This window comes from Flavobacterium commune (assembly GCF_001857965.1).
In the GTDB taxonomy this organism is placed as follows: domain Bacteria; phylum Bacteroidota; class Bacteroidia; order Flavobacteriales; family Flavobacteriaceae; genus Flavobacterium; species Flavobacterium commune.
This window is the reverse complement of the sequence record NZ_CP017774.1, coordinates 1,960,831-2,191,516: the sequence shown is the minus strand read 5'-3', so window position 1 is coordinate 2,191,516 and position 230,686 is coordinate 1,960,831. Positions and strand designations below refer to the sequence as shown.

Genomic DNA, 230,686 nt, shown 5'->3' with positions numbered 1-230,686 from the left:
AGTTTTACGAAAATGGAACTTTGTATTATGAAATTAAACGGTAAAAATTCATGTGGTTATGAAAAATACAGATAAGATTAAAGACAAAATAAAAGCATTACTATCTAAAACAATTGATAATGGCGCAACCAAAGAGGAAATGCAATCAGCATTAAAAAAAGCTAACCAATTAATGACAGATTTTTTTATTTCTGAACACGATTTAAAAGATAACGAATTAATAAACAAGTGTATTTTGGAACAATTCGAACTCACTAAAAGTGGTTATGATTTATCAATTTTCTATGCAGATTTAGCACATTTATTTGATTGCGAACATTATTACACGAAAAGTAAAATTACTTTTTTCGGACACGAACAAGATGTAGCATTGTGTGGTTACTTCTATCATTTGATAACAAAAACTTGTCTATTAGAGAAAGTAAAATATTCAAAATCTACAAATTACAAATATCTTAAGCGTTACCATCACGGAAAAACTCTATTATCAAGTTTTATTAAAGGCTTTTTGATAGAAGTTGTTTGCAAAATGAAAGAGATGTACAAGGAACGTCAATCTAACATCCCTGAATCCTATGGCTTAATGGTAATTGAAAAAAGAGAAAAAGTAAAAAACGAATTTATTGATCTCAATTTTAAAATACACAAACAAAAAACAAAAGAATTGAAAGGTGAAAAAGTAGCTTTTGAAGATGGTATAGAACAAGGTAAAAAAATCGATTTAATTCAAGGAATAGAATCCTGTGATGATGCTAATCAATTTGTTTTAAATGCTTAACCATGATTCGCAATAAAGTAACTATCACAAAAGTAGATTACAGCCAGCTAGAAGCAATACACTTTGAACTGGAAATGTATGCTAAAAACATTTCTCCTGATGATCTACGAAAAGACTTTTTGAATGCTATAATGACATTAGATATTGCGCATTCCTTGTTTTTCTTTCTCCGGAACAAACTTGAAACTGATAAAACGCAATACACGATTTCATTTTCAGCCAGTCAGGCAGCCGTTTTATTAAAATGCTGCTATTGGACCAGAGTACAACGTTCGCCTTATACAGCCAATGTGATGCTAAAACTTAGTCTCCTACTGGACGAACAACTAAAAGCAATGGTATAACGTCAACGTTAAACGCTAACGTGATTCACGTAAAAAACACGTGCATACTATTAAAAAATCTACAAATCAATAACATTTTATAAAAATAACATGGAAACAGTAAAAGAAAATGAAGTTTACAAACGAGAAAGAGAAACTCGTTTTACATTAAAAGAAACAATTACTCTAAAACTTCCAGTAGAAAAAGTTTATATTAAAGAGGAATATGATTGGTACATGACTGTAGCGTTAGAAAAAGTTGATAAAGTAACCACCGATAGGCGTTTACTTACTGCTGATTTAATACTTCAATACCGTTGGGCAATTCGTGAGGGCTACCAGCATCAATTAGATTCAGCTTTAAAAAACAGATATGATTATCCAAGAAATCAAAACACTGTAAAAGGCATTCAAGGCTACATTGATCGAATTAAAAAAGCTTCTGACGCTGAAATGGAAAATCTATGATAAAAAAAAGCACTTACATACGAAGTTTTACGCCTAAACAACGTACACAACTCGAACAAGTCCAGCAGGAACAAAAAATAAAAACCGTTCCCGAAATCTTGTTTTTCTCCTTAGATCAATACTACGAACTAAAACAAGATGTTGCACGGCTTAACAGAATTATAGAAATCAAACAACGAAAAATCGAACGATTAGAAAGTCAATAATATGGAATGTAACAAATGCGGAACGTCAGTAATGGAAACACCATTGCAACGTGTAAACGAAAAAGGTGTTAACGGTATTTGGTGGTGCGAACCTTGCCTTGAAAAACATCAGCCTGAACTTGCTAAAAACATTAAGCAAGACGAAAGTAATGTAGAAAAAGATTTAAAGAAAATTTGTTATCCAAATCAATAACTATGGCTAAAGTATTAATGTTTTCAAGACAATTCCCAAAATACCACCCGAAAGCAGGAGAAGTTACAGAATTTGTTGCTAAATTTTGGGCGAATCGTGGTATAGAAATGCTAAATACAGAACTACTCGAAGATGATTACATAAATGTTTCTAAAATTGGGTATCTTTTAAATCCAAAAGGACATACTATAAGAGCAGGAAACCGATTTAAAAAAGGTGATCTGTTTAGTCCTAGAGTCTGGAGCGGTACACCGTATCGATCAAAGCAAATTATCATTGCTCCCGATACAGAAGTTTTAGAAACTTGGGATATTGAAATAGACGAAAGCAAATGTATCATGATAAAAAACAAATGCCTGTCATTTCAAAAAGAAACAAAAATAGCAAATAATGACGGTCTGAGCCATGAAGATTTTGAAGATTGGTTTAATGTACTCCCATTCAAAGGACAAATAATTTGTTGGAATCCTAATATTAATTACTAATAAAAAACTATGGCAACATTCACATTTGAAATAACAGTAAACACAACCGGAACAAATTTTACAGAAGAACAATTAAAAGATTTTATTCGCTTCCAAATAGGTTTTGGCGGTCTATCCCAAAACAACCCTTTTGTAGATGAAGAATCAACATCCGAAATTATTGACGTTGAAATTTATTAAATAAAAAACCACCTTTTCAGGTGGTTTTTTATGTTGATTTTTCTTTTTTAAACTTTCCTAAAACAAATATACCTGCTAGCGCGACTAAAGTTGTACCTATCAAAACAATACCTGTTTTCTCATGTCCATTAACTGCTAAATAAGTACCACAACCCACAATCAATAAAGTTATTATAAACCCAAATATCTGACCTTTTTTAGATTGACTTAATTGTGAAGTAACTGCCTGTTTTTCTAATTCAATCCTATGGTTTTGTTGTTTTTCTGCCATAAGCATTATCCTATTAGCACCGTCAGTTATAATTTGGTTATATTGAGTTAAAGTTTCAGGATCAGGTAATGGTCCTGAATGATGTTTAAAACTTACAATAGTTTTTACAATCTCTTCTTTTTGTTCTACAGGTATACCCTTAAAAACAGTTGGATTAATTTCTTCTAATTCGTGTTGTACATGAATTAAATCTGAAGATACATTAGTTTTTACTTCTTGTTTAGTTGGTTTGTTTTTTTTTGTAGACATATCGCTATTTAAGACAAAGTTCTTTTGAATGCTTTTCTTTAAATTGCCTCTCAGCGGTTCTTAAATCTTCTCCAACATTTTCCCAATCAGATTGTAGTGCTTTTTGATCGGCTTCTTCAGCTGTACGTGAAGAATTAAACTCATAATAATCTCCATACAAACTAAAAATAGAACCGACTCCTTTCCAAAAACCTGTTTTATCAAACAGAAATCCAGTTTCCAATTTTAAATTTTTATTTTCCATGATAATTATTTTAATAAAAGTGAACAAATATATATTATAACACCCCATCAATACAACAGTTTTAAGTTATCAAAATTGATAACACTATAATATTTTGTTATATAACAAAATAGTATAAAATCATTCAATTTGTTTGAAGATATACAATACAATTTAACATTGTAACTCTAACGAATATAATCATTTATAAGTTCCTAACGACAATATATTGAGAATTTAACTATATTTTTTTAAGATATTAAAATAGAATTAACATTTAATTAAAAAAAATACCTAATCCGGTGTTTTATTTACGCTTCAATCTCATAATCAAAGCGGTTCAAAATCTCTTTTACTTCGGCAGGAAAAATAGTTTTAATGTTCTGCGCCTCCTTAAGTGGAACTTTTCGGAGTTCCATTACAACACTAATAACTTCTTTTCTTACGGTTTCACGTCCAAAACCTTGTAATAAATTTTGTAATTCGGCTTTTCTTTTCGGTTGCAACAGTTTTTTAGCAGTCATAGAACGGTGGTTTAATGGTTTTTCAAAAATAGTCAAATACTTGCAATTTTCACAAACCAAAATCCGACAAAATCCGACCGAATCTTACAAAATGATACAACAACTTACAAAATCTAACCGAATCTAACCCAATCCTACAGAATCCAACGAGTAAAAAAACAAACTCCACAACCTTTGACATTCATTTCATAGGATTTGTTTTGAGTTAGTTAATTAAGCAAGAATAAGGTAGCGTGTGTGTAGTATTTCAAAAGTACAAAATCACAACACCTTTCTTGCTAACTAATCCAAAACAGCAAAACGGAATAAGTATGAATCTAGTTGACAGTCAATTGTATCGCCCGCTAAAGTTAGGACAAGAGTTTGAAAGACTTATTCCCGCTTACAAAGGTGTAGGTTACAAGTTTGACAAAAAAAAGGACAACTCTACTACTTACGACACTTTGCGTTTTATGGCTCTATGGGCTAATAAATACGCTTACCAAATGAGTAAAGTTGCTCCTATTTTGAAAGCTGGCACACTACAACAAACGGTAAACAATATTTACAGTTTTCTGTACTGGCACTTTCAATACAAACTGGATGGCGAAATGCAAAAACTGTATTCTCCCAGTGCTGCATGGCATTTCAGGAAAACAGGTTTTGATTGCAAGACTTACTCCATTTTAGCCAGTACAATTCTCCAAAACTTGCAAATCCCGCATTCGTTCAGGATGATACAGCAAGCAGGAATCATGCCGGGAGAGTGGTCTCATGTGTACGTAATAGTCCCTAACGGAAACAACTACTACACCATTGATGCCACAACCCACAATAATAAAGAAGTGAGTTTCACTAAAAAACACGATCATATTATGAAACACATAGGTTTAGCAGCACCGTTTACAGGCTATGAAGCATTCAACGGCTTAGGTTGTGCCTGTCAGGGTACACCAATAAAAAGCACTGGTTTAGGAAGTCCGGCAGTATTATCCAACACAATCAAAAACTTTCACAGTTTCTTAAATGTTTTGGAAGCTAACGGCATTTCGAGAGAAGTCACTAGCCGTATGCTTGCAATGGTAAAATGGAATATTGAAAACCGTATTGACCCAAACATGGGCGAAATCCTTAGAAAAGCATTAGCGACTACACCGCAACAAGGTTTAGGAGTTATTGAAAGCGTTTCTTCGTTGACAGCTGCGGGTGGTACTTATGGTTCTATGAGTTACAGTATCCCTACAACCGGAACAGTTTCAACAATGATTAACGTTGCTCAGGGGTCTGGCGGATGGACAACTGAATTAACAAAAGGATTTTCGATTGACGGGAAACCATTAACAGAGATTACATCTAGTCTTAAAGATGGAGTTACCGGAGTTGTTTCAGGGGATTACGGAGCAGTTTTAAGTTCTGTTTCTAAACTAATTCCCATAGATAAAACTTTCGGGGCAGTATTTGCTAACGGATTCGATTTATCCTGCTGGGGTTCTAGCTTTAGTGAATCTATTGCAAAAAAAGATATGCAGGTTGATTTTCCTTTTATGCAAGAATGGTCAGGAATTTATAAAATTTCGAATACTGATAATCTTGAAAAATTCCTAACAATTACGGAAAATTATTATCAGGATGCGATTGACCCTAAAAGAAGAAATTACGCCTCTTGTACTAAAAAAGGACACGCCCTTGTAGCAAAAGCTATAATCAATTTTAGAAATGAAACACTAGAGCAATTTAAAAACCAAGGATTTACGCTTGTACCTAACGGTAAAAAAACCATGGAACTGCCTAGACTGCCATTTCCGGGTAAAGGTTCAAGAGAAAGCGATAAACTTTGGAGATGGGCTTCAGGAAAAGGAAAAGTAACTTTTGACACTTACCAAGTTGTTTCACCACAAGCAGCAAAAGCTACTCAGACAAATGGAACTACCGGAACTTCAACAGGGACAAACACCGGAGCAGCTGCCGAGAAAAAATCCAACCTAAGCACGATAGTAACTATAGGTTCGGCAATAGCCTTAGGGGCAAAATTATTACTATAAAAACAAATCATAACCACTAAATCTTAAAATCAAAATGTTTCAAAAACCAACCACTAAATCATTTGCAGCCGTAGCGATAGAGACGGGCGCATTTGTAGCAGGTGCAAAAGTAGGAGACGGTATTGTTGCCGTAATGCCTGACTCAGTATCCAGTTACAGACGATACCTTGTTGCGGGAATGACCCTTCTTGCAGCTGCTTGCGTAGCACCAAAAACAACTATGGCTCAGGCAGCCCAAAACGCCTTAATAGGTGCAGGAGCAAAACAATTGTATGACGAACTAAGCGAAACCTTAGCCGGTGCTATCCCGGTTACAGCAGGAAGTTCTACTACAAATAAGTTTGTTAATGCCGTAGTAGGTCATTCACCGGATGCCGCCTTAGTAGCCGATACCTCGCAAGTAGGTGTAGGTGCATGGCTAGGAGAGCCGGAAAATATGTGGGACAGACCCGCAGAATTGCAAGAAGCAGAATTTACAGGGTTGTAACAACAATCCTGTTTTAAAAAAGTAAAAAGTTAAAAAAAGTAAAAACACCATTAAACCAAACATCATGTACAATACACCATTTTTTCACATCGTCCTTGAGTTTTTAAAACAAGTAGGGAATAGCTTGTCAGCACAATTGCAAGGAGACATCAGAAGCGGTAAAGCCACTTTAGAAGACCAAACACTTTACATCAAGAAAAACTTCGCAGGAGGTGGTATCATCAATTTGATTACACCTACAACGGAGCGTATCGACGGTATCTGTTCTTTTGATAAAAACATCCTGCAAACAGGTAGGGTATTTGTTTTTGACGAAATCTCAATTGGCTACGCAAAAGACGCAGCACTTGGGAAAGAAGGATCGTTAAAATATAACATTGTTGCTCCTGCTCCTTTGTTAAATGCCGATTTTGTTATTATCCAAAACGGAAAAGAAGTCTTAAGAAAATCAGTTGCCGACTTACACAACTTAGCAGCCGGACAAAACGTAAAAGACCAATTCACAACACTAAAAGGATTGAAGTTCTTGACGGATGCCAAAGAAATCAAAATGCAATTAGTATTTCCTGACGGAGTAGTGATGGACGACACTACAGACAAACACTACATCTATGTTCGTTTGAACGGATTGCAAACTGCTATCAAAAGCTAACAGCACACACCATTAAACCAAACCAATAACCACAAAAAAGCCTTGTCTTATTAGGCAAGGCTTTTTTAATTATTCTAAAAAAATGGAAAAAGCTAAATACGATTACGAAACGGCTACAGTTAGCCTGGCAATTAATGAAACAGTTGATAGCGAAAGAATTGCAATTCCTGACGGAACTATAGTAGCAATTGGAGCAATTATAGCAGGAGATACCGAAGACAGAATCATTAACCTCTCATTGTTACAAAACAACAACGAAGTAGTAAGACCAGCCGACGTGCGCTTTACCCAAAAAAACAACGGAGGTTCTTTCCTTGAAAGTATGCGACCTGTTGATTTACCCGGAGGGAGACCTTATGAAGTTAAAATTGTGGCTTCGGCAGCATCTACAACCAAGTCGGTACAAATTCAAATCATTTTCATGATTGAAAAACCTAAATATTAATAACCATGGCATTACTACACTGCGGTAATCTTGTTAACAAACTAATAAAGGAAAACCATTCTGCTTATTCACTTAAGGGGATGGTTAACCCTACTTTTCAAAATCAGGGCGAAGCATCGGTAACAATTGACGGTAGGATTCTTGCTTCGGGAGAAACCTATTCAGTAGAAGCTCCCATTGTACTACAAAACGCTGTACCTATCACTTTTGAAAACGATAGTACTAAAACACGAGCCTTGTGGATAGGTTACGTGGCTATTATTTAAACTCAAATCACGCAATAATTATGAGTAACATATTAAAAATAATACAATTTTTAAAAGGGAGTGAAAAACGTTTTATCACTATTACCAATCAGGAAAATGGCAAACTTGTAGGTAAAAAAGATACATATTTAACAGACATTCCTAACGAAGATTTAGCGCATTATCTCAAATATCAGCTGGGTGAAATCACTCAACCAACTTTAGTTTGGATAGAACTTCGTTCTAAGCAGGGACCTACTTCTAAAAAAGAAGATACAGCAAAAATAGAAGTAATGCCTCCTAATTATCAGGAGCAGGCAGTACAATTGCCAGCCGTTCAAAATTATAGTCCTGCTGTTCAGGAACAAGCCCCGCAACCTAATTTTTTAGGCACACCCGCTTTAAACAATAATATTTTCGGACTTGGATTTCCTGAAATTATGAATATGCAAAGGAAAAGCGACCAGCTGGAAGACAAAAAAGAGCAGTTAGCTGATCTTAAGGAGGAATACAAAGATTTAAAACACAACTACAATTTAAAGGAAGTTGAAAATCGCGAATTGCTTTCAAAATTAGCTATTGCCGAAAGTCAAAAAGAAATGGCGGTAATGCTGGCTAAAAATGAGAACAAGTCTTTTGCCGATAGCCCCGTTTTTCAGTCACTTATCGAGCGAGCCCCTGAATTATTAAGCGGGATAGCTGCTATGAAAGGAGCCGCACCATTACCACAGGCAGCCGGATTAGGTCGTCCGAATGTGTCCGACACCCACGCTGAATTCTTTGACTATGCAGCCGATAATTTGAATGAAAATCAAATTAACTATTTGGGTTCAATTTGCGGATTTATGAATAATCCTGAATTTCAAAATGACTTAAAACTTTTAATCCAACGCTATGCCTCAAACTAATATAACCGTAACCGCTAAAACGGAAATTGAATTACTGACTAGAAAAAATGCAGTCGAAAAAGTAAACGAACTCACAACAGACCAACTAAAAAGAGTTCTAAAATTAATCGAATCGCCTAAAGCAAAAGAATATTTATCCAGTGATTTAAAATTTGCCGTTTTACAAAAATTTTTATAAATGAAACCAAAAAAATCAAAATTAGGAAGTCCGGCAGAAGTAGCAATCGAAAAAACAGTCGAGGTAATTCCTTTTTTGATTAAAACTGCCGTTTTCCTTGGATTAGGTTACTGGGCTTACAACAAGTACACGAACCGCTTTGTTAAACGCAAAGAAAACACCTCTTATCCTGCTGCCAATATCAGTTTAGCCCAGGCACAATCCCGAGCCGATGCTATTTATAGTTCCTTAGGTTGGGTATCGAATGATTTTGACAACGTATCCCGCCAGTTAACCGGATTAAACTATAACGGTTTTGTTCGGGTGTACAATGCTTTCGGACACCGCAGAGGAACGCTTTTAAAAGGACAACTCAACCTTGAAGAATGGTGTTACGACCAGTTTACGGATTACCAAGTACAACAACTTTCCTTTTTACTGGGAGGTGCATTTTTCCAATAAAAAAAACAAGGCTATGAAAATAACAGAACAAGAAAAGAAAAACCTGACTATAGGAATAGCTGTTGCTATAGGAGGTATAGTATTGTACACTGTTTTACGTCCCAAAACAGAGTCTTTTGCTGATCCTACCGGAAACGGAACTTACATACCGGGACAAGTGGCTTTTAATGCAAAATCGGTAGCGGGTAGTTTATACAACGCCATGAAAGATATGGGTACAGATGAAGAAGCCATAATCGAGATTCTAAAACCTGTAAATCAAACCCAGTTTGCTCAGGTAGTTACTGCATTTGGAAGAAAAAGCTACAACACGGTAACAGGCAATCAATATAGCTTTGACCCATTTTCAAGCTTACCCCTATTAGGTCTAAAAGACTGGTTATTCAACGAATTATCGGGCAAAGAATACGCTATACTAAGATTAAAATACCCTTATCATCTATAATTATGGCACTAGACAACAACTGTGTTTCATTTTACGAAACCGAAAACAGCCTGACTGCTAAAACCGCAGTTAAAGAAAGGATTTACGAAGAATTTTATACACCTCCTGTTGGTGAAACGGCAAGCGCAACAACACCAACCGCTGCAACGCCAACCGCTCCTAAAAAGAAATCGGTGTTATGGATTTGGGCAGCTGTAGCCGTAACCGCTTTACTGATGGCAGAAAACAAAAAAGAAGAAAGTATCGATTAACTAAAAATACCGTACCATGGCTAATTATTTTACTCAATTATTACACGACTCCCAGTCGCTTTATACTCCTCTTACAACTTCATTTAATACTGCAACCCCGGCAGCTACTAGAATTAATGTATCAGGAGTTGTTATTGCCGATGACGGAGAGAGTTTACCGGGTGCAAACATAAGCGTTAACGGTGTGGCTAAAATTCAAACTAACGGAAACGGCTATTTTTCTCTAACAAATATTTTATCAACGGATATTATCAAAGTATCATACATAGGTTATGAAGATTACGAAAGCAAAGCAGCCGATTTACCAAAGGCAATCAATATGCTTTCCTCTGCGGAAGCTTTAAATGAAGTAACCGTTTACGCAAAACCAAAAAACAAAACAAACTGGCTTTTATGGTTGGGAATAGGCACAGGTTTAGGTTTAATAGCCTACAAAATACACAGCGCAAAAGCAACCGTAAAAGCAAAAATTTAATAATTACTCATTGCGTGAAATTGCCCTTGCCACTCTAAGCCATAAAGAGTGGTAAACGGCAATTTTAATTAAAAACCAAACACCATGGCAAACTTCAAACTTTTTATTCCAATACTTCAAAAAATAGAGGGCGGTTATCAAAACCTGTCCGGAGACAATGGCAATTATAACTCATTAGGTCAAAGAGTAGGAACAAATCACGGTATTTCGGCTCGTTTTTATGAGGATATTATCGGGAGACCGCCTACAGTAGCTGATATGAAAGCTATTACTAAATCTAAAGCCGAAGCTTTGTACAAAAAATACTTTTGGGACGACGTACAAGGGGATTCACTTACAAATCAATCAGTAGCCAACTTAATTGCAGATCATGCTGTCAATTCAGGCGAAAGTCCTATAGGTACCATCGTACAACGTATTTTGAAAAATGATTTCAATAAAAACATTGTAGTCGATGGTGATATTGGACCCGTAACCGCCCGAGCCATTAACTCGGTTAACCAGCAATCCCTTTTTACAAAAATCAAAACCGCAAGAGCAAGTTATTACTATAGCCTTGGAGGCGAATTTTTAGGCGGGTGGCTTAACCGATTAAAAAGCTTTTCATTCTCAAAAAACGCATTGCCATCGGGACAGGTGGCTTAATATTGATAGGAATTGCAGCTTATTTAGGATACAAAAAATATAAAGAACACAATCGATGAGCGGAAAACAAAACATAACTATAGGTGTTGTAAAACCTAACGGAAGCACTACAATTGTAAACGAAAACAACGTTGATTTAGAGCAACGCCTTACAGCTGTAGAAAACGCCCAGGGAATTAAAACAGGAGCACCGGGAAAAATCTTTGTAGTGTGGACTCGCATAGGTTATGAGTACGAAGTAACCTATCCGTTATACTATATCAACGGTCAGGCATTCCCGGCAGGTTCTAAAAAAATAACACTTGAAGGCTCACACGCTACCTTAGACAGAACAGACACCTTTGGTTTAAATGCTTCAGGTGCTTTTGCTATTGCAGGAAATCCGGCAGCCGAACCCATTGCACCTACTGTTGACACGGCTAACGAAATTTTTATAACCACAAGAGACGTTAAAGCCAACACCGTAGAACCGGAAGCCGACCCAAACCCTACTCCGGTTGCTGATGTGGTGGTGTACAAACAAAATGTTGAGTGGCAAACAACTGCAACAAGTGCGGGAACTAATTTTAACCATACAGGAGAACCATTTGAAGGAACTAAAGCAATAAGACTTGTTAGTATCATTAAATTCAAAGATACTGTAAACATTCACGATGCCTCTCAATTTGATGCTTTACGCTTAAAGCTATTGCAAAATTACCAAGGCTCAGGCTACTCAGGATTTACTTTTAAGTTTTTATTGAATGACACGGTAGTTTCCAGTTCCGAAACCATAACATCGGGTATTGATTATCCTTTTTTTAAAAATCCTGCGGTTTATGAGACCGTTTTAGTCGATTTTAACCGTTTTGCATTTACCAGCAATGATTTTAACAGCATCGAAATCACTCCTATAAAACCAGCTCGTTTTACAGGTGCTTCTTTGATTGATAATGTAGTTTTGATTGCTAAATCTGTTCATGTTGTAAGTTCGAACAATACTATAGATACCAGTTATTTTGTCCGTAAAGATTCTTTCCATTTTAATCCAATTGATACAACTGGAGTAATTACCGATTTAGATATTTCGACTAAAGAAGGTAGTGGATTTACTTTTATAGGAACAGTTACCGAATTACACTCTTTACATAATTCGAACCTGATCCCTAAATATTTTTACGGACAGGATTTTTACATCAAAAACGATCAGGCAACGCCTTTTATTATCAAACACAATTCGGGAGTAATTGAGCAGGAAAGATACGTTTTCTTATTCCCAAATGAAGAAGACTTAGAAATACAACCTAAAGAAATTATCCATTTCAAAGCGATAATGACGGATTACAACGGTGGGACTTTGGAGTTTGTGGGTAAGGTGGTTGATTTAGGTAATTTAATCGCTACAGCCGAAGAGAAATTGACTATCCATGACGATGATAAAATAGGTAATGCTGATAGTGAAGACAGTAACAAAACCAAGTTTTGGAAATTTTCAACGATTAAAACGAATTTAAAAACGTTTTTCGACAACTTATACAAAACATGGATTCTCGATATTGAAACCACAGCATCAGTAAACTATACCTTATCTATTGCCGATATAAAAAAGAAAACCGTTTTTACAGCAACTAATCCAATTGCTTTAAACGTTCCTACTGATGCTACCGTAGCAATTGCTATAGGTACTAAAAAATCATTTACGGTGCAAGGTAGTGGTACTGTGACTGTTCAAGGGGCTGGTGTTACTTTTATAAATATAAATTTAATTTTTTCTACAGGTAAAACTTTCTTTTTGGAAAAAGTTGGAACTGATACATGGGCGGTTTATGGGGATAATTTAACTGTAAATGATGTTGTCACTTTATCGACAAATCAAACAATTTCAGGGACTAAAACACATACTGGTAATGTGAATTTAACCAGGTCTTCAACGGGCACAAATGGAAGGTTCGTCATACAAAATTATGACACTTCTTCGGGTTATGCTAATGCAGCTATTTATGCTGTAAATTTTCAAAACGCACATAAATGGTTGGCGTTAGAAGTTTACGGAGGTATAGGTATTCAGACAAATGTACAAAATGACGCTTCAGTTATAGCTGGTGCTGTTATGTTTGCTGGTACTTCAGGACATTCTAAACCTTTTATAATTTATAATCTTCAAAATTCTAATGCTACTGCCAATTATTTAGAATTTAGAAAAGGAACAACTAATCCTCAAACAAGTCCTTTAATTGCTTCGATAGACTCTAATGGCGGATTTAGAGCAGCTTATGTAGTATTAAAAAACACTACAGTTGCTAATTTACCTGCTACACCTGTTTCTGGAATGGTAGCTTTTGTTACTGATGCTTTGACACCTACTTATAGAGGGATTGTTACAGGTGGTGGTTCTGAAAAATGTATGGTTACTTATGACGGTACTAATTGGTTAACTTAAAAGATATAAAATGAAACTAAAAAAATTAAACTACACCCATCCATTTACAAAAGGATTATATCCTGAAATGTTTGTTGAAGAAAGAATAGGACAACTAGACCGCCACTCTAATTATTTAAAAGTAGATTTCATTATGTACTGGGTTGATAATGGTGAAAAACAAATTATAGCTGAGGCATTTTTGCCGTTCAAAGGTATTGATTTTACGGCTGAATCTACTAATCAAACCATGATGTGCTTGCTTGAAGGAGAGACAGAACCAGTACCTATGCTTCCTGTATTAATGGCTAATGCAGGAGCTTTGCCCGAAGGTGCTGTTATTACTGAAATCGGTTATCCAAATTTTACAGATGTTCAACAATATTTTGAAGGTGGTTCAATTCAATTGCCTGAGATTATTGTAACTAATCCTTTGGCTAGAATGTTCATCCTTAAGAAATGCGTTATTAACGGCGACACCTTGGAAAACCAAGGTTTTGAATTTGTAGAGTAAATGGGCTTTTTTCTATTCATAATCGCATATATCCTTTTATTCCCATTAACGTTTGTGAATCTGTTTTATGTGGAAAAAACAAAAGGTTATTTCAGAGACACAGCAAAAAATATAGATGTTTTTGCAAACAGGGAGTTTAGGGCATTTTGGAACAAAGTATTAATTACAGAAGACGGTTATGCGTTTGGCGTTCCGGGAGAAACCATTTCGAGTGCCTTGGGAAAAAACCAACTCAAAGGCACACTAACCAAAAGAGGTAAATTTTTAGTAGAACTACTAGACACAATAGACGAAAACCACAGTATCAATTCAATAGACATTAGCATTATGGGAAAACTAAACCAACCTACACCTAAAAGAAACACCTTACTATGGAAAATAGGTACATTTTTCTATGGATTAATAGCCTTGCTAAATGAAAATTTTAGCATAATAGCAGGATTTGGATTAGAACCAAAAACAGAAGCTACCATAAAAACAGCAGGAATATTTATTTATTTTTTGTTTACCTATTTCAACTTCAAACAAACATTGTCTAACCTTAACCCTATGCCATAATGAAACTACTAGCCGAAATTATAGAAATTAAATCAACCGCCATATTCTCCATTATGATAGCCCTATTTAGTACCATAAACATAGACTTTGCTTTTAAATTAATAGGTTTCATCATTTACGTAGGCTACCAATTGCAACGCTGGTACATCATGCACGACGAATGGAAAACGAACAAAAAAAACCGCAAGCCATGAAAAAGTATTTCCTTTTAAATCTTTTCGCAATATTGATTTTGCTGCTGATGTTATTTAGCTGCAAAACTACCCAACCGATTAACGAAGTTAAAGAAACCACCATCGTTAACCATGACAGCATCAATTTAGTGAAATTTACTATTCGCAATCAGGCAATTGTGGACAGTTTGAAGATCATCATTGGCAGTATCAAAACCGAAAAAAAAGAGTGCGATTCCGTTTGTCAAATTGCAATTGATAAATTATTAAGCCAATTGAACACCTCTAAAAAATCGGGAGCCAATTCGTATAACGTCAATTACAATTCGAAAGACAAAAGCCTGAATTTTAACAGCAAAATTGGAGCTACTGAGAATAAAATTTATAAAGTGTATTACCGCATTACCAAAACAGTAACGCTTTATAAAACTAAAGAAATCCCGGTAGATAAACCTCTTCCTAAATGGCAAATAATTTTAATGCAAATTGGAGCAGTAACAATAGGTTATTTATTGCTAAAATTTATTACTTTTATCAAACCAAAAGTCTGAGACTTTAAAACACCATTAAACCAACCACCAAATGAAAACAACCACCACAACCCCAAAAAAAGGGGATAATACGTATTTGTATCTCGGCATTGCATTACTGGCAGGTGTAGGCTTATACGCTATGAACGGTAACAGTAATACCGAACCAACAGACGATTTAACTACCGATACTCCATCCTCTACTCCGGCAGCAGCTAAACCCGATTTAAACAAAGTTCTTTCTCTTGGTTCAAGAGGTTTAGAAGTGGGTAAACTACAGCTTTTAATGGGAATGAGTGGTAGCGAGGTGGACGGTATTTTTGGGCCAATAACCGAAAAAAAACTACTTACTACCAAAGGAGTAAAACAAGTTACACTAGCGCAATACCCTACATTGCCTACATTAATAATTGTTCCTGTTCTACCGTTAAATACTAATATTCAGGCAAAAAATCCGCAAGGAGTCAAAGTATATGGAGCTGTTGCTAAAGCCGATGGAAGTTACTACTCCAGCGGAAATGTAGTAAGCACCTTTGACTATGGCGAAAAAGTAGGCTTAATAAAATCGACTATGAACGCCAGCGGTTACTATCTGATTTATTATTATGGAATGTTTAACGCTCTAAGAAAAGGCTTTGTAAAGGCTTCGGATGTAGAAAAAATTTAAGATCATGGAGGGAAAAACTATTTTAGCATGGTTAGGCGGTGCAGCAGTTGTAAGCACACTTTTTGCTTTTAAGAAAAAAAATGAATTTTCAAAAGTCATTGAAAACATGACAATGGATTTGCGCAATTTGCGCAATTTGAGACTTCGTGATTTTGGCACACCGCAAGCCCGGGTATTATTAGACTTGGATATTGCCTTTCACAATCCTACCAAGTTCGATATGACTATTTATAGTGCGGGATTGATAACCGTAAAACAAATACAGTTGCTGTACAAGGGAGTTCTTATAGGCAATGCTTTACCAAAAGGAGAAGGCGAAAACAAATTCGAGTTACCAGCCTATTCTAACTATGTTATTGAGGGAATTACGGTGCAATTGTCGTTGGTAAATGTGGTTCAGCAGTTTTTAACAGGCGGACTAGACACCAATGTAAATAATTACCAAATTCATACCGTTGTAGATGCCTTGGGAAAAAGCTGGATTGTAAAGCAATAAACAAACACCATTAAACCAAAACTATGTCAGTTACCAAACAATTCAATGGATTGGCAGGCACTACTGTAACTCGTGAATACTTAATCGAATTGCAAGCCAAAGCCAAAGCCGAAAATCATAAAGAAGTTTACGAACGAGTTTCGAAGTTTTTAGCCAACTACCCGGACGATAAAAAATTCGAAATAGAAATAGATACCCCTGCTCGTGAGACTAGGGGTTTAAGCGTTCCCGTTGTTCCTAAAAAAAAAGGTGAAGAACTGCATTATATGCAGGACAACGTGAAAGTAGCCAGCATCAATAAGCATGGAGTAATAACCTGGCATAAAAAAGGAATCCCAAGCAAAGAACGCTACCAAATTAGAAAAGCTGCGAGAGTGGTAGGTCTTGGCTGCCCTAATCCCGAAGATTTTAACGGAATGCTGCACGGTATCGATATGGAAACCGAAAACCACGAACAAATTTATGGTTTGGGTAAGGCAGTTTCTCCCGATGCTATTTATGATATGGTTACTAAGCGAATGCTGGATTTAATTGAAAAAGCCAATAAAGGCGATTATGAAAGAGCTTGGAATGACGAAGGCTATTTAATTCCGTACAATTTTGTTTCAAAAAAACCATACAGAGGAATTAACAGCATGATGTTAACCCCTTTATTTGGTACACTGGATAACCCCTATTTTTTAACTTTTACGCAAATAAAAGAAAAAGGCGGTAAGTTAAAAAAAGGCAGTAAAGGACAGGAGGTTGTTTACTTTTCAAGAACTGAAAAAGAATACAGTGATGCCGAAATTGAAAGAATTAATAAGGCAGCAGGAAGCGAAACAGCCAAAAAAGGAGACAAGAAAGAATTTTTCTTCTTAAAGTATTATAACGTTTTTAGTGCTTCTGATATTGAGGGAATCGATTTTGATTTAGATAACTTTAAGTTACTTGGAAAAGTCACAAACGATGTAAAAGCAGGCAACAATCAAACCATAGATATTGCCGAAAAAATAGTTACGCATTATCCAAAACCAAACCCTAAAATTGAGTACAAAGGAAACAAAGCTTTCTTTGCTCCAAGTAAGGATTTGGTTAGTATGCCGCCTATTGATAAATTCAAAAGTTCACAGGATTTTTACAGAACACTATTTCACGAACTCAGCCATAGCACAGGACACGAAAACCGTTTGAAGCGTGATTTTTCGGGTGCGTTTGGTTCGCCTGAATACGCATTCGAGGAACTAACTGCCGAATTTGGAGCCGTGTTTTTATCAGCACAGGCGGGAATTATGTTTTACACCAATAAAAATCATGCTGGCTATTTAAAAGGCTGGAATGAAGTGCTTGTTCCACAACTAAAAAAAGACAATCGTTTCTTAATGCGCGCCAGTTCAGCAGCACAAAAAGCAGCCGATTTTATTCTACAACCGGATAGCGACGGTATTTTTAAGTTTTTGAAAAAAGAGGCAAAAAAAACCGATAAAAAAGAAATTAAAAAAGCTGTAGAAAAAGAAGAAAACTATCCTTTTTTTAAAGAAGAAATTCCTTATGATGTTGCATACAGGGCTTATACTGGTATTTCGTTTACACCCGAAAAAAGAGCTGTCTCAGAACAAAATGGCTATTTTGATTTTTTGAAATCGGTTTATGACGAAAATCATAAAAAAGCCAAAGCTTCGGACAAATTAGAAATCTTTGAAACTAATTTTTTGAAGTTCAAAGAGGGATATTTAAAACGTTCCCTAGACTACTTACGCTCAAAACACGGTATCTTTTCCTCAATGATTGCTGGTTCTGCAAGATTCCCAGTCGCTCGAATGGAAAAGAAAAACCGTATAGCCAACGACAAACTTAACGAACTTGTTGAATATGGTAAAATAGGGCAAAAAAGGCTTTTAGCCAGCATTACACCTGAAGCCGAAAAACCAATTAAAACAGGAGCAAAAGGAACTTTGGAAATTTTACAGGAAAAGCTAAAAGAAGCTGAAAAAAACCATAAGAAAAACCTAGAAGGAAACAAGCTCCTAAAAAAAATACGTTCTAATCCAAAAGCAACAACCAAAGACCTAGTGGACGGACTTATAGCAATTGGTTTCAATGAAGAAGTAGCCAAAAAAGAAGCAGATTATTTTATGAAATATACCTATGCTGGATTTCATACTGCCAATTCCAACGCAAAGGTTAAAAGAATTAAAGACCAAATTGCATTAGAAGAAAAACTAAACCAACGTAAAAGCCAAACAGGAAACAAAGAATATTCATTTAAAAATGGTAAGGTATTAGATAACTACGAGCTTAACAAAATCCAAGTATTATTTGACAACAAACCTGATGAAAAAACACGTTCTTTTTTAAAGAAAAGCGGTCAGGCTTTTAAATGGTCACCTAATAATGGGGCATGGCAAAGACAGCTAAACACTTATTATCGATTAAATAGAGAGGATTTATTTAAGTTTTTAGAGGTTTCAGCAAATGAAGCTAAAGATCAAGAAAAGACCAAAAATAACACGGATAAAGACAAAAAAAACACCAAAACAGCAGCCAAATATCCAAACGGTACGGTTGTCAATTGGGACGGTGTAATTTATGAAGTGGGCAACTCGGTTAACATGAGTACGGCAGCTTCCTCGATGAAATATTTACTAATTTCAGGAAATACCGAAATTTGGACGGACGAAGCCACAATAGACAGTTTAAAAGCAAAAGAAAACCAACAAAAAGTTGATAAAAACGGTCAGGTAGCTCTATTTGGTTCTTTGAATGCTCCCGATGTTACCGAAATCGAAACCATTTATCAGGAAGTTCCGGCACAAGTTCCGGCCGTTCAACAGACTATCGTTCATGTCCCTATGGAAGAAATTGAAGACCCTGAAGAAGAAAGGGTAATTACTCCTTTAAATCGAAATTCGTTAGCGTACCGCAAACAAAACCGAAGCAATACCGTACATGAATACTACACGATTGAAAATCCTGATATTGCCACTTTTTTAGGTAAAATCGAAAAAAAGAAAAAAGAAAGTGTAGCCATTACGATTGCCGGAGGACAAGGAAGCGGAAAAACAAGCTTTGTCTTTCAATTAATGAACGCCTTTTCAAAGCATTATAAAGTAGGTCACGCTTCCATAGAAGAACATCCTGAGAGTGCTTTGTATGAAGACAAAGCAGAACGTTTTTGGAATGAAAATGCAAAGGCTACTATTGATAGCCCTGAAATTAATTCGATGCAGGATATTAAAGATTTAATTCTACGCAATGACGTAATTGTAATTGATAGTTTTAGCAAATTGTTATCAATGGACAATAAAATTTCCTTAGATGAAACTTTCAGGAAAAAATATGACGGCAAACTGTTTGTTATTATTTACCAGTTGACTACAGACGGCAAAATGCGTGGAGGTTCATCCAGTCAATTTGATGGCGATGTAATTCTGTTTGTAGAAAAATTTCCTGATTTCAAAGACAACTATGTTTATGCCGACAAAAACCGTTATCAAAATCGTTCGTTAGACGAACTGCATTATAACATTGCCACCGCAAAATTAGTTCAACCCGAAGAAGAGGAAGAAGATTTGCAATTTGAAGAAGTAGAGAGAATTTAAAAAAGGACAAAAATGCTAGTACGAAAATTAAGGATATATGCAATACTAATGCGTTTGCAAGAATTACAAAATGAAAAGCATTTCAAGGCTTTAATACCTGAACCTATAAAATTTGAACCACAACCATTTTTGCCAATAGTAAAAGAATTGTTCGATAAAAAAGGTAAACCATTCGAGCAACCAAAATCAAAATATCATAAATAATTAATCACCATTAAACCAACCGTTATGAACGCATTTGAATATTATAAATCAGAATTAGCCACTAAAAAAACAACAGCAGCTAAAAAAACATTTTTAACGAAAACATTCAACGAACTTAGTTCGCATTTAAAAGATCTATTAAATTACCAAAAGAAAGGAGCTTCCGGAGGTATGAAATATGCTTATTTACATGGCGAACCAATTACAGCAATTAGAATTTCTAAAATTAAAACAGAAATAAAAGTAGTTGAGAAATTAAGAAGTCAACTATAATCACCAATTAATCACCATTAAACCAAAATTATCATGGCAACAAAAAAAGTATCGAAGAAAGAAGCAACAACAGCTTGTGGAACACATTTAAAAAAAGGTTACAAATACGTAAAAGGCGGTGGAGTAGTCAAAGTCGCATCAGCAAAAAAACCAGTTAAAAAGAAAGTGGCTGCTAAAAAGAAAACGGCTGTAAAAAAAAAGTAGTAGGCATATTTGATTGGCTTTTCTCATAAGTTTTGTATATTTGATGAAAATAAGTTCATTCCTAAGAATACCACTTGAAAACCGCTTGCTATCTGTAGGCGGTTTTTTTATACCTTGAAGCCAAAACGTACAATTTCTTCATTTGGAAACTCAATCATAAAAGATTCGTGCGGAATTTTGGTTTTTCGTTTCTCCCAATTTTTCAAAAGCCAGGCGTTTACTTTTTCTTTTGGGAAATTGATGTGTACTGAAGATGATTCTCTTTTCCAATTCCAACCTTTAGCCCATAAACAATAACATCGGTATTCCTGCCTTTCGTCATAAATTTGAACACTGGGGCAACTCAACATTTGTAAAGTTCTAAAAAGGGATTCTATTTGTGATAATGTATCGCTTGTTATCATTTGTATTACGAAAATCATTAAAATTATTACAGTAAAGGCTAAAATTCTAACGTATAATCCTCTCCGTAGTCTTTTGGCAGCATCCCGCCAATATCTCTAAGATAATTTCTTAATGCTGTTTCGCTGGCGTGTCCGGTAATCGGCATCAGTTTTAAAATACTTTCATGTTCCGTCATTCCTTGTTTCATAAAGGCGTGAAACAAGTCCATTGCTGCCGTATGCCTGAAACTGTAAATACCATAATCACCGTTAAATTTAAGCTTCTCTTTTACCTTGGCAAAACGGTTTCCAAAATGGTCAACTTTAGATTTTTCGGTGGCCGTCCACACAAAATAAGAACCTAAGTTGGTAAATAAATGTGCATCGCTCGGTAAGTTGTTTATATTAATTTCTTCCAGCCAGTCTAACACCGGTCCGACTAATTTTTTTATCTTCTTTCTTTCCGATTTTGTCTCAACTTTTAAATATTTTTCACGCAAATTAATGTCGGACACTTTCAATCGAATAATTTCCCTTGGACGTAAAAAAGTATAGATCACAAACTGTATAAAGTGGTACAATTGCTTGTCGTTTTCAAGTAAATAATCCCTAATTGCTTTTACTTCATATCCGGTAAAAGGTGTATTTTTAATCGGGTCGTCTTTTTTGGTATCTATTTCAGCAATGATATTTTTAGGTATGATTTTATCTTTAACCAATTTACCAAAAAGTCCGGACAAACACCTTTTATAATTGTCTTGCGAAGTTCCACCTACTCCCCTGCCTTTTGGCTCAGGTTTAATCAGCCAGTTCATAAACGTAACTATATGAACTTCTTTTAGTTCGCTTATATCTTTGTTTACCAGCTTGTTCTTTTCAATCCATTCCATAAACACACCTAAGCGTATTCTGTAATCGTCAGCCGTTGATTTTTTCCAAGAACCAAGCTTATTGTCATAAGCATACTGCAATGCTTTTTTGACCGAATATGTTGCGTTCTCAAACTCGTTAACTTCTTTTTTTGGAGCCAGTGAATTTTTAACAAAAGGATTTAAACCCTGATTCAAAAGTACCGTATAACTATCTACCCAAACCTGACCAACTTCTTTGCGTTCGGCAACAGTTTTATAAGTATTTATTTTGCAATAATCCTTAATTTTTTCCATTTTACCAGTATCCGGATTCCTGAAATAATAGTACACATACCAACGGTGATTGGGTAAAACCGTTGGTTTTCCGTCCACTTTTGGGATGTATAATTTTACTTCAGAGAAGTCCCGCATACCTACCTTGATTTTAATTTTAACAGGCTCGTTTGTAGGCTCGCTTTGTATGTAAAATTCAATTTCTCTCATTTTCAAAACCGAGCCAAAAACAAAAAACCCCTTAAAAATAAGGGGTTTCTTTGTACTCAGAGCGGGACTTGAACCCGCACGAACATTGCTGTTCACTGGATTTTAAGTCCAGCGTGTCTACCAATTTCACCATCCGAGCATGATGTAAAATCGAGCGAAAAACGGGGCTCGAACCCGCGACCTCGACCTTGGCAAGGTCGCGCTCTACCAACTGAGCTATTTTCGCATTTTTCAATTCTTATAAAGAACCGCGATACTTGTTCTGTATTGCGGATGCAAATTTAAGAGCTTTTTTCGATTACACAAACGTTTTTCAAAAAAATAATCAATATTTTTTTTAAGCTTTTGATTTGCTTCAATTTAAAAATGAAAAAAAATTATTTTCGGGTTAACATCCGTTTAATTTCATTCAACTTCATCAAAGCTTCAACAGGAGTAACCGAATTGATATCAATATTTAAAATCTCTTCTTTGATTTCCTCCAACAAAGGATCATCAAGATTAAAGAAACTCATTTGCATTTCTTCCTTATCCGATTTAATTCCGTTTAACGCATCACTAGAATGATCTTTCTCTAATTTCTTCAAAATCTTTTGCGCTTTTAAAATCACAATTTGTGGCATTCCCGCCATTTTTGCTACATGAATTCCAAAACTATGTGCACTTCCGCCTTTGACTAATTTTCGAATAAAAAGCACATTATCTTTTAACTCTTTTACAGACACATTATAATTCTGAATTCGAGTCAGAGATTCACTCATTTCATTCAACTCGTGATAATGCGTAGCAAATAATGTTTTGGGCTTTGATGGATGCTCATGCAAATATTCTGCAATAGCCCAGGCAATCGAAATTCCGTCATAAGTACTCGTTCCTCTTCCAATTTCGTCCAACAAAACCAAACTTCTATCGGAGATATTATTCAAAATCGAAGCCGTTTCATTCATTTCGACCATAAAAGTGGATTCTCCCATCGAAATATTATCGCTCGCTCCTACTCTGGTAAATATTTTATCAACAAGACCCATTTTAACACTATCAGCAGGAACAAAACTTCCCATTTGAGCCAAGAGCACAATTAAAGCTGTTTGACGCAAAATAGCCGACTTACCCGACATATTGGGACCTGTAATCATAATCAATTGCTGGGCTTCTCTATCCAGGAAAACATCATTTGCAATATAAGGAACACCTACCGGCAATTGTTTTTCGATAACAGGATGTCTTCCGTTTTTTATATCCAGTTCGAAAGTTTCATCCAGTTCAGGACAAACATAATTGTTCTCAATAGCCAATTGGGTAAAAGAACACAAACAATCCAGTTGCGCCACCAAATTAGCATTTAACTGAACAGGTTTGATATAAGTAGCAATCCAAGCTACTAATTGCTCGAATAATTCCGATTCAATTTTGTGAATTTTTTCTTCAGCACCTAAAATCTTCGCTTCGTATTCTTTTAACTCTTCGGTAATGTAACGCTCGGCATTAACCAGCGTTTGTTTTCTTATCCACTCCGTCGGAACTTTATCTTTGTGCGTATTTCTAACTTCTATATAATAACCAAAAACATTATTAAACGAAATTTTTAAAGACGAAATCCCCGTGCGTTCAGACTCTCTCGCCTCAATCCCTTCTAAAAATTCTTTTCCCGAAGTAGAAATCGCTCGCAATTCGTCCAACTCTTCATTAACTCCTTTAGCAATCGCATTTCCTTTGGCTATAGCCACCGGCGCATCCTGATTCAATGTAGTTTTTATTTTTTCGCGCAATAAATCGCAACTATGCAAATTATCACCAATAACTTTCACCGCTTCTTGCGGACTTTCTAACGACAGCGTTTTTATTGGAATAATAGCGTCTAATGATTCTTTCAAGTAAACCACTTCACGAGGCGACACTTTTCCCGCAGCAATTTTAGATATCAATCGCTCTAAATCCGAAATTTGTTTGATTTGGTATTGCATTTTTTGCAATACTTCCTGGTTTTCTTTCAAATAAGCCACCACCTGATGACGGCTTTGTACTTTATTCGCGTCTTTTAACGGCAATGCCAACCAACGTTTCAACAAACGCCCTCCCATTGGCGAAAGCGTTTTATCAATTACATCCAAAAGCGTAACCGCATTAGGATTGTAACTGTGGTACAATTCGAGATTTCGTATCGTAAACCGATCCATCCACACATAAGCATCTTCGGCAATACGCTGAATAGCCGTGATGTGTTGTACTTTGTTATGTTGTGTTTCTGACAAATAATACAAAACCGCCCCCGAAGCTATAATCCCTTCTTTTAATTCTTCGACTCCAAAACCTTTTAAAGAAATCGTCTGGAAATGCTTGGTCAATGTTTCAAAAGCATAATCTTCTTTATAAACCCAATCTTCCAGATAAAAACAATGATAATCTTCTCCAAAATTTGTCTTAAAATCATTCTTATGATTCTTTTGAATTAAAACCTCTGACGGACTGAAATTCTGCAATAATTTATCGATATATTCTGCATTTCCCTGCGCAGTAAGAAATTCTCCGGTAGAAACATCCAAAAAAGAAATCCCTATTGATTTATTTGAAAAATAAACCGATGCCAAAAAATTATTCGTTTTAGAATGCAAAACCTCATCATTCATAGAAACTCCGGGAGTAACAAGTTCGGTCACACCACGCTTTACAATGGTTTTAGTCATTTTAGGATCTTCCAGCTGATCGCAAATAGCAACACGTAGCCCAGCCTTGACTAATTTAGGTAAATAGGTATTAATAGAATGATGTGGAAATCCTGCCAAAGCCGTTTCGGTCTCTGAACCCGCGCCTCTTTTTGTTAATGTAATTCCTAATATTTTTGCAGAGCGAATGGCATCTTCACCAAATGTCTCATAAAAATCGCCAACTCTAAACAGTAAACAAGCATCCGGATATTTTCTTTTTATCTCATTGTACTGCTTCATCAATGGGGTTTCCTTAAGCGTTTTCTCTTTAGATGCCAATTTGTATCGTATTTAATTATTAGAAAAATGTGAAGGCGAATTTAAAAATTTTATAACGAATAACTATCACTTCAAAAATTAAAAGCATTTTTAAGTAAAATTTAAGTCATTGGCATGATTTTTTCTTTAGTTTTGTTCTACAAATACTAAAATATATAATTAAGATGAAAAAGATAATTTTACTTGCTGCACTAGTTGTTTTTGGAATTACTAACTCGAAAGCACAAACAACAACTAAAAAAATCAAAGCTACCGCTACCAAAATAGTAAAAGTAAACGGAGCAGGAATGGTTTTTGAAAAAGAGACTATTGATTACGGAACAATTCCTCACAATGCCGATGGAAAACGTGAATTTGTTTTTACAAATAACGGAAACAAACCTTTAATCATTACAAATGCTGTAGGTTCATGCGGATGTACTGTACCAACTTACCCAAAAGAGCCAATTGCTCCGGGTGCAAAAGCAGTTATCAATGTAAAATATGCAACTGACAGAGTAGGTGCTTTTACAAAAACGGTTACCATCACTTCAAATGCAGAAGGACAGCCGTCAAAAACCCTAACTATCAAAGGAACAGTACTTCCTGATGATGCTAAAAAAAGCTAATTTTTAAAATACATACTACTCAAAAGAGCTTCCTTTCCTAAAATCGGAAGCTTTTTTTATTTCAAATAAATGCCATTATTAAAAAATGAGAAAACTAGAAAATAGCGAGCTGGAGAGAAAATCCATTGAAGACTTTAAAAAATCAGAAAAAACACCTCTTATTTTAGTTTTAGACGATGTACGTAGTTTACACAACATTGGTTCGGTTTTTAGAACTGCCGATGCTTTTTTGATTGAAAAAATATATTTATGTGGCATCACCGCGACACCTCCCAATAAAGAAATCCACAAAACAGCTCTGGGAGCAACCGAAACCGTAACTTGGGAACACAACGAAAACGTACTCGACACCATCAACACCTTAAAACAACAAGGTGTAATCACACTGGCTATCGAACAGGTTGAAAGTGCTATTTTTCTACAAAATTTTGAAGTAAAAGAAGGACAGAAATACGCTTTGATTTTTGGAAACGAAGTGCATGGTGTTGCCCAGGAAGCCGTAGCCTTATGTGATGGTTGTATCGAAATTCCTCAGTTAGGAACCAAACATTCATTGAACATTTCCGTAAGTGCAGGAATCGTTGTTTGGGATTTATTTAAAAAAATAAATTGGACTAAATAAGGCTATATTCAAAAAAATAATATTTTTACAATATGATAAACAAAACTTTACATATTGTAATTGTATTATTTTTTTTTTACAATCATAATTATTCCGCTACTACCTCAACTGTAATTGACCCTCCATCAATAACAGCTGAAAGCTACGATGTATACTGCCCTCAAACGTATCAAAAAATTGCAAAAAATGTAATTATCAATCACGACCCATCTGAAACGAGTACTAATGCAGTTGACATTCAAATTTCGTCTGGTTATAGAATTGGACAAGATCTATTACAATTAAACAATGATTACAAATTAAACAATCCTTCTATTTCAAGCACATTTATTGCTTCTGAAGGAAAACTAAAAATTTTTAATTCTTCTGGCAATTTAATACCCTATTCAGATTTAAAATTTGCCATAGAAGCAGTTGAATTTTATAATTCCTCTCCTAACCCTTCTGGAACAAGAAGTTTTTCTATAAGTATTGGTAATGGACAGGTAAGCTATTTACCCAGTAATGGACATTATTATGAATATGTAAGCAGCTATGGAATTTCTTGGACTGCTGCCAGAGATGCAGCAGCCCTAAAAAAACACTACGGACTACTACAGGGATATTTAGCTACACTAACCTCTGCTGAGGAGGCCCAATTAGCCGGAGCTCAAGCCCCTGGAACTGGATGGATAGGAGGTAGCGATGTTGAAACAGAAAATGTCTGGAAATGGATGACAGGACCAGAAGCCGGAACTGTTTTTTGGAACGGAAGAAGTAATGGCACGACAACAGCACCCTATTTTTATGCAAATTGGAACAACAATGAACCAAACAACAATATACAGCCATTTAAACCAACTGGAGAACATTATGCACACATTACGGCTCCCGGAATAGGAAGGGCTGGCGCATGGAATGACCTATCTAACGATGGAGATCCGCCAGGTAATTATCATCCAACGGGCTACATTGTAGAATACGGAGGAATGCCTGGCGACCCTATTGTAGATCTTTCAGCTAGTACAACGCTAAGCATGTCAAAAATTACAAGTACGACACCAGCTACAAGATGTGGAAATGGAACGGTAATACTACAAGCAACTGCCGAAAATGGAACAGTGTACTGGTACGATTCACAAACTGCAACAACACCAATTGCAAACGGAAACAGTTTCACTACACCTACTTTATCCTCAACCACTAGCTTTTATGTAGATGCTGGGTGCATTAACGAAAGAAAAACTGTAATAGCAACAGTTAATCCATTACCAATTGTAAATGACATTAGTATTTTACAATGTGATAGTGATACATCACCTGACGGAAAAACCCTTTTTAATTTAACCGTGAAAAACGATGCTATATCTACTAATTACAACAACGAGACTATTACTTACTATACCACTTTAAATGGAGCCAATAACGGAGTTGCAGCTGATTTAATTTCTAATCCGATAGCTTTCGAAAATACTACTTCTACCAACATGGATATTTGGGCTAGGGTAGCTAATAAACTTACAGGATGTTTTAGTGTTGCCAAAATCAGCTTAATAGTTTCTGCGACCAACATCCCTGCAAATTTTAAAATTATAGTCCCTCCAGTTTGTGATGATTTATTAGATAGTAATGGCAATAATAACACTAACAATAACGACAGAGACGGTATTAGTTCCTTTGATCTTTCGGCAACAAAAGCAACTATTCAAGGACTATTACCAACCACTGAAATTTACAACATCAACTATTACAGAAATGAAGCAGATGCTTTAGCTGAAATGAATAAAATTACAGACATTACTAACTACCGAAACATTGGCTATCCAAATACCCAAGATATTTGGGTGCGGGTAGATAGTCAAATCGAAAATGCCTGTTTTGGACTTGGCCCATACATCAGTTTAAAAGTTGAGGCCTTACCTTCTGCTCATCCAGTAATAATTAGCCGCCAATGTGATGACAATGATGATGGCATCTTTACTTTTAATACCGTTACTTTAGAGTCTGACCTAATAAAAGGACAAACCAATGTAGCCGTAACCTATTTTGATTCAAACAACTATCCTCTAAAAGATGTTAACGGAGTACTTATTTCAAGTCCCTTTCCTTCAAATTTCACAACAACATCACAAATAATAAAAGCAGTAGTAACCAATAACACTCCGGCACAATGTTATGACGAATCTACTATTGAATTTATTGTAGACAAAACGCCGCAAGCTTTCTCTATAAATCCAGCATTAACAACTAGCTGTGATGATGAAATCAATCCGTTAGAACAAGACGGAAAATATGCATTTGACACCACTGGTTTTGACACCACAATTTTAGGTGGACAAACAGGAATGACTCTAAAATTTTATGATGAAAATGGTGCTTTGCTACCTAGTCCACTACCTAATCTATTTGTAACTGGAACACAAAAGATTACCGCAACGGTTGAAAACCCTAACAATCTAAATTGTACTGCTTCAACGATAATTGAATTTAATGTACACCCTCTTCCTAATATTGATATTAACCTTGACGGAAGTGCTAACCAATTAGTTTGTTCTAACCTAACTACTTTTTATGTGACTTTGGATGCAGGCATTACCGATAACACTCCAACTTCGGATTATAATTATATATGGAAAAAAGATGGAATCGATTTAGGTATCAACTCACCTACAATAGACGTAAATGAAATTGGAAATTACTCTATCGAAGCTATCAATAGTTTAGGCTGCAGCAGAACAAGAACAATTAACGTAAATGCTTCCAATATAGCTACTATTGCATCAATAGAAATCGTTGAATTGTCCGATGAAAATTCCATTACCGTTAATGTAACTGGACCTGGAGACTATGAATTCAGTTTAGATGAGGCATCTAATTTTTGGCAGAATTCTAACCAATTTAATAATGTCCCAGCAGGAATTCACGAAGTTTATATTAATGACAAAAACGGCTGTGGTGTAGTTTCTAAAAGTGTAATTGTAGTTGGTATTCCAAAATATTTCACCCCAAACAATGATTCCTATAATGACTATTGGGGAATCAAAGGAATGACAAAATACCCTAATGCGTATGTACAAATCTTTGATCGTTACGGAAAACTTATTAAATTCCTGAACAATGCTAATCCTAATTGGGACGGAACTTTCAACGGAGCCTTATTACCAGCAAATGATTATTGGTATGTGATAAAATTAGAAGAAGGAAAACCAGAAATCCGAGGACATTTTTCTTTAAAAAGATAAATTAGCTATTGATTCTCTTTTGAATTTCATCTAAAATAAAAAGATAATCCGATTGATTGTTTACAAAATCTCTATTGGTTACATCAATAATAAGAACATTCAATTCGGTTTGCGAATTCAAATAAGCCAAATACGCACTATTGATTTTTTCCAAATATTCAACCGAAATTCCCTGCTCGTAATCTCTGCCTCTTTTCTTTATGTTTACCAATAATTGTTCAGGATGTTGTAACAAATAAACATACAAATCTGGCTTAGGCATTTCTTTATAAACAATATCAAAAAGACTTTTATACAATTGATATTCAGCCCCTTCCAAAGTTACTTTTGCGAAAATCAACGATTTAAAAACATGATAATCGGCTACTAAAAAATCTTTCTTCAAATCCAACGAAGCCAAATCTTCTGAAATTTGCTGGTAACGATCGACCAAAAAAGAAAGTTCTAACGGAAAAGCATAACGCTGCTGATCTTTGTAAAACTTAGCCAAAAAAGAATTCTCAGCAAAACGCTCTAATAAAGTTTTTGTATTAAAATCGGCTGCGATTTTGGTTGCCAATGTGGTTTTTCCTGCCCCAATATTTCCTTCAAAAGCGATATAATGTGTTTTATCAAAAGAGTTCTTTTGCAACGGATTTTCTAAATCAGCCACAGCAACACAAATGCCTTCATCAGGACAGCTTTCAATTAACTCCAAAATATTTTTTTGTAAAACAGGATGCGTCCAATTAATTTTTAAATCCTGAAAAGGAAGCAATACAAACTTTCGATCTTGCATCAATGGGTGTGGAACAGAGAGCGTTTCGGTATCAATAATTTCCTCATCAAAAGCAATCATGTCAATATCAATAATCCGGGATTGATAACCACTGGCATTTTGCCTAATACGTCCTAATTTTTGCTCTACATCCAAGGCTTTCAAGAGCACTTGTTGAGCAGAATGATAGGTATGCAAAACCAGTGAACAATTATAAAAAGCATCACTATCAAAACCCCAGGCTGCGGTTTCATAAACCCGGGAAACCTGAATTACCGTTCCTATTTCCTGATGAATTAATGCGACACATTGCTTAATTGCCTCTAAACGTTCGCCTTGATTACTCCCAATGGATAAAATAACCTGATGTTGTGCTCTCATATTAAGCACAAATTAACTAAAGAATTTTAGAAATAGCAATATATTTGCACAAAGTGTCCGCATTCCAATTCGAAAAACAATCAAAAATCCGGATATTTTTACCTCCAAATTCAAAGAATATATTATGAAGTTTTTAAGCAATGTTATCGCTACGGTTGTAGGTTTATTTGTGTTTCTAATGCTGTTTTTTTTCGGAATCGTTTTTATCGGTGCAATTTTTGGCGGGGAAACAGAAGGAGAAGCTCTTAAAACCAATTCGGTAATCGAATTAAATCTTGAAGATGTAAAATATGATTATGCCGGCAAATACAAAGATCCCTGGATGAGTTTTTTTTCGGAAGAAAAAAACATTGGGTTTTCGGATGTAATTAACGCTATTGATGTGGCTTCGATAGACGACAACATCAAAGGAATTTCTATTTTAAACAACAATTCCCAATTAGGAATGGCACAGAGTAAAGAGTTGAGAAATGCTTTAGAAAACTTCAAAAAATCTGGAAAATTTGTCATGGCTTACGCCAATAGCTATTCGCAAAAAGAATATTATTTAAACTCCGTAGCCAATTCTATTTATTTGAATCCTGTGGGAGAAATGGACTTCAAAGGATTATCTTCTGAAATTATGTTTTTCAAAGATTTACAGGAAAAAACAGGTGTAAAAATGGAAGTCCTTAGACATGGAAAATACAAAAGTGCCGTAGAACCTTTCTTAGAAAATAAAATGAGTGATGCCAACAGAGAACAAACCACGGCATTGCTACAATCCATTTGGAATTCCGTTTGTGCTGACATTTCGAAAAGCAGAAAAATTTCAACTGCCAAATTAAACGAAATTGCCAATGGTTTACTGGCTCGAACTCCTGAAATGGCAAAACAGCAAAAACTTATAGACCAGATTGCTTATGAAGACGTTTATCACAATGATATTAAAAAAGCACTAAAAGTTAGCCCTGATAAGGACTACAACAAAATTTCGATAAACGATTATACTAATAAAATGATTACGACTTCTATTGTCTCTGAAAGTGATGATAAAATAGCTGTTATTTATGCTCAAGGCGAAATTCAAAGCGGTGAAGGTGATGTAAATACTATTGGTGAAGGTTCTATGCGTCGCTCATTGCAGGAAGCCCGAAAAGACAAAAAAGTAAAAGCAATTGTACTAAGAATTGATAGTCCCGGAGGAAATGCACTGACTTCCGATTTGATTTGGAGAGAAGTAGAATTGACTAAAAAAATAAAACCTGTGGTGGTTTCAATGGGTAATTATGCCGCTTCAGGAGGTTATTATATTGCCTGTAATGCCAATACGATTTTTGCCGAAAGCAATACTATTACAGGTTCTATAGGTGTTTTTGGTATTTTACCCAACTTTAATCAGCTGACAAAAAAAATAGGCATCAATATCGAACAGGTAAAAACACATCAAAATGCGGCCAATTATAGTCCCTTTGTTCCAATGGACGAAAATTTCAAAACCGTTACACTCGAAAGCATTGAACACATCTATAAAACCTTTGTAAGTCACGTTGCCCAGGGCCGAAAAATGAATTTTGCCACTGTAGATTCTATTGCTCAGGGAAGAGTCTGGTCAGGGGCCGAAGCACTTAAAATTGGTCTTGTCGATAAAATTGGCGGATTAAATGCCGCAATTGTAGAAGCAGCCCGTTTATCAAAAACTTCAAACTACACTACTCAGAATTATCCCGAATACGAAAAAGATCTTGACGATGTATTTGCTAAACTCCCTTTTGGCAGCTCAAAACAAAACATCATAAAAGAGGAAATCGGCATCGAAAATTACCAGCTCTTACAGCAAGTAAAGAAATTCCAATCCCGAAAAGGAATCCAGGCCATGATGCCATTTGAAATTTCGATTTATTAAAAAACAATTAACCGTTTAAGTCATTCTTAAACGGTTTTTTTATCCCGCATTGCCCGGTAAAAATTGTAAGATATTGTGAAAATATTATAAACTACTTATCAGCTAATGCTTTATTTTTGTAGTAGAACATCTTTATTAAGACAAAATCCGTCGCCATGTTAAAAAAAACAATGATAATTATAGGAAGCTTCATCCTCTTAGTTGCAGGATCATTATTTGCAATACCTTATTTTTTTAAGGATCAGATAAAAGCTAAAATTATTGACGCTATCAACCAAAAAGTGGATGCCAAAGTCAGTTTTGCCGATGCCGATTTGAGTTTATTTAAAAACTTTCCTAATGCTAATGTTACCATCGAAAAATTAGCTATCATCAACAAAGCTCCATTTGAAGGCGACACTTTAGTTGCATTAGGCGAACTGAATTTAAAAATGTCAATCAAAGAACTTTTTAAAGGCGATAATGAACCTATAAATATTGACGGAATTAGTTCTAAAAACGGTTTAATCAATATTATTTTCAATAAAGATGGGATTGGGAATTATGACATTGCCATAAAAGATGATAAAACTTCCACTGATGAGTCTAAAAGCAAACCGCTTGCTCTCAATATCCAGAATTATAAACTGGAAAATTTTCAGTTTCGATATTTTGATGAAAGTTCGAAAATAAAAATGCTTATCGACAGCCTGAATCACGAAGGAACCGGAGATTTTGCGGCTTCCAAATTAGATTTGGACACCAAATCAACAGCCAAAATAAGTCTGGACATGGACAAGGTCAATTACATGAACCATGTTGCTTTGACTCTAGACGCCGTTTTAGGAATTGATTTAGAAAAAAGCAAATACACTTTCAAAGAAAACAAGGCTTTAATCAATCAATTGCCATTAGAATTTGACGGTTTTATCCAATTAGTCGATGCGGGTCAGGAATACGACTTGAAATTTAAAACACCTACTTCTTCCTTTAAAAACTTCTTAGGTGTTATTCCAGCGGCTTATGCAGCCAGTTTAGACAATGTGAAAACCACAGGAGATTTTACCGTAGCCGGTTTTGCCAAAGGATTGTATTCGGACACCACAGTACCTAAATTCAACATCGAAATCGCTTCTAATAACGCTTCTTTCCAATATCCTAACTTGCCAAAATCAGTACAAAATATTATCATAGACACTAAAATCATCAATCAAACGGGAATCTTAAACGATACCTATGTCAACTTAGACAAGCTTTCTTTCCGCATTGATCAGGATGTTTTTAATGCAAAGGCCAATATCAAAAACATCACCCAAAACGCCATTGTTGATGCTGCATTAAAAGGAACAATCAACTTAGGAAACTTATCGAAAGCCTACCCTATCAAATTAGAAAAACCGCTAAGTGGAATTCTAAAAGCCGATGTGACTACCAAATTTGACATGCAATCGGTAGAAAAAAGTCAGTACCAAAACATTAATAATGCCGGTACAATGAGCTTATCTGGCTTTAAATATACTGACGAAAACGGCAAATCGATGAATATTAGCAACGCTGCCATTGTATTTAACCCATCTAGAGTGAACTTAAAACAATTTAATGCTTCAACTGGTAAAAGCGACTTAAGTGTTACGGGGGTTTTAGAAAATTTCTATGGTTTTATATTTAAAAATCAAAACCTGCAAGGAAATTTTAACCTGACTTCAAATCAATTAGCTGTTAATGATTTTGTGACTTCTGAAGAAAAACCAAAAGCAGTAACAACAAATACAACAACCGACAATGCAAAAGCGAAAAAGACAGAAGCCATGAAAATCCCCGCTTTCCTGGATTGTACGCTTACCGCAAAAGCCAATACGGTATTGTATGATAATTTAACACTGAAAAATGTTTCCGGAAAATTAACCGTTAAAGACGAAAAACTAACGATGGAAAATATCAAAACAAACATTTTTGGCGGTTCTATCGGATTAAATGGTGCGGTTTCTACCAAAGAAAAAACACCAACATTCGATATGAATTTAGGTTTAACTCAAGTAGATATTGCACAGTCTTTTACCCAACTGGACATGCTTAAAAAACTGGCTCCTATTGCCGGAATTGTTAACGGTAAAATTAACTCTACCATTAAATTAAATGGAAATTTGGATGCAAACGAACTCACTCCCGACTTAAAAACCATCACAGGAGATTTATTGGGGCAATTTCTTTCTACAACTATCAATTCCAGTAATTCAACTCTGTTGACAGCTCTGACTTCAAACATCAAGTTCTTAGACATGAGTAAAATCAATTTGAACGATTTGAAAGCCGCAATTTCATTTAAAGACGGAAAAGTAAGTGTAAAACCTTTCAATATAAAATACCAGGATATTCAGGCAACCATTGGCGGAACTCATGGTTTTGACCAAAGCATGAATTACAACATCAAATTCAATGTTCCGGCAAAATACCTGGGAACAGAAGCCAATACGTTAATTTCAAAATTATCTGCTGCCGATGCACAAAAACTGGAAAACATCCCTGTCAATGCAATTCTAACAGGTAGTTTTTCGAAACCTAAAATTTCAACCGATTTAAAAACTGCGGCTACGAATCTAACCAATCAGTTGATTCAGCAACAAAAAACGAAACTAGTTAACAAAGGAACCTCAGCCCTAACTGACATTATCAATAAAAACAAAAAAGCAGGAGATACCACTAAAACAACTATTCCTGCCACCAAAGCGGAAGTGCAAACTAAGGCTAAAGAGGAAGTCAAAGCAAAGGCTACTGACTTATTAAACAATCTCTTCAACAAAAAGAAAAAAGTAGTCGATACTACAAAAACGAATTAGTAATACTCTTTTTTTTAACGAACAAGCCGTCTCAAAGTACTATTTTGAGACGGCTTGTTTACTTTTATCTAACACAAAGCAGAGGTAAAAACCACTACTGTCAACTAAAACATAACAGATTTTAAAACGGATAACCCGAAACAAAGTTTGCAAATTGAAAACTTTTAATTACCTTTGTTAAATGAAAATCCTTGTAAAGAAAACGATTTTATTTTATATCAAAAAGTATCCAATCGCAGCCACACAATTGCTCATTTGGTATAATGAATTTTCAAAACTGGAATTTAACAACTTCAACGAACTCAAAAAAGTTTATGGAAATGCAAGTGTTGTAAATAATAATCGGGTAGTTTTCAATATCAAAGGAAATGATTTTCGCTTGGTTATTTCAGTTAATTTTCTACAAAGCGCATGTTATGTAATTTGGTTTGGAACACACAAAGAATATGACAAAATAAATGTAGAAACAATTGCATTTGACACAGCAATCCTAACAGACAAAAAGATTTAATTATGAACTGGAAAGTATTAAAAACAGAAGACGATTACAACAGGGCTTCAATACGAATGATGGAAATATTCAACGCAGAACCCAACACTGCTGAAAGTGACGAATTGGACTTATTGATTGTTTTGATAAAAGATTATGATGAAAAACATTATCAATTGCCAGAACTCGATGCTTTAGAAGTGATTAAATATAAAATGGAGGAAATGGGAATAAAAGCAAAAGATCTTGAGCCAATTATAGGAAGTAAAGGTCATGTTTCAGCCATTCTTTCAGGAAAAAGGGAAATTACTTTAAAAATGGCCCAGAAACTAAAAAACTATTTCAGCATTCCTGCAGAAGTATTTCTACACAATGCGAGTTAATATGACTTTAATTTTTTAAACAAACAAGCCGTTTCAAAATAAAATTTGAAACGGCTTGTTTGTTTTTATCAAAAGAAAGAATCCTTAATAAAAATCTTTTTAAACCTCAATACTCACCACATAACCCTCCGAACCACGAACATTAAAAACAGTTCCGTCTTCAAATAACAAATATTGTCCTTTTATCCCAGTTAATTTCCCTTCAAAATTAGGCGTTTTATCTAAGCTCAAACTTTTAACTTTAGAAGGATATTGCAAAACAGGATAATCCATTTGGTACAAATCATTTTTATTCGAATAAAAATATTCCTGAACTTCAGCCGGAATTAAATCCTCCAATTTCAATCGTTCGGCAACTAAATCAACTGCTTCAATATCATTGGTTAACATTTTGCGCCAATTGGTTTTATCAGCATAATGATTCTTTAAAGCCACCTCGGTAATTCCAGCCAAATAACGATTAGGAACTTCTACAATGGCAATCGCTTCGTTTGCTCCTTGATCAATCCATCGCGTAGGAACTTGTGTTTTTCTTGTCACACCCACTTTTATCTCACTAGACAAAGCCAAATAAACAATATGAGGTTGCAATTGCACCTTTTCTTCATAAGCCAAGTCGCGGTCTTCAATCCCTAAATGCGCCGTACTCAACTCGGGTTTCATAATCCAATCACCCACAGCGGCACTGGAATAAAAGCAATCGTAACAAAAACCCTGACGGAATATTTTTTTCTTTTTACCACAATTCAAACATTGGAAACCAACAAAATTAATGGCAATATTTTTATCTAATAGTTGGTTTACATTCAAAAAACTACTCTCAAAAACCAAGTAGTATTGAATCGGGTTTCCGTATTCGGTTTCCATTTTAGTAAGTACTCCTTCGTATTGCATTAAGATTAGTTTTTTTAAGTTTGCTATTTCGTAAATTTTCCTATTTTTGGTAAAGTTATTACTCCTAAGCTAAATTTCATAACCCAATTTTTTAAAAATGCCAACACAGCTTATCAATTCATTCGCCTCTTGGGTTTTAAAACAACGAATCCATCAGATTGAACTTTTCCTGAAATACCCTAATGAGGTTCAGGAAGAATTACTTATGAATTTGATTTCCTCGGCAAAAAATACGATTTTAGGTAAAAAATACGATTATGCTTCGATTAATTCCTATGCTACTTTTGCAGAAAGAATTCCGATTGCTACTTACGAAGAATTACAACCTTTAATAGAGAGAACACGTCAGGGAGAACAGAATGTTTTTTGGGAATCACCTATCAAATGGTTTGCAAAATCAAGCGGAACTACCAATGCCAAGAGCAAATTTATCCCTGTAAGCAACGAAGCTCTCGAAGATTGCCATTACAAAGGCAGTAAGGATTTATTGTGCCTATACCTGAGCAACAATGAAAACTCTGAACTTTTTACAGGCAAGAGTTTACGCCTGGGAGGAAGCTCTCAAATCTATGAAGATAACAATAGTTTTTTTGGGGATTTATCAGCAATATTGATTGAAAACATGCCTATTTGGGCAGAATTTAGCAGTACTCCCAGCAATCGAATTTCGTTAATGAGCGAATGGGAATCTAAAATGGCTGCCATTATCAACGAAACCAAAAAAGAAAATGTAACCAGTTTTGCCGGTGTGCCTTCGTGGATGTTAGTTTTGATGAACAAAATGCTAGAAGAAACGGGCAAAGGGAATTTGTTCGAAATTTGGCCTAACCTCGAAGTGTATTTCCACGGAGGTGTAAGTTTCAATCCTTATCGCGAACAATACCAAAACTTACTCCCTAAAAAAGAATTTAAATATTACGAAATATATAATGCATCCGAAGGCTTTTTTGCCATCCAGGATTTAAATAATTCCAGTGATTTATTGCTAATGCTGGATTACGGAATTTTCTACGAATTTATTCCAATGGATACTTTTGGAACGTTAAAACAAAAAACTATCCGTCTGGCCGATGTGGAATTGAATAAAAACTATGCTGTTGTGATTACTACTAATTCGGGTTTATTCCGCTATTTAGTAGGCGACACGGTTCGTTTTACTTCTCTAAATCCATTCCGAATCAGAGTTACCGGAAGAACCAAGCATCACATCAACGTTTTTGGTGAAGAATTAATGGTCGAAAACACCGATCAGGCCCTAGCCAAAGCTTGCCAAATCACTCATGCCGAAATAGTTGATTATACCGTTGCTCCAATTTTCATGAAAGAAAAAGAAAAAGGAGCACACGAATGGATGATTGAATTCAAGAAAAAACCGGCTGATATGGCTGTTTTTCAAAAAGCCTTGGACGAAACTTTACAAAGCCTAAATTCTGATTACGAAGCCAAACGTTACAACAACATGACACTAAATCCTTTGGTAATTAATGTGGCCAGAGAAAATTTATTTTACGATTGGCTAAAAGACAATAACAAATTAGGAGGTCAACATAAAATCCCGAGATTATCTAATGAAAGAGATTACCTGGAACAGTTAAAGAACATGCAGGAAAAAGTGATTTTATAAAAAAACCTTAACTCATTGAATTAAGGTTTTTAACTATATATTTTACAAAAAGAATTTATTCTTCCAATATTTTCTTCAAATTAGCTAAATTTTGAGTTTGGGCATCTGTTATAAATTTCTTTCCTATAATAGACATTAAATTCATCGGGTAAGTGGCATGACCATAAAATTCATTGGTAACTTTAGTTTGATTTCCCGAAACGGTTTCTACAAAAGTAGCTGCTTTAGCTTCCCCTTTCATTGGTCTTTCAAAATGTAAATCGACATCAATTCTGCCATCAGTAATTTTTGCAATTTGCTGTGAGCCTTCGCCCACATTATCATCTTTACTATTCCAAGCTGCTTTAAATCCTTGGGTACCGTCAACACCGGTATAAGTCATTACAACATTAGGATCCTGCATCACCCAAACACTATATTCCTCCTGATTTTTAATTAGTTTCACATAATCAAAAACCACTGCTTTGGGTTGGTTTATAATTGTCGAAACGGAAACCGTAAAATCCTTTGGAATAAACAAAGCCACTATTAAAAGTAAAACGATGAAAGCTAAAATTCCAAATACTATTTTTTTAATGATTCTCATGCTTATTGTTTTTCGTTTTTATCAAAATTCACCATCCAATTGATTCCAAATTTATCGGTAAACATTCCAAAATAAGCACCCCAAAAAGTATCAGCCATCGGCATATAAGCATTTCCTCCATCTGAAAGTCCGTTGAAAATTCGATCGGCTTCCTGCTTATTTTCTACATTAATCGAAATTGAAACATTCCCTCCAAAAACAACATCACCACTGACTGAATTACTGTCACTTCCCATCAAAACAGCCTGACCAATTGGTAAACAAACGTGCATGATTCGGTTTCCTTCTTCTTCGGATAATTCAGGAGTATTATCGCCCGCAGGCATATCTTTAAACCTTCCGATATATGGAAATTCCCCTCCAAAAACGGATTTGTAAAACAAAAAAGCTGCTTCGCAATTGCCATTAAAAATTAAATACGGATTAATTGTTGTCATGATTCCAATTTTAAATTATGATTATTCCTCTGAAAGTTCTTTTATTATCATTAATGCCTTTAAAAACGTGGTGTTAAAATAGTCAACATATTTATCGACCGTATCCACCGTAGCTTTTAGAACCGTTATCCCGTCACTGCTTGTCAATCGATAGCTTTCTGTTGCCCCAACCCATTCCTGATTTGCTGCATCAACAGGCAAAACTTCAAAATTTTTCATCATACTCAAATGCTTGAAAGCCATATATTCATTTTCAATTTTTTCCTCTATAACACTGTACATTCCTTCACCATTTGGTGTAAGAAACTGAATAATACTTCCTTCAGTCCAATCGCTTATAGCATAAGTTCCTTCACAAAAAACAGTAGCCCATTTTCTATAACTCGCATCTTCCCACAAAACTGACCATACTTTTTCTCTGGGAGCCTGAATTTCAACCTTAAAAGTTAATGTTTCCATATTCAATTATATTTAAGACAATTTACTATAATCCATATACAAAACTCCCCAACGATGTCCATCTAAATCAGCAAAACCACAGCCGTACATCCAACCCTGACTTAAAGCCGGTTTTGAAAAAACGATTCCTCCAGCTTCCTCAACTTTATAGGCAATTGCATCTACTTCTTCCCAACTTTCAGCATCTATTGAAATCAACACTTCTGAACTTTGCTGGGTATCAGTTACTTTATTTTTTATAAAATCCTGAAACATCGTTTCTTCAAAAAGCATGATTACAAAATTATTTTCCCCTACTAACAAACAAGTTGAATATTCCGTATCGTGTTGCTCATTAAAAGAAAAACCAAGTTTAGAAAAAAACAGCTTCGATTGCTTAATATCTTTTACCGGAAGATTAAGCCATATTTGTTTTGCCATCGTTATTGAATTTAACTCAAATTATTTTCAACATATTTTTTAAAATTATCTAAAATAGCCTGCCAACCCTGATGCTGTAATTCCTCTGAATTTACGGATTCCGGTTCAAAATATTCCCTGACTTCAAACCCATCTTCCAGCTCCTCAAAAACGATAATTACCACTCTTCCGTCCTCGATAGTATAAGCGATTAATTTTTTATCTAAGATAGCGGAATAAGTTCCAACAAAATCAAAACTCATTGTCCCGTCTTTTGAAGCCATAGTCGATTTAAATCTACCACCTACTTTCAAATCATTCTCTGCAAAAGGTGTGTGCCAGTCTTCAGAAGCCATATTCCACTGGATAATATGCTCCGGCAATGTCCATAGATCCCAAATCTTATCTATGGAAGCTTGAATTTTTGTTTGAACTGTTATCATTGTTTTCTATTTTGAGTTCGTATTATAAAAATACGATTTTAAATTTAACGGAATAAAAAAAACCTTAGTTCAAATTTGAACTAAGGTTTTGAAAATGTTATATTTATGTTGTTTAGATATTGTCCATCATATCAATATGACGATCATGGTAACCTAAAAGATACAAAACTCCGTCAAGTCCCAGACTAGAAATAGAAGTGGCTGCACTTTCTTTTACTGTAGGTTTCGCATGAAAAGCAATTCCTAATCCCGCTAAATTAATCATTGGCAAATCGTTTGCTCCATCACCCACAGCAATGGTTTGGTTGATATGAATACCTTCTTTTTCAGCAATAGCCTGTAAAAATTCAGCTTTCTTTTGACCATCAACAATTTCACCAATATAATTACCTGTCAGCTTACCATCTTTAATTTCCAATTCGTTGGCGTGCACATAATCAATACCTAATTCTTTTTGCAAATAATGACCGAAATAAGTAAATCCTCCCGACAAAATAGCGGTTTTATAACCGTAGTATTTCAAGGCTTTCATCAATCGATGTGCTCCTTTTGTTATTGGCAAATTGATGGCCACATTATGCAATACATCTTCACTTAAACCTTCTAACAAAGCCATGCGTTTCTTAAAGCTTTCGCTAAAATCAATCTCACCATTCATCGCCGATTCAGTAATAGCTTTCACTTGTTCACCCACACCGGCTAATTCAGCCAATTCGTCAATTACTTCGGTTTGAATCAAGGTAGAATCCATATCAAAACACACCAAACGTCTGTTTCTTCTGTAGATATTATCTTCCTGGAAAGAAATATCAACATCTAAGGTTCTTGAAATTTCCATAAAACTTGCCGCCATAGCACTCTTATCAACAATTTCTCCCGAAACGGATAATTGCACGCAGGAACGAGGATAAATTTCTGTTTCTACAACCGAAGTTCTTCCTGTTAATCTTTTTATCGAATCAATATTTAGATTTTGATCGGACATTATTTTAGTCACCGCAGCCAGTTGTGCCGCAGCCAATGTTTCACCTAAAATATTAATAATGTAACGTTGCTTAGACTGTGCTTTTACCCAACTTTCGTAATCTGCAATTGTAATTGGGATAAACTTTACTTTGATTCCCAATTCATAGGCTTTAAACAACAAGTCTTTTAAAACCGGCGCTGAAGAAGAACCTGCTTCGATTTCGAACAAAATTCCTAAAGAAAGTGTATCATGAATATCGGCTTGTCCAATGTCTAAAACAATGGCATTATAGGTTGCCAAAACTGATGTTAAACCAGCAGTTACCCCTGGTTTATCCTGACCAGAAACTTTTAATAAAATAATCTCTTTATCCTCAATTGCCATTTTTAGTCTGTATTGATTTTAGAAGCGACAAAAATCGACAATATATTGCGTATAAAAAAGCAGATTTTATGTTTTTTACAAAGAGTTAATTTTAAAGAAATAATCCGCATAAAAAAACCCGTCTCGTTCTAAAAAACGAGACGGGTTTGAAATTTTATAAATCAAAAAAATTAAGAAGCAATCTCTAAACGCTTCAATAAATTTTTATTCAAAGTTTCCTTAGCATAATCTACATCAATTTCTAATATTTTATCATCAGAACTTGGTAATTCATACATCGCATCGGTTAAGATAGCCTCGCAAAGCGAACGCAATCCACGAGCTCCTAATTTGTATTCCAATGCTTTATCCACAATAAAATCCAAAGCTTCATTAGTGATAGTGAATTCCACATCATCCATTAAGAATAACTTTTGGTATTGCTTGATTAAAGCATTTTTAGGCTGTGTTAAAATAGAACGCAATGTTTCTCTATCCAAAGGATCCATGTGCGTTAACACCGGTAAACGGCCAATTATTTCCGGAATCAATCCAAAATCTTTGATGTCTTTTGGAATGATGTATTGCAAAAGATTTTCCTTATCAATATTGTCTTCATTTTTTGACGTAGAATAACCCACAGCCTGACGGTTCAAACGTTTAGAGATAATACGTTCTACTCCATCAAAAGCACCACCGGCAATAAACAAAATGTTTTGGGTGTTTACTTCCACAAATTTTTGGTCTGGGTGTTTACGTCCTCCTTTTGGCGGTACGTTTACAACCGTTCCTTCTAATAATTTCAACAATGCCTGTTGCACTCCTTCACCCGATACGTCACGAGTGATTGATGGATTGTCGCTCTTACGAGCAATTTTATCAATCTCGTCAATAAACACGATTCCGCGTTCAGCCTTAGCCACATCATAATCAGCAGCCTGTAAAAGACGTGTCAAAATAGTTTCCACATCTTCCCCTACATAACCAGCCTCAGTTAAAACTGTTGCATCCACGATAGCCAAAGGAACATCTAACATTTTAGCAATGGTTTTTGCTACTAATGTTTTTCCAGTTCCTGTTTGTCCCACCATGATGATGTTACTTTTTTCAATCTCTACCTCATCGTCCAATTGCTGTTGCATTAAACGTTTGTAGTGATTGTAAACCGCCACCGACATTACTTTTTTAGTCTGGTCTTGTCCGATTACATATTGATCCAGGAAAGCTCTAATTTCTTTTGGTTTTTGCAAAATCAAATCACCAACTAATTTTGAACTTCCGCTTGATTTCAATTCTTCCAGAACAATTCCGTGAGCTTGTTCGATACATCTGTCGCAAATGTGCGCATTAATTCCAGCAATCAATAAATTGGTTTCTGGCTTTTTCCTTCCACAAAACGAACATTCTAATACTTCTTTTGCCATCTTTTTAAGTTAGAAGAGAGAAGTTAGAAGTTGGAAGTTAGGTTTTTTTCCCAGCTTCCAGCTTCTAACTTCCATCTAAATTATCTTTTTAAAACCTCATCAATCATTCCGTACTGTTTTGCTTCTTCTGCAATCATCCAGTAGTCACGCTCTGAATCGGCATATACTTTATCGAATTCTTGTCCTGAATGGTGAGATATAATTCGGTATAACTCATCTTTCAGTTTCAACATTTCGCGTAAGTTGATTTCCATATCCGAAGCAACTCCTTGCGCTCCTCCTGATGGTTGGTGAATCATTACTCTTGAATGTGGTAAAGCCGAACGTTTTCCTGCTGCACCTGCACATAACAATACTGCTCCCATAGAAGCTGCCATTCCTGTACAAATTGTTGCTACATCAGGTTTGATGTATTGCATGGTGTCATAAATTCCTAATCCTGCGTAAACACTTCCTCCCGGAGAGTTCAAATAAATCTGAATATCCTTAGAAGCATCAGCACTTTCTAAGAAAAGTAATTGTGCCTGAACGATGTTTGCAATTTGGTCATCAATTCCTGTTCCCAGGAAAATGATTCTATCCATCATCAGCCTTGAGAAAACATCTAGTTGCGAAATATTCAACTGACGTTCTTCAATAATATATGGAGTCATATTAGTAGGATTCATTGCCGCAACGATTTTATCGTAGTACATGGCATTTACTCCTTGGTGCTTTGTAGCAAACTTTTTAAATTCTTTACCGTAGTTCATATTTATTTGTTCTAAGTTTTACGTTATATCTCGTTCTGTTGTACTTGTACAAAGGTTATACCTCTTTACAAATAATGCCATTATGTCTTGTTTTTTAGCCCAGATAACAGCGAAAAGCTTTTTGAAATCCGTTTTTTAGTTTTTTTATTCTTGTAAAGCGACCGAAGGAAGCTCTTTCAAGAATTTTAAAAAACTGAAACGGATGAAAAAACTTGTAGCGTATAGCTGTATTTTGCTCCTGAAACAATTAAAAACAAAAGAGCGTCAAAAAAACTTCTGACGCTCAAATATAACTATTTTTTTAACTTTTGGCTAATGCCTACAGCTATTCCCGAAATTATTTATTCTCCGTAAGAAGCAGCAATAAATTCTTCGTAAGTCACTTCTTTAGTTGTTGGGTTTGCTTTTTCTTTGAACAATTCCAATAATTTTTCAGCAACTACCTGATCAGAAAGTCTTTTTACTTCGTCTTGGTTAGACAAAACTCTAGCTACAATTCCTTGAACTTCTTCGTCAGTAGGATTTGTTTGCCCGAATTGAGCCATTTGAACTCTGATGTTTTTAGCAGTGAATTCTTTTAAGTCTTCAAAAGTGATTTTGATATCATTTTGAGCCAAAGCTTTTCCTTCGATTAATTGGAAACGCAATCCTTTTTCAGAACGTGCATATTCTACTTCAGCTTCTTCTGGAGATAATTTTTTCTCACCTACAGTTTGCAACCATTTTTTAAGGAATTCAGCTGGCAAATCGAATTTTGTGTTTTCGATTAAAAACTCAGTAACATCACCTAATAATTTTTGATCCGCTTGTTGAGCAAATTGAGATTCAGCATCTTCTTTGATTTTTGATTTCAAATCTTCCAATGAAGCTACTTTTCCTTCTCCAAACAATTTGTCGAATAACTCTTGATTCAATTCAGCTGGCTCAGAAACACTAATAGCCTCGATAACGAAATCTACATCAATTGCTAAACCGTGAACGTTATCATGACCTACTTTTAAGTAATCCATCAATTGGTGATCGTCTTCAAATAAACCGCTAGTGTTTACAGTAACAACATCACCCACTTTTTTACCGATGAATTTATCAGCAGTAGCTTTGTCTTTGAAAATATCTAATGAAATAGTAGTTGTGTTACCAATTCCTTCAGCCTCGTTAGTAAAAATTCCTTTGATGTCAGAAGTAGCTTCAACAACTTCCTGAGGAATTGCAGTACCAAATTGTTTTTGGATACGAGCTACCTGACCATCGATTAATTTATCATCAGCAGTAACTACATATTTTACGATATCGTTTTTAGCATCTAAGTCTAATTCGAAGTTTGGCACTAAACCAATTTCGAATTCAAAAGTCAATTCTTCAGCAGACCAATCTAATTCTTCGTTTACTTTAGCAAGTGGAGTTCCAAGAAGATTTAATCTTTCAGATTGAATATAACGCTCTAAAGCCAAGTCAACAACTTTCTTAACCTCTTCTTGTTTAATTGCTTTTCCGTATTGTTTTTCAACTAAGTCTTTAGGCACAGCCCCTTTTCTAAATCCTTTTACTTGCGCCAAAGGCATTTTTTCGTTGATTCTTTTGGCTACTTGTCCTTTGTAATCCATGTGTACCACAGTCATTACAATGGTTTCAGTTACAGCATCAATTGCTACTCTTTTAATATCCATCTTCTTCTTTAATTTACATAATAAAATTGGCTGGCAAAATTATAAAATTTTCGCAAGCCAACCAAGCTTTTTATTCCGAACCTTCGGGATTGAATTTAAGGCAGTTATTTATTAAAAAACTGGATAACAGAAAAAGTAATTACTAAAATGATTTTATCTAATTATACCTAAATAAAAAAGTAACACCTGCTTAAAAAAAAGTAAGAATATTTTTTATATTTGAAAAAATGTTAACTAATTTCATTCAAAACAATCAAAAGAAATCATGAAACAATCTTTTTTATTATTATTCTTTTTTTTAAGCCAAATTGGGATTTCACAAACCACAAAAACAAATTACACTAATTTAAATAAATTATTGGCAGAAGGAGAGAAAGCGTATTCCGAGAATAATTTTGCTTTAGCTAAAGAAATTTACACCAAAGTAACTGACTCCGTTTCATGGAATCATGAATATTTATACAATCTTGCTGCAGTTGAATTAAAATTAGGAGAAACAGATAATGCTTGTGAGCATTTCTATAAAATATATTCGTTAAACGACATGAGAGTTGTTAAGTATCTTGCTGAATATTGCCCTAACTACAGAGGCGAAAATAAATACTCCATTGAAGAAGTAGAAGAAAAACCCAAATTTATATACAAAGACAAAGAATATCCATTAATCAAGAACAATAATTTAAATCCTGTATATCTTTCAGCTATTAACAAAGCCTTTAACAAATCGAAAATCTTAAAAGAAAAAGCTAGAGGAAGAAACGTTCTTTCAATTAGCATAAACAAACACAATGAATTTAACACTGGCAACATATTTAAACCCGCATCCAGTAAGGAAGATTATGACCTTGTAACAACAGAAATAATGTCAATTCTGAAAAACACTGTTACTTATATCGCTGCAAAACAGAATGGTCATAATGTCGATTTATGGAACAAATGGGATTTTCTTATTTCTGTTTTTTAAGTTATAATTTATATTCACTCAAAACAAAAAACATGAACAAAATCATCCTATCACTCTTGCTTACTTTTAGCATCAATTGTTTTTCCCAAACGCAGGCTGAAATAAATCAAAAAGCCTATGATATTTACGATAAAGCAGACAAAAACCTAAACACAGTCTATCAACAAATTTTAATCAAATACAAGTCAGACAAACTGTTTGTGGAGAATTTAAAAAAATCACAACGCATTTGGATCACTTTTCGAGATGCCGAGATGGATATGAAATACCCCAACTATCCGAACTACTATTACGGGAGCATTCAGCCTACTTGTAGAGCAATCTATTTAACTGAATTGACTGAAAGCCGAATAAAAAATCTAACAATCTGGCTCAACGGAATAGAAGAAGGAGACGTCTGCTCAGGTTCTGTAAAAACGAATTAAATGCTTTTTTGAACCGTCACTAAATCCCCCACAGCAACATTTCCTTGTTGTTGCGTAATTATATTTTGACCAAACAACACCTTATTCCCTACTTTCTTGTATTTCGACAAAGTATATAAAGGCTCTTTGCCTGCAAAAGCACCTAATTCAGGATTAACCGTAGTCATAATACAGCGACTACAGGGTTTTACACCATAAAATGGAAGATTGCCAATTGTAAATTCCCTCCATGTTTCCTCTTGATAAGCTTTGCCACCGCTAAAAACAAAATTAGGCCGGAAACAACGAATGGGAACAGGATTTTTTAATCTCGAATTCAAATCGTCCAAGGAAGACTGCCCAATCAATAAAAACGGAAATCCATCTGAAAAAGCCGTTTCATTATCGGCACTCACTGCATAATCAGGATCTACTTTTCGGTGACTTTCCTCAGGCATATACACCAATTGAGCCTCAAAACCCAATCGTTCAGAAAACCAAATATTAGCTTCAGTACTCACTTCATAGACTGCTACTTCATCCTCCCAAATTTGGACTTTAACTTTGCTTTTTTGCTCCAAATAATCCATAGCTACACTAACTTTTAAGGCTTCGGATTGCTTTCCTTTATGGCTAATTTTCAAAAATTCAGCATCAATTTCAGGCTGAAAAAGAGCCAATTCAGGATGTTCCCTTTGGGTTAGAAACAATCCGTTTTTATCCACCAGCAACCAACGACGGTCATTCTCCAAACCACGAACAGTAACTCTAGCTTCTTTTAAGGCAATTCCGCCCAATGATTTTACAGGATAAATCCAGATTTCTGAAAGTTGCAACATTTTATTTTTTTTCAAAAATAATAAAAAACTATAAAGGTCTAAAACCTATAAAACCATTAAGGTAGTTAAGAAAATTAAGCAAAAACTTAATGAACCTTAACTACCTTAATGGTTTAATTTTATTCTCTAAATATTTACTTTTAGCCAAAGACCTGTCTGCCGACAGACAGGTTACTCAGATTATCACAGATCATTTTAAAAAAAACTTTGTAAACTTTGTGAAAACTTCTTCCCCCGATAACTATCGGGATTATGGTTAAAACACTATTTAATTTCTTTAATCATTCCTCCACATTCGAGCATTTCGGAACCATAATACGGATTCTTGATTACTTTGAATTCGCTTATCCAATAGCCGCTTTTCCCCTCATCGTACATCGGACAATAATCCTGATATAATTTCTGTTTACTTCCAAAAGTAGCAATCAGACTCGTTATATTTTTGCTTAAAACAGCAAAACACAATCTTTGCTGGTCTATTTTTCCTGAATTCGAAACAATTAAAGCCGCTTGTTTTTTGGCTTCCTCAGTAGTTTTAGAATACTTATCTTTTAATTCCGCTGCTATTTTATCGGTTTTAGTAGCTTCAACTGCTTTAGAAAAATCTGCTGCTACTTTAGCTGCTTCGGCTGAATTGTCACTAGCCAAAGCATTTTTAATTTTCAAATAACCATTAATGATTGCCTCAGTAGAAACAGATGCTTTCACGGCATCACTAACTGTCGTAATTTCTTCAACAGCTTCAGTTTCCTGTTCTTTTGCTGTTTCTACTTCTGTTTTTTCTGTTTGCTCCTCTTGCTTTTTTTGATTACAAGCCATCAACAACATGGTCAAAACCATCGATGAAAGAATTATTTTTCTCATTTTTAAAATTTTATACTATTTAAAACTAATTGGTTACATTAAAAAAAGTGTATTCTAATTTTAACAAAATACTATTGGTACTAATGCGCTCCATATCGCTATATATTTGTCGTCTGTATGCCAAGTCTATTCGAGCCTGACTATTGATAATAAACTGAACCGAAGGTACAACATCCAGATAAGATTTCCCATTTTGGTTCAACCGCTGACCTAAAAATTCCAACATTGCGTTGATATTGGTCTGCTTAAAATTAATATATTTTTTAGGATACATCAATTGACCAATCGAAAAAGTATAATTCAAAGCACTATTACTAAAGGCATCCGGAAAATCATAATCCTGATTATTCAAAGCTCTTTCGTAACTTATTGAAGTACTCAAAGCTGTTTTATTAATCAATTGAGTCGCCACAGCTCCAATTTCATAACCTGAATTCATCCCCATAGTTTCTATATCTTCCTGATGAATACCGGCATTACTTGTACTTATCCTGCCGTAAGCCGCTAATCTAAAATGACTATGAAGATCATCAACCGAGAAAAAACGATATTTAGCATATAAACTTCCTCCCTCTAACTTTAAATTCCCTTCTTTGTTACTCAAAAAAGCCGAAGCATGAATCATCCAATCCTTATTCACCCCCCACATCAACTCGGGCATATTGTGGTAATTATAACCATCGGTTTTTTTGAAAGCAAAAAGACTCATATCTCTAACACCTATGGAACCTGTAGGCATGTTACTGGCCGGTTCGGTCATGACAAATAATTCCTGCGCATTAATGTGAAACGACAACAAACACAACATTACAATTGCTAAATATCTCATTTAAATTATTTTTACAAAATACGTTTCTTCCTCAGTCCCATCAGTCAAATATTTCGACAACATTTTAGCCGATTGTTTGTACTCTTTTTTAGTTACATAGCCGCTGTTTAATACTTTTAGCCTAAGTGTTCCATTAGTTATTTTTTCTTTGGCTTCTACAAAAACATAAGTCCCACTTTCATTTTTAAAGCTTGCATTATCTTTTATTTGTATGGTATCAACATCCAGTGTTAAAACCATTGAACCCACAAAAAATCCCGCTTTTTCAACACTCATCCTTAATGCCTGCGGTGTAATCCCACTATTTTTTTTCAAAGAAATCATAAAAGTATTGGCATTCAAATCGATAATTACTTTTTCTACTTCGGGCATTGCCTTAAGTTGTTTATTAATTGCATTAGAACACATTGAACAGGTTAAACCTGTAGCAATAATTTCGGCTTTCGAAATTTGGGAAAATGAATTCATAACACTAAACAGCATTACAAACACAAGTAATAGCTTTTTTATATTATCTTTTTTCATCATTTTTTAATTTTAAAAATTATAATTTACTACAGTCTTTAGTACTTTAAAAACAACACAAAGACTGTAGTAATAAAAAAACTAGTGTTTGTGTTCTTCTCTTTCAGTAGTTCTTCCTGTTGGCTTTCTATCGTATTGACAGCAAGTGTGCAATTTTTTATACTGCTCTTCAGTAGCCGAAAACTTCTCACTATCATAACCGGCTTTAGCAATTCGGCTCAAAATTTCATCTGAATTTGTTTTAGTAGAATCATAAGTCAGCGTTGCCATTTTAGAATTGACATCCCATTCTACAACTGCTACTTTTTTAAGACTTCCAGCTGTTTCAATTTTCTTTTTGCACATTTCACAGTTACCGGATATTTTTACAGTTTCTGTTTTTTTATTTTTAACTTGTGCACTAACACTTATTGATAGCAACACTACAGCTGCTATCATTATTTTTTTTAATGATTTCATGATTTTATATTTTTTTTAATTGAATGAAGTTAACCAATAACAACAGCATAGCTACAACAAACTATTGCTTATTATTTCAATCAACAGAAAGATTGTATTGTAAAGTATTTACTTTGAATTTGATACACCAATGGCTATCAACAAAGGATTTTAGCCTATTTTAGGTATCAACCAAAGGCTAACATATCCAGCAGAAGGAAAGGATACGGAGTGAGAGAAATTTTGTTTTTTTTCTGAAAAATGAAATGTTGCTTTTGGAATTTCATATTGAATCTCAGCAGCAATCCCAATGTTTACAGGAGAAACACTACACATGGATTGTCCGCATTTTCCGGAACAACCTTTGTCTTTGGTTTCTTTAGAATTTGATTTTTTACTGCAGCAATCTTTCATTTTTGTTTTGGAAGACATTTCCATTTTGCAGGAATGCTTGCCTGAACCTGATCCACAAGCATAGCTAGCACCTGGCATCAAAAAGAAACCAAGTAACATAAATACTATGATGTAAATCTTATTCATTTTTAAATCTTTATCAAGAACAAAATTAATGATTTTTACTCAGCCAAAAGTAAAATCAATTTGTTTTATGATTATTTTATAAATTACTTATCTCCCACAAAAAGATTCACAATAGATTGCGAAACAGACAATATGATACTAAAAAGTAAGGCTGTAAAAAAATTATCGACATCAAAACCGCCTACAATATTATCACAGAGAATAATTATCAAACCATTGATGACTAATAAAAACAATCCTAACGTAAAAAAAGTAATAGGCAACGTAAACAAAACCAAAATAGGCTTAATAAAAATGTTAAGCAAACCTAAAACAACCGCAACAAAAAGTGCTGTTGTAAAACTTGCCACATGAACCCCGGTCATAAAATGAGAGATTATCAATACCAAGATTGAAGTAGTCAGAACTCTAATAATTAATTTCATTTACTTTATATTTATTCTTCAAAAATACTACTATTTTAAATTATAGCAATTTCTTTAAAAAAAGAAATTGCTATAATCTGCATTCAGTCTTATTTGATAACGCCTTCGGTAGTCATTACAATACGTTTTATAGTACCATCATTATTGTATTCTAATTTATCAATACAAACCGATCTACTGTAACTCGAACCATTTGTTTTGATTGCTCCGTTGTGATAAATAAAATAAGGTTTTCCTTTAAACTCTAAAATAGCCTGATGATTCGTATTGCTATTTCCTGCAATTTCATTTAAAATACCTTTGTATTCATAAGGGCCTTCTATATTATCAGCCATTGCGTAGGCAATTTTTTCAGGAAAACCAGTTGCATAACTTAGATAATATTTCCCATTCTTTTTATGAACCCATGGTGCTTCGGTAAATTGCAATCCTTCGAAATCAATTTTCTTAACTGGACCGTCAATTTCAATCATGTTTTCTTTTAGTTTTGCGTAATAGCAAACTCCATTACCCCAAAACAACCAAGCCTGCCCATCATCATCTATAAAAACGGAAGGATCAATACAAGTCCAGGAATGTGTAGATGCAAAACAATCAGCATTAGTCAACAATGGTTTTCCAATAGCATCTTTATAAGGCCCCTGCGGTTTATCAGACACAGCCACCCCTATTCCGGAACCATTAGTACTGATATACCAATAATACTTCCCATTTCTTTTGATGGTTTGACCTGCATAAGCATCATTGGTCTTATCCCATTTAAAATCTTCAATTTTTAACGGCACCGGATATTCCGTCCAATTTTTCAAATCGGTAGTTGAAAAAACCAGCCAATCTTTCAATTTATATCCTTTCTGACCACCTTCAAAATCATGTCCTGTAAACAACCACAAAGTATCTTTTTCAACAAAAGCTGCCGGATCAGCTGTAAACTTATGTTTGATTATTGGATTTCCTTCTGCCTTAAATTGGAATGTTCCATCCTTTGAGGTCAGTAAACTTTGAGGAACACCACCCCATTTTTCATTTAACCTTTTGGCTTCTTCTTTTGTAATGCCAATTACGCTCCCATGTCGCGGGAAGAAATCTTTGGTAAACGATTCGGTTTTATCTGTAAAATGAAACAAATCTTTAGAACGTTGAAATTCATAACGCCCACTGGAATACAAATCATACATTAAAATATATTCGTCGCTATTATTCAATTTAAAAACTGATGAACCTTCTACACCTGTTTTTTTATCGGCATAATAATCTAAATATTCGAAACTTTCTTTCCAGGGTCCTTGAAGCTTCTTACTCGTAGCCTGCTTGATACCATTTTTGATTTCTTTTCCGTTTTCGTCTTTTGTATTTCCTTTATAAAAGAAGTGATACATCCCATCTTTATAAATAATATCGCCATCAATAGCACCGTCTTTTGGACTAAACATCAATTTTGGCTCTTGCTCAAAAGCTGTAAAATCTTTATTGGCATAAGCACAATAGAAATCAAGCTTCTCATTATATTTAAAACGTACCGTAAAATAAATCAGATACTTCTTAGCTTTGGTATCATAAAAAGTCTGTGGAGCCCACACCCATTTGATGTCTTTAAATTTTTTAGGGTATAATTTTTCCAAATCAATTACCGACGATTTCCAATCCAAAAGATTATTAGAATGCATCAAAACAATTCCCGGATTGTAATCCCATCCATTTTTCTTGGTGTTCATATCGGTAGCCGTCATATAAAAACTGTTTCCATCGGCACTTCTAAGAATATGGGGATCCCGAATTCCTCCTGTATTAGAAATATCCTTAGAGGCCACAACAGGCTCATTATTGTTTAACGCTTTCCAGTTCACCGCATCATCACTCACGGCAAAACGCAGTTGTTCTTGTTTTTCGCCTGGCCCTTTGCCTTCAAAATAAGCAAATAAGTAGCCTTCCATTTTTTTATTTTGGGCAAGCAAACCTGAAAAACCTGCAACCGTAAAAAGAATTGTTTTTAATAAATACTTATTCATGTTGTGCTGTTTTTATTTGTCAAATGAAAAATTCATATTCCAATGTTTAGCTAAAAGCTCCGCTTCTTTTTTAGTCAGATGAATTACCGAACCATGCTTTTGAACCGAAAAATTAGTACGTTTCATCACTCCTTCATCAAAATGACCAAGATTAGTAAACGTTTTAAAATCGCTGGTCTCCGCAAATCCGAAGTTGTGTGGATTTACACTAAAAATATCGTACATCAAAACCCATTTATTTTCACCGATACGTTGAAACACATTGGGAGCTTCACATGATTTTTTCTCAAAATCAACTTGCTCAGGCTGGTACACATAACCCGAATTTATTTTATCCGAAAATGCCATTTTAATACCACCCGGATTTTCCTGCGCAACATACATCATACAAAATCTTCCATCAGGAAGTTTAGTAATATCAGCATCTAAAACCTGTTTCGTACTATCCGGATACTCAAAAAGAATTTCCGGAGTTGTTTCCAATGCCGTAAACTCCTTATTCATGTAAGCATAATACAATTTAGTTTTCCCCTTAGCTTTACGCATGGTGAAATAAATCATGATTCTACCTTTTACGTCGTCATAAATCAATTCGGGTGCCCAAACGCAACCTACATTCCACTCCGGATACATCTTGTCAATATCTAAAATAGAATGTGACCAATGAATCAAATCTTTTGATTTCATTAAGACCAAATCCCTATTATTTCCCCAGTCATATTTATCCCCAGGACGTTCCCATTCGGTTTCACGATAACCTTTTTGTTTACCATAAATATGCAAATCGGTCATTGCCAAATAAAAATAGCCATCGTTTCCACGCATGATATAAGGATCACGAATTCCCTTTTGTTCGGCAATAGTATCACCGGCAATAACTGGTTTTGCGTTGTTCACATCGGTAAAAGTATAACCGTCTTTACTTAATGCAAAATACAATCCATGTGTATCATCTTTAAAATAAGTCATTAAATAAGCACTCATTTTCTCTTTTGAAGAGCGATTATTTTTTACTGAACCGCAACTTTGCAAAAAAAGAATTGCTAATAGACACATAACAACTCTTATGGATTCAATACGTTTTAAGAAAATAGGATAAATTGTCGCAGTCATTTTATTTTGGTTTGGTGGTTAATTACTCATTTTAATTTAAGAAAAATAATATCATTTTTCGAAGAGCACAAACATAAGTGTTTTTTTTACATTTATCAAAACATCTTACCATAAAAAAAGCAGCAACTCAAAAGTTACTGCTTTATATAAAATTGTTTGAACAAATTTATTTTAAAAACGAAATCACCATTTGATAAAACAAGGCCGGGTTTTCGGCATGAAGCCAGTGTCCGGCATTTGGAATGGTTTCCAGTTTCATCAATGGAAAATGAATGGCTATATCCTCAACATCTGAATCTAAAATATAATTCGAACTTCCGCCACGAATAAAAAGTGTTGGTTTTTCAAAAACTAATTCTGATGGCAAAGGCACTCCTATTTCTTCAACTTCTTTAGTTAAAATAGCAAGATTAAATCTGAAAGCCAATTGTCCCGGTTCTTGCCAATAGAGGTTTTTCAACAAAAATTGCTTAGTTCCAAAATCGGTGATGTATTGCCCTAAAGTTGCTTCAACATCGGCGCGACTTGGTTTAACCGAAAAATCTACGGCGTTTAATCCTGCCAAAATAGTTTGATGATGTGGCGCATAATACTTAGGGCCAATATCGGCAACAATTAATTTTTCGACCATTTCCGGATATCGGGTTGCAAAAAGCATCGCTATTTTCCCTCCCATCGAGTGCCCTAAAATATTAATAGATTGCAAAGCATGATCCTGACAATAGTCAAAAACATCCTGAACCATTAATTCATAACTAAATGCTGATGATTGAAAACTTCGCCCGTGATTGCGCATATCGAGCATATGAACCTGAAAACCTTCGCCGGCAAATTGCTGCCCTAAAGTTTTCCAATTATCGGACATTCCAAGAAATCCGTGTATGATTAAAAAAGGTTTCCCTTCTCCTTCTATTTTTGAATAAAGCATTTGATTGCAGATTTTAGATTGCAGATTTTAGATTGCAGAAAAAATTTCTGCTTAATCTTCAATCAATTGAAATTATTTTAATTTTCGCAGATACATATTAACCACGTTTTCTAAACCTAAATATAAAGCCTCGGCAATTAAAGCGTGACCAATGGAAACCTCTAATAAGCCGGGAATATTTTCTTTAAAAAACTGAATGTTATCTAAACTTAAATCGTGTCCGGCATTGATACCTAGCCCCAATTCGTTAGCCAAAACAGCCGATTCCACATAAGGAGTAATTCCTTTTTCATTTCCTGCGCTGTATTGATGAGCAAAAGCTTCGGTATATAATTCGATTCTGTCGGTTCCGGTTTTTTTAGCACCTTCAATCATTTCTAATGCTGGGTCAACAAAAATAGAAGTACGAATTCCGTTGCGCTGGAATTCCTGAATCATCTCGGTCAAATAGGCTTGATTTTTTACCGTGTCCCAACCCGCCGAAGAAGTAATGGCACCAATAGCATCGGGAACCAAGGTCACCTGGTCAGGTTTACACTCTAACACTAAATCAATAAAATTATGCTGTGGATTTCCTTCGATATTGAATTCGGTGTAAACAATTGATTTCAAATCGCGGGCATCCTGATAACGGATGTGACGCTCATCGGGACGCGGATGAATGGTGATTCCCTGTCCTCCAAATTTTTGAATATCGCTGGCTACTTTTAATAAATCAGGAACATTTCCTCCCCGGGCATTACGTAAAGTAGCTATTTTATTGATGTTTACACTTAATTTTGTCATTGGAACAATTTTTGATTACGAAAAACTATAATTTGGTTACAAAAATACAAAGTAAAAGCTAGGCGAATTTGCCTTTTTTTGATTATTTTGCATAAAAATTGAGCATTCAAACAAAATGGAAATTACAAACTACATTACCAACGATTTCAAACCCATTGACAGCCAAGAAACTATTGAAGCTGTTAGGGAATTTTTGGGCGATTTCAATTTTTCTCATTTCCCAATAGTTGAAGAAGGTATCTACATAGGAAGTATTTCGGCCGAAGATGTTGAAACTTTTGAAGAAGAAAAAAAAGTTCAGGACTACAGATACAGCCTGGAAACTTTCTTTATCAGGACTGATGCTATCTGGATGGAAGTTTTAGAAGTTTTTGCAAAAAACCATTCGAATTTAATTCCGGTTCTGGACGAGAACAACAAATATGTAGGCTATTATGAAATGGAAGATATTATCAATTTTTTCCACCAAACGCCTTTCATAAAAGAACAGGGAGCCATCGTAAAAATAAAAAAAGGCATTTTGGATTATTCAATGAGTCAAATTACCCAAATTGTTGAAAGCAATAATGGTAAACTCTTAGGATTGTTTATCTCAGAATCCGATATTGACAGCGTTGAAGTAACCATAAAAATCAGTTCGGGAGCTATCAATGAAATCATCCAGACTTTTAGAAGATACAATTACGAAATTATCTCCGAACACCACGAAGACTCATATATTACTAACTTAAAAGAACGTTCAGACTATTTAGACAAATATCTTAACATGTAAACCCAATGAAAATAGCCATTTACGGTCAATATTATCAAAATAGTACAGAACCAATCATAAAAGACATCTTTGTGTTTTTTAACAAAAGAAATATAGAAATAGTCATCGAATCTAAGTTCTTAGCTTTAATTCAGGAAAAAAAAATAATCGAAAAGGAATACAAAACCTTTTGTTCCCACACCGAATTGGATTCGAGTTTTGATATGCTTTTAAGTATTGGAGGGGACGGAACCATTTTAAGAGCTGCTACGCTGGTTAGAAATTCCGGAATTCCAATATTAGGGATTAACGCAGGAAGACTGGGCTTTTTGGCTACAGTTCAAAAAGAAAAAATCGACGAATTTTTACAAATTGTAATCGATAAAAAATATACTCTTTCTAAAAGAACGCTGTTAAGCCTAACTGCAACACCGGAAAACGAAGCTTTAAACGACATCAACTTTGCCATGAACGAGGTTTCTGTTAGTCGAAAAGACACCACATCGATGATAACGATAGAAACTTATCTCAATGGAGAAATTCTAAACTCCTACTGGGCTGACGGACTTATCATTTCGACACCTACAGGATCCACAGGTTATTCTTTGAGTTGTGGTGGTCCCATTTTAACTCCTGATGTAAAAAGCTTAGTCATTACACCTATTGCCCCTCATAATCTTAACGCAAGACCACTTGTAATTCCTGACGAAACTGAAATCATGCTAAAGGTTTCGGGTAGAGAAGAAAATTATTTGGTTTCTTTGGATTCCAGAATTACATCTATAGGAAACGAATCGGTTTTAACAATTAAAAAAACACCATTCCAAATTAATATGGTCGAAATACCTAACGAAACTTTCTTAAAAACCTTAAGAAGCAAATTGCTTTGGGGAGAAGACAAAAGAAATTAGTTTTTTTTATCTGCTAATTTATACAATACCATCAAAATTTATCGTTTAAGTATAAGCAAAACGAGTTCTGATTAAGATAAATGGATTTTTTTTCAAAAAAAAGTACATTTATTTTAATGAGCATTGTTTCGTATTGATAATTATTATATTTGCAGAATTTTCTATGAAAATGAAAAAATTTTTAAGCGTAATAATAGGTTTATTGCTAAGCGTGAGTTTACAGGCACAAATACACGAAATAGGAGTTTTTATTGGCGGAAGCAACTACATTGGCGATGTAGGTTCGACCACTTATATCGCTCCTAACGAACCTACTTTTGGCGTTTTATACAAATGGAACAAAAGTCCCAGACATTCCTGGAGAATCTCCTATTCACAGTCCACAATAACTGCTGATGATCGCGATTCTGAAGAACCTGGCAGAAGTCTGAGAGGCTATCATTTTGAAAATAGCATAAAAGAACTATCTTTAGCCCTTGAATTCAACTTTTTCGATTTTGATCTTCATACTTTAGACCGTAAAATCACACCTTATGTGTCTTCGGGAATAAATTTTTTAAGGTATGACGACTTATATATCGAACTGGGGGAAACAAAAAAAAATAACGGAAGAAGCGGCATTGCAATTCCGATGATTGTAGGAATAAAATCCAAAATTTCAAGGAGTTTTGTATTAGGAGTTGAGGCTGGAGCGCGCTATACATTTACTGACAATCTTGACGGCAGCAACCCTAAAGAAAACAGCTTAAGTGTATTGCGTTTTGGAAATTTAAATAATAATGATTGGTATGTTTTTTCGGGGATAACATTAACTTATACCTTTGGCGAAAAACCTTGCTACTGTGCACAATAAAAAATGAGCGTACTGGACACTTTAAATAAAAATAATTTACCTAAACACCTTGCTATCATCATGGATGGTAATGGTCGTTGGGCTAAAAAACAAGGCTTATTAAGAACAATAGGCCATGAAAACGGCACAAAATCAGTAAAAATAACTATAGAAAACTGTGTTAAATTAGGCATTGAAAACTTAACATTATATGCGTTTTCTACCGAAAACTGGAACAGACCCAAGCTTGAGGTAGATACCCTGATGAAAATTTTGATTAAGTCATTGCAAAAAGAGTTCATTACTTTTCAGGAAAACAATATCAAACTCAATACCATCGGAAACTTAGAGATGATGCCAAAATCAGCTCAAAAAGAACTTCTGGAGGTTATGGAAAAAACAAAAAACAATACCCGAATGACCTTAACACTAGCCCTCAGTTATGGTTCAAGAGAGGAAATAGTCAATGCGGTAAAGAAGATTTCTGATAAAGTTAAAAATAATATAATTTCAATTGACGCTATTGACGATTCAATTATAAATGAGCATCTTTACACGCAAAATCTACCCGATGTAGATTTATTAATTAGAACAAGTGGAGAACACAGAATAAGCAATTTCTTACTATGGCAAATTGCTTATGCTGAATTATTTTTTTCTGAAGTTATGTGGCCTGATTTCAGAGAAGAGCACCTCTATGAGGCACTCATGAGTTATCAAAAAAGAGAACGTAGATTTGGAAAAACAAGTGAACAAATTAAATAATTTTTTAGTGTTGAATAAAAGTATCAAGGCATTACTTACCCTAGTATTTCTGGGAAGTTTTTCACAAATTAAGGCACAAGACAGAGTACCATTTGACCAAGGAAAAAAATACATTTTAGCCAAGGTTGAATTGACCAATAAGATCAGTTTTAACGACCAAACAGTAGTTACTTTTGCCGGTTTGCAAAAAGGGCAGGAAATTACAGTACCAGGAGAAGAAATAAGCTCGGCTATCAAAAAACTAGGAAAACTAGGCCTTTTTGACGAAATTTCCTTTTACGTTAATCGTATTGAAAACGACAGTATCTATCTGGATTTAGACATCAAAGAACTTCCTAAACTAAATGATGTCAAATTTGTAGGCGTTAAAAAAAGCAAAACCGAAGCTTTAATCAAGGATAACAGCCTTACAAAAGGAAAAGTAGTAAACGAAAACCTGATTACCACTACTAAAAACTACATCGAAAACAAGTATAAAAAAGACGGTTTTTTTAATACTAAAGTCAATATCAACACAGTAAAAGACACCTCGGCCATCAATCAGGTTAATATGGTGGTGAGTGTTGACAAAGGTGATAAAATAAAAATCAGCAGTATCGATTTTACGGGAAACAGCAAGATTTCAGACAAAAAGCTGCGTAAAGCAATGAAGGATACTAAGCAAAAAAATCCTATTCGTTTACTAAAAGCATCTAAATTTGTTAAAGACAAATACAAAAAAGACTTAGAAAAAGTAATCGAAAGTTACAAAGAAAAAGGATACCGCGATGCCCGTATCGTATCAGACACTGTAGCTTACAATAAAGAAAACAACACCTTAGCCATTAAAGTAAATGTCGAAGAAGGTAACAAATACTACTTTGGAAACATTAAATTCTTAGGTAACTCTGTTTATTCTGATCAGTTTTTGAACCGAATTTTGGGTATTAAAAAAGGAGAAACATACAACGGTGTATTACTTGAAAAAAGAATTGCCGACAAAACAAAACCTGACGGAGAAGATATCACCAACTTATATCAAAACAATGGTTATTTATTCTCTAACATCAATGCGGTAGAGGTAAAAACAGCCAATGACACTATCGATTTTGAAGTAAGAGTTACCGAAGGGCCACTGGCATATTTTAACCACATTACTGTAGTTGGTAACGACAAAACTAACGACCGTGTAATTTACAGAGAATTAAGAACAAAACCGGGTGAAAAATACAGCAAAGAAGAACTGGTAAGAACAGTACGTGAAATAGGTCAATTAGGATATTTTGACCCTGAAGCTATTGATCCAAAATTCAAAAATGTTGATGGAGCTGCAGGAACAGTTGATATTGAATACAACTTAGTCGAAAAAGGATCCAGCCAAATCGAACTTCAGGGTGGTTACGGCGGAGGTGGTTTCATTGGAACCTTAGGACTTTCGTTCAATAACTTCTCGGCGAGAAATATTGCAAACAAAGCAGCATACAAACCATTACCAATGGGTGATGGACAAAAAGTATCCTTACGTTTACAAGGAAGTACTTATTTCCAAACCTATAGTGTTTCGTTTTCTGAGCCTTGGTTTGGACAAAAAAAACCGGTACAATTCAGTTCATCCATTTCATACAGTAAACAATTCTTAAACAACTTTATCACTTTTGATGTTGATAAATCAAGAAGCTTTAACATTTTTACAGTATCGGTAGGTCTTGCAAAACGTTTGACTGTTCCTGATGATTTCTTTGTATTATCACAATCTGTAAGTTACCAGCATTATGATTTGAATAATTACAACACAGGATTATTTACCTTTGGAAACGGTTCTTCAAGAAACTTAGCTTATACAATAGGACTTACAAGAAACAACAAAGGGGTAAATCCTATTTTCCCAACTTACGGTTCTGAATTTAGTTTTTCGGCAAAAGTTACTCCTCCATATTCATTATTTAACGGGGTAGATTATGGCGATTTAAAAAATCAAGAAGCTTACAAATTGAAATATGACTCAAAAAATCCCGTAACACTTGATCAAAGTATTAGCACGGTTTCTGATGGAGATTATTTAAAAGAAACGTTTAAAGATTCAGGAATTTACAAGAGAGTAGACTCAGCAGCAGATGCTTCAGCTGATGATGCCAAAGTAGATCAGAAGAAATACAATTGGTTAGAATATTACAAAATTAAATTCAAAGCCGATTGGTATACCAAAGTTTATGGTAAATTTGTTTTAAGAACATTAACTGAATTTGGATTCCTTGGTGCTTATAATCAGGATAGAGGTTTAGTTCCTTTTGAAAGATTTTTTGTGGGTGGAGATGGTATGGCCAACTTTGCAATGGACGGTAGAGAAACTGTTCAGTTAAGAGGATACCCTAACAGCTCGCTGACACCTCTTCAAGACGGAGTACAAGTAGGAGCAACAGTTTATAATAAATTCTCTATGGAATTACGTTATCCTATAACATTAAAAGCAGCAGCATCTATTTATGCACTGGCTTTTTTAGAAGCGGGTAATGCTTTCAACAATTTTAAAACTTATAATCCGTTTGATATTAAACGTTCGGCAGGAGTTGGTTTAAGAGTATTTATGCCGGCATTTGGATTATTAGGAATTGATTTTGCACATGGATTTGATGCCTTACCGGGATTAAACACTCCAAACGGTTGGGAAACTCACTTCATTATTGGGCAACAATTTTAAAACTGCTTACTGATTTTCTAATACTTTAAGTTATGAGAAAACATTTTTTATTTCTATTTTTAGCCGCGATTGCTGCAAACAGCCTTCATTCGCAAACTCGTGGAAACAGAGTGGGTTTTATTGATATGGAATACATTTTACAAAATGTAAAGAGTTATAACGAATCCAATTCACTTTTGGAAGAAAAAGCAGAAAAGTGGAAGCAGGAAATAGAAACTAAAAAATTAGAAATAAACAAAATCAAAGAAGCACTTACAGCCGAAAAAGCTTTGCTAACCAAATCATTAATTGAAGAAAGAGAAACAGAAATCAGTTTTCTGGAAAATGAATTATTAGAATTACAACAAAAAAGATTTGGTCCAAATGGTTTACTGATGAGTCAAAAAACATTATTAGTAAAACCTATACAAGACCAAGTTTTTACAGCAGTTCAGGATATTGCCGAAGCAAAAAAATACGATTTTATCTTTGACAAATCATCCGATTTAACGATGATTTTTGCTGACAAAAGATTTGACATAAGCGATCAGGTACTACGAATAATTACCCGAACCGAAAAAAGAGAACAGCTAAGCAAAAAAGAATTAGCAGCCGAAGAAGAAAAAGAAAACAAAGAAGACGCTATAGACGAGAATCCAAATCTTGCTCAAAGACAAAAAATATTAGACGAAAGAAAGGCAGCAAGAGACAAAATACTGGAAGACAGAAAGCTGGCGCAAGAACAAAAGAAACTGGAATACGAACAAAGAAGACAAAAAATTCTGGACGACAGAGCCGCTAAAAAAAATGGCACGGTTTCTGAAACAGCTAAAACTGAGGTTCAAAAAGTTGCAACAAATGACTCTCCAAGCGAAGCTGAATTAGCCAAACAAAAAGCTGCTGATGCTAAAGCAAAAACACTTGAAGAAAGAAACAAAATTATTGAAGACCGTAAAAAAGAATTAGAAGAAAGAAGACAAAAAGTTCTTGATGACAGAGCAGCTGCTGCAGCTGCTAAAAAAGCAAATACTGTTCCTGAAACAGCTAAAGCTGAAGTTACTAAAGACACAACAGTACAAACGCAGACTGAAGCAGAATTAGCCAAACAAAAAGCAGAAGAAGCTAAAACAAAAACTCTGGAAGAAAGAAAAAAAATTATTGAAGATCGCAAAAAAGCGTTAGAAGAAAGAAGATTACAAATTATTAAACAAAGAGACTCTATCAAAGCTGCTAGAGAGGAAAAACTTAAACAATAAATTAATTACTTAATATTTTAAAACCAATGAAACAAATTAAAACTTTATTAATTGCTGCTCTTTTCGTTTTTGGAGCAAACCAAACCATCAATGCACAAGCAAAGGTAGCACATGTAGATACAGGTGAAATTATGGGAAAAATGCCAGCTATGCTAGATGCTCAAAGCCAATTAGAAAAATTAAGCACTACATACGATGCAGATTACAAAAAAATGGTAGAAGAATACCAGGCTAAATTGAAAAAATACGAAGCTGAATCTACAACAGTAACTGAAGCTGTAAACACTGAGCGTGGTAAAGAAGTTCAGGACATGCAAAAAAGAATTGTTGACTTTAGAGATAACGCTCAAAAAGAATTACAACAAAAAGAATCAGACATCGTAAAACCATTAATGGAAAAAGTAAGAGCTGCTATCCAAAAAGTAGGTAAAGCTAAAGGATTCCAATATGTTTTAGATAGTACTAATCTTTTATTAGCTGATGGTCCAAACATCACTGCTGACGTTAAAAAAGACTTAGGATTCTAATTTACAATCTTATAAAATCAAAAAAACCGCTCTTTTTCTACACGAAATTGAGCGGTTTTTTTTATGCTTAATTTTTAGGAAAATTAATCCGTAGCTATTAAATTTGTTTCAATGGACAACAACAAACCCATAGGTATTTTTGACTCCGGTATAGGAGGAACTTCAATCTGGAGGGAGATTCACAATCTCTTGCCCAATGAAAAAACCATTTATTTAGCCGATAGCAAAAATGCCCCTTATGGAGAAAAATCCAAAGAAGAAATCATTCGATTAAGCATGAAAAATACCGATTTCCTGCTTAATATGAATTGCAAACTCATTGTTGTAGCCTGCAACACCGCTACCACTAATGCTATACGGGAATTAAGAGCGCATTATGATGTTCCTTTCATTGGAATTGAACCAGCTATAAAGCCTGCCGCAATACACTCAAAAACACAAGTCATAGGCATACTGGCAACTAAAGGAACCTTGAATAGCGAGCTGTTTAACAAAACCACCGAAATGTTCTATCACACTAAAATTATAGAACAAATAGGTTACGGACTGGTAGAATTAATCGAAAATGGACAAATGGAATCCCCAGAGATGACACAGTTGCTTCAATCTTACCTTAATCCTATGATTGACGCTAATATTGATTTTCTTGTACTGGGCTGTAGTCATTATCCGTATCTCATCCCTCAAATAAGAACTATTCTTCCCGATCATATTGAGATAATCGACTCCGGTTTGGCCGTGGCAAGACAAACACAAAATCTATTAAACCAAATCGGTTTTAATAGTGATAACAACAAGCAGCCCATTTTTTACACTAATACTAACCCTAAAGTGTTGCAAAACATTTTAGGCAGCAAGTACATCGTACAAGAAAAAGATTTTTAGATTATTCGATTTTTCTCTTTACAAACCAAATTCCGTCTAAAGATAAGTTTACTGATAACTTATGATAATTTTCCTTAATCAAACCATTACTTATTCTGCCTTTTTGTCCGTAGGAATACGAAATATTAAGAGTCGAAAAAGTATTTTCGATAGGCAGGGAAACCCCAAAAGAAAGCGCCTTATTTTCAATACGTTTATTGTCTATTTCTAAAAAACCGGTATCATAATTCATTCCTGCCGAAAACTGAATGCGATCAAAATAATTTCTTAAATTTTTACCCTTTCGATAAGAAAACCCCAATTTGAATTTATCCTGATTCAAATAATTCCCATACATTGTATTTTGATTTGTATTTTCCCAAAAGGCTTTCTCATAATCGGCACTTACGCCGAATTTGTTTTTAAACATTTTATGAAAACCCACCGAAAACTCAGAAGGCAAGTAGAAATCATCAACATCTGAAGCTACATCAGTTTCAATTGTATTCGAAGCATCTAAGTCAGCATTGTAAGATACCACCGATTGTACTTTAGTAGCATTAACTTTAGAAGCCGATTTAAAAACAGCTCCAATTGTAAAGGTAGAATCCACCTTAAATTGCCAACCTAAATTGAGTCGAACACCACTATAACTAGATTCTTTGTCAATAGTAGTTTGCGAATTAGCAATTAGATATTCTCTATTATCAGTTGTACTCCCAAAAAGGACTGAAGTAGTCAAACCTAAGCCTAACTTTTTACCAATTCGATGACCATAAGAAATATCAAAATTGTTCAACCCTCCTGTTCCTGTTGCACTCAAAGTATATTCTTCGTTGCTGTCCTGAATAGGCAGTTTATAATCAGAAATTTTAAATCCCGCACTGGAATACGGTTTTAAAGCAAGACTAAACGCCGATTTTGTACTCAATGGAAAAGCAAAAGCAATATGCGAAAACTGGACATTATTTCGATTCTCTTTTTTAGACAAATCCTGATAAGAAGTCTGTATTGCCTTCCCACCTACATCAAACAAAAAATGATTTCGATAACTAAATCCCAATGAAGCCGGATTCAAATTATTGATAAATCGTTCCGAAGGCAAAGCAACTCCCGAAGAACCCATAGCCGAAATAGTTCCAAAATCAGAATCATACAAGCTGCCTAAACCGTATATCGAATAAGGAGAGCTGGACAAACTTTGTGAAAATGCACTAAAAGAAGCCAAAATCAAAAAGAATAAAAAAGTGAATTTATTTTTCATCTAATAAGAGATATAGTAAATTTTCAATTGAACTTTATTTCCGGTATTCTTTTGATTTCCTAAAACCAACCTGTTTACCGCCTTGGAAATATTAGGAATAGTCAGGATAAGAGCCGACTTAGAATCGGATTGTTTCATCATTTCCGATTGCATAAAAGTCCCCAGAGGTATGCTGTAGCCAATATTTTCATCAAATTCATCCTCCGTTTTATTAAGTACCGCATAAATAGGAGTTCCGGCCGCCGAATTGAGCGTACCCCCTATCCGATTTAATTGATCGGCAACATACACATTTAGCGAATCGGCTAACGGATACGTTTTAGAATAAGTATTATTTACCGGACGAATAATTAATTGAGCATCAACAATTGCACCTTTTTCGGCAATGTATTTTAATTCTTTTATATTAGGAAAATCAACCCTGCAAGCCAGTCCTGTTCCTGATTGAATAAAAGACTTGTTTTCGGTTAAATCACTCGATAGTCTCGCTGTAGTACCCGGCAAACTGCTCAAAATAGTCCCTGTCCTGTCTAAGGAAATTCGGTTATACTGTTTAGAATAATCACCTATGGTGAATTCTTTTAAAATCGAGGTTTCTGAATCGCTTACTTTTTTCGAATAATACAATTGTAATTTACTTGTAACTCCATACCCCATTACACAAGCAGAAGTAGCCGTAGTGGATTGAATAACCAAACCTTTAAAATACTCCACAAATTCTTCCTGAGTAGTAATCTCACGCTTTTTTAGTTTTTGAAAAAGAGCATCACCAAAAGTATTATCTAATTTGACAAAAATAGAATCCTGTCTAAGCGGCTTTGGTAAAAACGAAGCTGTACCCAAACTCAAACCGTCATAAGTCAAATTCGAATTATTATAAAAACTATCATCATCCAAATTAGGATTCACTTTCTGCAACAAACGATGAACACTTATCGATTGCACTTTAGTAGTATCACCATAATAATATTTATCCGGAATTAAAACCATTCGGATAGAATCAAAAACATAATTAGCACCTTCTGTATCCGAACTTGTAGTTTGCAAATTATAACCCGAAGCCGTAAGCTGGAAATAACTGTCTGATTTTACTTTTCCAAAAATGGGATCATCATAATTCCCCAAAAGTATTCTGCTTTGATTAGAAGTTACCAATGAATCAAAATTGATTGTCGAAACTTCAACTGTTGCGGTATCAATCAAAATCACCTTATTAGTTACCGATAAATTATCTGAACCCACCACAAATTCTCCCGCATCTACATCGGAGTCACAACAAACAAACAGCACTCCAAGAAACAACATAATATATAATCTATACATAAAATATTTTTGGACAAATATAGCAGAGCACTATTTACAAAGCCTAACAACATATACAAGCAAGGATTTTGCATCTATAAAAAGCCTTTTTTAATCTATAAAGACAAATTCAATTGCGCTAATGAATTCGACCATACAAATCGGCAATCTGTCTATAAAAAACAGCCGTCTATATATCTTCTTTTTTTAAAATAGACAGAGCATCTACTTTTGGCTCAATAAAAAAATAAATGAAGTTAAAACTATTTGCAACTCTGATTTTTATGATTTCAATTCTTAAGATAACTGCCCAAAGTAGCTATTCGTTAGAATTGAACTTAAAGACAATTCCAACAAAAGAAATCAGCAAAAACGAATCCGGAATAGGCTTTTCTTTTCATCAAAATTTAGATTCGAAAAACAAAATCACAAACAGCCTGACGTATAAAAACAGTAGTTTAAATTATGGTTCGGGGAATTATTTTTCAGCAAACAACAATAAATACAACTGGATAGAAAACAAACTGGAACTGACACATCAAATTAACAATAAAGTCAATTGGAATTTAGAATTGAAAACAATAGCTGCTTTTGAAAAAAGTTTTGATTTTTCAGACATCACAATTCTTGGAGGCGCAGGGATTGGATATGCTTTTAACGAAAAAAATAATATTTACCTGGGAGTAAAAAGAATGACATTGTTTGGAAAAGCCCAAATACTTCCTACGATTGCTTTTCATAGCCAATTCAATTCGAATACCGCTATCGAGATAGGCTTTCCAAATTCAGCTATTAGCTATTCTAACAATGAACGAAACGCTTTCCGATTAACAAACGTTTTTGATGGGGAATATTACAATCTCGATCAGGCAAAAGCCATCAACAGCAATGGAAATGCAAGCAAAATAAGTTTCTCTCAAATGACAACTGCATTGGAATACGAGAGAAATGTTGACCGCAACTGGTATATGAGTTTTCAGGGAGGCTACCAATTTGACAAAAAATACACACTAACAAACAACAGAGGGACAACAAAATACAATTTCGACGCTAATGATGGTTTCCTCTTTAACATTGGCATAAAATACAAACAGTAACAAATAAAATAAATTATGACTATTTTAAAAGGAAGAACATTCATTACCCTACTATTAATGGGATTAGTATTTGTGGGTTGCAGTAATGACGACGAAGAAGAATTATTAGGTAACTGGATTAAAAAATCTTCATTTGATGGACCGGCAAGATCAAGTGCAAGCAGTTTTGTGATAGGTACTTATGCTTATGTTGCTACAGGATATACAGGTGACGAATATTTAAAAGACCTATGGGCTTACAATTCTGATGGGGATTATTGGGAACAAAAAGCGGATTTTAGCGGAATTGCCCGAAGTGCCGCATCTGGATTTGAATTAGACGGAAATGGATACATTGGTCTTGGATACGATGGAGTCAACAAGTTAAAAGATTTTTACCAATACAATCCTGACACCAACAGCTGGACTCAAAAAGCCGATTTTGCAGGAAGTGCCCGTTATTCGGCTGTAGGATTTCAAGTGGGTGGAAAAGCATATTTTGGGACAGGATATGACAATAACTTTCTAAAAGATTTTTATCAATACGATGCTAATACTGATACCTGGACTCAGGTAAACGGATTTAGCGGAAACAAAAGAAGAAATGCCTCTGTTTTTGTTATTGACAACAAAGCCTATTTAGTAGCAGGGATTAACAACGGAGCTTATCAGATTGATTTCTGGATGTTTGACCCCAGTACTGATACCTGGACTAAAAAACGCGATATTGACCAGGACGATGATGACGACGAAACATACAATGACGATTATGCCATTAGCCGTTCTAACGCATCGGCATTTTCAATGAACGGATTAGGTTATCTGGTCTGTGGTGAAAGTTCAAAAACCATTTGGGAATACAATCCGTCAACTGATGTTTGGGAAGAAAAAACAGCCCTGGAAGGAGCAGGCAGAACCGATGCTATAGGATTTTCTATTAACGAAAGAGGTTTTGTATTATTAGGAAGATCGGGATCTTCTTTTTATGACGATGTATGGGAATTTAAACCACTGGAAGAACAAAATGACGATGACAATTAATTCAAACCCTAAATTCTTCCGGACTACTATCCGGAAGAATTTTTTATTAAACACCACAAAAAAGTACTTTTTACTAATTGTTTTTTTAACATTCTTTTCCTGCAACAGCCCGCAGGATTTTAGCTTAGAATCCATAAAAACACCAAGCGGTTGGGGATATGTGATCAAAAATAATGACAAAATCATTATCAAACAATCTATAATTCCAGTAATTCAAAACATCAAATCATTTGAGAGCGAAACCGAAGCACTAAAAGTAGGGAATTTGGTATTAGATAAATTGAAACAGCAAACATCGCCAACAATTACAAAAAAAGATTTAATTTTATTGTCAATTAGAATCTAAATGAACATAGAGGGAATTACAAACAACAATACTAACAGAATACTGATACACAGTATTATTTGGTGCTTTTTAATAATTGCCTCATTATTGCCATTTTACCAAAATTTCACCAGCATCAATGCCGAGTTTTATGTACAATGGTCCAGTGGAATTCTATTGTTTTATGCTAACTATTTTTATTTTGTACCTAATTTGCTTTTGCAAAAAAAATATGCCGCTTATCTTGGAATTATTTTGAGTATTGTTAGTATTTTAACTTGTATTAAAATTTTCTATTTCAGTCCTGAATTCCACAATATGCCGCATCAAAGAATATTTGACAGTAATGGAAAAGAAATCATTCGAGAAAAATTCTTCTTTAAAAAACGTCCCCCTTTTTTCTTCAAATTTTTCCCATCACTGTTTTATTTATTCATTGTTTCTATAAGCACCTTAATCAAAACACTTTCAGAATATTATACCAATCAACAAAATAAATTAATTTCTGAAACCCGTAAAACATCGACTGAATTAAACTATTTAAGAAAGCAAACTAATCCGCACTTTTTGTTCAATGCCTTGAATAGCATTTATTCATTAGCGTATAAAAAATCAGATTTAGTCCCGGATGCCATTGTAACCTTATCCGAAATGATGCGCTACATGCTTTATGAAACCGACAATAAAGCAGTATCTTTAGAAAAGGAAATCAATTACATTAAGAACTATATTGATTTACAAAAATTACGATTAAACAATATCGAAAACATTTTCATCAACATTCACGGCGATACCCGAAACAAGTCTATCGAACCTATGCTTTTGATTTCATTTATCGAAAATGCTTTTAAATACGGAACTGATTATAAAGGAACCACTTATGTGAAAATTAAAATTGTTATCGAAGAAAACAACTTTGATTTTTGGATTGAAAATAGAATTGAGAATCAAATAAAAGATCCTAACAACTCTGGAATTGGTTTAAAAAACATTAAAAACAGATTGAACATCCTGTATCCAAATGCTCATCAATTGACCATTACGCAGACGGATAACCTATACAGTGTACATTTGAATTTGAAACTGGAACCATTGGAAAACTAAATAAAGATGAAGTGCGTAATTATAGATGACGAACCCCTGGCGGTTGATTTAATCAAAGAATTTGTTAGTAAAGTTGAAAGTCTGGAACTAATCAGCACCTTCAATAATGCTATCGACGCCATAGCGATGATTAATACTTCTAATGTAGATTTGATATTTTTGGACATCGAAATGCCTCATTTTTCAGGCATCGATTTTCTAAATGCCATTGACAAAAAACCATTGGTTATTTTCACGACAGCTTATTCTGACTATGCCGTGGAAGGATTCAATCTGGGTGCGGTTGATTATTTGGTAAAACCAATTCCTTTTAATCGCTTTTTAAAATCGGTGATGCGCGCCCAACAAACGTTTCTTTCACAAAATAACACTCCTGCTGCTGCTATTACTCCAAAAGTAGTTGCTCCGGAAATTGAACCCGATTTTATGTTTGTACGTTCAGAATACGAGAATGTAAAAATCAATTTTTCGGATATTTTATTTATCGAAGGTTTGAAAGATTATGTCAAAATATATACCGCTGACAATAAATTTACGCTAACTCTAATCAGTTTAATTAAACTCGAAAATTTACTTTCATCTAAAGGTTTTGCACGAATTCACCGTTCGTATATAATCAATATCAAATACGTGAAATCCATCCAAAAGAATAAAGTATTAATTGCCGACAAGCGAATTCCTATCAGCGAAAGTTACAAAACAGCTTTCTTTGAAAAAATTAATTTATAATTATTCCTCCTCTTTAAACCAGCTGGAATACAATAAATAATTTTCGGCGATACGCTCAATCTCACCTGCAAAACCGGATTGATTTAAGTCTTTTACTTTTTTGGCTGGTACTCCTGCCCATATAGAACCCGAAGTAACCACGGTGTTTTGGGTAATCACCGCACCTGCCGCAATAATAGAATTGCTTTCAATAGTACAATTATCCATAACGATAGCACCCATTCCTATCAAAACATTGTCGTGAACCACACAGCCGTGTACAATGGCATTGTGCCCAATAGAAACATTATTTCCTATAATGGTTGGGTATTTTTGATACGTACAATGAATCACAGCACCGTCCTGAATATTAACTTTGTTACCAATTTTGATATAATTAACATCACCTCTAATTACAGCGTTAAACCAAACGCTACAAGAGTTTCCAAAACTAACATCTCCTACAATAGTAGCATTTTCAGCTACATAACAATCCTCAGGAATACTAGGTGATTTTCCATTAACCGATTTTATTACCATTTCTGAATGTAAATTATTTTAGTTGATTGCTGGACAGTGACATTCATATTTCTCACGCTTGCAAAACAAATTAAGACCTAATGTAATTTGGTGAAAACCGCCTGTTCCAAATTTAACATCTCCTCCTAAATGAGAATAAGTGTAGGCAAACATAAAATTATTGTAATTCACACCTAAAATTGGCGAAATAGACTGGTATCTTTGTCTTGATATACCATTTCCGTTATTAAATTCGGCTCCATCAAAACTGGTTCTATAAGAAAGTCCACCCCATACAGTACCAAAATCCATGGCTTTATAAGCTTTCAAATTAAGATCGACTGCCTTTTCGGTAGTTTGACTGGTATATTGAAACAATACCGAAGGCTCCCATAAAATTCGATCTCTGTCTCCAAAAATATAACCCGTACTCAAGATAAACTTTCTCAAATTATCACTTTCATATCCTGAATAGATTTTACGTCGGGTTTCAATAGCATTTTTAATAGTTCCATGAACATAAAAATCCAAATAATTGTAAGACATCCCTATATCGACATTAAAGTAAGATGATTTTTGAACAATTGTCCCATCTACAATTGGATCAAAATCTCCTGATTGCAAAAAAGAAGTTTCATCTAATTGACTCTGAATTAATCCCCCACTAATACCAAAAGACAGCTGATTCAAATCGATTTCATCTCTGGAAAACATCAAATGATACGCATACGTCAACTTCATTCCTTTTTGAGAATGATAACCGTTTTTATCATTAAAAAGAATAATTCCCCCACCGGCTTTCTCTCCTATCCTGCCATTGTAACTTAGTGTTTGCAGTGAAGGTGCTTCTTCCTGATCGAACCATTGTTTACGGGCGGTCAGTCTTAATTTAGCACAATTAGAAGCCCCGGCCATCGACGGATGAAGCAGATAATAATTATCCGAAAGATAATCTGAATATACCGGAATTCCTTCTTGAGAATAAGAATACAAACCAATAAAAAAACAGATTAAAAAATAGTTGAATTTAGTATTCATGTATTAGATGATGTTAATCAGGATGCTTGATAAAACAACCTAAATTTTGTCCAAAAACTAAAGTTAAGTTAATTTATTCATTAATAATTCAAATATAGTTAATCATAGAAAATAACTTTAGTAAATTTGTAAAAATTTACAAACATCATGACAAAAATAACCGTTAAAGAAACACAAAACCCTACAATATTAAAGTTTGAATTTGAGGATTTTATTACCCGAAATGAAAGTTTTGAGTTTAAAAACATAGACGAAGCGAAATCTTCTCCTCTTGCACAACAATTATTTTACTTACCATTTGTAAAAACTGTTTACATTTCGGGCAATTTTATTGCCGTTGAAAGATTCAGTATTGTAGAATGGGACGATGTTAAAGAAGCTGTTGCTGAACAAATTGAAAACTTTGTAAACAATGGCGGCGTTATCATCAACCTTGATGAGAACAAACCTAAAAAACAACCGATTACAGTTTATGGAGAAACTACTCCTAATCCTTCGGCTTTGAAGTTTGTTGTGAGCCGAATGCTGACTAAAAATGCTATTGAATTCAAAAACATCGACCAAACGGCTTCTTCGCCTTTGGCAAAAGAATTATTTAAGTTTCCTTATGTAAAAGAAATTTTCATTGACGAAAATTACATTTCGATTACAAAATACGAATTAAATAGCTGGGACGAAATCACACTGGAACTTAGAACATTTATCAAACAATACATTGAGAATGGCGGAATTGTTCTTGACGACAGCGTGGTAATCAATGCCGAAAAACAAGAGCAAATTAAAACCGAAGAATTTGACAAACTGGATGTTACTTCGCAACAAATTATCAATATCTTAGAAGAATATGTAAAACCTGCCGTTGCTGCCGATGGTGGAAATATTGCTTTTGAATCTTATGATGAAGAAAGCAAAATTGTAAAAGTGATTCTTCAAGGTGCTTGTAGTGGCTGTCCATCTTCTACTTTTACTTTAAAATCAGGAATCGAAAACATGTTAAAAAGCATGCTTAACGATGAAAAAATTCAGGTGGAAGCAATTAATGCTTAATACAATCAATATGACTATCCGTTTCTTATACCAATTATTGAGAATGGCACACAGATGAAACTGATTTTAACGGATTTTCGCAGATTGTAATTTACAAAAAGCTTAAAAAAATCCGTTTTTATCTGTTCAATCAGTCCCGATAGCTATCGGGATTGTGACCTTTTTTTCATTTGGTCCGCTTAGCGGTTAGCCATAAAAATCAATACTATTTTCAAACTCTAAAAACAAATTGAGTTTGTCAATTCCTGACAAAGGAGGAATCTCAATAAACTGCTTACGCAACAAAGAGATTCCTCCTTTTTTTGAAATTACAGATACAAATTTTCCACAAACTATCTCGACTCAAAAAACAGCTTTTCTTATTATCTGTTTACCCTATTTAATTTTATGTTTGTTATAGGCTGATAAACCAATGGAATCTGCTCAACTATGACATCTGATTTTTCCAATCCAAATGCTTTTTCATCACTTACTCCTAAATGTTTCAAAAAGAAATAGCCATTCAACAAAAGATCTTCACGCAAAACAAATTCATTCTCAATAGATAAAAATTTCTCAATAACCACAAATTTAAAATCGGGTTCGTTATTGTATTTACTGGAACCGTCTGATCGAATATGTAAATTGAGTTCTTTGTTAGCAACCAATTCTTTGACAATATTTTTGAAATACAATTCGGTTTTAGGTTGTATTCTAAAACCAACATTAATGTTCACTTTAATCACTTTATCATCAACCAGCTCAGAAACATCATAGGATAACGTAAAAGGATCTTCGGTGCGATTGATGTGTAAAAACCAATATACATCGGCACGTTTTGGTTTTTTAGAAAAAATGGATTTGATGATTTTTTCTTCAATTTCGTATCTTCTGTCAGCTTTAGTAAGATAGACTAAATGGGTTGCAAATTTAGGAATAGCATCGTCTTTGCTTAATTCGGTGAGTTGGTCGCTGTATTTCCCTAATTGCACAAATTGAGTAAATTTATTGTTCGTTTTTCGGGCAAAATACCAGACATACATTACCATAAAAATAAATAATTCAAAAAACAAAAACATCCAACGTTCCTTTATTTTAGCCACATTAGCAATAAAAAAAGACATTTCAATAGCTCCAAAAACGGTCAGAAATAAGATGACATATATTTTTTTCCATTTTAATCGGTAATAAATAAAATAGCTTAACAATAGAGAAGTCATCATCATGGTTATAGTAATTGAAAACCCATAAGCGGCCTCCATATGCGAACTCTCTCTAAAATAAATCATCATTAAAACACATCCAAACCAAAGGATAGTGTTAATACTTGGTATGTAAATTTGTCCTTTACTATCACTAGGCTGCCTTACGGTAACTCTTGGCCAAAAATTAAGATTCATTGCTTCGCTAATTAGCGTAAAACTTCCGCTTATCAGTGCCTGTGAGGCTATAATAGTTGCACAGGTTGAAATAACAATACTAGGTAATAAAAACCAGCTTGGTATGATTTCAAAGAATGGATTTCTACCATTTAATAAGGTTTCTCCCTGGTGCATCAACCAGGCAGCCTGACCTAAATAAGCAATAACTAAACTTACTTTCACATAAATCCAGGTAATACGAATGTTTTTAATTCCACAATGTCCTAAATCAGAATATAAGGCTTCGGCTCCTGTTGTACAAAGAAAAACAGCTCCTAACAGCCAAAACCCGTTAGGATAATTCACCAATAAATCATAGGCATAATAAGGATTTAATGCTTTCAAAATATCCGGATGATTGCTAATTTGGTTTATTCCGGCAACAAATAACATGGTAAACCAAATAGTCATGATAGGTCCAAAAGTTTTCCCTATTACCTGTGTTCCAAACCGCTGGAAGAAAAATAATAATGACAAAATAGCCACAACAATTCCAATGGTTAAAAAATTACCGGGAACAATAGTGTTTTCCATACCTTTAACCATACTTAATCCTTCGATAGCCGATGAAACGGAAATAGGTGGCGTAATAATACCATCGGCGAGTAAAGTAGTCGCTCCAAGTATTGTTGGGATGACTAATTTTTTGCCATAACGTCTCACTAATGCGTACAGGGAGAAAATTCCACCTTCGCCCTGATTATCCGCTCGAAGCGTGAGCCAGATATATTTTATGGTTGTTTGAAAAACCAATGTCCAAAACACACAGGAAACACCACCATAAACCAGCATTTCATTAATGTCCTTCGTCCCAATTATTGCTTTGAAAACATATAGCGGACTCGTACCAATATCTCCGTAAATAATCCCAAGTGCGACTAAAAGCGAGGCAATAGTTACTTTATTTGCAACTCCATTTTTTGTTGTATTCATTATTTAATTGATTAAAATTCTAATGATACAAAGTTCCATCAAATGGTATTTACAGAATATAAAGATAAATATGCCTGATATAAAGATTTTATAAAGATTAACTGAAGCGATATCCCACACCACTTTCGGTAATAATGTGCTTGGGTTGATTAGGGTTTTCTTCTATTTTCTTACGCAAGGTTGCAACAAAAACTCTCAGGTATTGGGTTTCGGTCTGATAGCCAACACCCCATATTTCTTTTAAAATATATTGATGGGTCAAAACCCTACCTTCATTTTTCATAAAAAGAGCCAATAAATTAAATTCGGTAGAAGTAAGCTTTAATATCTCCTGATTTCGTTTTACAACTCTGGCTCCAAAATCTATTTCTAAGTCTTCACAAGTCAGTATGCTGGAATCATTTTGCAATTGATTTCTACGAATAGCCGAGCGAATTCGTGCTAAAAGTTCGGCTGTCCGGAAAGGTTTTGTCAAATAATCGGTAGCACCATTATCCAGTGCCTTCACAATATCTTCTTCACTATCCTGAACCGATAGTATAATAATTGCCTTATTGTACCAGGTTCTCAATTCTTTCAGAATTTCATGACCGCTTTTATCAGGTAAACCAATATCCAGCAAAATTAATTCCGGAGGATGGTTTACTGCTAAAATCATCCCTTCTTTTCCTGTTTCGGCAAACCAAACTTTATAATCATTACTCTCTAAAGTTATTTCGAGTAATTTTCTAATTGGAGCTTCATCATCAATAACTACTATTTCTGCTTTATTCATTTTTGAGATGATTTAAATAAGATGTTTCTGTTGGAATACTTATAGTGAAGCAAGCACCGGAATGACTGGAATTATTTTCTAATCTAATTATCCCATTATGCGCTTCAACAAAACCTTTTACAATAGACAAACCCAGACCGCTTCCTCCGGTTTTTGTATTGGGCAAACGGTAAAATTTATCAAATGCAAATTGTATTTCATTTTCGGGAAAACCGTTTCCGGTATCAGAAACAGATAAAACACAACAATCGGATTGATACTGAACATCAATTGTTATAATGGTATATTCAGGAGTATATTGAATGGCATTGGTGACTAAATTCTGGATGATTTCTTTAATCAACCCGGCGTCTAATTTGAACAATGGTAATTTTTCATTTGGAATAAAATGAATCGTATGATTGTGTTTTATCGAATCACTTTTTTGGATTACGGTATAAATAAGCTCGTTTATATCGCACCAGTCTTGTTTTAACTTTAACATTCCCGTTTCCAGTCGGCTCATGTTTAATAAATTTTCTACTTGTCCGTTGAGTCGAATGCTGGCCTTATCAATTTCTTCTAGCAATTCCGTTTGATTTGTTTCAGAAAGTTTGTTTTTGTTTTCTTTGAGAATATCAATAGAGCCAATAATGGTAGCAATTGGAGTTCGCAACTCATGAGAAAGTGAATTCAGTAAGGTGTCGTAAAGTTGTATTGTTTTTACTTTTTCCTCTTTATCACGTGCTTTATTTTCGGCTTCCCTAATTTTGAATGTCAATACTGCATTCACTAATGCAATAATGAGATACATCAAGAAGAGTAGAATATCTTCGGTATCAGCAATATGAAAAGTAAAAATAGGCTGAATGAAAAAATAGTTCAATATCAAACCACTTAAAACAGCCGTTAACAACACTGGCAAAATATCAAAAAGCATCGCTACGAACGAAACTGTCATTAATAAAACTAAGGCTGTTATCCGATAATCGATATATTTTGGCAAGAAAAAACAAATTATAGAAACCACAAATACCAATACCATGCTGATTAAGCATTGCTGTACGATGGAGTATTTTTTGGTTTTGAACTGTATCAAAATAAGATTAAAAATAACTTCATTATTTCTTCGAGGTAGTTATCATAAAATCTTTCAGATAATAAGGCTCAAAATAAGCCACATCTACAAAATCTTCTTTTAAGTATTTTTGATAACTCAAAGTACTCATTTGGTTCGCCGAAGGATATTTTATATCTTCTAAAAAAACAAAATTAGGTTGGGTTAATACTTCTTTACATTTCTCGGCACAATCGCCCACAAAATATAAGGTTTCATCAAATTCCTGAAAAGAATCTTCGGTGATAACTTCAGCAAGAATAGCTCTTTTAGATTCTAAATCAGTCGAAAAAACAGCACTATACACTTCCATTCTTCTCGCATCCAGCATGGGAACAATTAAACCACTATCAACGCTTGCCTTAGCTGCTAAAGCCTGTAAAGTATCCACAGCAATCAACGGAATTCCTAGCGCAAAACACAATCCTTTTGCTGCCGAAACTCCTATTCGAAGTCCTGTATAAGAACCCGGACCCTGACTCACTGCGATAGCCACTAAATCCTTAAAAGTGATTCCGGCTGCAACAATACTTTCTTCAATAAATACGTGTAAACGTTCAGCATGCGAATAACCTTCTTCGGCAATTTCATTACAAACCAAAGTCTTACCTTCTTTGGCAATGGAAACCGAACAATTCTTTGTTGTTGTTTCTATGTTAAGTATATAATTCAATGTCTTATTTTTTTGCAAAGGTCTAAAAAATTAAAAAAACAGTCTAACCATAACACTTATTTCTTCTTATTTTCGGATTTCACTGTTACTTTATTTCCCGAATTCAGTTCTTTACTCACTATCGTATAAGGTCCGGTTATTACTTCATCTCCTTTTTTAACTCCGCTTAGAATTTCAATATTAGTATCATCCTGAATTCCGGTTTTTACAATCTTAATCTTAGCCTTATCACCTACTTTTAAGAAAACACATTCGTATTTTTTATCGCTTTTAGGTGCTTCTTTTTTCTCTTCATCAGGATTTGAAAATTCCTTATCCGAAACTGCTACAGCCGTAGTATCCGATTTCACTACAACAGAACTAATTGGCACTGCCAAAACATTCTTCTTCGTCTTAGTAATAATATCTACCGTAGCCGTCATTCCTGGTCTGAATGGCGAATAGGTTTCCGGTTTTCCAACTAATAAATCCTGATAAGACTCTTTTTGGATTCGAACTTTTACTTTAAAATTAGTCACCTGATCGGCTGTTAAAGTAGAACTGGCCGAATTAGAAATACTGGTTACCACTCCTTTGAATTGTTTTTTCAAATAAGCATCGACTTCAACATTAGCCAAATCGCCAACTTTTATTTTTACAATATCATTTTCGTTAACATCTACTTCCACTTCCATATTATTCAAATTGGCGACTCTTAAAAGCTCTGTTCCTGCCATTTGTTGCGTTCCTAAAACACGTTCGCCTATCTCGACATTCAATACCGAAATTGTTCCGTCAGCCGGAGCATAAATAGTTGTTCTTCCTAAATTATCCTTAGCCTCATTAACCGAGGCCGAAGCACTCTGCACATTATAATAAGCCGACTGTCGAGTAGCCTTTGCTACCTCAAAAGATGCAATTGACTTATCCCAATCCGATCTTGAAATCACTCCTTTTTCATATAAAGTTTTGTTTCTTTCATAATTAGCTTTTGCCTCTTTAAAACTGGCTTCTGACTGGGTTAAACCTGCCTTTGTTCCGGATAAATTAGAAACCGAACGATTGTAACTTGAGGTATATAAATCAGGATTTATTTTTACTAATAAATCGCCTTTTTTAACCACCTGACCTTCTTTTACATTTAACAAAATAATTTCTCCGGAAACTTCGGGTGCTATTTTAACTTCAATTTCAGGTTGGATTTTCCCTGTTGCTGATACAGTTTCAACAATAGTCATCGGAATTACTTTTGTTATTTCTATCTCTTTAGCATCTTCTTTGTTTCCAAAAATGCCTTCTTTTCCGAAATATAACAATGAACCAATTACAACTACAAAAACAGCAAGAAGGATATAAATATTTTTCTTTGACATGACTTATTTATTTTTTTAGGATTGGAATTCCAAAATAGAATTCTAAAATTTTAGTTTTAAAAATATAATCGTATTTAGTTCTTATTACTTCCGATTGCGCATTAGCCAATAAGGTTTGCGACTGACTTAATTCGAAAGCATTCATCAAACCTACTTCAAATTTTTCTTTCGAATAATTGTAAGACTGCGTTCTGGCATCTAAGGCTTCAATTGCCGATTCATAAGCTTTCAAAGCTCCTTTAGCATCAGTAAAAGCAGTGTAAACATTACGCTGTAAATCTAATTCCTGCTGTTCTAAGGCAATTTTAGATTTTTCTAAATTGACTTTATTTCGCTCCACATTGTTGCGAACTGCAAAACCACTAAAAATAGGAATATTCAATTGTGCCCCAAAAGACTGTCCTTTATTATCACTAAACTGATCAACAAAACTAGGTGGCGCTTGTGTTCCAATAACAGCCCCCGTATTGTCTCTCAAAGCCACATCGGCATAAGAAACACGACTATTAAAATTATAAAAACCTCTCAAAGTGGGTTGATAAGCTGCTCTTGCTATAGCAACATTTTTCTCGGCTATTTCCAGATTGGTCTGAGCTATTTTCAACTCCACCCGTTGCTGTTTTGCTTTATCGTAAATTGAAGTTGGTGTTTGAGATAAAAGTGATTGTTCCATTTGAAACTCATTTACATCAACAACATCAAAATTTTCAAAACTATCCAATTGTAGTAATTGTGCCAAACTCAGCTTTGAAATCAACAAGGTATTTTGAGCATTAATCACTTTTTGATTATCCGCTGCGATAGTTGCTTTTACATCCAATAAATCGCCTTTAGGCAAATTACCGGCATTTACCAATTCCTGCGTTCGGCTCAATTGTTTATTATCAATAGCCAATTGCTCGTTTTGAACCTTCAAATTTTCTTTATTAAACAACACTTGCAAATACGCATTGGCTACATTTAGCGCAATGTCTTCCTGCATTTTTTGCAATTGATATTTGGCAGCCACAATAGAAAGATTGGCTTTTCTTAAAGTATATACATTTTGCAAACCTTTGTAAATATCAATACCAACATTAGCTCCGGCCGAAGTAAACTGGGTAGTTTGTGTGGCTGCAATATTCGTAACTGGGTTAATATTCAAACCTATATTCCAGGAATGAGAAGCACTGGCTGAGACATTAGGCAAAAAACTTCCAAAAGCATCTTTCTTATCAATTTGAGCGGTTTGTATATCCAAGTCTGATTGTCGAATGGAAATATTGTGATCTATAGCATATTTCACACAGTCTTCTAACGACCATTGGCGCGATTGTGCATTCGAATAAAAACTTATTATTATAAAAAATAACGAACTAAAATATTTTTTTGGACTCATATTTATTCGAACTAAAATGAAGTAAAGTTACTACACAAAAATAAGTTTTTATAATTAACAACAATCACAACTTTTAAAAACATTTAACAGTCTAACAAATTAAAATATACTCGCTTAAATTAGTAATGAGAATAAAAAGCTTTTTCTAATTTTACAACCTTAAATCAATCCGATGAAAAAAATTGTCTTTTTAGTGGTTTTCACAAGTTTACTCTCCTTTACAGGCTGCACAAGTTCTCATAAAATTGCCACCTTAAAACCTGAACCGGACGATGCCAGTCCGATTATTTACAACAATGTTCCCTCGTTTATCAATTTGCCTGTCAATATCAAACTTAAAGATATTGAGAACCAAACTAACATTGCTCTAAACGGATTAATTTATGACGACAGCAACATAGAAGATGACGATATTGAAATGAAAATTTGGAAGTTAGCTCCCATTACTATTAAAAACGGTAACAGCACTACTTCTGACAAAATCACAACGGTGCTCCCTTTAAAAGCAACCATAAAATACCGAATAGGTACCAAAACCATGGGAGTTTCCATGTACAACGTCAAAGAATTTAACCTTAACGGAATTCTAACCCTATACAGCACGGTGAGTTTAAACAACTGGAAACTCAAAACCCAAACCGAATTAGCTAATTTAGACTGGAACGAAAGTCCGACAATGAGTGTTTTTGGTAAAAACATGCCCGTAACTTACCTGATTAATCCTTCCATCAAATTATTCAAATCTAAAATTGAACATAAAATTGATGCCGCTATTGAAAAATCAACGGATTTTAAACCTAATGTTCTTTCGGCATTAGAAAAAATCTGTACTCCTTTTCAAATGAATGAAGCCTATGAAAGCTGGCTTCGAATTGTTCCTTCCGAAATTTACTCCACAGCTGCGCATTTAAAAAACGAATCCTTTGTATTGCAAATGGGTATGAAATGCAACATGGAAACCATTATAGGACAAGTGCCGGAAACCAAATTCAATCCGAATCAAATCACACTAAAAGCCGTGAGCAAAATACCCAATCAGATTACGGCTAATATTACTGCCGTTTCCAGTTATGCAGATGCTTCCAGAATAATGAAGAAAAACTTCGCCGGAGAAGAATTTTCATCCGGCAGCAGAAAAGTGAAAGTAGAAGACGTTAACATCTGGCACAAAAGCGGAAAAATGGTTATTGCCCTGGACTTAAGCGGTTCTCTAAACGGAACAATCTATCTGGCAGGATTTCCAAAATACAATGCTGAGAAAAAAGAAATTTATTTTGACGGACTGGACTATGCCTTAGACACTAAAAACAAATTAATGCGCACCGCCAACTGGCTTGCACAAGGAATTATTTTAAGAAAAATTCAGGAAAACTGTCGCTATTCCATCAAACCTAATTTAGAGGAAGGAAAGAAAACCATGCTTAATTACCTCAATAATTATTCGCCAATGCCCGGTGTTTTTGTAAATGGAAAAATAGAAGACATTCAATTTCAAAAAATAGAACTGAGTCAAAATGCCATTATTGCTTTTGTAAAAGTAAACGGAGTAATCAACATTACTGTTGACGGTTTTAAATAAACTACTTCGTTTTATTTTTCTTCATTCGATATACAAAATAACCAATCAAAGCCACTAACAGATAAGGCACTACCATTAAAAAAACGATACCATCGTTAACAGCCTGCGCTTTTTCCACATTAGCATCACCAGCTAAGGCCGCTCGGCACATAGCGCATTGTGCATTCGTAGTAAGAGAAAACAGAAAATAGAAAATAGAAAATAGAATTTTCACTTTGCCATTCTCACTTCTCACTCCTGACTTCTGACTTCTGACTTTATTGAGCATAATAAGGAGCAATCATTAAATAAACAACAACACCGGTAACTGCTACATACAACCAAATAGGAAAAGTAATTTTAGCAATTTTTTTATGCTTATCAAATACCTGTGCCAAAGCCCGAACATAAGTAATTAAAACCAGCGGAATAATGACAACAGACAACACAATATGGGTTATTAATATAAAATAATACACATATTTTATAATTCCCTCGCCACCAAATTTAGTAGAATCGGAAGTCATGTGATAAGCCACATACATTGCTAAAAAGGCTACAGAACAGCCTATAGCTGTTTTCATTAAATTTTCATGCAATTTAACATTCCCATTTTTTACAGCTATAACTGCTAAAACCAACAAAATTGCTGTAATTCCGTTTATAGTTGCGTAAATAGGCGGTAAAAAAGAAAGTGGCTCTACATCATAACCTAATTTTCTCAAATTAACACCAAAAAGTAATGCCACCACAAGTGGAATTGCTACTGATAATACTACAATCCACTTATTGTATCTTGTTTCTAAATTTTGCTTTTCCATAATTTATTCTGCTAATAAAATACTAATGTCTTGTTGAATATCTCTAACTCCTGCTTTTTCTAAACCGTCATAATACAAAATAGGATTTCCAAACTCATCTTTTCGACAACGGATATCTCCATTTTTATCAATCAAAGCAAACATACCAGAATGCTCAAATCCACCACTTACTTTACTGTTTTCGCCTGCATAAAGATTAAAACCTTTGTTAGCCAAATCAAATATGGTTTGCCTCTCACCTGTTAAAAAATTCCAGTTAGAGGATTTAACCCCTAATAATTCGGCATGCGATTTCAGAACTTCCGGCGTATCGTGTTTGGGGTCGATCGTGATAGAAACAATTCCGAAATTAGGATTTCCAAAGAATTTTTTTTCCAAAACCAACATGCTTTGATTCATTTTTGGACAAATAGAAGGGCAAGTAGTAAAGAAGAATTCTAACACATATACTTTGCCTTTATATGTCGCGTTATTAATCTTCTTATTGTCCTGATTAGTCAACTCAAATTTAGGAGCCGGCCCAATTTTCACTAAAGACTCTTCTGAACTCATTCCTGATGAAACCTTATCCAGACGATTGCCTTTAATAACCTCACCGTTTTGAATTCGGGAAACAATCTTAGGAACGGCATAAATCCCAAAAATTAAAACAATAAACGCAATCCCGATATATGATTTATTTTTCAACATAAAATAAGTATTTACAACTTTTTAGTTGCGTTATGATTCTTTTTAAGTGCAGCACGATACTCATAAAGAATAATCTTGAAATCGTCTAACATTTCATTACTCAATTCCGAAGGATGAAAAGTATTATAACCTTCTCTATATTCTTTTTGATCTTTTCTACCTCTTAAATTCCTTTGTTTGTCAATTATAAAAACATTAGAAGTACCCACATTAGCATCCAATTGACTTTCTAAATTCAGTTTCTTGTAATACGATTGAATTTCTTCAGGAGTTGTAAAAACAAAATGCCATTGAGAAACATCGGTAAAATCATCAAAAGCATCCATAATGTTCTCAATATCTTTTTCAGTTCCCAATGGACAAACCATCACAAACTGTAAATCCTTAAAAGCATGATAACGCTGATATATTTTTTCATTCAAATTAAAAAGATTGCCTCTGTTTTTTAAAATTTCAGTTCCTGAAAATCCCAGGATAGTAATTTTATTATCTAAATTCACCTTTTCTCCTTTTAAAGATTTCCAGTCACCCAAATTGGCAACTTTAGGAGTAATCACAGGCAACTTAGTAAAACTATTAACGCCTGAAGCAAAGAAAAGATAAGCTACTATAGGAAGAATAAAGAGTACAAAAAGAACTATATTTTTTTTCATCAGAGAAAAATTAATTTAAAGTGCAAAAATAAAAAAAGGCACGCAATGCGTGCCCTTTTTTTGAATTAATATAGTGTTAAAAATTCCATTTAATGGTTGAATCTTTAAAAACCCCATAAATATAATTCCCTTCAGTCAACAGAATGAAAAGCAAGTATAAGACAAGAAAAATAACCGGTAAAACTACTGACCATCTAAGACTGGAAGTCTCTCCCTCCATGTGCATAAAAGCCCAAACAATGTAATAAGCTTTAAAAACGGTTAGTATATAAAAAATCCAGTTTAATAAATTCATACCAAGAAAATGGCTAAAATTTAATGATTCAGGTTTGTAAATACCTAAAATAACCTCTATAATTGTAACTACTGACAATATCCCGAATACTTTCCAGATTCTGGCAGTGTTTGATTCATGTGCGTGTGACATAATAATAACTTTAAAAAATTAAACTAGATAGAAAACTGTGAATACAAATACCCATACCAAGTCAACAAAGTGCCAGTATAGTCCAACTTTCTCCACCATTTCATAACTTTTTCTTTTCTCGTAAGTCCCAAGAAGAACATTAAAGAATATAATGATATTGATGATAACTCCAGAGAAAACGTGGAATCCGTGGAATCCGGTAATAAAGAAGAAGAAATCAGCAAATAACTTACTTCCGTATTCGTTTCTTTCTAGATTAGCTCCTTCAACCACATAAGCTGCCTGAGCCAATCTTTCTTCTGATTCAGCTCTGGAAAGAACTGTTTTTTCTTTTTTCTCAGTTAAAACTTCTGTTCTAATCAATAAATCAGGATGAGCTTTAAAACCAGCTTGTACTTCAGCAACTGAATAAGAAGGCAAATCTGCTTCTTCCATAAACCATGTTGCTTTGCTTCTGGACAACTGAGCTCTTTCTTCTGGTAAATGCGCAGCAAAATCAGCTAATGCTACACGTTTTCCGTCTTTATCAACAAACTGCAATAAACTTCCACCTTTTGTTTCGATAGCACCATATTCACCCTGAATGAAGTTTTTCCACTCCCAAGCCTGAGAACCAACGAAAATCAAACCACCAATAATGGTTAAAAACATATACAAAATTACTTTGTTTTTCTTCATCTGATGTCCCGCATCAACAGCCAAAACCATTGTTACAGAAGAGAAAATCAAAATAAAAGTCATTAATGCTACATAATACATTGGAGCAGTAACTCCGTGTAAAAATGGGAAGTGAGTAAACACTTCATCAGCCAAAGGCCAAGTTTCAATAAATTTAAATCTAGAAAAACCGTAAGCCGCTAGAAATCCCGAGAATGTTAAGGCATCTGATACGATAAAAAACCACATCATCATTTTCCCATAACTTGCTCTCATTGGCTCATTGCCGCCTCCCCAAGTTTTTTCTTCACTATTTGCAGTAGTAACTGTCGCTTCCATAAAAGTTATTCGTTAAAAAGTTTCCAAATTTACGTTTTTTTCTTATTTAAAGAAATATAAAAACAAAAATAATAAAACCCACAGCAGGTCTAGAAAGTGCCAATACATTGCACCTAGTTCTATACCAAGAGTTTGAGTCGAATTGTATTTTTGTTTAAAATGATTATAAATTATAATTAAAAGTGAAATTAAGCCTCCGGCCAAGTGCAATAAGTGCATAAAAGCAATGATATAAAGAAAAGTCACCGTAATCGAACTCCCCTCACCAGTCATATAATAACCGCTTTCGATAATTTGCCCAAAACCTACAAATTGAGAAACCACAAACAATACACCTAAAACTAAAGTAGCCAAAAGCATTATTGTAGTTTGCGATTTATCATCTTTTTGAATTGCTTTTTTAGCCAAATGAAAAGTCACACTACAGCCAATTATCACGATAGTACTAATATAAAAAGCTATTGGCAACTCAAAATCCTTTAACCAATCTACCCTTGACTTACTTACCACAAAAGCACTCGTCAATCCGGCAAACATCATCGTCATACTAATCATAGCAAACAACAAAATCAACTTGTAAGATCTTGCTGTTCTTTCTTTTTGCTCTTCAGCTGTCATTGTAACTTCCATAACTATCTTAAAAATTTATCAATTATATAAACCAATTGCAATAATGAAATATACGAAACACTCACTAACATTAATGTTCGGGCGGCTTTTGCAGTTCTAATTTTATAAAGTTGTACTGCATAATAAAGCATCCAAAGTCCCAATAAAAAAACAATTCCGGCTGCAACTGGAGAAATAAACAATTTTCCTGTATATCCAATTGACGGTAACAGCGAAGCGATTATTAACCAAACAGTATATAAAATTACCTGCAATGCTGTTCCTTTATCTTTCTTTCCGGTTGGCAACATAAAAATCCCTGCCTTCTCATAATCTTCATACAAAAACCAGCCAATAGCCCAAAAATGAGGAAACTGCCAGAAAAACTGAATCAAAAACAAAGTTCCCGCTTCAATTCCAAAATTCCCTGTGGCAGCCACCCAGCCCAACATAAACGGGATAGCACCGGGAAAAGCTCCCACAAAAACCGATAAAGAAGTAAGGGTTTTAAGCGGCGTATAAACACTGGTATATAAAAATATCGAGATCGCCCCAAACATGGCTGTTTTGGGATTAATCATATATAATAAGGTTAGCCCTACCAATGTAAGCAAACTCGCCACCAATAAAGCTACATTTGAAGACATTCTTCCTGATGGAACCGGACGATTTTTAGTTCGATCCATCAAAATATCTATATCTTTCTCAATTACCTGATTGAAAGCATTTGAAGCTCCCACCATGCAGTAACCACCAATACAAAGCATTAATAAAACCGACCATTGAAAAGGAAATTCATTATCAAAACCTAAAAGATAACCCGCAATAGAAGAAAACAACACACTAATAGCCAATCCAGCTTTGGTGATTTCTTTAAAATCGGTAAAAATTGCCTTAAGGGAAAATGTATTTGTAGTTGTGCTCAATGCCGTTTTCATTAGGTTTTTGTAAAACTGCTGCAAAAGTAACTCATCGAAAGGGATTTGGCAAAAAACTAATCATAAAATATTGTTGAAGAAAAATTATGTTTTTTTAGAGTAAAATCTTGAAAATTTATTTAGCCAAGTGCGTTGCGCCGCCACTTCGAGTGGTTTTTAATAGTAATGCGACAGCTTTACTATTAAAAATTATATCGAGAAGTTTATAAGAAGTAGCGTTCTCGATACATTTCATTAAAAAAGCTATCTCACTTTTAATTGAAACATAACCAATGACGTTTTCATTAAAAGAGAAAAATTAGTTTTACCTATTTTCTTTTTTGCTTGATCAAAAAAGAAACAAAAAAATCAAGTCTTACACTTCCTCGTCGGTCAAATTAGTTTTCGAATACTAAAAGAAAAGAACTCTCCGCCGCGGCGGATCAAACAGCTTTTCTTTTTGCGCATTCTTCAAACATTTGACACTCGACTGCGGAAGCTAAGGACAGTTGAACCTCAAAACAATAGTAATTTAATTTACACCTAGAACTAAAAACCCTCAATCATCAATAATCAAAATACCAGTTAAATATATCCGAACGAACCCCTATAGAAAACCAATTCGTACTTTCCTTAAAAACAGTAGCTGTATTTTGCATTGGATTAAAATCCCTGTAAATATAACTGGCAAAAAGTTTCAAATTAGTTGATGGATTAATCAGGTAACCACCCTGAATATCAGCCATAAAAAAATCGGTTTTATTTCCTTGTCCTACCACTACACCTGAATTAGCAAAACGCTCTAAATCGTAATCACGGTAAATATTTCCTCCATAATTAGAATTCGCTCCAGAGTCAGCAAAATCAAGCCCTCTCACTCCTATTGTAAATTTAGCATCAGCAAAAAATCTTTCCTTGTGATAGCGTGCAATAGCAATAAATTCTCCAAAATTACCACCCCACTGATGACCAATACTCTGATTATTATGACCATAATTGGTTATTGGATCAGAATGTGAATACACATAAGGTCGTACTCTGTTGTATTCCAGTTGCAATAATAAATTTGGCACATTAAAAGCATTGTAATATTTAGCCCCTAATTGGTATCCGTATTTATTTTTCCAGCTATTATCACCTTCTCTAATATCACCCAACGAGAATTCATCCAAAACAAACTGTCCGTAAAAATTAATTTGGTTATCCCATTTGTATTTAAAAGTCAGTCCCAAAAGCGCATTCCCCGATCTGGAAGAAGAACCAAACTCTACCGAACGATAAAAAACAATCGGATTTACAAAACTCGCATCAAAACCTCTATCATTCGCATTAGTCCACACCACCGATTCAAAGAAACCTAAATTCAATTTATTCGAAACATTCCAGCTTAAATAATGATTTGCCATAAATTTAGTCGCATAGGTTCTATCCACAGTCACCTCAGGACGCACATCCTTTAACCACATATAAGTATTGGTATATTTTATTTTCCAAAACCTGGTATTCAATTTCAAATAAGGATACGGACTGGCACCATCACTTTCCAACAAAGAACGATAACCATCACCTATAAAATTCCTGCCATACCCCAACTGCAAATCCAAAAATTTACTCGGTGCAAAAGTTAAATTGGCTTCTGCCAAAGGAAAATCGTAGGCATCAGTTTTAAAATCTTTTGCAATTCCCACGCCTGGAATAATGGCTGGATTTCCTCCAGCGGGTTGTATCGACTCGGCATAACGATTAAAATAACCCGCAAAACGCCCCTGACTTTCAAAAATGGTTGTTGTAAAATTCAATTTATCACCTAAACCACCCCTAAAATTAATGGCTCGTGTATTGACAAATGTATTCGTCGAATTATTTCCTGATGCTTTGCCAACTTGCAAATCCAAAACAGGATTCAGGGTAAACCAATAATCTTCCCCTCGTATTTCTACCGTATTTTCATTCCATAATTTCTTGGTCCACCAGCCGGAAGTCTTTTTCTTTAACTTCTCGTTTTCCTGTTTAAAATTGTAATACTTAGCAACCTCAGCATAAGAATACGGTTTTGAAGCCGTATGATTATTACTCCCCACCTGGTTTAAAGCTCCATCAAATTGCGCATAATAACTATGCGAAAAAGGAATATTCAAATGACTTTCAAACTCCGGATTATTGTATTTTTTATACACTATATTATCTAGCTCAGTCAATTGTTGGGTAGTATTTCTAAGAATATCGGCTTTTGCCAAATTCTCAGCCGCTAATGTAGCCGGGCTTTTTAACGGAATCGCAATGGTAATATTATATCTCGAATATTCCGCTTTCCCGTTATAAGTAGAAGGAGTGATTTTAGGGAATTTTGTAAAAACGCGCTTGGTTTCCTGAATTAGATTTTCATCAACGGCATTCACATAAATCACTTTAAAAACCCCGGTCGCATCTACTTCAAAAAGCACTTTGACATTTCCCTTGAAATTATTCTGCACCAAATTTTCCGGAACAACAAAATTTTGAAAAACAAACTCCTGTACCTCATTATAAAAACAACTTTCCAGTGCTGTTGCTTCTAAATTTTGACAAGCCGGAAAAACAGGAAATCGTTGTGAATTCAACACCGCATCAGAACTCAAATCCTGAGATTGAGAATACCCCAAAATCGTAAAAAAGCACAAAAATAAAATTGGCACTATTTTTTTCATATCGTTTATAACCGTTCTTTTAATACTCATTTTGATTTTTTTCTCCATTTACAATTGCTTTTGCTGCCGATGTCCCAATCCGTTTGACGCCTAATTTAATCATCTCCACCGCATCTTCATAGGTTCGAACTCCACCGGCCGCTTTTACCGAAAGTGGCGATGCGTTTTCAATCATCATAATTACCGCAGGAATCGTAGCACCGTTAGGCGCATTATTTTGAGTTTGATAAAAACCCGTTGAAGACTTCACAAAAACAGCAGCATAATCTGCTTCTTTAAAATTAGCCATAACAACATTTTTTATCAAAGTTGACAACTGAATTATTTGCTTATCACTCAAGGCGGCAACTTCAATAATCCATTTGATTATTTTATTATTATCCAATGCTAATTGGGTTCCTCTGAAAATTTCTTCTTTCACCAAATCTACATTACCATTTTTAAAAGCCTCATAATTGCATACAAAATCCAATTCGTCAGCGCCGTCAACAATCGCCTGATTGGCTTCACGCAATTTTTCTTCAATACCTAATTGCCCTTGGGGAAAATCGATTACAGTTCCTATCAGGAGATTCGATTCCGATTCTGAAATTATTTTTTTGGCTACAGCAACCATTTCGGGGCGAATCATGATAAGCTTAAAACGCTCTTCAACAGCTTCTCTTATAAAAGTCTCCACCACAACTTGGTTTTGAGTTTCATCCAGAGCCGCCTGCGAAGCTGTTTTTAAATAAGTGGAATCTATAAAAGGTCTAATATCCATGTATGGTTTTGAATATTTGCAGTTGTTTGAACACAAAAATACATTTAATTTTCTAACTAACTCATTCTTGCTTAGGTGAAGCACAAAAATATAAGGCATAAAAAAAGCTTCTCGATTGAGAAGCTTTTTGTGCGGATAATAGGACTCGAACCTACACGCCTTGCGGCACCAGATCCTAAGTCTGGCACGTCTACCAATTTCGCCATATCCGCTTAATTGTGGGTGCAAATATAAGGATACTTTCCAATATTCAAAGTAAAAAATTAAAAAAAATTATAATTCTGTTTTTTGTATTTTTGAAAGTATCAAAACCCAGCATAATCAATGGAAAATATTACAAATTATATCCAACAACACAAAGAGCGTTTTATCAACGAATTAATTGAACTATTAAAAATTCCATCTGTAAGTGCTGACTCTGCTTATTCCCAGGATGTAATTGACACCTCCGAAGCGGTAAAACGAAGCTTGGAGAAAGCCGGCTGTGATAAAGTCGAAATATGTGAAACCGACGGCTACCCTATTGTATATGCCGAAAAAATAATTGATCCTAATTTACCAACGGTTTTGGTTTACGGCCATTACGATGTACAGCCACCAGATCCAATGGAACTCTGGACTTCTCCCCCATTTGAACCCGTAATTAAAAAAACGGCTATTCATCCCGAAGGCGCTATTTTTGCCCGCGGTGCTTGTGATGACAAAGGTCAAATGTACATGCACGTCAAAGCATTCGAATACATGATTCAGAGCAAAACCTTGCCTTGTAACGTAAAATTCATGATTGAAGGCGAAGAAGAAGTAGGCAGCGTGAACCTAAAAAGCTTTGTCGAAAACAATGTAGCAAAACTAAAAAATGATGTGATTTTAATTTCCGATACCGGAATGATTTCTAATCAGCAACCATCTATAACCACAGGATTACGCGGTTTGAGTTATGTTGAAGTCGAAGTTACAGGACCTAACAGGGATTTACATTCGGGATTGTATGGTGGTGCTGTAGCCAATCCTATCAATATCCTAAGCAAAATGATAGCTTCGCTTCACGACGAAAACAATCGCATTACTATCCCGGGATTTTATGACAAGGTGGAAGAATTATCACTAAAAGAAAGAGCCGAAATGGCCAAAGCCCCTTTCGATATCGAAGAGTATAAAAAAGCATTAGATTTAAAGGATGTTTATGGCGAAGAAGGCTATGTTACCAATGAAAGAAACGCCATTCGTCCTACGCTGGATGTAAACGGAATTTGGGGAGGTTACACCGGTCAGGGAGCCAAAACCGTGATTCCGTCTAAGGCTTTCGCCAAAATCTCGATGCGACTGGTTCCTAATCAGGATTGGGAAGAAATCACCCAATTATTCACCACGCATTTCACCGCGATTGCTCCCAAAGCTGTTACCGTAAAAGTAACTCCGCATCACGGCGGTCAGGGATATGTAACCCCTATTGACAGCATTGGTTACCAGGCTGCCAATAAAGCGTACACCGAAACCTTTGGGATTCCTGCCATTCCGGTGCGTTCAGGCGGAAGTATTCCCATTGTTTCCTTATTCGAAAAAGAACTAAAAAGCAAAACCATCCTGATGGGATTTGGACTCGATAGCGACGCCATACATTCTCCCAACGAACATTTCGGGATTTTCAATTACCTAAAAGGAATCGAAACCATTCCGTTGTTTTATAAATATTTTGTGGAGCTTTCAAAATAATTTAACCGCAGAGTACGCAAAGTTTTTCGCAAAGTACAGCAAGTTTAAAAGAAATAAAATCCGTTCATTACTGAACGGATTTTTTATTTGGGGTATGAAAAATCCATAGTTATGGAATCTCAGCGATTCCGTTCAACAGAGGCTTTATTGTTCGTGCTTCGCACGCAACGAAACCCTAGCTGTTACCAATAGGCATTTATATTGTTATATTTTTTATTGGAATTAATACTGGCTCACTATCATCAAGAGAAAAAGTAAAAGGGAGGGAATATGGTCTCCCAATATTTAATCTAAATACCATAATTCTCTCACCTAAGACATCATATATAGTTGTATGATGTTGATCTAGCTTTTGGCCCGCATTTTCATAATTTTGGTTACGATATGATTGCATTGATAGTCCGTTTATCATAGTGCTATTTAATATTGCGAATCCTAAACTACGCTGGTTGTTATTAGAATTATTAGCTCCAATGACAAAATTTTTCATACCCTTAGACACTTTATCACCCTCATTTATAAATTGTTGTGGAGAACTTTCATATTGCGGAACAAATACAATATCTGCTCTATCATTTTTTGCTTCGATTATAAAATCGTAACAAACATAAACAGAAAAAAGTATTTCGTTTTCACCTACAATTAATCTAATTTCTCTAGGTACTTCATTGGGAAAGGCAATAATTTGACCTTGACTTAAAATCCGCTCATCGTTAGTAATATGTTTTTTGTAAACCTTGATAATTTCTTGGTTAGGTAGAAAGATTGGGCAATATGCATAAAACTCATTACCAATAGTTTCTAAACCACTTCCACCAATAATTACTGTACTATTTTCATTTGAATAATTTCTGTAAATTGGTTCTAAATCATGTGAATAAGTATACTCAGGAAACACAATAAAATCTGAATCAATTTACTCATCCAAAACTCTCTGAATTTTTGTTAGATTATCTTGTGTCAGTTGAATTGAGAAAGGGTTAAAACTTAAAAATGAATCAACTGAACAAATGCTAACTTGAACCATATAGTCTTGGGGTTTTTGAAATACCAGTTTTCCCATAACTAAATAGTTTTTACATTAATTTTTATATCACGAATGTAATATCCAGATGTTTTGCTGACGATAACATTATTGATGCTGATTTTTAAAGATGAATAACTGATAATTCCACCATTCATAACGTCCAGTTCGACAATCTGAAATTTTGATTTCTTAAACTCTAGTTTAAACTCTTTATCGAGTAGAACTTCTTCTTTCGTACCCTTAATTAAAGCTTCGAGTTTAATGTTTAGATTTTTTTGGGTATAAAAGAAACTTGTATCATTAAATTCCAATACCAAATAAAGTTTCTCGTTTTCAGAATCTTTATTGATTTTATTTTCCACAATCTTAATATAGGGCATTGGGAATATAATAAAAATAAGTTCTTCAAGACTTTTAGTATATGGCAAATGAAACCCATATTCCTGGGCAATATCTTTAAGGAATGAAATATCCTCATTCCTTTCTTCGGAATAAATTTGATTAGAAGTGTTTAATGTTAGTAAGTATGAAGGCCAATTCAATTTTGAATCAATACTAAAAAGAGGGTTATCATTTATAGGAAGTAAATCATTTGAAAAATATGATTGTAAATTATCACTTTTTATAATGTCCGCTAGAATTTCAAAAAAATCACCAGAGTATTTATTCCTCCTTTGATATAAGCCAAAAGGAATAACTTCTTTTTTTTCAATGACTTTTACCGTTTTTTTAAAATGAGTGACTGTCTCTACAGTTTTAAGCTTTCTTATTGATCGTGCATAACCAGATTCAAAAACAATTCTTTTTGGATATACAAATTTTTCATTATTATATTCAATCTCTAAAGTACGGACTGTCAAAAATGAATATATGCCAGCTTCTCTTTGAAAGTTTTCCTTAACAAACTCTTTCCAGTCCGAAATTGGACTACTTTTTCCAATAATATTATCTATATTCTCCATAGTTAGTGTATGCTTGCTGGTAACTTGTATATTAGGTCTAACAAAATCAGACCAATCCACCGCATTGTGGATAGATTGCTGTGACAAACTCCATACGTTATACGAATCCAAATATATCAATAAATTATTACAAACAATAGCGCATATTCAAAAACTACAAATAATTATCTTACCCCCTGAGTTGCGTTAAGGATGGAAGCGGCATCCTTTTGCTTTTTTCTTTAAAAAGCAAAAGATATAGCGTACAGCCTGACCCGCGATTGCGAGGAGGAACGAGGAAGCAATCTGGCGGGAAACGCCCAAATTATTATCAACTGTATTTATACCCCAAATAAGGCAGCATTTGCGAATGGAAAACAACGCCATATTTTTCCAATTCTTCCAAAACAGGGAGATACACTTCTTTACGGATTGGGAGTTGGACTCCGGGAGTAGTAATCTTTCCGTTGAGGATTAATAAGGTAGCCATGGCAACAGGCAGTCCAACGGTTTTTGCCATAGCGGTATAGGTTTGATCTTTTCCTATGCAAACCATTTGGGAATCCATTTGGACTTTTTTACCATTGATTTCGTAGCCAAATTTGTGATACATCACAATCATGTCTTTGTCATCGGGCTGGAGTTTCCAACTATCATTGAGGATTTTTTCTAAAATCTGGGCTGGAGTGGCATTTTTAAGCCCGACGATTTTCTTGTCATTGAACAAATCCAACTCCAATAATTTGTCCCACATAATATCATCCTGATCGATTTTAAGTATCAAACGGGTTTTTATCTCCACTGAATCCGTTGGGTGATACGGCAAAAACGAATTGATAAATTGACGATAACTCATGTTTTCGGAATCTTCCATGACATAAGAATCATCGGTCATGCCGAGTTGCACAAACATATTCCAGGCTTTCGAAAAACCAACACGACGAATCGTTCCGCGAAATAAAGTAAGAATATCATCTAAGCCATAAATGCTTCTGTATTTTAAAGAATCCCGATTAGAATACGCCTCAAATCGGCCGTAACCTTCTATTTCCAGAAATTCGGTACGTCGAAACAAAGAATCATAGGGGATGTATTTATACGTCCCTTCCTGAATAAACTTAGCCACACCTCCCTGACCCGCTAACACCACATTGCGGGGTGCCCAGGTAAATTTATAATTCCAAAGATTGGTATCGGATTCCGGTGCTACGAGTCCGCCACAGAAAGATTCGAACAAAAGCATTTTCCCGCCTTTTTCCCTGATTTCGTCAATGACTTTCATGGCGCTCATGTGATCGATTCCGGGATCTAAGCCCATTTCGTTCATAAAAATGAGTCCGTTCTTTTTTACCTCCGCATCAAGAGCCTGCATCGCATCACTGATATAGGAAGCGGTGACCAAATTTTTCCTGAAATTCAGGCAATCTTTGGCAATTTCGATATGCAGATGTGCCGGTAACATCGAGATTACGATGGAGGCTTTTTCAATTGCGGCTCTTCGCTCTTTTTCATTAAAGATATCCAAGGCAATTGGAGTGGCATTAGGATGATTATTGGTTTTCTTTTGAGCCAATTCCAAAGACAAATCGGCAATTACAAGATGCAATTGCTCTTCTTGGGATTTTTCCAAAAGATACTGAATCAGCGAAGAAGCGGATCGACCTGCACCAATAATTAAAATCTCTCTCATAGCTGAAAAATATAACTCAAAAATAAGGAAATGTTTGTGCTAACACAAATGAGAATGATTAATTAACCATCTAATAAAAATAACCGCAGATTCGCAGATTTATTTTTAAACCAACTTATTTGCATTAATTTCTCTGGAGGCTATTTATTTACGATTACAATTTTTATTAAAATCTGCGAATCTGCGGTAAAAAACCAATCTAATTGTCAAATAAAAATTCACAAAACTTTAGCACAATAAGCCGTAAACTATCCTCCAAAAAACTTTTGGTTTCCTTTGATTTCGAATACTTTTGTGTAGAACCTAAACAGAACAAAAATGGATAAAAAAACAATTTCTACAGCGGCTTTACTCGGAATGATTGCAATAATTTTAGGGGCTTTTGGCGCTCATGCCTTAAAAAAAGTACTCAGTATAGAACAATTGGCCACATTTGAAACGGGAGTTCGCTACCAAATGTATCACGCCTTATTTTTATTATTCATTGGGCTACTGCCTGTTTTAAATTCGAAAACCAAAAAAATTATTTATAACCTGGTACTTTTTGGAGTACTGCTATTCTCAGGTTCCATCTATTTATTAGCCACAAATGGCCTTACTCCTATTGATTTTAGAGTAATTGGTTTTGTAACGCCTATTGGAGGACTATTATTAATCAGTGCCTGGACGGTATTGTTGTATAATATCACAAAAAAGTCCGATAAAAATTAAGCTTTCAAAAGGGGAACTAAAATATATGTTTTATCTTTAATATAGAAACCTAAGAACTACTAAATAAGTCACCTTATGATTGTCAACAACTTGTTTTCGCTTGAAAATATCGGAATTAAAAACGCGGAAATACACTATCAATTGAGTCCGGATGAGTTGCACCAATTGACCTTAGATCGTGGAGAAGGAACAGAAACATCTACTGAAGCCTTAGCCATCAATACAGGGAAATTTTCAGGTCGTTCACCACAGGATCGCTTTATTGTAAAAGACAGTATTACCGAAAACGAGGTTTGGTGGGGAGACATTAATATTCCCTTTGAACCGGCAAAATTTGATACTTTATATACCAAACTAACAAACTATTTATCGAATAAAGAAATCTTTGTCAGAGATGCCCATGTATGTGCCGACCCGAATTACAGATTGAATGTTCGTGTCATTACTGAAACACCCTGGGAAAACTTATTTTGCTACAATATGTTTCTCAGACCAACAGCAAAAGAACTGGCTCATTTTACTGCTGATTGGACACTTATCTGTGCACCCAGTTTCTTAGCCGACCCTACAACAGATGGAACGCGTAATGAGAATTTTGCGATATTAAATTTCACCCGAAAAACCATCATCATAGGTGGAACAGCTTATACGGGCGAAATGAAAAAAGGGATTTTCTCTGCTTTGAACTTCATTCTTCCGGTTTTTAAAAATGCCTTACCGATGCATTGCAGTGCCAATGTAGGCGAAGATGGGGAAACCGCTATTTTCTTTGGATTGTCCGGCACGGGAAAAACCACGCTTTCTGCCGACCCAAACCGAAAATTAATTGGTGACGACGAACACGGCTGGACGAGTGAAAACACTGTTTTTAATTTTGAAGGCGGATGCTACGCCAAAGTCGTTAACCTGAGTGAAGAGAACGAACCTGATATTTTCAGAGCAATTAAAAAAGGCGCATTATTGGAGAACATTGTTTTCAAAGAAGGAACAAACGAAGTCGATTACACCGATATTTCAATCACTCCAAATACTCGCGTAAGCTACCCAATTAATCATATCGATAATATCCAAGCGGGTTCTATTGGTACAAATCCAAAAAATATCTTTTTTCTGACTGCCGATTCATTTGGAATCCTGCCTCCTATTGCCCGCTTAACTCCGGGTCAGGCGGCTTATCATTTTATTTCGGGTTATACCGCAAAAATTGCAGGAACTGAAGCCGGAATCAATGAACCTCAGCCTAATTTTTCGGCTTGTTTTGGAGCGCCGTTTATGCCGTTGCACCCAACAAGATATGCCGAAATGTTGAGCAAAAAAATGAAAGATGCCGATGTAAAAGTGTGGTTAATCAACACCGGATGGACGGGCGGTCCTTATGGCACCGGAAACCGAATGAAATTAAAATACACCCGTGCGATGATTACTGCAGCTTTAAACGGTCAGTTAAACGATGTGAATTATCACAATCACGCTGTTTTTAAAATGGCTATTCCTGAATCTTGTCCTGAAGTTCCCAGCGAAATTTTAAATCCTAGAAACACTTGGGAAGACAAAAACTTATACGATACTAAGGCAATCGAATTGGCTCAAAAATTTAGAGAAAATTTCATGAAATTTGAAAGTTATGCTAATGACGAAATCCTTGCTGGTGCTCCAGAAGTTTAAATCCATTTTTTCTATAAAACACAAAACCCGACAACTAATCAATGTCGGGTTTTATGTTTGCGTAAAAGTGGAGGCTCAATAGGCTTGAATCAAAACATCAGTAGGAATATGTAATCTTTCATGTAACTGTCTGATCATTTCCAATGATAATTTTCTTTTTCTATTTAAAATTTCACTTGCTCTACTTTTAAGTCCAATTATATTTGCCAAATCGTTTTGATTATAGCCAAGTTGTTCCATGCGAAATTTTATAGCTTCAATGGGATCAGGCAAGCCAATTGGAAAATTCTCATTCTCATATTGGTCAATCAAAATTCCTAATATTTCCAATTCATCCCCTTCTTTTGAGCCAGCTTTTGCATCAAAGATTGCTTCAAGTCTTTCTATAGCCTGATTGTAATCTTTGTCCGTTTTTATAGGTTTAATTTCCATAGCTTTTAAATTTCATTTGCATTAATCTTGTCGTATTCTGCATGCGTTCCAATAAATCGGATCCAAACCATTTGATAGTCGAAATTTATTTTAACAATCAATCTGTAATTATTTCCTTTGATATTAAAAACTACACGATTTTCATTTAAAATACTTGCACTTGGGTATTCTTTTTTAATTCCATTTGGATTCTTCCATTCTGATTTGCTGGTTTCCTGAAACCATGATTTTAATTGCTGTTCGCAATCTGCATGTGTTTCCCAAAAATCCCTCAATATTTTCTTTGCAATTACTCTCAAAGACTTAATTTTTGACAAAGATAACAAAAGTTCCCGAATTGGGAATATTTATTAAAAATATTCAACACTAAAACACCTTGCTCCGCAAAGTTGCAAACTGGTAGCTGTTCCAAACGAACAGCTTTTTTTTATTTGAAAAACCCTTAAACAAATACATATCAATTATTTACACTATGATTCGTTTTTTGGCGTTAAATTTGTAATCTATACACAAGCTAAAAAAATCAATCATGTTAAAATCATTTTTTATCCTCTGTTCCGGAGCCGACAAAAACCTTCTCGAAGGATGCTCCGAAGGGGAACAAACAAAATATGTAGGGATTGGCGCAACGGTTTTCTTCACTGCTGTCATGGCTTTTATAGCCAGTGCTTATGCACTTTTTACCGTATTTGACAGTGTGTATCCCGCAATTGCTTTTGGGGTGATTTGGAGTTTGCTGATTTTTAATCTGGATCGTTTTATTGTTTCTAATATTCGAAAAAGAGAGCGTTTTGGGAGTGAATTTCTACAGGCCACACCCCGAATTGTATTGGCAATTATCATCGCTATCGTTATTTCGAAACCTTTGGAAATTAAAATTTTCGAAAAAGAAATCAACACGGTTTTATTGAAAGAAAAAAATGCCATGGCTTTGAATAACAAAAAAGAAGTGGCTAATTATTTCAAATCGGATTTGGATAAGAACAAGGCAGAAATTGCCACTTTAAAGAATGAAATCACCCAAAAAGAGAAAGAAGTCAATACCTTATACGAAACCTATATTACCGAAGCCGAAGGAACCAAAGGCACCATGAAACTGGGAAAAGGCCCTGTGTTTAAAGAAAAAATTGCCAAACATAATTTGGCTTCAGCCGAACTCGACACTATTAGAAAAAACAATCTGATAAAAATTGCCGAAAAAGAAAATCAGAACAAAACGCTTCAGGCGGATTTAGACAAAAAAGTAACCGAAACCCAACCTATCATTGATGGTTTTGACGGTCTGATGGCGCGAATTAATGCGTTGGGTAAACTACCCTCACTACCTTCCTATTTTATCATGTTATTATTTCTGGCTATTGAAACTTCCCCGATTATTGCCAAACTGTTATCTCCAAAAGGAGAATACGATTATAAATTAGAAGATTTAGAAACGGCTTTAAAAACTACATTGGAACAAGACAAATACCAACGAAGTTTACTCGTAAAAACCAGTGCAGCCATGCACGACAAGGTATATCAGGATATTGCCGAGGACAAGCAATTATATGATTTACAACGAAAAAACGCAACTAATTTACTGGAACTGCAATCCAATAACTTTTTAGAAAAACAGAAGAAAACTTTATAAAACACAAAACCCGACAACTAAAAAGTTTCGGGTTTTGTGTTTTTTTGGTGAATAGTTGTTTACAAAATCTGGCGCAAGCTTCACGCTTGTGCTCACAATCTTTTAATGGTTTTGCTTTACGGGCACAAGCGGGACGCATGCACAAGCATGGGCAATCGTTGTTACTTTATTAATTATTATCTGATTCGTTAATTTCTATTTCTTGTGTCTTTTCTGTGCTAATTTTTTGGTCATATTTTTTCATAGGGGAATCAGATTTATATAATACCTTGCCACAAGGAACAACTTTACTCGAACCATCTAAATGGATTTCTTGATCATCAAAGAATATGTGTGCTCCAAAAGCCTTTAATACATTGTCTTTTGATAAACCTCCCATAAAATAAGCTTCGTCTACATATACACCCCAATGTCTTAAAGTTTTGATTACTCTCATATGACTTGGAGCATTTCTTGCGGTAACAATTGCAATTCGTAATGGGGTCAATTCAATTGTCATCGGAAGCTTTTCTTGTATTTTTGACAACTTTTTAAGTAACTCAGCGAAAGGACCATCATTTAATGGAACATCCTCATTTTCTTCTTCGTGCTTATGGAATGCTTGTAAATCTTGTGTTTTATATATTAGCTCAGATTCTTCTGAAAAAACTACAGCATCTGCATCAAATGCAAATTTGACACGTTCTGTCTCAGGATTGTAATGCGATGGAGGATCGTAGATTAGAGCTGTAGCACAATTTGAATTATCAATTATTTTTTGAACTTCTTTTTCGTCTTTAGAAAGAAATAAGTCAACATCAAACGCATCTAAAAAAGGAGATAAGGGTTCACCGCCTGAAAAAGCCCATCTTGTTACAGGTAGCTTATAATGTTTAATTGCTTTTAATACTCTTACTCCTGTTTCAGGACTATTTCTTGACATTACAACAACCTCTACAATTGGTTTCTTTGGGTCAACATAGTCATTTAATTTTAACAATGCTTGAATTAATGGAAAAGCAGTTCCTTTTTCAAGTAATTCATCCTCATGTTCTAATTGATATTTTCTAAAACCTACAATATTTTCTTTTTTGAAGATTTCATTTTCCTTTTCAAGGTTAAATAAGGCTCTTGAAGACACACCTACAACTAATATTTCTGAAAAGTCTAATGCCATAATTATTTCTTAATTTGTTTAAAGTTCTATTTTGCAATGTCTCACAACGTTTGCAGATTTGCGATGAGCATATTTTTACTCTAAAGTTGATGCGGAGCACGTTCTCCACCTATTACAAATATGATTTTGACAGTAGTTTTATTTCAATGACTTTGTTTCTACTTGTGATTTAAACGACTTATTATCTTGACCTTCCTCTGATTTAATAGCCATAACCTGTGGATATAATTCTGTTCCGTCCTCATATATTTTAGATTTTATTGTCGCCATAGCTTGCATAGCAGACTGAATAGTTGATTGATTGATTTCGGAAGGAAGTGGCAAAACAGCAGTAACGTCTTTAGATTTTATTCCAATAATCTCAAGCATTAATGTCCCGCTTACTTTATTTGCTTTTGCAGCCAATCCAATTGCAAAAAGGTCTCCTAAATTAACGCCAGATTCCATTGCTGTAACATTTGCTATAATTCTTAGACCTACACCAACTCTTTTATAACCAGCTATTTCACCCTTATTATTTTTTTCTCGAAGTGTAGCAAACTTCATGTAGTCCATTGTTATTTTATAACTACTTCCTTTAATAGAAAAACTAGCTGGACCATAGCCAAGTTTTCCTTCTCCACTGAATTGTCCAACTGAAACTAAAACCGTCTCATTTGCTAAAAAACCAAGTATCTCATTTTTTTTGAGTTTTAAAGGATATTTGAAGACAATCTCTCCATTTTCCACTATTGCAACTTCCTCTAAATATTCTATTGGATCAATAGGTTCAAATCCTCTGAAGTTTTCATACGTTTTTCCTTGTGTTAATATTTTTGAAGAATCGCAACTAGTCAAAATCAACATAGTTGTCAAAATAAAGAATGTCTTTTTCATATTGTTTGTCATTTAAAATTACTGCTAACTAGTTTGTATCTATATAATATGCCATACAAAACAACCCAATTTTGGATAGATAAGCATGATATGCTTTATTCATTTTCAAATATATAAAAAAATCTTACAAAAAAATATATTACTTTATTATTTCCGTTTTATTTATCTTAAGATTTTGAGCTGGATTTCTAATTTATGAATTTTCATCAATTGCGTCTGGCTTTAGCCAGATGATTAGATTTTGCAAAACAAAAAAGACTTTAGCCAAATCCGTATTTAGATTTCGGCTAAAGCCTATTAGAAATTTTAATTTTGAAATGGCTTAAAAGCCATTTCTATTGATTTTTATAGAAGCGGATATCCTCTTTTGTTTGCTTTATGCTAGCCATCTATTCTATTTTCCTAAAAAACTAGTGTTAAACAGTAATACTATTGGTGTTAAGCACCTCTATTATTGGTGCTAACTAGGTGGTCTATTGGTTCTAAGTACCAATACTATTGGTTCGAAGCACTAATGCTATTGGTGCTAAGTACCTCTATTATTGGTTCGAAGTACCAATACTATTGGTTCAAACTACCTCTATTATTGGTTCGAAGCACCAATGCTATTGGTTCGAAGTACATATACTATTGGTTCAAACTACCTCTATTATTGGTTCGAAGTACCAATAGAGCAGCTGTTAAACCTCTATAATTGCGTTGAATGACAAAAAAGCGACAAAAAAAATCGCCTCTTTTATTGCTAAAAGAGGCGATTTAAAGATTTCCAGAACCCTATCAGGGTTTTAAACCCTGATAGGGTCTATTAAAAACAATTTACTTTTTAGCTGCATCAATCAATTGCTGAATGCTGTCCCAGCTGTAGTAATGAAACGTCATTCCGTTGCTCATGGCTACAAAAAGTCCGTTTTTAAATTGTCCTCCTAAGTTTACACTTGTTACATCGGCGCCATCACATTCTATGGTAGAAGTTGGAATTTCGGCCAATAATGGATATTCATTTGGATTTCCATTAGCTCCTTCTCTTGGATACACCATAAAAGTATTGGCTTGCTGGTTGGATACCAAAATATAACCTTTGGTTGCTGATTTTTTATAAATAGCAATTCCTTCGTTATCGGCTTTAAAGTCTTTTTGCCCAAAAAGGGCTAATTCGTTATCATTTTTAGCGGCTGGATCAGCAACATATTTTCGGATTCCAAATTGTTCATCGCAATATAAAATAGTCCCTAATTCGTTATCCACGGCAATGGCTTCAATTTCTTTTTTACCACTGTAGTTTCCAAATTTACGCACCACCGTTGCACCCGCTTTTCCGTTGCCTGCATCGGTCAATTCGTACTGCCATAAATAACTTCCCGAAGGCCCGTTTTTTCTGCCCACCACAGCAAAAATCTTTTGGTCGCTTGGACGTGTGTACAAGGCAATTCCCATTGGGGCGCGCATTAGTTCTCCTTCAAAAACCGGAATCCCTCCATTGTCAATCGGTTTCAAATCAGGAAGACTAAAAATTCTGATTCTGTTATTTTCCCTTTCGGTGGTTACAGCAACATCTGTTTTTTTGCCGTTTAGTATTAATCCGTAAGCAATATCCACATTGTTAGGTCTCATTAAAACCTCCGATTTCCCAATGATTTTTCCGTTCAAATCAAAGGCGTACAATCCGCCATCGGTATCTTTATCTGTACCAATAATAATGCTTTTGGTAGCATCTGTTGGGTGTATCCAAATCGAAGGATCATCAGTATCGTGTGGTAATGCTTGTGTAACTACTGCCGGTTTCAAAGCATCTTTTCTAACAGCTGCCAATTTGCTCCCGCAAGACGCCGCTGTTAATCCTAAAAGGGCAATTGCTATGTATTTTGTTTTCATATTTTCTTATACCAATTATTGAGAATGGGACACAGATGAAACTGATTTTAACGGATTATCACAGATTGTGATTTACAAAGAGCTATGAAAAATCGGTTTTTATCTGTTCAATCAGTGTCACCTGCCTGTCGGCAGACAGGTCTGTGGCCTATTTTTTTATTTAGTCCGCTTAGCGGACAGTAATATTAAATTAATTATATTTTTCTGTGGAACTAAAAGTCAAATTTTAAACCAAAGTTAAAACGTGCCTGATAGTATTCTACTTGTTTGGTATTGGCTGCGACACCTTGGTAATAACGCAACGGCTGGTTAGTTAAGTTATTTGCTTCTGCAAAAAGACGAATGTTTGGCGTGATTTTGTAAGCAGCATTGGCATCCAGGAAAAATTGTTTGTCATAATAACTATCCTGGTAGCTATCAGCTCCTAATTCGTCTAAATAGTCAGCGGCAAAATTGGTAGAAACTCTAGCCGAGAAACGTTTGTTTTCCCATGACAATGAACCGTTGAACATGTGCGGTGCTGTTCCCGGAAGGCTGATGTTTTTTCTTTCGTTTCCGTCTTCATCCGAAATTCCTTTTGCTTCTGATTTAGTGTACGTATAGTTCAAATACACTCCAAATCCTTTTAGAAATTTGCTTTCGAAGAAATCCAACTGACGTTGTAAAGCTACCTCAAATCCGTAAACATCTACACTTTTTCCGTTTCTGGACTGTACAAAAGACCAGTTTTCGCCTGTTGGAATTGGGTTGTTTTGATTTGGAAAATCAGCTGTAAACTTATCCGTTGTATATTGGTTATCGCTGTAATTATAAATAAAATCATTTAATCTTTTGTAGAAAACACCTCCTGAAATCAAACCAACCGATTTGAAATAATTCTCGGCCATGAAATCATAGTTGTAAGAATAGGTAACGTCCAAATCCGGATTTCCAGCAGTAATTTCCATATCGGAAGCAATGTTGTTTACATATGGAACCAAGGCGTAATAATCAGGTCTTGCCAAAGCCGTTGTTGCCGCTGCTCTTAAAATCAAATTTTTAGTAGCGTTGTATTGCAATGTGATACTTGGCAAAAGATTAGTGTAGGTATTGTTTGTGTTGATTTCGCCTTCTAATTCTTCTTCGTCCAGTACACGATTTCCTGTGTAGTTGATATGAGTAGTTTCGGAACGGAAACCTAACACCATCGATAATTTATCATTAAAATCCTGATCCCATCTTACATAAGCCGCATAGATATTTTCTTTGGCATTATAATTTACCGCTAAAAATTCGGATGGATCGGCTTCTTTTTCAAATAAAGAGGCATTGTTCAAATCCAGATTTCCTAAAAAGTGAGCCGAAGCAAAAGTTCCCGGTACAAATTTATCTCCCGGATTGAATCCTTTTCCATCAAAATAACTGGTAGGAACATCCGATAACAAAGCCATATCATCATTGATTGGTTCGTAAGCATAGAAAATATTATTTCTCATTTTCTCTTTCATACGCAATCTAAGACCAGTTCTAAATCTTCCTTTTTCAGTTGAAATAATAGTAAAAGGCACACGGATATTTATTTTGGCTCCAAATTCACTTTCGGAAGTATCATCGGTATTTTCAGAAACGGAGTCAAATTCTAATTCGTCCAAAGCTTCTCCCGATGTCGTAACCAAAGGAAATCTGTGTTCTGAAAAATCCTGAGTCATATCTAAACCTTCTTGACGGTATTCGATATAACGCTCGCCCGGACGGTATTCTCTGGCTTTAGCATAATTAGCTGACCAGTCTAAATCCAGTTTAGAGTTGATTAAATGTTCCCCACGCAATGAATAATTTTGCACACGCTGGTCTTCCAGTCTTCTGCTTTTATTTCTATTATTATCTACTCCACCTTTGGTTTCACGTTTTACACGACCTTCAAAACCAATGATGTCTTCACCGTCATAAATCGCTTCAATATCATCATAAGTGGTTCTGAAACGATTCTCTCTATCGTCTCTCCAGTTGTAAATAGCATTCGCAAAAATGGTGTTGTTTTCATTGAATTTGTAATCCAAAGCTAGCGAAGCACTACGACGAATACGTTGTACATCATACTTCCTAATCTCTGAAGCCTGTAAAAATTCGTTTCCAAAATCGTCTTTAGTCCATTCGTTTTCTACGTTATCCGAACCATAATCTACATTATTGTACGAACCACTTACCACTGCTCCAAATTTATCATTGAAAAAACGATTTCCGTAAACCAAACCAGCAGTGTAAGATGCTTTTTCGCGAATAGGCAAATAACCCCCAGCTACTGTAGCCGAAATTCTCTCGCCATTTGGAGTAGCTCTCGTAATCAAATTCACCGAACCTCCAATAGCATCAGCATCCATATCAGATGTCAAAGTTTTATTGACTTCGATAGTCGAAATCATATCCGATGGAATTAAATCCATTTGTACGTTTCTATTGTCTCCTTCAGCCGATGGAATTCGGTCACCATTTAAAGTAACAGAGTTCAATGATGGCGCTAAACCTCTAATGATAATGTTTCTGGCTTCTCCCTGATCGTTTTGCATCGTGATACCCGGAACACGTTTTAAAGCGTCTCCCACATTCGCATCCGGAAAACGCCCCACCTGATCTGACGAAATTACATTTCCAATATTTTTATTGTGTTTTTGTTGACTCAAGGCTTTGGCCTGACCTTTTAAAACATCACCTATAACTACTTCGTTCAACTGTGTTCCTGAAACTTTTAAAGCAAAATTATGAACTGCATTTGTACCTTTTGAAACCACAAGATTAGCCGATGCAGCTGCATAACCTATATAACTTACCTTAACGGTATAAGAACCTTCTTGTACATTTAAAAATTCATAACGACCGTTGTAATCAGAAATGGTATATCTATTCATTCCTTCTAACAGAAGCATCGCACCCGGTAAAGGCATTTTGTCATCGGCATCTAACACTTTTCCGGATATAACTCCTTTTTGAGCATAACCTGCCAATGCCAGTAAAAAAAACATCACGACTAAATAATTTTTTTTCATTGTTGTTGTTTTAATTAATTTGTGGCAAAACTAGGCGCCATCTATTAAGTTAAACCCTGAAAAAAATTAAGCTATTGTTATCAATACAGGCTTTAAGAAAGATTTTAATTACAATAAGATAACATTATAGAAGAAAAAGTTTAAACAAAACAGAAATCAATTGAAAGAAAGTCTAGATAAAGAATATCAAAAAAATCCCAATACAAAAGGTAGATTTTAGCACCCAAATTTACTTTCCTGAAACTGGCTGGAGTAAAGCCATAAAAAAACTTAAAGGCTGCCGAAAAATGCGACACGTCTTTATATCCGCATTTATAAGCTACTTCGCCCACATTAGAAGCTTCATTTTTGAATAAATCCTTAGCATACTCCATCCTGAGTTGCGTAACGTAGCTTTTTATAGTGGTTTTAAAACAAGCCTTAAAGCCTTTTTTTAGTTTAAACTCATTGAGCGATATTAATCTGGAAAGCTCCGAAAGAGAAGGCGCATTCGTAAAGTTTTTTTCTAAAATTAATTTGGCTTTCAAAAGTTTGCTCCTCTCTTCCTCGCCTAAATGTTCTTTATTCTGAGGTTTTTCTATTAAAGAATCCAACTGAAAAATCAGCAATTCTTTGATTTTAGCTTCCAAATACATTTTTTTCATCGAACCTTCGTAAGTGCAATTTTTAATTTCGTGAATTACCCATTGAATTCCCGAATTGAAAGGAGCATATTTAGGTGTTAAATACCCTGTTTTTTTTTGATTGATGTTTTTAGAGAATTTTTTATGCAGTGCCCAATCTTCGTTAATTAATTTCGAATAAAAATCAGGCGATAAAATAATAGTCACACAATTTATTTCTTCTAAAGCCGGAATTCGCAAAGTAGCTTTTAGCTCAGAGGCATAGAGAATATTATGAGTGTTCTCAATTGAAAACGGCTCGCTTTCCAGTTGGTCCACATGTGTTTCTAAATTATTCGAACAAATAAAACTCATCACAATTGATTCCCCAACAATTTTCGTTTGGATAGTTTGGGGTTTTGAAAAATACATTTGTGCATCCAGAATTAAAATCCCCTCAGTAATTTGATTATGAATTGTAATTTCTTCAATTCCATCGTTTTTGATAATGATTTTCTCCTCTACAAACTGACTTTTATGACTGTAACAATCCCCCGCCTCAATCGATATGAGGGGTTGCTGCTGTCCTAAAATTGTAGATATGAGTTTCAAAATAATAATCCGTTTTTACAAAGTAATAATCCGTTTTTCCCTATTTGTTTCTTGTACTGTGATAGTATTTTTGCGACAAATTTATTTATAATAAATCTAATTAAGAATAATTTTTTCAAAAAAATATAGATTACTATCAAAATGACTACTAACAAACTATTCCATCTGCTGTTTCTTTTACTAACTATTTCAGTCTTTTCACAGCAGGATGAAACAGCCGAAAAAGTCACTCTACCTACTAAAGCTCCTGTTACAGAAAAGAAAGTAAAAAAAGAAAACAAGATTGAAACCTTAAAAACAGTTAATATTCAGGGAAAATCACGCAAACAAAAAATAGAAACTACTGGTTTTGCTGTTAATGTTATAGAAACTAAAGAAGCATCCTTAAGAAATTTAACTACTAATGAATTATTAGATCGATCCGTTGGTGTTCGCGTAAGACAAAATGGAGGATTAGGTTCTAATGTAGAATACAACCTGAATGGTATGTCCGGAAGCACAATTGGAATTTTCTTAGATGGTATTGAAGTTTCTACTTTTGGATCTTCTTTCAACCTCAACAACATACCTCCCTCAATGATTGAGCGTATTGAAGTTTACAAAGGGATATTACCTTCACACTTAACAGGTGATTATGTAGGTGGAGCAATAAATGTGGTACTAAAGAAAGATGTTTCTCAAAACAATGCTACTGCAGCAGTTTCTTATGGTTCGTTCAATACTTTTCAATCTGATTTAAGTGCCACTTTTCGTGACAAAAAAACAGGAATTTCTTTTAGAGGTTCTGGCTTTTACACCTACACTGACAACAGCTATAAAACATGGGGCAGATCAACAACTTATGTCAATGAAGGTCAAGAAATTATTAGGCCCTATAGAGCAAAACGTTTTAACAATGACTATGAATCTATTGGTGGTCGTTTTGAAGTTGGTTTTACTGATACCAAATGGGCTGATCAATTTTTCATTGGATACAACGGATCAAGCAATTACACCGAAATCCCACACGGAATTACTATGGCTGTTCCCTATGTAGGTCGATTCAACGAAACTGAATCTCATGCTCTGTTACTCAATTATACTAAGAGAGATTTTCTTTTGAAAAATTTGGCTTTAAATATTAATGCAGTACGAAGTAACAGAAGTACCTACATTCAAGATACGGTAGGACTTGCTTATAACTGGGATGGAAAAGTAAGAACCAGGCCTGTCTTAATACCTGTTCTTGATGCTAACGGAGAAGAACAATATAAAACGAATGATAAAGGTGAGCAAGAACTAATAACTGAGACAATACATATACCATTAAATACACTTCAAGGAGGACAACAAGGACCAAAAACTATCACCAATACAGATAGAAAAATAACCAATGCCCGCTCTAATTTGGGATACATGATTACTCATGGACATCGTATTTCATTGAATCATAAATACGAATCAACAGATAGGAAAGATGAAGATTTGTTGAAACCAGGCTCTAGAGACCTAGCGACTAAAAGTATTGTTTCTAAACACATTATCTCTATGAATTATGAAGCAGAAACCTTCAACAGAAAAGTGAGAACAAATATTTTAGGTAAATATACCCACAATCGAAGCGATCAAACAAGATATGAAATCGTTTCTAGCGAAGGAGAAAACTCAATAGTAAAAAAAGATTCCACCAGAACGGATTACAATTTTGGTTACGGAGCTACAGTTTCTTACAATATAATTCCTAATTTTTTCATCATTGGTACGATGGAGAACTCCTATATTATGCCAACTGAAAATCAACTATTTGGATCACCTGACATTAATATATTACCCAATCTCACATTAGATCCAGAAAAAAACATTAACTACAATCTGGGTTTTCGTTACGGAGCATTGGATTTTGGCAAACACAAAATATCATTTTATGCCAATGCGTTCTGGCGCAATGGTTTTAATAAAATAACACAGCAGGTAGTCGATGCAACAGACCCTGATTTCAAAGAAGAGGATGCTGATATCCAAACTACTCGTTATGTCAATCTGGGCAAAACACAAGCACGTGGTTTTGAAGCAGAAATTATCTATATCTATAACAATCGATTGAACGCTTCTTTAAATTTTTCGAAGTTCAACAACGTGTTCAAACAGGAAACAGATAATAATGGTGAGGCACATAGCTTTTTTGGTCAACAAATACCTAACGAACCATTTTTTACAGCTAATGCCAATTGTCAATATCGATTTAATGATGTTTTTCAAAAGAAATCCATACTTAACGCATATTATACGATGGGCTATGTGGGTGAATATTACATAGTGTGGGGACAACCTGACTGGTCTTTAACTCCAAACCAATTTGTACATGATTTAGGTGCAAGTTACCGTTTTCCGTCTAAGAAATTAGTAGCTAGTATAGATATAAAAAATCTGTTTAACGCCGAAGTCTATGATAATTTTCAAATACAAAAACCCGGTAGAGGAATCTACTTCAAATTGAATTACACTTTTAGTAAATTTTTATAATCAAATTAAATCAATATCATGAAAAAAAATCTATTTAGAATAGCACTATTGAGTACCTTTTTTGCAGCTCTAACGTTAGGAAGCTGTAACAATGATGATAACAACAACGATTCAGGAGGCAATTCAGAGGATGACGGTACACGTTGGATTTCCTTAACAGGATCTTTTCCAGACGCAACTGGAACTCCAGGAAACGGAGGTACTCGTGCCTATGCCATTACACCGGAGAATGCTGCCAACCCAGACTACGAAGTAGATCTTTTTAAAATGAACGGTGAAACATATGTTAACGGATTTGCTTTAAAATCAAGCCGTACCGCTCGTGTTCAGGCTTCTGAAGACGGTAAATTTTTATACAATATCCAATATACCGGTACCGATGGTGGTGTATTCAACAAATACAAAGTTTCGGGAGCAGGAAAATACGAAGAAGTAGGTTCTGAGGTAAATACTGCTTCTATTTTAGGAACATCGCCACGATGGGTAAAAGCTGCCGAGGGAATTGGCGTAGGTGTATATGCAGGTTCAGCAATATTAGATTATGAAGGAACTGCTCCAAACTTTACTTATAAAAATAGAGATAGTGAAGTTAAAATTGCAACAATAGATTTGAATAACACCTATATTATTAATACTGCTATATTTAATTTCCCTTGGACTGACGAAGAAAGAGCAGCTGGTTATGGCGTAAGTCGTATTGATGTTCCTGTATTAAATGCTGCTAAAAACAAACTATACATTGGTTGTAATGTAAGCAAAGTAGATCCTACAAAAACACCAACTATAGATGCTAATGGCATACCTTCATGGCCAGCTGACAACGCTAACATTAATGGTACCAAAACTTTAGTAGTAGATTATCCTTTACTAAGAAATGCTAAAGTTATTACTTCTACTTTAACAAAAACAAACAACCACGGTTACCGAACCATGACACAATATGTAGGTACTGATGGTCATGTATATCAGGCTACTGCAACTGGCGGTGCAGATATCTTACGCATTAGTAAAACAACTAATGATTATGATGCGTCTTACCACTTTAATCTGAATACTGCTTTAGGAATTACAGGAGCTCAAATTAAAGCCTGGAGGTATGTTAAAGATGGAGTTGCTGTAGTTCTTTATACAACAACAAGTGTAGCAGGCGGATACGTTGCCATTATCAATCTAAATGATAAAACGGCAGTTAAATTGGCTACCGAAGTTGAAACCGATGCAGCATTATCTACAACCTTAGGACAATTCCAAAATATTGGTCTTATTGGCGACAATGTGTATCTTCCATTAACACCTGCAGGGAAAGATGGTAACATTTATATTGTAAACACAAAAAACAAAACCATCACAAAAGGAGCTAAACTAAAAGCTGCTTCTGGTAGTTTCTACTTAGGTGCTTACTAAAAAAAACAAATCCCGACGAGTTAAAAACTTGTCGGGATTTTACTTTTAAAACTGTCCTTTTTTACATCAAACTCAAAATCTCTTTTTTGAAAGCATCGTATTCTCCTTGAAGAATCAATCCGTTATCGAGGAGTTTCTTGTAATTCTGCAATTTGGCAAAAAGTTCGTCCTGAGACAAGCCTTTTAATTCATTATCACCAGCAACCTCATTAGCTGTAAACACTGGCTGGGTAGCAGGCAGAATTTCGGCGTAGTTAGTCACTTCTTCGGTTTCGATTTCTTCAATTTCCTCAACCACCGCAGCAGTTTCCTCCGGAACAACCACAGTATTTTGAGCTGAACCGGCTTTTAAAAGATCCAATTGTTCTTTGGCAAAAGTATAAATTTTTCTGGCCTGAATTTTCGGAATATAATCTATGGAAACCGTCATATCAGTTTTAGTCGAAAAAGAAAACTCTGAACCCAGAATGTTTTCTTTTACAAAAGTACCTTCTATCTGATCCCAGGTATAATCGACAAAATCCATTGAAAGCCCTAAATTTTTAGGCTGACAAATAATGATTCTTTTATTGGTTAAAACAATACTATCCGGAAAAACCGTAAGTGCCGGTTTTTTTTGAACGCCTATATATCCTATTTCTTCGTTTTTCATTAATAAATCATTGAGCTTTGAAGTGATTTTTTCAATAGCTTTAGGATCTTGTTCCTCGTTTAAAAATTTCTTGATTTGATCTTTCATTTTAAATTCGATTTATTTTCAATTGGTTAAATAGTCATTTTTTATCTTACAAAAGTAAAACCTAATTTCTTAAACAGGAGTTAATTATTTGAACTTTACTTTACAATTATTTTTGATAAAAATACACAAAAAAGCCTTAGTTATTTTCTAAACAACTAAGGCTTTTTACTATTGATTATTCTTTTTTAGATTAATCCTTTTCGCTTTTTCTCTAAATAACCGTAATACGTCAAATTATTAGGCACCTCAGTTTTTGGAAAGAAATAACTCGCTATCCAGCCCACGCTAAACAATACTAAATGACTGTAAACCCCTAACATGTATTTATGTTGGGTGTAATTATAAATCCCCATATCCAGCAAGAGATGCCTGTTTGCACCATTGCCTGTTGAAGTTGAAGTTAATAAGGCAAATCCCGTAAACAAAATACAGGCAACAATGCCAACATTCAAACCTTTTCTGTTAGCTCTGTTTACAAAAAGCCCTAACAACAGCATCCCTGCAATTCCTCCCGAAAAAATAGCATACAACATAAAAACTGTTGATAAAATCCCATCGTTTTCACCAGCAAAAACATAAAAACTGGCTACTAAAATAGCAGCTAATCCAGCAACAACTACCAGAATTTTCCCCATTCGAAGCTGATCCATCCCTGAACTGTTAGGATACAATCGTTTGTAATAATCATCTACACCTACAGCTGCCAGACAGTTCAAATCGGCATCCAAACTGGAAATTGCCGCTGCTATCAATGCCGATAAAATCAAACCTATTAATCCCGGTGGTAATTGGGTAGTTATAAAATGAGGAAAAACCGCATCTGATTTAATTCCCTGAGGTAATTCTACCGGATTTAAACCGTAAAAAGAGAACAAAGCTGTTCCTATAAACATAAAAGCAATCCAAACCGGTACTGTAATCCCAATTCCTAAAACTGCCGCTTTTATAGCATCTTTATCTGATTTTGCGGTAAGATAACGTTGTACAATAGTCTGATCGGCGCCATATTTTTGAATAGCATAAAAAGTACCATTGATAACCATAACCCAAAATGTAAGATTAACAAAGTCAAAATCATAAGGTCCAAAACCTATTTTATCATGATCTACCGCATAATTGACAATAGCACCAAATCCGCCATCTGTTTTTAAAAGAATAACTACTATGGCAACAATACCTCCTAAAATCAACAAGAACCCCTGAATTACATCTAACCAAATTACCGCTTCCATTCCGCCAAAAAGGGTAATAAAAACAATTGCAATTCCTATTATCCAAATTATCGACAAAGTATTAACACCGGTCATTGAGGACAAGGCTAAAGCCAGAAGAAACAACACCGAACCCATTTTAGAAAAATGAGCAAAAATAAATCCCAGCGAGCCATAGACTCTGGCAAGATAGCCGAACCGTTTTTCAAAATATTCATAGGCACTTAATCCAATGACATTGCGATACAAAGGCACAATAAATCGTATGGAAAAAAGAAGAACAACCGGAACCATAAATCCCTGAATAAGAAGAATCCAATTTGACTTATAGCCTTCTCCAGGATAAGCCAAAAATGTTACACTACTAATTAATGTTGCAAATATTGACATCCCAACTGCCCAGGCAGGAATATTTCCTCCTGCTGCAAAATATTGCTCGGTATTAGTGTTCTTCTTAGAAAATCGGACACCAAACCAAAAAGTAATAATAAGTGATAAAACAATAATAAAATAATCAATAAAATGTAAGGAGGATTCATTCATAAGTTAAAAAGATTAAAATTTCCAGACAGACTCAGTCCACTGATAACTTCCTGGTTTTAGGGTTAAATACATTTCTTTTACTTGCTCTATTTTCATTCTTATTACCCCTTGTGCTAATTCTTGTTCAGGGTAAAACTTTTTATATTCTAAATGTTCAATAATAGAATAGGCAGTAGCACCACCTTCTATCAATAATTCTTCCAAAGTTACCCTTGAGAGTACTTTTTTTACTACTGAAGCTAATATTTCTTTTATTTTACAAGGAACATCAGTAACTCCATCGCATTCAAGTGTATCAATAGCAATAATTACTTTGTCATTTTTTTCAATAGCATCAATAATTGCATCTCCCCAATTTTCAATCATTTCCTTATAATCCCCAACACATAAAATGTTTTCAGGCATATACAAAACAGCTCCTCCGGCTTGTTTTGCTTTTCGAACCACTTCCCTGCTTGGCTCATAATTACTTCCACATACATACAGCGCTTTTTTACCAAAAGACATAGTTTTGACTGCTGTGGTTTTTTCTTTTTTTATTTTTCTCAAAATAGCATTGAAAAAACTCGCTCCCCCCGCAGGCAACATTGTATCATCAATTACATTAGCCCAACTCATCAAATCTTCACTTGTGGGGGTGTTACCAATAATAAAACCCTCATAAGGCATTTTTTGTCCCAAAGAAACAGAAAAAGATTGTGCTTTGTAATCTACTCCAATTAAATCCAAAACATTAGAAGTAGTTCCTTTTTCAAATTCGTCTCCAAAAAAATCAGATTCCATCAAAGGGATTTTATTCACATAATAGATACCATCAACAATAGTTCGGTTCATCGCCGGATTAGCAGGAACAAGCAAAACCTTTTTCTTGCCCGAAACTGCTAATTGAACCTCTAATTCATCTCCAATTTTTCCACGAAGTAGCGAATCAGTTTTTTTGTAAATAAAATCGGGATGTAATTTAAGTAATTCTTCTGTAACTTTTTTAATTTGTTTTTGTGCCTCAATCTTACAGAGAGATCTGGTATTTGTTGCGATTACCAAAACATCACAGTTGTAATTTGTATTTACGCTAGTGTCTATCGTAACAGTAAATCCGTTGCGAAGCGCAATTCCGCCAATTTCGGCAGCACCTGTAAAATCATCTGATATAACCGCTATCATCTCCCTCTCTATTGATTGTCTTGTTTATTTTTATGTAGTTTAGCCGCATATTCTATAGCTAGCACCATAGCATCCGGGCTGGCAATTCCTCTACCTGCAATTTCCATTGCGGTTCCGTGGTCAACCGAAGTTCTTATAATAGGTAATCCCAAGGTAATGTTTACTCCTCTTACGCTTTTCATTTGTCCTTTAGACTGATCCCAATTAAATCCTACTGTTTTAAAAGGAATATGTCCCTGATCATGGTACATAGCCACACAACCATCATATACTCCTCCAATTGCTTTTGGAAATAAAGTATCGGCAGGAATTGGCCCTTCAACATTATAACCTCTTTTTAATGCTTCCTGAACTGCCGGAAGTATTTCCTGCTCTTCTTCGTAACCAAAAAGTCCGCCATCACTGGCATGCGGATTTAATCCTGCCACACCAATTTTAGGATTAAGAACACCCAGTTTTTTACAGGCATCATTTATAAGAGAAATACATTCCAGAATTCTGTCCTTTTTAACCAAATCACAGGCTTGTCTCAAAGAAACGTGCGTTGAAACATGCACTACTCTTAAATTTTCTTCCACCAATAACATTCCGTATTTTTTGGTATCAGTATAATGAGCATATATTTCGGTATGACCGGCAAAAAGATGTCCTGCTTTTTGAATAGATTCTTTATTAATAGGTCCTGTAACCGTTCCGTCGATTTCTCCTGCCAGAGCCAATTCGATATTTCGAACTACCGTCCTAAAAGATACATCACCCGCTTCGGCTGTGATTTCGCCCATCTTTAAATCGGCGATATTCATGTAATTCAAATCAAAAACATCTGCTGTACCTTTTTCAAATTTGGCATCAGCAATTTTTGAAATTCTGTTTACTTTTAAATCCAATCCGCAAAACTGAATTGCCTGTTCAAAAACATCAGCTTCCCCTACTAAAACAGGCTGACATACTTCATACACCTTTGGATCTAATAATGCTTTTACAGCTACTTCAGGTCCTATACTTGCGGGATCTCCCATTGTTATCCCTAATATTGGCTTTCTATTCTCCATTATTCAACGCTGTTTAAGCTTTTTAAATCGGTTCCGTAGTTTTTTATTTTTTCTGTTGCTATCTTTTCGTCAGCCTCATTTAGAGCAATCATTGGCAATAAAACAGCTTTTGTACATAAATTATATTTTGCCAATAAAAATTTCAAAATCGGAATAGCATTAACCAAGATTTGATTTTCCTGATATACTTTAGAAATCGCATCGCTTTTTTCCTGAGCTTTTTGTGCTGATTCATTATTTCCGGAAAGCACACTTTCATAAATCGTACTATACAATTGTGGAGTTAAATTTCCGGTACTTGGGACTAAACCGTCAGCTCCCAGTAACATAGCCTCATAAGATTTAGCAGCCCAACCCAATAAATAAGAGAAATCAGCTCTGTCTTTCCAAAGCCCAATGGCTTTAGCCATACGTTCTTCACCTCGTTCTGATTCTTTGTAACCAACAATGTTAGGATGTTTACTCAACTCCTCTGCCGTTTCTAAATCAATAGACATATTAGTTGTCATTGGCATATTATAAACAATTAATGGCAATGCAACTGCCGATGCTAATTGGTTAAAATAATTCAAAATGTGATTTTGATTCAACGGATAATAATAAGGAACGTGCGTCACCAGAACATCCACTCCCAAATCAGTATAAACCTTAGCCTGATCTAAAGATTCCTGAAAACAATTCCCCGAAATTCCGGCATAAACCGTAGCTTTTCCTTTAGCTACCTCAACGGTTTTCTTAACTAAAGCCACTTTACTTTCGAAAGAAATTGAACTCGATTCTCCGGTAGTTCCCAGTACAAACGGATGACATCCTCCATCAATAAGATGATTAACCAATACAGTTACCGCATCTAAATCGATATTCATATCGGAATTAAATGGCGTTACCATCGGCACTACTACTCCATTATATTTTTTACTATTTTTCATCTTTATATAACTAAAAAGCGGCTTTATAAATCGCAACCGCATCATCTACAGCAATTTCTCTGATATTATTTTTCAACAAACGTTGCACTTTAACCGCTCCTTCGGCTAACAAAGGGATCGATTCCTGTTTTACACCTGCTTGTTTCAAAGTTATTGGTAATCCACAATCTACTATCAATTGTTTCATAATTTTAACTCCTTCTAAAGCGGTTTCTCTCGAAGTAGCTTTCTTTTCTGCACCTAAAACAGCAGCTATTCTTTCATATTTAGTAGCATCAGCCTCAATATTGTATTCCATTACATAAGGTAATAACAAGGCATTTGACAAACCATGAGGAATATGATACTCTACTCCCAAAGGATAAGACAAGGCATGAACTGCAGCTGTATTTACCGGACCCAAACACATCCCTCCATACATACTCCCCAATGCTACCTGACTTCTGGCTTCTATATCAGCACCATCATCACAGGCTCTTTTTAAGTATTTTGCAATAAGTCGAACTCCTTCCAGGGCATATAAATCCACAAATGGATGGGCAAATTTATTAGTATAAGCTTCTAAACAATGGGTCAAAGCATCGATTCCTGTTGCAGCGGTAACACTTTTAGGCAAAGAAACTGACAATATAGGATCAATATAGGCTGCATCCGGAACTAAATACGGACTAATAATCCCTACTTTTTCTCCTAATTCATTAACAAAAATAGCATTGGGCGAAACCTCACTTCCTGTTCCGGAAGTAGTAGGAATACAAGCTACATAAATCTGTCTTTCTTTTAGATTCCCAATTCCTTTTATTTCATCTAAGGTTTGGGTGTTTTTTAATTGAGCAGCAATCAGTTTGGCAACATCCAGAACGCTTCCGCCACCAATACCTACAACACTATCGGCTTCAAAATTTTGAGCTTTTAGCAAAACCTGGCTAAAATCATCAAAAGTAGGTTCTCCCACTATAGATTCATCTGTAAAAATTTCAATTCCCTGTGATTTTAACTCTTCTAAAAAAGGTGCTAAAACATTGCGAAGTTCAACAATGCTCAACAAAAACATTCGTTTAAAACCTTTCTCGACAAAATCACCAACAAATCGTTGCATACTTCCCTCCCCGAAAACAACACGATTAGGATTTAAAATTATAATTTCTTTCATTTTTTCCTTTTTATATAAACCACTCTAATACAGAAAAATAACCCCAAAGAAACTTTATGTTTAAAAATGTAAACGTTTACATTTTTAAACATAAAAAAACTACTCTAAACGAGCAGTAGATTTCCTCAGCATTAACTCTGTTTTCAAAATAACTTTTTCTTTTTTACTGCCAGGATTTAAAATCCTTTCATACAACATCTCTGCTGCTTTTCTTCCCATATCAAAACCAGGCTGACGAACAGCACTTAATGGCGGATTTAACGAAATAGACCATGGCATATCATCAAAACCTATAATCGAAATTTCCTCCGGAATCTTAATCCCTTTAGCATGTATAGCCTCGAGAGCACCTAAAGTCAACAGATTATTCCCTGAAAATATCGATGTTGGACGTTCTTTTAATTCTAAAATTTTATTAGCTATTTCAAATCCACTCTTATAATCGGTATCTCTAGCAAAAATCAGATTCTCATCAAAAGGAACTCCATACTCGCTTAAGGCTCTTTTATAACCAGCCAAACGTTCAATATAGGTTGGGATTCTGAAATTACCCGAAATAAATGCAATCTTTTTGTGACCGATACTTAACAAATGATCAATTGCATTAAAAGCCCCCTGTTCATTATCCACCTTCACCACATCAACATCAATATCTGTCAAACCTCTATCTATACAAACAACCGGAATATTCTTTTTAACTAAGTTTTCAATTCCCTTATCTTTTCCATGTATAGGAGCTACTATCAAACCATCAATGTTTTCAGATTGAAGAATATCCAGATATAACTTCTCCTTTTTCTCATCCTGACCAAAATTGCCAATCATAACTGCAAAATTATTCTGGTAGGCATAATCCTCAACTCCTCTAACCACATCAACGAAAAAAGGATTCTGAATATCGGGAATAACTAAACCAAGTAATTTAGTTTTTTTGCTGGTACTTCTTAACCTTTGTGCTACACGATTGGGTTTGTACTCCAATGCCGCAATCGAAGCCTGAACTTTAAGCATAGTATCCTTGCTTACCTTAGGATCATTATTAATGACTCTAGATACTGTGGCTATAGAAACCTTAGAATGTTCAGCTACCGCTTTTAGATTTGACAATTTGAATAATGTAAACGTTTACATTACAAATGTGAGGAATTAAATTTTAAAAAACAAATTTTCTCCACTTTTGTTTTTAATTCTAGCAAAACACCCATAAAACACTACAAATAAAACAACTAGAGAACCCTAACTAAGTCATAAACAAAACTTCCTGCTGCACTTTTTTAGTTAAACCCTTAAAAACCAATCCGTAGGAATGATCTATCATTTCTTTTAAAAATAAATCAGAAACATCCGAATTTATCGCAACTGTATTCCAATGATTTTTATTCATGTGAAAACCGGGTTGAATCCCTTCAAACTGTACTCTCCATTCTTTAGCCAAATCAGGATTGCATTTTAAATTCACCGATGGACTCCCTATCTCCCATTGTTTTAATGACGATAAAGCAAATATTTTATCACCAACCTTGAAAACCAAAGTGTCTTCGTCAAAAGGAAAATGCTCGGTCACTCCTCTCTTCGAAGTACAATATTCATAAAAAGTTTCTAAGTTCATAGCACTATTTTTTCCATTAATTTCTCAGGATGAGCCAATAATTTGAATCCGAATTTTTGATATAAAAAATGAGCATCTGTGGTTGCTAATCTCCAAATTTTAATTTCCTTTAATTCCGATTCGTTCATCATGGCATCAATCAAAATAGACGAATAGCCATTTCCTCTATATTTTTCATCAATAAAAACATCCATCAAATAGGCAAACACCACATAATCAGTAATTACTCTTGCAAAACCTATTTGTCTGCCGTCAAGATAAATTCCAAAACAAAAAGAATTCTCAATGCAAACCTGAACTTCTTCAATAGTTCTGGGTGCGGCCCAATAAATATCCTTCAGAAAATTATGAATAAACGGAATGTCAAGTTTACTTTTATCTGTAGAAACGCTAATCATATTTTAACGACATTTTTTAACCGCAAAGTTTACTAAGATTTACGCAAAGTTCGCCAAGCTTTTTTTATACTTTGCGGTCTTTACGTTTAAACATTATTCCAAATTTAAATAAAATAAATCCGACGCAATCCCATCCGTTAAAAACTTTCCTTTTTTAGTTGGTTTCAGGATGTTGTTTTCAATAAAAAGCAAATCATCGCTTAAGAATTTCTGTGCCTGATTTAATAGATAATCCAAATAATTTTGTCCAAATTCAGTCTGAATCCTATCTAACGAAACACCCCAAATAGTTCGCAAACCCGTCATAATATATTCATTGTAACAATCGGCAACGGATAGAATCTCAATTTCATTTGGAAGTTTACTTTCCTGAATGGATTTCAGATAAAGTGCATTGTTAGCCACATTCCAACTTCTGGAAATCCCATCATAACTATGTGCCGAAGGACCAATCCCAATGTATTTTTTACCCAGCCAATAAGCCGAATTGTTTTTAGAAAAATAATTTTCCTTTCCAAAATTCGACAGCTCATAATGTACAAACCCATTGGCTTCGAGTGTTTCTACCAAAATCATAAAATGTGCTGAAGCCACCTCATCCTTTGGCTCGGCAATTTTTCCTGTTTGAATCAATTTATTCAAGGCTGTTTTTGGTTCCACTGTCAAGGCATAACTCGAAATATGCGGAATCCCAAAACTTAAAGCGGTTTCGATATTTTGCTTCCAACGCTCAACACTCATCCCCGGAATTCCATAAATCAAATCGAGTGAAATATTATCGAAATATTGTGTCGCTACTTCCAGACATTTTTTGGCTTCCGCCGAATTATGTGCCCGATTCATCATTTTCAAATCATCTTCGAAAAAAGATTGAATCCCAATCGAAAGACGATTGACACCTATTTTTGTAAGTTCAATCAAATAATCTTCCGATAAATCATCCGGGTTAGCTTCTAAGGTTATTTCAGGTTTTTCGATTACTTTATAATTATCATAAATCGCAACAATCTGCAATCTCAAATCTGCAATCTGCAATCTGCTCGGCGTTCCTCCTCCAAAATAAATGGTTTCAACAGTTTCCTGAGCAAACTCATTTTTACGCATTTCCAATTCTTTGGCCAAAGCCAAAACCATCTCATCTTTTTTCTTCATAGAAGTCGAAAAATGAAAATCGCAGTAATGACAAGCCTGCTTGCAAAATGGTATGTGTATATAGATTCCTGACATTACTTTTTCACTCTTTCTTCATTCTGTTTCACAAAAGCATCCCAACCCGAATAACTTTTGCCTGCCACCACCTTTCCTGAGTTAAAAAAATGACAAACTGCAGCAGCCAAACCATCCGTTGAATCAAGGTTCTTAGGCAGTTCTTTCAGTCCTAAAAGCTGTTGCAGCATTTTAGCAACCTGTTCTTTACTGGCGTTTCCGTTACCGGTAATCGCCATTTTAATTTTCTTAGGTTCGTATTCTGTAATTGGAATATCTCTGGAAAGACCTGCCGCCATAGCTACACCCTGGGCACGGCCAAGCTTTAACATCGATTGAACATTTTTACCAAAAAAAGGAGCTTCAATGGCAATTTCATCCGGATGGTGTGTATCAATCAATTCGATGGTACGCTCAAAAATAACTCTTAGCTTTTGGTAATGATTATCGTATTTGGATAATTGCAATTCATTTAACTGAACAAATTCCATTTTTTTATTGATAACACGTATCAAACCAAAACCCATTATGGTTGTTCCCGGGTCAATCCCTAATATGATGCGTTCTTTTGTCAACTGATTTTTTGTTTGGGTTACACAAAGTAGCGCCAAGTTACCACAGAGATTCACAAAGTTTTTTTATTCCTCTGTGGGTCTTTGTGTTTCCTTTGCCAATCTTTGTGAAATAGCTTTTTCGCAATAGTTTTCTTTACTTTGCAGCATGATTTCAATTCCTCACAAAACTAAGCAATTCCTCGTACTTCTAATCAAAATTCTGATTGTAGCTGCTGCCTTTTATTTTATTTACGACCAACTGGCGAATAACGATAAACTGAATTGGCAAAAATTCATTGTTTTGTTCCAAAAAAACCAATCCGTTTCGGGAATCAGTTTTATTTTGTTATTGAGTGTTTTAAACCGTTATTTCGAAATCTTAAAATGGCAAAATCTGGTGCAAAACATCCGTAATATCACAATAGCCCAATCAACAAAACAGGTTCTTGCTGCTTTAACCGCCGGATTATTCACCCCAAACGGTGTGGGTGAATACGCCGGAAAAGCTTTGTTTTTTAATAAATCAGAAGCTAAAAAAGTCATTTTCCTGAACCTGATTTGCAATGGAATTCAAATGATTTTAACCATTATATTTGGAATTTTCGGACTGCTGTATTTCAATGCACAGTTTAATGTTATTACACCAAAAACGGTTTTAAGCCTGGTTGGAATTTGTTTTTTGCTTTTTGGAATTTTATTCTTTTCGAAAAAAATAAACATAAAAGGCTATTCGATAGAAAAATTAATCCATAAGATTAACGAAATTCCCAAAAGCATTCACCAGCGCAATATCCTCCTTGGTATTTGTCGCTATATTGTTTTTTCACATCAATACTATTTTTTGTTTTTAGCTTTTGATGTTGATTTGCCTTATTTAACACTCATGTCAGCCATTACCTCTGTCTATTTTTTGGCATCTTCCTTACCTACTTTTCAGTTTTTGGACTTTGCCGTCAAAGGTAGTGTAGCCATTTATTTCTTCGGGATTTTAGGCGTAAACGAATGGATTGTCGTTTTTATCTCTACCCTGATGTGGTTTCTTAATGTAGTGATTCCTGTGGTAATTGGCAGTTATTATGTATTGAATTTCAAGACCAGAAACATTGCATAATGCTTTTTGTAATCGTCATATTATCCATTTATTTCGCAGCCATATTACTTTTAATTTATGGTTTTACAAAGGTAAAAAACTACGATACTATTGGCTTAAAGCCAAAAACCAGTTTTACAATTATTGTTCCTTTTCGAAACGAAGCCGATAATTTACCGATACTCTTAGAAAGTATTTCGAAATTGAATTATCCAATGGACTTATTTGAAGTGATTTTAGTGGATGATGATTCAGATTTTAAATTTCAGATTTTAGATTTCAGACCCGAGCGACAGCGAACAAGCGAAGCACTTCAGATTTCGATAATTGACACTATTAGAGTTTCGAATTCTCCTAAAAAAGATGCTATTACAACAGCTGTTCCGTTAGTAAAAACGGATTGGATTATCACCACGGATGCCGATTGTGTAGTTCCTGAAAATTGGCTTTCAGCCCTGGACAATTACATTCAAACACATAAAGTCGCTATGCTAGCCGGGGCGGTGACTTATGAATGTAACAATTCCTTTTTACATCATTTTCAGCAACTGGATCTGGCGAGCTTACAAGGCGCAACAATAGGAAGTTTTGGAATTGGAAAAGCTTTTATGTGCAATGGTGCGAATTTAGCTTACACCAAATCACTTTTTGAAGAATTAAACGGTTTTGACGGGAATAACACCATTGCTAGTGGCGATGATGTTTTTCTGTTACAAAAAGCTATCGCGAGATTTCCCGAAAAAGTACATTATTTGAAATCAGAAAACACCATTGTCTCCACAAAACCAGTTAACAACTGGAAAGCTCTGTTTTATCAAAGAGTGCGTTGGGCTTCAAAAACTACTTCATACCAAAGCAATTTTGGAAAATTATTAGGATTAATAGTTTTTGCAGGAAACTTGATTTTGGTTTTGAGTTTAGGGTTTTGGATTATGGGGAGTATTCCGTTTCTACAGCTACTTTTTTTATCTCTTTCAAAATTTATTATCGACAGTATTTTGATTTTTAAGACTAATCGATTTTTAACTCAAAACAAAATACGCTATTTGGTTTTAAGCAACTTATTTTATCCTTTTTTCAGTCTAAGTGTGGCTTTATATACTGCGTTTGGAAAGTATGAATGGAAGGGGAGAAAGTTTTAGGTTGTAGAATGCGGATTAGAAAACTACTCCACTTTAATAATTACCGGTAAAATAAATTGGGTTTTTACAGGAATTCCCTGTTTGAGAGCCGGATTTACTTTTGGAAAATTTACCAGTCGAGCGTGTAAAATACTGTCAATTTTAATGGTATCATAAGCCACAGAATCTTTAGGGAATTGGGGTTCGAACTGCATTTTAGAATTTGGGAATACAGTCACTTTCACTTCTATCGTATCAAGTTCCGGATAAAGAGCCGAAAGTGTGTCTATCTCCAATTTTTCCTGTATGAGTTGGGTTAAACTATCAAAAAAACATTGTTGGCGTTGAACTTTTTCATCCAGTTTGTCGCAATCCACAAAGGAAGGATATTCATCTACCTCTTTCCAGTTTATTGCTTTCAACTCTTTTTGCAATAATTCTTTCTCTGACGGCACTTGCTTTTCGAAGTATTGACAGGAATTGAATATAGCGAAGAGTAAAAAAAAGTAATAATGCTTCAAAGTTTTGTTTTTGAATTCGACTAATATTTTATAAAAATACAATTATTTTTTTGAGATGCTTTATAAAGCCAATAATCTTGCTAACTTTCTATAATTTATTTTTCAAAATTAATAAAAATTAGTTTATGGATATTGTACTTTTCATTCTTGGCTTAGTTTGCATGCTCATTGGGGTTCTGGGAAGTTTTTTACCCGTATTACCCGGAATTAGTGTTAGTTGGTTAGGTATTGTGCTATTGTATTTTACAACTGCCGTACCTGCTAATTATTGGATTCTAAGCAGTACTTTTCTGGTGCTTGTTCTTTTTTCTATTGCTAATTACATTTTGCCTTCCAAAGGAACAGAACAATTTGGCGGCAGTAAGGCGGGTATTTGGGGAACTAACATCGGACTTGTTGTTGGCTTATTAGCTCCCATACCTTTAGGTTTTATAATTGGTCCGTTTCTGGGTGCTTTGATTGGCGAATTAGTGTTTGATGCTAAAAATGTACAACATGCGTTACGAGCGGCCACCGGATCAGTTTTAGGAATTTTAGCCTCCAATTTTATACAATTTATGCTTAGTATAATTTACTTTGGAATATTTATTTCTATTGTGTGGGAATACAAAACACTGCTTTTTAGCTAGAAAGAAACCTTTTTATTTTTTAATCCTAATTTAATACATTTGAGAGATGAAGATAGAATCACAAATAGGGAAAATTGCCAGTTTTCAGCATTTAGAATTACTTGCTAACCAAGTCGTCGAAGGTTTTATTTCAGGAATGCATAAAAGTCCGTTTCATGGATTTTCGGCCGAGTTTGCTGAACATAAAGTCTATAACACCGGCGAAAGCACCAAGCATATCGACTGGAAATTGTTTGCAAAAACAGATCGTTTGTACACCAAACAGTTTGAAGAGGAAACCAATTTGCGCTGTCATATCATTATCGACAATTCTTCGTCGATGCACTATCCCAAATTAAAATCCAATCAGAATTTTTACGAAAGCAAAATAGGCTTTTCTGTTTTGGCTTCGGCCGTGTTGATGAATCTCTTAAAAAAACAAAGGGATGCAGTAGGCTTAAGTGTGTTTTCGGATACTTATGAGTATTATGCGCCCGAAAAAGGCAGCGATCGTCATCATCGAATGGTGTTGAATGCACTGGAAAATTTACTGCAAGAACCCGTTACTAAAAAAAGCACCGATACAATTACTTTTTTACATCAAATAGCCGAGAAGATTCACCGTCGTTCTATGATTGTTTTGTTTACGGATATGTTTCAAACAGGAGAAGAAGAGCGTTTATTGAATGCTTTGCAACATTTAAAACACAACAAGCATAAGGTAGTTTTATTTCATGTAGTAGATGGAAAAACAGAACTCCGTTTTGATTTTGATAATGCGCCACGAAAATTTATTGATGTAGAAACTGGCGAAGAAATAGTTGTTTTTGCTGACAATGTAAAAGAAGAATACGAAAAACAGGCCACTTTGTACTTCAAAAAACTTACATTGAGCTGTGCGCAAAACAAAATCAAGTATGTTCCGGTAAGCGTGAGAGAAGATTTTGAAAAAATCATACTCACTTATTTAACTGAAAAACAAAAGTTTGGATAAACTACATAAAAATATATTATTATTTTTAGTAAAAAGACTTGTTTAAATAGAAATCTATTGTATCTTTGCCACCGCAATAAAGCAGAGGTTTGGTAGTTCAGTTGGTTAGAATACATGCCTGTCACGCATGGGGTCGCGGGTTCGAGTCCCGTCCAGACCGCTAATATTGGGAAAGCCTTTCATAACAGAAAGGCTTTTTTTTCCACTATACGGTATCTAAAGCTAGTTGTGTTGTTAGGTCGGCCTAGTTAGCTGATCTCGGTTTAGTAGTTAAACCAATGAAAAGCTTTTCACTTAAATGTGAATGGCTTTTTTGATTTTAGGGAGGCACTAAAAAAAGAATTATTTTTTTTAACAGAAGGCTTGTTTTTAAAAGAAATTATATTGTATATTTGCACTCGCAATAAAGCAGAGGTTTGGTAGTTCAGTTGGTTAGAATACATGCCTGTCACGCATGGGGTCGCGGGTTCGAGTCCCGTCCAGACCGCTAAAATTGTTAAAAGCGATTCAGAAATGAATCGCTTTTTTTATTTGCTTTTTTTGATTCCGAATAATTAAAAACATCTTTCATCTCGTCTATTAAAAATCAATCTCAAAACTTGGGGAGAGAAAAAGAATCCACCGCAGAGAACACTAAGTTTTTTTAGCCTTAGCTTTTCTTTTAGAAACATTCAGAATTAATCCTCATTACTGCACAAAAAAAGGCTTGACTCACGCCAAACCTTTTTCTCATATAAATCATAATCTTACGATTACAACAAAGCGTCTAAACTATCTGCATAAGTTTGCTTAGGAGCAACTCCTACTTGCTTTCCTACGACTTCTCCGTTATGAAAAACCAATACAGTAGGTATGTTTCTCACTCCGTATTTAGCAGCAAATTCCTGGTTTGCATCTACATCAACTTTCCCTACAACAACTTTCCCATCGTACTCATTGCTTAGTTCGTCAATGATTGGCCCAACCATTCTACAAGGCCCACACCATGCTGCCCAAAAATCTACCATAACTGGTTTGTCTGACTTCAATACTACTTCTTCAAAAGTAGCGTCTGTTATTGCTAATGCCATATTTCTTTATTTAAAGTTTATAAATATAAAGTCTTTAATTCCTTAAACACTATGCAAATTTAGAAATTAAAAACTAACTAAACACTATTCCAAAATTAGTTTTGGCTATTAATGTATTGTTAATAATTATCTGTAATTCCAAATCATCCTGAATAGCACCTTCAACAAAACAAGAAGGAAACAAAATTCATTTTGAAAAACAATAAAAAATCCCGCCGAAGCAGGATTAGTATTTATTCTTGAATTTTATTTAAAAACAAATTTTTACCTAAAAACCGGATAAGCAAAATAGCCAGTAAAGAACCTGCAGTATTAGCTACAACATCAATAACATCGCCACTTCTGCTAGTTGTCAAAAAAGTCTGAAACAATTCTATTGCAATTCCAAACACAAAAGCCATTAGAACAACAACAACAAAAAGCTTTTTACGACTTACTTTTTTAAAATAAAACTGAAGTGCATAAAACCACAACAGACTAAACACGAAATAAAAAAATGCGTGTATATATTTATCGATGTATGAAATCTTAATTTCGGGAAGCTCGCTTATCCTTATTAAACAGAGATACAAAATATTCGCTGTCCAACACAGTGCTGCCCCGATACAAATTTTCTTAAGCACCAATCAATTCTTTGTAGCCTTCAGCAGTTAACAAAGTATCGTATTCAGCTAAATCTGAAACCTTAACTTTTATCATCCAGCCAGCTCCATAAGGATCTGAATTCACTAATTCCGGAGCATCTTCTAAACCTGTGTTGAATTCAATTATTTCTCCGGTTAAAGGTAGAAACAAGTCCGAAACAGTTTTTACCGCTTCAACAGTACCAAAAACTTCATCTTTCTCAAGTGTTTGATCTAAAGTTTCCACTTCAACATAAACAATATCACCCAACTCTTTTTGAGCAAAATGCGTAATTCCTATTGTTGCAACATCTCCTTCAAGACTTACCCATTCGTGATCTTTAGTGTACTTTAAATTTGCAGGTATATTCATAGTAATAGTAATTGAAATATGATAATTATTATTTTTTGGCAAATGTAACAATCTTCAAATTAAATCTTTTGCCATTTTAAAATTAATTCCCAAAATTATATCGAAGTGTAAATCCGGATCGAATATTAGTGATAGGGAAAGATGTTGAAATTACAGCCTTAGAAAACGAATGATCATAATAGAAAATAGCTGTTAGATTTTTACTAAACGAATAATCAGCCGTTACTTTTAAAGACCATAAATTTTGCCCACCAGCCAATTGATTGTTATCATAATCCAAATAACGCACAATAGTTTGGTTGTTTCTATATGACAAATCGGCTTTAAGATTAATATCTCCTTTAATAACCCCGGTAGGATTATCAGCCAGTCTTGAAGAAAAAACCACGTTTTTAAATCGATACCCTAATCCCACAATGTATTCCACCCCTTTTACTTCGGTCAATAAATTATTATCAAAACTCATCGATAAAGCACGGTCTTTTTTAATCTCTGTCAAGACTTTTAACGAATTTTTCAATTCAAAATCCATTCGAAGAAGAGGACTAAATTGTTCCACTAAATTCACATTAGACATAATGGTTTTATTATAAAAATTACCATTATCATCTGTTCCGTTTGGATCTTTATCATAATCAAAATTAGAACGGTATTGATTAATTGTATAAGAAGCCCTGTAACTATGCTGCAAAGAGAATCGTCTGAAGGTTTTTTTAAACATATCATAACGCATCAAACCATTGTATTTTACCGTCCAGTTAGGAATAGGAAAATTTCTAAAAATGCTTGTAGAAACATTTGAAGCATCGGCTCCGGAATAAGCAGCTACAAAAGCCGGCAACAATACCGCCTGATTACTTTTTCCAAAACCTATCGGAAATCCATCATTACTAATAATTCTTTTTCGTTCGGGATTATTAGGATTTGCTAAATCGGTTTCCGGAGCAGTTGTATTCTCCGCCGGAAGTGCTGCCGCATCGTACCTAGGTACAATACTACCATAACGTTCGGCTGCCAATTGATTTGCAACTAAAAGTCTATTGGATCTAAAATCGTCAAAAGCTGCCGAAATACTCTCATCACTTTGAGAAAAAGCAGTCTTAATCAAAATTGTAGATATAGAAAACATTCCGTAATTATAAGGTGAACGCGAATTATAAGTTCCATCAGCCGACACATCATATTGCTCTGAATAATTTTCAGAAAAAGATCGATCCATCGTCAAATCAATTTTAAAATCAGGAAACAAATCTACATTAGCCGTAGCACGCAAAACTTTGTTACTTACCTGAGTATAATTTTGATTAAACTCCTGATAATTGGTCAGCCAACCATTTTTAGCTGCTTCATAACGCACATCATCCTGACTACCAAAAATAAATCCTAATGATGGTCTTGAAGAACCTAAAAACCCTATACTTGGCATATAACCCGGCAACATTGTACCACTATTTTCAGTATAATTAATCTGAACGTTCTTAACGCTGGTCAAAACCCCCAACAATCCATCAACAAACGGACTAGACTGAGCCTGTTGCTTCACCGGAGTACTCGTAATTTTTTGACCCGGTCTAGGAGCAACAGTAGGTCTGGCTGCTACTTTTGGTTTTTTGGACAAACCTAAATACTTATACAACATATCCATATTAAAACTAGCATTCAAAGTATTAGTACGTGCGTTTTGAACTGTATTTCCTAAATTAAATCCCGTACCATCCACTACTATTTCAGATAAGGCATTAGCCGATTTTTGCCAACTATAATCTCCTGTATAAGTATAATTTGCTTTTACAAAACCAAACAATGGTATTTTATTAATAGGAATATCATAGTTGACAATAAGCTGCTGCGTATGACGGTTAGGATCACCTATATCCCAGTAACTATCCCAAATAGAAAAACTATCGATAGGCTGATCGTCCTGATCCAGATAATTTTTCACCAAATTATTAGTAGAAGCCGCATAACTAAATTTCAAAGATTTTGTCAAATTATAATTGAATCCATAGTTATAATTAAAACCGAAATTTCTACGATACAAAGGATTCAGCTCAAGACCTGGCACATTCTCTACCTGTCTAAACTGCTGACGATTGTATTGCCTGTTAATATTGGTATTAAAGGTGATATTTGATGGTAAAAAATTAAAATTAAAATCACTCAATAATTTCCAATACGAACTTTTCTTCATGAATTTCGTTTTCTTAAAAGGCTCCACCGCTTTATTATCAAATGTGTAAGCATAATCAACTGAAGTACTGGCCTGCTGATCCAGATAATCTTCAACCTCATAATCATGATGTTCTACTTTATTAAACGATTGAGAAAAAGTAAAATTCTCCGGATCATAAATATGTGGTTTTTGCTCTGCCGCTCTTTGTTTTCTCACTCCAATAAAATTAATACTGGTACGCTTAGTATAATCAATCGCACGATTTCTCAAATTAGCTCTTGTATCAGCATCAGCAGTATTCTTTAAAAGCTCCTTTAATTTAATATCCTGATTAAAAGGGTCGTATTCCGGCTTAATTGTTTCCTCACCTACACTGTAATTAAAAGGTAAATTAATACCCCATTTATTAGGCAATAGTTTCCCCAGATTCAGATTAGTCACAATATTATACTGCTGAATATCTTCTCGACTTCTTTCATTTGGACCTTGTTCAATAGTTCCAAAACCTACAGTACTCATTTTTCCGGTTGCAGAAATAGTTGCAAAATCAGCAAAGTTTGTATCCACATTCAGCACAGCAGCCATACCACCGCGATTGTCCATTTCGGCCAAACGAAGTTCGTTAAACCAAACTTCTCCTTTAATTTTCTGATGAGGCTCGTTACTCTTTATCCCAACCATCAAAGTACGCACCAAACCAAAATTAGGATTTCCTTTAATACCTAATCGCAGTTTATTGATTTTACTTGCTAAACTTCCGTCTAATTCGTCCTCATTTTTATAATAAATTCCATCCAATGGCAGCGTACTGGCATCAACTGACATGGCTTCTACTTTTAATTGAGTCAACAATGCTAATGACAAATCGATTTCATTGGCCTCCGGCCAAACATCATCGGCAGTGTATTTACAAACACCATCTGTTGTTTCGGTAACCTTTAACGGAATCTCTATTTGATAAAAATTTTGTGTAAAATCATTTCCAAAACGTATAAAACCTACCATTTGATTATCTTGTAATAGCATTTCATTCTTCAACGATTCGGCATGTAAAAACATTTTCAGTTTTTTAAACTGACGCATATCCACGCTTACATTTTTAAATACAGCTCTTGAATCGTTCGGTTCCAAACCTTCTCCGGCAACTCTTAAAGATAATGATTGCTCATTTTGATTAATCAGGGTATTATTATTATACAACTGTTCTCTTTGAACCCCCGGAGGTGTAATATAATTTACCGGACATCTGGTGTCGTTTTCCTGAACATTAACCGCAATAACATCTAACTCCGTATTATCATCGCCAACATTAGTATCAGCAGGATCTAATGTTGCAGTATATCTTCTCCATTCTCCACGAACTAAATCCAAAGCTCCAAAACGCATCGTTACTTCATCCTCAAATCCTGTCATAAACATTCGCATAAAACGAATGGATCTAAAATCTTCGATACTACCTATTTTATTTTCAGGCTGTGAAACAGGAATTTTAAACTGAATCCATCGCGCTGCAGTTGTTGCTCCGTTAGGCAATGTCACATCAGCTTCTCTAACATCCGTAACATAATTCTCCCCAATTTGCATATTAGGTTTCATATCAATGCTGTACTCATAATACGCATTAATCGTATTCATCGTATTATCTCTGTTCACATCCTCAACATCAGGAAATGTTGTTGCCCCACGGTTAGGATCGTTTATATCAACCGCTGAGTTACCATCAACTCCGTTATAGTTTTTATAACGCTCTTTTACGCCACCATTAGAGTTAAGGTAAAAAGTGTAATCATCGGCTGCCGGATCCGGTTCTGAGGCGAAATTATCATAAACAGCAGTCTCAGCATTATTAGACAAACCATCTAATCCAACATCTTGATTCCTTCTGTTTTGAGTATCAGCATCAAATGTATAAATCAAAGATTGCGATGCAGGAACATCTCCCCAAATTGGTCTTGGATTCACCAAAACCTGATCTGGACCTAATCCGTTTTCATATTGTTTTCGACCATCTTTTAATATATCCTCTGATATTTCTCCTAAGTTAAAATAGACCTTACCTGTATTAGTCGCTTCTGATTTTCCATTACCCACATAAGGATCTAAGACCCAAAACTGAATGTACTCGACATTTCCCTGCTCAAAATTAGTTGAGCTTATTGAACGCATAATTCCTCCAAAATTTTCTTTTGGATTCAAATTAAAACTCGAATTATTGTTATACGGTCCTCTCTCAGACGGGTAATATGTTAAGTCTAAAGTATTAATTACCTGAGTTTGTCCTTGAGCAATGTCTAATGTTGGATACAACTCTTTGCTATAAATTCTTCTGGTAGAGTTCAACGAAATATCGTCATTCGATATTCCCGATGGTCGCTGCACATAAAAAATCGGATCAATAGTGTACCAGGCCAATTTGGATCTTTTATGTCCATAAGACAAATCATTGGCCTTAGCATTAAAATTATAAGCACTATTTGTATTTTCTTCAGGCGTTGATGCTAAACTCCAGGCATAAGCCGAACGCATATCGATAGTAGATTGCGAACCTTCAAAATCATCTACATAAAGAGTGGATTCGCCATTAAATTGATCTGCTTTTGGCGTATCCGGTTTTAAGAATGCTATTTCTCCTCTTATGGACAAATTCGACGGAACATCAGTATCAACATTAGGAAGCATATTGGCTAATCTTGTAAAAAACGGAACCTCAGTTGAAAAATTAGTATTAAATCCAAAAATGGTATTATTAACTGATTCCTGTCCGTAATTTGATTTTTGTGTAAATGGTCTCTCAGTCATTTTCAAAAAAGTACCTCCTAAGGTAAATTTATCCGAAAATTTATGCTCTACATTCACTCCCATAAATCTTCGGGTTTGTTGACCAAAAATGGAATTATTTTCAAGCGAAACATTAATAGGCGTATTTGATGCCTGCAACGACGGATCTAAAATTTGAACCCTTCCTAATTGATAATTCACACTATAATCCACACCTTCGACTAAAATTCTACCACCGGCAGTAACCACAACTGAACCTTGCGGCACATTGAACGCTCCAATTGGAATTCCGTCACCAGCTGAGGATTTATATCTTCCTCTCAGCAAGAACTTATTCTTTTCGCTGTCCTGCAATGCTCCGGACTGTGTGTTTCGATACATACTTCTAAACACATATTTAGCCTGATTAGCATTGTAAGTAGTCGAATTATTATAATCTTCGCCTGAATTTGGATTGGCTAATTTTGAAAACAACAATTCTCCAAATGGTTCTTTAGTGGTAAAAATAATTCGTCCGTTTTGACTATCCATTGTTAAGCCCGGAACAAAATCAAAGAAACCATCCCCACCTAACTGACGATCATTATTATAATTTAATTTATCCAAATTAAAAACATTCAACAATGGTGTTTCGGCCACTTTGTTTTCCAGCGATGGATTTGACGGAAAAGAACTTCCTGCCACCGGAGAAATATAATTTAATGGCGATGGATCCGTAAAAAGGATATTGAATCTAAAATCTTCCTGTTTGATTTGATAAGCCCCCGGAATTTGATAAATATTTTTCATCATCAAGTTCCAAACCGGATTCTTTACATTCGTCAAATTACTTTTCAGCATTTTCAAAATTAAACTTTGCGTAATAACTGCCTGAGTCGATTGTGGAGTTCCTGTAACCAATGTTGCATCAACACCATCGTTACCAAATTCTCCAACCTGATACACCTGATCTCCTATGGTATATTCATAAGCTACAGCCAAAATCTCATCATTAGACAATCTTTGCTGTAGTGAAATATAACCCAACTGCGGATGATAAGTAAATTCATTGGAGGTTAACTTTCGGGCATTTTCAAGTTTCGAATAATCCTGTCCTTCTATTACAGTAGCGTTAAATCCGGAACTGGAGGTTGCCATTTCACGGATATTAGAATTCAACAAGCCACCACCTGTTTGAATTTGGGCAGGATTGTATTTATTATTAGAGTTATCCGAAGGCGAATCGGCAGGATTATTAAACATTCCTGTAGAAGGATCTAAAACCACCACTTCACTGTCTGCCAATCCAGTCAGTTGAGATTCTCCTAAATCCTGAAGCGCAATAACATTTCTAAGATTATTAGAAGTGGTATTCAAACGTGTTTGTTTATTAGTTACCCACACTTCAATTCGGGTTATTTGCACCCTACTGTCTATAAAAGGATAACTTTTTAATGCAGCATCATATTTGTTTCTAAAATATTGCGAAAGAAAAAAGTGCCTGTCATTGTCATAATCCAAAGCAAAAATATCAAAATCCTGAACGGTTCCTCCATTCTGAGAAACCACTGTTTTTGTTTGTGATTTTTGTTCAGAATACACCCCCGTAACCATGGTTTTACCAAATTGCAATTGGGCTTTGACCCCAAACAAACTCTGAGCACCTCTAATTAAAGAACTATTTAGCGGCATACTCACATTTCCAACTTCAATTTTCTGGATAATATCATCTTCAGTTGGAGCATATTCTAATTTCAATAAGTTTTGAAAAGCAAAAGTAGATTGGGTATCATAATTAGCATTTACATTCAGTCTGGTTCCTACTTTCCCCATCAAACTCATACTAATCCTCTGATCAAAATCAAAAGCTAAATTAGACCTGTTTCTGGGTGAAAACGAAGGATTATCCTGTCTGGTAAAACGCACTCCCATATCCATTTCTACAGAACCTGTAGGTTTTACATCGATGGTATTACTCCCAAAAATAGATTCAAACAATCCCGATTTCACATAATAGCGAGGTAATAAATCTTTTTTCGCTTCTTCACTTCCCTCCTTTTTCCCATCAATAGCATCCGATTTCTTTTTGAAATAATCCTTCATCGATTCTTTCAAAACTAAATTCTCGTATTCTTTAGGTGTTAAGATTAAAGGATATTTAATTGAAAATCCATTAACTGAGCTGGTATAAATATAACGATCGGTTTTAGGATCATAAGTATATGCCGAAAGGATACTCTTAGGGTCTTTAATTTCAATCTTACCCAAGGAATATCCTCTTTTTGTTGTATCCTGAACTGGTTCATTTACTTGAGCTAGTGATACAAAACCACACAATAAAACCGCCAAAAAAATACAGATTTTATACATACAATTGGTTTTTGCTGTGTCTTATAAGCTTTTTAATGCTTGTTTGATAATCGATTCTACAGATGCCTCCGGATTCTCCTTTATTATTTTATCGATAAGCTTTTCTGAAGATTTTCTAACAAATCCTAAAACCTCTAATGCAGATAACGCTTCATCTCTGCTTGTATTGCTTTGTACAACCGAAACTTTATCCAAATCATACAATTTCAACACCTTATCTTTTAAATCTAAGATTACCCTCTGTGCTGTTTTACTTCCAATTCCTTTTATAGACTGAACGGTACTAACATCACCGGATGCTATTGCATTGATAATTTGTTTTGGATCTAATGACGACAACATGGTTCTTGCAATACCTGCACCTATACCCGAGACCGAAATCAATAATTTAAAAATTTCTCTTTCTGATTTCTCTACAAAACCAAATATAGTATGCGCATCTTCTTTGATTTGAAGATGGGTAAACACTTTTATAAAATCAGAAACAGGAAGCAAGGAATAAGTATGTAATGATATATGAACCTCATAACCAACTCCTCCACAATCGATAACAATTTGTGTAGGCGATTTTTCTACTAACTTCCCCTGTAAATGTGCAATCATCCGGTATTTTTTTGTAAAATATATTTTTAAATTTCGCTCACTAATTAACTGCTTTTCACCTTTAACAGTTATGGCAGTTTTATCTTATATACAAAGATAGAAGTCTTGACGTAAAAAGTTAACATTTTCATAATTCTTTTGTAAAAAACTAAAGATTGATAACATAAAAAAAGCCACAAAATTGTGGCTAAAACATCTTTATTTGCAAAATTTAAAACTAAACCTGACCTCCATTAATATAAGAATCCAATAAGTGAATTGTTTCTTTTTGTTTTTCAATTATCACTTTTACAACATCCCCAATAGAAATCAGTCCTATAACTTTATTTTCATCCACCACAGGAAGATGTCGTATCTTATTAGAACTCATCAATTCCATACAATAATCTAAATCATCTGTAGGCTTAACAGTAATCACTTTACTTACCATTATTTCCTGAACCAAAGTACTCTTGGAAGATTTTCCTTTAAGAACAATCTTTCGCGCATAATCTCTCTCAGACAAAATACCTTTTAACAAATCATCTTCAATAACGAGTATTGCACCTATGTTTTTCTCACCCATTATCTTAACAGCATCATAAACGCTAATAGTCGAAACAATTGAATACACAGTATCCCCTTTCGTGCTTAATATTTGATTTACAGTCATATTGAAAATATTTTAGAATAATAAATTTAAAAAAAATCGCCGAAAAACAGCTCATAAATAATTTAAAATTTAGGCACTAATTTTCTCATTTCTTCAAAAAATTAACATTTCTACTCAATCCCTGAAACTTAGTTCGCTTAACAGCCGATTCTTTAAAAACAATTTTAAAGGTTTCTTCGGTCATTTCTTCCCAATCTTTTTTGGTCATCGAGAGCAGAGCCGGATTGGGATTAAACAAAGGTTCGTTATGACTTTTAGAAAATCGGTTCCACGGACAAACATCCTGACAGGTATCACATCCAAATACCCAATCATCAAAATATCCTTTCATTTCCAAAGGAATATTTTCTTTTAATTCAATTGTAAAGTACGAAATACATTTGCTCCCATCAACAACATAAGGAGCAATAATAGCCTGCGTGGGGCAAGCATCAATACAGGCAGTACAACTTCCGCAATGATCAGTTGTAGGATGATCATATTCCAAATCCAAATCTATAATTAATTCAGCTATAAAATAAAAAGAACCTACTTTTTGGGTCAATAGATTACTGTTTTTCCCTATCCATCCCAAACCACTTTTGGCAGCCCAAGCCTTGTCTAAAACTGGCGCAGAATCAACAAAAACACGACCTGAAACTTCTCCAATATTTTCTTGAATGGAGAAAAGTAATTCTTTTAATTTTTCCTTTATAACAAAATGGTAATCCTTTCCGTAAGCATATTTAGAAATCTTATACGAATCCTGAACTTGTTCTTTTTCGGGATAATAATTCAATAAAAGTGACACTACACTTTTAGCATCATCAACCAATAAAGTAGGATTGAGTCGCTTGTCAAAATTATTCTCCATATAGCTCATCTTCCCATTGAGGTTTTTATTCAACCAATTTTCTAATCGAGGCGCTTCTTCTTCCAGAAAACCCGCTTTAGATATTCCACAAGACAAAAATCCGAGGCGTTTGGCTTCGGATTTGATGAATGATGTATAGCGGGAAGCCTGAAGCTGGGAGTTGGAAGAAGCCATTATTATTATTTCAATTTCGTTTTAAAAGCAATAGTCATATTCATCAAATTAAACGAATCGTTATATAATTTATCAAAAACTTCATTGCTAATATAACCTCTTCTTTTTGCTTTATACAAACAAGTAACAACTTCAGCTAAGGATCGAACAGAATAACCTAAAAACCTACTAAATTCGGGATTCGACTGTTCAATAGCCCCTTCTGAAATATTTAAAGCTATAGAATCTGAAGCTCTTAACATTTGAGACGAAAGATTATACATTTCATGCTTAGGGAAGTCTTTTATAACAAAATTAATCTCTTCTCCAAAATCCATAGATTTCTGCCAGATAATTAATTTTTCGAATTTAAAACTCATGATTTTATATTTTTTGTTGGTAGTAGGGAGTTAGAAGTTTAAAAGAGGAGTTTCTTAATTGTGGATTACTTCCAACTCCCTACTTCCCTCTTCCCCCCTAAAATAATCCTCCCTGAATATTAGTTCTAACTTTTCCTAAATGTTTATAGGCTTTCTCGGTAACTTCACGTCCGCGTGGAGTACGCATAATAAAACCTTCCTGAATTAAAAAAGGCTCGTAAACTTCTTCGATAGTTTCACTACTTTCGGAAACTGCAGTTGCCAAAGTACTCAATCCTACAGGCCCACCTTTGAATTTATCAATTATGGTATTCAGTATTTTATTATCCATTTCGTCCAAACCATGAGCATCAACATGTAGTGCTTTTAAGGCATATTTTGAAATTTCAATATCAATAGTTCCGTTTCCTTTTATTTGAGCAAAATCACGAACTCTTCTCAACAAAGCATTTGCAATCCTTGGTGTTCCTCTGCTTCTTCCAGCAATTTCTATAGCGGCTTCCATAGAAATAGGCATTTTTAAAATGGAAGCACTTCTTTGCACAATGGTAGTCAACAATTCAACTGTATAATATTGCAATCTGGAAGAAATACCAAAACGAGCTCGCATAGGCGCTGTTAAAAGTCCTGAACGGGTTGTAGCACCAATTAGGGTAAATGGATTTAAATTGATTTGAACCGTTCTCGCATTAGGCCCGGATTCTATCATAATATCAATCTTAAAATCCTCCATAGCCGAATACAAATATTCTTCCACTACAGGACTCAAACGATGGATTTCATCAATAAACAAAACATCTCTTTCTTCGAGATTAGTCAACAAACCAGCTAAATCGCCCGGTTTATCCAGCACAGGACCCGAAGTTATTTTGATTCCTACACCCAATTCATTAGCTAAAATATTTGCCAATGTTGTTTTCCCAAGTCCCGGAGGTCCATGGAACAAAGCATGATCTAAGGCTTCATTTCGTTGATTTGCAGCTGCAACAAAAACTTTAAGATTTTCCAAAACCTGATCTTGTCCTGCAAAATCATCAAAAGTAAGAGGTCTTAATCTTTTTTCAAGATCAAGTTCTTCTGAATTAAAGCGTTTGTTTGTTGGGTCTAAATTTTCATTCATGTAACAAAGATAGACAAAGTAATCAGTTTCTAAAACAGTTAAATTCCAAATTAAAATTCCAAATCCCAATACAAGACTATACATCATTGGGATTTAAAATATTGGGAATTACTTTTTTTGATTAACAAAAAAAAGACCCTCTTTTCAGAAGGTCTTTATAATATTTAGTGGTGTAAAACTGATTCACCTGGTTTCATTGGAACCGTTTGAGGAACAAAATCTTCTTCGTGTTCCGGGTTACTGTAATCGTAAGCCCATCTATGAACTTCAGGAATTTCTCCTGGCCAGTTACCGTGAATGTGTTCTACCGGAGTAGTCCATTCTAATGTAGTAGATTTCCATGGATTTTGCTCTGCTTTTTTACCGTAGAAGATACTGCTAAAGAAGTTGTACAAGAATACTAATTGGAAAGCTCCACCAACTAATGCAAATGTTGTAATTAATACATTAACATTTTGCAAATCGTCAAATAACGGGAAGTTAGTGTTTGTATAGTAACGTCTTGGTAAACCTGCTAATCCAATAAAGTGCATTGGAAAGAAAACTCCATAAGCACAAACTGCAGTAATCCAAAAGTGAACGTAACCTAAATTTTTATTTAACATTCTACCATACATTTTAGGGAACCAGTGGTAAATACCGGCAAACATTCCGTAAAGTGCAGAGATACCCATTACTAAGTGAAAGTGAGCAATTACAAAGTAAGTATCGTGAACGTTAATATCTAATGTACTATCTCCTAAAATGATTCCTGTTAAACCTCCTGTGATGAAAGTTGAAACCATCCCGATTGAGAACAACATAGCAGGGTTTAATTGTAAGTTACCTTTCCACAAAGTTGTAATCCAGTTGAACGCTTTTACAGCAGATGGAATTGCAATTAATAAAGTAGTAAATGTAAATACAGAACCTAAGAAAGGATTCATACCTGAGATAAACATGTGGTGACCCCATACAATTGTAGATAAAAATGCAATTGCAAGAACTGACATAATCATCGCTCTGTAACCAAAGATTGGTTTACGAGAGTTGGTCGCCATAATTTCAGATACAAGACCCATTGCAGGCAAGATTACGATATAAACCTCAGGGTGACCTAGGAACCAGAATAAGTGTTCGAACAATACAGGAGAACCACCTTGGTAATGTAAAACTTCACCAGCAATATAAATATCGGATAAGAAGAATGAAGTACCAAAACTTCTATCGAAAATCAACAATAAAGCTGCAGACAATAATACCGGGAACGAAATAACACCAATAATTGCTGTCACGAAGAATGTCCAGATAGTAAGAGGAAGTCTTGTCATAGACATTCCTTTAGTTCTTAAGTTGATTACAGTTACGATGTAATTTAAAGATCCCATCAAAGAAGAAGCAATGAATAAAGCCATCGATACTAACCAAAGAGTCATACCAGCACCTGATCCAGGAATTGCCTGTGGTAAAGCACTTAAAGGCGGATAGATTGTCCAACCTGCTGATGCAGGACCAGCTTCTACAAATAATGAACTTAACATCACTACTGCTGATAAGAAGAACAACCAGTAAGAAATCATATTCATAAATCCGGATGCCATATCTCTTGCACCAATTTGAAGCGGAATAAGCAAGTTACTAAACGTACCACTCAATCCGGCTGTCAATACAAAGAATACCATGATGGTACCGTGTATTGTAACTAAGGCAAGATAAACATCATTAGCCATTACACCTTCAGGAGCAAATTTATCACCTAATAAAACATTAAAAATTTTAAAAGACTCTTCTGGCCATGCTAATTGCATTCTAAAAAGCAAAGACATACTAATACCAATAACTCCCATAATAATACCTGTAATAAGGTATTGCTTAGCAATCATTTTGTGATCAATACTAAAAATGTATTTAGTAATGAATGTCTCTTTATGGTGGTGTTCGTGTTCGTGATCGTGAGCGTGATCGTGACCTTCTGCTGACATATATTAAACTTTAAATTTTCTTAATAAATTATTTAACAGCAACTTCATTAGCAGCTGCTAGTGTATCATTGCTTTTAGCTTCTCCTGATGCGTCATCAGCAGGTTTTTCTAATGAAGCTTTCACCTCATTAACTAAAGTAGTTTTATCTGCTAACCATTTTTTGTAATCTTCAGGTGTATCAACCACAACCTTCATTTGCATATTATAGTGAGAAGAACCACAAATTTTATTACAAAGCAACAAATAATCAAAAGTATAAGGATCTAAACCAGGCTGACCTTTAGCAATTAAATCAAGGCTTTGCTTAGCTCTTAACTCATTGATATGAGCTACTTTTTCAATCATATAAGGCAATTCTCTATACTCAGCAGTTGTGTAAGTAGGAGTAAAAGCAAATTCAGTAACCATACCAGGTACACAGTTCATTTGTGCTCTAAAATGAGGAAAATAAGCTGAGTGTAAAACATCCTGAGAACGGAATTTGAATTGTACTTTTTTACCTTTTGGAATGTGTAATTCAGTTACAACAATATCATCCTGTGCATTAGGATCAGCTAAATCAACTCCTAAAGTATTTACACCTTCAATATATCTAACATTAGCTTTCCCAAGAACGTTATCTTCTCCAGCTAATCTGGCAGTCCATTTAAATTGTTGAGCGTATAATTCGATTACAATAGTATCCTCATCTTCATCAACAAACATAATATTAGTCCAAGCATATAATCCGTAAAGAATTAAACCGGCTAATGTAACTGCAGGAATGATACTCCATAAAGCTTCTAACTTATTGTTATCAGCAAAATATAAAGCCTTTTGATCTTTTTTACCTTTGTATTTAAAAGCAAAGTAGTGTAATAATAACTGAGTAATTGCCTGAACAACAAAAATTAAAACCCAAGTAATATTCATTAATCTGTCAACTTCTGTTCCGTGCTCAGAAGCAGGAGTATGAAGAGGTAAATTACCCCAAGTAAGCAAACCATATATAGTAAATACATATAAGAATGCTAAAAAACCAAACATCAAATATCCTTGAATATTATTGTCTTTATCATTAGCTACCTGAGAACTATCTGAAGAAGAACCCACTTGAGTAAGGTCAAATATTTTAGTCAATTGCCATAAAGCAACAGCTAATAAAACTAAAACTATAATTACCAACAAACTTGTCATCTGTTTATCTCTTTAAAAATTAATAATGGAAATGTTTACTTTCTTCGATATAAGGATTTCTTTTTGCTAATAAAGGAGTTTTAGTTAATGCTGTAAATACAGTAAAAATAAACAACCCAAGGAAGAAAAGAACTGATGAGATTTCAGGAACACCAATAAACCATTGATCTCCTACAGTACCAGGCATAATCATATTAAAGAAATCAATATAGTGACCTGCTAAAATAACAATACCAGCCATAACAATTACCCAAGTAATTCTTTTGAAATCAGTATTGATAAGAATCAATATCGGGAAAACAAAGTTCATAACAACAGCTCCAAAGAATGGAAGATTGTATAAGTTAATTCTAGTTACAAAATAAGTAATCTCCTCAGGAATGTTAGCATACCAAATCAACATAAATTGAGAGAACCATAAGTAAGTCCAAAAGATACTGATACCAAACATGAACTTAGCTAAATCATGAATATGACTTGTGTTTACATATTCTAAGTAACCTCTTGATTTTAAGTAAACAGTCACCATAGCAATCATAGTAATTCCACTTACAAAGAAACTTGCAAATACATACCATCCAAACAATGTAGAAAACCAGTGTGGATCAAATGACATAATCCAATCCCAAGACATAATAGACTCAGAAACGATAAAAAACACTAAGAATCCTGCTGATAATTTAAAGTTCTTTTTGTAGAAAGAATTATCATTAGCCTCATCTTGAGCCAAACAGTTCTTTTGAGAATAATGACGGTATAAATTCCAACCCAACAAGAAAATTGCTGCTCTTACAATCCAGAAACCAAAGTTTAAATAACCTGATTTTCCAGCAATCAATTCGTCATAATTAGCACTTTTAGGATCAGTTACTCCATCAGCTAACCAAGTGAATAAGTGATTAAAGTGAAGACCAGATAAAACTAATATTACAAAGAATATTACAGAACCATAAGGTAAGTAAGCTGTAATACCTTGCATAACTCTGAACAAAACCGGAGACCATCCAGCCTGTGCTACTTGTTGAATTGCATAAAACACTAAAGTTCCCATAGCAACAAGCATAAAGAAAATACAAGCAACATATAAGGCTGCCCAAGGCTTATTTTGCAATTGGTGCAAAACATGAGTCAAATGTTCTTCGTGTTCTGATGCTTCTTTAGCTTCATCAGCTTTAGCATGATGAGAAACAGCTGCGTGAGCTTCTCCTCCATGGGCTGCTGCGTGAGCACCTCCTGCTTTAGCTTCTTCATGATGTGCTTCTCCGTGACCACCGTGAGATTCAGCAGCGAGTATTTTCTCAACTTCATGAATATCTTTTGGTGCGTTTAAAAAACCATAAGCTATTCCTAATATACCAACGGCCATTAAGATGATAGAAAAAGTTTTTAATTTACTTGAAAATGTGTACATATCTATTACGATCAGTTTGTTCAACAATTATAATTGGCTTTTAAGTTTAAGAACATAGTCAGCAATTAACCAACGTTCATGAACACTTAATTGATTGGCATGAGAACCCATTGAATTTAAACCATAAGTCTGAACGTGAAATATACTTCCTTCAGTAATTTCTCTGTCAGCATAACTAGGTACTCCCAGGAATTTCTCTCTCTCAACTAATTTTCCTTTACCATTACCAGTTGCACCATGACAACTAATACAATAGATATCGAAAAGTTCTTTTCCTTTATCAGAATTTCTATCTAATGAATCCAATGGTGATTTTAAATTTGCTTTAGCTAATTCATAACCTTCCGTAGTATTTGGATACTCATAAGGTTCAAAACCTCTGTTAATACTTCCTTCAGCAGGAAGTAAACCTTCTTTACCATCAGGAAAAGCTTTAGATTCTGAATAAGTTTCATAGCCTACTGACTCATACATATTTGGAAAATACTGATAATTCGGCTCTTTATCATTATGACATGAAGCTACTAAAATAGTTATGCCTAACAATAGTGTTATTTTATATACCCTTTTCATATCTAAATTAATTCTTTTCTATTACTTTAACTTCTACAGCACCTGTACTTTTGAAAAAAGAAACTAATTCTTCCTCATTGTCTTTAATAGCTACTTCCATTAAGAAATGATCATCAGTAGTTCTTACATCAGGATTTTCAGCTTCTTTAAAAGGCCACAATCTACTTCTCATATAAAAAGTAATAACCATTAAGTGAGCTGCAAAAAATACAGTCATCTCAAACATAATTGGCACAAAAGATGGCATATTTTGGATATAACTAAAACTAGGTTTTCCTCCAATGTCTTGTGGCCAGTCATGAATCATAATATAACTCATCATGAAAGTGGCAACAGAAATACCAACACATCCATATAAGAATGCACAAATTGCTAATCTAGTAGGTGCTATTCCCATAGCTTTATCCAAACCATGAACAGGGAATGGAGAAAAAACATCTTCAATATGATGATGAGCTGCTCTGGTTTTCTTAACCGCATTCATCAATACATCATCGTCATTATAAATGGCGTATATTACTTTACTACTACTCATGGTGTGAATCTTTATTTGCTTCTCTTTCTCTAATGTAATTATCTCCTGTTGCTTTAAGGATTGTTTTAACCTCTGCCTGTGCAATTACAGGGAAAGTTCTTGAATACAATAAAAACAACACAAAGAAGAAACCTATTGTTCCAATGAAAATTCCAATATCTACAAATGTTGGAGAGAACATTGTCCAAGAAGACGGTAAATAATCTCTATGTAAAGAAGTTACAATGATTACAAAACGCTCAAACCACATTCCTATGTTTACAACAATCGAAATTACAAATGAAAACATGATACTTGTTCTTAACTTTTTAAACCACATAAATTGTGGAGAGAAAACATTACAAGTCATCATCGCCCAATATGCCCACCAGTAAGGTCCGGTAGCTCTGTTCAAGAACGCATATTGCTCATACTCTACTCCTGAATACCAAGCAACAAATAACTCAGTAATATAAGCCACACCTACGATAGAACCGGTAATCATAATGATAATGTTCATCAACTCGATGTGTTGTAAAGTAATATAAGCTTCAAGGTTAGAAACTTTTCTCATAATGATAAGCAAGGTGTTAACCATCGCAAATCCTGAGAATACCGCTCCTGCAACGAAGTAAGGAGGGAAAATTGTAGTATGCCATCCCGGAATTACCGAAGTAGCAAAGTCCATAGATACAATGGTGTGTACAGAAAGTACAAGAGGAGTTGCTAAACCGGCAAGTACCAAAGATACTTCTTCAAAACGTTGCCAATCTTTTACTCTACCACTCCATCCGAAACTCAAGATTGAATATACTCTTTTATTAAATGGAGTAACAGCTCTATCTCTAAGCATTGCAAAGTCAGGCAATAAACCAGTCCACCAGAAAACTAATGATACTGATAAATAGGTAGAGATTGCAAATACGTCCCAAAGTAATGGCGAGTTAAAGTTAACCCATAAAGATCCAAATTGATTTGGTATAGGTAATACCCAGTAAGCTAACCAAGGACGTCCCATGTGAATAATCGGGAACAAACCTGCTTGTACAACCGAGAAAATTGTCATCGCCTCTGCTGAACGGTTAATTGCCATTCTCCATCTTTGACGGAACAACAATAATACTGCAGAGATAAGTGTACCAGCGTGTCCAATACCTACCCACCAAACGAAGTTAGTGATATCCCAAGCCCATCCAACTGTTTTATTTAATCCCCATGTTCCAATACCTGTAGATATCGTATAAACTATACATCCTATTCCCCAAAGAAAGGCTGCTAAAGCGATTGAAAATACAATCCACCAATGTTTATTAGCCAAACCTTCGACAGGCGCTGCCACATCTACTGTTACATCGTGATAAGATTTATCACCTATAACTAAAGGCTTTCTAATACTAGAGTCGTATATATGAGACATATTCCTTTATATTGATTTTAAATTTATTTCTTAAGTGTTTCTAACTTTTACGTGATAAACCACATTTGGCTTTGTTCCAACATGCTCTAACAAGTGGTATGATCTTTCATCAGCAGCTAATTTAGCAACCTTACTTGCTTTATCATTAACATCTCCAAATATCATTGCTCCGGAAGAACAAGCTGCAGAACAAGCCGTTTGGAATTCACCATCAACTACTTCTCTACCTTCTTTCTTAGCATTTAAGATAGTGGCTTGTGTCATTTGGATACACATAGAACATTTCTCCATAACACCACGAGAACGAACATTAACATCAGGATTCAATACCATACGTCCTAAATCATCATTCATATGGTAATCAAACTCACTGTTTTTGTTGTACAAGAACCAGTTAAAACGACGTACTTTATAAGGACAGTTGTTAGCACAGTAACGAGTACCAACACATCTGTTATAAGCCATGTGATTTTGACCTTGACGACCGTGAGAAGTTGCAGCAACTGGACAAACTGTTTCACAAGGTGCGTGGTTACAGTGTTGACACATTACCGGTTGGAAAGCAACCTGTGGATTATCTGAAGCTTTTTCCATTTCATTGAAAGTAGAAAGTGAACTAGATAAACCTGCAATTCCTTCTTTTCTTTCGTTATCTCCTACGAAAGTTTCTTCAGAAGAATAATATCTGTCAATACGCAACCAGTGCATATCGCGGCTTCTTCTTACCTCTGATTTACCTACAACAGGCACATTGTTTTCAGCATGACAAGCAATCACACAAGCTCCACAACCTGTACAAGCATTTAAATCGATAGATAGGTTAAAGTGATGACCTACAGAACGATCAAAAGATTCCCACAAATCAACAGAAGTAGCTTCTACTTCTTTGTGATCTAATGATACTTTTGGAGTTTCGTTCCAGATTTTAGAATCTTTAGTATTGAAAATCTCTAAAGAAGTCTCTTTAATAATATCTCCTCTACCCATTAAAGTTTTTTGACCTTGAACACAAGCAAACTCATGTTCTCCGGCAGATTTAACTAATTCAACTGATTGAACATCATTAAAACCTTTATATAAAGCGTAAGCATTTAAACCTACCTGCATTTCTTCTTTCAAAGCCGCTTTACGACCATATCCTAAAGCTAAACCTACTGTTCCAACAGCCTGACCTGGTTGAACAATAACTGGTACATTTTCTAATTTAGCCCCATCAGCAGTTGTAATTGTAGCATAACTACCGTTCAATCCACCATTAGCAACTATCTCATTAGACAAACCTAATGTTTTTGCATCAGCATTAGAAACTGTAACATAGTTATCCCAAGATACTCTTGTAATTGGATCCGGGAACTCTTGTAACCATGGGTTGTTAGCCTGTTGACCATCACCCATACCCGTTTTAGTATATAAAACTAATTCTAATCCGTTAGCAGCTTTTGATTTTGCTAATTCAGCAGCAGCACCGGCATAATCAGCCGTACCACCTGACAAAGCAACAGGAGCTCCGACAAAAACACCATCATGCAATACTTTATTCCAAGTTGAACCTGCAATAAATGATGCAGAATAAGCTTTTAAATAATCGTAGTAAGTTCCGCTAAGACCATTAATAAACATCAAAACATCCTGAAACTGTTTTGTTTTAAATAATGGACGGATAGTTGGCTGTGTTAAACTATAAGTTCCTTTAGTTAGAACTAAATCTCCCCAAGCCTCTAAGTAATGAGGAACCGGAGCAGCAATAGTTGCAATAGCAGCAGTTTCATCCTCTTTAATAGATAAAGCAACAGAAGTTTTTACTTTTTTAAGACCCTCAACAAAAGAAGCTGAATCAGCCAAAGTATAAACCGGGTTCACCCCACTCATAATCAAAGTATGAACACTTCCCGCTTTCATATCATTGATTAACTGAGCCACTTGTGCATCAGAACCTTTTCTTATTTGTCTTGCACCAACAGTAGAGAAAGCTTCACTAGCTAAAACCTGATTGATAGCCAAGACTAATAATTGTGCATTTTTATCCTGAATACCTGATACTAAAAGTCCTTTAGAACCCGCAGCTTTTAATTGCTGAGCAGCCTTAGTAACTTCAGCTTTAATTTCCGGTGATAAGTTAACCGCTACAGAAGAGCCTGTAATGATATTATATATAAGTACTAATGCTTGCTTTTGATTAGCAACTGAAATAGGCAAACGCTTATCAGCAGCAGCACCAGACAAAGTCATATTAGCTTCTAATTGGAAATGACGAGACATTTTTCCGTTTTTAGGAATTCTGCCTTGTGCATATCCAGCATCAAATCCTCCACCTTGCCAATCTCCTAAGAAATCAGCTCCTACAGAAACAATAAGAGATGCTTTTGAGAAATCATAATCTACTAAAGCTCTTTCTCCATAAACAGCTTCAAAAGCATCTAAAGCTTCAGAAGAAGAAACAGCATCATAAATTACATGTTTTGCATTTGGATTTGAACCAATAAAATCAGCAATTAATTTTTCTGTCGAAGGACTCGCTAAAGTGTTTGTTAAGAAAACCACCTGACCACCTTTAGCTTTCGCTTCAGCAATGCTTGATTTAATTTTTGAATCTACTACAGACCAAGCTGAATCTTTACCTTCAACTTTTGGTTCTTTCAAACGCATATTATCATACAATGACAATATTGAGGCATGAATTCTGGCATTTGCAGCAAATTTAGCTCCCGAAATAGTATTATTATCTATTTTAATAGGACGCCCTTCACGTGTTTTAACAAGTAGATTTGCAAAATCAAAACCATCAAAAACAGAAGTTGCATAATAATCTGCTACTCCGGGAATGATTTGCTCCGGTTGTAATACATAAGGAATCGACTTGTTCACAGGGCCTTCGCATGCTGCAAGTGTAGCTGCTGCAGTACTGAACCCAACGTACTTTAGAAAATCACGTCTTGATGTTGAAGATGATGCCATTGCATCAGCATTCCCTAAAAATTCATCCGTAGGAATTTCTTCGACAAACTCGTTATTTCTAAGCGCCTCAACAATAGAACCATTTTCTAGTTCCTCAACACTTTTCCAGTATTTTTTGTTTGATGACATTGTATATATATATTAAAATCTTAATAATTTGATTAATAGTGGCATTTTCCACATTCTAAACCTCCCATTTGTGCTTCAGTCAATTTATCCACACCATATTTCTTAGAAAGTTCTTCATGTATCTTAGTATAATACCCATTTCCTTCCATTTTAACATCAGTTTTTCTGTGGCAATCAATACACCAACCCATAGTTAATGGAGCAAATTGTTTTTGAATTTCATAAGTCTCAACAGGACCGTGACATGTTTGACATTCAATTCCACCAACAGTTACGTGTTGTGAGTGATTGAAATAAACAAAATCAGGTAAATTATGGATACGAACCCATTTAACCGGCTGTGTTTTTCCAGTATAAGACTGAGTTGTTTTATCCCAACCTACAGCATCGTATAATTTTTGAATTTGAGCATCATAGAAAGCTTTGCTGTATTCCGGAGTAGCGGTAGTTTCAGCAACTTCTGAAATATTCTTATGACAGTTCATACAAACATTTAAAGAAGGGATACCAGCATTTTTACTTACTCTGGCAGCAGAGTGACAATATTTACAGTTAATCTCATTATCACCAGCGTGAATTTTATGAGAATAATGTATTGGCTGAATCGGAGCATAATCTTGATCAACACCTACCTGCATGAAATAACCATACACAAAATAACCACTAGCAAGTAACAAGAAAATACAAGAAACCAATACTAAAAATTGATTTTTAACAAAAGCCTTCCATATTGGAGTACTTTCAGCCTTAGCAGCTACTTCAATTCCATTTGCTTTAGCAACTTTTCTCAAGACATTGTTTACCATAAACAACATCACTACTAAAACCACTAAAACCAACGCAAGTACTCCTAATATCATATTATTAGAGTTACCTCCACTAACATCAGTTCCCGGAGGAGTTGCAGCGCCTGTAGCAGCACCCGCAGCAGGCTCAGCTTTTGGTTCAGAAGTATATGCTATAATATTATCAATATCCTCATTAGACAACTGAGGGAAAGATGTCATTACTGCCTTATTGTTTTCTTCAAACAACTTAACCGCAGCAGCATCACCTGACTTAATCATGTCAGAACTGTTATGAATCCACTTGTAAAGCCATTCTGCATCATGTTTATCAGCAACCCCTCTCAAAGCAGGCCCTGTTGACTTAGCATCAAGCTTATGACAAGCAGCACAATTAGAATTAAAAAGCGCCTTACCTTTTACCGGATCACCACCGGCAGTAGCAGCTGCAGGAGCAGCCTCGGTTGGAGCTGCAGGAGCAGCATCTTGCGCAAATGAAGAGAAGGAAAAAGCCAGCATCATCGCTAAACTTAAAAACATTTTCCTTGAGTTCGAATTATGGTTACCCACCTTTTTCATAAAGTATAATGATTATCTACTAAAAATTGGCACAATTTTTTATACAACAATTTCATATAAAAACGTCCCTTTATTTTAAACAGCCACAAAAATACGACTTAAGAACTATTCTCAAAACCCTAAAACAACCCAAACAACAATTTATATCAATTCTAAATAAGTTTTTTATTTCACATTAAGTATATAATTAGTAATTTTACTTAAAAATCTTCACGTTATGAGAATTTTAACTATTCAAAACAGCATTTTCTACATTGCCTATCTAAGTATTTTAAGCCTAAAAGTATCCGCTCAGGAAACAAAAATTAACATTCAGCAAAATCCTAAATTCGAACAACTGCTAAGCGAAAAAAGAAAAATCAACTCCTCAATAGCTGTAAATGAACGATATAAAATTCAGGTTTTTAGTGGCGTTAGCGAAAAAGCAAAAAAGACCTTAAGCGACTGCAAACAAAATTTCACCCATTTAGACGGAACTATCGTGTTCAACACACCTAATTACAAAGTTTGGATAGGGAATTTTAAAAGCCGCATTGAAGCTGAACGAAATTTAATCGAAATCAAAAAAAGCTATCCCAACGCTTTTTTAATTAAGCCTAAAAAATAAAATTTTAACACTATTTGTTACAAAAAAAGAGTCTAATAAAGCGTCATTTTGCTTTATTAGACTCTTTTTTTTATGTGTTAAATCAAATCAAAAGTCGAAAATTAAACTCGCTTAAACTTATTGATATTACTGTCAAATAAAACTCAAAAAGCTTACATTAAAATGTAGTGGCTTATTAAAAAAAAAAAAAAACATTCATCATAAAGTAACTTGTTAATATAACTGCGTTGCAAACGCTACGATTTGTTTTCTAATTTAAAGTAGATACTCGCCACAGGCAAGCACCAGAGTTATTTACAAACGAGGACGAGTGGGAGTTATTGTTTCGCCCATTGCTTCCCAAAACATTGAAGATGCCGTTGAATATTACATTTACAAAGCCAGTAAAAAAGTAGCTCTTGATTTTTTGAAAGATTATAGAAAAACATATAAAGCACTACAAACAAACCCTTTTTACCAGTTTCACGATAACAATTATCGATTTCTGCCTTTTGGCAAATTTCCTTACATCTCCTTTTTTATTGTGGATGAACCCAGTAAAACTGTTTTCTTAAACGCTGTATTTCATACTTCACAAGATCCTGATAAATATCCTGTTAGATAACAACAGAAAACCTCGCAAATTGCGAGGTTTTTTATGCTTAATAATTGTGCATTATAAATAATTTGAAATCCCTTTTAGGAGAAATAAAAGACCAACTATAATTAGCAGTGTAGCTGCAAACCAACCTTGTAAATCTTTTGAATTAGAAAACAAATCAACATTTTTTCTAAAAAAACCGTTGTTAACTTTATAAAGCCATTTTGAATAAAAAAAGCCGATGATAATGCTTAATAACGGTAAAATAATATCCTGTATCATAATTTATTCCTTTTCTGTTTTTGCATCGATATACCTATCTATTCCCATAATTTTAAGACTTACATTTTGTTGTAAAATTTTATTACCTAAATTCATTACTTCTTCTCCATCAACATTCTTTAAAGTGGGTTCTAATCCTGGCACTTTATTTAGATAATGTTCCGCAACCTTTCCAGCTCCGTAAACAGCAGCAGCTTTTGCAATTTTAAATCCATTTTTAGAAAGATCATTTCCGTTAAATGCCTGTACTGTAGCTACTGTTGTTGATATAGCAGTTCCACTAAGAGAAATAGTATTTCCAATACCTGCAAGAGGCACGCCAACTTCTGCAAAAATTCCTGTGGCTGTCAAGGCGTATCCGGCAACAGCTATACCATCTCCTATATCTTGTAATCCTTGACCTAAATCACTCCATTTCTTTGCTCTTTGTTGACTTCTCCAGCTACTATAAAATTTACCTGTACTATAAACGTGAGATTGTAGCTGTCCTAAATAAGATGCGTCACCGCGATTATTTTTTGTAATTGTAACTTCACTTAAAGCATCATGACCTGTGAATTCATTTGTAGTATTATCTACACTTCCTGCTTTACCGTTACCGATATTATCAGAGTAAAAGCTACCACCTGTATTGGTCCAAACTGTTTTACCGCTACTATTGTTACTATTGTTCCAGAGAGAATTTATAAATTCTTGTGAAAGCAATCCGCTTGGATCCATCCAAAAAATTGGATTATTTCTGGCGAAAGCAAAAGGAGAGGTTGAAAAACTCATTTCAGACAAAGCGTCTATCGAATTAAAACGACCAATTGCCATATCATATTGACGGAAGTCCATTGCTGTCATATTAAGCCCCAGCTCGTCTTGGAGTTCTTTTCCGTTATACTTATAATTATAACTAACAACAATACCAATACCATTCCCAAAACCCTAAAAATACAAAAAATCCCGACGAATCGGGATTTTCTTATAAATTTATATTTGAAATATTATTTCAATTTTTTCTTGATTGCTACTTCGTGGAAAGCTTCAATAACATCGTATTCTTCAATATCATTAAATCCTTTAATTTGGATACCACAATCGTAACCTTTGGTAACTTCTTTAACATCGTCTTTGAAACGTTTCAAGGCCACCAATTCTCCTTCGTGAACTACCACTCCGGCTCTGATAACTCTGATTTTTGCCTGACGGGTAATTTTACCATCAGTAACCATACATCCAGCAATAGAACCTACTTTAGAAATTTTGAAAATTTCTCTAATCTCTGCAGTACCTAACACTTCCTCTTTCATTTCCGGAGCAAGCATTCCTTCCATTGCATCTTTCAAGTCGTCAATAGCCGCGTAGATGATTGAGTAGTAACGGATATCAATTTCTTCTTTATCAGCAAGCTGTCTTGCATTTCCGGCAGGACGAACGTTAAATCCGATAATGATTGCATCTGATGCAGAAGCCAACATAACGTCAGTTTCAGTAATTGCTCCAACTCCTTTATGAATGATATTAATTTGAATTTCTTCAGTTGACAATTTAGAGAACGAATCAGATAATGCCTCAACAGAACCATCCACGTCTCCTTTAAGGATTACGTTCAATTCTTTAAATTGACCTAACGCAATACGACGACCAATTTCGTCAAGAGTAATATGACGTTGTGTACGTACTGATTGCTCACGCATTAATTGAGAACGTTTAGCAGCAATTTGTTTTGCTTCTTTCTCGTCTTCAAAAACATTGAATTTATCTCCGGCTGTAGGAGCTCCATCTAAACCTAAAATAGATACCGGTGTTGACGGACCTGCAACAGTAACAATGTTACCACGCTCATCGTGCATTGCTTTGACCTTACCATGGTGTTTACCTGCTAACAGGTAATCTCCAATTTTTAAAGTTCCGTGTTGCACCATAATAGTAGAAACATATCCTTTTCCTTTATCTAAGTAAGCTTCAACAACAGCACCCTGAGCTGACTTATTAGGATTTGATTTTAAATCTAAAATTTCAGCCTCTAACAATACTTTCTCCAAAAGATCTTTTACTCCAAGACCTGTCTTAGCAGAAATATCATGAGATTGGATTTTTCCTCCCCATTCTTCGATAAGCAAGTTCATACCTGCTAACCTTTCCTTAATCTTATCCGGATTCGCGTTTGGCTTATCTATTTTATTGATTGCAAATATAATTGGCACCCCAGCCGCCTGAGCGTGAGAGATAGCCTCTTTGGTTTGCGGCATGATATCATCATCGGCAGCAATTACGATAATAACAATATCGGTAAGTTGCGCTCCACGTGCACGCATCGCGGTAAACGCCTCGTGACCCGGTGTATCTAAGAATGCAATTTTTTGACCATTCTCTAATTTCACCCCGTAAGCACCGATGTGTTGTGTAATTCCTCCAGACTCACCAGCGATAACATTTTCTTTACGAATATAATCCAGTAAAGAGGTTTTACCGTGGTCAACGTGTCCCATTACCGTAACAATAGGCGCTCTGTTTACTAAGTCTTCTTCTTTATCTTCAACTACCTCGATAGCTTCTTCGATATCTACAGTAATAAACTCAACATCATAACCAAATTCGTCAGCAACAATAGTTAATGTTTCTGCATCCAAACGCTGGTTCATGGTAACCATGATTCCAAGAGACATACAAGTTCCAATAACCTTAGTAATTGGCACATCCATCATGATAGCAATTTCACCTACAGTTACAAACTCGGTTACTTTAAGAATTTTACTTTCTTCGTCTAAAGCTCTTTGTTCATCATCTGATTTCTGACGGTGAGTATCTCTTTTATCTCTTCTGTATTTAGCAGCCTTAGATTTCCCTCCTTTTTTACCCTGAAGTTTCTCTAAAGTCTCTCTAATTTGATTTTTAACTTCCTCTTCTGTTGGCTCAACTTTAGCCACAATAGCAGGACGATTTCCTTTTACAAATCCAGGTCTGGCACCTCTGTCTCCTCTGTTAGCATTAAATCCACCACCAGTATTAGGTGTTATTTTATTTGGATTTGGAGTCCCGGGAGTTCTGGGAGCATTTGATGTATTTGGAGCCGCAGGAGTTCCTGGTTTAGGCGCAATTCTCTTACGCTTATTTTTATTTGCATTAGCTCCGGGAGCACCAGGAGTACCCGGCTTATTTGCTGTAATTTTAGGATCTTCTTTTTTCTTTTTAGGCTTATTGAATTGCGATAAATCAATAGTCTGACCAGTTAATTTAGCTCCTGAAAGTTTTTGATATTGCGTAGCAATTGCCTCCTCAACCGGTGCTTCATCGGTTTTTACAACCTCTTTTTCAACCTTAGCTACTTCTTTAGGCTGAGGCGCTGCAACAACTTGCTTCTCCTCTTTTTTAGGTTCTTCCTTAGGTGCTACATTTTCAACAACAGTCTTACTAGCTTCGGCAACGATAGGTTTTTCTACTTTTTTGTCTGATTCTATTTTCTCTGGAGCACTAGTTTTAGGAGCCGGTTTGTCTTCTACAACTTCAGGTTTAGGAGCTACTACTTTCTCCTCTACAGGAGCAGCAGCAGGTTTTGCAGGATTCAAATCAATTTTCCCAACTTGAACAGGACCTGAAATTACAGCTCTTGCCTTAATTACTTCCTGTTGCTGTCTTTGTAATTCTTCCTCTTGCTTACGCTTATCTTCCGCCTCTCTATCACGCTCAATACGTAAAGCTTCTTTTTCTTTCCTTTTCTCTTCGCTTACTTCTTTAGAAGCCTCTTTTTTCCCTCTGTCACCCGCAAACTGACCGCACAAGACATCGTACACTTCATTAGAAATTTTTGTGTTTGGATTGGACTCTATCGCAATCCCTTTATCTTTAAGATAATCCACAGCTCTTTCTAAAGAAATATTCAATTCCCTTAAAACTTTGTTTATTCTTATTACTCTCTCTTCAGACATATAACCTTTTTATTATTACCTATTTCGTTGTGTTGTTTAGAAGTATAGAACTAACTATCGAACTCTTCTTTCAATATTTTCATTACATCCAGAATTGTTTCCTCCTCTAAATCTGTTCTTCTTACTAAATCTTCTACATCATGTTTCAATATACTTTTAGCAGTATCTAATCCAATTTTTGCAAATTCTTCGATAATCCACTCGTCTATTTCATCTGAAAACTCTGTTAATTCAACATCATCTTCATCTGCTGTAGTTCCTTCAACATCTCCTTCTCTGATAACATCCAACTCATAACCCGTTAATAAACCGGCTAATTTAATGTTGTGTCCTCCTCTACCAATTGCTTTTGAAACCTCTTCTAATTTCAGGAATACCTCAGCTCTTTTAGCTTCTTCATTGATTTTAATCGAAGAAACCTTTGCAGGACTCAATGCTCTTGTAATAAACAGTTGAATATTATTAGTATAATTAATAACATCAATGTTTTCATTACCTAACTCACGTACAATTCCGTGAATACGAGAACCTTTCATCCCCACACAAGCCCCTACCGGGTCAATTCTGTCATCATAAGAATCCACCGCTACTTTTGCTTTTTCACCCGGAATTCTCACTACTTTTTTGATCATGATTAAACCGTCAAAAACTTCCGGAATTTCCTGTTCAAATAATTTTTCCAAGAACTTCTCAGAAGTTCTGGACATAATAATTTGAGGTTTATTTCCTTTTAATTCAACGCTTTCAATAATTCCGCGAACGTTATCTCCTTTACGGAAAAAATCTGATGGAATTTGTTTTTCTTTTGGCAAAACAATTTCATTTCCTTCATCATCAACAAGAATAACAACTCTTGGTCTTACATGGTGTACTTCGGCGGTGTATATATCACCTATTAAATCTTTAAATTGCTTATAAAGATTTGTATTATCGTGTTCATGAATTTTAGAAATCAAATTTTGACGCAAAGCCAAAATAGCTCTTCTTCCTAAATCAATCAATTTTACCTCTTCAGAAACTTCTTCTCCAATTTCAAAATCAGCTTCGATTTTTCTAGCCTCGGTTAAAGTAATCTCTTCATTTTCGAAATCTAAATCTTCATCAGCAACAATTACTCTTCTTCTCCAAATTTCCATATCTCCTTTATCAGGATTGATAATGATATCGAAATTATCATCTGAACCGTATTTTTTCTTCAATGCATTTCTAAATACATCTTCTAAAATTGCCATAAGCGTTACACGATCAATAAGTTTATCATCTTTAAACTCTGAAAATGAATCGATTAATGCTAAATTTTCCATGCGAATTCTTTAATTAAAATGTTACTGTAACAACTGCCTCTTTAATTTCTGTATAAGGTATTTGTTGTTCTTTCTGTACTGTTTCTTTTCCTTTTCCTACTTTTTTAGGCTCTCTTGCTTTCCAAGACAAAATTATGAAATCTTCATTAGCATCAACTAATTCAGCTTCAATTTTTTCAGTATTTGTAGTCACAATCAGGGTTCTGCCAATATTCTTCACATACTGACGAACCATTTTTAACGGAGATCCCACACCTACTGAAGCTACTTCTAAAGAATAATCCTGTTCTTCTCTATCCAGCTTACTCTCTATTGCCCGACTTACATCAATACAGTCCTGCAAAATTACACCATTATCATCATCTAAGGTTATCATAACTTTAAATGCTTCAGTAATAGTTAAATCAATCAAAAAAAGCGTAGGTCTATCTTCAAGAGCCTCCACTAACAACGTATTTACTTTCTCTTTAAATGTCATATTTTTTATAAAAAGAGGGGACATTTAGTCCCCTCATTATCTAGATTTTAATAAATAACGGCACAAATATAGTGTTTATTTTTATAAACCAAAAATAATTGATTGCTGTAAAATTATTCCTTACCTTTATTATTACTTTAAAAACCAAATCCTAACCTCCTCCAAAGAACAAAACCATGAAACGAATTCTTGTCCCTACCGATTTCTCAACACGAGCCGAAAACGCTCTAAAAGTAGCCGCTCAAATAGCCCGAAAGAACAATTGCGAAATTCATCTTTTACACATGCTTGAAATTCCAAGTCAAATGAATGACGCTATAACCGGCGGAGCTGCAATACCGGAAATCATGCTGTTTTTACAAAAAGCAAAAGAAAAAATGCAGTTCATTAAAGAAAAAAACTACCTTAAAGAACTCACCGTAATTGATTTTATTCAGCTGGAAAAAGCCTCTCACGGAATCCTTTCCTTCATCAATAAAGAAGAAATTGACTTAGTTGTAATGGGTTCCAATGGCGTATCAGGAATCGAAGAACTCATATTAGGCTCAAATACCGAAAAAGTAGTCCGATTATCCCCAGCACCTGTAATTGTTATTAAGGAAGAAATCAACAACTTCAACCCTGAAAACATTGTTTTTGCTTCCGATTTTTCAGAAGAGATAAGAAAACCGTTTCAAAAAATCCTGGATTTCGCTAATTCTTTTGACGCTAAACTAAATCTGGTAACTGTATGTACTCCAAACAGCTTTAAAACAACAGCCATTGCCAACAAAATTGCAAAAAAGTTCATCAGCGAATTTGAAATAAAAAATTACTCATTCAATATCTACAATGACGTAAACATAGAAAAAGGCATTATCCATTTTGCCAAAGACATAAATGCCGATTTAATCAGCCTCTGCACACACGGAAGAACTGGTCTTTCTCATTTTTTCACCGGAAGCATCAGTGAAGATTTAGCCAATCACGCCTCCAAACCACTCTTAGTATTAAAAATATAAAACGAAAGTTTATTGCATAAAAAAAGTCCCGATAAAATCGGGACTTTTATGTTGGTCTACTAGGACTCGAACCTAGAAAGACTGCACCAAAAACAGTTGTGTTACCATTACACCATAGACCAGCAGTGCTTTATTGCGAGTGCAAATTTACAACGTTTTTCAGTTTACGCAAATTTTTTTTGATATTTTTTCGAAAAAAAATTCACAAAATCAAAATCTACCTCAAAATCAACACCTTAAAAAACCTAATTGTTTTGTAGAAAATTTTGTTAATGCCTATAACCTTAAGTAAAAAAACATTTTCTTTGTAACTCGAAAAAATTAACTAAATTTTACTACATGAACAAGGAGTCTTTCAATTTCAAAAAATGGAATACTATCATAGGATGGATTGCTTTTGGAATCGCATTAATAACCTATTCTCTTACTGTTGAACCTACAATGAGCTTTTGGGACTGTGGGGAGTATATAGCCACAGCAGCAAAACTAGAGGTAGGTCACCCACCGGGAGCTCCTTTATTCCAAATGATTGGCGCCTTTTTTGCAATGTTTGCTGCCAGTGCACAACATGTTGCGTTAATGGTCAACATGACTTCTGTTTTCTCCAGTGCTTTTACTATTCTTTTTATGTTTTGGTCTTCTACCATGATTTTGAGAAAAATTGTAAATAAGGATGAAGAAGCCAACAAAAGTAATGACATTGCAATTCTGGGAAGTTCACTTGTAGGTGCTTTAGCTTATACTTTTTCCGATAGTTTTTGGTACAACGCCGTGGAAGCCGAAGTTTACGCCATGGCATCCCTGCTTATTGCTTTACTTTTCTGGCTTGGATTGCGTTGGGAGCAAGACATGGATAAACCAAGAGGCAACAAATGGCTACTAATTATCTGTTTAGTAACCGGTTTATCGTTTGGTGTACACTTTATGGCATTATTAACTATCCCGGCAATAGGGTTTCTGTATTATTTTAAAAATTACAAAACCATAACCATTAAGAACTTTATTATTGCCAATGTAGTAGTTGTATCTGTTTTATTATTTATTTTCAAATTACTACTCCCTTTAACCATGGCTTTTTTTGCCAAAACAGAAGTTTTTACCGTTAACAGCCTTGGAATGCCTTTTGATTCAGGAACCATACTTGCTGCCTTAGCATTAATTGCTGCTTTTTATTTTGGATTAAAATACACCAAAAACAAAGGTTTAATAACTTACAACACCTTAATACTTTGCATATTATTTATACTAATTGGTTTCTCAACCTGGTTAATGTTGCCAATTCGCGCCAATGCCAATGTCATTATTAACGAAAACAGACCTTCGGATGCCCGAGAAGTATTAGCGTATTACAACCGCGAACAATACGGCTCCAACCCATTGTTTTACGGACCTCAATACACCGAAGCCTTTGCAGGACTAGACCCTGAAAATCCTTATCGTGACAAAGCTCCTAACTACGAGAGAGATTACAAAACAGGAAAATATGTTATTGTAAATAATTATAAAAACGCCGAACAAAACAGTGATGACGCTCAAAAATCGTTTTTACCAAGAATGTGGAGCACAAGTAATATTGAAAATTATATCAATTTTACAAACCCTCCACAATTTAGCATCAACCCAAACTATCCTTATGAAAATGATTTAGCCAGATATGGAGTGGATGCGAGCAAACTTTCTGAAGAAGATTACAACCGTGCCATTGCTCAATTAAAGAATGAGGTAGAAAAAACAATCACTGAATTCAGGCAAGCTTATGCTCAAAAACAAATAGACAACGAAGGCTATGTAAAATTCTTAAGAAGCTACAGCGATTACCTAATCATTGAAAAACCTACCATGACTGACAATCTTAGTTTCATGGTCGAATATCAATTTGGGTATATGTATTGGAGATATTTAATGTGGAATTTCGTAGGCCGTCAAAGCGACAATCAGGGAAGATACGACAATCAGGACGGAAACTGGCTAAGCGGAATACCATTTATAGATGAGATTCATTTAGGTTCTCAGGACAATCTGCCTACCGATGCCTTAAACAATAAAGGCCGTAATGTTTATTATTTCATTCCTTTTATTCTGGGACTTATCGGACTAATGCACCATGCCAGCAAAAACTTAAAAAGCTTTTATGTTTTAACTATTTTATTTCTTTTTACAGGAATAGCATTAAAAATCTACTTAAACGAAAGACCTTTTGAACCACGAGAAAGAGACTACGCCTTAGTAGGCTCCTTCTATGTTTTTGCCATCTGGATTGGATTAGGCGTTTATTCATTATACGAAAGCGCCAAAAAATATCTAAACCCAAAAATTGCCGGACCGGTTATCATAGCAGCTTCTTTATTGACAGCTCCTGTATTAATGGCTGCACAAAACTGGGACGACCACGACCGCTCAGACAAATATACGGCTCTTGCTATGGCTAAAGCCTACTTAAACTCTTGCGACAAGGATGCTATTTTATTTACCATTGGAGACAATGACACTTTCCCTTTATGGTATGCTCAGGAAATTGAAGGTATCAGAACTGACATAAAAATTGTCAACACTAGTCTTTTTATGACAGACTGGTACATTGACCAAATGAAATCAAAAACCTATGAATCAGAACCACTCCCTATTTCGTTTACTCACGATCAATATGTAGGTGATAAACTGGATTATGTAGTAAGTATTCCAAAAATAAAAAGCCGATGGACTGTAAAAAGTTTTATGGATTTTATAAAACACCCTAAATCTACTGTTGATATGCAGAACGGACAAACCATCCATTTCTACCCAACAAATCAGGTTAGAATTCCGGTGGACAAAAACGCTATCATCAAAAGCAAAATGGTTGCAGAGAAAGATTACGATTCTATCGTTCCTTATATTGATATTGACATCCAAGGAAGTGCCTTATACAAAAACCGACTGATGATGCTGGATTTAGTTGCTAACAACAACTGGAAAAGACCAATCTATTTTAGCGGCGGGGCTTTTGAAGACGAAGAATATTTATGGATGAAAGACTACCTGCAACTTGACGGTATGGTTTACAAATTAGTCCCTGTAAAAACTACCATTCCTAAAGACGGAAACCCTATGGAAATGGGACAAATTGATGCTGATAAAATGTACAACATCATCATGAAATGGGATTGGGGCAATAGCGATGGTGATATATACCACGATCCGGAAACCCGTAGAGAAAGTATCACCTACAGGACCAATCTTTCTCGATTGACGGATCAATTAATTAAAGAAAATAAAATAGACAAGGCTAAAAAAGTAATCAATCTGGCTATGCAAAAAATGCCAATTGACAAATTTGGCTACTATTCTTTACTGGAACCATTTGCAAATAACTATTACCAGGTAGGTGAAAAAGCAAAAGCACATGAACTACTTACTAAATTAATAGGCAAGTACAAAGAAAATCTAAATTACTACAGCAAAATGAGCGCTTCTGACCAATCGGACATAGCGATAGATATTGTTACTGATATTGAGCGATACAGAGCCTTACTGGACGTAATGAAGAAAAATAACGACACCGCTTTCTTCCAAAAAAACCGGGCAACTTTCAATACTTATATTGATATTTTCGAACGTTTTGGACGTGATAAAGAATAACAAACAATTTATTTTATAAAAAAATGTAGCAATCCCAACACAAAAGGATTGCTACATTTTTTTTATCTTTAATATCAAACAAAACTCAAATGAAACCCTACTGGATTAAAACCAACCCTATCATCAAAATGCTATTTTCTAATTTCATTTGGGACATTCCTAATAACGAAAAGAAAATCTACCTCACTTTTGATGATGGTCCCACACCCGAAATCACCAATTGGGTTTTGAATCAATTAGAACAATACAACGCCAAAGCCACTTTTTTTTGCATCGGCAAAAACATTGCAGCAAATCCCGAAATCTTTAATCAAATCCTTGAAAAAGGACACAGCATAGGCAACCACACCTACAATCACCTGAATGGATGGAAAACCACATCTCAAGAATATTTAGAAAATATAGAAGCCTGCGAAAATGCTATTTCAAATCTGAAGTCTGAAATCAAAGATCTGAAATCTAAAATCTTCAGACCTCCTTATGGAAAAGTAAAAGTCGCCCAGGCTAAAAAGCTCAGACAACAAGGCTATAAGATAATCATGTGGGATGTTTTGAGTGCCGATTTTGACCAAAACATTTCTAAAGAAGAATGCTTAAACAATGTATTATCTAACACTACATCGGGAAGTATCATAGTATTTCACGACAGTGTAAAAGCATTTAAAAATCTGGAATATGTACTCCCTAAAGCACTCCGGTATTTAACGGAGAATCACTTTTCATTCGAAGCTATAAAAGACTAAACCAGCAATTCCTGCACAATGGTAATCAAAGAATTAGCATCTAATTCTCCTGATTTTCTCCAAACCATCTGACCGTCTTTATACACCATCAAAGTAGGCAAACCTTTAATTCGTAATGCGTCAGCAAGCTCTTGATTTTTATCAACATCAATTTTTATCACCTTTGCTTTATCTCCTAAGGCAGCTGCAACATCTCTAATCACCTCGTGCATAGCAACAGAAGATTCATTCCAGTCTGTGTAAAAATCAATCAACACAGGCACTTTTGCACTTATAAGTTCTCCAAATTTTGACATAAACCAACGAATTATTTTTTTTAAATCTAATAAAAAATCGCGTTTCTTTGATACAAATGTAGCATTTTTAACGAATTATGCTACTTTCTCTCCTTTTTTTAGTTCAATAACTGTAATTTCAGGCATAATTCCTACTCTGCCAGGGTAAGCATGAAAGCCAAAACCCCTATTTACATACACATAACGCCCTAAATGCTCATACAAACCAGCCCATTGCGCATAGACATATTGTGCCAAACTCCACTTGAAATAACCGGGAATCTCTATACCAAACTGCATTCCGTGTGTGTGTCCTGAAAAAGTTAAATGAAAATTCTTTTGGTGATTTTTAACTTCATGATCCCAATGGCTCGGGTCGTGACTCATCAAAATTTTAAAATCTTTGTCATTCAAAGCCTCAGATGCCTTGTTCAAATCGCCTGCTTTCTTAAAATTATGCCCCCAGTTTTCAACTCCCACAACAGCTATTCGATCTTCTCCTTTTTGAATAATGGTATGTTCATTTAGCAATAAACTAAAACCAATCTGACCGTACAAATCTTTAATCTCTTTGAAATTTTGACTTTTTTCAGATTCCGAAGGCCAAGCCACATATTCGCCATAATCATGATTCCCCAAAACCGAAAACTTACCATATTGCGGTTTTTTAATTCGATTAAAAGTTTCAATCCAAGGGTGCATCTCCTTAGCATGCGTATTCACAATATCACCGGTAAACAAAATCATATCCGAATTTTGCTCATTAATCAAATCAATAGCATAATTAATCTTCTCCGGATTATCAAAACTTCCCGAATGCACATCCGAAATTTGAGTGATCGTAAAACCATCAAAAGCATCAGGCAAATCAGGAAAAAAGATACGCTGTTTAATTACCTTATAATTGTATTTTCCAATGGTTACACCATAAAGTAATGACAAGAACGGAATGGCAGCCAGACCTAATCCAATTTGGCTAACAAATTTTCGCCTGGAATCCAGAAAACTCTCATTGTCATTTTCTGTAAAATAATTAAGCACTCCCGCACCTATTCTAAAAACATCTTCCAGTAACAACACAACAGCTAACACCATCTTAGGCAGATAAACCACCAGCATTAACCCCATTGTAAACAGTGTAAACTTAGTTTGCCCCACCGAACGGTCAAAGCTAAAAAAACCATAAACGATATAAACCAAAATAGCCAAACTCAGCAAACTATAACCGACTAAAAACCATTTATCCTTAACGTTAGTCTTAACAGCCTGAAAAGCATAGACTTCAACAACTAACAATACAATAATAAAAAACAACAACCTAAACCCCATTGTAATACATTTTTACACAAAATAACAACATCTACCGCTTAATTAAGAACAACTTAATTAAATTTTAACTTGATACTATTATTTTTTTTGGAGCAGAACCATAAAACATTTAATAACGTCTCCTCCTGCTCTCCGCTTTATCTCTTGTCTCGTCCCAAAAAACGAGACAAGAGGATGCCGCTGCGATCAGGGCTAAAAAGAATGATTCAATTTCACAATAAAATTTGTAAGAATATTTTTAAAAAAAAATATAAAAAATCTAAAAACATAAAAAAAATTAATTAGCATATATTTGAGAAACGACATGACAGTAAATTTCCATCCAACAATTTTGAGTTTTTTTTTCAAGTAGTATACAGCAGTTTTTCAAAATACTTGTTCATAATTAATTACCGAAAACTGTAAAGAAAACACATTGATTAATGTATATTTGTAGTTAAAAAACAAACAAAAACCCACCTGCGCCAGCAGATGGGTCTATAATAAAGAGATTAATGTTTAATTACATAAATTAGCTTTCTTATCTCTTTCAGCAGTTTGGTTAAATAAAACATTACAAATGCTCCATATAGCAAATAAAATATTTTCATTTCGCGTGAAAATTAATTGTTAGACTTAATTGTTCTATCACTCAGAAACCGAAGTTACCGCTTCGGTTTTTGTTTTTGATGGAAGATAGATATTCCATCACTTTCATATTTCAAATTTAATCATAAGTATTCTACAACAAAAAGAATCTTATTAACATAAGTAAAAATCATTCGCCAAAATAAAAAAGCTAATTATTACAAAAATAAGTGATCTATTTTGTAAAAAGCCAACAATTAAAGAACATGTCTAAAATTTGGTTTTTATAAATGTTAATAAGTTTGACTTTTTAAAATCCGCAAAAACATCTCAGTTTACGAAATATCCAATCCCAACAAAGCAATTAGAAATAATCATAAAGTAAATTGAATTCTATATTTTTACATTTTAAATTCAATTTACACTTCAATGTCACAAAAACGTCTTTTTCTACTCGATGCCTATGCTTTAATTTTTAGAGGTTATTATGCCTTTATTAAAAATCCAAGAATCAACTCTAAGGGCATGGATACATCGGCCATTATGGGATTTATGAATTCACTGATGGATGTGATTAAGCGCGAAAAGCCGGATCATCTGGCGGTAGCTTTTGACAAAGGCGGCAGCGATTTGCGCAACGAATGGTTTCCAGAATACAAAGCCAATCGTGATGCGACACCCGAAGCCATCAAGATTGCCGTTCCTTATATCCAAGCCTTATTGAACGCTATGCACATTCCGATTATTGAAGTGCCGGGTTATGAAGCCGACGATTTAATTGGGACAATTGCCAAACAAGCTGAAAAAGAAAACTACAAAGTCTTTATGGTTACACCTGATAAGGATTTTGCCCAATTGGTTTCGGAAAACATTTTTATGTACAAACCCGCCCGTATGGGTAACGGAATCGAAATTTGGGGAATCCCTGAAGTATTGGAAAAATTTGAAATCGAAAGACCCGAGCAGGTTATTGACTACTTAGGAATGATGGGCGACTCGGCCGATAATATCCCTGGATTACCGGGTGTGGGAGAAAAAACAGCTAAAAAATTCCTTGCTGAATATGGCTCTATCGAAAATTTATTGGCTAACACCCACCAACTCAAAGGAGCCATCAAAGATAAAATTGAAGCCAATGCCGAACTGGGATTGTTGTCTAAAAAACTAGCGACTATTCTGCTGGATTGTCCAGTAACTTTTTGTGAAAAAGACTATGAACTTTCGACTCCTGATGTAGAAAAAACGGATGCTTTATTCAACGAACTCGAATTTAGAAGAATGGCCGAACAATTTGATGCCATTTTCAAACCAAAAGCTACTGGAGAAAGCAGCCCTCAAAGCACGGAACCTGACGCTAAACTATATAAAAAACCACAGCCTAAAAACGAAGACCAGTTTGATTTGTTTTCGGCCACCACTCCGGCGCAAGATACTGAAGTAACTCATCATCAGTTTTACAATACCCTGGAAAACACGCCGCATTCTTACCAAATCATTCAAGGCGATTTAGGAATTAAATTGTTATTGCAAAATTTACAAAAACAGACTTCCGTTTGCTTTGATACCGAAACAACAGGATTGGATGCTTTGCATGCAGAACTGGTTGGAATCTCATTTTCTTACGAAAAAGGAAAAGGATTTTACGTTCCCTTTCCCGAAAATCAGGACGAAGCCAAAGCTCTGGCAGAAAAATTCATTCCGTTTTTCGAAAATGCGGAAATTGAAAAAATTGGTCAAAACATCAAATACGATTTAAAAATACTGGCCAATTATAGCATTCGCGTAGCCGGAAAATTATTCGACACCATGATTGCGCATTATTTGATTAATCCTGATATGCGTCATAATATGGATATTTTATCGGAGACTTATTTGAAATATTCGCCAAAATCCATTGAAGATTTAATTGGTAAAAAAGGGAAGAATCAGAAATCGATGCGCGAAGTAGCTTTGGAAGATATCAAAGAATATGCTGCCGAAGATGCCGATGTTACCTTTCAATTGAAAGAATTATTTGCCGTAGAACTGGAAAAAACAGCCACTCAAAAACTATTTGACGAAATCGAAATTCCGTTAATTCCTGTTCTTGCAGCTATGGAAACCGAAGGAATCAAACTTGATGTTCCGTTTTTGAAAAGCATGTCAGTGGAAATGGCTGCCGAAAGCAATGCCCTGGAACAAAAAATATATGAAACTGCCGGTGAGAAATTCAATCTGGCTTCGCCAAAACAACTCGGCGATATTTTATTTGACAAATTAAAAATTGGCGGTGCCAAACAAAAGAAAACCAAAACAGGACAATATGCTACTGGCGAAGAGGTTTTATCTTATCTAGCCAATGACAACGAAATTGTACGTGACATTCTCGAATGGCGCCAAATGGTGAAATTACAAAGTACTTATATTGACGCTTTACCAAACCAGGTTGACACAAAAACAGGACGCGTGCATACCGATTATATGCAAACCGTAGCAGCAACAGGACGTTTGAGTTCTAATAATCCGAACTTACAAAACATTCCTATTCGTACTGAAAGAGGGCGATTGATTCGTAAAGCATTTATTGCTCGTGATGAAAATTACACCTTGGTTTCTGCGGATTATTCTCAAATAGAATTGCGTGTAATTGCTGCTTTGAGTGGCGAAGAAAACATGATTAAGGCTTTCCAAAACAATGAAGACATTCATAAATCGACTGCTTCTAAGGTTTTCAATGTGCCTTTAGAAGAAGTGACACGCGAACAACGTAGTCATGCTAAAACGGTTAACTTCGGGATTATTTATGGGGTTTCGGCTTTTGGACTTTCGAATCAGACGAATCTTTCCCGTTCTGAAAGCGCCGAACTGATTGAAGCTTATTACAAATCGTATCCAAGGTTGAAATCGTATATCGGCGATCAAATTGATTTTGCCCGAGATCATGGTTATGTGCAAACGGTTTTAGGACGTCGCAGGTATTTAAAAGACATCAATTCGCAAAATGCTATTGTTCGCGGTGGTGCCGAACGTAATGCAGTAAATGCACCTATTCAAGGTTCAGCGGCTGATATTATCAAAATTGCAATGATTAACATTCATAACAAGTTGACTTCGCCGAATCCCGATGGTTCGGGATGGAAATCGAAAATGTTATTGCAAGTACATGATGAACTTGTGTTTGATGTACACAACTCAGAATTAGAAAAAATCCAACCGATGATTAAAGCCGAAATGGAAAATGCTTTTAAATTAGAAGTTCCTCTAGTTGTCGATTTAGGAATGGGGAAAAACTGGCTGGAAGCGCATTAATATTTTAGATTGCAGAATTTAGAATGCAGTAGCAGTAATCCGGAATAGACTTTATTTCACTAAGAGGTACAAAAATATGCGAAATTTAGCGCACTTTTGTACCTCTTTGAGTATCTTCGTTAAGCCTATTCCTATTACAGAATGCAAGCTAACATTAGCAATCCTAAATTTATGAAGAAAATAATCCTGTGTTTTTTTGTATTTCAATCCATATTGGTGTTTTGTCAAAATCAAAGCTATTATTTAGAAGGTACTTTGGCAAAAAGTAAAATCTATATGAGTATAAATCTATTTGGCTCTACTACCGAGGAACCTAATACCAATGCTATTTATTTTTACCAAAACTCATTAAAAGACATTCCGCTAGAAGGATCTTTTAAGAACAATGAATTCACTTTAACAGTAAAGCACAATGATACAATCAGAGAAAAATTTATTCTAAAAAAAGTAGCTAACAATAATTTTGAAGGAATCTGGAGGGATGCCAAAGGAAAATCCTTTACCGTCAAGCTTTCTCCAATTGATTTTACCAATTACAAATCTGACTTATCAGAAAACTATATTGATGAAAAATTAAATCTTGTAAAATCGAAATTCCTTGAATTCAAGAAACAAAAAACTACTACTTATAAAAACAAAGTAATAGAGTGGTATTCAGAAAAACACTGTAACGTTCTCTTTTTTAGATTAGGAGATAATTTTCTTGAAAACAATAAAAACAAAGTCAATCCAGTTTTAGAAAAAATACATATTGAAAATATTCTAGACCAATTAAATTGTTCATCGAGTTTTGAATATAATACCGGAGAAGGTATAGCTTATGAAACCTCTTTAACTTTTTTAAACAGCAATTTATTAGGATTTAAAACAAGCATGAATTGGTTTTGCGGAGGGGCTTATCCTGATTATACAACTAGAGGTTTTTTAATTGATTTAAATACAGGGAAAAATTATGAAATAGATGATATAATCGCTTTTGACAAAAGTGTAACAACTGAAAAAGAAAGTGGTTTTGACAGCTACTCGAAGTACAGACATGATCATTTTGCACCTAAACTATTTTCCATAGTAAACGCTCAACAATATTTTAAAAAACCAAAAGATAATGAAGAAGAGCCTTGTGACATGACTGATTTGAACCGTTGGGATTTTTTAACTTGGATTTACTCTGAAAAAGGTATCGAATTTACCCCCTCTTTTCCACATGCAATGAAGGGATCTTGCGAAGAAACTTTCTTAGTTTCGTTTGAAAAATTGAAAAAATATAAAAATCCTAAATTTAAATACAGCTTTAATTAGAACATAAAAACATTCAAAACAAAAAATCCATTCTTATTTATTTTTAAGAATGGATTTTTTTTTCGTTTTAGAAGATTCTCTTTCTTTTAGATTGGTTTTGATAACCACCGTTTGATAAGGCAATTCGTTTTCTTCATCTGCTTCTAAGCGATCAATGAGTAATTTGGCTGCAACTTCTCCAATCTCAACTCCATGCTGACTTACCGTACTCAAGCTTGGTGTTAATCGTCTGGAAGCTAAAATTCCATCAGCAAAACCTATGATGGATAACTCTTCCGGAATTTTATATCCTTTTTTAATAGCAACTTTCAAAGCCGCAACCGAATCGCGTTCGTCTAAAGCAAAAACACCATCAATAGTATTGTTTTCAAAAATAGCTTCAATTCTTTTTTTCATATCATCTTCTGAATTGGTGCGAAGAATAATATTTTCGTTTACCGGAATTCCATTATCGGCCAGGGCTTTCAAATAACCTTCTGTTCTTAATTTCCCAACACTTAAATCATCTACAGAAGAAATCAATGCAATGTTTTTACACCCCGTATCGATTAATCTTTGCGTTACATTCAATGCCGAATCATAGTCATCTACCACTACTTTATCGCATTCGACTTCTTCAGCAATGCGGTCAAACATTACAATTGGCGTTCCTTCATTAATAATATCCGTAAAATGAGAATAGTCCTGGAGTTTTTGAGCTTCCTGTGAAACCGACAAGATAAAACCATCGGTAGTTCCATTACTCAACATTTCTAATGTATTGATTTCTTTTACTATCGATTCATTCGAAATACAGGTAATAACATTATACCCTTTTTCGTCAGCTACTTTTTCGATACCGCTAAATACTTTGGCAAAAAAAGAATTCAAAATATTCGGGATAATCACCCCTATGGTTTTAGTTTTTCTGTTTTTCAAGTTCAAACCTATAATATTAGGCTTGTAATTTTTGAGTTTAGCATACTCTTTAATCTTAACCTTAGTCTGACTACTAATCTCCGGACTATCATTCAGTGCTTTAGAAACCGTAGAAACAGAAACATTAAGTTCTTTGGCAATTTGTTTAAGTGTAGCTTTAACTTTCATATTAATAATATTGTCTTCGTTTTTAGAATAGATGCAATTAATAAAAAACACTAGATTAACTCTAAAAAATAAATCCTATTTCTCTTATTCCTCACATCGCAAGACTGCAAGATAATCAATTTATTTTTCAAATCAAATGTAAGATAATTTTAAAACCTGAGCCACCTACAGAAATACAAAAAAGAAGCAGCTCAGAGCACCACAAATATCCGATTGATTATCAGCCAGAAAACCTGAAAAAATTATTCATTTAAGGTATTTGTATTTAAAATAATTAATTGTACTTTTGCAACCCCTTTATTGGGGATGGAATGTTTAATTAAAAAATTTTTATTGTGAACGCATTAAGCTACAAGACAATTTCAGCTACAAAGGCAAACTCTACTAAAGAGTGGATCGTTGTAGATGCAGAGGGTCATAACTTAGGACGTCTTGCTTCTAAAGTCGCTATGATTTTAAGAGGAAAGTACAAGCCAAGCTATACCCCACACGTGGACTGTGGAGATAACGTAATTGTTATCAACGCAGAAAAAATCAACCTTACAGGTAACAAAATGGACGAGAAAATTTACATGCGTCACACAGGTTATCCAGGAGGACAAAGAACTTTAACTGCTAAAGTATTGCAAGCTAAAAACCCTGCAGCTTTAGTTGAAAAAGCAGTAAAAGGAATGTTACCTAAGAACAAATTAGGAGCTGAACTTTTCAGAAATTTAAATGTTGTTGTTGGTTCTGAGCACAAACAAGCGGCTCAAAAACCAAGAACTGTTAACCTAAACGATCTTAAGTAATGGGAGTTATTCACAAAATCGGTAGAAGAAAAACCGCTGTTGCACGTGTTTATGTTTCAGAAGGAACAGGAGTAATCACTGTTAACAAAAAAGAATTCGCAACTTATTTCCCTACAGCTACTTTACAGTACAAAGTATTGCAACCAATGTCTATGACAGAAAACGCATCTAACTTTGACGTAAAAGTAAATGTTTACGGAGGTGGTGTAACTGGTCAGGCAGAAGCTGTAAGAATGGCAATCGCTCGCGCAATGTGTGAAGTAAATGCTGAAAACAGAGGTGTTTTAAAACCAGAAGGTTTATTAACTAGAGACCCAAGAATGGTTGAACGTAAGAAATTCGGTCAGAAGAAAGCTCGTAAGAGATTCCAATTCTCTAAACGTTAATATTGCCTGTCTTGTTCACAGGAGCAAGACTTTATTGAATTTATTATTGAATTTAAACAATGTTGTTGTTGTCCCGATGCGTCGGGAAATTAGTTTAGCATCTAAATGTATTTAGCCGAAATTTCGCCATTTATACATTGCTTACTCAACAGAACGTAAACTAGTACAAAAATGTCAAACAAAGTAGAAGTAAAAGAATTACTAGAAGCAGGTGTTCACTTTGGACACATGACTAGAAAATGGGATCCAAACATGGCTCCTTACATTTATATGGAGCGTAATGGTATTCACATTATCAACCTATATAAAACTGCAGCTAAAATCGAAGAAGCTAACGAAGCTTTGAAAAAAATCGCTGCATCAGGTAGAAAAATATTATTTGTTGCTACCAAAAAACAAGCAAAAGACATCGTTGCTGATAAAGCAAAAGCTGCAAACATGCCTTACATCACTGAAAGATGGCCAGGTGGAATGTTAACAAACTTTGTTACTATCCGTAAAGCAGTTAAAAAAATGTCTTCTATTGATAAAATGAAGAAAGATGGTACTTTCAACACTCTATCTAAAAAAGAGCGTTTACAAGTAGATCGTCTTCGTGCTAAATTAGAAAAAAACTTAGGTTCAATCGCTGATATGTCTAGACTTCCAGCTGCATTGTTCGTAGTAGATATCAAAGCTGAGCACATCGCAATAAAAGAAGCACAAAAATTAAACATTCCAGTTTTCGCAATGGTTGATACTAACTCTGATCCACGTGAAGTAGATTACGTTATCCCAGCTAATGACGATGCTTCTAAATCAATTGAGAAAATTTTATCTTTAGTAACTGCATCAGTTATCGAAGGACTTTCTGAAAGAGGTTCTGAAAAAGAAGTTGAAGTAGCTGAAGAAGCTCCGGCTGCTGAAGCTGCTCCTGCAACTGAAGAATAAATAAACTTTTAAATTCCAAATTTTAAATTCCAAATTCCAAAATCAGATTTTTTAACCATCTGATAACGTTGGAATTTGGGATTTGAAGGTTGGAATTTTTACTTTTAACATTAAAACACAAGATATATTATGGCAACAATTACTGCTGCAGACGTAAATAAATTAAGACAAGCTACAGGTGCCGGAATGATGGACTGTAAAAAAGCTCTAGTTGAAGCGGAAGGAGATTTCGACAAAGCAATACAAAACCTTAGAGAAAAAGGACAAAAAGTTGCTGCTAACCGTTCTGACCGTGAGTCTTCTGAAGGAGCTGCTGTTTCTTTCATCAATGCTGACAACACTAAAGGAGCTATCATCACTTTAAACTGTGAGACAGACTTCGTAGGTAAAAACGAAGCTTTCGTAACTTTAGCTAAAGAACTAGTAGAAAAAGCAATTAACTTCTCTTCTAAAGAAGAATTCTTAGCTTCTGATTTCAACGGAATTACTGTTGCTGAGAAATTAATCGAGCAAACAGGTGTTATCGGTGAAAAAATCGAGATCGGTGGTTTCGAAATTTTAGAAGGTGCTTTCGTTGGATCTTATGTTCACGTTAACAAAATTGCTGCTTTAACAGCTATTTCTGCTCCAATCGCTAATGCTGAAGTTTTAACTAAAGACATCTCTATGCAAGTTGCTTCTATGGGAGCTGATACATTATCTTACAAAGATTTTGATCCAGCTTTCGTTGAATCTGAACTTGCTGCTCGTATTGCTGTTATAGAAAAAGACAATGAAGAAGCTGCACGTTTAGGAAAAACTTTGAAAAATGTTCCTAAATACATCTCTTTCTCTCAATTAACTCCTGAAGTTATCAAACAAGCTGAAGAAGATGCTAAAGCTGAATTAAAAGCTGAAGGTAAACCAGAGCAAATTTGGGACAAAATTATTCCTGGAAAAGTACAACGTTTCATTTCTGACAACACTACTTTAGACCAAGAAAAAGCGTTATTAGACCAAAACTTCATCAAAGATGATAGTAAAAAAGTTGGTGATTACGTTAAAGGATTCAATGTTGAAATTACAGGTTTCAAAAGAGTTACTTTAGGTTAATCTAACTAGATTTTATACTTATACAAAATCCCATCTCGTTTGAGAAAACGAAATGGGATTTTTTTTTGAATTTAACTTTTGTTCAAATCCTAAATTCAAAATAAAGAAACTAAATTTGGTTGAATCAAATCCCTAAATATGTTTCAATCCAAAAAAGACCTTGTTTACGTAATACTCGCCGGAATTTTTATCACCAATGCTGTTGTCGCCGAATTGATTGGCGGAAAACTCATTTACGTTGGCCCTTATTTGATGAGTATCGGAATTTTACCCTGGCCAGTTGTATTCCTTACCACCGACTTAATCAATGAATATTTTGGAAAAGATGGGGTTCGAAAACTTTCTTTAATTACCGCCTGCTTGATTTCGTATTGTTTTGTTTTATTGTTTTTTGCCTTAAAAATTCCAGCTGTCAAAGGCGATGGTTTAGTGACCGACGCACAATTTCACGCTGTTTTTGGGCAAAGTATGTGGATTATTGTCGGAAGCATTACTGCCTTTATGGTCTCGCAGTTAATCGACGTAACCATTTTTCATTTTTTCAAACAAAAAACAGGCAACAAAATGATTTGGCTCCGAAGTACCGGTTCCACTGTCATTTCCCAACTTTTCGATAGTTTTATCGTTTTGGGAATTGCCTTTTGGATGACCGGAAAAATCTCCACTCCCGACTATATAGCATCAGCATTTACAGGTTATTTCGTCAAACTAACAATCGCCATAGTATTGACACCGTTAATCTATTTAGGACATTCGATGATTGAAAAATACATTCATAGCAAATAATTATGGAAGCAAAAACACGTTGCGCCTGGTGCGAAAAAGACGATTTATACCGTAAATACCATGATGAAGAATGGGGAACACCTGTTTATGACGACCCAACTTTATTTGAATTTTTAATTTTGGAAACTTTTCAGGCGGGCTTAAGTTGGTATACTGTTTTGGCAAAAAGAGAAAATTTTCGCGAAGCTTTTGACCAATTTGACTATCAAAAAGTCGCTACTTATTCCGAGGAAAAAATTCAGGAACTCATGACCAATCCAGGGATTATCCGCAACCAGTTAAAAATCCGTGCTGCCGTTTCCAATGCCCTTGCCTTTATGAAAGTTCAGGAAGAATTTGGCAGTTTTTCCAAATACATCTGGGCTTTTACCGAAGGAAAACCTATCGACAACAACCCAAAATCACTCAAAGAAGTTCCCGCTACCACTCCCCTTTCAGATGCTATTAGCAAAGATTTAAAAAAACGCGGATTCAAGTTCGTAGGTTCCACCGTAGTCTACGCTCACATGCAGGCAACCGGAATGGTTAACGACCACATAGAAGAATGTTGGACAAGAAATCAGTAAGCAGTGTTCAGTTTTGATGTATTCAATGTAAAATTGTTAAACTTCTCTTTTCTAACTTCTCTTTTCTAACTTTTTAATTACATTTGTCACACACTTTAGGGGTGTCTGCATTAGCAGGCTGAGATTTTACCCTCTGAACCTGATCTAGTTCATACTAGCGTAGGGAAAAGTAAGATGACTTCCGTGGTCCCATTTTTTGGGCACTTTGTAGCCATTCCTAAAGTATTTTTTATTAAAAAAAATACGAGAATGGAACTAAAAATCAACAATCAAATCAAACAATTTCAAGCAGATGCGCTAAGCATTCAAGCCTTGCTCGATATTGAAATTCCCCAAAAACAAAATGGCATTGCTGTAGCCGTAAACAGTAACGTAATTCCAAAATCCAATTGGGACAGTCACCACTTATCCGAAACTGACGATATTTTAATTATTTCAGCTACACAGGGAGGATAATATTCAGTTTGCAGACTGCAGTAGTCGGTTTTCAGTCCTAAAGCTGGATAAATTCCAACTCAGGAACTAAAAACCCGTATCAATCTGTGTCTTCGCTTTAGCGAATCCGCCTTATCCGTGTGCCATTGACCATAACAAAATAGACTTTATAACATTAAGATTAAAAATATGACAAACGAAGAACAAATTTCCAGACAACCCTTCCCGAATTCGACCAAAGTGTACATAGATGGTGAAATCCACCCGATAAAAGTGGCTATGCGCGAAATCAAATTATCCGACACTAAACTTTCTAAAGGTGGTGTGGAGAAAAATCCTCCGGTAACAGTTTATGATACTTCAGGTCCTTATACCGATCCAAATATCGAAATTGATGTTCGCAAAGGATTACCTCGCATCCGTGAGCAATGGATTCTGGATCGTAATGATGTGGAAGAATTAACCGAAATTACTTCTAATTACGGTAAAGAACGTTTGAATGATGAAAAACTAAATCACCTTCGTTTTGAATATTTACACAAACCGATGCGTGCTAAAAAAGGAGCGAATGTTTCGCAATTGCATTATGCTAAAAAAGGAATTATCACTCCAGAAATGGAATACATTGCCATTCGTGAAAACCAACGCATCGAGCAATTAGAAACGGCACAAAAAGCAATGCAATGCCAACATGCAGGACATAGTTTTGGAGCCAATACTCCAAAAAGCAAAATCACTCCTGAATTTGTACGCTCTGAAATTGCAGCAGGACGTGCCATCATCCCTAACAACATCAACCACCCTGAAAGTGAGCCGATGATTGTGGGACGTAACTTCCTGGTAAAAATCAATGCTAATATCGGAAACAGTGCCGTTACTTCGTCTATCGAAGAAGAAGTAGAAAAAGCGGTTTGGGCTTGCCGTTGGGGAGCTGATACCATTATGGATTTATCAACTGGAAAAAACATCCACGAAACCAGAGAATGGATTATCCGTAACTCTCCGGTGCCAATTGGGACGGTGCCAATTTACCAGGCTTTGGAAAAAGTAAACGGTATTGCCGAAGATTTAACTTGGGAAATTTTCCGTGATACTTTGATTGAACAGGCTGAACAAGGAGTCTCTTATTTCACTATTCACGCAGGAGTACTGTTAAGATATATTCATTTAACAGCTAATCGTGTAACGGGAATTGTATCTCGTGGAGGTTCGATTATGGCTAAATGGTGTTTGTTTCATCACAAAGAAAACTTCTTGTACACGCATTTTGAAGAAATCTGCGAAATCATGAAACAATATGATGTGGCTTTCTCTCTTGGAGATGGTTTACGCCCGGGTTCTATTGCCGATGCGAATGATGCAGCACAATTTGCCGAATTGGAAACTTTAGGCGAACTGACAAAAATTGCCTGGAAACACGATGTTCAGGTATTTATTGAAGGACCGGGTCACGTACCAATGCACATGATTAAAGAGAATATGGACAAACAATTAGAGCACTGTTCTGAAGCGCCATTTTACACCCTTGGACCATTAACTACCGATATTGCTCCTGGTTATGACCACATCACTTCTGCCATTGGTGCGGCAATGATTGGCTGGTATGGCTGTGCAATGTTGTGTTATGTTACACCAAAAGAACACCTTGGCTTACCAAACAAAAAAGACGTAAAAGACGGAGTTATCACCTATAAAATCTCAGCTCACGCTGCTGACTTGGCTAAAGGACATCCTGGAGCACAATACCGCGACAATGCGTTGAGTAAAGCCCGTTTTGAATTCCGTTGGGAAGACCAATTCAACTTAGCTCTTGACCCTGATACAGCCCGTGAATTCCACGATGAAACCTTACCTGCTGACGGAGCTAAAGTAGCGCATTTCTGTTCTATGTGTGGCCCAAAATTCTGTTCAATGAAAATATCTCAGGAAATCCGCGATGTTGAAGAAGCTAAAAAAGGGATGCAGGAGAAATCAGAGGAGTTTATTGAGCAAGGAAAAGAAATCTATATCTAAAAAGAGGGAAGCTGGGAGTTGGAAGAGGGAAGTTAAAACTTCACTTCTAACTTCCCACCTCTAACTTCTAACTTAAAATGATAGTAATATCCAATCCAACAGCGATATCTAACGAAATCAATACCATCCATGCTCTTTTCGAGCGTGGATTGGAATTGTTTCATGTTCGAAAACCTGATTTTTCAGAGGAGGAAATGAAAGCTTTTGTAACTGCTATTGGATTAGAATATCGCAGCAAACTCGTTTTACACAGTCATCATCAATTGGCGGAAGATTTAGGAGTTATCCGGATTCATTTTCCTTCAACGAATAGACCTGACAGCTTTCAAAAATCTGAAGACTTTACAGTATCTACTTCAACACATTCTATCGAAGAATTTAATGTGTTGTCTGATGATTTTGATTATGCTTTTTTGAGTCCTGTTTTTCCTTCTATTTCAAAAGAAAACTATGTCCCAAAAACAAATTTATTCGAAGAAATTAAAAACAGAACTAATTTCAACACAAAAACAGTGGCTTTGGGAGGAATTTCGGCAGCAAATATTAAACAAACTCTAGAAAAAGGCTTTGATGATGTTGCTCTTTTAGGAAACATTTGGAACACGGAAAATCCAATTAAAAATTTTGAATCATGTCAACAAATCGTCCTTTCGTATTAAGCATTGCGGGTTTTGATCCTTCAGCCGGCGCAGGAGTTTTGGCAGATATCAAAACATTCGAACAACATCGGGTTTATGGATTTGCCATTAATACAGGCAATACCATTCAAACCGAGAGTGATTTTTTTGAAATGCAATGGACGGCTCTTGATTTTGTTTTGCGAAGTATTGAAGTATTATTCCAAAAATATCCTGTAAAAGCAGTAAAAATCGGAATTGTTCCTTCATTAGACTATTTAAAATCGATTGTTTTTTCGATAAAAAAGCTTTCGCCAAAAACCAAAATAGTGTGGGATACGGTTTTAAGATCTACTACTGAATTTGACTTTTTGACTATTGAAAATCAAAACGATTTGATTGCAGTGTTGAACGAAATAGAACTGATAACACCCAATTATTATGAAATTTTAAAATTGGATTCCAAGGAAAAATCAGTCGAACTTATTGCTGAAAAACTATCCAAAAACTGCTCTATTTTATTAAAAGGAGGACATCATCCCACGGAAGTTGGTACTGATTATTTGCATACACCAAATCAATCTTTCAGGCTTTCGCCAAAAAACACTGAAATATATCCAAAACACGGTTCGGGTTGTGTATTATCGGCAGCTATAACCGCTAATCTGGCCTTAGAACAAGAGCTTTTAACTGCCTGCAAAAACGGCAAAAATTATACGGAAAACTTTTTATTGTCAAACCCATCACAATTAGGACATCATTATGTATAAGCGTTTACAATACATATCGCAAGGAAACACAATTGAAGCACAATTGCACAACATTCAGCAAGCTTTAGAGCATGGCTGTCAATGGATTCAAATGCGTTTCAAAAATGCTACTTCAGAAGATACATTTACTTTGGCGGAAGCCGTAAAAATCTTGTGCAACCAATACTCAGCCACATTTATCATCAACGACAATGTACCACTAGTGCTGGAAATTGATGCCGACGGCGTTCATTTAGGACTAAGCGACATGAAAATAGCCAATGCAAGAGCAATTCTGGGTAACCAAAAAATCATTGGTGGCACAGCAAATACTTTTGAGGATATTCAAAAACACATCAATCAAGGTGCGGACTATATTGGCTTAGGTCCTTTTCGTTTCACAAAAACCAAAGAAAAATTAAGTCCGATTTTAGGATTAGAGGGCTACCAAAACATCCTGAGTCAGCTGCAAGAGCAACAAATAAAAACACCTATTTATGCTATTGGAGGCATCCTGACTGACGATGTGGAATCCATCATCAAAACAGGAATTCATGGTATTGCCGTTTCAGGTTTGATTACTGAAAGCGATAGCAAAACAAAATTAATAACTGAACTTAACGAAAAATTATATGGAAACGTCATTGTTTAAAATTGGCGATAAAGAACTGCAATCGCGCTTGTTTTTAGGAACAGGGAAATTTGGTTCGAATCTCCAAATGGAAGAAGCTATCTTGGCTTCTGGGAGCGAATTAGTTACGGTTGCCTTAAAACGTGTCGATTTAGAAACCGATACCGATGCTATTTTATCACATTTAAAACATCCCAGAATCAATTTATTACCCAATACTTCGGGAGCCAGAAATGCTAAGGAAGCCGTTTTTGCAGCACAATTGGCAAGAGAAGCACTGGAAACAAATTGGTTAAAACTCGAAATTCATCCCGACCCAAGATACCTGCTACCCGATCCAATCGAAACCTTGAAAGCCACCGAGGAGTTGGCCAAATTAGGATTTATCGTTTTGCCTTACATCCACGCCGATCCCGTTTTATGTAAAAGATTAGAAGATGCCGGAACAGCAGCTGTAATGCCTTTGGGATCACCAATAGGAAGCAACAAAGGACTAAAAACTATCGATTTCCTGGAAATTATCATCGAACAATCTAAGGTTCCTGTGATTATTGATGCGGGAATTGGAGCACCATCAGATGCTGCCAAAGCTATGGAACTGGGTGCCGATGCCGTTTTAGTAAACACCGCAATTGCAGTAGCCGGAAATCCAAAAATGATGGCTGAAGCATTCAAAGAAGCTGTAATTGCAGGAAGAAAAGCCTACGAAGCCAAACTGGGACAGCAATACTCGCATGCAATAGCATCAAGTCCATTGACGTCGTTTTTATATGAATAATTTTTCAACCGCAAAGTTCGCAAAGCAAAGCGCCAAGAACGCAAAGCTTAGTGAACTTTGCGTAAATCTTTGCGCCCTTTGCGGTTAAAAACTATGACAACATTTAAATCGGTTTTTGAACAATACAACTGGAACGAAATTCAATCCAAAATTTATACTACTACAGCCAGGCAAGTAGAACAATCATTGTCGAAATCAAAAAGAAATCTTGATGATTTTTTGACTTTAATTTCTCCTGCTGCTCAGCCGTATTTGGAACAAATGGCGCAATTAAGTCATGAATTGACCAAAAAAAGATTTGGTAAAACGATTCAGATGTATGCTCCGTTGTATCTAAGTAATGAATGCCAAAACATTTGCACCTATTGTGGTTTTAGTCTGGATAACAAAATCAAACGAAAAACCCTCACGGATTCGGAAATAAAAATCGAAGCCGAAGCCTTGAAAAAAGCAGGATTTGATCATGTTTTATTGGTTACCGGCGAAGCCAATTACACCGTAAACATCAATTACTTCCTGAATGCAATTGAACAAATAAGAGAACAATTCTCTATTATTTCTGTCGAAGTACAACCACTTTCACAGGAAGAATACGAGCGATTGCATGAAGCAGGAGTCTATTCGGTTTTAGTCTATCAGGAAACCTACCATCAGGAAGTATATAAAAAATACCATACCAAAGGCAAGAAATCAAATTTTGATTTCCGTCTTGACACTCCTGACCGAATTGGGAAAGCGGGTATTCACAAAATTGGATTGGGCGTTTTATTAGGTTTGGAAGATTGGCGCACTGACAGTTTCTTTAATGCCTTGCATTTGGATTATTTGCAAAAGACTTATTGGAGAACCAAATACGCAGTTTCGTTTCCAAGACTGCGTCCTGCCGAAGGAATTATCGAACCTAATTTTATCATGGACGATAAGGATTTAACCCAACTAATTTGTGCTTACCGTTTGTGGAATGAAGATGTGGAAATTTCAATTTCTACCCGCGAGAATGAAAAATTCAGAGATAACATTATTCCGATTGGAACTACCAGTATGAGTGCCGGTTCTAAAACTAATCCAGGAGGTTATGTGGTTGACCCACAATCATTAGAGCAATTTGAAATTAGTGATGAACGTTCTGTTGCAGAAATTGCAAAAATTATTACCGAAAGAGGATACGAATCTGTTTGGAAAGATTGGGATAGAACTTTTGATTTTAAATTTTAGATTAACGATTTTAGATTGCAGATGTGATGAGCTTAATACAAGATTTTTTAAGATACAATCGCCAGGTAATTTTACCTGAAATTGGAGAAGAAGGACAAGAAAAATTAAAAAATGCCAAAGTACTTGTTATTGGTGCCGGCGGTTTAGGCTGTCCTATTTTACAATATCTGGCTCCTGCAGGTGTTGGAACCATTGGCATTGTAGATTTTGACACTATCGAAATTCATAATCTTCACCGTCAAATTTTATATACCGAAGAGCAACTAGGATTAAGCAAAGCCAATACAGCAAAAGCGACTATCGAAAAACTAAATCCGTTAATTACAGTTTTGGCTTTCGAAGAAAAACTAACCGCTGAAAATGCTTCCAGAATTATTGCTGATTTTGATATCGTAGTCGATGGTTCTGATAATTTTAGTACCCGCTATTTAGTGAATGATAATTGCGTAACTTTAGGAAAACCTTTGGTTTATGGCAGTATTTTAGGTTTCGAAGGTCAGTTAGCTGTTTTTAATCATCAGGGAAGCAAAAATCTACGTGATTTATTTCCTGAACCTCCTAACCCTAAAGATGTACCTAATTGTAGTTTTAATGGCGTGCTTGGTACTTTACCGGGGATGATTGGCACCATGATGGCACACGAAACCTTGAAATTAATTATCGGTTTACCGGGTTTAAAAAATGAATTGGTCTTATATAAAACCCTGGATTGGAGTTTTACTAAATTAACTTTTTAAAATTGTCATAAACTCATCGCGTTCAATTTCGCGACAGCCTAAACTTTCAAGATGAGAATTATAAACCTGACAATCGAGGAGTTTGTAATTCTCATTTTTAAGTTTCTCAACTAAGGCTATAAAAGCTACTTTAGAAGCATTGGAAACCGAAGAAAACATACTTTCTCCACAAAAAATGTGTCCCAAATCGACTCCATATAAACCACCAACGAGTTCATCATTCTGCCAAACCTCAACCGATTTGGCTATTCCTAATTCATTGAGTTTACAATAGGCTTCAATCATGTCATTAGTAATCCAGGTTCCGTTTTGACCCTCCCGTTTTATGTTTTGACAATTAGAAATCACATCCCTGAAATTCTGATTGAAAGTCACTTTGAACATTTTCCTGTTCAGGATATTACGCATGCTTTTAGAAACTACCAATTCATCCAGAAACAAAACCATTCTGGGATTTGGCGACCACCAGGTAATAGGTTCCCCATCTTCAAACCAAGGAAAAATTCCGCTATGATAAGCCAATTGCAATCTCTCAGGAGACAAATCGCCACCTAAGCCTATAATTCCAGAGGAATGGGCTAAATGAACAGGCGGAAAAAATAAGTCTTGAGATAAATAATACATGCTTAAATTTCAAAAATCAATGGCAAAACAAAAAAGTCAGAAATTCAAGTAAACTCAAACTTCTGACTTCTCCCGATAGCTATCGGGACTTCTGACTTTTTTAATTCTTAGAACGGCAAATCGTCCGGTTCGTCTTCGTTTAAGTTGGTAGCTGGTGCAAATGCAGGAGCAGCAGGCATTGGCGCAGCAGCAGGAGCTTCTGCAGCCATTTTTTCGATTCTCCAACCTTGGATACTGTTAAAATATCTTGTTTCTCCTTGTGGATTTACCCATTCTCTACCTCTTAAATTGATAGATACTTTTACTGCTTCACCAATATTGTAATTGTTCAACAAATCACATTTATCTTGTGTAAACTCAATCATTATATGTTGAGGATATTGCTCCTCTGTAGTTACAACTACTTCTCTTTTTCTAAATGATGCACTAACTTGTTGCTCTGGATTAACAACTTTAATTTTCCCTGTAACTTCCATCTTCGTTATTTTAACTGTTATATAATATTATTTTTCAAAAGCATTCCTAAACCAGAAAACAAGCTTCCCATTCGAATTTTACAAGCTCAAAATCAATTGAATGCAAAAACACAATAGAAAAACATTTGATATACAAATATAATAACTTCTTCTATCTGACCACAATGTTTGTTTTACAATTTTAATTTTAATTTTTAATTCCTTGTCAAGCAATGAGATTTCGACTTTACTTATAATATTTTCTTAAGAAGAAACCACATAAAAAACTTTAAAGCGAACTAAAACAATAGTACGTATATTTCGTTATATTTATGGTTCAAAATATAGCGCATGCAATTTTCTGACAAAAGAAGTACCGGAAGATGGATACTTATTTTTACTTCATTTCTTATCATTTCCTTGATCCTATGGAATACCTATACTTTTTTTCAGATTTTTAAAAATGAAGAACGTCTCAAGATGAATCTTTTGGCCAAAGCCCAAAAAACACTCATCAACGCCGATGAAAATACCGATGTGGAACTTCCGCTTCAAATTTTTAAAAATAACACTTCTATTCCTGTCATTCTTACCGAAAATGACAGCATTATCAACACCATTAACATTGATGAAGCCATAGTAAAAAATAAATCGAAAGCTATGGATTTTTTATCCCAATTAAAGAAAGAAAATGACCCAATTATCATTGAATATGCGCCTAACAAATACCAGAAATGGTATTATGGAAACTCGGCTTTACTAAACAAACTAAAATATTACCCTATCGCCTTATTGCTGATTATTTTCTTATTCTCAGCTCTGATGTATTATTTTTATCGCAGTACTAAAATTGCCACTCAAAACAAACTTTGGGCGGGAATGGCAAAAGAAACTGCCCATCAAATAGGCACGCCCCTGTCTTCATTAATTGGCTGGGTCGAAATCTTAAAAACAGAGAATATTGACCCCACAACCACAATCGAAATCGAAAAAGATGTTGATCGATTGCAAACCATTACCGATCGTTTTTCAAAAATAGGCTCCGAACCAGTTCTAGAAAAAAGCAACATTATAGAAGAAACTTTAAAAACCTACAACTACCTACAATCCCGATTTTCTAAGCAAATTGAATTTTCTTTTGAAAGTCCGAAATCCGAAATCTACACCATGCTCAATCCTACTTTGCACAGCTGGACTATAGAAAATTTAATAAAAAATGCCATCGATGCGATGAAAGGAAAAGGAAAAATTGCCGTTTCCATAGAAGAAGAACCACTGTATGTAAGAATTAATGTTACTGATAGCGGCAGCGGAATCCCTAAAAATCAATTCAATACCATTTTCGAACCGGGATTTACCACTAAAAAAAGAGGCTGGGGATTAGGACTTTCTTTAACCAAACGAATCGTAAAAGAATACCACAAAGGAAACATCAAAGTTTTACATTCTGAAATTGGTAAAGGAACCACCATGCAGGTCAAATACAACAAAATCTAATTTATAACCCTGGATACAGGTCTCTTAACGACTGTATAAAACATTGTTTTTCTAACTAAGGCAGGCTTAGTAAGATATGAGTTAACAAATTTCAAATGTTCTTCTGAATTCTCCAGTCTTTTGGATATTGCCTGTTTTAAATCATCAATACTGCTTTTATTGAGATTATTTGCATTTTTTTCAAAATCCAAAAGAGTCTCCTGACATTTCATTAAATTATCTCTCGGCTCTTCAATCTTTCTTTTTATTTCTTCATCGGAAACTATCGGCTGAAATTTCTTATTCCTATAATTGATAAAATCGTTTAACTGCTTATTAGCTCTATTAAATTGATTTACAATTTCGGTAAATTTATTTCCTTTTTCACGTTCGCTTTCATTTCGCCAAGCTGTTTTTGCATGGACAAAAGCCTGAGAAATATGCTGATTTCTCATCCCTCCCTTTTCGATTCGGTCAGCAACTCCCTTTAATTGTTCTATCCTGGGCAATTTTTCGAATCTTATTATTTCATTGGCAAAATCAAACTTTTGCTTTGCATTATCTCCGGCATAAACTCCTTCAGTAAATTCCTGATTAGTTATTGGATAATCCCGCAGCTGCCATAAATAGTCAAATGGCATGTACGTATTTATCATCAATTCAGGATCTACCTTAAAGTGTTTGTCATCAAGTCTTCTGGTAAATATTCCATTAATAACATATCCTGAACCCCATGTTGGGTCAAACAAATACCATTTATTATCAATTCGGGAAGCATTCCAGGCATGAGATAAATTATCTACTTTTACTTTATTCCACTTTGTATATCCTGTAATCACCATTGATTTTACTCCAACTGAATTAGCCAATTGATTAAAAATACTGGCATAATCAAAACAAACTCCTTTTTTATCATTAAATGTCCTTTCAATTCGATCTTGTAATTTTTCATCAAATTTTACTTCGAACATATTATCAACATCATAACTAATTGTTTTAGCAACCCAATAATAAACCGCACGAATTTTATCATTTTCTGTTTGAAAATTGCTTTTGATATAAGAACTAATACTATCCATAGACTGATTGAAACCAAGCGGCATTTTATCCATTCTGTCATCAATTAAATCGTAATGTTTCTGGATTTTCTGTTTCTTTTGTGCCAAAACAGAAAAAGAACAAAAACAGGCTAATATCAAAAAAGTGTATCTCATAAAAATTTAAAAAGTACTAAACTACATCAAATATATAAAATAAGATTAATTCTACAAGATACGTCAATCTCATTTTTTTTAAACAAAAAAAATCGTTTAGAAATTACTCTCTAAACGATTTTTATAAATTGTATATTGTAAAAAACTACAAGTTAGCCCTAATTTCCTGAGCCAGTTTTTCAAATTCTTCTTTGCTTAAAGCTACTTTTTTCTGAAAACGTATATCCTCCATTGTATTTAATGGAATCAAATGTACATGAGCATGCGGCACTTCAATACCTATAACCGAAATTGCAATTCGATTACACGGAATAGTTTTTTCTAAGGCAACAGCCACCTTTCTCGAAAACTGCATTAATCCTAAATAAACGTCTTCGTCCAAATCAAAAATCTTATCGACTTCTACTTTTGGAATACACAAGGTGTGTCCTTTAGCATTTGGATTAATATCTAAAAAAGCGAAATAATTATCATCTTCAGCAATTTTATAACATGGAATATCTCCGTTTACTATTTTGGTGAATATAGAGCTCATATTTATACTTTTTAATGGTGAAATTTACTCTCTTGTGATTTCCAGAATTTCAAATTTCAAAACACCGTTAGGGACTTTAATTTCGGCTACTTCACCTATTGATTTTCCTAATAATCCTTTCCCGATTGGGGATGTAACAGATATTTTCCCGGTTTTTAAATCGGCTTCACTTTCAGCAACCAAGGTATATTTCATTTCCATACCATTAGCCTGATTTTTTATTTTCACGCTTGATAAAACCAAAACCTTAGACAAATCAAGATTTGACTCGTCAATTAAACGGGCATTAGCATGAATTTCTTCTAATTTGGCAATTTTCATTTCCAACATTCCTTGTGCTTCTTTAGCAGCATCGTATTCTGCATTTTCAGATAAATCTCCTTTATCTCTTGCATCGGCTATATCTTGAGATGCTTTAGGACGCATCACCGTTTTTAAATAATCTAATTCTTCTCTTAATTTTTTAAGTCCTTCTGCTGTGTAATAAGATACTGTACTCATAACTTCATCATTTTATAAAATAGAAAAAATCCCATCGCAACGGGATTTCTTTCCACAAAGATAATATATTTTTTTTTAGTCTATAATTATATGTTAACCATATGATATTTCAAATGTAAATAAATTAAATTTGTTTCACTAATACTTTTACAAAATTAAAAACATGAAAAAAATCATACCGCTTTTACTGATTAGTCTTTTGTTTTTTTCCTGTTCAGATAATGGCTTTAATAATAACAACCCCTACATACCCAACTATAATTTTTCGGTAGCATTCAACCTGAGTTTACCTCAATATTCGAATCTTAACTATGTAAGTAATGCTATTTATTATGCCGGTCCCGAAGTAGGACCAAGAGGAATTTATGTTTTCAATACTGGAGCCGGCTACAATGCTTTTGATGCCGCCTGCCCAAATCAGGCTCTGAGCAATTGTTCAACCTTAACACGCGATGGCATCAACTTAGTTTGCCCTTGTGATGATGAAGAATACAGCTTATTTACAGGTCAGGGAAAATTAAAATATCCCTTAAAACAATATCGTGCAGAACTAAACGGAAACATCCTTAGAGTATATAATTAAAATCAAAAAGCCTGAAAATTTTAAAATAAATTTTCAGGCTTTTTTAAATAAAAAAACTACAAATTAAAACTTCAATGTTAATCCCGCTAAGAAATTAGCTCCGGCTTGTGGATAATAATAAACATAGCCTCCACCATAATCAGCTCCATCCGAAACATAATGTCTATTAGCAATATTATTTGCCAATACACTTATTGTAATTGACTTAAAAACACTTTTAGGAAAAATAGTGTAAGTAGCATTAAAATCGTTTACAAAATAATCATTTAATTTTCCTTGTCCGTCATTGATATTGTTCAAATATTGACTTCCCACAAATTTAGACAACAGGTTCAGCTGCAAATTTGCTACAGGAGAAAACAAAAGACTGTTAGCCGCAATTAATTTAGGAGAAAAAGCAATATTAGTATTTCCCAAATTAGCTGTACCGCTTCCGCTATCCAGTACAAAATCAATATTTTTATTGTCACTCAAGGTAAAATTAGGTCGGATTGCCCATTTTTTATCTAATTGAAAACTGGCATCAACCTCTATTCCTAAGCGATAACTTTTCCCAACATTAGTTCGAACCGGATTTCCTACATCATCCAATTCACCTGTTAAAACCAACTGGTCTTTGTATTTCATGTAATAACCATTGATATTTATCTGTGTTTTTGGAGCCACAAATCGCCAACCCAATTCAAAATCATCCATTCTTTCCGGTTTCACATTTCCGCCTTCATAATCCGTTCTGTTAGGCTCACGATTAGCTCTGGCATATGAAACGTAAACAGCATTTTTATTACTTAGCGTAAAATTCAAACCCGCTTTAGGATTAAAGAAATTGAAATTATCATTTACCAATCCTGTTTCTGCACTATTAGCTTGATAGTGCACATTTCTCAGCTGTGCATCAACATAAACATTAACAAAAGATCCAATTTGATAATTGATTTTTGCAAAAACATTTCCATCCGTTTTTGAAGCAAAGTCGTCATAATAGCGATCTCCTAATTCACTTTGAGAAGCAAATCGTGCCCAAATTACCTTTCCAAAATGATCGCCTTCATATTTATTCCAGCCTCCGCCTAAAATAACATCAAGCGTTTCATTTTTATAATTTGCCGAAAAAGTAGTCCCGTAAAAATCATTATCCAACCATTTTTGACGCACTAAATCAGTTGTAACCTCTGATCCTACAGGATTTAAACCGTAATCGGAAAAATCAGCATCTTCTTTGTAATTTTCATAATAGCCTTTCCCTTTCGTATAATGAAAAGCCAAATTGGTATTCCAGTTAGAGGACAATTTTTCATTCCAATGCAACTGATAGTGGTCTTGTTGGTAATTATCGGTTTCGTTGTCATAAAAACGGGTATTACCCGATTCGTCTGTATAAATTCCACCAAAATTAAACGTTCTATCTGAGCCCAAAGTAGCAGCATCAATTCCGTTCCAGGCTTGATATGTTTTTTCAGTTCCTCCAAAAACTAAGGCTTTAACCAAAGTAGTTTTGCCCACATAAGTTCCCTGCAAGAAATACGATTTTAAATCCGAACTTCCTCTATCAACATAACCATCAGACTTTAAAGCCGACAAACGTCCTGCTAATTCAAAATGGTCGTTCATTAAACCGGAACTAAATTTTACAGTGTGCTTTCTGGTATTAAAACTTCCAAAAGAATTAGCAATTTCGCCGCTGCTCTTTTTGGAATAAGCATCGGTCAATAAGTTCAAACTTGCCCCAAAAGCACCCGATCCATTTGTTGAAGTTCCTACTCCACGTTGTAATTGCATGCTCTCTACAGAAGATGCAAAATCAGGCATATTTACCCAAAAAGTTCCGTGACTTTCCGAATCATTATAAGGAATTCCATTAACCGTAATATTCACACGGGTAGCATCGCTACCACGCACGCGAATTCCGGCATAACCAATTCCGTTTCCGGCATAAGAAGTACTCACCACCGATGGCATGTAATTCATCAAAGCCGGAATATCCTGGCCTAAATTGCGGGGAGCAATTTCTTTTTTGTTTAAATTAGAAAAACTAACCGGTGTTTTTGTGGTAACCCGAATGGCAGAAACCAATACTTCATCAAGTTGGGTAATTTTTGTAGTGTCTTTAACTTGAGAAAAGGAGAATAAAGAGAATAGAGAAAAGAAAAAAAACATCAAAAATTTTGAGCTTTGTGTCTTTGCGCCTTTACTGCGTCCGTTCGCTGTCGCTCGGTCGTGGCAAGAAAAAATAGTATTCATCCGTAATTGTTTTACGAATAAAAGGGGGAATTATTCTTTTTGTTTAATTAAAAATAGATTTGTTCAACCGAAATAAATCAATAGTTAGACTATTAATCTATCACATTTTCCCTTAGCAACATTACTCGCTCAGGTTCGTTGGGTATGATCTCAGCTCGTTATTTAGAGCACCCCTTTGAGACGGCGCAAAGGTAACACTAAAAAATCAAATCCCAAGGGACAAATTCTAAATTCCAAAAACTAGTCTTTAGACGATTTCTTATTGGAATTTTAATCTAAGTTTGGTTTTCTACGTGATTGCTTAATTTCAGATAAATTCTTTTTATCCTTAATTCGTTTTTTAATCACCGATTTTGGGACTTTTGTAGCCTTTCTGATTTTAGGAACATGGAGCCCTTTTTTAATCAGTTCCAAAAAACGTTTCGTGACAATTTCTTTATTTTTAAGTTGACTTCTGTCTTCATCACAATTCAGAATCAAAACTAAATCAGCAGTCAATCTTGAGGAAAGATTCGTTTCCAACAAGGCTTTTTCTTCCTCAGACAAAGCCTGAGAATTTTTCAAATCAAAAGACAACACCACTTTTGACGAAACCTTATTTACATTTTGTCCTCCGGCTCCACTGCTTCGAACCGCTTTATACTGTAATTCGGCTATGATTTTTTGAATTTCCATTTTTACAACGACTGATGGGCTTCTTTCAACAAATCATTTACGGTTTTCACCGGATTAAAAGTAATCAAAGGCACTTCGACAAAAACAGTCAGCCAATTAGCCATAGCTCCGTTCCACAAACCTGGTAATTCGTAGCCTTTGATATCTTTTCCCTGATAATTTTTCTCCACTATAAAACCGCTATTCTCATCCACAAACTGATGCAAATTAAACTTTTCATTTTTATAATTTTTAGTCGCACAAACTAAATCCACAGGATTAAAATGAGTGGCATTGGCCATAATTTTAACCTGCTTTTTATTGTTCAAATCCACTTGCGAAGATTCTACAATTTGTAACGAAATTTCTTTTTCTGCATTTTTCACCCAAAAAGGACCTCCTCCGGGCTCGCCTTCATTTTTTACCATCCCACAAACTCTGATAGGACGATCTAAGATGTTTTTGAGAAATTTTATTTTATTTTCGAAAGTATATAAATCAAAATCAGCCTTGATATCTACATTCAATTTTACTTTTAGGAAATTTTTAATCTCCTCAATTTGATTGTTCTCTGCCGTATAGCGGTCAATCAAATTCAAACAGGCAAAAATTTGCTGTTGCAATTCTAACAAAACACCGGCCAACGCTTTTTTATAAAGGGCAATTTTTTCATTATTGTGCAAAATAACATTATCAATATTTTTGATAAAAATAATATCGGCATCTAAACGATTCAAATTACCAATCAAAGCACCATGACCTCCTGGTCTGAAAAGTAATTTTCCATCCTCAGTTCTAAATGCTTTATCATTCATATTGACAGCAATGGTATCGGTACTTTTATCCTGATAAGAATAACTTACTTCAATACTCGTATGCGTTTCTTTTTCAACCTTATCCTTAACATTATTAATAATTTGCTCGAACTGTTCCTGATGCGACTCTGAAACCGTAAAATGCAAATAGGATTTATTGTTGGTACTGGAATAATAACCACATTCATACAAATGTTCTTCAATAGGTGTAGCAATTTTGCTAACATATTTATGAAAAGGCAAAATCCCTTTAGGCTTGGATGCAAAATCAAAATACTTCGAATCCAACATGAATTTTATAAAATAATAATTTTTATAATCACGGGACAAAGTGTCAAAATCGGGAAATTCCTCTTTTAATTTTGAGTAAATAACATCAAAAAAAGGCAACTTCTCCATTCCTACGATAAAAACAGGCAGTTTAGTATCTTTTTTTCTGTTGATATAGGCGTTAATAGTTTCTTTTTCGATATCAAACTCATTCAGAAAAGCCGTCAGAAATTTAAACATTCTACTGGCTGCTCCTGATGCCGGTACAAATTTCAACAACTTTAAATTAGATTTGTGTTCATCAAAAAAGTTCGCATTTTCTACAAATTCTTCTTCTGTTAATCTCAATATTCCATTACCAACAGTAGCCGGTTCCAGTAATTCCATCTTAGCAATTCCTTTCTTAAAAATAGCCAATTCTTTTTTGATATTTTCTAATGAAACTCCATGCTCTTTGATTTGTTCAAAATCTTGTTCTGACAATCCCATACTTTTAATTTTATTTAAATCATCAATTGATTTCGATTTTTCTATCACCAAATCTTTTACTTCACTCATGTAATTGCAATAAAATATTCTAAAATTACGACTCTAAAACTACTCTTTCATCGGTTTCCTTACGCTGGTTACTCAAAATTTTCTTCCATTCCAAATAACCATATATGGCAAGAATTGTAAAAATTAAATATTGCAAACTCGTAAAGGTATAACCCTTAAAAAAATACAAAGGTATCGAAATGAAATCTCCTACAATCCAAAAAATCCAGTTTTCAATTTTTCGTTTCGCCATCAACCACATTCCAACAAAAAACAGTGCTGTTAACAAGGTATCTACATAATTATACCAAGAAGTAAATTTATCAAAATACTGATAGACCAAAAACACAAAAACCAAAGTTATAACAAAAATCAATGCCGAAATTTTATGTTCTTTTTTTGTAGCAACAGCAACCGGAAATTCTTCAACTTCTCCTTTTTTTCTGGTCCAATGGTACCAACCGTAAAGACTCATTACAAAATAATATACATTAATCATCGAATCGCCTAACAATTCCCATTTCCAAAGTAAATAAGCATATATAGAAGTATTGACTAATCCTGTTGGAAAAACCCAAATATTATCTTTTTTGGCAAACCAAACACTCGCTAATCCAAAAAACACTCCTATTAATTCCAACACAATTTCCGATGTGGGATAATCAGCATATTGAGCAAAAAAGAAATCTATCATTTACTTTTTTTTTGAGTGTTAAAAAAATTAGCGTCTTTTTCAAAAGCCGTTCCTATCACAACCAAATCAGCTCCCGATTCATACGCTTTTTGAATTCCTTGTCCATCTACAATTCCGCCTCCTACAATTAATGGAATTTCAATATTTTGAGCAACTAACCGAATCATTTCTTGCGGAACTGCCTCTTGAGCACCACTTCCCGCTTCCAAATAAATTAATTTACTGCCTAACATTTCTCCTGCCTGAGCAGTTGCTAAAACCAAATCAAGATTGTCTCTTTCTAAAGGTTTGGTTTTACTCACCCTTTCAACAGCCGTTTCACTCCCACTTTCGATTAAAATATAACCGGTAGATAAAATTTCAAGTTGTGTTTGTTTTAAAATCGGTGCTGCATTCACCTGATGTCCTATTAAATAATCAGGATTTCGTCCGGACAATAAAGATAAAAACAAAATTCCGTCGGCATGATTCGAAATTTGAGAAGGATCGCCCGGAAAAAGAACTATTGGCAAAATACAATTCTGTTTAATTCTGACAATCAAATCGTCTAAAATTGTACTTTCAACAAGGCTTCCGCCAATAAAAACATGAGTTGCGGGAGATTGATTAATCTTGTAAATCAAATTTGCCAATGTATCCCAAACCACTTTATCCGGATCCAGAAGAATGGCCAATAATTTCCGGTTATTTGCCTTAGCAATTTGTATATCGTTGTAAATTGATGCTTTTTCCATGAGAAGGTAAAAGTAAAAAGTTTTTAGAGTACAGAAAACCATTTCGAAAGAATTATATTTGTTAACCCTTTAAAAATCCAAAATTCATTTCATCATGATTGCAATTGAATTGCTCGAAAAATACAACGGCATTATAAAAAACTACAAAAGCGGCTATACTATTTTTGAAGAAGGCAAACAGCCAACGCATTATTACCAAATCATTTCGGGCGAAGTAAAGATGAACAATTACAATGATGAGGGCAAAGAATTCATTCAGGGAATTTTCTATAAAAACCAGTGTTTTGGTGAACCACCTTTATTTATCGATCAGGTTTATCCGGCGAATGCTGTTGCTGTAACAGACTCCGAATTGATTATAATTACAAAAGATAAATTCTTTGAATTACTAAAAAACAATTCCGAAATCAGCTTGAACATCATCAAAAATCTTTCGCAACGGCTATATTACAAATCGGTTATGGCTGCCGAAATTTCCTCTCAGGATCCGGAGCACCGCGTACTGCGACTAATAGATTATTCAATCGAACAATTGAATTTTAAAAAAGAAGAAGCCGGTTTTCTAATCAATTTCACCCGACAACAAATAGGAGATTTAACTGGTTTAAGAGTCGAAACCGTTATACGGGCTATAAAATCTCTGGAAAAAAAAGGCGATTTAAAAATAATTAACCGAAAAGTATATCGCTAAAAAATAGTATTTCATATGATTTAAGTCATAAAATGCTGCTGTAGTGTCGTTGTAAATTTGTGGTATTAAAACAAATTATTATGACACTTTACAACACTACCTTCGAAAGATTCCATCAAAACTTTATCGGATCGGCCACTTTGAGCATTCTGGTACAAAGCTGTTTAGGCGGTGCAGCTGCCATGAGTATTTTAGCTAATGGCACCTCATTAATCCAAATGATACAACTGGCCATTATTGTATTTATCAGTATTATTGCAAACACCTCTATTCTGGCACAAATGACACACAAATTTATTTTTAACTGTGTGCTTTTAAGTACTGTTTCAAGCATCTTTTTTATTGTTATAAATCTTTTATAAAATGAAAAAAGACATCGAGAACAGAACCGATGTTAGTCTTTTGGTTCACACCTTTTATAATAAAATAAGGGCTGATAAAGAAATTAGCCCTTATTTTAATGAACTCATTCAGGACTGGGATTCGCATTTAGAAAAACTGACTGATTTTTGGGAAACCAATTTATTTGGTATTCGAAAATTCAAAGGCAATCCAATTGAAGTTCACAATAAAATGGACGAACATTTTAATGGTCAAATCAGCGCAAATGAATTTGGGATTTGGCTTAACTATTGGTTTCAAACCTTAGACTCACTTTTTGAGGGAGAAAATGTGGAAATCCTAAAACGCAGAGCCCGAAAAATGGGTAGTTTTCTCTATTTGAATATGTTCAAAAACAGAACGAAAAATACAGAAACACAGACCTGTCTGCCGACAGGCAGGCTAAAGAAATTATGTAAATCTTAAAAAATTTCTCTTCGTGTGACTTTGCGGTTCTCTTTGTAAATCTTTGCGAAAAAACTATGCTCTCCCTGCCTGTCGACAGACAGGTTTGCGGTTAAATGGAACACGGATAATACTGATTTAAACAGATTAACACCGTTTTTTTTTTTAGAAGAGAGATTAAAGAAATTCTATAAATCTTAAAAAATCTCTTAGTGTAACTTTTTATTCTCTTTGTGAATCTTTGCGAAAAAACTTTGCACTCCCTGCCTGTCGCCTGCCTGTCGGCAGACAGGTTTGCGGTTAAAACAAAACTATTTTTCCAAAACATACACTAAAGTAAAATGTTCTATTTCTTCAAAATAGACATTGAATTCTTTATGAACTCCATTAAAATGTAAGCTTGCTGTGGTTTCGGTTTGATTCAAATCAAATTCACTAACTGCAATATGGTCCTTAAAACTGATTCCTTTTTCGTTTCGGATTTTGAAAATCGCTTCTTTGGCTCCCCAAATTACCGTTAGTTTTTTAACATATTCCTCAGTTTTTTCACGATTCAGATATTGAAATTCGGCATCGCAAAATTTATCGGCAATACGTATAATTTTCTCTCTTTGCAATTCAATATCAATCCCTACCGTTTCATCACTAATAATTATTGACGAAAATTCATAAGAATGGGTTATTGAAATATGCCTTCCATCATGAAGATGTGGTTTTCCAAATTCGTCGTAATACAAGTCAAAATCAGTGTAACCCGCTTCATTCAAAAGTTTGCGTACACTTAGAAAACCACGTTGATGCAATTCAGATTTCATTCCTTCAATTCGAGATTGACATTTAGGATTGAGACTTACTTCTTCAAATAATTGTTCTAAGGGTTCGGCAATCTTCCAAACGTAGATAGCGGTTACGGAATTAAATTGTATTTTTTTAAATAAAGGCATAAAGATTCTGGATTTCAGATTTCAGACTTCAGATTTCAAATTTGGGTCACAACTAAATTTAAGAAATCCATTTTGCTTGGTTTTCATAAATCAAAAATCCTAAATCGTTAATCTACAATCTAAAATACTTTCGATTAGGAACTTAAACAAATCATAAATGTCCCCGAATGCTTTTTAAATAATAAGTTATTACGTAAATTTGCAAAAATTTTACAATACAAATATACTATAAATGAGTACAACGACTACGCCATATGTGGCTTTCAAAGTAAAAGACATTTCTCTAGCGGCTTGGGGAAGAAAAGAAATTGAACTAGCTGAAGCTGAAATGCCAGGTTTAATGGCCCTTCGCGCTGAATATAAAGACGAGCAACCGCTTAAAGGTGCTCGTATTGCAGGATGTTTACACATGACGATCCAGACTGCAGTTTTAATTGAAACTTTAATTGCTCTTGGTGCTGAAGTTACCTGGTCTTCTTGTAACATTTTCTCTACTCAGGATCAGGCTGCTGCTGCAATTGCTGCTGCCGGAATTTCAGTTTATGCATGGAAAGGTCTTAATGAAGAAGAATTTGACTGGTGTATTGAGCAAACTTTATTCTTTGGCGAAGATAGAAAACCATTGAACATGATTCTTGATGATGGTGGAGATTTAACTAATATGGTTATTGATCGTTACCCTGAATTAGTTCCTGGAATCAAAGGATTGTCTGAAGAAACTACAACAGGTGTTCACAGATTGTACGAAAGAGTAAAAGCCGGAACTTTACCAATGCCTGCAATCAACATTAACGATTCTGTTACTAAATCTAAATTTGATAACAAATACGGATGTAAAGAATCCGCTGTAGATGCCGTACGTCGTGCAACTGACTTAATGTTAGCTGGAAAAAGAGTTATCGTTTGCGGATACGGTGACGTTGGAAAAGGAACTGCTGCTTCTTTCAGAGGTGCTGGTTCTATTGTAACTGTTACTGAAATTGACCCAATTTGTGCTTTACAAGCTGCGATGGACGGTTATGAAGTTAAAAAATTAGATACTGTAATTGCTAATGCTGATATCATCATTACCACTACAGGAAATAAAGATATTGTTCTTGGACGTCATTTCGAACAAATGAAAGACAAAACTGTTGTTTGTAACATTGGTCACTTCGACAACGAAATTGATATGGCTTGGTTAAACAAAAACCACGGTGCTTCTAAAATCGAAATCAAACCTCAGGTTGACAAATATACTATCAACGGTAATGACATCATCATTTTGGCTGAAGGTCGTTTAGTAAACCTTGGTTGTGCTACAGGTCACCCAAGTTTTGTAATGTCTAACTCATTTACAAACCAAACTTTGGCTCAAATCGAATTATGGAATAACAGCGCTGCTTACAACAATGACGTTTACATGTTACCTAAACATTTAGATGAAAAAGTTGCTGCTTTGCACTTAGCTAAATTAGGAGTTGAATTGGAAGTTCTTCGCGAAGATCAAGCTGCTTACATTGGTGTTGATGTAAAAGGTCCTTTCAAACCGGAATATTACAGATACTAGATTTTAGATTGCTTATTAGCGATTTATGATTTCAGATTTAGAACCCTTGCAGAAATGTGAGGGTTTTTTGTTTAAACGCAAGCTACTTTTAAAAAAAATAAATATAAAATTCACACTTCTTGATTAAACCTTTTCGTTTAATTAACATCTTATGTTAAGTTTAACCAAATTATCATGAGTAAATACTTATCATTACTGTTCTTTTTTGCTTTTTCTTTTTATGCTACTGCGCAAAGCAATTATATCTTAAAAGGAAAAGTTCTAAACATTAACAACCAACTTCCTTTGGAATCGGCTACTGTGTATATCAGTACTGTTAAAGATTCTACTATTTTGGAATACACCTTAACAGACAAAAACGGAAATTTCAATTTTGCAGTTAAAAAAAATGAAAAACCCGTATTTTTAAAAGTAACCTATGTAGGATTTGAAACCTTTGCCGAAGAGCAAAAAGAAATCAATACCAACAAAGATTTCAACAACATTTACCTTGCCGAATCAGTAAACACACTTAAGGAAGTCACCATAAAAGGAGAAGATCCTCCAATCCGAATTAAAAATGACACTATTGAATTCAAAGCTAACTTATTCAAAGTTCGTCCAGACGCTAATGTGGAAACATTATTAAAACAACTTCCGGGAATGGAAGTGGATAGTGATGGAAAAATTACCGCTAATGGTAAAGAAGTGACTCAGGTATTAGTAAACGGAAAACCATTTTTTGACCGTGATGGTGCCATGGCCTTAAAAAACCTTCCTGCCGAAATCATTAATAAAGTTCAGGTTTCTGATTTCAAAACTAAAAAAGAAGAATATTCTAAAGACCAGGCAGCATCCGATAACGCCAGCATTAACCTGACAATTGACGAAGATAAAAACAAAGGTTATTTTGGTAAATTCCTTGGCGGATACGGTACTGACGACCGTTACGAATCCAGTTTTATTGTAAACTTTTTTAACAATAACAGAAAAATAAGCTTATTAGGATCTTCTAACAATATCAACGCTCCCGGATTCTCTATGGATGAAGTTTTTGATAATATGGGTGGAGGCCGAAACAACCAGGGTTCTACAATTAACAGAGGGCAAGCCAATGGCATTACAACATCTAATTTATTAGGAATAAACTATTCTGACGAATTATTTAAAGATTTTCAAACTACTGCCAGCTACGATTATTCTGATAGAAAAACAGAAAACAGGAACACAACTAACAAAGCCAATGTAGAATTGGAATACAAAATATCGCCTACGATGCGATTATTTGTCTCCCCAAGATTCAACTCTTCTATATCAGAAAATTTTTCAGATTCAAACAGAAGAAGTATCAATACAACAGATGACATAGTAACGAATGCTTTTACATCAGAATCAACTAATAAAAACGAATCCAACAGCTTTAGCAACTCGATCAACTTCAACAAATCCTTCGAGAAAAAAGCCCGAAATTTAAGCTTTGTATTTAACAACAATAACAACAGTTCCAATTCTAATGGTTTTGTGGATTCAAAAACATTTCGCAGCCGGGAAAACGACACTATTTTTAGAGACCAAAACACCCGAAACAAAGGGATTAATGATTCGTATTCAGCCGAAATTGAATTTACAGAACCCGTAACCGATTCGATTCGTTTTAGAATAGGTATGGAATACAATTTCCAAAATTCCATTAACGACAATAAAACCTTTGACAATACCGGAACAATTACTGATAAAATCTTTACTGATTTAAACGATGAACAAACCACTTACATTACTTCTAAACAAAGGAGCATCACACCAAAAGCCGGAATTCGATTTGAAAAAAATAAATTTACTTTCGACATTAATTCTTCTACCAATATCATACAGTACGACAACTATTCAGACTATCTGGGAGAAATAATCGATTTAAGAAAAAAATATGTTTTACCTAACGGTAGTGCCCAAATTAGATACCGAGCCGACAGATCTAAATTTTTCACTGTTAGATACAACTATAATCAGTCTCTGCCATCAGCCTCTCAATTGCTTCCTATACAAAACGTATCTAATACTTTAAATACCATCACAGGAAATCCAAATTTGAATCCTACAGAAGCCCACAGTGCTAATATCAACTATAGAAATTTTGATTTCCGCACCCGATCCGGCTACAATTTATACTTTAGAGCTAATTATTACAACAATGATATAATTGCGACTTCAAACTTTGATGAGAACAACATCAGAAGAACCAGCTATGAAAACGTATCCGGTATTTACTCTTTTTCAGGGGGAGGTAGCTGGAATAAATCCATCAAAAAAGAAGAAAACTTATTACGCTATGGACTAGCTTTAAACACCAGTTATTCCTACTCAAAAGAATTTACTAACAACATATTATATGGTGCAAAATCTACCGGAATTTCACCAAGAATTTACCTTAATTACGATTATGGTCAATTTTTCACTATTGCTCCTTCTTATAATTTCTCATACAATGAAACGCAATACGAACTTAGCACACTTAATTCCAGATCCAATGTAGTACACCGACTAAATCTTCAAACTACAAGTTACTGGCCAACTAATTGGATTTGGGGGAATGATTTTGGATACACTTACAATTCTATCAATCAGGAATTCTACTTGTGGAATACCAGCTTATCCTATACTTTCTTAGACAAAGCATTTGTAGCCAAAGTAAAAATATACGATGTTTTAAACCAAAACCAAAGCATTACCAGAAACATATCCTCTTCAGCAATTACCGATAGCGAGAATACTGTTCTAAGACGTTATGCTATGTTTTCTCTTACCTATAAAATCCAGAATTTCTCAGGAATGAAAAACCCTCCGGGAAGAAGAAACCGAAACATGGAAGGTATGGACAGAGGAGGCGAACGACCTGAAGGTTTTGGCGGCGGCTTTGGCGGTGGTGGCCAAAGAATGATGGATTAATCAAACACAATTATTAATTCAATTTAGACAACAAATCCCCTTACTTTTAAGAAGTAAGGGGATTTGTTATTTAAACAAAAACGCACAGACCAAATCAATTTACCATTTTAATTATTCTAATTCTCATAGAATATTATAGCGATTTATATTTGATAATTACTCAATAGAAAAGATGAATAGAATAGGGCTTTAGTCCTATTTTACGCAAATACAGATTCGGCTTTAGCCAAATGTAAAATACCATTTTGGCTAAAGCAGATTACATAATTATTTCAAACTTTATTAATCAATCTGTATCCTAAAATATCCATCACACTTTTTTAAACACAAAAAAACCTGTTAGCTTAGCTAACAGGTTTTTAAATAAATCGAGAAAATCAATTAAGCTTCTACTTCGAATGGAAGGATTGAAACATATGATTTATTATCTCTTTTCTTTTGGAACTTAACAATTCCATCTACTTTTGCATGTAGTGTGTGATCTTTACTAATGTAAACATTTTCACCTGGATTGTGTTTTGAACCTCTTTGTCTTACGATGATGTTCCCTGCGATAGCAGCTTGTCCTCCAAAAATCTTAACACCTAAACGTTTCGATTCTGATTCTCTACCATTCTTAGAACTACCGACACCTTTCTTGTGAGCCATGATGTTTTAGTTTTAATATTGTTATTACTCTTGAGTATCTTCTTTTTTAGCTTTAGCTACCTTTTTCTTTGGAGCTTCAACTTCTTCTGTAGTTGCTTCAACTGCTGCTTTCTTAGAAGCTGCTTTCTTAGCACCTGCTGCAGTAATACCTTCAATTACAATTTGAGTAAGATATTGTCTGTGACCATTTCTCTTTTTGTACCCTTTTCTTCTTTTCTTTTTGAAAACGATAACCTTGTCTCCTTTTAAGTGTTGTAACACTTTAGCTTCTACTGAAGCACCTTCTATAGCTGGGGCGCCCAAAGTTACATTCCCATTATCGTCTAACAAAAGAACTTTATCAAAAGAAACTTTTGATCCTTCTTCGCTAGCTAAACGGTGAACATAAACCTTTAAGTCTTTGCTTACTTTAAATTGTTGCCCTGCTATCTCTACGATTGCATACATACCAAATTGATTTATTGATTTTTAAGGATGCAAATATACAATTATTTTTTTACCACGCAATCACTAAATTTAAAAAAATATTTCTTCTCATTTTTACTTTATTTTCAATACTTTAGAAACCCAATTATAACTTATATTTTTGTTAAAAAAAGTTCGATTACCAAATCAATACTAAAAAAAAGTATTTTTGGATTAACAATATTACCTATTAAGTATTGCAACCTTATTTTTTACTAATCTTATATGAAAAAAACAATAATGGCAATTAGTACTGCACTTTTATTTGGCGGTGTCGCCACAGCCCAAAAAATAACTTTCGAAGAGTACGATTTAAACAATGGCATGCACGTTATCTTACATCAGGACAACAGCGCTCCTGTAGTTATTACTTCGGTAATGTATCATGTAGGCTCTAAAGACGAAAACCCAAACAAAACAGGTTTTGCCCATTTTTTTGAACACTTATTATTCGAAGGAACCCAAAACATCAAAAGAGGCGAATGGTTTAATATTGTTACGGCAAACGGCGGTGTAAACAACGCTAACACTTCAGACGACCGAACCTATTATTACGAAGTTTTCCCTTCTAACAATTTAGAACTGGCGCTTTGGATGGAATCCGAGAGATTAATGCACCCTGTAATTAACCAAATTGGGGTTGACACCCAAAAAGGAGTAATTAAGGAAGAGAAAAATTCGCGCTATGACAACCAGCCTTACGGCAAAATAATTGAAGCTGTTAAAGAAAATTTATTCACCAATCATCCTTACCGCTGGACAACTATAGGCTCTACGGAACATTTGAATTCCGCAAAACTGGAAGACTTTAAAGCTTTTAACGAAAAATTCTATGTACCAAACAACGCTGTTTTAGTTGTAGCAGGCGATTTCGAACAAGGACAAGCGAAAGAATGGATTCAGAAATATTTTGGACCAATTAAAAAAGGAGATGAAATAAAACGAGAAACTTTTATCGAAAAACCAATAACCGAAACTATCAAAGCAACTCACATCGACCCAAATATTCAAATCCCGATGCTGGTTGCTGCTTACCGAACTCCGTCAATGAAAACCAGAGATGCACGCATTTTGGATTTTATCTCTTCTTATCTGAGCGATGGAAAAAGTTCGAAATTGTATAAAAAAATTGTAGATGACAAGAAAAAAGCACTGCAAATTGGCGCCGTAGGTTTTAACCAGGAAGATTATGGCATGTACATATTATATGGCTTACCAATGACAAACTTCACCAACGAAGATTTACTTAGAGAAATTGACGAAGAAATTGTAAAAATTCAAACAGAATTAATTTCTGAAAAAGATTATCAAAAACTACTGAACCAATTTGAGAATCAATATGTAAATCAAAACTCAAGTGTAGAAGGAATTGCCGAAAATTTAGCCAAATATTACCTGCTTTATGGCGATGTAAATCTTATCAATACCGATATTGACATTTACCACTCTATTACCAGAGAAGAAATTAGAGCCGTTGCCCAAAAATACCTAAATCCAAACCAGCGATTAATATTGGATTACATTCCTAGCCCTGAAAAAAACGAAAACTAAGCTATTTCGAAACATGAAAAAATCAAGTATATTACTCATTCTAATACTAGTCTCAGCAATCATGCAAGCACAAGAACGCAAACAACCTATAGCCGGAAAACCACCAGTTGTCAATATCAAAAAACCACAAAGTTTTACCTTAGCTAACGGACTCACTGTAATGATTGTTGAAAACCACAAACTCCCTAAGGTCACTTACAACCTTACTATTGACAATCCACCATTTGCCGAAGGAAACAAAAAAGGAGTTGATGAATTATGCAGCAACCTTATAGGAAACGGCAGCACTAAAATATCCAAAGAAGACTTTAACGAAGAAATCGATTTTATGGGAGCCACAATAGATTTCAGCTCCAGCAGTGCCCATGCCAGCTCGCTTTCTAAATTCTCAAAACGCACCTTAGAACTTTTAGCCTATGGCGCTTTAGACCCTAATTTCACTCAGGAAGAACTTGATAAAGAAAAAGCCAAACTAATAGAAAGCTTACGCTCTCAGGAAAAAAGTGTTTCGTCCATTGCCAGCAGAATGGTTAATGCGCTTTCTTTTGGAAAAAATCATCCTTCAGGCGAATTCATCACCGAAGAAAGTTTATCCAATATCACCCTGGAAGATGTCATCAAAAACTACAACAACAATTTCGCCCCTCAAAACGCTTATTTAGCAATTGTTGGAGATATTAAATACAACGAAATCAAACCGATAATCGAAGAACTTTTTGGTTCCTGGAAAAAAACAGACATCTCTAAAAGCATCTATCCTGACCCGGTAAACGTACCAACAACTCAAATTAATTTTATCGATGTTCCTAATGCCGTTCAATCAGAAATCTCAGTAGTAAACACCTACAATTTAAGAATGAACCACAAAGATTTTTTCCCTGCGGTAATTGCCAGTTACATTCTGGGAGGAGGTTTCAACAGCTACCTAAACATGAATTTAAGAGAAGCTCATGGCTGGACTTATGGTGCCAGCACTAATATTGGGGCCGGGAAATATGTAACCAATATCAGATCGGCATCGGCAGTAAAAAACAATGTAACTGATAGTGCCGTTGTAGAATTTATCAAAGAAATCAAAAAAATAAGAACCGAAAAAGTAACTACCGAGCAGCTTAACAATGCAAAAGCAGGTTACATTGGCCGATTTGTAATGAAAGCCGAAAAACCGGAATCGGTTGCCAGATACGCTTTGAACACAAAAACAGAAGACTTAGCTGATGATTTTTATGAAAACTACATCAAAACCATTAACGCAGTCACTAAAGAAGATGTATTAGCTGCCGCAAACAAATATTTTTTAATAGACAATTCGCGAATAATTATTGTAGGTAAAGCCAAAGAAGTTATTCCCGGATTAGAAAAACTCAACATTCCTATTTCTTATTTTGACAAATATGGAAATCCTGTAGAAAAACCTCAATTCTAAATAGTAGAAAATGTTATGAGTTATGAGTTAAACCACGCAGTTTAACTTATAACTCATAACTTCTTACTTCTTCGCACTCAAATAAACACCGATTAAAATAACAAAAGCGCCAAAAAACTGAACGAGCGTTAGTATTTCATTATCCAATAATCCCCAAAACAGTGCTATAACAGGAATCAAATAAGTTACTGATGCAGCAAAAACAGGAGAAGCAATTTGTATTAATTTAAAGAAAAGAATATTAGCAATTCCAGTTCCTAAAACACCCAGAATCATTATAAAACAAGCTGCTTTTTGTGTTTTCTCCAAGTGAATTTGTTCCGGAAAACCTGAAAAAAGCAAAATAAGTATTGCCGGAATTAAAAGCACCACAAAATTCCCGGTCGTTATACTTACAGGACTTACGTCAGACAAATGTCTTTTTATCAAATTAACATTGGTAGCATAACTAAACGAAGCCATAATAATCAACAAAGCATAATAATAATTTTGTTCAGGATTATTTTGCGCACCGTTATAAACCAAAAGCAAACTCCCTAAAAGCCCAATTAACAATCCCCAAAGTTGTTTTCGTTGAAAATCGATCCCAAAAAACAACACTCCTATTGCCAATGTATTCAATGGCGTCAAAGAATTTAAAATTGAAGTTACTGAACTATCTAATTCCGTTTGAGCAATAGCAAACAGAAAAGCAGGAAAAAAAGTTCCGAAAAGAGCCGTAATAGCAATGTATTTCCACTTTAACTTCGGAATAAGCATTAGACTTTTAAACCCGATTAGCAACAGAAAAAAAGAAGCAAAAATAATTCGTAACGAACCTACCTGAATGGCTGATAATCCCAACAGTCCTTTTTTTATAAGGATAAACGAACTACCCCAAATTAAGGAAAGAACCAGCAAATAAAACCATTTTAGTTGTTTGGATTCCATATTATTTCCACTCCAGCGTTTCCATCAAACGCTGCATATCATTTTTGATATAACTGGCCGCTGGCATAATCGAATCAAAATTAGGTTTGGCATAAAAATAAACTGAAGCCGTTAAAAAATGCTTTGTACTGTCGGTAGCATAAAACTGTGAGTTAGTTGCAGCATTTCCATTTACCTGATAAAACATGCCGTAAACTTTCTTTTGTTGATTCAAATAGGGTTGTTCCAAAATATCATTTGCTTTTATTACGTGCTCAAAAGTCAGTTTTTGAGCATCACGCAATAATTTATTAATATCATTATTTACCGGTTTATAAGTCAGATAAATTGTTGCTTTCATCTTAGGATAAGAAATCGTAAAACCACAGTCTTTTTCGCCTTTTATGATTGCTTTAGAATTCATTTCAAAAGTAAACGGGCATTGATTTTCAAAATGCGCATATTCAGCCACAGGATAATCCAATCGCAAATAACCCGATGGCTTAGGCAACACTTCATCTTTACAACCTGAAAACAACAACAAACCCAAAACACCAATTACAAAAACCGCAGTATTATAATTATGTTTTTTAATGGCACATTTTAAATTAAACATCAATGGTAACTTTTATCTGTTTGATACGTTTTTTATCTACAACCTCAATAGTAAACAGGCAATTTTCAAAAGTAATTTTTTGTCCTTTGACTGGAAAATTACCTGAGATTTCTAAAATAAACCCCGCCAAGGTTTCCGCCTCTCCTTTATTTTCTTCGAATATCTCTTCGTTTACATCAACAATTCGATAGAAATCCTTCAAATTAATTTTCCCTTCAAAAAGATAATTTCTATCATCAATTTGAGAGAAATTAATATCCTCATCATCAAATTCATCACTAATATCCCCTACTATTTCTTCGATTACATCTTCGAGAGAAACTAAACCCGATGTCCCACCGTACTCATCCACCACAATAGCAAGATGACTTTTCATGGACTGAAAATCCTTTAATAAATTATCGAGCTTTTTATTCTCAGGCACAAAAAACGGTTCTCTTATCAAAGTTGTCCAGTCAAATTGCTCCTTATCAATATGAGGCAACAAATCTTTGATAAACAAAACCCCTTCAATCTGATCAATATTATCCCGATATACCGGAATTCTCGAATAGCCTTTTTCTAAAATCTTAGCATATATTTCGCTGAAAGAAGCTGTAATTTCCAAAGCAAAAATATCAATTCTAGGACTCATTACCTGCCTGGTATCGGTATTACCAAAAGACACGATTCCTTCCAATATTTTTTGTTCATCAGTCGAAGTCTCATCAGTTGAAGTCAATTCTAAGGCCTGAGACAATTGGTCAACCGAAAAATTAGTCTTTTGCTTCCCTAATTTATTATGCAAATAAACCGTTGCCCCGCGCATAGGAATACTAATTGGAGAAAGCAATCTATCCAAAATCGAGATAGGATAAGCGATACTTTTAGCAAACTTAACATTATTTCTACTGGCATACACTTTAGGCATCACCTCTCCAAAAAGCAACAATAAGAAAGTCACAACGATAACTTCAAAAATAAATTTCAATACAGGCGAAGTAACTGCCGCAAACAAATCGGAACCAATAAAAGAGAACAGAATAACAACTCCTATATTAATGAAGTTATTAGCTACTAGAAGCGTTGCTAATAGTTTTTTAGGCCTTTGCAAAAGCTCGGAAAGAATTTTTCCTGTCGAAAGATTTTCCTGAAGCGTATCATCAATATCTTTTTGCGACAGCGAAAACAAGGCTACTTCGGCTCCCGAAACTACTGCTGAACAAAACAGCAATACAAATATTCCGGCAAAACCGAACAATAGATCTAAATCTACTGTGTAAACGAAATTCAAACTGGGCTCTGGGTCCAAATTAAAAAAGATTAGTTAAACAATCAAAAAGGCAAGTCGTTGATAGGCAAACCTTTATTTGGCGTGTCAAAATTAGTGTTTTTTGTGGATTCTGAACCCTGATTTTGCTTATTGCCCTCAGTATCTTTTTTAGTTGTTAAAAAAGTAAATTCGGTCACTTGAATTTCAGTAGTATGCTTCATCGAACCATCTTCTGCCTGCCACTGACGGGATTTAATTCTTCCCTCCACATAAATTTTATCTCCTTTTGACAAATATTTTTCACATATTTCAGCCGCTTTATTACGCACCACTAAATTATGCCATTCAGTCGAAACAATTTTCTCATTGGTAGTCTTATTAATATACACCTCATTTGTTGCCAACTGAAATCTTCCGATACAATTGCCCGCCTCAAAATAGTGCAACTTAACATCGTCACCCAAATGACCTATTAGCATTACCTTATTTAGTGTTCCGTTCATAGTCGTATTTATATTATGGTATCTATCCCAAAGATACATTTTTTTGCACTGCAATTCTATTCCGATTCAATAAAATTATGAATCACAATTGGAAAAGGATATTGCCTTAACTGCTCTTTAGTAATCCCATTTTCGACCACTCCTTTCACATTTAGTTTCCAAAATTTAATATGTAAATGCTGGTGCGATAGTTTATGAACAATACTTTTCTCATTGCACGCTTGCATACTTATAATAGGATTAGTAAAAAACGATTCTTGCTGAACAGCATTCGATACAAACTCAAAATCTTCTTCCTGCAAAGTTTCAATCAAAGGAAACTCATATAAGTTATGCCAAATCCCTTTTGCCATTCGTTTCTGAATTAAAGTATTCTCCTCGGCATCCGAAAGCATCAAATAATTAAAGTATCTGTTTCGCACTTTCAACTTCTTTGATTTCACAGGCAATTGATCAACTTTCTTTTTTTGCAATGCTGCACAACTATCATTAAAAACACAATTCCCACAATCCGGATTTTTAGGAACGCATTGCAGCGCACCAAACTCCATTATGGCCTGATTAAAAATGGCTGGATTAGCTTCGCTCAGTTCGGCTCCGCCTCGGGTGTCTTTTGGCATTAATTCGAAAGCCAAAGCTGCGAATTCTTTTTTGGCCGAAGTCTGGGCAATATCGGTTTCTACATCAAAATAACGGGAAAGCACCCTGAACACATTTCCATCCACAACCGGCACAGCTTCATTATAGGAAAAAGAAGCAATTGCAGCCGCAGTATATTCACCTACTCCTTTTAATTGCAATAAGTCCTTATAGTTATCCGGAAAAACACCATTAAGTTCAGTTGCTATATATTGAGCGGTTTTATGCAAATTACGGGCACGGGAATAATAACCCAAACCCTGCCATAATTTTAATACCTTTTCTTCATCGGCATTTGCCAGGTCAAAAACCGTTGGAAAAGCCTCCATGAAAGAAAAAAAATAAGGCATTCCCTGAGCAACTCGCGTCTGTTGAAGCATGATTTCTGAGAGCCAAATATGGTAAGGATTGGTAGTATTTCTCCAAGGCAAATCGCGCTTGTTTTCTAAATACCACTTTATTAGAAAGTTATGAAAAATCATCATTAAATATTTGTTGACAAAAGTAAAAGTTTATGTAATTAAAATTTAATGAATTAGCTTGAATAATTGTTTTTTAAATTCATATATTTGCACACTCAAAAAAATTATTACAAAATAATAAATAAGGAAAGAAAATGACGAAAGCAGATATCGTAGCGAAAATTTCAGAAAAATTAGGTCTTGAAAAAGGTGATGTGCAAGCAACAGTAGAGACTTTTATGGAAGAAGTAAAAACTTCATTAGAAACTGGAGATAATGTATATTTAAGAGGTTTTGGTAGCTTTATCGTAAAGACAAGAGCAGAGAAAACAGGTAGAAATATCTCTAAAAACACTACAATTAAAATACCTGCACACAACATTCCAGCTTTCAAACCTGCAAAAGTTTTTGTAGAAGGAGTAAAAACAAATAACGAAGCAAAATAATATTATTAATCATAAAATCTAAAAGATTATGCCAAGTGGTAAAAAAAGAAAAAGACATAAGGTAGCTACGCACAAACGTAAAAAAAGAGCGAGAGCTAACCGTCACAAAAAGAAAAAGTAGTCTAGAACTACTTTTTTCTTTTTAAACGTTCATTGAAATTGAGATTTAAGATTGTAGATTACCGATTTAAGATTGCAGATTTAAAAAATCTAAAACCAAGAATCAAAATTCAGAAATCTAAAATCTCCCCGGGTTAATACCTGTTCAAAAATATTGTTTAATCCATCTGTAAATAAGATTTTAGATCTTAGATTTTAGACTTTAGACTTTCAAAGTCTTTACTCTTCTCTCTATGTTCTATTTTCTAAAAAACAGATAAAAATTTACAAATGAATAAAGAATTAATCATTCGATCTAGTTCTGATTCAGTAGATTTTGCCTTATTAAAAGATGGAAAACTAATTGAATTACACAAAGAAGAAGAGACAAGCAACTTTCAGGTAGGCGATATTTTTATTGCCAAAATCAGAAAACCTGTTGCCGGACTCAATGCTGCTTTTGTAAATGTAGGCTTCGAAAAAGATGCCTTTTTACATTATCACGACCTAGGTCCTAATCTAACTTCCCAACTGAAATTCATAAAACTTGTAAGCGCAGGTAAAATAAAAGATTTCTCCCTAAAAAACTTTCAGTTTGAAAAAGAGATAGACAAAGATGGGACCATTACTGATGTAATAAACGCCAATCAATCTATCTTAGTACAAGTTGTAAAAGAACCAATATCTACCAAAGGACCAAGAATTAGTGCTGAGCTTTCTCTTGCCGGACGTTTTATTGTTTTAGTTCCTTTCTCCGACCGTGTTTCTATTTCTCAAAAAATAGAAGACAAAAAAGAAAAAGACCGACTAAAAAAACTTGTACAATCCATCAAACCAAAAGGATTTGGTGTTATTGTTCGCACAGTAGCCGAAGGCAAAAATACAGCCGAATTAGAAAAAGATTTGCAGAACCTGCTAAGCAGATGGACTGCAATGTGTAAGAAATTACCAACTGCTCATCATCCCTCAAAAGTATTAGGCGAACTCAACCGAGCTTCCTCAATACTAAGAGACGTTTTCAACGATACCTTTACCAGTATCCAAATAGATGATGAAGAGTTGTACAACCAAACAAAGGATTACTTGCAAGAAATTGCTCCATCCAAACAATCTATTGTGAAGTTTTATCAATCAAACGACACGCCAATCTTCGAGAAATACAATATAGAGAGACAAATCAAAACTTCTTTTGGGAAAACCGTTTCCATGAGTAAAGGCGCTTATCTTATTATCGAACACACTGAAGCTCTACACGTAATTGATGTGAACAGCGGAAACCGTTCGAATAAAGCAACTAATCAGGAAGACACAGCCATGGAAGTCAATATGATTGCCGCAGCCGAAATAGCCAGACAATTGCGTTTGCGCGATATGGGCGGTATCATAGTAGTGGATTTTATCGATATGTCTAATCCCGAAAATCGCAAAGTCTTGTTCGACTTCCTGAGGGAAGAAATGAGCGACGATAAAGCAAAACACAAAATCTTACCTCCTAGTAAATTTGGATTAGTCCAAATTACCAGACAAAGAGTAAGACCAGAAAGAAATATTAAAACCAGAGAAGAAGACCCAAACAATGAAAATGGTGAAATCGAAGCACCAATACTAATCATTGACAAAATCAACGCCGACCTGGAAAGAATTTTAAAAACCCACAAAAAAGTAGTACTTAATGTACATCCGTTTGTGGCTGCTTACCTCAGCAAAGGTTTTCCATCATTACGTTCAAAATGGTTCCTTGAACATAAAAAATGGGTGAAAATTATACCACGTGACGCTTACACGTATTTAGAATATCATTTCTTTGACAATAAAGGAAATGCTATAAAAGACTAAACAAAAAACCGCTTTTCGTAAGATTGGCGGTTTTTTTGTGCGTCATTGCGAGGCACGAAGCAATCGCATAATTAAATTAATTTCAGTTTTACATAAAGCTATTTCCTGCTATCCGCTTCAATCTTTTTATTTTAAAAGAAAAATAAAAAGGATTTCCGCTACTATCAGGGCTAGGGATTTTGTTTTTAAAAGACTATCTCTTTTTGCAAAAATTCAATTTTCATTTTTATACGAATAAAATACTATATTTAGGTTTTATATCTTTCAAAGATACAAGTACACAAATATGCTTTTTTAGATAACAATCATTTTAATGACAGAGCACTTAACAACAATAACAACTGCAATAACTGGAGGAGTCATATGGGAGGGTTTTAAATTCTTACATCCTGAAGTGAAAAGATATTTTACCACAAGAAGAGAAGCCTCAAAAATATTTTATGAAAATCTTGATCCAATATTAAAATCGGCAAGCGAATTATATGGAAAACTAGAATCGTTAGCAAAAGAAGACTTTTCCTCCTTTATAAACCTTGATAATTCAAATTCAATCGACCCATTACATAACCAAAAATATGTCTTTTACTTGTTTGCACAATTTTGGGCTCAAATTGAATATTTAAGATTAGAAAGTCAATATACAGACTTATCAAAAATTAAAAAAGGTAAAGAATTATTAAGATTTATTGAAACTATAGAATCTAGAAAGTTCAGAATTCTAGACCGATCAATACAAAGAATTCTTGGGGAATGTCTTATTAAAGAACAAGGGCATAGATTTAGAGTCATGTCTTTAAAAGAATTCACAGAAACCCTAGACACATCTAAATCAAAACTTTCCCAGTGGCTTGAAAATTTAAAGTCAACTTTATTTTCTACAAATAAAAAAGAAGCACGTCAATTAATATTACGATTTGGGGTAATAATAGCTATCTTAATTGACCATTTCGACCCTAATTACAAAACCGTAAGAAGAAGAGAAATCTACACTAATAAACTTTCCAAAAAGAGTAAAAGCATAATAAGAAACAACTTAACTAATCATTATTTATCTTTTATTTCCAAAAAAGACAGATATTATTAAAGATAAGAGCCCGCAGATTTTTTTCGTTTTATAAACTACTTAAATCGTTGGACTCTTCCGTTATTGTAAAGGAAATCTTTATATAATTGAAGTGTAAATATAGAAAAAAAACGTTTATAAACTAAAACAACTTCAATACTACTGAAAATATATCACATTTACATACAACAAAAAACCGCCTTTCGTAAGATCGGCGGTTTTTTTGTGTCTTATTATATCGACAAATTTCTTAGTGCTCTTTGCGTTTTTAAACTTTGTGCCTTTGTGCTAAAAAATTAAATCCTTTGCAACTTTAAAACACGTCTTTTTCTTTGTAAAAAGACTACCGTAAAAAGCACTCCCAGAATCGACATTGTGATACCAACTAAATTTGGCGAAGCATAACTAAATCCGGCAATTAAAGGCAATCCACCAAGGAAAGCCCCTAAAGCATTTCCTGTATTAAAAGCAGCTTGTATCGCTGCCGAAGCAATCATTTCGGCACCTACCGCAGTTTGTATCATCAAAGTTTGAATTGGCGCAGCCACAGCAAAAGCAATACAACCAGTAGAAAAAACCAATGCTAAACTCACATAAGGATTGGACGAAAAGAAAAACACCAACATCAAGTCAACTGCCATAACCGAAAGCAATACGATAATCGTCTTTTCGGCTGAGTAGCGATCGGCTAATTTTCCGCCAATAAAATTTCCTAAAACCATTCCCAAGCCAGCCAACATCATAATATAGGGCACATCACTAGCATCAAAGCCTGAAATATCCGTTAATAACGGAGCAATGTAACTAATCCAGCAAAACAAACCTCCTGCACCAATAGCGGTAATTAAAATAACCAGCCAGGCTTCGGCTTTCTTAAAAAACAACAACTGCGTTTTCATACCTTCTCTGGCTTTAGCCTCAATATTTGGCATCCAAAAATAAAGTGAACAAACCGTTAGAGTTCCAACAATGGCGATAATGATAAAAGTATAACGCCATGAAAAATGATGCCCGATATAAGTCCCTAAAGGAACACCCAAAAGATTAGCAATAGTTAAACCCGCAAACATGACCGATATGGCTTGAGCTTCTTTTCCTTTATCAGCAAGGCGACTGGCTACTACTGCTCCCACTCCAAAAAAAGCACCATGCGGCAATCCGGAAAGTAATCGAACAGCAAACAAAAACTCATAATTAGGTGCAATAATTGAAAGTGAATTAAAAGCAGTAATCATACTCGCCAGAATCAATAGTGTTTTTTTAGGCGGATAATTTCGCGTGATAATCACTAACAAAGGCGCACCAATAACTACTCCAAGCGCATAGGCCGAAATTAAATGTCCCGCAACTGGTATGCTAATATTCAAATTTTTAGCAATATCTGGCAATATCCCCATCATCACAAATTCGGTAATTCCTATCGTCAAACCACCCAAAGCGAGTGAAAGCAAACTTTTTTTCATTTTATTATAAAAGAGATTATTAACTAACATTGTGTCATTGAAACAGCAATGCTTATTTACTTTGCAAATTTATTGATAACTGCCACAAAGAAATTGTAATTTTACAATATAAACTTGCAAATTTAGGCTATGAAAAAATTAAATCAATTTGACACCTTAGTGATTGATGAATTTGAGGAAGACCAATATCATCTTCCCAGACACAGTCACACCTATTACGAGATTATTTACATCATCAAAGGGAGCGGGATTCATCAATTAAACAAAAACCTGCTCCCATATAAATCAGGGGATTTGTTTGTGCTTTCCACTGATGACGAACACTATTTTGACATTAAAAAGACAACCCGGTTTTTCTTTATAAAATTTACCGACACCTATTTTAATTCGAATAAAAAACTGGCTTGCGATGAATTCCTGCTCAACACTCCCGAGAATTTCATGCGCGACAAATCACTTAAAGAAAATGTACTGAAACTGGATCCAACTTGCGCCAGCATATTAAAAAACACTATTGACAATATCAGAGCTTACAATAGCAAAGCCAATATTTCTACTTCGCCAATTGCCTTTTACCAAATCTTATCCATCTTCGGACTGATAAAAGAAAGTTTACAACAACAGAATATAAAAATCACCGGCTCAGGAATAGACAACGACCAGATTATTTCCTATATCCATCAGAATATTTACAAACCAAAACTGGTTCAGATTAAAACCATTGCAGAACATTTTAATATCTCCCAGAGTTATTTTGGAACCTATTTCAAGCGCAATTTTTCAATAAGTTATCGGGAATATTGCAACAAACTAAGAACCCAGTTAATAGAAAAAAGGATTCTGAACAAGCAACTATCTATGAAACAAATTGCTTATGAATTTAGTTTCACTGATGAAAGTCACCTTTCTAATTATTTCAAAAAACAAAGAAATTTAAAACCAAGTGCGGTTAAGAAATTATAACACTATTTCCTCCTCGAAGCAAAAAACCGCTTCATCAGTTCAGCTGCCTCATCTGCCATTACTCCGGAAACAACAGTGGTTTTAGGATGTAGTTTAGTTCCCATTGTCATAAATCCGCGTTGCTCATCACTTGCCCCAAAAACAATTTTAGTAATTTGGCTCCAATACAAAGCACCTGCGCACATTTGGCAAGGTTCCAAAGTGACATAAAGCGTACAATCTTTCAGGTATTTTCCGCCTAAATAATTAGCCGCTGCTGTTATGGATTGCATTTCGGCATGGGCGGTAACATCATTCAGCATTTCGGTTAGATTATGACTGCGGGCAATAACGGTGTTGTTGACAACAACAACTGCACCTACAGGAATTTCGCCTTTTTCAAAAGCCATTTCGGCCTCCTGCAAAGCTTTCTTCATAAAAAAGTCATCGGTGAAAATATTTTCCATGCTGCAAAAATACAGCATTCAATTCGTACATTTGCGTCATGCCGGAAAATTTGCTTTCAAACATAAACAATCCAACCGATTTACGCCTGCTTGACGAAGCCCAACTTCCTCAAGTAGCACAGGAATTACGTGATTTCATTATCGATATTGTTTCGGTAAAAGAAGGTCATTTGGGAGCTAGTTTAGGTGTTGTCGAATTAACCATTGCTTTGCATTATGTATTCAACACACCCGATGATGCATTAATCTGGGATGTGGGTCATCAGGCTTACGGACATAAAATCCTGACGGGTCGCAGAGAAATTTTCCATACTAACCGCCAACTCAACGGAATTTCTGGTTTCCCTAAAAGAAGTGAAAGTGTATATGATGCTTTTGGCGTAGGCCACTCCTCTACTTCTATTTCGGCAGCCTTGGGAATGGCGATTGCATCCAATTTAAATGGTGATTTCAACAAACAACACATTGCAGTAATTGGCGATGCTTCGATAGCTTCGGGAATGGCTTTTGAAGGATTAAATCATGCCGGAGTAACCAATGCTAATTTATTGGTTATTCTAAATGATAATGCTATCGGGATTGACCCAAGTGTTGGTGCTTTAAAAAATTATCTTACCGCAGTAAAAGAAGGCAAAAACCCGAGACAAAATAATATGATTAAATCCCTGAATTTCAACTATTCGGGCCCCATTGACGGTAATGATATTTTTGCCGTTATCAAAGAACTAAAGCGTTTGCAAAAAATAAAAGGTCCTAAATTCCTCCATGTAATCACCACCAAAGGCAAAGGACTACAACAAGCCGAGGAAAATCAGGTGCAATACCACGCACCAGGAAAATTTGATGCTTCAACAGGCGAAATTATACCAAAATCAGAAGAAAATTTACCTCCAAAATATCAGGATGTTTTTGGACTGACCGTATTAGATTTGGCTCAAAAAAACAAAAAAATAGTAGGAATCACACCTGCCATGCCTACGGGAAGTTCATTGAAATTCATGATGGACGCCTTACCGGAACGTGCTTTTGATGTGGGTATTGCCGAGCAACACGCAGTAACCCTAGCCGCCGGAATGGCAACCCAGGGAATGACTGTTTTTTGCAATATCTATTCTACTTTTCTACAAAGAGCTTACGATCAGCTTATTCACGATGTGGCTTTACAAAAACTGCCAGTTATTTTCTGCCTCGATAGAGCCGGACTCGTTGGCGAAGACGGAGCCACACATCACGGCGTTTTCGATATTGCTTATTTGCGCTGCATTCCTAACCTTATAATTTATGCTCCTGCAAATGAAATTGCGCTACAAAACATTCTATATACTGCTCAACTAGGACTTGAATCTCCAATTGCTATCCGATATCCACGTGGTCGCGGCAATATTCCTAATTGGAAAAAAGAACATTTTGGTCATTATCAAAAAATAGAAATCGGCAAAGCAAATTGTATCAAAAACGGAACCGGAATAGCGGTTTTATCTAATGGAACAATCGGAAACAATGTTAGTTTAGCCTTAAACGAAATTGAAAATCCGGATACAATTGCACATTATGACTTCCCTTTTGTTAAACCATTGGACAAAAACCTGTTAGATGAAATTTTTAAAAAACACAAAAACATCATTACAATTGAAGATGGCACAATTATTGGAGGATTTGGAACTGCTATTTTAGAGTTTGCTGCCCAAAATAATTATCATTCCAATATTAAAACATTGGGAATTTCGGATGAATTTATTGAGCAAGGAACTATAAATCAGTTACAACAACTTTGCGGAATTGATGTTAACACACTAAAATCACTTTTTCGAAGTTATATAAACAAGTAATTTGCGCAACCCAAAATTTCAATTTACGAATGAAAGCACAAAATATCCGTTTCTTTATAATTACATTTTTATTTACAATTACTATTCCTGTTTTTTCACAATCGGTTAGTGACTCAACCCAAACAGATACGATAAAAAAGATTATTCTTCCGGTATTAAACGATAATTTTTACAGAAAACCGCCTCCGGCAAAACTAAAATACAGTTTTGCCCGAGAAGTTGCTCTGCCTGAGCCTGAAAAAAAACTCCCTTCTCATTGGACTAAGAAAAACATACTTGGATTTGACATTTCCGAAATAGCTTTTGTTAACTGGAGTGCCGGTGGAACTAGTTCCATTTCAGGATTGCTTAAAGGCGATTTTAACAGGACCTACGACAACAAATTAGTAAAATGGGTAAACGAGCTTAGTGTAAGATACGGAATGAACAAACAGGACGGAATTGAAGTTCGTAAAACAGATGATGCTTTCCAGTTCAACTCTACCTTTGGACACAGACATGATCCGGAGAGCAACTGGTTTCATTCGGCTAAGCTAAATTTCAACACCCAGTTGACCAATGGATACAAATATCCTAATAAAGAAAATCCTATTTCCAGACTTTTTGCTCCAGCTTATATGTTTCTTGGTTTTGGTGCTGAGAATAGTACAAAATCAAAAAGTCGTGTGATTTACTTCTCTCCTTTTACCTACAAAGCCACCTTAGTTTGGGATCAGGAATTAGCCGACAAAGGTGCTTTTGGTGTTGAAAAAGCCATTTATGACAGCGAAGGAAATATAATTACAAAAGGGAAAAGATCTAAAAACGAATTAGGTTTTTTAATTACCAATCGTTACAAAAAAGAGATTTACAAAAACGTAATCTTTGTAAACAGTTTAAGTCTGTACTCTGATTATGTAAACAAATTTGGTAACGTTGATGTGGATTGTGATTTAGCCTTAAATCTGGTTGTCAACCAATATGTAAAAGCCAATATCGGCACCCGAATTCTATACGACGACGATATCAAAAACAAAACCGAAGTAGCAGGAGTTCAGGTTACCGAAGGTCCTAAAGTGCAATTAAAACAAGTACTGGGCGTTGGGTTAACTTACGCTTTTTAAGACTTAACTTTTTTTGCTTCCGTTTATTGTTTTGTATAATTCCAGTGCATTTCCATCGGTAAGTAAAGAAACATAATGACAAATATGCAACAAACGATCGTAAAGATTTTCCTTTTCCAGATTGTGCTTTTCAGGTAATAATTTCAAAATTAGTTTATCATAATTAGAGGCCGTTTCATTGAATTTGTTGTCATAAGCCGTAATAAACTTATCCAATAATGTCTGAATAATTTGGTAGCCTACCAATTCTTTTTCAATCACTTCGCGGCTTTGGTATATCTTGTCGATACTAATTTTGATTATATCATCCATTTGCGCTTTATATTTGCTTTTATCCATCAAGGCAAAAGGAAATTTTCCTTGCAAAATAGCCTCTTCATTGGCAATAAATACTTTTACGGCATCATTTATCAAACTACTGATTGCCAAAGCCCTCAAATAACTGATTCGGTCTTCTTTAGTTTCTAAAGTTTTATATTTTGAAGTATTAATACTGTCTTTTACCAATTTAATCAGGTATTCCAAAGCAAAATCTTCGGAAACCAAACCTAAATTAATTCCGTCTTCAAAATCAATAATGGTATAACAAATATCATCTGCCGCTTCAACTAAATAAGCCAAAGGATGTCTTTCAAAACCAATATCATCCCCAGTTTTATTTGGAATCAACCCCATATCTTTTGCCGCTTCTTCAAAAAACGTCTTATCAGCCTGAAAGAATCCGTATTTTTTATCAGAGATATTTCGGGTTGGCTTTTTAGGCAAACTCTCTTTTGGGTATTTCATGAAAGCACCTAAGGTAGCATACGAAATTCGGAGTCCGCCTTCAATTCCGGGACGACTGGAGGTCATTACCGAAAAACCATTGGCATTCCCTTCAAAATCAATTAAATCCTGCCATTGTTTTGGACTCAGAAACTCTTTGTATTTCTGCCCTGCTCCTTTCGAAAAATATTCTCCAATAGCCTTTTCGCCCGAATGCCCAAAAGGCGGATTTCCTATATCATGTGCCAAAGATGCCGCCGCTACGATAGCCCCAAAATCATTCATGTGAAAACCATGAACTTCTTTTAGATAAGGATATTTCTCAATGATTTTTTTCCCAACCAAACGTCCTAAAGAACGTCCCACAACCGAAACTTCTAAACTATGTGTCAATCGGGTGTGAACAAAATCTGTTTTTGAAAGGGGAATAACCTGAGTTTTATCTTGTAAACTTCTAAAAGCAGCCGAGAAAATAATACGATCATAATCAACTTCAAAACCTAAACGGGTGTCATCCTGCTCTATTCTTAATCGTTTGCTTGTATCACCTTGTCGTTTTAAAGATAAAAGTTGTTCCCAGTTCATGTTGATTTCTGATTGAAGATTAACAAATTATAATTTCAGATTTAAAAACCCAAAAATACATTTTATTTTAAACAAAATGCTGGATTAACTGCGATACCATGAGACTTTAAAACATTTGATTTTACCATTAAGAAATTTAGAAAATTTAAGTTTAATAAACCTTAAATCCTTAATGGTTTAACCTTTAAATTTTAAAAACTCAATTCAGTACTATGTTTAATTTCGCCCATTACAAAAACACTTTGGGTATTCCCGATATTCTCAATGGTTGACAATTTATTCATTACAAAATCCTGATAGCTCGCCATATCGGCAACTAAAATCTTAAGCATAAAATCATAATCTCCTGCTATGTTATAACATTCTATGATTTCGGGAAGTGCCACAATATCTTTTACAAAATTAGCACCCACATTTTTAGCATGTTCTTTCAAACGCACATTGCAAAAAACGGTCATTCCTCGATTGAGCTTTTTCTTATCCAATAAAGCCACATATTTCATAATATAGCCTTCACGCTCCAATCTTTTGATACGCTCATAAACGGGAGTCGCTGTCAAAAACAATTTAGCGGCCAGGTCTTTTATGCTAATATTGGAGTCCTGTTGGAGCTGTTTTAATATCTGTAAATCGGTGTTGTCTAAATTTTCCATAGAATATTTTACTGCTAAAGTTGTGTTTGCGAATCATTAAAAGAACAAAAATCTAAAATAAAACACAAAAACAATTCATTTTACTTAATTAAAAACCAAATTTAAGTATTAAAATCTACAAACATAACTTTGTACAGTAATAAATACTGATAAAAATGAAAACAAATAATTTAGGTTATCCCAGAATTGGAAGCAATAGAGAATTAAAAAAATCCAGTGAACTTTACTGGGCCGGAAAAATTTCAGCCGAAGAACTATTGGCTACAGCCGCAACAATCAGAAAAGAAAATTGGCAATTACAGGCCAAAGCCGGAATTGATTTGATTCCGTCAAATGATTTTTCTTTTTACGATCAGGTTTTGGATTTAACTTTAACATTAGGAGCTATTCCCGGACGTTATGCTGAAATTGCTAAAACAAAACCGGCTTTAGACTTATACTTTGCTATGGCAAGAGGTTCGCAAAAAGATGGTCAAGACGTTGTTGCAATGGAAATGACCAAATGGTTTGACACCAATTACCACTACATCGTTCCTGAATTCACTAAAAACCAGCAGTTTTCATTGTTCTCAGAAAAGATAATCAACGAATTCATTGAAGCCAAGCAATTAGGAATCCATACAAAACCGGTTTTAATTGGGCCAATCAGCTATTTATTGCTGGGGAAAGAAAAAGAAGAAGGCTTTAACCGCATTGAGCTTATCGATGCTTTATTGCCTGTTTATTTCGAAATTTTAGAGAAATTAGAAGCACAAGGTGCAACTTACATCCAACTAGACGAACCTTTTCTTGCCCTTAATCTTACTGACAAAGAAAGAAACACCTACACAAAAGTATACAACGTAATCAACCAACGCTTTCCTAACTTAAAAGTGATTCTGGCTAATTATTTTGACTGTTTTGGAGAAAACTTAGAAACCGCTTTGGCTTTGCCTGTTGATACTTTACACTTGGATTTAGTGCGTTGCCCTTCGCAATTGGATGACATTTTAGAATCAGGGAAATTAGCTCCTAACGTAAAGCTTTCTTTAGGAGTTGTTGACGGTAGAAACATCTGGAAAAATGATTTCAAAAAATCTTTAGCTTTAATCGAAAAAGCGACTGCTGCAATAGGAAACGACCGTATTTTAATTGCACCTTCTTGTTCCTTAATCCACTCACCTTGCGATTTAGATTTGGAAACAAATGACAAAACGCTAACTCCGGAAATCAAACAATGGCTGGCTTTTGCCAAACAAAAAATTGAAGAAGTAGTGGTACTTCGCAATTTAGCTTCCGGAGAAATTACCGAAAACGACCAGGCTCATTATCAGGAAAACACTATCGCTAACGAGAACAGAAAAACTTCGAAATTAATTCACAACGAAGCGGTAAAAAATCGTGTTGCCAGCATTACAAGCGGAGACGATCAACGTAAAAATGTATTTGCTGTTCGAAGAGAAAAACAAATTGAAGCTTTAAAATTGCCGCTATTCCCAACAACAACTATTGGTTCTTTTCCACAAACTGCCGAAGTAAGAAGCTGGAGAGCTAAGTTTAAAAAAGGTGAATTATCACAATACGAATACGATACTTTATTGGAAAAAGAAACCGAAGAAACCATTCGTTTCCAGGAAGAATCCGGAATTGACGTTTTAGTTCATGGCGAATTTGAACGCAACGATATGGTGGAATATTTCGGAGAGCAATTAGACGGATTTGCCTTTACTAAAAACGGTTGGGTACAAAGTTATGGTAGCCGTTGCGTGAAACCGCCGGTTATTTATGGTGATGTTTCCCGTCCGAATCCGATGACTGTAAAATGGGCTGAATTTGCACAATCCTTAACTCCAAAATGGGTAAAAGGAATGTTGACAGGGCCAGTTACCATCTTACAATGGTCGTTTGTGCGTAACGATCAGGCACGTTCAGAAACCTGTACTCAAATTGCGCTAGCTATTCGTGATGAAGTAGTAGATTTAGAAAAAGCCGGAATTAAAATTATCCAAATTGACGAACCTGCCGTTAGAGAAGGATTGCCATTGCGAAAAGAAGAATGGGCAGCTTATTTGGATTGGGCTATTAAAGCTTTCAGAATTTCTGCCAGCGGAGTTGCCGATGACACTCAGATTCATACGCACATGTGCTACAGTGAATTCAACGATATTATTCAAAATATTGCCGATATGGATGCCGACGTAATTACCATCGAATGTTCGCGCTCACAAATGGAATTGCTGGATGCTTTTGCCGATTTTAAATATCCAAATGAAATTGGACCCGGAGTCTATGACATTCACTCACCACGTGTTCCATCAAGCAATGAAATGGTTCATTTACTGGAAAAAGCAGCAGCAGTAATTCCTGCCAATCAATTGTGGGTAAATCCTGATTGTGGTTTGAAAACCCGTCATTGGGACGAAACTAAAAAAGCTTTAATCGAAATGGTTTCAGCAGCTAAAAAAATGCGTGCTGTTGTAGAAAACACTGCAATTGCCTAATTAATTTTCTTTATTTACAAAGAAGCCTTCTCAAATTAAATTGAGAAGGCTTATTGCTTTTATGCTGTTCGAACGTGAAAAAAATCGTAAAGAGGAGTGATTTTATATATTATTTTATGTCAAGATGTGAGGATTAAAAGCTAAAATAAAACCCCAACCAGCTATATTAAACCCAAAAACAGCCATCAATAAAGAGATAATAAAACTTGAAGTTTTAGATGTTTCTCTAATGACTATTTCAACATTATTATTTGTGACTTGATTTTGGAATATTCTTTTTAACAATAACATTGATTTTTTTATTTCTAAATCAGCAATGTTTTTAAACTCAAACTTATGTTTACCAATACTTTCAACTTCAAATTGATAAAATTCTGTTGTCAATTGACCTTTGTGCTTGAATTTAAACTTCATTTGTTTTTCATAAACATCTAATTGAGTTCCATTATTAGAAATATATAAATCAAAATTTCCTTTATTATTTGCATAACCACCAACAAAACAAAGAGAATATGTACCGATTTTTTCAAAGTTTATTTCAGTTGGATTTTCTGAAAGATTTAATTGGGCAATAGCTTTATTAAAATAGATTTTGATTAAAGTCTTCATCCCTAAAAAAAACATTACTAATCCGAGTATACCAACTAATAAAAAAATTATTTGCATTTCTTTTGATTTAAATTATTTATGATTTGTTTACTTAAACACCTACTAACTCATTTACATACACTACAAACAACTCCCAAAAACTAAATAGTTTATCGAAATTCCCTCCATTTTAATTTCAAATATATTCATTTTTTTCTTACACCTATATTCTCAAAAATAAAAAAATAAAAAAGCCCTGATTGACTAAGTGTTCAACCAGAGCTTTTCGTTTTTAAAACAAATAATAACTAACTAATTTTTAAAGTGTTGCTGCTCCTCCGTCAAGTAATAATTCGCCTCCTATCATGAATTTAGAATCATCAGAAGCTAAATAAAGGAATCCTGCTGCCATTTCTTCTGAAGTTCCCAAACGTTTTGCCGGTATTCCTGAAGCATAATAGGCTTTTGTTCCGTTTGCTTCTTCTTCCGAAGCTCCTCCTCTTGAAAATATTGGCGTGTCAATTGGTCCAGGCGAAAGTACATTCACACGGATGTTTCTATCCAACAATTCTGCTGACAACGTTCTGGCTAACGAACGAACGGCTGCTTTGGAAGCAGAATAGGCTGCAGTAGTTGCAAAACCTTTGTGGACTACTGTAGATGCCGTAATGATAATTGAAGCGCCATCATTTAGATGCGGCAAAGATTTTTGAATAGTGAAGAAAACCCCTTTGAAATTGATATCGCTGGTTTGGTCGAACATTTCTTCGGTATAATCTGCTAAAGGTGCCGCAATAAATACACCGGCATTCACTACCAATACATCAATTTTGCCAAAAGTATCTTTAACTGTTCCGTAGGTGGTGTCAATATTGTTTATATCCGAAACATCGCTTACCAAACCGATCGAAGCATTCCCAATTTCGAAAACCGCTTCATCAATTGTCTTTTTATTACGGCCTGTTATCGCCACTTTGGCACCTTGTTCTGCAAATAATTTTGCTGTTGCCAATCCGATTCCGCTGTTTCCTCCTGTGACAACAGCTACTTTGTTTTCTAATTTTTTCATTTTTTTTATAATAGTTTAATTATTGCAAGTATTTAAATATCTAAATATTTCGATTTATTTAATTAAAAAAAAGGCTAAAAGCCTAAATTAGAAATATAACGACTATAAGCATCGCATATTTCTTTATTGATAACAAATTTCAAATTGCGTCCTTCCTTTTCAGATACTAATAATTCAGCTTCTACTAATTGTTTCAAATGGTGAGACATGGTAGATTGTGCCAAATTAAAACATTCTGAAACTTCACAACATTGCATAAAATCCTTTCGTTTACTAATCATATCCAATATCTTCAAACGATAGGGATCTCCTAGTGCTTTAGAAATTTTCTCAACTTGTTTTATGTTCAATTCGGTAATCATGAGGCAAAGATAAAAATATATTTTTAATATATCGAAATGTTTCGATTTATATTATAAATTTGTTACCTCTTTAATTCAAATCCAAATTTGAATTATCTCTCTAAAACATTCTCTATGAAAATTTTATACAGTTACATCAAAACACATAAGACACTTTTATATATTGCCTTACTTTTAGCCACCATCAACCAGTGTTTTTCTTTATACGATTCGATAATCATTGGTAAGTTATTAAATGAATGCGGCGTTGGGGTTGCCAATTTCAATCACAATCAGGGCAACTTTATCAAAGCGGTTTCGGGTTGGCTATTATTATCATTAGGAGCTGCAATGGCTTCCAGAATTGCCAAAAACTTTCAGGACTATTTTACCAATATCATCATTCAGCGAACAGGTGCTCAAATGTACACCGATGGAATTCAAAAAGCGCTTCAATTGCCTTTTCAGGACTTTGAAGACCAACGCAGCGGAGAAACCTTAGGTAAACTTCAAAAGGTAAAAATTGATTGCGAAAGATTCATCACTCTGGCCATTTCGTTGATTTTTCAATCAATAGTCGGTATTGTGTTTGTTGTGGTTTATGCCGCAAGTATTCATTGGCTTTTAGGCCCAATTTTCCTGGCAACTGTTCCTGTAATTGCTTATATCAGTTCGTTTTTAGGAAAAAGAATCAAGAAAGTTTCCAGAGAGATTTTGGGCGAAACGACCGCTTTAGCCGGAGCTACTACTGAATCTTTACGAAATATCGAATTGGTAAAAAGCTTAGGATTGACCGAACAGGAAGTCAACCGATTAAATGCTACTACCATTAAAATCCTTGGATTAGAACTCAAAAAAGTGCGTTTTATCCGTTCGTTGAGTTTTATACAAGGTACAACGGTGCATTTTATGAGAACCAGTCTGGTTTTTGCGCTTTATATGTTCATTTTTCAAGACATCATCAAACCCGGTGATCTGATTACTTTAATGTTCTTTTCATTCTTTTTGTTTAATCCGTTGCAGGAATTAGGAAATGTGATTGCAACTTATAACGAGACAAAAGCGTCTATGGATAATTTTGCTGATTTGATGAATTCTAAAAGTGAAGAAACTCCTGAAAACCCAAAAACGATCGGTGCTATCAATCATTTGAGTTTTCAAAATGTTTCTTTCAAACACCAAAGTGCGAATACTTATGCCGTGAAAAACATTTCATTTGAAGCCGAAGCCGGAGAAACCATAGCTTTTGTTGGTCCATCGGGAAGCGGAAAAACAACTTTGGTAAAAATGCTCGTTGGATTGTACAATCCTGCTGAAGGTGCTATTTTTTACAATGAAAAAAACGCCAAAGACATTGACCTAACCGAATTAAGACAACAATTAGGTTTTGTAACTCAGGATGCTCAATTATTTTCGGGAACGATAAAAGACAATTTACTATTTGTAAAACCAAATGCTACAGACGAAGAAATCAATGATGTTTTGCAAAAATCGGCTTGTCAGAATTTATTAAGCAGAGCCGAAAACGGCATCAACACCACTATTGGTGAAGGAGGTGTTAAAGTTTCCGGAGGAGAAAAACAACGTTTGTCTATTGCCAGAGCTTTACTTAGAAATCCGCATTTACTGCTTTTTGACGAAGCTACCTCAGCATTAGATTCGATTACCGAAGAAGAAATCACCAAAACAATCCGAAGTATTTCCTCTAAGCAAGATCAAATTACCGTATTGATTGCACATCGCTTGTCCACGATTATGCACGCTGACAAAATATTTGTTTTGGAACAGGGAGAAATTATCGAACAGGGGAAACACCTTGA

At 34.8% G+C, this 230,686-nt stretch carries 223 protein-coding genes, 6 tRNA genes and 1 riboswitch (2 of these 230 running past the window's edge); of the genes, 106 read left to right on the top strand and 123 right to left on the bottom strand.

Annotation, left to right across the window (positions count from 1 at the left end; genetic code table 11):
* The 8 genes from BIW12_RS09250 to BIW12_RS16325 form a co-directional block, all read left to right on the top strand.
* Window positions 1–44 carry the end of a hypothetical protein gene (locus BIW12_RS09250; RefSeq protein ID WP_157499533.1) on the top strand. 181 nt of this gene lie to the left of the window's left edge, so only the last 44 of its 225 coding nucleotides appear in the window; the start codon falls outside the window, past its left edge; its stop codon occupies window positions 42–44.
* Between the two features lie 14 nt (window positions 45–58).
* Entirely contained in the window at window positions 59–778 is a 720-nt protein-coding gene (locus BIW12_RS09245; RefSeq protein ID WP_071184860.1) for a DUF2786 domain-containing protein, read from the top strand.
* A 2-nt stretch (window positions 779–780) separates the two neighbouring features.
* Entirely contained in the window at window positions 781–1,122 is a 342-nt protein-coding gene (locus BIW12_RS09240) for a hypothetical protein (protein WP_071184859.1), read from the top strand.
* 90 nt (window positions 1,123–1,212) lie between these two features.
* Window positions 1,213–1,569 carry a hypothetical protein gene (locus BIW12_RS09235; RefSeq protein ID WP_071184858.1) on the top strand — a complete coding sequence of 119 codons (357 nt, stop codon included), beginning with the start codon at window positions 1,213–1,215 and terminating at the stop codon, window positions 1,567–1,569.
* The gene (locus BIW12_RS09230; protein ID WP_071184857.1) at window positions 1,566–1,775 is read left to right on the top strand and encodes a hypothetical protein; all 210 of its coding nucleotides are present in this window, start codon (window positions 1,566–1,568) and stop codon (window positions 1,773–1,775) included. Before BIW12_RS09235 ends, BIW12_RS09230 begins: the two co-directional genes overlap by 4 nt.
* Window position 1,776: 1 nt before the next feature.
* Window positions 1,777–1,968, top strand: coding sequence for a hypothetical protein (locus BIW12_RS09225; RefSeq protein ID WP_071184856.1), 192 nt, complete (start codon window positions 1,777–1,779; stop codon window positions 1,966–1,968).
* A gap of 2 nt (window positions 1,969–1,970) precedes the next feature.
* Window positions 1,971–2,453 (top strand): hypothetical protein, encoded by a 483-nt coding sequence (locus BIW12_RS09220; RefSeq protein ID WP_071184855.1) that lies wholly within the window; start codon window positions 1,971–1,973, stop codon window positions 2,451–2,453.
* A 9-nt stretch (window positions 2,454–2,462) separates the two neighbouring features.
* Window positions 2,463–2,633 carry a hypothetical protein gene (locus tag BIW12_RS16325; RefSeq protein WP_157499532.1) on the top strand — a complete coding sequence of 57 codons (171 nt, stop codon included), beginning with the start codon at window positions 2,463–2,465 and terminating at the stop codon, window positions 2,631–2,633.
* A gap of 28 nt (window positions 2,634–2,661) precedes the next feature.
* On the opposite strand, the gene BIW12_RS09215 is transcribed toward BIW12_RS16325, so the two are convergent.
* The 3 genes from BIW12_RS09215 to BIW12_RS09205 all read right to left on the bottom strand — a co-directional run bounded on the left by BIW12_RS09215 (window position 2,662) and on the right by BIW12_RS09205 (window position 3,900).
* The gene (locus tag BIW12_RS09215) at window positions 2,662–3,153 is read right to left on the bottom strand and encodes a DUF2335 domain-containing protein (protein ID WP_071184854.1); all 492 of its coding nucleotides are present in this window, start codon (window positions 3,151–3,153) and stop codon (window positions 2,662–2,664) included.
* Window positions 3,154–3,157: 4 nt separating this feature from the next.
* A complete protein-coding gene (locus tag BIW12_RS09210) occupies window positions 3,158–3,397 on the bottom strand; it encodes a hypothetical protein (RefSeq protein WP_083382089.1) in 240 nt (79 codons plus the stop codon).
* Between the two features lie 290 nt (window positions 3,398–3,687).
* On the bottom strand, window positions 3,688–3,900 hold the full coding sequence (locus tag BIW12_RS09205) for a hypothetical protein (RefSeq protein ID WP_157499531.1): 213 nt from the start codon (window positions 3,898–3,900) through the stop codon (window positions 3,688–3,690).
* A gap of 311 nt (window positions 3,901–4,211) precedes the next feature.
* Here BIW12_RS09205 and BIW12_RS09200 point away from each other — a divergent pair, with 311 nt between their 5' ends.
* The 23 genes from BIW12_RS09200 (at window position 4,212) to BIW12_RS16440 (ending at window position 20,691) form a co-directional block, all read left to right on the top strand.
* The gene (locus tag BIW12_RS09200) at window positions 4,212–5,921 is read left to right on the top strand and encodes a hypothetical protein (RefSeq protein ID WP_157499529.1); all 1,710 of its coding nucleotides are present in this window, start codon (window positions 4,212–4,214) and stop codon (window positions 5,919–5,921) included.
* Between the two features lie 34 nt (window positions 5,922–5,955).
* Complete coding sequence (locus BIW12_RS09195) at window positions 5,956–6,408, top strand: hypothetical protein (protein WP_071184851.1); 453 nt, start codon at window positions 5,956–5,958, stop codon at window positions 6,406–6,408.
* Between the two features lie 64 nt (window positions 6,409–6,472).
* Window positions 6,473–7,060, top strand: a complete 588-nt coding sequence (locus tag BIW12_RS09190) for a hypothetical protein (protein WP_157499527.1) — start codon at window positions 6,473–6,475, stop codon at window positions 7,058–7,060.
* Between the two features lie 82 nt (window positions 7,061–7,142).
* Entirely contained in the window at window positions 7,143–7,505 is a 363-nt protein-coding gene (locus BIW12_RS09185) for a hypothetical protein (RefSeq protein ID WP_071184849.1), read from the top strand.
* A 5-nt stretch (window positions 7,506–7,510) separates the two neighbouring features.
* On the top strand, window positions 7,511–7,771 hold the full coding sequence (locus BIW12_RS09180) for a hypothetical protein (protein ID WP_071184848.1): 261 nt from the start codon (window positions 7,511–7,513) through the stop codon (window positions 7,769–7,771).
* 20 nt (window positions 7,772–7,791) lie between these two features.
* Complete coding sequence (locus BIW12_RS09175) at window positions 7,792–8,658, top strand: hypothetical protein (protein WP_071184847.1); 867 nt, start codon at window positions 7,792–7,794, stop codon at window positions 8,656–8,658.
* Window positions 8,645–8,836 carry a hypothetical protein gene (locus BIW12_RS09170; RefSeq protein ID WP_071184846.1) on the top strand — a complete coding sequence of 64 codons (192 nt, stop codon included), beginning with the start codon at window positions 8,645–8,647 and terminating at the stop codon, window positions 8,834–8,836. Before BIW12_RS09175 ends, BIW12_RS09170 begins: the two co-directional genes overlap by 14 nt.
* Complete coding sequence (locus BIW12_RS09165) at window positions 8,837–9,277, top strand: hypothetical protein (RefSeq protein ID WP_071184845.1); 441 nt, start codon at window positions 8,837–8,839, stop codon at window positions 9,275–9,277.
* Between the two features lie 13 nt (window positions 9,278–9,290).
* The gene (locus tag BIW12_RS09160; RefSeq protein WP_157499525.1) at window positions 9,291–9,722 is read left to right on the top strand and encodes a hypothetical protein; all 432 of its coding nucleotides are present in this window, start codon (window positions 9,291–9,293) and stop codon (window positions 9,720–9,722) included.
* A 2-nt stretch (window positions 9,723–9,724) separates the two neighbouring features.
* Window positions 9,725–9,973, top strand: coding sequence for a hypothetical protein (locus tag BIW12_RS09155; RefSeq protein WP_071184843.1), 249 nt, complete (start codon window positions 9,725–9,727; stop codon window positions 9,971–9,973).
* A 16-nt stretch (window positions 9,974–9,989) separates the two neighbouring features.
* Window positions 9,990–10,448 (top strand): carboxypeptidase-like regulatory domain-containing protein, encoded by a 459-nt coding sequence (locus BIW12_RS09150; protein ID WP_071184842.1) that lies wholly within the window; start codon window positions 9,990–9,992, stop codon window positions 10,446–10,448.
* 84 nt (window positions 10,449–10,532) lie between these two features.
* On the top strand, window positions 10,533–11,093 hold the full coding sequence (locus tag BIW12_RS09145; protein WP_071184841.1) for a glycoside hydrolase family 108 protein: 561 nt from the start codon (window positions 10,533–10,535) through the stop codon (window positions 11,091–11,093).
* A gap of 55 nt (window positions 11,094–11,148) precedes the next feature.
* Window positions 11,149–13,512, top strand: a complete 2,364-nt coding sequence (locus tag BIW12_RS09140) for a hypothetical protein (RefSeq protein WP_071184840.1) — start codon at window positions 11,149–11,151, stop codon at window positions 13,510–13,512.
* Between the two features lie 10 nt (window positions 13,513–13,522).
* Complete coding sequence (locus BIW12_RS09135) at window positions 13,523–14,005, top strand: hypothetical protein (protein WP_071184839.1); 483 nt, start codon at window positions 13,523–13,525, stop codon at window positions 14,003–14,005.
* Window positions 14,006–14,074: 69 nt separating this feature from the next.
* The gene (locus BIW12_RS09130; protein WP_157499523.1) at window positions 14,075–14,563 is read left to right on the top strand and encodes a hypothetical protein; all 489 of its coding nucleotides are present in this window, start codon (window positions 14,075–14,077) and stop codon (window positions 14,561–14,563) included.
* Window positions 14,563–14,757 (top strand): hypothetical protein, encoded by a 195-nt coding sequence (locus BIW12_RS16320; RefSeq protein WP_157499521.1) that lies wholly within the window; start codon window positions 14,563–14,565, stop codon window positions 14,755–14,757. The genes BIW12_RS09130 and BIW12_RS16320 overlap by 1 nt, the downstream gene beginning before the upstream one ends.
* The gene (locus BIW12_RS09125; protein ID WP_157499519.1) at window positions 14,754–15,287 is read left to right on the top strand and encodes a hypothetical protein; all 534 of its coding nucleotides are present in this window, start codon (window positions 14,754–14,756) and stop codon (window positions 15,285–15,287) included. Before BIW12_RS16320 ends, BIW12_RS09125 begins: the two co-directional genes overlap by 4 nt.
* A 31-nt stretch (window positions 15,288–15,318) precedes the next feature.
* The gene (locus BIW12_RS09120) at window positions 15,319–15,933 is read left to right on the top strand and encodes a peptidoglycan-binding domain-containing protein (protein WP_071184836.1); all 615 of its coding nucleotides are present in this window, start codon (window positions 15,319–15,321) and stop codon (window positions 15,931–15,933) included.
* Between the two features lie 4 nt (window positions 15,934–15,937).
* Window positions 15,938–16,429, top strand: a complete 492-nt coding sequence (locus BIW12_RS09115; protein WP_071184835.1) for a hypothetical protein — start codon at window positions 15,938–15,940, stop codon at window positions 16,427–16,429.
* Between the two features lie 23 nt (window positions 16,430–16,452).
* Window positions 16,453–20,010, top strand: coding sequence for a zincin-like metallopeptidase domain-containing protein (locus tag BIW12_RS09110; RefSeq protein WP_071184834.1), 3,558 nt, complete (start codon window positions 16,453–16,455; stop codon window positions 20,008–20,010).
* A gap of 12 nt (window positions 20,011–20,022) precedes the next feature.
* Entirely contained in the window at window positions 20,023–20,214 is a 192-nt protein-coding gene (locus BIW12_RS09105) for a hypothetical protein (protein WP_071184833.1), read from the top strand.
* A gap of 24 nt (window positions 20,215–20,238) precedes the next feature.
* Entirely contained in the window at window positions 20,239–20,487 is a 249-nt protein-coding gene (locus tag BIW12_RS09100; protein WP_071184832.1) for a hypothetical protein, read from the top strand.
* 33 nt (window positions 20,488–20,520) lie between these two features.
* Entirely contained in the window at window positions 20,521–20,691 is a 171-nt protein-coding gene (locus BIW12_RS16440) for a hypothetical protein (RefSeq protein WP_198033410.1), read from the top strand.
* Window positions 20,692–20,798: 107 nt separating this feature from the next.
* On the opposite strand, the gene BIW12_RS09095 is transcribed toward BIW12_RS16440, so the two are convergent.
* From BIW12_RS09095 to mutS, 5 genes are all read right to left on the bottom strand, one after another.
* On the bottom strand, window positions 20,799–21,095 hold the full coding sequence (locus tag BIW12_RS09095) for a hypothetical protein (RefSeq protein ID WP_157499517.1): 297 nt from the start codon (window positions 21,093–21,095) through the stop codon (window positions 20,799–20,801).
* Window positions 21,096–21,133: 38 nt separating this feature from the next.
* The gene (locus BIW12_RS09090) at window positions 21,134–22,429 is read right to left on the bottom strand and encodes a tyrosine-type recombinase/integrase (protein WP_071184830.1); all 1,296 of its coding nucleotides are present in this window, start codon (window positions 22,427–22,429) and stop codon (window positions 21,134–21,136) included.
* A 53-nt stretch (window positions 22,430–22,482) separates the two neighbouring features.
* A tRNA-Leu gene (locus BIW12_RS09085) sits at window positions 22,483–22,568 on the bottom strand.
* Between the two features lie 14 nt (window positions 22,569–22,582).
* Window positions 22,583–22,655 (bottom strand) — tRNA-Gly (locus BIW12_RS09080).
* A gap of 151 nt (window positions 22,656–22,806) precedes the next feature.
* Window positions 22,807–25,413: a DNA mismatch repair protein MutS gene (gene mutS, locus BIW12_RS09075; protein WP_071184829.1), complete on the bottom strand. Its 2,607-nt coding sequence runs from the start codon at window positions 25,411–25,413 to the stop codon at window positions 22,807–22,809.
* Window positions 25,414–25,577: 164 nt separating this feature from the next.
* Here mutS and BIW12_RS09070 point away from each other — a divergent pair, with 164 nt between their 5' ends.
* The 3 genes from BIW12_RS09070 to BIW12_RS09060 all read left to right on the top strand — a co-directional run bounded on the left by BIW12_RS09070 (window position 25,578) and on the right by BIW12_RS09060 (window position 29,864).
* Window positions 25,578–26,021, top strand: coding sequence for a DUF1573 domain-containing protein (locus BIW12_RS09070; RefSeq protein WP_071184828.1), 444 nt, complete (start codon window positions 25,578–25,580; stop codon window positions 26,019–26,021).
* 85 nt (window positions 26,022–26,106) lie between these two features.
* Window positions 26,107–26,643 carry an RNA methyltransferase gene (locus tag BIW12_RS09065; protein WP_071184827.1) on the top strand — a complete coding sequence of 179 codons (537 nt, stop codon included), beginning with the start codon at window positions 26,107–26,109 and terminating at the stop codon, window positions 26,641–26,643.
* Window positions 26,644–26,675: 32 nt separating this feature from the next.
* The gene (locus BIW12_RS09060) at window positions 26,676–29,864 is read left to right on the top strand and encodes a T9SS type B sorting domain-containing protein (protein ID WP_071184826.1); all 3,189 of its coding nucleotides are present in this window, start codon (window positions 26,676–26,678) and stop codon (window positions 29,862–29,864) included.
* A gap of 1 nt (window position 29,865) precedes the next feature.
* On the opposite strand, the gene folK is transcribed toward BIW12_RS09060, so the two are convergent.
* Window positions 29,866–31,002 (bottom strand): 2-amino-4-hydroxy-6-hydroxymethyldihydropteridine diphosphokinase, encoded by a 1,137-nt coding sequence (gene folK / locus BIW12_RS09055; RefSeq protein ID WP_071184825.1) that lies wholly within the window; start codon window positions 31,000–31,002, stop codon window positions 29,866–29,868.
* Window positions 31,003–31,126: 124 nt separating this feature from the next.
* Here folK and sppA point away from each other — a divergent pair, with 124 nt between their 5' ends.
* From sppA to BIW12_RS09035, 4 genes are all read left to right on the top strand, one after another.
* Entirely contained in the window at window positions 31,127–32,887 is a 1,761-nt protein-coding gene (sppA, locus tag BIW12_RS09050) for a signal peptide peptidase SppA (protein WP_071184824.1), read from the top strand.
* Window positions 32,888–33,042: 155 nt separating this feature from the next.
* Entirely contained in the window at window positions 33,043–35,703 is a 2,661-nt protein-coding gene (locus BIW12_RS09045; RefSeq protein ID WP_071184823.1) for an AsmA family protein, read from the top strand.
* 181 nt (window positions 35,704–35,884) lie between these two features.
* Window positions 35,885–36,214, top strand: a complete 330-nt coding sequence (locus BIW12_RS09040) for a type II toxin-antitoxin system HigB family toxin (protein ID WP_071184822.1) — start codon at window positions 35,885–35,887, stop codon at window positions 36,212–36,214.
* Window positions 36,215–36,216: 2 nt separating this feature from the next.
* A complete protein-coding gene (locus tag BIW12_RS09035; protein WP_071184821.1) occupies window positions 36,217–36,576 on the top strand; it encodes a helix-turn-helix domain-containing protein in 360 nt (119 codons plus the stop codon).
* Between the two features lie 99 nt (window positions 36,577–36,675).
* Here BIW12_RS09035 and BIW12_RS09030 read toward each other — a convergent pair whose 3' ends face one another.
* Entirely contained in the window at window positions 36,676–37,470 is a 795-nt protein-coding gene (locus BIW12_RS09030; protein WP_071184820.1) for a DUF2797 domain-containing protein, read from the bottom strand.
* 97 nt (window positions 37,471–37,567) lie between these two features.
* Between BIW12_RS09030 and BIW12_RS09025 the strand changes: the two genes are divergently transcribed.
* The gene (locus BIW12_RS09025; RefSeq protein ID WP_071184819.1) at window positions 37,568–39,094 is read left to right on the top strand and encodes a GH3 auxin-responsive promoter family protein; all 1,527 of its coding nucleotides are present in this window, start codon (window positions 37,568–37,570) and stop codon (window positions 39,092–39,094) included.
* Between the two features lie 55 nt (window positions 39,095–39,149).
* Here BIW12_RS09025 and BIW12_RS09020 read toward each other — a convergent pair whose 3' ends face one another.
* The 9 genes from BIW12_RS09020 to BIW12_RS08980 all read right to left on the bottom strand — a co-directional run bounded on the left by BIW12_RS09020 (window position 39,150) and on the right by BIW12_RS08980 (window position 46,591).
* Entirely contained in the window at window positions 39,150–39,680 is a 531-nt protein-coding gene (locus tag BIW12_RS09020) for an SRPBCC family protein (RefSeq protein WP_071184818.1), read from the bottom strand.
* Between the two features lie 2 nt (window positions 39,681–39,682).
* Window positions 39,683–40,117 carry a VOC family protein gene (locus BIW12_RS09015; RefSeq protein ID WP_071184817.1) on the bottom strand — a complete coding sequence of 145 codons (435 nt, stop codon included), beginning with the start codon at window positions 40,115–40,117 and terminating at the stop codon, window positions 39,683–39,685.
* A gap of 21 nt (window positions 40,118–40,138) precedes the next feature.
* Window positions 40,139–40,576, bottom strand: a complete 438-nt coding sequence (locus BIW12_RS09010) for an SRPBCC family protein (RefSeq protein WP_071186268.1) — start codon at window positions 40,574–40,576, stop codon at window positions 40,139–40,141.
* A 12-nt stretch (window positions 40,577–40,588) separates the two neighbouring features.
* Entirely contained in the window at window positions 40,589–40,996 is a 408-nt protein-coding gene (locus BIW12_RS09005) for a VOC family protein (RefSeq protein WP_071184816.1), read from the bottom strand.
* Window positions 40,997–41,007: 11 nt separating this feature from the next.
* Entirely contained in the window at window positions 41,008–41,418 is a 411-nt protein-coding gene (locus tag BIW12_RS09000) for an SRPBCC domain-containing protein (protein ID WP_071184815.1), read from the bottom strand.
* A 112-nt stretch (window positions 41,419–41,530) separates the two neighbouring features.
* Window positions 41,531–42,769 (bottom strand): phosphoserine phosphatase SerB, encoded by a 1,239-nt coding sequence (gene serB / locus BIW12_RS08995; protein WP_071184814.1) that lies wholly within the window; start codon window positions 42,767–42,769, stop codon window positions 41,531–41,533.
* Window positions 42,770–42,939: 170 nt separating this feature from the next.
* Window positions 42,940–44,172, bottom strand: coding sequence for an ATP-dependent Clp protease ATP-binding subunit ClpX (clpX, locus tag BIW12_RS08990; RefSeq protein WP_071184813.1), 1,233 nt, complete (start codon window positions 44,170–44,172; stop codon window positions 42,940–42,942).
* Between the two features lie 80 nt (window positions 44,173–44,252).
* A complete protein-coding gene (clpP, locus tag BIW12_RS08985) occupies window positions 44,253–44,924 on the bottom strand; it encodes an ATP-dependent Clp endopeptidase proteolytic subunit ClpP (RefSeq protein WP_071184812.1) in 672 nt (223 codons plus the stop codon).
* A 341-nt stretch (window positions 44,925–45,265) separates the two neighbouring features.
* Entirely contained in the window at window positions 45,266–46,591 is a 1,326-nt protein-coding gene (locus tag BIW12_RS08980; RefSeq protein WP_071184811.1) for a trigger factor, read from the bottom strand.
* Window positions 46,592–46,856: 265 nt separating this feature from the next.
* Here BIW12_RS08980 and BIW12_RS08975 point away from each other — a divergent pair, with 265 nt between their 5' ends.
* Together BIW12_RS08975 and BIW12_RS08970 are read left to right on the top strand one after the other, a co-directional pair.
* Window positions 46,857–47,555: a hypothetical protein gene (locus BIW12_RS08975; protein ID WP_071184810.1), complete on the top strand. Its 699-nt coding sequence runs from the start codon at window positions 46,857–46,859 to the stop codon at window positions 47,553–47,555.
* A gap of 32 nt (window positions 47,556–47,587) precedes the next feature.
* On the top strand, window positions 47,588–47,980 hold the full coding sequence (locus BIW12_RS08970) for a lysozyme inhibitor LprI family protein (protein ID WP_071186267.1): 393 nt from the start codon (window positions 47,588–47,590) through the stop codon (window positions 47,978–47,980).
* Here the strand turns inward: BIW12_RS08970 and BIW12_RS08965 are convergent.
* From BIW12_RS08965 to BIW12_RS08915, 11 genes are all read right to left on the bottom strand, one after another.
* Complete coding sequence (locus BIW12_RS08965) at window positions 47,977–48,798, bottom strand: MOSC domain-containing protein (RefSeq protein ID WP_083382088.1); 822 nt, start codon at window positions 48,796–48,798, stop codon at window positions 47,977–47,979. The two genes, BIW12_RS08970 and BIW12_RS08965, sit on opposite strands and share 4 nt — an antisense overlap.
* 264 nt (window positions 48,799–49,062) lie before the next feature.
* On the bottom strand, window positions 49,063–49,662 hold the full coding sequence (locus BIW12_RS08960) for a DUF3347 domain-containing protein (protein ID WP_071184809.1): 600 nt from the start codon (window positions 49,660–49,662) through the stop codon (window positions 49,063–49,065).
* 25 nt (window positions 49,663–49,687) lie between these two features.
* Window positions 49,688–50,491 carry a hypothetical protein gene (locus tag BIW12_RS08955; RefSeq protein ID WP_071184808.1) on the bottom strand — a complete coding sequence of 268 codons (804 nt, stop codon included), beginning with the start codon at window positions 50,489–50,491 and terminating at the stop codon, window positions 49,688–49,690.
* A complete protein-coding gene (locus tag BIW12_RS08950) occupies window positions 50,492–51,019 on the bottom strand; it encodes a heavy-metal-associated domain-containing protein (protein ID WP_071184807.1) in 528 nt (175 codons plus the stop codon).
* A gap of 78 nt (window positions 51,020–51,097) precedes the next feature.
* On the bottom strand, window positions 51,098–51,475 hold the full coding sequence (locus tag BIW12_RS08945) for a heavy-metal-associated domain-containing protein (protein WP_071184806.1): 378 nt from the start codon (window positions 51,473–51,475) through the stop codon (window positions 51,098–51,100).
* Window positions 51,476–51,625: 150 nt separating this feature from the next.
* Entirely contained in the window at window positions 51,626–51,994 is a 369-nt protein-coding gene (locus BIW12_RS08940; protein ID WP_071184805.1) for a hypothetical protein, read from the bottom strand.
* Between the two features lie 83 nt (window positions 51,995–52,077).
* The gene (locus BIW12_RS08935; RefSeq protein WP_071184804.1) at window positions 52,078–52,419 is read right to left on the bottom strand and encodes a phage holin family protein; all 342 of its coding nucleotides are present in this window, start codon (window positions 52,417–52,419) and stop codon (window positions 52,078–52,080) included.
* A gap of 89 nt (window positions 52,420–52,508) precedes the next feature.
* The gene (locus tag BIW12_RS08930; protein ID WP_157499515.1) at window positions 52,509–54,428 is read right to left on the bottom strand and encodes a family 43 glycosylhydrolase; all 1,920 of its coding nucleotides are present in this window, start codon (window positions 54,426–54,428) and stop codon (window positions 52,509–52,511) included.
* A 12-nt stretch (window positions 54,429–54,440) separates the two neighbouring features.
* Window positions 54,441–55,541 (bottom strand): glycoside hydrolase family 43 protein, encoded by a 1,101-nt coding sequence (locus tag BIW12_RS08925; protein ID WP_083382087.1) that lies wholly within the window; start codon window positions 55,539–55,541, stop codon window positions 54,441–54,443.
* Window positions 55,542–55,707: 166 nt separating this feature from the next.
* Window positions 55,708–56,469 carry an alpha/beta fold hydrolase gene (locus BIW12_RS08920; protein WP_071184803.1) on the bottom strand — a complete coding sequence of 254 codons (762 nt, stop codon included), beginning with the start codon at window positions 56,467–56,469 and terminating at the stop codon, window positions 55,708–55,710.
* Window positions 56,470–56,541: 72 nt separating this feature from the next.
* Entirely contained in the window at window positions 56,542–57,255 is a 714-nt protein-coding gene (locus BIW12_RS08915) for a pyridoxine 5'-phosphate synthase (protein WP_071184802.1), read from the bottom strand.
* A 115-nt stretch (window positions 57,256–57,370) separates the two neighbouring features.
* On the opposite strand from BIW12_RS08915, the gene BIW12_RS08910 reads away from it, so the two are divergent.
* The 8 genes from BIW12_RS08910 (at window position 57,371) to murI (ending at window position 65,838) form a co-directional block, all read left to right on the top strand.
* Window positions 57,371–58,027 (top strand): CBS domain-containing protein, encoded by a 657-nt coding sequence (locus BIW12_RS08910; protein ID WP_071184801.1) that lies wholly within the window; start codon window positions 57,371–57,373, stop codon window positions 58,025–58,027.
* Window positions 58,028–58,032: 5 nt separating this feature from the next.
* The gene (locus tag BIW12_RS08905; protein WP_071184800.1) at window positions 58,033–58,917 is read left to right on the top strand and encodes an NAD kinase; all 885 of its coding nucleotides are present in this window, start codon (window positions 58,033–58,035) and stop codon (window positions 58,915–58,917) included.
* 169 nt (window positions 58,918–59,086) lie between these two features.
* Complete coding sequence (gene porG / locus BIW12_RS08900; RefSeq protein WP_071186259.1) at window positions 59,087–59,770, top strand: type IX secretion system protein PorG; 684 nt, start codon at window positions 59,087–59,089, stop codon at window positions 59,768–59,770.
* Window positions 59,771–59,773: 3 nt separating this feature from the next.
* Window positions 59,774–60,514 carry an isoprenyl transferase gene (locus tag BIW12_RS08895; protein ID WP_071184799.1) on the top strand — a complete coding sequence of 247 codons (741 nt, stop codon included), beginning with the start codon at window positions 59,774–59,776 and terminating at the stop codon, window positions 60,512–60,514.
* 7 nt (window positions 60,515–60,521) lie between these two features.
* Entirely contained in the window at window positions 60,522–63,191 is a 2,670-nt protein-coding gene (locus BIW12_RS08890) for a BamA/OMP85 family outer membrane protein (protein WP_232227069.1), read from the top strand.
* Between the two features lie 32 nt (window positions 63,192–63,223).
* A complete protein-coding gene (locus BIW12_RS08885; RefSeq protein ID WP_071184797.1) occupies window positions 63,224–64,426 on the top strand; it encodes an OmpH family outer membrane protein in 1,203 nt (400 codons plus the stop codon).
* A 26-nt stretch (window positions 64,427–64,452) separates the two neighbouring features.
* Entirely contained in the window at window positions 64,453–64,953 is a 501-nt protein-coding gene (locus BIW12_RS08880; protein WP_071184796.1) for an OmpH family outer membrane protein, read from the top strand.
* Window positions 64,954–65,064: 111 nt separating this feature from the next.
* The gene (murI, locus tag BIW12_RS08875; RefSeq protein WP_071184795.1) at window positions 65,065–65,838 is read left to right on the top strand and encodes a glutamate racemase; all 774 of its coding nucleotides are present in this window, start codon (window positions 65,065–65,067) and stop codon (window positions 65,836–65,838) included.
* 1 nt (window position 65,839) lies between these two features.
* Here murI and BIW12_RS08870 read toward each other — a convergent pair whose 3' ends face one another.
* A complete protein-coding gene (locus BIW12_RS08870) occupies window positions 65,840–67,081 on the bottom strand; it encodes an OmpP1/FadL family transporter (protein WP_071184794.1) in 1,242 nt (413 codons plus the stop codon).
* On the bottom strand, window positions 67,082–68,404 hold the full coding sequence (locus BIW12_RS08865; protein ID WP_071184793.1) for a DUF4270 family protein: 1,323 nt from the start codon (window positions 68,402–68,404) through the stop codon (window positions 67,082–67,084).
* A 230-nt stretch (window positions 68,405–68,634) separates the two neighbouring features.
* On the opposite strand from BIW12_RS08865, the gene BIW12_RS08860 reads away from it, so the two are divergent.
* From BIW12_RS08860 to BIW12_RS08840, 5 genes are read left to right on the top strand one after another with little or no spacing between them, the layout of a single operon-like run.
* The gene (locus BIW12_RS08860) at window positions 68,635–69,480 is read left to right on the top strand and encodes a DUF6268 family outer membrane beta-barrel protein (RefSeq protein ID WP_071184792.1); all 846 of its coding nucleotides are present in this window, start codon (window positions 68,635–68,637) and stop codon (window positions 69,478–69,480) included.
* Between the two features lie 15 nt (window positions 69,481–69,495).
* Window positions 69,496–70,500: a Kelch repeat-containing protein gene (locus BIW12_RS08855; RefSeq protein ID WP_083382084.1), complete on the top strand. Its 1,005-nt coding sequence runs from the start codon at window positions 69,496–69,498 to the stop codon at window positions 70,498–70,500.
* Entirely contained in the window at window positions 70,445–70,846 is a 402-nt protein-coding gene (locus tag BIW12_RS08850; protein WP_317040817.1) for a DUF4907 domain-containing protein, read from the top strand. The genes BIW12_RS08855 and BIW12_RS08850 overlap by 56 nt, the downstream gene beginning before the upstream one ends.
* Window positions 70,847–71,929, top strand: a complete 1,083-nt coding sequence (locus BIW12_RS08845) for a sensor histidine kinase (RefSeq protein ID WP_071184790.1) — start codon at window positions 70,847–70,849, stop codon at window positions 71,927–71,929.
* Window positions 71,930–71,935: 6 nt separating this feature from the next.
* Window positions 71,936–72,658 carry a LytR/AlgR family response regulator transcription factor gene (locus BIW12_RS08840; RefSeq protein ID WP_071184789.1) on the top strand — a complete coding sequence of 241 codons (723 nt, stop codon included), beginning with the start codon at window positions 71,936–71,938 and terminating at the stop codon, window positions 72,656–72,658.
* Here the strand turns inward: BIW12_RS08840 and BIW12_RS08835 are convergent, their stop codons facing one another.
* The gene (locus BIW12_RS08835) at window positions 72,659–73,177 is read right to left on the bottom strand and encodes a gamma carbonic anhydrase family protein (RefSeq protein ID WP_071184788.1); all 519 of its coding nucleotides are present in this window, start codon (window positions 73,175–73,177) and stop codon (window positions 72,659–72,661) included.
* An 18-nt stretch (window positions 73,178–73,195) separates the two neighbouring features.
* Window positions 73,196–74,194, bottom strand: a complete 999-nt coding sequence (locus BIW12_RS08830; RefSeq protein WP_071184787.1) for a PorP/SprF family type IX secretion system membrane protein — start codon at window positions 74,192–74,194, stop codon at window positions 73,196–73,198.
* Window positions 74,195–74,341: 147 nt separating this feature from the next.
* On the opposite strand from BIW12_RS08830, the gene BIW12_RS08825 reads away from it, so the two are divergent.
* Window positions 74,342–75,241: a NifU family protein gene (locus tag BIW12_RS08825; protein WP_071184786.1), complete on the top strand. Its 900-nt coding sequence runs from the start codon at window positions 74,342–74,344 to the stop codon at window positions 75,239–75,241.
* A gap of 362 nt (window positions 75,242–75,603) precedes the next feature.
* Here the strand turns inward: BIW12_RS08825 and BIW12_RS08820 are convergent, their stop codons facing one another.
* The 6 genes from BIW12_RS08820 to BIW12_RS08795 all read right to left on the bottom strand — a co-directional run bounded on the left by BIW12_RS08820 (window position 75,604) and on the right by BIW12_RS08795 (window position 82,848).
* Window positions 75,604–77,574 carry a KUP/HAK/KT family potassium transporter gene (locus BIW12_RS08820; RefSeq protein WP_071184785.1) on the bottom strand — a complete coding sequence of 657 codons (1,971 nt, stop codon included), beginning with the start codon at window positions 77,572–77,574 and terminating at the stop codon, window positions 75,604–75,606.
* 97 nt (window positions 77,575–77,671) lie between these two features.
* Window positions 77,672–78,349, bottom strand: coding sequence for a response regulator (locus BIW12_RS08815; RefSeq protein ID WP_071184784.1), 678 nt, complete (start codon window positions 78,347–78,349; stop codon window positions 77,672–77,674).
* Window positions 78,342–79,373, bottom strand: coding sequence for a sensor histidine kinase (locus BIW12_RS08810; protein ID WP_071184783.1), 1,032 nt, complete (start codon window positions 79,371–79,373; stop codon window positions 78,342–78,344). The genes BIW12_RS08815 and BIW12_RS08810 overlap by 8 nt, the downstream gene beginning before the upstream one ends.
* Window positions 79,374–79,449: 76 nt before the next feature.
* A complete protein-coding gene (tsaB, locus tag BIW12_RS08805; RefSeq protein ID WP_071184782.1) occupies window positions 79,450–80,118 on the bottom strand; it encodes a tRNA (adenosine(37)-N6)-threonylcarbamoyltransferase complex dimerization subunit type 1 TsaB in 669 nt (222 codons plus the stop codon).
* Between the two features lie 56 nt (window positions 80,119–80,174).
* The gene (locus BIW12_RS08800) at window positions 80,175–81,470 is read right to left on the bottom strand and encodes an efflux RND transporter periplasmic adaptor subunit (protein WP_071184781.1); all 1,296 of its coding nucleotides are present in this window, start codon (window positions 81,468–81,470) and stop codon (window positions 80,175–80,177) included.
* A gap of 7 nt (window positions 81,471–81,477) precedes the next feature.
* Entirely contained in the window at window positions 81,478–82,848 is a 1,371-nt protein-coding gene (locus BIW12_RS08795) for a TolC family protein (protein ID WP_071184780.1), read from the bottom strand.
* Window positions 82,849–83,020: 172 nt separating this feature from the next.
* Here BIW12_RS08795 and BIW12_RS08790 point away from each other — a divergent pair, with 172 nt between their 5' ends.
* A complete protein-coding gene (locus BIW12_RS08790) occupies window positions 83,021–84,427 on the top strand; it encodes a DUF4403 family protein (protein WP_071184779.1) in 1,407 nt (468 codons plus the stop codon).
* A gap of 1 nt (window position 84,428) precedes the next feature.
* Here the strand turns inward: BIW12_RS08790 and BIW12_RS08785 are convergent, their stop codons facing one another.
* From BIW12_RS08785 to BIW12_RS08735, 11 genes are all read right to left on the bottom strand, one after another.
* Window positions 84,429–84,695, bottom strand: coding sequence for a hypothetical protein (locus BIW12_RS08785; RefSeq protein ID WP_071184778.1), 267 nt, complete (start codon window positions 84,693–84,695; stop codon window positions 84,429–84,431).
* Window positions 84,685–85,227 (bottom strand): DUF420 domain-containing protein, encoded by a 543-nt coding sequence (locus BIW12_RS08780; protein ID WP_071184777.1) that lies wholly within the window; start codon window positions 85,225–85,227, stop codon window positions 84,685–84,687. The genes BIW12_RS08785 and BIW12_RS08780 overlap by 11 nt, the downstream gene beginning before the upstream one ends.
* 3 nt (window positions 85,228–85,230) lie before the next feature.
* Window positions 85,231–85,917: an SCO family protein gene (locus tag BIW12_RS08775; RefSeq protein ID WP_071184776.1), complete on the bottom strand. Its 687-nt coding sequence runs from the start codon at window positions 85,915–85,917 to the stop codon at window positions 85,231–85,233.
* Between the two features lie 11 nt (window positions 85,918–85,928).
* Window positions 85,929–86,570, bottom strand: coding sequence for a hypothetical protein (locus BIW12_RS08770; RefSeq protein ID WP_071184775.1), 642 nt, complete (start codon window positions 86,568–86,570; stop codon window positions 85,929–85,931).
* Between the two features lie 76 nt (window positions 86,571–86,646).
* Window positions 86,647–86,997, bottom strand: a complete 351-nt coding sequence (locus BIW12_RS08765) for a cytochrome C oxidase subunit IV family protein (protein WP_071184774.1) — start codon at window positions 86,995–86,997, stop codon at window positions 86,647–86,649.
* Between the two features lie 18 nt (window positions 86,998–87,015).
* A complete protein-coding gene (locus tag BIW12_RS08760) occupies window positions 87,016–87,993 on the bottom strand; it encodes a cytochrome c oxidase subunit 3 (protein WP_071184773.1) in 978 nt (325 codons plus the stop codon).
* Between the two features lie 42 nt (window positions 87,994–88,035).
* Window positions 88,036–88,623, bottom strand: a complete 588-nt coding sequence (locus tag BIW12_RS08755) for a cytochrome c oxidase subunit 3 (RefSeq protein ID WP_071184772.1) — start codon at window positions 88,621–88,623, stop codon at window positions 88,036–88,038.
* A gap of 2 nt (window positions 88,624–88,625) precedes the next feature.
* Window positions 88,626–89,540, bottom strand: a complete 915-nt coding sequence (cyoE, locus tag BIW12_RS08750) for a heme o synthase (RefSeq protein WP_071184771.1) — start codon at window positions 89,538–89,540, stop codon at window positions 88,626–88,628.
* 545 nt (window positions 89,541–90,085) lie between these two features.
* Window positions 90,086–92,206 carry a gliding motility protein RemB gene (locus BIW12_RS08745; protein WP_071186255.1) on the bottom strand — a complete coding sequence of 707 codons (2,121 nt, stop codon included), beginning with the start codon at window positions 92,204–92,206 and terminating at the stop codon, window positions 90,086–90,088.
* A gap of 19 nt (window positions 92,207–92,225) precedes the next feature.
* Entirely contained in the window at window positions 92,226–92,969 is a 744-nt protein-coding gene (gene deoC, locus BIW12_RS08740; protein ID WP_071184770.1) for a deoxyribose-phosphate aldolase, read from the bottom strand.
* A 130-nt stretch (window positions 92,970–93,099) separates the two neighbouring features.
* A tRNA-Leu gene (locus BIW12_RS08735) sits at window positions 93,100–93,181 on the bottom strand.
* A gap of 112 nt (window positions 93,182–93,293) precedes the next feature.
* Between BIW12_RS08735 and BIW12_RS08730 the strand changes: the two genes are divergently transcribed.
* Window positions 93,294–94,682, top strand: coding sequence for a dipeptidase (locus BIW12_RS08730; RefSeq protein ID WP_071184769.1), 1,389 nt, complete (start codon window positions 93,294–93,296; stop codon window positions 94,680–94,682).
* A 196-nt stretch (window positions 94,683–94,878) separates the two neighbouring features.
* Here the strand turns inward: BIW12_RS08730 and BIW12_RS08725 are convergent, their stop codons facing one another.
* The 3 genes from BIW12_RS08725 to BIW12_RS08715 all read right to left on the bottom strand — a co-directional run bounded on the left by BIW12_RS08725 (window position 94,879) and on the right by BIW12_RS08715 (window position 98,340).
* Complete coding sequence (locus tag BIW12_RS08725) at window positions 94,879–95,580, bottom strand: hypothetical protein (RefSeq protein ID WP_071184768.1); 702 nt, start codon at window positions 95,578–95,580, stop codon at window positions 94,879–94,881.
* Window positions 95,581–95,747: 167 nt separating this feature from the next.
* A complete protein-coding gene (locus tag BIW12_RS08720; protein WP_157499513.1) occupies window positions 95,748–96,758 on the bottom strand; it encodes a hypothetical protein in 1,011 nt (336 codons plus the stop codon).
* A gap of 223 nt (window positions 96,759–96,981) precedes the next feature.
* On the bottom strand, window positions 96,982–98,340 hold the full coding sequence (locus BIW12_RS08715) for a saccharopine dehydrogenase family protein (RefSeq protein ID WP_071184766.1): 1,359 nt from the start codon (window positions 98,338–98,340) through the stop codon (window positions 96,982–96,984).
* A gap of 318 nt (window positions 98,341–98,658) precedes the next feature.
* Here BIW12_RS08715 and BIW12_RS08710 point away from each other — a divergent pair, with 318 nt between their 5' ends.
* Window positions 98,659–99,051 (top strand): DUF423 domain-containing protein, encoded by a 393-nt coding sequence (locus BIW12_RS08710; RefSeq protein WP_071184765.1) that lies wholly within the window; start codon window positions 98,659–98,661, stop codon window positions 99,049–99,051.
* A 75-nt stretch (window positions 99,052–99,126) separates the two neighbouring features.
* On the top strand, window positions 99,127–100,716 hold the full coding sequence (gene pckA, locus BIW12_RS08705) for a phosphoenolpyruvate carboxykinase (ATP) (protein ID WP_071184764.1): 1,590 nt from the start codon (window positions 99,127–99,129) through the stop codon (window positions 100,714–100,716).
* 75 nt (window positions 100,717–100,791) lie between these two features.
* Here pckA and BIW12_RS08700 read toward each other — a convergent pair whose 3' ends face one another.
* Together BIW12_RS08700 and BIW12_RS08695 are read right to left on the bottom strand one after the other, a co-directional pair.
* Window positions 100,792–101,148, bottom strand: a complete 357-nt coding sequence (locus BIW12_RS08700) for a helix-turn-helix domain-containing protein (RefSeq protein WP_071184763.1) — start codon at window positions 101,146–101,148, stop codon at window positions 100,792–100,794.
* 5 nt (window positions 101,149–101,153) lie between these two features.
* The gene (locus BIW12_RS08695; RefSeq protein ID WP_071186253.1) at window positions 101,154–101,447 is read right to left on the bottom strand and encodes a type II toxin-antitoxin system HigB family toxin; all 294 of its coding nucleotides are present in this window, start codon (window positions 101,445–101,447) and stop codon (window positions 101,154–101,156) included.
* Window positions 101,448–101,677: 230 nt separating this feature from the next.
* Here BIW12_RS08695 and BIW12_RS08690 point away from each other — a divergent pair, with 230 nt between their 5' ends.
* On the top strand, window positions 101,678–102,778 hold the full coding sequence (locus tag BIW12_RS08690; RefSeq protein ID WP_071184762.1) for a DUF4407 domain-containing protein: 1,101 nt from the start codon (window positions 101,678–101,680) through the stop codon (window positions 102,776–102,778).
* A gap of 169 nt (window positions 102,779–102,947) precedes the next feature.
* Here the strand turns inward: BIW12_RS08690 and BIW12_RS08685 are convergent, their stop codons facing one another.
* The 5 genes from BIW12_RS08685 to BIW12_RS08665 all read right to left on the bottom strand — a co-directional run bounded on the left by BIW12_RS08685 (window position 102,948) and on the right by BIW12_RS08665 (window position 110,919).
* On the bottom strand, window positions 102,948–103,934 hold the full coding sequence (locus BIW12_RS08685) for a 5'-nucleotidase (RefSeq protein WP_071184761.1): 987 nt from the start codon (window positions 103,932–103,934) through the stop codon (window positions 102,948–102,950).
* 138 nt (window positions 103,935–104,072) lie between these two features.
* Window positions 104,073–104,810: a hypothetical protein gene (locus BIW12_RS08680; protein WP_071184760.1), complete on the bottom strand. Its 738-nt coding sequence runs from the start codon at window positions 104,808–104,810 to the stop codon at window positions 104,073–104,075.
* Window positions 104,811–105,626: 816 nt separating this feature from the next.
* Entirely contained in the window at window positions 105,627–106,682 is a 1,056-nt protein-coding gene (locus tag BIW12_RS08675; RefSeq protein ID WP_071184759.1) for a phytase, read from the bottom strand.
* Between the two features lie 212 nt (window positions 106,683–106,894).
* Window positions 106,895–109,705, bottom strand: a complete 2,811-nt coding sequence (locus tag BIW12_RS08670) for a TonB-dependent receptor (protein WP_071184758.1) — start codon at window positions 109,703–109,705, stop codon at window positions 106,895–106,897.
* 140 nt (window positions 109,706–109,845) lie between these two features.
* Entirely contained in the window at window positions 109,846–110,919 is a 1,074-nt protein-coding gene (locus BIW12_RS08665; RefSeq protein WP_071184757.1) for a helix-turn-helix domain-containing protein, read from the bottom strand.
* A 141-nt stretch (window positions 110,920–111,060) separates the two neighbouring features.
* Here BIW12_RS08665 and BIW12_RS08660 point away from each other — a divergent pair, with 141 nt between their 5' ends.
* Window positions 111,061–113,421: a TonB-dependent receptor gene (locus BIW12_RS08660; RefSeq protein WP_071184756.1), complete on the top strand. Its 2,361-nt coding sequence runs from the start codon at window positions 111,061–111,063 to the stop codon at window positions 113,419–113,421.
* 18 nt (window positions 113,422–113,439) lie between these two features.
* Window positions 113,440–114,825 carry a hypothetical protein gene (locus BIW12_RS08655; protein WP_071184755.1) on the top strand — a complete coding sequence of 462 codons (1,386 nt, stop codon included), beginning with the start codon at window positions 113,440–113,442 and terminating at the stop codon, window positions 114,823–114,825.
* A gap of 61 nt (window positions 114,826–114,886) precedes the next feature.
* On the opposite strand, the gene BIW12_RS08650 is transcribed toward BIW12_RS08655, so the two are convergent.
* The 11 genes from BIW12_RS08650 to ruvC all read right to left on the bottom strand — a co-directional run bounded on the left by BIW12_RS08650 (window position 114,887) and on the right by ruvC (window position 125,404).
* Window positions 114,887–115,564, bottom strand: coding sequence for a PH domain-containing protein (locus BIW12_RS08650; protein WP_071184754.1), 678 nt, complete (start codon window positions 115,562–115,564; stop codon window positions 114,887–114,889).
* Between the two features lie 185 nt (window positions 115,565–115,749).
* The gene (locus BIW12_RS08645; RefSeq protein ID WP_071184753.1) at window positions 115,750–117,318 is read right to left on the bottom strand and encodes a sodium:solute symporter; all 1,569 of its coding nucleotides are present in this window, start codon (window positions 117,316–117,318) and stop codon (window positions 115,750–115,752) included.
* Between the two features lie 12 nt (window positions 117,319–117,330).
* Complete coding sequence (locus BIW12_RS08640; RefSeq protein WP_071184752.1) at window positions 117,331–118,482, bottom strand: four-carbon acid sugar kinase family protein; 1,152 nt, start codon at window positions 118,480–118,482, stop codon at window positions 117,331–117,333.
* 8 nt (window positions 118,483–118,490) lie between these two features.
* The gene (gene pdxA / locus BIW12_RS08635; protein WP_071184751.1) at window positions 118,491–119,534 is read right to left on the bottom strand and encodes a 4-hydroxythreonine-4-phosphate dehydrogenase PdxA; all 1,044 of its coding nucleotides are present in this window, start codon (window positions 119,532–119,534) and stop codon (window positions 118,491–118,493) included.
* Window positions 119,534–120,463: a dihydrodipicolinate synthase family protein gene (locus BIW12_RS08630; protein ID WP_071184750.1), complete on the bottom strand. Its 930-nt coding sequence runs from the start codon at window positions 120,461–120,463 to the stop codon at window positions 119,534–119,536. Before BIW12_RS08630 ends, pdxA begins: the two co-directional genes overlap by 1 nt.
* Before the next feature lie 10 nt (window positions 120,464–120,473).
* The gene (locus BIW12_RS08625; protein WP_071184749.1) at window positions 120,474–121,616 is read right to left on the bottom strand and encodes an iron-containing alcohol dehydrogenase; all 1,143 of its coding nucleotides are present in this window, start codon (window positions 121,614–121,616) and stop codon (window positions 120,474–120,476) included.
* A 99-nt stretch (window positions 121,617–121,715) separates the two neighbouring features.
* Window positions 121,716–122,723, bottom strand: coding sequence for a LacI family DNA-binding transcriptional regulator (locus BIW12_RS08620; RefSeq protein ID WP_071184748.1), 1,008 nt, complete (start codon window positions 122,721–122,723; stop codon window positions 121,716–121,718).
* A gap of 133 nt (window positions 122,724–122,856) precedes the next feature.
* The gene (locus BIW12_RS08615) at window positions 122,857–123,225 is read right to left on the bottom strand and encodes an MmcQ/YjbR family DNA-binding protein (protein ID WP_071184747.1); all 369 of its coding nucleotides are present in this window, start codon (window positions 123,223–123,225) and stop codon (window positions 122,857–122,859) included.
* On the bottom strand, window positions 123,222–123,623 hold the full coding sequence (locus BIW12_RS08610; RefSeq protein ID WP_071184746.1) for a GNAT family N-acetyltransferase: 402 nt from the start codon (window positions 123,621–123,623) through the stop codon (window positions 123,222–123,224). Before BIW12_RS08610 ends, BIW12_RS08615 begins: the two co-directional genes overlap by 4 nt.
* A gap of 93 nt (window positions 123,624–123,716) precedes the next feature.
* On the bottom strand, window positions 123,717–124,850 hold the full coding sequence (hemW, locus tag BIW12_RS08605) for a radical SAM family heme chaperone HemW (protein ID WP_071184745.1): 1,134 nt from the start codon (window positions 124,848–124,850) through the stop codon (window positions 123,717–123,719).
* A complete protein-coding gene (gene ruvC, locus BIW12_RS08600; protein WP_083382169.1) occupies window positions 124,850–125,404 on the bottom strand; it encodes a crossover junction endodeoxyribonuclease RuvC in 555 nt (184 codons plus the stop codon). The genes hemW and ruvC overlap by 1 nt, the downstream gene beginning before the upstream one ends.
* A gap of 145 nt (window positions 125,405–125,549) precedes the next feature.
* Between ruvC and BIW12_RS08595 the strand changes: the two genes are divergently transcribed.
* A complete protein-coding gene (locus BIW12_RS08595; protein ID WP_071184744.1) occupies window positions 125,550–126,494 on the top strand; it encodes a lysylphosphatidylglycerol synthase domain-containing protein in 945 nt (314 codons plus the stop codon).
* On the top strand, window positions 126,494–127,615 hold the full coding sequence (locus BIW12_RS08590) for a glycosyltransferase family 2 protein (protein ID WP_071184743.1): 1,122 nt from the start codon (window positions 126,494–126,496) through the stop codon (window positions 127,613–127,615). Before BIW12_RS08595 ends, BIW12_RS08590 begins: the two co-directional genes overlap by 1 nt.
* Window positions 127,616–127,638: 23 nt before the next feature.
* Here the strand turns inward: BIW12_RS08590 and BIW12_RS08585 are convergent, their stop codons facing one another.
* Complete coding sequence (locus BIW12_RS08585; protein WP_071186250.1) at window positions 127,639–128,115, bottom strand: hypothetical protein; 477 nt, start codon at window positions 128,113–128,115, stop codon at window positions 127,639–127,641.
* 125 nt (window positions 128,116–128,240) lie between these two features.
* Here BIW12_RS08585 and BIW12_RS08580 point away from each other — a divergent pair, with 125 nt between their 5' ends.
* The 4 genes from BIW12_RS08580 to BIW12_RS08565 all read left to right on the top strand — a co-directional run bounded on the left by BIW12_RS08580 (window position 128,241) and on the right by BIW12_RS08565 (window position 130,204).
* The gene (locus BIW12_RS08580) at window positions 128,241–128,744 is read left to right on the top strand and encodes a DUF456 domain-containing protein (protein WP_071184742.1); all 504 of its coding nucleotides are present in this window, start codon (window positions 128,241–128,243) and stop codon (window positions 128,742–128,744) included.
* Window positions 128,745–128,790: 46 nt separating this feature from the next.
* A complete protein-coding gene (locus BIW12_RS08575; protein ID WP_071184741.1) occupies window positions 128,791–129,717 on the top strand; it encodes a DUF58 domain-containing protein in 927 nt (308 codons plus the stop codon).
* 86 nt (window positions 129,718–129,803) lie between these two features.
* A tRNA-Asp gene (locus BIW12_RS08570) sits at window positions 129,804–129,877 on the top strand.
* Between the two features lie 253 nt (window positions 129,878–130,130).
* Window positions 130,131–130,204 (top strand) — tRNA-Asp (locus tag BIW12_RS08565).
* A gap of 265 nt (window positions 130,205–130,469) precedes the next feature.
* Here BIW12_RS08565 and trxA read toward each other — a convergent pair.
* The 17 genes from trxA to BIW12_RS08480 form a co-directional block, all read right to left on the bottom strand.
* Window positions 130,470–130,787, bottom strand: a complete 318-nt coding sequence (gene trxA, locus BIW12_RS08560) for a thioredoxin (RefSeq protein WP_071184740.1) — start codon at window positions 130,785–130,787, stop codon at window positions 130,470–130,472.
* 233 nt (window positions 130,788–131,020) lie between these two features.
* Window positions 131,021–131,410, bottom strand: coding sequence for a VanZ family protein (locus BIW12_RS08555; RefSeq protein ID WP_071186248.1), 390 nt, complete (start codon window positions 131,408–131,410; stop codon window positions 131,021–131,023).
* Window positions 131,403–131,783, bottom strand: a complete 381-nt coding sequence (gcvH, locus tag BIW12_RS08550) for a glycine cleavage system protein GcvH (RefSeq protein WP_071186246.1) — start codon at window positions 131,781–131,783, stop codon at window positions 131,403–131,405. Before gcvH ends, BIW12_RS08555 begins: the two co-directional genes overlap by 8 nt.
* Window positions 131,784–131,865: 82 nt before the next feature.
* The gene (sov, locus tag BIW12_RS08545; protein ID WP_071184739.1) at window positions 131,866–139,083 is read right to left on the bottom strand and encodes a T9SS outer membrane translocon Sov/SprA; all 7,218 of its coding nucleotides are present in this window, start codon (window positions 139,081–139,083) and stop codon (window positions 131,866–131,868) included.
* Between the two features lie 21 nt (window positions 139,084–139,104).
* A complete protein-coding gene (gene ruvA, locus BIW12_RS08540) occupies window positions 139,105–139,686 on the bottom strand; it encodes a Holliday junction branch migration protein RuvA (protein WP_071184738.1) in 582 nt (193 codons plus the stop codon).
* 217 nt (window positions 139,687–139,903) lie between these two features.
* Window positions 139,904–140,338 carry a CBS domain-containing protein gene (locus tag BIW12_RS08535; protein WP_071184737.1) on the bottom strand — a complete coding sequence of 145 codons (435 nt, stop codon included), beginning with the start codon at window positions 140,336–140,338 and terminating at the stop codon, window positions 139,904–139,906.
* An 85-nt stretch (window positions 140,339–140,423) separates the two neighbouring features.
* Complete coding sequence (queG, locus tag BIW12_RS08530; protein WP_071184736.1) at window positions 140,424–141,365, bottom strand: tRNA epoxyqueuosine(34) reductase QueG; 942 nt, start codon at window positions 141,363–141,365, stop codon at window positions 140,424–140,426.
* 5 nt (window positions 141,366–141,370) lie between these two features.
* A complete protein-coding gene (locus BIW12_RS08525) occupies window positions 141,371–141,724 on the bottom strand; it encodes a four helix bundle protein (RefSeq protein ID WP_071184735.1) in 354 nt (117 codons plus the stop codon).
* Between the two features lie 97 nt (window positions 141,725–141,821).
* Complete coding sequence (gene ruvB, locus BIW12_RS08520) at window positions 141,822–142,844, bottom strand: Holliday junction branch migration DNA helicase RuvB (protein ID WP_071186244.1); 1,023 nt, start codon at window positions 142,842–142,844, stop codon at window positions 141,822–141,824.
* A 164-nt stretch (window positions 142,845–143,008) separates the two neighbouring features.
* On the bottom strand, window positions 143,009–144,805 hold the full coding sequence (locus tag BIW12_RS08515) for a cytochrome c oxidase subunit I (RefSeq protein ID WP_071184734.1): 1,797 nt from the start codon (window positions 144,803–144,805) through the stop codon (window positions 143,009–143,011).
* A gap of 28 nt (window positions 144,806–144,833) precedes the next feature.
* Window positions 144,834–145,982, bottom strand: a complete 1,149-nt coding sequence (locus BIW12_RS08510; protein ID WP_071184733.1) for a cytochrome c oxidase subunit II — start codon at window positions 145,980–145,982, stop codon at window positions 144,834–144,836.
* Window positions 145,983–146,001: 19 nt separating this feature from the next.
* A complete protein-coding gene (locus BIW12_RS08505) occupies window positions 146,002–147,393 on the bottom strand; it encodes a quinol:cytochrome C oxidoreductase (RefSeq protein WP_071184732.1) in 1,392 nt (463 codons plus the stop codon).
* Between the two features lie 27 nt (window positions 147,394–147,420).
* Complete coding sequence (locus BIW12_RS08500) at window positions 147,421–147,966, bottom strand: c-type cytochrome (protein ID WP_071184731.1); 546 nt, start codon at window positions 147,964–147,966, stop codon at window positions 147,421–147,423.
* 7 nt (window positions 147,967–147,973) lie between these two features.
* The gene (locus BIW12_RS08495) at window positions 147,974–148,501 is read right to left on the bottom strand and encodes a DUF3341 domain-containing protein (RefSeq protein ID WP_071184730.1); all 528 of its coding nucleotides are present in this window, start codon (window positions 148,499–148,501) and stop codon (window positions 147,974–147,976) included.
* Window positions 148,494–149,897, bottom strand: a complete 1,404-nt coding sequence (gene nrfD, locus BIW12_RS08490; protein ID WP_071184729.1) for an NrfD/PsrC family molybdoenzyme membrane anchor subunit — start codon at window positions 149,895–149,897, stop codon at window positions 148,494–148,496. Before nrfD ends, BIW12_RS08495 begins: the two co-directional genes overlap by 8 nt.
* A gap of 30 nt (window positions 149,898–149,927) precedes the next feature.
* The gene (locus tag BIW12_RS08485) at window positions 149,928–152,981 is read right to left on the bottom strand and encodes a TAT-variant-translocated molybdopterin oxidoreductase (protein ID WP_071184728.1); all 3,054 of its coding nucleotides are present in this window, start codon (window positions 152,979–152,981) and stop codon (window positions 149,928–149,930) included.
* A gap of 32 nt (window positions 152,982–153,013) precedes the next feature.
* Window positions 153,014–154,345 (bottom strand): c-type cytochrome, encoded by a 1,332-nt coding sequence (locus tag BIW12_RS08480; protein ID WP_071184727.1) that lies wholly within the window; start codon window positions 154,343–154,345, stop codon window positions 153,014–153,016.
* A 217-nt stretch (window positions 154,346–154,562) separates the two neighbouring features.
* On the opposite strand from BIW12_RS08480, the gene BIW12_RS08475 reads away from it, so the two are divergent.
* Window positions 154,563–154,952 (top strand): SPOR domain-containing protein, encoded by a 390-nt coding sequence (locus BIW12_RS08475; RefSeq protein ID WP_071184726.1) that lies wholly within the window; start codon window positions 154,563–154,565, stop codon window positions 154,950–154,952.
* A gap of 310 nt (window positions 154,953–155,262) precedes the next feature.
* Entirely contained in the window at window positions 155,263–155,556 is a 294-nt protein-coding gene (locus BIW12_RS08470; RefSeq protein WP_083382080.1) for a type II toxin-antitoxin system RelE/ParE family toxin, read from the top strand.
* A 261-nt stretch (window positions 155,557–155,817) separates the two neighbouring features.
* Here BIW12_RS08470 and BIW12_RS08460 read toward each other — a convergent pair whose 3' ends face one another.
* The 4 genes from BIW12_RS08460 to rimP form a co-directional block, all read right to left on the bottom strand.
* The gene (locus tag BIW12_RS08460) at window positions 155,818–156,723 is read right to left on the bottom strand and encodes an RHS repeat-associated core domain-containing protein (protein WP_262494225.1); all 906 of its coding nucleotides are present in this window, start codon (window positions 156,721–156,723) and stop codon (window positions 155,818–155,820) included.
* Window positions 156,724–156,803: 80 nt separating this feature from the next.
* A complete protein-coding gene (gene infB, locus BIW12_RS08455; RefSeq protein WP_071184722.1) occupies window positions 156,804–159,728 on the bottom strand; it encodes a translation initiation factor IF-2 in 2,925 nt (974 codons plus the stop codon).
* Window positions 159,729–159,778: 50 nt separating this feature from the next.
* The gene (gene nusA, locus BIW12_RS08450; RefSeq protein ID WP_071184721.1) at window positions 159,779–161,032 is read right to left on the bottom strand and encodes a transcription termination factor NusA; all 1,254 of its coding nucleotides are present in this window, start codon (window positions 161,030–161,032) and stop codon (window positions 159,779–159,781) included.
* 13 nt (window positions 161,033–161,045) lie between these two features.
* Window positions 161,046–161,510 carry a ribosome assembly cofactor RimP gene (rimP, locus tag BIW12_RS08445; RefSeq protein ID WP_071184720.1) on the bottom strand — a complete coding sequence of 155 codons (465 nt, stop codon included), beginning with the start codon at window positions 161,508–161,510 and terminating at the stop codon, window positions 161,046–161,048.
* Window positions 161,511–161,686: 176 nt separating this feature from the next.
* On the opposite strand from rimP, the gene BIW12_RS08440 reads away from it, so the two are divergent.
* Window positions 161,687–162,511, top strand: a complete 825-nt coding sequence (locus tag BIW12_RS08440) for a universal stress protein (RefSeq protein WP_071184719.1) — start codon at window positions 161,687–161,689, stop codon at window positions 162,509–162,511.
* Window positions 162,512–162,562: 51 nt separating this feature from the next.
* Here the strand turns inward: BIW12_RS08440 and BIW12_RS08435 are convergent.
* Window positions 162,563–162,633 (bottom strand) — tRNA-Gln (locus BIW12_RS08435).
* Window positions 162,634–162,850: 217 nt separating this feature from the next.
* On the opposite strand from BIW12_RS08435, the gene BIW12_RS08430 reads away from it, so the two are divergent.
* On the top strand, window positions 162,851–166,129 hold the full coding sequence (locus BIW12_RS08430) for a glycosyltransferase family 117 protein (RefSeq protein WP_071184718.1): 3,279 nt from the start codon (window positions 162,851–162,853) through the stop codon (window positions 166,127–166,129).
* An 89-nt stretch (window positions 166,130–166,218) separates the two neighbouring features.
* On the top strand, window positions 166,219–166,872 hold the full coding sequence (locus BIW12_RS08425) for a polysaccharide deacetylase family protein (protein WP_071184717.1): 654 nt from the start codon (window positions 166,219–166,221) through the stop codon (window positions 166,870–166,872).
* On the opposite strand, the gene BIW12_RS08420 is transcribed toward BIW12_RS08425, so the two are convergent.
* Together BIW12_RS08420 and BIW12_RS08415 are read right to left on the bottom strand one after the other, a co-directional pair.
* Complete coding sequence (locus BIW12_RS08420) at window positions 166,869–167,168, bottom strand: thioredoxin family protein (protein ID WP_071184716.1); 300 nt, start codon at window positions 167,166–167,168, stop codon at window positions 166,869–166,871. The two genes, BIW12_RS08425 and BIW12_RS08420, sit on opposite strands and share 4 nt — an antisense overlap.
* 75 nt (window positions 167,169–167,243) lie before the next feature.
* The gene (locus BIW12_RS08415; protein WP_071184715.1) at window positions 167,244–168,476 is read right to left on the bottom strand and encodes a metallophosphoesterase; all 1,233 of its coding nucleotides are present in this window, start codon (window positions 168,474–168,476) and stop codon (window positions 167,244–167,246) included.
* 996 nt (window positions 168,477–169,472) lie between these two features.
* On the opposite strand from BIW12_RS08415, the gene polA reads away from it, so the two are divergent.
* Both polA and BIW12_RS08405 read left to right on the top strand, forming a co-directional pair.
* A complete protein-coding gene (gene polA / locus BIW12_RS08410) occupies window positions 169,473–172,331 on the top strand; it encodes a DNA polymerase I (RefSeq protein ID WP_071184714.1) in 2,859 nt (952 codons plus the stop codon).
* 276 nt (window positions 172,332–172,607) lie between these two features.
* Complete coding sequence (locus BIW12_RS08405) at window positions 172,608–173,630, top strand: hypothetical protein (RefSeq protein ID WP_232227066.1); 1,023 nt, start codon at window positions 172,608–172,610, stop codon at window positions 173,628–173,630.
* A gap of 33 nt (window positions 173,631–173,663) precedes the next feature.
* On the opposite strand, the gene BIW12_RS08400 is transcribed toward BIW12_RS08405, so the two are convergent.
* Window positions 173,664–174,716, bottom strand: a complete 1,053-nt coding sequence (locus BIW12_RS08400) for a LacI family DNA-binding transcriptional regulator (protein ID WP_071184713.1) — start codon at window positions 174,714–174,716, stop codon at window positions 173,664–173,666.
* Between the two features lie 335 nt (window positions 174,717–175,051).
* On the opposite strand from BIW12_RS08400, the gene rplM reads away from it, so the two are divergent.
* The 14 genes from rplM (at window position 175,052) to BIW12_RS08330 (ending at window position 186,442) form a co-directional block, all read left to right on the top strand.
* Complete coding sequence (gene rplM / locus BIW12_RS08395) at window positions 175,052–175,507, top strand: 50S ribosomal protein L13 (protein WP_071184712.1); 456 nt, start codon at window positions 175,052–175,054, stop codon at window positions 175,505–175,507.
* On the top strand, window positions 175,507–175,893 hold the full coding sequence (rpsI, locus tag BIW12_RS08390) for a 30S ribosomal protein S9 (RefSeq protein WP_071184711.1): 387 nt from the start codon (window positions 175,507–175,509) through the stop codon (window positions 175,891–175,893). Before rplM ends, rpsI begins: the two co-directional genes overlap by 1 nt.
* Before the next feature lie 171 nt (window positions 175,894–176,064).
* On the top strand, window positions 176,065–176,823 hold the full coding sequence (gene rpsB, locus BIW12_RS08385) for a 30S ribosomal protein S2 (protein ID WP_071184710.1): 759 nt from the start codon (window positions 176,065–176,067) through the stop codon (window positions 176,821–176,823).
* 129 nt (window positions 176,824–176,952) lie between these two features.
* Window positions 176,953–177,915 carry a translation elongation factor Ts gene (tsf, locus tag BIW12_RS08380; protein ID WP_071184709.1) on the top strand — a complete coding sequence of 321 codons (963 nt, stop codon included), beginning with the start codon at window positions 176,953–176,955 and terminating at the stop codon, window positions 177,913–177,915.
* Window positions 177,916–178,053: 138 nt separating this feature from the next.
* Complete coding sequence (locus BIW12_RS08375; protein ID WP_071184708.1) at window positions 178,054–178,701, top strand: queuosine precursor transporter; 648 nt, start codon at window positions 178,054–178,056, stop codon at window positions 178,699–178,701.
* 2 nt (window positions 178,702–178,703) lie between these two features.
* Complete coding sequence (locus BIW12_RS08370; RefSeq protein WP_071184707.1) at window positions 178,704–179,267, top strand: DNA-3-methyladenine glycosylase I; 564 nt, start codon at window positions 178,704–178,706, stop codon at window positions 179,265–179,267.
* 87 nt (window positions 179,268–179,354) lie between these two features.
* Window positions 179,355–179,450: riboswitch (TPP riboswitch) on the top strand.
* Window positions 179,451–179,516: 66 nt separating this feature from the next.
* Window positions 179,517–179,723 carry a sulfur carrier protein ThiS gene (thiS, locus tag BIW12_RS08365; protein ID WP_071184706.1) on the top strand — a complete coding sequence of 69 codons (207 nt, stop codon included), beginning with the start codon at window positions 179,517–179,519 and terminating at the stop codon, window positions 179,721–179,723.
* A 168-nt stretch (window positions 179,724–179,891) separates the two neighbouring features.
* On the top strand, window positions 179,892–181,715 hold the full coding sequence (thiC, locus tag BIW12_RS08360; protein WP_071184705.1) for a phosphomethylpyrimidine synthase ThiC: 1,824 nt from the start codon (window positions 179,892–179,894) through the stop codon (window positions 181,713–181,715).
* 77 nt (window positions 181,716–181,792) lie between these two features.
* Window positions 181,793–182,374, top strand: coding sequence for a thiamine phosphate synthase (locus BIW12_RS08355; RefSeq protein ID WP_071184704.1), 582 nt, complete (start codon window positions 181,793–181,795; stop codon window positions 182,372–182,374).
* Entirely contained in the window at window positions 182,347–183,102 is a 756-nt protein-coding gene (locus BIW12_RS08350; protein WP_071184703.1) for a hydroxymethylpyrimidine/phosphomethylpyrimidine kinase, read from the top strand. Before BIW12_RS08355 ends, BIW12_RS08350 begins: the two co-directional genes overlap by 28 nt.
* Window positions 183,095–183,733, top strand: a complete 639-nt coding sequence (locus BIW12_RS08345) for a thiamine phosphate synthase (RefSeq protein ID WP_071184702.1) — start codon at window positions 183,095–183,097, stop codon at window positions 183,731–183,733. Before BIW12_RS08350 ends, BIW12_RS08345 begins: the two co-directional genes overlap by 8 nt.
* Complete coding sequence (locus BIW12_RS08340) at window positions 183,714–184,490, top strand: thiazole synthase (protein ID WP_071184701.1); 777 nt, start codon at window positions 183,714–183,716, stop codon at window positions 184,488–184,490. The genes BIW12_RS08345 and BIW12_RS08340 overlap by 20 nt, the downstream gene beginning before the upstream one ends.
* A gap of 93 nt (window positions 184,491–184,583) precedes the next feature.
* Entirely contained in the window at window positions 184,584–185,705 is a 1,122-nt protein-coding gene (thiH, locus tag BIW12_RS08335; RefSeq protein WP_071184700.1) for a 2-iminoacetate synthase ThiH, read from the top strand.
* A 26-nt stretch (window positions 185,706–185,731) separates the two neighbouring features.
* On the top strand, window positions 185,732–186,442 hold the full coding sequence (locus BIW12_RS08330; RefSeq protein WP_071184699.1) for a HesA/MoeB/ThiF family protein: 711 nt from the start codon (window positions 185,732–185,734) through the stop codon (window positions 186,440–186,442).
* Here BIW12_RS08330 and aat read toward each other — a convergent pair.
* Both aat and BIW12_RS08320 read right to left on the bottom strand, forming a co-directional pair.
* A complete protein-coding gene (gene aat / locus BIW12_RS08325) occupies window positions 186,431–187,066 on the bottom strand; it encodes a leucyl/phenylalanyl-tRNA--protein transferase (RefSeq protein WP_071184698.1) in 636 nt (211 codons plus the stop codon). The genes BIW12_RS08330 and aat overlap by 12 nt on opposite strands.
* 107 nt (window positions 187,067–187,173) lie before the next feature.
* On the bottom strand, window positions 187,174–187,542 hold the full coding sequence (locus tag BIW12_RS08320) for a DUF3127 domain-containing protein (protein ID WP_071184697.1): 369 nt from the start codon (window positions 187,540–187,542) through the stop codon (window positions 187,174–187,176).
* Window positions 187,543–187,872: 330 nt separating this feature from the next.
* Between BIW12_RS08320 and BIW12_RS08315 the strand changes: the two genes are divergently transcribed.
* Entirely contained in the window at window positions 187,873–189,018 is a 1,146-nt protein-coding gene (locus BIW12_RS08315) for a sensor histidine kinase (RefSeq protein WP_071184696.1), read from the top strand.
* On the opposite strand, the gene BIW12_RS08310 is transcribed toward BIW12_RS08315, so the two are convergent.
* The 3 genes from BIW12_RS08310 to greA form a co-directional block, all read right to left on the bottom strand.
* Window positions 189,015–190,211, bottom strand: coding sequence for a transglutaminase domain-containing protein (locus BIW12_RS08310; protein ID WP_071184695.1), 1,197 nt, complete (start codon window positions 190,209–190,211; stop codon window positions 189,015–189,017). The two genes, BIW12_RS08315 and BIW12_RS08310, sit on opposite strands and share 4 nt — an antisense overlap.
* A 145-nt stretch (window positions 190,212–190,356) precedes the next feature.
* Window positions 190,357–190,746 (bottom strand): HIT family protein, encoded by a 390-nt coding sequence (locus BIW12_RS08305; RefSeq protein WP_071184694.1) that lies wholly within the window; start codon window positions 190,744–190,746, stop codon window positions 190,357–190,359.
* Between the two features lie 24 nt (window positions 190,747–190,770).
* On the bottom strand, window positions 190,771–191,247 hold the full coding sequence (gene greA / locus BIW12_RS08300; RefSeq protein WP_035656904.1) for a transcription elongation factor GreA: 477 nt from the start codon (window positions 191,245–191,247) through the stop codon (window positions 190,771–190,773).
* A 163-nt stretch (window positions 191,248–191,410) separates the two neighbouring features.
* On the opposite strand from greA, the gene BIW12_RS08295 reads away from it, so the two are divergent.
* Window positions 191,411–191,830: a Rieske (2Fe-2S) protein gene (locus tag BIW12_RS08295; RefSeq protein ID WP_071184693.1), complete on the top strand. Its 420-nt coding sequence runs from the start codon at window positions 191,411–191,413 to the stop codon at window positions 191,828–191,830.
* Window positions 191,831–191,893: 63 nt separating this feature from the next.
* Here the strand turns inward: BIW12_RS08295 and BIW12_RS08290 are convergent, their stop codons facing one another.
* From BIW12_RS08290 to BIW12_RS08270, 5 genes are all read right to left on the bottom strand, one after another.
* Entirely contained in the window at window positions 191,894–194,071 is a 2,178-nt protein-coding gene (locus BIW12_RS08290) for a TonB-dependent receptor (RefSeq protein WP_071184692.1), read from the bottom strand.
* A gap of 270 nt (window positions 194,072–194,341) precedes the next feature.
* Window positions 194,342–194,746, bottom strand: coding sequence for an alternative ribosome rescue aminoacyl-tRNA hydrolase ArfB (arfB, locus tag BIW12_RS08285; RefSeq protein ID WP_071184691.1), 405 nt, complete (start codon window positions 194,744–194,746; stop codon window positions 194,342–194,344).
* A 2-nt stretch (window positions 194,747–194,748) separates the two neighbouring features.
* On the bottom strand, window positions 194,749–196,368 hold the full coding sequence (locus BIW12_RS08280) for a DUF4301 family protein (protein ID WP_083382078.1): 1,620 nt from the start codon (window positions 196,366–196,368) through the stop codon (window positions 194,749–194,751).
* Window positions 196,369–196,393: 25 nt separating this feature from the next.
* On the bottom strand, window positions 196,394–197,041 hold the full coding sequence (pnuC, locus tag BIW12_RS08275) for a nicotinamide riboside transporter PnuC (protein WP_071184690.1): 648 nt from the start codon (window positions 197,039–197,041) through the stop codon (window positions 196,394–196,396).
* A complete protein-coding gene (locus BIW12_RS08270) occupies window positions 197,038–197,775 on the bottom strand; it encodes a geranylgeranylglyceryl/heptaprenylglyceryl phosphate synthase (RefSeq protein ID WP_071184689.1) in 738 nt (245 codons plus the stop codon). Before BIW12_RS08270 ends, pnuC begins: the two co-directional genes overlap by 4 nt.
* Before the next feature lie 94 nt (window positions 197,776–197,869).
* Between BIW12_RS08270 and BIW12_RS08265 the strand changes: the two genes are divergently transcribed.
* From BIW12_RS08265 to BIW12_RS08255, 3 genes are all read left to right on the top strand, one after another.
* On the top strand, window positions 197,870–198,466 hold the full coding sequence (locus tag BIW12_RS08265; RefSeq protein WP_071184688.1) for a Crp/Fnr family transcriptional regulator: 597 nt from the start codon (window positions 197,870–197,872) through the stop codon (window positions 198,464–198,466).
* Window positions 198,467–198,546: 80 nt separating this feature from the next.
* The gene (locus BIW12_RS08260; protein ID WP_071184687.1) at window positions 198,547–198,828 is read left to right on the top strand and encodes a hypothetical protein; all 282 of its coding nucleotides are present in this window, start codon (window positions 198,547–198,549) and stop codon (window positions 198,826–198,828) included.
* A gap of 1 nt (window position 198,829) precedes the next feature.
* Window positions 198,830–199,273, top strand: a complete 444-nt coding sequence (locus BIW12_RS08255; protein WP_071184686.1) for a group III truncated hemoglobin — start codon at window positions 198,830–198,832, stop codon at window positions 199,271–199,273.
* 290 nt (window positions 199,274–199,563) lie between these two features.
* Here BIW12_RS08255 and BIW12_RS08250 read toward each other — a convergent pair whose 3' ends face one another.
* Window positions 199,564–200,196, bottom strand: coding sequence for a 4'-phosphopantetheinyl transferase family protein (locus BIW12_RS08250; protein WP_071184685.1), 633 nt, complete (start codon window positions 200,194–200,196; stop codon window positions 199,564–199,566).
* A gap of 232 nt (window positions 200,197–200,428) precedes the next feature.
* On the opposite strand from BIW12_RS08250, the gene ahcY reads away from it, so the two are divergent.
* Together ahcY and BIW12_RS08240 are read left to right on the top strand one after the other, a co-directional pair.
* Window positions 200,429–201,745 (top strand): adenosylhomocysteinase, encoded by a 1,317-nt coding sequence (gene ahcY / locus BIW12_RS08245; protein ID WP_071184684.1) that lies wholly within the window; start codon window positions 200,429–200,431, stop codon window positions 201,743–201,745.
* 174 nt (window positions 201,746–201,919) lie between these two features.
* Window positions 201,920–204,667 carry an outer membrane beta-barrel protein gene (locus BIW12_RS08240; RefSeq protein ID WP_071184683.1) on the top strand — a complete coding sequence of 916 codons (2,748 nt, stop codon included), beginning with the start codon at window positions 201,920–201,922 and terminating at the stop codon, window positions 204,665–204,667.
* Between the two features lie 381 nt (window positions 204,668–205,048).
* Here BIW12_RS08240 and rpmA read toward each other — a convergent pair whose 3' ends face one another.
* Both rpmA and rplU read right to left on the bottom strand, forming a co-directional pair.
* On the bottom strand, window positions 205,049–205,315 hold the full coding sequence (gene rpmA, locus BIW12_RS08235; protein WP_026712573.1) for a 50S ribosomal protein L27: 267 nt from the start codon (window positions 205,313–205,315) through the stop codon (window positions 205,049–205,051).
* A gap of 24 nt (window positions 205,316–205,339) precedes the next feature.
* On the bottom strand, window positions 205,340–205,762 hold the full coding sequence (rplU, locus tag BIW12_RS08230; RefSeq protein ID WP_071184682.1) for a 50S ribosomal protein L21: 423 nt from the start codon (window positions 205,760–205,762) through the stop codon (window positions 205,340–205,342).
* Window positions 205,763–206,005: 243 nt separating this feature from the next.
* On the opposite strand from rplU, the gene BIW12_RS08225 reads away from it, so the two are divergent.
* Together BIW12_RS08225 and BIW12_RS08220 are read left to right on the top strand one after the other, a co-directional pair.
* Window positions 206,006–207,331, top strand: coding sequence for a M16 family metallopeptidase (locus BIW12_RS08225; protein ID WP_071184681.1), 1,326 nt, complete (start codon window positions 206,006–206,008; stop codon window positions 207,329–207,331).
* Window positions 207,332–207,344: 13 nt separating this feature from the next.
* Window positions 207,345–208,757, top strand: a complete 1,413-nt coding sequence (locus tag BIW12_RS08220) for a M16 family metallopeptidase (RefSeq protein WP_071184680.1) — start codon at window positions 207,345–207,347, stop codon at window positions 208,755–208,757.
* A gap of 63 nt (window positions 208,758–208,820) precedes the next feature.
* Here the strand turns inward: BIW12_RS08220 and BIW12_RS08215 are convergent, their stop codons facing one another.
* The 5 genes from BIW12_RS08215 to mutY are packed head-to-tail and all read right to left on the bottom strand — an operon-like array spanning window position 208,821 to window position 213,158.
* Window positions 208,821–209,687: a DMT family transporter gene (locus BIW12_RS08215; protein ID WP_071184679.1), complete on the bottom strand. Its 867-nt coding sequence runs from the start codon at window positions 209,685–209,687 to the stop codon at window positions 208,821–208,823.
* 1 nt (window position 209,688) lies between these two features.
* Complete coding sequence (gene gldD / locus BIW12_RS08210; RefSeq protein ID WP_083382076.1) at window positions 209,689–210,282, bottom strand: gliding motility lipoprotein GldD; 594 nt, start codon at window positions 210,280–210,282, stop codon at window positions 209,689–209,691.
* On the bottom strand, window positions 210,275–211,573 hold the full coding sequence (locus BIW12_RS08205; RefSeq protein ID WP_071184678.1) for a gliding motility-associated protein GldE: 1,299 nt from the start codon (window positions 211,571–211,573) through the stop codon (window positions 210,275–210,277). The genes gldD and BIW12_RS08205 overlap by 8 nt, the downstream gene beginning before the upstream one ends.
* Window positions 211,574–211,596: 23 nt before the next feature.
* Window positions 211,597–212,037, bottom strand: a complete 441-nt coding sequence (locus BIW12_RS08200; protein WP_071184677.1) for a single-stranded DNA-binding protein — start codon at window positions 212,035–212,037, stop codon at window positions 211,597–211,599.
* 56 nt (window positions 212,038–212,093) lie between these two features.
* Entirely contained in the window at window positions 212,094–213,158 is a 1,065-nt protein-coding gene (mutY, locus tag BIW12_RS08195; protein WP_071184676.1) for an A/G-specific adenine glycosylase, read from the bottom strand.
* A gap of 134 nt (window positions 213,159–213,292) precedes the next feature.
* Between mutY and BIW12_RS08190 the strand changes: the two genes are divergently transcribed.
* The 3 genes from BIW12_RS08190 (at window position 213,293) to BIW12_RS08180 (ending at window position 216,602) form a co-directional block, all read left to right on the top strand.
* Window positions 213,293–213,583 (top strand): HU family DNA-binding protein, encoded by a 291-nt coding sequence (locus BIW12_RS08190; protein ID WP_007805026.1) that lies wholly within the window; start codon window positions 213,293–213,295, stop codon window positions 213,581–213,583.
* A gap of 390 nt (window positions 213,584–213,973) precedes the next feature.
* A complete protein-coding gene (locus BIW12_RS08185) occupies window positions 213,974–215,518 on the top strand; it encodes an Rne/Rng family ribonuclease (RefSeq protein WP_071184675.1) in 1,545 nt (514 codons plus the stop codon).
* A gap of 313 nt (window positions 215,519–215,831) precedes the next feature.
* Window positions 215,832–216,602 (top strand): hypothetical protein, encoded by a 771-nt coding sequence (locus BIW12_RS08180; RefSeq protein WP_071184674.1) that lies wholly within the window; start codon window positions 215,832–215,834, stop codon window positions 216,600–216,602.
* A gap of 275 nt (window positions 216,603–216,877) precedes the next feature.
* Here BIW12_RS08180 and BIW12_RS08175 read toward each other — a convergent pair whose 3' ends face one another.
* On the bottom strand, window positions 216,878–218,044 hold the full coding sequence (locus BIW12_RS08175; protein WP_071186236.1) for an MFS transporter: 1,167 nt from the start codon (window positions 218,042–218,044) through the stop codon (window positions 216,878–216,880).
* Between the two features lie 129 nt (window positions 218,045–218,173).
* Here BIW12_RS08175 and BIW12_RS08170 point away from each other — a divergent pair, with 129 nt between their 5' ends.
* Window positions 218,174–219,007 (top strand): AraC family transcriptional regulator, encoded by an 834-nt coding sequence (locus tag BIW12_RS08170; protein WP_071184673.1) that lies wholly within the window; start codon window positions 218,174–218,176, stop codon window positions 219,005–219,007.
* 2 nt (window positions 219,008–219,009) lie between these two features.
* Here BIW12_RS08170 and BIW12_RS08165 read toward each other — a convergent pair whose 3' ends face one another.
* Window positions 219,010–219,453, bottom strand: coding sequence for a nucleoside deaminase (locus BIW12_RS08165; RefSeq protein ID WP_071184672.1), 444 nt, complete (start codon window positions 219,451–219,453; stop codon window positions 219,010–219,012).
* 38 nt (window positions 219,454–219,491) lie between these two features.
* Here BIW12_RS08165 and BIW12_RS08160 point away from each other — a divergent pair, with 38 nt between their 5' ends.
* Together BIW12_RS08160 and BIW12_RS08155 are read left to right on the top strand one after the other, a co-directional pair.
* A complete protein-coding gene (locus BIW12_RS08160) occupies window positions 219,492–221,282 on the top strand; it encodes a 1-deoxy-D-xylulose-5-phosphate synthase (protein ID WP_071184671.1) in 1,791 nt (596 codons plus the stop codon).
* Between the two features lie 29 nt (window positions 221,283–221,311).
* Window positions 221,312–222,385, top strand: coding sequence for a DUF3078 domain-containing protein (locus tag BIW12_RS08155; protein WP_071184670.1), 1,074 nt, complete (start codon window positions 221,312–221,314; stop codon window positions 222,383–222,385).
* A gap of 3 nt (window positions 222,386–222,388) precedes the next feature.
* Here BIW12_RS08155 and BIW12_RS08150 read toward each other — a convergent pair whose 3' ends face one another.
* A complete protein-coding gene (locus tag BIW12_RS08150) occupies window positions 222,389–223,735 on the bottom strand; it encodes a deoxyguanosinetriphosphate triphosphohydrolase (RefSeq protein ID WP_071184669.1) in 1,347 nt (448 codons plus the stop codon).
* A gap of 191 nt (window positions 223,736–223,926) precedes the next feature.
* Window positions 223,927–224,388, bottom strand: a complete 462-nt coding sequence (locus BIW12_RS08145; protein WP_071184668.1) for an Lrp/AsnC family transcriptional regulator — start codon at window positions 224,386–224,388, stop codon at window positions 223,927–223,929.
* Window positions 224,389–224,543: 155 nt separating this feature from the next.
* Between BIW12_RS08145 and metE the strand changes: the two genes are divergently transcribed.
* Window positions 224,544–226,868 carry a 5-methyltetrahydropteroyltriglutamate--homocysteine S-methyltransferase gene (metE, locus tag BIW12_RS08140; protein ID WP_071184667.1) on the top strand — a complete coding sequence of 775 codons (2,325 nt, stop codon included), beginning with the start codon at window positions 224,544–224,546 and terminating at the stop codon, window positions 226,866–226,868.
* A gap of 114 nt (window positions 226,869–226,982) precedes the next feature.
* On the opposite strand, the gene BIW12_RS08135 is transcribed toward metE, so the two are convergent.
* The 3 genes from BIW12_RS08135 to BIW12_RS08125 all read right to left on the bottom strand — a co-directional run bounded on the left by BIW12_RS08135 (window position 226,983) and on the right by BIW12_RS08125 (window position 228,887).
* Window positions 226,983–227,534: a hypothetical protein gene (locus BIW12_RS08135; RefSeq protein ID WP_157499511.1), complete on the bottom strand. Its 552-nt coding sequence runs from the start codon at window positions 227,532–227,534 to the stop codon at window positions 226,983–226,985.
* 241 nt (window positions 227,535–227,775) lie between these two features.
* On the bottom strand, window positions 227,776–228,525 hold the full coding sequence (locus BIW12_RS08130) for an SDR family oxidoreductase (protein ID WP_071184665.1): 750 nt from the start codon (window positions 228,523–228,525) through the stop codon (window positions 227,776–227,778).
* Window positions 228,526–228,599: 74 nt separating this feature from the next.
* Entirely contained in the window at window positions 228,600–228,887 is a 288-nt protein-coding gene (locus BIW12_RS08125; RefSeq protein WP_071184664.1) for an ArsR/SmtB family transcription factor, read from the bottom strand.
* 114 nt (window positions 228,888–229,001) lie between these two features.
* Between BIW12_RS08125 and BIW12_RS08120 the strand changes: the two genes are divergently transcribed.
* Window positions 229,002–230,686: the 5' portion of an ABC transporter ATP-binding protein gene (locus BIW12_RS08120; protein WP_071184663.1), read on the top strand. Its footprint extends 64 nt past the window's final position; the window shows 1,685 of its 1,749 coding nt (coding positions 1–1,685); the start codon lies at window positions 229,002–229,004; its stop codon lies off the right edge, out of view.

Coding starts and splice junctions, on each gene's coding strand:
- BIW12_RS09245 (WP_071184860.1), top strand. CDS start 59: ATGAAAAATACAGATAAGATTAAAGACAAAATAAAAGCATTACTATCT.
- BIW12_RS09240 (WP_071184859.1), top strand. CDS start 781: ATGATTCGCAATAAAGTAACTATCACAAAAGTAGATTACAGCCAGCTA.
- BIW12_RS09235 (WP_071184858.1), top strand. CDS start 1,213: ATGGAAACAGTAAAAGAAAATGAAGTTTACAAACGAGAAAGAGAAACT.
- BIW12_RS09230 (WP_071184857.1), top strand. CDS start 1,566: ATGATAAAAAAAAGCACTTACATACGAAGTTTTACGCCTAAACAACGT.
- BIW12_RS09225 (WP_071184856.1), top strand. CDS start 1,777: ATGGAATGTAACAAATGCGGAACGTCAGTAATGGAAACACCATTGCAA.
- BIW12_RS09220 (WP_071184855.1), top strand. CDS start 1,971: ATGGCTAAAGTATTAATGTTTTCAAGACAATTCCCAAAATACCACCCG.
- BIW12_RS16325 (WP_157499532.1), top strand. CDS start 2,463: ATGGCAACATTCACATTTGAAATAACAGTAAACACAACCGGAACAAAT.
- BIW12_RS09215 (WP_071184854.1), bottom strand. CDS start 3,153: ATGTCTACAAAAAAAAACAAACCAACTAAACAAGAAGTAAAAACTAAT.
- BIW12_RS09210 (WP_083382089.1), bottom strand. CDS start 3,397: ATGGAAAATAAAAATTTAAAATTGGAAACTGGATTTCTGTTTGATAAA.
- BIW12_RS09205 (WP_157499531.1), bottom strand. CDS start 3,900: ATGACTGCTAAAAAACTGTTGCAACCGAAAAGAAAAGCCGAATTACAA.
- BIW12_RS09200 (WP_157499529.1), top strand. CDS start 4,212: ATGAATCTAGTTGACAGTCAATTGTATCGCCCGCTAAAGTTAGGACAA.
- BIW12_RS09195 (WP_071184851.1), top strand. CDS start 5,956: ATGTTTCAAAAACCAACCACTAAATCATTTGCAGCCGTAGCGATAGAG.
- BIW12_RS09190 (WP_157499527.1), top strand. CDS start 6,473: ATGTACAATACACCATTTTTTCACATCGTCCTTGAGTTTTTAAAACAA.
- BIW12_RS09185 (WP_071184849.1), top strand. CDS start 7,143: ATGGAAAAAGCTAAATACGATTACGAAACGGCTACAGTTAGCCTGGCA.
- BIW12_RS09180 (WP_071184848.1), top strand. CDS start 7,511: ATGGCATTACTACACTGCGGTAATCTTGTTAACAAACTAATAAAGGAA.
- BIW12_RS09175 (WP_071184847.1), top strand. CDS start 7,792: ATGAGTAACATATTAAAAATAATACAATTTTTAAAAGGGAGTGAAAAA.
- BIW12_RS09170 (WP_071184846.1), top strand. CDS start 8,645: ATGCCTCAAACTAATATAACCGTAACCGCTAAAACGGAAATTGAATTA.
- BIW12_RS09165 (WP_071184845.1), top strand. CDS start 8,837: ATGAAACCAAAAAAATCAAAATTAGGAAGTCCGGCAGAAGTAGCAATC.
- BIW12_RS09160 (WP_157499525.1), top strand. CDS start 9,291: ATGAAAATAACAGAACAAGAAAAGAAAAACCTGACTATAGGAATAGCT.
- BIW12_RS09155 (WP_071184843.1), top strand. CDS start 9,725: ATGGCACTAGACAACAACTGTGTTTCATTTTACGAAACCGAAAACAGC.
- BIW12_RS09150 (WP_071184842.1), top strand. CDS start 9,990: ATGGCTAATTATTTTACTCAATTATTACACGACTCCCAGTCGCTTTAT.
- BIW12_RS09145 (WP_071184841.1), top strand. CDS start 10,533: ATGGCAAACTTCAAACTTTTTATTCCAATACTTCAAAAAATAGAGGGC.
- BIW12_RS09140 (WP_071184840.1), top strand. CDS start 11,149: ATGAGCGGAAAACAAAACATAACTATAGGTGTTGTAAAACCTAACGGA.
- BIW12_RS09135 (WP_071184839.1), top strand. CDS start 13,523: ATGAAACTAAAAAAATTAAACTACACCCATCCATTTACAAAAGGATTA.
- BIW12_RS16320 (WP_157499521.1), top strand. CDS start 14,563: ATGAAACTACTAGCCGAAATTATAGAAATTAAATCAACCGCCATATTC.
- BIW12_RS09125 (WP_157499519.1), top strand. CDS start 14,754: ATGAAAAAGTATTTCCTTTTAAATCTTTTCGCAATATTGATTTTGCTG.
- BIW12_RS09120 (WP_071184836.1), top strand. CDS start 15,319: ATGAAAACAACCACCACAACCCCAAAAAAAGGGGATAATACGTATTTG.
- BIW12_RS09115 (WP_071184835.1), top strand. CDS start 15,938: ATGGAGGGAAAAACTATTTTAGCATGGTTAGGCGGTGCAGCAGTTGTA.
- BIW12_RS09110 (WP_071184834.1), top strand. CDS start 16,453: ATGTCAGTTACCAAACAATTCAATGGATTGGCAGGCACTACTGTAACT.
- BIW12_RS09105 (WP_071184833.1), top strand. CDS start 20,023: ATGCTAGTACGAAAATTAAGGATATATGCAATACTAATGCGTTTGCAA.
- BIW12_RS09100 (WP_071184832.1), top strand. CDS start 20,239: ATGAACGCATTTGAATATTATAAATCAGAATTAGCCACTAAAAAAACA.
- BIW12_RS16440 (WP_198033410.1), top strand. CDS start 20,521: ATGGCAACAAAAAAAGTATCGAAGAAAGAAGCAACAACAGCTTGTGGA.
- BIW12_RS09095 (WP_157499517.1), bottom strand. CDS start 21,095: ATGATAACAAGCGATACATTATCACAAATAGAATCCCTTTTTAGAACT.
- BIW12_RS09090 (WP_071184830.1), bottom strand. CDS start 22,429: ATGAGAGAAATTGAATTTTACATACAAAGCGAGCCTACAAACGAGCCT.
- BIW12_RS09070 (WP_071184828.1), top strand. CDS start 25,578: ATGAAAAAGATAATTTTACTTGCTGCACTAGTTGTTTTTGGAATTACT.
- BIW12_RS09065 (WP_071184827.1), top strand. CDS start 26,107: ATGAGAAAACTAGAAAATAGCGAGCTGGAGAGAAAATCCATTGAAGAC.
- BIW12_RS09060 (WP_071184826.1), top strand. CDS start 26,676: ATGATAAACAAAACTTTACATATTGTAATTGTATTATTTTTTTTTTAC.
- folK (WP_071184825.1), bottom strand. CDS start 31,002: ATGAGAGCACAACATCAGGTTATTTTATCCATTGGGAGTAATCAAGGC.
- sppA (WP_071184824.1), top strand. CDS start 31,127: ATGAAGTTTTTAAGCAATGTTATCGCTACGGTTGTAGGTTTATTTGTG.
- BIW12_RS09045 (WP_071184823.1), top strand. CDS start 33,043: ATGTTAAAAAAAACAATGATAATTATAGGAAGCTTCATCCTCTTAGTT.
- BIW12_RS09040 (WP_071184822.1), top strand. CDS start 35,885: ATGAAAATCCTTGTAAAGAAAACGATTTTATTTTATATCAAAAAGTAT.
- BIW12_RS09035 (WP_071184821.1), top strand. CDS start 36,217: ATGAACTGGAAAGTATTAAAAACAGAAGACGATTACAACAGGGCTTCA.
- BIW12_RS09030 (WP_071184820.1), bottom strand. CDS start 37,470: ATGCAATACGAAGGAGTACTTACTAAAATGGAAACCGAATACGGAAAC.
- BIW12_RS09025 (WP_071184819.1), top strand. CDS start 37,568: ATGCCAACACAGCTTATCAATTCATTCGCCTCTTGGGTTTTAAAACAA.
- BIW12_RS09020 (WP_071184818.1), bottom strand. CDS start 39,680: ATGAGAATCATTAAAAAAATAGTATTTGGAATTTTAGCTTTCATCGTT.
- BIW12_RS09015 (WP_071184817.1), bottom strand. CDS start 40,117: ATGACAACAATTAATCCGTATTTAATTTTTAATGGCAATTGCGAAGCA.
- BIW12_RS09010 (WP_071186268.1), bottom strand. CDS start 40,576: ATGGAAACATTAACTTTTAAGGTTGAAATTCAGGCTCCCAGAGAAAAA.
- BIW12_RS09005 (WP_071184816.1), bottom strand. CDS start 40,996: ATGGCAAAACAAATATGGCTTAATCTTCCGGTAAAAGATATTAAGCAA.
- BIW12_RS09000 (WP_071184815.1), bottom strand. CDS start 41,418: ATGATAACAGTTCAAACAAAAATTCAAGCTTCCATAGATAAGATTTGG.
- serB (WP_071184814.1), bottom strand. CDS start 42,769: ATGGCAATTGAGGATAAAGAGATTATTTTATTAAAAGTTTCTGGTCAG.
- clpX (WP_071184813.1), bottom strand. CDS start 44,172: ATGGCAAAAGAAGTATTAGAATGTTCGTTTTGTGGAAGGAAAAAGCCA.
- clpP (WP_071184812.1), bottom strand. CDS start 44,924: ATGAACTACGGTAAAGAATTTAAAAAGTTTGCTACAAAGCACCAAGGA.
- BIW12_RS08980 (WP_071184811.1), bottom strand. CDS start 46,591: ATGGATATTAAAAGAGTAGCAATTGATGCTGTAACTGAAACCATTGTA.
- BIW12_RS08975 (WP_071184810.1), top strand. CDS start 46,857: ATGAAACAATCTTTTTTATTATTATTCTTTTTTTTAAGCCAAATTGGG.
- BIW12_RS08970 (WP_071186267.1), top strand. CDS start 47,588: ATGAACAAAATCATCCTATCACTCTTGCTTACTTTTAGCATCAATTGT.
- BIW12_RS08965 (WP_083382088.1), bottom strand. CDS start 48,798: ATGTTGCAACTTTCAGAAATCTGGATTTATCCTGTAAAATCATTGGGC.
- BIW12_RS08960 (WP_071184809.1), bottom strand. CDS start 49,662: ATGAGAAAAATAATTCTTTCATCGATGGTTTTGACCATGTTGTTGATG.
- BIW12_RS08955 (WP_071184808.1), bottom strand. CDS start 50,491: ATGAGATATTTAGCAATTGTAATGTTGTGTTTGTTGTCGTTTCACATT.
- BIW12_RS08950 (WP_071184807.1), bottom strand. CDS start 51,019: ATGATGAAAAAAGATAATATAAAAAAGCTATTACTTGTGTTTGTAATG.
- BIW12_RS08945 (WP_071184806.1), bottom strand. CDS start 51,475: ATGAAATCATTAAAAAAAATAATGATAGCAGCTGTAGTGTTGCTATCA.
- BIW12_RS08940 (WP_071184805.1), bottom strand. CDS start 51,994: ATGAATAAGATTTACATCATAGTATTTATGTTACTTGGTTTCTTTTTG.
- BIW12_RS08935 (WP_071184804.1), bottom strand. CDS start 52,419: ATGAAATTAATTATTAGAGTTCTGACTACTTCAATCTTGGTATTGATA.
- BIW12_RS08930 (WP_157499515.1), bottom strand. CDS start 54,428: ATGAATAAGTATTTATTAAAAACAATTCTTTTTACGGTTGCAGGTTTT.
- BIW12_RS08925 (WP_083382087.1), bottom strand. CDS start 55,541: ATGACTGCGACAATTTATCCTATTTTCTTAAAACGTATTGAATCCATA.
- BIW12_RS08920 (WP_071184803.1), bottom strand. CDS start 56,469: ATGCTTTATTCAAAAATAGAAGGAGAAGGGAAACCTTTTTTAATCATA.
- BIW12_RS08915 (WP_071184802.1), bottom strand. CDS start 57,255: ATGACAAAATTAAGTGTAAACATCAATAAAATAGCTACTTTACGTAAT.
- BIW12_RS08910 (WP_071184801.1), top strand. CDS start 57,371: ATGGAAATTACAAACTACATTACCAACGATTTCAAACCCATTGACAGC.
- BIW12_RS08905 (WP_071184800.1), top strand. CDS start 58,033: ATGAAAATAGCCATTTACGGTCAATATTATCAAAATAGTACAGAACCA.
- porG (WP_071186259.1), top strand. CDS start 59,087: ATGAAAAAATTTTTAAGCGTAATAATAGGTTTATTGCTAAGCGTGAGT.
- BIW12_RS08895 (WP_071184799.1), top strand. CDS start 59,774: ATGAGCGTACTGGACACTTTAAATAAAAATAATTTACCTAAACACCTT.
- BIW12_RS08885 (WP_071184797.1), top strand. CDS start 63,224: ATGAGAAAACATTTTTTATTTCTATTTTTAGCCGCGATTGCTGCAAAC.
- BIW12_RS08880 (WP_071184796.1), top strand. CDS start 64,453: ATGAAACAAATTAAAACTTTATTAATTGCTGCTCTTTTCGTTTTTGGA.
- murI (WP_071184795.1), top strand. CDS start 65,065: ATGGACAACAACAAACCCATAGGTATTTTTGACTCCGGTATAGGAGGA.
- BIW12_RS08870 (WP_071184794.1), bottom strand. CDS start 67,081: ATGAAAAATAAATTCACTTTTTTATTCTTTTTGATTTTGGCTTCTTTT.
- BIW12_RS08865 (WP_071184793.1), bottom strand. CDS start 68,404: ATGTATAGATTATATATTATGTTGTTTCTTGGAGTGCTGTTTGTTTGT.
- BIW12_RS08860 (WP_071184792.1), top strand. CDS start 68,635: ATGAAGTTAAAACTATTTGCAACTCTGATTTTTATGATTTCAATTCTT.
- BIW12_RS08855 (WP_083382084.1), top strand. CDS start 69,496: ATGACTATTTTAAAAGGAAGAACATTCATTACCCTACTATTAATGGGA.
- BIW12_RS08850 (WP_317040817.1), top strand. CDS start 70,445: ATGACGATGTATGGGAATTTAAACCACTGGAAGAACAAAATGACGATG.
- BIW12_RS08845 (WP_071184790.1), top strand. CDS start 70,847: ATGAACATAGAGGGAATTACAAACAACAATACTAACAGAATACTGATA.
- BIW12_RS08840 (WP_071184789.1), top strand. CDS start 71,936: ATGAAGTGCGTAATTATAGATGACGAACCCCTGGCGGTTGATTTAATC.
- BIW12_RS08835 (WP_071184788.1), bottom strand. CDS start 73,177: ATGGTAATAAAATCGGTTAATGGAAAATCACCTAGTATTCCTGAGGAT.
- BIW12_RS08830 (WP_071184787.1), bottom strand. CDS start 74,194: ATGAATACTAAATTCAACTATTTTTTAATCTGTTTTTTTATTGGTTTG.
- BIW12_RS08825 (WP_071184786.1), top strand. CDS start 74,342: ATGACAAAAATAACCGTTAAAGAAACACAAAACCCTACAATATTAAAG.
- BIW12_RS08820 (WP_071184785.1), bottom strand. CDS start 77,574: ATGAATACAACAAAAAATGGAGTTGCAAATAAAGTAACTATTGCCTCG.
- BIW12_RS08815 (WP_071184784.1), bottom strand. CDS start 78,349: ATGAATAAAGCAGAAATAGTAGTTATTGATGATGAAGCTCCAATTAGA.
- BIW12_RS08810 (WP_071184783.1), bottom strand. CDS start 79,373: ATGGTATTGGTATTTGTGGTTTCTATAATTTGTTTTTTCTTGCCAAAA.
- BIW12_RS08800 (WP_071184781.1), bottom strand. CDS start 81,470: ATGTCAAAGAAAAATATTTATATCCTTCTTGCTGTTTTTGTAGTTGTA.
- BIW12_RS08795 (WP_071184780.1), bottom strand. CDS start 82,848: ATGAGTCCAAAAAAATATTTTAGTTCGTTATTTTTTATAATAATAAGT.
- BIW12_RS08790 (WP_071184779.1), top strand. CDS start 83,021: ATGAAAAAAATTGTCTTTTTAGTGGTTTTCACAAGTTTACTCTCCTTT.
- BIW12_RS08785 (WP_071184778.1), bottom strand. CDS start 84,695: ATGCTCAATAAAGTCAGAAGTCAGAAGTCAGGAGTGAGAAGTGAGAAT.
- BIW12_RS08780 (WP_071184777.1), bottom strand. CDS start 85,227: ATGGAAAAGCAAAATTTAGAAACAAGATACAATAAGTGGATTGTAGTA.
- BIW12_RS08775 (WP_071184776.1), bottom strand. CDS start 85,917: ATGTTGAAAAATAAATCATATATCGGGATTGCGTTTATTGTTTTAATT.
- BIW12_RS08770 (WP_071184775.1), bottom strand. CDS start 86,570: ATGAAAAAAAATATAGTTCTTTTTGTACTCTTTATTCTTCCTATAGTA.
- BIW12_RS08765 (WP_071184774.1), bottom strand. CDS start 86,997: ATGTCACACGCACATGAATCAAACACTGCCAGAATCTGGAAAGTATTC.
- BIW12_RS08760 (WP_071184773.1), bottom strand. CDS start 87,993: ATGGAAGCGACAGTTACTACTGCAAATAGTGAAGAAAAAACTTGGGGA.
- BIW12_RS08755 (WP_071184772.1), bottom strand. CDS start 88,623: ATGGAAGTTACAATGACAGCTGAAGAGCAAAAAGAAAGAACAGCAAGA.
- cyoE (WP_071184771.1), bottom strand. CDS start 89,540: ATGAAAACGGCATTGAGCACAACTACAAATACATTTTCCCTTAAGGCA.
- BIW12_RS08745 (WP_071186255.1), bottom strand. CDS start 92,206: ATGAAAAAAATAGTGCCAATTTTATTTTTGTGCTTTTTTACGATTTTG.
- deoC (WP_071184770.1), bottom strand. CDS start 92,969: ATGGATATTAGACCTTTTATAGATTCCACTTATTTAAAAACAGCTTCG.
- BIW12_RS08730 (WP_071184769.1), top strand. CDS start 93,294: ATGGAAAATATTACAAATTATATCCAACAACACAAAGAGCGTTTTATC.
- BIW12_RS08715 (WP_071184766.1), bottom strand. CDS start 98,340: ATGAGAGAGATTTTAATTATTGGTGCAGGTCGATCCGCTTCTTCGCTG.
- BIW12_RS08710 (WP_071184765.1), top strand. CDS start 98,659: ATGGATAAAAAAACAATTTCTACAGCGGCTTTACTCGGAATGATTGCA.
- pckA (WP_071184764.1), top strand. CDS start 99,127: ATGATTGTCAACAACTTGTTTTCGCTTGAAAATATCGGAATTAAAAAC.
- BIW12_RS08700 (WP_071184763.1), bottom strand. CDS start 101,148: ATGGAAATTAAACCTATAAAAACGGACAAAGATTACAATCAGGCTATA.
- BIW12_RS08690 (WP_071184762.1), top strand. CDS start 101,678: ATGTTAAAATCATTTTTTATCCTCTGTTCCGGAGCCGACAAAAACCTT.
- BIW12_RS08685 (WP_071184761.1), bottom strand. CDS start 103,934: ATGGCATTAGACTTTTCAGAAATATTAGTTGTAGGTGTGTCTTCAAGA.
- BIW12_RS08680 (WP_071184760.1), bottom strand. CDS start 104,810: ATGAAAAAGACATTCTTTATTTTGACAACTATGTTGATTTTGACTAGT.
- BIW12_RS08675 (WP_071184759.1), bottom strand. CDS start 106,682: ATGAAAACAAAATACATAGCAATTGCCCTTTTAGGATTAACAGCGGCG.
- BIW12_RS08670 (WP_071184758.1), bottom strand. CDS start 109,705: ATGAAAAAAAATTATTTAGTCGTGATGTTTTTTTTACTGGCATTGGCA.
- BIW12_RS08660 (WP_071184756.1), top strand. CDS start 111,061: ATGACTACTAACAAACTATTCCATCTGCTGTTTCTTTTACTAACTATT.
- BIW12_RS08655 (WP_071184755.1), top strand. CDS start 113,440: ATGAAAAAAAATCTATTTAGAATAGCACTATTGAGTACCTTTTTTGCA.
- BIW12_RS08650 (WP_071184754.1), bottom strand. CDS start 115,564: ATGAAAGATCAAATCAAGAAATTTTTAAACGAGGAACAAGATCCTAAA.
- BIW12_RS08645 (WP_071184753.1), bottom strand. CDS start 117,318: ATGAATGAATCCTCCTTACATTTTATTGATTATTTTATTATTGTTTTA.
- BIW12_RS08640 (WP_071184752.1), bottom strand. CDS start 118,482: ATGATAGCGGTTATATCAGATGATTTTACAGGTGCTGCCGAAATTGGC.
- pdxA (WP_071184751.1), bottom strand. CDS start 119,534: ATGGAGAATAGAAAGCCAATATTAGGGATAACAATGGGAGATCCCGCA.
- BIW12_RS08630 (WP_071184750.1), bottom strand. CDS start 120,463: ATGAAAAATAGTAAAAAATATAATGGAGTAGTAGTGCCGATGGTAACG.
- BIW12_RS08625 (WP_071184749.1), bottom strand. CDS start 121,616: ATGAAAGAAATTATAATTTTAAATCCTAATCGTGTTGTTTTCGGGGAG.
- BIW12_RS08615 (WP_071184747.1), bottom strand. CDS start 123,225: ATGAACTTAGAAACTTTTTATGAATATTGTACTTCGAAGAGAGGAGTG.
- BIW12_RS08610 (WP_071184746.1), bottom strand. CDS start 123,623: ATGATTAGCGTTTCTACAGATAAAAGTAAACTTGACATTCCGTTTATT.
- hemW (WP_071184745.1), bottom strand. CDS start 124,850: ATGTCAGGAATCTATATACACATACCATTTTGCAAGCAGGCTTGTCAT.
- BIW12_RS08595 (WP_071184744.1), top strand. CDS start 125,550: ATGATTTCAATTCCTCACAAAACTAAGCAATTCCTCGTACTTCTAATC.
- BIW12_RS08590 (WP_071184743.1), top strand. CDS start 126,494: ATGCTTTTTGTAATCGTCATATTATCCATTTATTTCGCAGCCATATTA.
- BIW12_RS08580 (WP_071184742.1), top strand. CDS start 128,241: ATGGATATTGTACTTTTCATTCTTGGCTTAGTTTGCATGCTCATTGGG.
- BIW12_RS08575 (WP_071184741.1), top strand. CDS start 128,791: ATGAAGATAGAATCACAAATAGGGAAAATTGCCAGTTTTCAGCATTTA.
- trxA (WP_071184740.1), bottom strand. CDS start 130,787: ATGGCATTAGCAATAACAGACGCTACTTTTGAAGAAGTAGTATTGAAG.
- gcvH (WP_071186246.1), bottom strand. CDS start 131,783: ATGAATATACCTGCAAATTTAAAGTACACTAAAGATCACGAATGGGTA.
- sov (WP_071184739.1), bottom strand. CDS start 139,083: ATGTATAAAATCTGTATTTTTTTGGCGGTTTTATTGTGTGGTTTTGTA.
- ruvA (WP_071184738.1), bottom strand. CDS start 139,686: ATGATTGCACATTTACAGGGGAAGTTAGTAGAAAAATCGCCTACACAA.
- BIW12_RS08535 (WP_071184737.1), bottom strand. CDS start 140,338: ATGACTGTAAATCAAATATTAAGCACGAAAGGGGATACTGTGTATTCA.
- queG (WP_071184736.1), bottom strand. CDS start 141,365: ATGGCTTCTTCCAACTCCCAGCTTCAGGCTTCCCGCTATACATCATTC.
- BIW12_RS08525 (WP_071184735.1), bottom strand. CDS start 141,724: ATGAGTTTTAAATTCGAAAAATTAATTATCTGGCAGAAATCTATGGAT.
- ruvB (WP_071186244.1), bottom strand. CDS start 142,844: ATGAATGAAAATTTAGACCCAACAAACAAACGCTTTAATTCAGAAGAA.
- BIW12_RS08515 (WP_071184734.1), bottom strand. CDS start 144,805: ATGTCAGCAGAAGGTCACGATCACGCTCACGATCACGAACACGAACAC.
- BIW12_RS08510 (WP_071184733.1), bottom strand. CDS start 145,982: ATGACAAGTTTGTTGGTAATTATAGTTTTAGTTTTATTAGCTGTTGCT.
- BIW12_RS08505 (WP_071184732.1), bottom strand. CDS start 147,393: ATGTACACATTTTCAAGTAAATTAAAAACTTTTTCTATCATCTTAATG.
- BIW12_RS08500 (WP_071184731.1), bottom strand. CDS start 147,966: ATGAAAAGGGTATATAAAATAACACTATTGTTAGGCATAACTATTTTA.
- BIW12_RS08495 (WP_071184730.1), bottom strand. CDS start 148,501: ATGAGTAGTAGTAAAGTAATATACGCCATTTATAATGACGATGATGTA.
- nrfD (WP_071184729.1), bottom strand. CDS start 149,897: ATGTCTCATATATACGACTCTAGTATTAGAAAGCCTTTAGTTATAGGT.
- BIW12_RS08485 (WP_071184728.1), bottom strand. CDS start 152,981: ATGTCATCAAACAAAAAATACTGGAAAAGTGTTGAGGAACTAGAAAAT.
- BIW12_RS08480 (WP_071184727.1), bottom strand. CDS start 154,345: ATGAAAAAGGTGGGTAACCATAATTCGAACTCAAGGAAAATGTTTTTA.
- BIW12_RS08475 (WP_071184726.1), top strand. CDS start 154,563: ATGAGAATTTTAACTATTCAAAACAGCATTTTCTACATTGCCTATCTA.
- infB (WP_071184722.1), bottom strand. CDS start 159,728: ATGTCTGAAGAGAGAGTAATAAGAATAAACAAAGTTTTAAGGGAATTG.
- nusA (WP_071184721.1), bottom strand. CDS start 161,032: ATGGAAAATTTAGCATTAATCGATTCATTTTCAGAGTTTAAAGATGAT.
- rimP (WP_071184720.1), bottom strand. CDS start 161,510: ATGACATTTAAAGAGAAAGTAAATACGTTGTTAGTGGAGGCTCTTGAA.
- BIW12_RS08440 (WP_071184719.1), top strand. CDS start 161,687: ATGAAACGAATTCTTGTCCCTACCGATTTCTCAACACGAGCCGAAAAC.
- BIW12_RS08430 (WP_071184718.1), top strand. CDS start 162,851: ATGAACAAGGAGTCTTTCAATTTCAAAAAATGGAATACTATCATAGGA.
- BIW12_RS08425 (WP_071184717.1), top strand. CDS start 166,219: ATGAAACCCTACTGGATTAAAACCAACCCTATCATCAAAATGCTATTT.
- BIW12_RS08420 (WP_071184716.1), bottom strand. CDS start 167,168: ATGTCAAAATTTGGAGAACTTATAAGTGCAAAAGTGCCTGTGTTGATT.
- BIW12_RS08415 (WP_071184715.1), bottom strand. CDS start 168,476: ATGGGGTTTAGGTTGTTGTTTTTTATTATTGTATTGTTAGTTGTTGAA.
- polA (WP_071184714.1), top strand. CDS start 169,473: ATGTCACAAAAACGTCTTTTTCTACTCGATGCCTATGCTTTAATTTTT.
- BIW12_RS08405 (WP_232227066.1), top strand. CDS start 172,608: ATGAGTATAAATCTATTTGGCTCTACTACCGAGGAACCTAATACCAAT.
- BIW12_RS08400 (WP_071184713.1), bottom strand. CDS start 174,716: ATGAAAGTTAAAGCTACACTTAAACAAATTGCCAAAGAACTTAATGTT.
- rpsI (WP_071184711.1), top strand. CDS start 175,507: ATGGGAGTTATTCACAAAATCGGTAGAAGAAAAACCGCTGTTGCACGT.
- rpsB (WP_071184710.1), top strand. CDS start 176,065: ATGTCAAACAAAGTAGAAGTAAAAGAATTACTAGAAGCAGGTGTTCAC.
- tsf (WP_071184709.1), top strand. CDS start 176,953: ATGGCAACAATTACTGCTGCAGACGTAAATAAATTAAGACAAGCTACA.
- BIW12_RS08375 (WP_071184708.1), top strand. CDS start 178,054: ATGTTTCAATCCAAAAAAGACCTTGTTTACGTAATACTCGCCGGAATT.
- BIW12_RS08370 (WP_071184707.1), top strand. CDS start 178,704: ATGGAAGCAAAAACACGTTGCGCCTGGTGCGAAAAAGACGATTTATAC.
- thiS (WP_071184706.1), top strand. CDS start 179,517: ATGGAACTAAAAATCAACAATCAAATCAAACAATTTCAAGCAGATGCG.
- thiC (WP_071184705.1), top strand. CDS start 179,892: ATGACAAACGAAGAACAAATTTCCAGACAACCCTTCCCGAATTCGACC.
- BIW12_RS08355 (WP_071184704.1), top strand. CDS start 181,793: ATGATAGTAATATCCAATCCAACAGCGATATCTAACGAAATCAATACC.
- BIW12_RS08350 (WP_071184703.1), top strand. CDS start 182,347: ATGTCAACAAATCGTCCTTTCGTATTAAGCATTGCGGGTTTTGATCCT.
- BIW12_RS08345 (WP_071184702.1), top strand. CDS start 183,095: ATGTATAAGCGTTTACAATACATATCGCAAGGAAACACAATTGAAGCA.
- BIW12_RS08340 (WP_071184701.1), top strand. CDS start 183,714: ATGGAAACGTCATTGTTTAAAATTGGCGATAAAGAACTGCAATCGCGC.
- thiH (WP_071184700.1), top strand. CDS start 184,584: ATGACAACATTTAAATCGGTTTTTGAACAATACAACTGGAACGAAATT.
- BIW12_RS08330 (WP_071184699.1), top strand. CDS start 185,732: ATGAGCTTAATACAAGATTTTTTAAGATACAATCGCCAGGTAATTTTA.
- aat (WP_071184698.1), bottom strand. CDS start 187,066: ATGTATTATTTATCTCAAGACTTATTTTTTCCGCCTGTTCATTTAGCC.
- BIW12_RS08320 (WP_071184697.1), bottom strand. CDS start 187,542: ATGGAAGTTACAGGGAAAATTAAAGTTGTTAATCCAGAGCAACAAGTT.
- BIW12_RS08315 (WP_071184696.1), top strand. CDS start 187,873: ATGCAATTTTCTGACAAAAGAAGTACCGGAAGATGGATACTTATTTTT.
- BIW12_RS08310 (WP_071184695.1), bottom strand. CDS start 190,211: ATGAGATACACTTTTTTGATATTAGCCTGTTTTTGTTCTTTTTCTGTT.
- BIW12_RS08305 (WP_071184694.1), bottom strand. CDS start 190,746: ATGAGCTCTATATTCACCAAAATAGTAAACGGAGATATTCCATGTTAT.
- greA (WP_035656904.1), bottom strand. CDS start 191,247: ATGAGTACAGTATCTTATTACACAGCAGAAGGACTTAAAAAATTAAGA.
- BIW12_RS08295 (WP_071184693.1), top strand. CDS start 191,411: ATGAAAAAAATCATACCGCTTTTACTGATTAGTCTTTTGTTTTTTTCC.
- BIW12_RS08290 (WP_071184692.1), bottom strand. CDS start 194,071: ATGAATACTATTTTTTCTTGCCACGACCGAGCGACAGCGAACGGACGC.
- arfB (WP_071184691.1), bottom strand. CDS start 194,746: ATGGAAATTCAAAAAATCATAGCCGAATTACAGTATAAAGCGGTTCGA.
- BIW12_RS08280 (WP_083382078.1), bottom strand. CDS start 196,368: ATGAGTGAAGTAAAAGATTTGGTGATAGAAAAATCGAAATCAATTGAT.
- pnuC (WP_071184690.1), bottom strand. CDS start 197,041: ATGATAGATTTCTTTTTTGCTCAATATGCTGATTATCCCACATCGGAA.
- BIW12_RS08270 (WP_071184689.1), bottom strand. CDS start 197,775: ATGGAAAAAGCATCAATTTACAACGATATACAAATTGCTAAGGCAAAT.
- BIW12_RS08265 (WP_071184688.1), top strand. CDS start 197,870: ATGATTGCAATTGAATTGCTCGAAAAATACAACGGCATTATAAAAAAC.
- BIW12_RS08260 (WP_071184687.1), top strand. CDS start 198,547: ATGACACTTTACAACACTACCTTCGAAAGATTCCATCAAAACTTTATC.
- BIW12_RS08255 (WP_071184686.1), top strand. CDS start 198,830: ATGAAAAAAGACATCGAGAACAGAACCGATGTTAGTCTTTTGGTTCAC.
- BIW12_RS08250 (WP_071184685.1), bottom strand. CDS start 200,196: ATGCCTTTATTTAAAAAAATACAATTTAATTCCGTAACCGCTATCTAC.
- ahcY (WP_071184684.1), top strand. CDS start 200,429: ATGAGTACAACGACTACGCCATATGTGGCTTTCAAAGTAAAAGACATT.
- BIW12_RS08240 (WP_071184683.1), top strand. CDS start 201,920: ATGAGTAAATACTTATCATTACTGTTCTTTTTTGCTTTTTCTTTTTAT.
- rpmA (WP_026712573.1), bottom strand. CDS start 205,315: ATGGCTCACAAGAAAGGTGTCGGTAGTTCTAAGAATGGTAGAGAATCA.
- rplU (WP_071184682.1), bottom strand. CDS start 205,762: ATGTATGCAATCGTAGAGATAGCAGGGCAACAATTTAAAGTAAGCAAA.
- BIW12_RS08225 (WP_071184681.1), top strand. CDS start 206,006: ATGAAAAAAACAATAATGGCAATTAGTACTGCACTTTTATTTGGCGGT.
- BIW12_RS08220 (WP_071184680.1), top strand. CDS start 207,345: ATGAAAAAATCAAGTATATTACTCATTCTAATACTAGTCTCAGCAATC.
- BIW12_RS08215 (WP_071184679.1), bottom strand. CDS start 209,687: ATGGAATCCAAACAACTAAAATGGTTTTATTTGCTGGTTCTTTCCTTA.
- gldD (WP_083382076.1), bottom strand. CDS start 210,282: ATGTTTAATTTAAAATGTGCCATTAAAAAACATAATTATAATACTGCG.
- BIW12_RS08200 (WP_071184677.1), bottom strand. CDS start 212,037: ATGAACGGAACACTAAATAAGGTAATGCTAATAGGTCATTTGGGTGAC.
- mutY (WP_071184676.1), bottom strand. CDS start 213,158: ATGATTTTTCATAACTTTCTAATAAAGTGGTATTTAGAAAACAAGCGC.
- BIW12_RS08190 (WP_007805026.1), top strand. CDS start 213,293: ATGACGAAAGCAGATATCGTAGCGAAAATTTCAGAAAAATTAGGTCTT.
- BIW12_RS08185 (WP_071184675.1), top strand. CDS start 213,974: ATGAATAAAGAATTAATCATTCGATCTAGTTCTGATTCAGTAGATTTT.
- BIW12_RS08180 (WP_071184674.1), top strand. CDS start 215,832: ATGACAGAGCACTTAACAACAATAACAACTGCAATAACTGGAGGAGTC.
- BIW12_RS08175 (WP_071186236.1), bottom strand. CDS start 218,044: ATGAAAAAAAGTTTGCTTTCACTCGCTTTGGGTGGTTTGACGATAGGA.
- BIW12_RS08170 (WP_071184673.1), top strand. CDS start 218,174: ATGAAAAAATTAAATCAATTTGACACCTTAGTGATTGATGAATTTGAG.
- BIW12_RS08165 (WP_071184672.1), bottom strand. CDS start 219,453: ATGGAAAATATTTTCACCGATGACTTTTTTATGAAGAAAGCTTTGCAG.
- BIW12_RS08160 (WP_071184671.1), top strand. CDS start 219,492: ATGCCGGAAAATTTGCTTTCAAACATAAACAATCCAACCGATTTACGC.
- BIW12_RS08155 (WP_071184670.1), top strand. CDS start 221,312: ATGAAAGCACAAAATATCCGTTTCTTTATAATTACATTTTTATTTACA.
- BIW12_RS08150 (WP_071184669.1), bottom strand. CDS start 223,735: ATGAACTGGGAACAACTTTTATCTTTAAAACGACAAGGTGATACAAGC.
- BIW12_RS08145 (WP_071184668.1), bottom strand. CDS start 224,388: ATGGAAAATTTAGACAACACCGATTTACAGATATTAAAACAGCTCCAA.
- metE (WP_071184667.1), top strand. CDS start 224,544: ATGAAAACAAATAATTTAGGTTATCCCAGAATTGGAAGCAATAGAGAA.
- BIW12_RS08135 (WP_157499511.1), bottom strand. CDS start 227,534: ATGCAAATAATTTTTTTATTAGTTGGTATACTCGGATTAGTAATGTTT.
- BIW12_RS08130 (WP_071184665.1), bottom strand. CDS start 228,525: ATGAAAAAATTAGAAAACAAAGTAGCTGTTGTCACAGGAGGAAACAGC.
- BIW12_RS08125 (WP_071184664.1), bottom strand. CDS start 228,887: ATGATTACCGAATTGAACATAAAACAAGTTGAGAAAATTTCTAAAGCA.